At 39.7% G+C, this 230,686-nt stretch carries 200 protein-coding genes, 1 tRNA gene, 1 other RNA gene and 4 pseudogenes (1 of these 206 cut by a window edge); 61 read left to right on the top strand and 145 right to left on the bottom strand.

All coding sequences use genetic code 11. The features are described 5' to 3' along the window. Nucleotides 1–434: 434 nt before the first annotated feature. The 17 genes from SFU91_05035 to SFU91_05115 all read right to left on the bottom strand — a co-directional run bounded on the left by SFU91_05035 (nucleotide 435) and on the right by SFU91_05115 (nucleotide 16,288). Nucleotides 435–794, bottom strand: coding sequence for a hypothetical protein (locus SFU91_05035; protein MDX2128383.1), 360 nt, complete (start codon nucleotides 792–794; stop codon nucleotides 435–437). Then, the gene (locus tag SFU91_05040; protein ID MDX2128384.1) at nucleotides 794–1,942 is read right to left on the bottom strand and encodes an RHS repeat-associated core domain-containing protein; all 1,149 of its coding nucleotides are present in this window, start codon (nucleotides 1,940–1,942) and stop codon (nucleotides 794–796) included. The genes SFU91_05035 and SFU91_05040 overlap by 1 nt, the downstream gene beginning before the upstream one ends. 320 nt (nucleotides 1,943–2,262) lie before the next feature. Further along, nucleotides 2,263–2,427: a hypothetical protein gene (locus SFU91_05045; GenBank protein MDX2128385.1), complete on the bottom strand. Its 165-nt coding sequence runs from the start codon at nucleotides 2,425–2,427 to the stop codon at nucleotides 2,263–2,265. A gap of 2 nt (nucleotides 2,428–2,429) precedes the next feature. Then, on the bottom strand, nucleotides 2,430–2,888 hold the full coding sequence (locus tag SFU91_05050; protein ID MDX2128386.1) for a PIN domain protein: 459 nt from the start codon (nucleotides 2,886–2,888) through the stop codon (nucleotides 2,430–2,432). Nucleotides 2,889–3,113: 225 nt separating this feature from the next. Next, a complete protein-coding gene (locus tag SFU91_05055) occupies nucleotides 3,114–3,656 on the bottom strand; it encodes a hypothetical protein (protein MDX2128387.1) in 543 nt (180 codons plus the stop codon). Nucleotides 3,657–3,672: 16 nt separating this feature from the next. Next, nucleotides 3,673–4,860, bottom strand: coding sequence for an RHS repeat-associated core domain-containing protein (locus SFU91_05060; protein ID MDX2128388.1), 1,188 nt, complete (start codon nucleotides 4,858–4,860; stop codon nucleotides 3,673–3,675). Nucleotides 4,861–4,913: 53 nt separating this feature from the next. Further along, entirely contained in the window at nucleotides 4,914–6,449 is a 1,536-nt protein-coding gene (locus tag SFU91_05065; protein MDX2128389.1) for an NADH-quinone oxidoreductase subunit N, read from the bottom strand. Between the two features lie 38 nt (nucleotides 6,450–6,487). Beyond that, the gene (locus SFU91_05070; protein MDX2128390.1) at nucleotides 6,488–8,104 is read right to left on the bottom strand and encodes an NADH-quinone oxidoreductase subunit M; all 1,617 of its coding nucleotides are present in this window, start codon (nucleotides 8,102–8,104) and stop codon (nucleotides 6,488–6,490) included. Between the two features lie 49 nt (nucleotides 8,105–8,153). Then, a complete protein-coding gene (gene nuoL, locus SFU91_05075; protein ID MDX2128391.1) occupies nucleotides 8,154–10,184 on the bottom strand; it encodes an NADH-quinone oxidoreductase subunit L in 2,031 nt (676 codons plus the stop codon). A 43-nt stretch (nucleotides 10,185–10,227) separates the two neighbouring features. Beyond that, nucleotides 10,228–10,539, bottom strand: coding sequence for an NADH-quinone oxidoreductase subunit NuoK (gene nuoK, locus SFU91_05080; GenBank protein ID MDX2128392.1), 312 nt, complete (start codon nucleotides 10,537–10,539; stop codon nucleotides 10,228–10,230). 25 nt (nucleotides 10,540–10,564) lie between these two features. Beyond that, complete coding sequence (locus tag SFU91_05085; GenBank protein MDX2128393.1) at nucleotides 10,565–11,092, bottom strand: NADH-quinone oxidoreductase subunit J; 528 nt, start codon at nucleotides 11,090–11,092, stop codon at nucleotides 10,565–10,567. A gap of 63 nt (nucleotides 11,093–11,155) precedes the next feature. Beyond that, the gene (locus SFU91_05090) at nucleotides 11,156–12,166 is read right to left on the bottom strand and encodes an NADH-quinone oxidoreductase subunit I (GenBank protein MDX2128394.1); all 1,011 of its coding nucleotides are present in this window, start codon (nucleotides 12,164–12,166) and stop codon (nucleotides 11,156–11,158) included. Nucleotides 12,167–12,237: 71 nt separating this feature from the next. Next, a complete protein-coding gene (gene nuoH / locus SFU91_05095; GenBank protein MDX2128395.1) occupies nucleotides 12,238–13,362 on the bottom strand; it encodes an NADH-quinone oxidoreductase subunit NuoH in 1,125 nt (374 codons plus the stop codon). A gap of 30 nt (nucleotides 13,363–13,392) precedes the next feature. Continuing rightward, nucleotides 13,393–14,598 (bottom strand): NADH-quinone oxidoreductase subunit D, encoded by a 1,206-nt coding sequence (locus SFU91_05100; GenBank protein MDX2128396.1) that lies wholly within the window; start codon nucleotides 14,596–14,598, stop codon nucleotides 13,393–13,395. 77 nt (nucleotides 14,599–14,675) lie between these two features. Next, the gene (locus tag SFU91_05105; GenBank protein ID MDX2128397.1) at nucleotides 14,676–15,179 is read right to left on the bottom strand and encodes an NADH-quinone oxidoreductase subunit C; all 504 of its coding nucleotides are present in this window, start codon (nucleotides 15,177–15,179) and stop codon (nucleotides 14,676–14,678) included. Between the two features lie 15 nt (nucleotides 15,180–15,194). Continuing rightward, nucleotides 15,195–15,806, bottom strand: coding sequence for an NADH-quinone oxidoreductase subunit NuoB (gene nuoB / locus SFU91_05110; protein ID MDX2128398.1), 612 nt, complete (start codon nucleotides 15,804–15,806; stop codon nucleotides 15,195–15,197). Between the two features lie 20 nt (nucleotides 15,807–15,826). Continuing rightward, nucleotides 15,827–16,288, bottom strand: a complete 462-nt coding sequence (locus tag SFU91_05115; protein MDX2128399.1) for an NADH-quinone oxidoreductase subunit A — start codon at nucleotides 16,286–16,288, stop codon at nucleotides 15,827–15,829. A gap of 267 nt (nucleotides 16,289–16,555) precedes the next feature. Between SFU91_05115 and ruvX the strand changes: the two genes are divergently transcribed. Further along, nucleotides 16,556–16,975: a Holliday junction resolvase RuvX gene (ruvX, locus tag SFU91_05120; protein ID MDX2128400.1), complete on the top strand. Its 420-nt coding sequence runs from the start codon at nucleotides 16,556–16,558 to the stop codon at nucleotides 16,973–16,975. A gap of 55 nt (nucleotides 16,976–17,030) precedes the next feature. On the opposite strand, the gene SFU91_05125 is transcribed toward ruvX, so the two are convergent. The 4 genes from SFU91_05125 to aroF all read right to left on the bottom strand — a co-directional run bounded on the left by SFU91_05125 (nucleotide 17,031) and on the right by aroF (nucleotide 21,599). Further along, the gene (locus SFU91_05125; protein MDX2128401.1) at nucleotides 17,031–17,729 is read right to left on the bottom strand and encodes a cytochrome c oxidase subunit 3 family protein; all 699 of its coding nucleotides are present in this window, start codon (nucleotides 17,727–17,729) and stop codon (nucleotides 17,031–17,033) included. A 47-nt stretch (nucleotides 17,730–17,776) separates the two neighbouring features. Further along, nucleotides 17,777–18,670, bottom strand: a complete 894-nt coding sequence (locus SFU91_05130) for a hypothetical protein (protein ID MDX2128402.1) — start codon at nucleotides 18,668–18,670, stop codon at nucleotides 17,777–17,779. A 48-nt stretch (nucleotides 18,671–18,718) separates the two neighbouring features. After that, entirely contained in the window at nucleotides 18,719–20,422 is a 1,704-nt protein-coding gene (locus tag SFU91_05135) for a diguanylate cyclase (GenBank protein MDX2128403.1), read from the bottom strand. A 115-nt stretch (nucleotides 20,423–20,537) separates the two neighbouring features. Continuing rightward, complete coding sequence (gene aroF, locus SFU91_05140; GenBank protein ID MDX2128404.1) at nucleotides 20,538–21,599, bottom strand: 3-deoxy-7-phosphoheptulonate synthase; 1,062 nt, start codon at nucleotides 21,597–21,599, stop codon at nucleotides 20,538–20,540. Between the two features lie 499 nt (nucleotides 21,600–22,098). Here aroF and SFU91_05145 point away from each other — a divergent pair, with 499 nt between their 5' ends. Together SFU91_05145 and purL are read left to right on the top strand one after the other, a co-directional pair. Beyond that, the gene (locus SFU91_05145) at nucleotides 22,099–22,506 is read left to right on the top strand and encodes a MerR family transcriptional regulator (GenBank protein MDX2128405.1); all 408 of its coding nucleotides are present in this window, start codon (nucleotides 22,099–22,101) and stop codon (nucleotides 22,504–22,506) included. Between the two features lie 68 nt (nucleotides 22,507–22,574). After that, nucleotides 22,575–24,842, top strand: coding sequence for a phosphoribosylformylglycinamidine synthase subunit PurL (gene purL, locus SFU91_05150; GenBank protein MDX2128406.1), 2,268 nt, complete (start codon nucleotides 22,575–22,577; stop codon nucleotides 24,840–24,842). 2 nt (nucleotides 24,843–24,844) lie between these two features. Here purL and SFU91_05155 read toward each other — a convergent pair whose 3' ends face one another. Beyond that, nucleotides 24,845–25,720, bottom strand: a complete 876-nt coding sequence (locus tag SFU91_05155; protein ID MDX2128407.1) for a hypothetical protein — start codon at nucleotides 25,718–25,720, stop codon at nucleotides 24,845–24,847. Nucleotides 25,721–26,210: 490 nt separating this feature from the next. On the opposite strand from SFU91_05155, the gene hisB reads away from it, so the two are divergent. Next, the gene (gene hisB, locus SFU91_05160) at nucleotides 26,211–26,870 is read left to right on the top strand and encodes an imidazoleglycerol-phosphate dehydratase HisB (GenBank protein MDX2128408.1); all 660 of its coding nucleotides are present in this window, start codon (nucleotides 26,211–26,213) and stop codon (nucleotides 26,868–26,870) included. 15 nt (nucleotides 26,871–26,885) lie between these two features. On the opposite strand, the gene SFU91_05165 is transcribed toward hisB, so the two are convergent. From SFU91_05165 to SFU91_05175, 3 genes are all read right to left on the bottom strand, one after another. Beyond that, the gene (locus SFU91_05165) at nucleotides 26,886–27,245 is read right to left on the bottom strand and encodes a DUF192 domain-containing protein (protein MDX2128409.1); all 360 of its coding nucleotides are present in this window, start codon (nucleotides 27,243–27,245) and stop codon (nucleotides 26,886–26,888) included. A 167-nt stretch (nucleotides 27,246–27,412) separates the two neighbouring features. Next, complete coding sequence (locus SFU91_05170; protein ID MDX2128410.1) at nucleotides 27,413–27,874, bottom strand: acyl-CoA thioesterase; 462 nt, start codon at nucleotides 27,872–27,874, stop codon at nucleotides 27,413–27,415. A gap of 6 nt (nucleotides 27,875–27,880) precedes the next feature. Continuing rightward, entirely contained in the window at nucleotides 27,881–29,149 is a 1,269-nt protein-coding gene (locus SFU91_05175) for an aspartate aminotransferase family protein (protein MDX2128411.1), read from the bottom strand. A 148-nt stretch (nucleotides 29,150–29,297) separates the two neighbouring features. Between SFU91_05175 and SFU91_05180 the strand changes: the two genes are divergently transcribed. Further along, the gene (locus SFU91_05180; GenBank protein ID MDX2128412.1) at nucleotides 29,298–30,449 is read left to right on the top strand and encodes a DegT/DnrJ/EryC1/StrS family aminotransferase; all 1,152 of its coding nucleotides are present in this window, start codon (nucleotides 29,298–29,300) and stop codon (nucleotides 30,447–30,449) included. Here the strand turns inward: SFU91_05180 and SFU91_05185 are convergent. The 6 genes and pseudogenes from SFU91_05185 to rpiB all read right to left on the bottom strand — a co-directional run bounded on the left by SFU91_05185 (nucleotide 30,441) and on the right by rpiB (nucleotide 34,451). Further along, nucleotides 30,441–31,376 (bottom strand): annotated as a pseudogene (locus SFU91_05185) (HipA domain-containing protein). The gene SFU91_05180 and the pseudogene SFU91_05185 overlap by 9 nt on opposite strands. A gap of 7 nt (nucleotides 31,377–31,383) precedes the next feature. Next, nucleotides 31,384–31,656 (bottom strand): annotated as a pseudogene (locus tag SFU91_05190) (HipA N-terminal domain-containing protein). Nucleotides 31,657–31,705: 49 nt separating this feature from the next. Then, nucleotides 31,706–31,909: a type II toxin-antitoxin system Y4mF family antitoxin gene (locus tag SFU91_05195; protein ID MDX2128413.1), complete on the bottom strand. Its 204-nt coding sequence runs from the start codon at nucleotides 31,907–31,909 to the stop codon at nucleotides 31,706–31,708. A 126-nt stretch (nucleotides 31,910–32,035) separates the two neighbouring features. Beyond that, nucleotides 32,036–33,343 carry a pitrilysin family protein gene (locus tag SFU91_05200; protein ID MDX2128414.1) on the bottom strand — a complete coding sequence of 436 codons (1,308 nt, stop codon included), beginning with the start codon at nucleotides 33,341–33,343 and terminating at the stop codon, nucleotides 32,036–32,038. 70 nt (nucleotides 33,344–33,413) lie between these two features. Continuing rightward, entirely contained in the window at nucleotides 33,414–33,797 is a 384-nt protein-coding gene (locus tag SFU91_05205) for a hypothetical protein (GenBank protein ID MDX2128415.1), read from the bottom strand. 18 nt (nucleotides 33,798–33,815) lie between these two features. Continuing rightward, the gene (rpiB, locus tag SFU91_05210; protein ID MDX2128416.1) at nucleotides 33,816–34,451 is read right to left on the bottom strand and encodes a ribose 5-phosphate isomerase B; all 636 of its coding nucleotides are present in this window, start codon (nucleotides 34,449–34,451) and stop codon (nucleotides 33,816–33,818) included. Between the two features lie 35 nt (nucleotides 34,452–34,486). On the opposite strand from rpiB, the gene xseB reads away from it, so the two are divergent. After that, on the top strand, nucleotides 34,487–34,759 hold the full coding sequence (gene xseB / locus SFU91_05215; protein ID MDX2128417.1) for an exodeoxyribonuclease VII small subunit: 273 nt from the start codon (nucleotides 34,487–34,489) through the stop codon (nucleotides 34,757–34,759). On the opposite strand, the gene SFU91_05220 is transcribed toward xseB, so the two are convergent. From SFU91_05220 to pabB, 8 genes are all read right to left on the bottom strand, one after another. Next, nucleotides 34,760–36,301 (bottom strand): hypothetical protein, encoded by a 1,542-nt coding sequence (locus SFU91_05220; GenBank protein ID MDX2128418.1) that lies wholly within the window; start codon nucleotides 36,299–36,301, stop codon nucleotides 34,760–34,762. Between the two features lie 39 nt (nucleotides 36,302–36,340). Then, nucleotides 36,341–37,273, bottom strand: a complete 933-nt coding sequence (locus SFU91_05225) for a DUF2520 domain-containing protein (protein ID MDX2128419.1) — start codon at nucleotides 37,271–37,273, stop codon at nucleotides 36,341–36,343. A gap of 48 nt (nucleotides 37,274–37,321) precedes the next feature. Next, entirely contained in the window at nucleotides 37,322–38,203 is an 882-nt protein-coding gene (locus SFU91_05230) for a hypothetical protein (protein MDX2128420.1), read from the bottom strand. Between the two features lie 95 nt (nucleotides 38,204–38,298). Next, nucleotides 38,299–38,970: an RdgB/HAM1 family non-canonical purine NTP pyrophosphatase gene (gene rdgB, locus SFU91_05235; GenBank protein ID MDX2128421.1), complete on the bottom strand. Its 672-nt coding sequence runs from the start codon at nucleotides 38,968–38,970 to the stop codon at nucleotides 38,299–38,301. Further along, nucleotides 38,963–39,217: a hypothetical protein gene (locus tag SFU91_05240; GenBank protein MDX2128422.1), complete on the bottom strand. Its 255-nt coding sequence runs from the start codon at nucleotides 39,215–39,217 to the stop codon at nucleotides 38,963–38,965. The genes rdgB and SFU91_05240 overlap by 8 nt, the downstream gene beginning before the upstream one ends. Continuing rightward, nucleotides 39,214–39,939, bottom strand: a complete 726-nt coding sequence (locus SFU91_05245) for a pyridoxine 5'-phosphate synthase (protein ID MDX2128423.1) — start codon at nucleotides 39,937–39,939, stop codon at nucleotides 39,214–39,216. The genes SFU91_05240 and SFU91_05245 overlap by 4 nt, the downstream gene beginning before the upstream one ends. Nucleotides 39,940–40,022: 83 nt before the next feature. Beyond that, nucleotides 40,023–40,431: a transfer-messenger RNA gene (gene ssrA, locus SFU91_05250) on the bottom strand. 94 nt (nucleotides 40,432–40,525) lie between these two features. Next, on the bottom strand, nucleotides 40,526–42,418 hold the full coding sequence (gene pabB, locus SFU91_05255) for an aminodeoxychorismate synthase component I (GenBank protein MDX2128424.1): 1,893 nt from the start codon (nucleotides 42,416–42,418) through the stop codon (nucleotides 40,526–40,528). A 198-nt stretch (nucleotides 42,419–42,616) separates the two neighbouring features. Here pabB and SFU91_05260 point away from each other — a divergent pair, with 198 nt between their 5' ends. The 7 genes from SFU91_05260 (at nucleotide 42,617) to SFU91_05290 (ending at nucleotide 50,130) form a co-directional block, all read left to right on the top strand. Continuing rightward, entirely contained in the window at nucleotides 42,617–43,498 is an 882-nt protein-coding gene (locus SFU91_05260) for an endonuclease/exonuclease/phosphatase family protein (protein ID MDX2128425.1), read from the top strand. A 297-nt stretch (nucleotides 43,499–43,795) separates the two neighbouring features. Beyond that, a complete protein-coding gene (locus SFU91_05265) occupies nucleotides 43,796–45,097 on the top strand; it encodes a TRC40/GET3/ArsA family transport-energizing ATPase (protein ID MDX2128426.1) in 1,302 nt (433 codons plus the stop codon). A 56-nt stretch (nucleotides 45,098–45,153) separates the two neighbouring features. Then, entirely contained in the window at nucleotides 45,154–45,879 is a 726-nt protein-coding gene (locus tag SFU91_05270; protein MDX2128427.1) for a 4Fe-4S binding protein, read from the top strand. An 11-nt stretch (nucleotides 45,880–45,890) separates the two neighbouring features. Further along, nucleotides 45,891–46,883, top strand: a complete 993-nt coding sequence (locus tag SFU91_05275; GenBank protein ID MDX2128428.1) for an alpha/beta hydrolase — start codon at nucleotides 45,891–45,893, stop codon at nucleotides 46,881–46,883. A 62-nt stretch (nucleotides 46,884–46,945) separates the two neighbouring features. Then, complete coding sequence (locus tag SFU91_05280) at nucleotides 46,946–47,842, top strand: restriction endonuclease (protein ID MDX2128429.1); 897 nt, start codon at nucleotides 46,946–46,948, stop codon at nucleotides 47,840–47,842. Between the two features lie 26 nt (nucleotides 47,843–47,868). Further along, complete coding sequence (locus SFU91_05285) at nucleotides 47,869–48,390, top strand: ORF6N domain-containing protein (GenBank protein MDX2128430.1); 522 nt, start codon at nucleotides 47,869–47,871, stop codon at nucleotides 48,388–48,390. 222 nt (nucleotides 48,391–48,612) lie between these two features. After that, a complete protein-coding gene (locus tag SFU91_05290) occupies nucleotides 48,613–50,130 on the top strand; it encodes a deoxyribodipyrimidine photo-lyase (GenBank protein MDX2128431.1) in 1,518 nt (505 codons plus the stop codon). A 4-nt stretch (nucleotides 50,131–50,134) separates the two neighbouring features. Here SFU91_05290 and SFU91_05295 read toward each other — a convergent pair whose 3' ends face one another. From SFU91_05295 to SFU91_05310, 4 genes are all read right to left on the bottom strand, one after another. Next, complete coding sequence (locus tag SFU91_05295) at nucleotides 50,135–50,437, bottom strand: type II toxin-antitoxin system RelE/ParE family toxin (protein MDX2128432.1); 303 nt, start codon at nucleotides 50,435–50,437, stop codon at nucleotides 50,135–50,137. Beyond that, a complete protein-coding gene (locus tag SFU91_05300) occupies nucleotides 50,434–50,646 on the bottom strand; it encodes an addiction module protein (GenBank protein ID MDX2128433.1) in 213 nt (70 codons plus the stop codon). The genes SFU91_05295 and SFU91_05300 overlap by 4 nt, the downstream gene beginning before the upstream one ends. Before the next feature lie 111 nt (nucleotides 50,647–50,757). Further along, nucleotides 50,758–54,117, bottom strand: coding sequence for a DNA translocase FtsK (locus SFU91_05305; GenBank protein MDX2128434.1), 3,360 nt, complete (start codon nucleotides 54,115–54,117; stop codon nucleotides 50,758–50,760). Between the two features lie 114 nt (nucleotides 54,118–54,231). After that, complete coding sequence (locus SFU91_05310; GenBank protein MDX2128435.1) at nucleotides 54,232–57,159, bottom strand: S8/S53 family peptidase; 2,928 nt, start codon at nucleotides 57,157–57,159, stop codon at nucleotides 54,232–54,234. Nucleotides 57,160–57,447: 288 nt separating this feature from the next. Here SFU91_05310 and SFU91_05315 point away from each other — a divergent pair, with 288 nt between their 5' ends. Beyond that, the gene (locus SFU91_05315; protein ID MDX2128436.1) at nucleotides 57,448–59,436 is read left to right on the top strand and encodes a TonB-dependent receptor; all 1,989 of its coding nucleotides are present in this window, start codon (nucleotides 57,448–57,450) and stop codon (nucleotides 59,434–59,436) included. 7 nt (nucleotides 59,437–59,443) lie between these two features. On the opposite strand, the gene SFU91_05320 is transcribed toward SFU91_05315, so the two are convergent. The 3 genes from SFU91_05320 to SFU91_05330 form a co-directional block, all read right to left on the bottom strand. Further along, the gene (locus tag SFU91_05320) at nucleotides 59,444–62,110 is read right to left on the bottom strand and encodes a tetratricopeptide repeat protein (protein MDX2128437.1); all 2,667 of its coding nucleotides are present in this window, start codon (nucleotides 62,108–62,110) and stop codon (nucleotides 59,444–59,446) included. A gap of 109 nt (nucleotides 62,111–62,219) precedes the next feature. Continuing rightward, nucleotides 62,220–63,974, bottom strand: a complete 1,755-nt coding sequence (locus SFU91_05325; GenBank protein ID MDX2128438.1) for a T9SS type A sorting domain-containing protein — start codon at nucleotides 63,972–63,974, stop codon at nucleotides 62,220–62,222. Nucleotides 63,975–64,070: 96 nt separating this feature from the next. Beyond that, nucleotides 64,071–64,661, bottom strand: coding sequence for an RNA methyltransferase (locus tag SFU91_05330; GenBank protein ID MDX2128439.1), 591 nt, complete (start codon nucleotides 64,659–64,661; stop codon nucleotides 64,071–64,073). An 80-nt stretch (nucleotides 64,662–64,741) separates the two neighbouring features. Between SFU91_05330 and recG the strand changes: the two genes are divergently transcribed. Together recG and SFU91_05340 are read left to right on the top strand one after the other, a co-directional pair. Continuing rightward, a complete protein-coding gene (recG, locus tag SFU91_05335) occupies nucleotides 64,742–66,892 on the top strand; it encodes an ATP-dependent DNA helicase RecG (GenBank protein ID MDX2128440.1) in 2,151 nt (716 codons plus the stop codon). A 138-nt stretch (nucleotides 66,893–67,030) separates the two neighbouring features. Then, nucleotides 67,031–67,639 carry a helix-turn-helix domain-containing protein gene (locus tag SFU91_05340; GenBank protein ID MDX2128441.1) on the top strand — a complete coding sequence of 203 codons (609 nt, stop codon included), beginning with the start codon at nucleotides 67,031–67,033 and terminating at the stop codon, nucleotides 67,637–67,639. A gap of 123 nt (nucleotides 67,640–67,762) precedes the next feature. Here SFU91_05340 and SFU91_05345 read toward each other — a convergent pair whose 3' ends face one another. Then, nucleotides 67,763–68,869, bottom strand: a complete 1,107-nt coding sequence (locus SFU91_05345; protein ID MDX2128442.1) for a bacteriochlorophyll a protein — start codon at nucleotides 68,867–68,869, stop codon at nucleotides 67,763–67,765. A gap of 350 nt (nucleotides 68,870–69,219) precedes the next feature. On the opposite strand from SFU91_05345, the gene lnt reads away from it, so the two are divergent. Beyond that, a complete protein-coding gene (gene lnt / locus SFU91_05350) occupies nucleotides 69,220–71,031 on the top strand; it encodes an apolipoprotein N-acyltransferase (GenBank protein MDX2128443.1) in 1,812 nt (603 codons plus the stop codon). On the opposite strand, the gene mutL is transcribed toward lnt, so the two are convergent. Both mutL and SFU91_05360 read right to left on the bottom strand, forming a co-directional pair. Continuing rightward, a complete protein-coding gene (mutL, locus tag SFU91_05355; GenBank protein ID MDX2128444.1) occupies nucleotides 70,991–72,937 on the bottom strand; it encodes a DNA mismatch repair endonuclease MutL in 1,947 nt (648 codons plus the stop codon). The two genes, lnt and mutL, sit on opposite strands and share 41 nt — an antisense overlap. 47 nt (nucleotides 72,938–72,984) lie before the next feature. Continuing rightward, nucleotides 72,985–73,950, bottom strand: a complete 966-nt coding sequence (locus tag SFU91_05360) for an aspartate carbamoyltransferase catalytic subunit (protein ID MDX2128445.1) — start codon at nucleotides 73,948–73,950, stop codon at nucleotides 72,985–72,987. A 162-nt stretch (nucleotides 73,951–74,112) separates the two neighbouring features. Here SFU91_05360 and SFU91_05365 point away from each other — a divergent pair, with 162 nt between their 5' ends. Next, nucleotides 74,113–75,441: a Clp protease N-terminal domain-containing protein gene (locus SFU91_05365; protein MDX2128446.1), complete on the top strand. Its 1,329-nt coding sequence runs from the start codon at nucleotides 74,113–74,115 to the stop codon at nucleotides 75,439–75,441. 103 nt (nucleotides 75,442–75,544) lie between these two features. Here the strand turns inward: SFU91_05365 and SFU91_05370 are convergent, their stop codons facing one another. From SFU91_05370 to SFU91_05415, 10 genes are all read right to left on the bottom strand, one after another. Then, complete coding sequence (locus SFU91_05370; protein MDX2128447.1) at nucleotides 75,545–82,042, bottom strand: S8 family serine peptidase; 6,498 nt, start codon at nucleotides 82,040–82,042, stop codon at nucleotides 75,545–75,547. Between the two features lie 149 nt (nucleotides 82,043–82,191). Continuing rightward, nucleotides 82,192–83,013, bottom strand: coding sequence for a purine-nucleoside phosphorylase (locus SFU91_05375; protein ID MDX2128448.1), 822 nt, complete (start codon nucleotides 83,011–83,013; stop codon nucleotides 82,192–82,194). Nucleotides 83,014–83,069: 56 nt separating this feature from the next. After that, nucleotides 83,070–84,395 carry a phosphoribosylamine--glycine ligase gene (gene purD, locus SFU91_05380; GenBank protein ID MDX2128449.1) on the bottom strand — a complete coding sequence of 442 codons (1,326 nt, stop codon included), beginning with the start codon at nucleotides 84,393–84,395 and terminating at the stop codon, nucleotides 83,070–83,072. A 300-nt stretch (nucleotides 84,396–84,695) separates the two neighbouring features. Further along, on the bottom strand, nucleotides 84,696–85,124 hold the full coding sequence (locus SFU91_05385; protein MDX2128450.1) for a hypothetical protein: 429 nt from the start codon (nucleotides 85,122–85,124) through the stop codon (nucleotides 84,696–84,698). 467 nt (nucleotides 85,125–85,591) lie between these two features. Continuing rightward, complete coding sequence (locus SFU91_05390; protein MDX2128451.1) at nucleotides 85,592–86,557, bottom strand: hypothetical protein; 966 nt, start codon at nucleotides 86,555–86,557, stop codon at nucleotides 85,592–85,594. Next, nucleotides 86,551–86,733: a hypothetical protein gene (locus SFU91_05395; protein MDX2128452.1), complete on the bottom strand. Its 183-nt coding sequence runs from the start codon at nucleotides 86,731–86,733 to the stop codon at nucleotides 86,551–86,553. The genes SFU91_05390 and SFU91_05395 overlap by 7 nt, the downstream gene beginning before the upstream one ends. Nucleotides 86,734–86,913: 180 nt before the next feature. Next, nucleotides 86,914–87,564, bottom strand: a complete 651-nt coding sequence (locus SFU91_05400) for a hypothetical protein (protein ID MDX2128453.1) — start codon at nucleotides 87,562–87,564, stop codon at nucleotides 86,914–86,916. After that, nucleotides 87,527–88,501 carry a polymorphic toxin type 23 domain-containing protein gene (locus SFU91_05405; GenBank protein ID MDX2128454.1) on the bottom strand — a complete coding sequence of 325 codons (975 nt, stop codon included), beginning with the start codon at nucleotides 88,499–88,501 and terminating at the stop codon, nucleotides 87,527–87,529. Before SFU91_05405 ends, SFU91_05400 begins: the two co-directional genes overlap by 38 nt. A gap of 97 nt (nucleotides 88,502–88,598) precedes the next feature. Then, nucleotides 88,599–89,174 carry a hypothetical protein gene (locus SFU91_05410; protein MDX2128455.1) on the bottom strand — a complete coding sequence of 192 codons (576 nt, stop codon included), beginning with the start codon at nucleotides 89,172–89,174 and terminating at the stop codon, nucleotides 88,599–88,601. 2 nt (nucleotides 89,175–89,176) lie between these two features. Continuing rightward, entirely contained in the window at nucleotides 89,177–90,079 is a 903-nt protein-coding gene (locus tag SFU91_05415) for a hypothetical protein (GenBank protein ID MDX2128456.1), read from the bottom strand. A gap of 861 nt (nucleotides 90,080–90,940) precedes the next feature. On the opposite strand from SFU91_05415, the gene SFU91_05420 reads away from it, so the two are divergent. Beyond that, the gene (locus SFU91_05420; protein ID MDX2128457.1) at nucleotides 90,941–91,975 is read left to right on the top strand and encodes a rod shape-determining protein; all 1,035 of its coding nucleotides are present in this window, start codon (nucleotides 90,941–90,943) and stop codon (nucleotides 91,973–91,975) included. A 27-nt stretch (nucleotides 91,976–92,002) separates the two neighbouring features. Here SFU91_05420 and argH read toward each other — a convergent pair whose 3' ends face one another. Continuing rightward, nucleotides 92,003–93,475, bottom strand: coding sequence for an argininosuccinate lyase (gene argH, locus SFU91_05425; protein MDX2128458.1), 1,473 nt, complete (start codon nucleotides 93,473–93,475; stop codon nucleotides 92,003–92,005). 106 nt (nucleotides 93,476–93,581) lie between these two features. Here argH and SFU91_05430 point away from each other — a divergent pair, with 106 nt between their 5' ends. After that, complete coding sequence (locus tag SFU91_05430; GenBank protein ID MDX2128459.1) at nucleotides 93,582–94,163, top strand: thymidine kinase; 582 nt, start codon at nucleotides 93,582–93,584, stop codon at nucleotides 94,161–94,163. 111 nt (nucleotides 94,164–94,274) lie between these two features. On the opposite strand, the gene SFU91_05435 is transcribed toward SFU91_05430, so the two are convergent. The 7 genes from SFU91_05435 to xseA all read right to left on the bottom strand — a co-directional run bounded on the left by SFU91_05435 (nucleotide 94,275) and on the right by xseA (nucleotide 105,799). Beyond that, nucleotides 94,275–95,288, bottom strand: a complete 1,014-nt coding sequence (locus SFU91_05435) for a Gfo/Idh/MocA family oxidoreductase (GenBank protein ID MDX2128460.1) — start codon at nucleotides 95,286–95,288, stop codon at nucleotides 94,275–94,277. A gap of 82 nt (nucleotides 95,289–95,370) precedes the next feature. Beyond that, nucleotides 95,371–96,717, bottom strand: a complete 1,347-nt coding sequence (locus SFU91_05440) for a tetratricopeptide repeat protein (protein MDX2128461.1) — start codon at nucleotides 96,715–96,717, stop codon at nucleotides 95,371–95,373. 918 nt (nucleotides 96,718–97,635) lie between these two features. Next, nucleotides 97,636–100,287, bottom strand: coding sequence for a DUF3857 domain-containing protein (locus tag SFU91_05445; GenBank protein ID MDX2128462.1), 2,652 nt, complete (start codon nucleotides 100,285–100,287; stop codon nucleotides 97,636–97,638). Between the two features lie 207 nt (nucleotides 100,288–100,494). Beyond that, nucleotides 100,495–102,348 (bottom strand): ABC transporter ATP-binding protein, encoded by a 1,854-nt coding sequence (locus SFU91_05450; protein MDX2128463.1) that lies wholly within the window; start codon nucleotides 102,346–102,348, stop codon nucleotides 100,495–100,497. Nucleotides 102,349–102,474: 126 nt separating this feature from the next. Next, complete coding sequence (fabD, locus tag SFU91_05455; protein ID MDX2128464.1) at nucleotides 102,475–103,398, bottom strand: ACP S-malonyltransferase; 924 nt, start codon at nucleotides 103,396–103,398, stop codon at nucleotides 102,475–102,477. 48 nt (nucleotides 103,399–103,446) lie between these two features. Then, nucleotides 103,447–104,454, bottom strand: coding sequence for a beta-ketoacyl-ACP synthase III (locus SFU91_05460; GenBank protein MDX2128465.1), 1,008 nt, complete (start codon nucleotides 104,452–104,454; stop codon nucleotides 103,447–103,449). A 106-nt stretch (nucleotides 104,455–104,560) separates the two neighbouring features. Further along, nucleotides 104,561–105,799, bottom strand: coding sequence for an exodeoxyribonuclease VII large subunit (gene xseA, locus SFU91_05465; GenBank protein MDX2128466.1), 1,239 nt, complete (start codon nucleotides 105,797–105,799; stop codon nucleotides 104,561–104,563). Nucleotides 105,800–105,919: 120 nt separating this feature from the next. On the opposite strand from xseA, the gene rodA reads away from it, so the two are divergent. Further along, nucleotides 105,920–107,170: a rod shape-determining protein RodA gene (gene rodA / locus SFU91_05470; protein MDX2128467.1), complete on the top strand. Its 1,251-nt coding sequence runs from the start codon at nucleotides 105,920–105,922 to the stop codon at nucleotides 107,168–107,170. Between the two features lie 82 nt (nucleotides 107,171–107,252). On the opposite strand, the gene SFU91_05475 is transcribed toward rodA, so the two are convergent. Beyond that, complete coding sequence (locus tag SFU91_05475) at nucleotides 107,253–108,182, bottom strand: exopolyphosphatase (GenBank protein ID MDX2128468.1); 930 nt, start codon at nucleotides 108,180–108,182, stop codon at nucleotides 107,253–107,255. 301 nt (nucleotides 108,183–108,483) lie between these two features. Between SFU91_05475 and SFU91_05480 the strand changes: the two genes are divergently transcribed. Together SFU91_05480 and SFU91_05485 are read left to right on the top strand one after the other, a co-directional pair. Beyond that, a complete protein-coding gene (locus SFU91_05480) occupies nucleotides 108,484–109,035 on the top strand; it encodes a hypothetical protein (GenBank protein ID MDX2128469.1) in 552 nt (183 codons plus the stop codon). Nucleotides 109,036–109,065: 30 nt separating this feature from the next. Next, the gene (locus SFU91_05485) at nucleotides 109,066–109,983 is read left to right on the top strand and encodes a prohibitin family protein (protein ID MDX2128470.1); all 918 of its coding nucleotides are present in this window, start codon (nucleotides 109,066–109,068) and stop codon (nucleotides 109,981–109,983) included. A 61-nt stretch (nucleotides 109,984–110,044) separates the two neighbouring features. Here SFU91_05485 and SFU91_05490 read toward each other — a convergent pair whose 3' ends face one another. From SFU91_05490 to SFU91_05540, 11 genes are all read right to left on the bottom strand, one after another. Continuing rightward, a complete protein-coding gene (locus SFU91_05490; GenBank protein MDX2128471.1) occupies nucleotides 110,045–110,884 on the bottom strand; it encodes a SprT family zinc-dependent metalloprotease in 840 nt (279 codons plus the stop codon). Between the two features lie 49 nt (nucleotides 110,885–110,933). Next, entirely contained in the window at nucleotides 110,934–111,353 is a 420-nt protein-coding gene (locus tag SFU91_05495; protein MDX2128472.1) for an OsmC family protein, read from the bottom strand. 29 nt (nucleotides 111,354–111,382) lie between these two features. Beyond that, nucleotides 111,383–111,784: a ferredoxin-thioredoxin reductase catalytic domain-containing protein gene (locus SFU91_05500; protein MDX2128473.1), complete on the bottom strand. Its 402-nt coding sequence runs from the start codon at nucleotides 111,782–111,784 to the stop codon at nucleotides 111,383–111,385. Nucleotides 111,785–111,809: 25 nt separating this feature from the next. Then, nucleotides 111,810–112,346, bottom strand: a complete 537-nt coding sequence (locus SFU91_05505; GenBank protein ID MDX2128474.1) for a TlpA disulfide reductase family protein — start codon at nucleotides 112,344–112,346, stop codon at nucleotides 111,810–111,812. Beyond that, nucleotides 112,343–112,540 carry a DUF6132 family protein gene (locus SFU91_05510; protein ID MDX2128475.1) on the bottom strand — a complete coding sequence of 66 codons (198 nt, stop codon included), beginning with the start codon at nucleotides 112,538–112,540 and terminating at the stop codon, nucleotides 112,343–112,345. The genes SFU91_05505 and SFU91_05510 overlap by 4 nt, the downstream gene beginning before the upstream one ends. Next, the gene (trxA, locus tag SFU91_05515; GenBank protein MDX2128476.1) at nucleotides 112,540–112,911 is read right to left on the bottom strand and encodes a thioredoxin; all 372 of its coding nucleotides are present in this window, start codon (nucleotides 112,909–112,911) and stop codon (nucleotides 112,540–112,542) included. Before trxA ends, SFU91_05510 begins: the two co-directional genes overlap by 1 nt. A gap of 129 nt (nucleotides 112,912–113,040) precedes the next feature. Then, nucleotides 113,041–113,298, bottom strand: a complete 258-nt coding sequence (locus tag SFU91_05520; GenBank protein ID MDX2128477.1) for a heavy metal-associated domain-containing protein — start codon at nucleotides 113,296–113,298, stop codon at nucleotides 113,041–113,043. Between the two features lie 2 nt (nucleotides 113,299–113,300). Further along, on the bottom strand, nucleotides 113,301–113,507 hold the full coding sequence (locus tag SFU91_05525) for a DUF2892 domain-containing protein (GenBank protein ID MDX2128478.1): 207 nt from the start codon (nucleotides 113,505–113,507) through the stop codon (nucleotides 113,301–113,303). An 11-nt stretch (nucleotides 113,508–113,518) separates the two neighbouring features. After that, nucleotides 113,519–113,836, bottom strand: coding sequence for a rhodanese-like domain-containing protein (locus SFU91_05530; GenBank protein ID MDX2128479.1), 318 nt, complete (start codon nucleotides 113,834–113,836; stop codon nucleotides 113,519–113,521). 24 nt (nucleotides 113,837–113,860) lie between these two features. Then, the gene (locus tag SFU91_05535) at nucleotides 113,861–115,279 is read right to left on the bottom strand and encodes an MBL fold metallo-hydrolase (protein MDX2128480.1); all 1,419 of its coding nucleotides are present in this window, start codon (nucleotides 115,277–115,279) and stop codon (nucleotides 113,861–113,863) included. A 90-nt stretch (nucleotides 115,280–115,369) separates the two neighbouring features. Further along, the gene (locus tag SFU91_05540; GenBank protein ID MDX2128481.1) at nucleotides 115,370–116,188 is read right to left on the bottom strand and encodes a sulfite exporter TauE/SafE family protein; all 819 of its coding nucleotides are present in this window, start codon (nucleotides 116,186–116,188) and stop codon (nucleotides 115,370–115,372) included. Between the two features lie 169 nt (nucleotides 116,189–116,357). On the opposite strand from SFU91_05540, the gene SFU91_05545 reads away from it, so the two are divergent. Continuing rightward, the gene (locus tag SFU91_05545; GenBank protein ID MDX2128482.1) at nucleotides 116,358–116,831 is read left to right on the top strand and encodes a Uma2 family endonuclease; all 474 of its coding nucleotides are present in this window, start codon (nucleotides 116,358–116,360) and stop codon (nucleotides 116,829–116,831) included. A gap of 27 nt (nucleotides 116,832–116,858) precedes the next feature. Here SFU91_05545 and SFU91_05550 read toward each other — a convergent pair whose 3' ends face one another. Together SFU91_05550 and SFU91_05555 are read right to left on the bottom strand one after the other, a co-directional pair. Continuing rightward, a complete protein-coding gene (locus tag SFU91_05550; protein ID MDX2128483.1) occupies nucleotides 116,859–117,872 on the bottom strand; it encodes an MBL fold metallo-hydrolase in 1,014 nt (337 codons plus the stop codon). A 49-nt stretch (nucleotides 117,873–117,921) separates the two neighbouring features. Beyond that, nucleotides 117,922–118,575 (bottom strand): Crp/Fnr family transcriptional regulator, encoded by a 654-nt coding sequence (locus tag SFU91_05555; protein ID MDX2128484.1) that lies wholly within the window; start codon nucleotides 118,573–118,575, stop codon nucleotides 117,922–117,924. An 84-nt stretch (nucleotides 118,576–118,659) separates the two neighbouring features. On the opposite strand from SFU91_05555, the gene SFU91_05560 reads away from it, so the two are divergent. Next, on the top strand, nucleotides 118,660–119,745 hold the full coding sequence (locus SFU91_05560; GenBank protein ID MDX2128485.1) for an LptF/LptG family permease: 1,086 nt from the start codon (nucleotides 118,660–118,662) through the stop codon (nucleotides 119,743–119,745). Between the two features lie 2 nt (nucleotides 119,746–119,747). Here SFU91_05560 and SFU91_05565 read toward each other — a convergent pair whose 3' ends face one another. Next, nucleotides 119,748–120,932, bottom strand: coding sequence for an acyltransferase (locus tag SFU91_05565; protein MDX2128486.1), 1,185 nt, complete (start codon nucleotides 120,930–120,932; stop codon nucleotides 119,748–119,750). A 7-nt stretch (nucleotides 120,933–120,939) separates the two neighbouring features. Beyond that, on the bottom strand, nucleotides 120,940–121,689 hold the full coding sequence (locus SFU91_05570; GenBank protein ID MDX2128487.1) for an SDR family oxidoreductase: 750 nt from the start codon (nucleotides 121,687–121,689) through the stop codon (nucleotides 120,940–120,942). Nucleotides 121,690–121,711: 22 nt separating this feature from the next. Here SFU91_05570 and SFU91_05575 point away from each other — a divergent pair, with 22 nt between their 5' ends. Further along, the gene (locus SFU91_05575) at nucleotides 121,712–122,281 is read left to right on the top strand and encodes a rhomboid family intramembrane serine protease (GenBank protein ID MDX2128488.1); all 570 of its coding nucleotides are present in this window, start codon (nucleotides 121,712–121,714) and stop codon (nucleotides 122,279–122,281) included. Nucleotides 122,282–122,533: 252 nt separating this feature from the next. Here the strand turns inward: SFU91_05575 and SFU91_05580 are convergent, their stop codons facing one another. Further along, the gene (locus tag SFU91_05580) at nucleotides 122,534–122,983 is read right to left on the bottom strand and encodes a hypothetical protein (GenBank protein MDX2128489.1); all 450 of its coding nucleotides are present in this window, start codon (nucleotides 122,981–122,983) and stop codon (nucleotides 122,534–122,536) included. 423 nt (nucleotides 122,984–123,406) lie between these two features. Here SFU91_05580 and SFU91_05585 point away from each other — a divergent pair, with 423 nt between their 5' ends. Both SFU91_05585 and glnA read left to right on the top strand, forming a co-directional pair. Beyond that, nucleotides 123,407–123,901, top strand: a complete 495-nt coding sequence (locus SFU91_05585) for an Lrp/AsnC family transcriptional regulator (GenBank protein MDX2128490.1) — start codon at nucleotides 123,407–123,409, stop codon at nucleotides 123,899–123,901. 76 nt (nucleotides 123,902–123,977) lie between these two features. Beyond that, entirely contained in the window at nucleotides 123,978–125,435 is a 1,458-nt protein-coding gene (gene glnA, locus SFU91_05590; protein MDX2128491.1) for a type I glutamate--ammonia ligase, read from the top strand. On the opposite strand, the gene SFU91_05595 is transcribed toward glnA, so the two are convergent. Beyond that, complete coding sequence (locus SFU91_05595; protein MDX2128492.1) at nucleotides 125,432–125,575, bottom strand: hypothetical protein; 144 nt, start codon at nucleotides 125,573–125,575, stop codon at nucleotides 125,432–125,434. The two genes, glnA and SFU91_05595, sit on opposite strands and share 4 nt — an antisense overlap. A gap of 50 nt (nucleotides 125,576–125,625) precedes the next feature. Here SFU91_05595 and ribD point away from each other — a divergent pair, with 50 nt between their 5' ends. The 3 genes from ribD to SFU91_05610 are packed head-to-tail and all read left to right on the top strand — an operon-like array spanning nucleotide 125,626 to nucleotide 127,739. Then, complete coding sequence (gene ribD / locus SFU91_05600) at nucleotides 125,626–126,756, top strand: bifunctional diaminohydroxyphosphoribosylaminopyrimidine deaminase/5-amino-6-(5-phosphoribosylamino)uracil reductase RibD (GenBank protein MDX2128493.1); 1,131 nt, start codon at nucleotides 125,626–125,628, stop codon at nucleotides 126,754–126,756. Between the two features lie 17 nt (nucleotides 126,757–126,773). Further along, nucleotides 126,774–127,271: a DUF309 domain-containing protein gene (locus tag SFU91_05605; GenBank protein ID MDX2128494.1), complete on the top strand. Its 498-nt coding sequence runs from the start codon at nucleotides 126,774–126,776 to the stop codon at nucleotides 127,269–127,271. Nucleotides 127,272–127,310: 39 nt separating this feature from the next. Further along, the gene (locus tag SFU91_05610) at nucleotides 127,311–127,739 is read left to right on the top strand and encodes a hypothetical protein (protein ID MDX2128495.1); all 429 of its coding nucleotides are present in this window, start codon (nucleotides 127,311–127,313) and stop codon (nucleotides 127,737–127,739) included. A gap of 71 nt (nucleotides 127,740–127,810) precedes the next feature. Here SFU91_05610 and SFU91_05615 read toward each other — a convergent pair whose 3' ends face one another. Next, nucleotides 127,811–128,494: a lipoate--protein ligase family protein gene (locus tag SFU91_05615; GenBank protein MDX2128496.1), complete on the bottom strand. Its 684-nt coding sequence runs from the start codon at nucleotides 128,492–128,494 to the stop codon at nucleotides 127,811–127,813. 246 nt (nucleotides 128,495–128,740) lie between these two features. On the opposite strand from SFU91_05615, the gene SFU91_05620 reads away from it, so the two are divergent. The 3 genes from SFU91_05620 to SFU91_05630 all read left to right on the top strand — a co-directional run bounded on the left by SFU91_05620 (nucleotide 128,741) and on the right by SFU91_05630 (nucleotide 131,693). Then, the gene (locus SFU91_05620; GenBank protein ID MDX2128497.1) at nucleotides 128,741–129,466 is read left to right on the top strand and encodes a 2Fe-2S iron-sulfur cluster-binding protein; all 726 of its coding nucleotides are present in this window, start codon (nucleotides 128,741–128,743) and stop codon (nucleotides 129,464–129,466) included. Between the two features lie 107 nt (nucleotides 129,467–129,573). Beyond that, complete coding sequence (locus tag SFU91_05625) at nucleotides 129,574–130,302, top strand: succinate dehydrogenase iron-sulfur subunit (GenBank protein MDX2128498.1); 729 nt, start codon at nucleotides 129,574–129,576, stop codon at nucleotides 130,300–130,302. A gap of 161 nt (nucleotides 130,303–130,463) precedes the next feature. Continuing rightward, nucleotides 130,464–131,693, top strand: coding sequence for an alanine dehydrogenase (locus SFU91_05630; protein ID MDX2128499.1), 1,230 nt, complete (start codon nucleotides 130,464–130,466; stop codon nucleotides 131,691–131,693). Between the two features lie 24 nt (nucleotides 131,694–131,717). On the opposite strand, the gene SFU91_05635 is transcribed toward SFU91_05630, so the two are convergent. From SFU91_05635 to SFU91_05650, 4 genes are read right to left on the bottom strand one after another with little or no spacing between them, the layout of a single operon-like run. Continuing rightward, complete coding sequence (locus SFU91_05635; GenBank protein ID MDX2128500.1) at nucleotides 131,718–132,494, bottom strand: LytTR family DNA-binding domain-containing protein; 777 nt, start codon at nucleotides 132,492–132,494, stop codon at nucleotides 131,718–131,720. Continuing rightward, on the bottom strand, nucleotides 132,491–133,669 hold the full coding sequence (locus tag SFU91_05640; GenBank protein ID MDX2128501.1) for a histidine kinase: 1,179 nt from the start codon (nucleotides 133,667–133,669) through the stop codon (nucleotides 132,491–132,493). Before SFU91_05640 ends, SFU91_05635 begins: the two co-directional genes overlap by 4 nt. Then, nucleotides 133,659–138,326, bottom strand: a complete 4,668-nt coding sequence (locus SFU91_05645) for an efflux RND transporter permease subunit (GenBank protein MDX2128502.1) — start codon at nucleotides 138,324–138,326, stop codon at nucleotides 133,659–133,661. Before SFU91_05645 ends, SFU91_05640 begins: the two co-directional genes overlap by 11 nt. A gap of 7 nt (nucleotides 138,327–138,333) precedes the next feature. Further along, entirely contained in the window at nucleotides 138,334–139,422 is a 1,089-nt protein-coding gene (locus tag SFU91_05650; GenBank protein ID MDX2128503.1) for an efflux RND transporter periplasmic adaptor subunit, read from the bottom strand. 129 nt (nucleotides 139,423–139,551) lie between these two features. Here SFU91_05650 and SFU91_05655 point away from each other — a divergent pair, with 129 nt between their 5' ends. The 6 genes from SFU91_05655 (at nucleotide 139,552) to SFU91_05680 (ending at nucleotide 145,891) form a co-directional block, all read left to right on the top strand. After that, complete coding sequence (locus SFU91_05655) at nucleotides 139,552–139,779, top strand: hypothetical protein (GenBank protein ID MDX2128504.1); 228 nt, start codon at nucleotides 139,552–139,554, stop codon at nucleotides 139,777–139,779. An 87-nt stretch (nucleotides 139,780–139,866) separates the two neighbouring features. After that, entirely contained in the window at nucleotides 139,867–140,631 is a 765-nt protein-coding gene (locus SFU91_05660) for an ATP-binding cassette domain-containing protein (protein ID MDX2128505.1), read from the top strand. 142 nt (nucleotides 140,632–140,773) lie between these two features. Beyond that, complete coding sequence (locus SFU91_05665; protein MDX2128506.1) at nucleotides 140,774–142,219, top strand: cobaltochelatase subunit CobN; 1,446 nt, start codon at nucleotides 140,774–140,776, stop codon at nucleotides 142,217–142,219. Nucleotides 142,220–142,355: 136 nt separating this feature from the next. Further along, nucleotides 142,356–142,847 (top strand): YdeI/OmpD-associated family protein, encoded by a 492-nt coding sequence (locus tag SFU91_05670; GenBank protein ID MDX2128507.1) that lies wholly within the window; start codon nucleotides 142,356–142,358, stop codon nucleotides 142,845–142,847. Nucleotides 142,848–142,964: 117 nt separating this feature from the next. Further along, on the top strand, nucleotides 142,965–144,689 hold the full coding sequence (locus SFU91_05675) for a hypothetical protein (GenBank protein ID MDX2128508.1): 1,725 nt from the start codon (nucleotides 142,965–142,967) through the stop codon (nucleotides 144,687–144,689). A 17-nt stretch (nucleotides 144,690–144,706) separates the two neighbouring features. Further along, nucleotides 144,707–145,891 (top strand): hypothetical protein, encoded by a 1,185-nt coding sequence (locus SFU91_05680; GenBank protein MDX2128509.1) that lies wholly within the window; start codon nucleotides 144,707–144,709, stop codon nucleotides 145,889–145,891. Here the strand turns inward: SFU91_05680 and hisC (SFU91_05685) are convergent. The 4 genes from hisC (SFU91_05685) to hisC (SFU91_05700) are packed head-to-tail and all read right to left on the bottom strand — an operon-like array spanning nucleotide 145,888 to nucleotide 151,202. Further along, nucleotides 145,888–147,033 (bottom strand): histidinol-phosphate transaminase, encoded by a 1,146-nt coding sequence (hisC, locus tag SFU91_05685; protein ID MDX2128510.1) that lies wholly within the window; start codon nucleotides 147,031–147,033, stop codon nucleotides 145,888–145,890. The genes SFU91_05680 and hisC (SFU91_05685) overlap by 4 nt on opposite strands. 43 nt (nucleotides 147,034–147,076) lie before the next feature. After that, a complete protein-coding gene (locus SFU91_05690) occupies nucleotides 147,077–148,762 on the bottom strand; it encodes a methylmalonyl-CoA mutase family protein (protein MDX2128511.1) in 1,686 nt (561 codons plus the stop codon). A gap of 56 nt (nucleotides 148,763–148,818) precedes the next feature. Next, the gene (locus tag SFU91_05695; protein MDX2128512.1) at nucleotides 148,819–150,105 is read right to left on the bottom strand and encodes an FtsX-like permease family protein; all 1,287 of its coding nucleotides are present in this window, start codon (nucleotides 150,103–150,105) and stop codon (nucleotides 148,819–148,821) included. Next, on the bottom strand, nucleotides 150,102–151,202 hold the full coding sequence (hisC, locus tag SFU91_05700; protein ID MDX2128513.1) for a histidinol-phosphate transaminase: 1,101 nt from the start codon (nucleotides 151,200–151,202) through the stop codon (nucleotides 150,102–150,104). Before hisC (SFU91_05700) ends, SFU91_05695 begins: the two co-directional genes overlap by 4 nt. A 106-nt stretch (nucleotides 151,203–151,308) precedes the next feature. On the opposite strand from hisC (SFU91_05700), the gene SFU91_05705 reads away from it, so the two are divergent. Both SFU91_05705 and SFU91_05710 read left to right on the top strand, forming a co-directional pair. Next, nucleotides 151,309–151,527 (top strand): DUF2905 family protein, encoded by a 219-nt coding sequence (locus SFU91_05705; protein ID MDX2128514.1) that lies wholly within the window; start codon nucleotides 151,309–151,311, stop codon nucleotides 151,525–151,527. Nucleotides 151,528–151,726: 199 nt separating this feature from the next. Beyond that, on the top strand, nucleotides 151,727–153,445 hold the full coding sequence (locus SFU91_05710; protein ID MDX2128515.1) for an SLBB domain-containing protein: 1,719 nt from the start codon (nucleotides 151,727–151,729) through the stop codon (nucleotides 153,443–153,445). 725 nt (nucleotides 153,446–154,170) lie between these two features. On the opposite strand, the gene SFU91_05715 is transcribed toward SFU91_05710, so the two are convergent. Then, nucleotides 154,171–154,440, bottom strand: coding sequence for a DUF433 domain-containing protein (locus SFU91_05715; GenBank protein MDX2128516.1), 270 nt, complete (start codon nucleotides 154,438–154,440; stop codon nucleotides 154,171–154,173). 460 nt (nucleotides 154,441–154,900) lie between these two features. Between SFU91_05715 and SFU91_05720 the strand changes: the two genes are divergently transcribed. Continuing rightward, complete coding sequence (locus SFU91_05720; GenBank protein ID MDX2128517.1) at nucleotides 154,901–155,137, top strand: hypothetical protein; 237 nt, start codon at nucleotides 154,901–154,903, stop codon at nucleotides 155,135–155,137. Beyond that, complete coding sequence (locus SFU91_05725; protein MDX2128518.1) at nucleotides 155,119–155,451, top strand: type II toxin-antitoxin system VapC family toxin; 333 nt, start codon at nucleotides 155,119–155,121, stop codon at nucleotides 155,449–155,451. The genes SFU91_05720 and SFU91_05725 overlap by 19 nt, the downstream gene beginning before the upstream one ends. Before the next feature lie 318 nt (nucleotides 155,452–155,769). On the opposite strand, the gene SFU91_05730 is transcribed toward SFU91_05725, so the two are convergent. Together SFU91_05730 and SFU91_05735 are read right to left on the bottom strand one after the other, a co-directional pair. Beyond that, complete coding sequence (locus tag SFU91_05730; protein ID MDX2128519.1) at nucleotides 155,770–156,225, bottom strand: hypothetical protein; 456 nt, start codon at nucleotides 156,223–156,225, stop codon at nucleotides 155,770–155,772. Between the two features lie 86 nt (nucleotides 156,226–156,311). Further along, nucleotides 156,312–157,295, bottom strand: coding sequence for an RHS repeat-associated core domain-containing protein (locus SFU91_05735; GenBank protein MDX2128520.1), 984 nt, complete (start codon nucleotides 157,293–157,295; stop codon nucleotides 156,312–156,314). Between the two features lie 110 nt (nucleotides 157,296–157,405). Here SFU91_05735 and SFU91_05740 point away from each other — a divergent pair, with 110 nt between their 5' ends. Together SFU91_05740 and SFU91_05745 are read left to right on the top strand one after the other, a co-directional pair. Beyond that, complete coding sequence (locus SFU91_05740) at nucleotides 157,406–157,714, top strand: type II toxin-antitoxin system HigB family toxin (protein MDX2128521.1); 309 nt, start codon at nucleotides 157,406–157,408, stop codon at nucleotides 157,712–157,714. Nucleotides 157,715–157,772: 58 nt separating this feature from the next. After that, nucleotides 157,773–158,150 (top strand): helix-turn-helix domain-containing protein, encoded by a 378-nt coding sequence (locus tag SFU91_05745; protein ID MDX2128522.1) that lies wholly within the window; start codon nucleotides 157,773–157,775, stop codon nucleotides 158,148–158,150. 375 nt (nucleotides 158,151–158,525) lie between these two features. Here SFU91_05745 and SFU91_05750 read toward each other — a convergent pair whose 3' ends face one another. Further along, complete coding sequence (locus SFU91_05750) at nucleotides 158,526–164,741, bottom strand: FG-GAP-like repeat-containing protein (GenBank protein MDX2128523.1); 6,216 nt, start codon at nucleotides 164,739–164,741, stop codon at nucleotides 158,526–158,528. A 22-nt stretch (nucleotides 164,742–164,763) separates the two neighbouring features. Then, a complete protein-coding gene (locus SFU91_05755; GenBank protein ID MDX2128524.1) occupies nucleotides 164,764–165,858 on the bottom strand; it encodes a hypothetical protein in 1,095 nt (364 codons plus the stop codon). A gap of 662 nt (nucleotides 165,859–166,520) precedes the next feature. Here SFU91_05755 and SFU91_05760 point away from each other — a divergent pair. The 3 genes from SFU91_05760 to SFU91_05770 all read left to right on the top strand — a co-directional run bounded on the left by SFU91_05760 (nucleotide 166,521) and on the right by SFU91_05770 (nucleotide 168,093). Next, on the top strand, nucleotides 166,521–166,736 hold the full coding sequence (locus tag SFU91_05760; GenBank protein MDX2128525.1) for a hypothetical protein: 216 nt from the start codon (nucleotides 166,521–166,523) through the stop codon (nucleotides 166,734–166,736). A 773-nt stretch (nucleotides 166,737–167,509) separates the two neighbouring features. Beyond that, nucleotides 167,510–167,725, top strand: coding sequence for a hypothetical protein (locus SFU91_05765; GenBank protein ID MDX2128526.1), 216 nt, complete (start codon nucleotides 167,510–167,512; stop codon nucleotides 167,723–167,725). After that, entirely contained in the window at nucleotides 167,704–168,093 is a 390-nt protein-coding gene (locus SFU91_05770; protein ID MDX2128527.1) for a type II toxin-antitoxin system VapC family toxin, read from the top strand. The genes SFU91_05765 and SFU91_05770 overlap by 22 nt, the downstream gene beginning before the upstream one ends. Here the strand turns inward: SFU91_05770 and SFU91_05775 are convergent. Further along, nucleotides 168,071–168,298: a hypothetical protein gene (locus tag SFU91_05775; GenBank protein ID MDX2128528.1), complete on the bottom strand. Its 228-nt coding sequence runs from the start codon at nucleotides 168,296–168,298 to the stop codon at nucleotides 168,071–168,073. The two genes, SFU91_05770 and SFU91_05775, sit on opposite strands and share 23 nt — an antisense overlap. A 166-nt stretch (nucleotides 168,299–168,464) precedes the next feature. On the opposite strand from SFU91_05775, the gene SFU91_05780 reads away from it, so the two are divergent. Further along, on the top strand, nucleotides 168,465–168,671 hold the full coding sequence (locus SFU91_05780; protein MDX2128529.1) for a hypothetical protein: 207 nt from the start codon (nucleotides 168,465–168,467) through the stop codon (nucleotides 168,669–168,671). Continuing rightward, a complete protein-coding gene (locus tag SFU91_05785) occupies nucleotides 168,661–168,990 on the top strand; it encodes a type II toxin-antitoxin system RelE/ParE family toxin (GenBank protein ID MDX2128530.1) in 330 nt (109 codons plus the stop codon). Before SFU91_05780 ends, SFU91_05785 begins: the two co-directional genes overlap by 11 nt. A gap of 42 nt (nucleotides 168,991–169,032) precedes the next feature. On the opposite strand, the gene SFU91_05790 is transcribed toward SFU91_05785, so the two are convergent. From SFU91_05790 to SFU91_05860, 15 genes and pseudogenes are all read right to left on the bottom strand, one after another. After that, on the bottom strand, nucleotides 169,033–169,491 hold the full coding sequence (locus SFU91_05790) for a hypothetical protein (protein MDX2128531.1): 459 nt from the start codon (nucleotides 169,489–169,491) through the stop codon (nucleotides 169,033–169,035). Between the two features lie 4 nt (nucleotides 169,492–169,495). Then, nucleotides 169,496–170,005, bottom strand: coding sequence for a hypothetical protein (locus tag SFU91_05795; GenBank protein MDX2128532.1), 510 nt, complete (start codon nucleotides 170,003–170,005; stop codon nucleotides 169,496–169,498). Between the two features lie 147 nt (nucleotides 170,006–170,152). After that, nucleotides 170,153–170,608, bottom strand: a pseudogene (locus tag SFU91_05800) (RHS repeat-associated core domain-containing protein). Between the two features lie 76 nt (nucleotides 170,609–170,684). Beyond that, a complete protein-coding gene (locus tag SFU91_05805) occupies nucleotides 170,685–171,026 on the bottom strand; it encodes a type II toxin-antitoxin system PemK/MazF family toxin (protein MDX2128533.1) in 342 nt (113 codons plus the stop codon). Further along, complete coding sequence (locus tag SFU91_05810) at nucleotides 171,023–171,250, bottom strand: hypothetical protein (GenBank protein MDX2128534.1); 228 nt, start codon at nucleotides 171,248–171,250, stop codon at nucleotides 171,023–171,025. Before SFU91_05810 ends, SFU91_05805 begins: the two co-directional genes overlap by 4 nt. 253 nt (nucleotides 171,251–171,503) lie before the next feature. Next, a complete protein-coding gene (locus tag SFU91_05815) occupies nucleotides 171,504–171,725 on the bottom strand; it encodes a hypothetical protein (GenBank protein ID MDX2128535.1) in 222 nt (73 codons plus the stop codon). A 33-nt stretch (nucleotides 171,726–171,758) separates the two neighbouring features. Further along, nucleotides 171,759–172,088 carry a hypothetical protein gene (locus SFU91_05820; protein MDX2128536.1) on the bottom strand — a complete coding sequence of 110 codons (330 nt, stop codon included), beginning with the start codon at nucleotides 172,086–172,088 and terminating at the stop codon, nucleotides 171,759–171,761. Nucleotides 172,089–172,173: 85 nt separating this feature from the next. Next, nucleotides 172,174–173,064, bottom strand: coding sequence for a polymorphic toxin type 23 domain-containing protein (locus tag SFU91_05825; GenBank protein ID MDX2128537.1), 891 nt, complete (start codon nucleotides 173,062–173,064; stop codon nucleotides 172,174–172,176). Beyond that, nucleotides 173,056–173,196 (bottom strand): annotated as a pseudogene (locus SFU91_05830) (hypothetical protein). The gene SFU91_05825 and the pseudogene SFU91_05830 overlap by 9 nt, the downstream one beginning before the upstream one ends. 187 nt (nucleotides 173,197–173,383) lie before the next feature. Continuing rightward, nucleotides 173,384–173,845 (bottom strand): hypothetical protein, encoded by a 462-nt coding sequence (locus SFU91_05835; GenBank protein ID MDX2128538.1) that lies wholly within the window; start codon nucleotides 173,843–173,845, stop codon nucleotides 173,384–173,386. A gap of 3 nt (nucleotides 173,846–173,848) precedes the next feature. Continuing rightward, nucleotides 173,849–174,868 carry an RHS repeat-associated core domain-containing protein gene (locus SFU91_05840; protein MDX2128539.1) on the bottom strand — a complete coding sequence of 340 codons (1,020 nt, stop codon included), beginning with the start codon at nucleotides 174,866–174,868 and terminating at the stop codon, nucleotides 173,849–173,851. 353 nt (nucleotides 174,869–175,221) lie between these two features. Next, nucleotides 175,222–175,920 (bottom strand): DNA-binding domain-containing protein, encoded by a 699-nt coding sequence (locus SFU91_05845; protein ID MDX2128540.1) that lies wholly within the window; start codon nucleotides 175,918–175,920, stop codon nucleotides 175,222–175,224. Between the two features lie 388 nt (nucleotides 175,921–176,308). Further along, nucleotides 176,309–177,283, bottom strand: a complete 975-nt coding sequence (locus SFU91_05850) for a hypothetical protein (GenBank protein MDX2128541.1) — start codon at nucleotides 177,281–177,283, stop codon at nucleotides 176,309–176,311. A 13-nt stretch (nucleotides 177,284–177,296) separates the two neighbouring features. Then, a complete protein-coding gene (locus SFU91_05855; protein ID MDX2128542.1) occupies nucleotides 177,297–178,817 on the bottom strand; it encodes a PKD domain-containing protein in 1,521 nt (506 codons plus the stop codon). 111 nt (nucleotides 178,818–178,928) lie between these two features. Further along, nucleotides 178,929–180,539 (bottom strand): SGNH/GDSL hydrolase family protein, encoded by a 1,611-nt coding sequence (locus SFU91_05860; GenBank protein MDX2128543.1) that lies wholly within the window; start codon nucleotides 180,537–180,539, stop codon nucleotides 178,929–178,931. Nucleotides 180,540–180,885: 346 nt separating this feature from the next. On the opposite strand from SFU91_05860, the gene SFU91_05865 reads away from it, so the two are divergent. Further along, a complete protein-coding gene (locus SFU91_05865) occupies nucleotides 180,886–183,510 on the top strand; it encodes a TonB-dependent receptor (protein ID MDX2128544.1) in 2,625 nt (874 codons plus the stop codon). Between the two features lie 143 nt (nucleotides 183,511–183,653). Here SFU91_05865 and SFU91_05870 read toward each other — a convergent pair. Beyond that, a tRNA-Pro gene (locus tag SFU91_05870) sits at nucleotides 183,654–183,726 on the bottom strand. 84 nt (nucleotides 183,727–183,810) lie between these two features. Between SFU91_05870 and rsmD the strand changes: the two genes are divergently transcribed. Together rsmD and coaD are read left to right on the top strand one after the other, a co-directional pair. Next, nucleotides 183,811–184,368, top strand: a complete 558-nt coding sequence (rsmD, locus tag SFU91_05875; protein ID MDX2128545.1) for a 16S rRNA (guanine(966)-N(2))-methyltransferase RsmD — start codon at nucleotides 183,811–183,813, stop codon at nucleotides 184,366–184,368. After that, entirely contained in the window at nucleotides 184,365–184,847 is a 483-nt protein-coding gene (gene coaD, locus SFU91_05880; protein ID MDX2128546.1) for a pantetheine-phosphate adenylyltransferase, read from the top strand. Before rsmD ends, coaD begins: the two co-directional genes overlap by 4 nt. Before the next feature lie 73 nt (nucleotides 184,848–184,920). Here coaD and SFU91_05885 read toward each other — a convergent pair whose 3' ends face one another. From SFU91_05885 to SFU91_05895, 3 genes are all read right to left on the bottom strand, one after another. After that, nucleotides 184,921–187,086, bottom strand: coding sequence for an alkaline phosphatase D family protein (locus tag SFU91_05885; protein MDX2128547.1), 2,166 nt, complete (start codon nucleotides 187,084–187,086; stop codon nucleotides 184,921–184,923). Between the two features lie 223 nt (nucleotides 187,087–187,309). Beyond that, nucleotides 187,310–187,621, bottom strand: coding sequence for a T9SS type A sorting domain-containing protein (locus tag SFU91_05890; protein ID MDX2128548.1), 312 nt, complete (start codon nucleotides 187,619–187,621; stop codon nucleotides 187,310–187,312). Nucleotides 187,622–187,937: 316 nt separating this feature from the next. Further along, on the bottom strand, nucleotides 187,938–188,564 hold the full coding sequence (locus SFU91_05895; protein ID MDX2128549.1) for a hypothetical protein: 627 nt from the start codon (nucleotides 188,562–188,564) through the stop codon (nucleotides 187,938–187,940). A gap of 141 nt (nucleotides 188,565–188,705) precedes the next feature. Here SFU91_05895 and SFU91_05900 point away from each other — a divergent pair, with 141 nt between their 5' ends. The 5 genes from SFU91_05900 to SFU91_05920 all read left to right on the top strand — a co-directional run bounded on the left by SFU91_05900 (nucleotide 188,706) and on the right by SFU91_05920 (nucleotide 193,630). Beyond that, nucleotides 188,706–189,911, top strand: coding sequence for a pyridoxal phosphate-dependent aminotransferase (locus tag SFU91_05900; protein MDX2128550.1), 1,206 nt, complete (start codon nucleotides 188,706–188,708; stop codon nucleotides 189,909–189,911). 13 nt (nucleotides 189,912–189,924) lie between these two features. Next, on the top strand, nucleotides 189,925–190,635 hold the full coding sequence (locus SFU91_05905; GenBank protein MDX2128551.1) for an ABC transporter ATP-binding protein: 711 nt from the start codon (nucleotides 189,925–189,927) through the stop codon (nucleotides 190,633–190,635). Nucleotides 190,636–190,704: 69 nt separating this feature from the next. Beyond that, nucleotides 190,705–191,421 (top strand): hypothetical protein, encoded by a 717-nt coding sequence (locus tag SFU91_05910; GenBank protein ID MDX2128552.1) that lies wholly within the window; start codon nucleotides 190,705–190,707, stop codon nucleotides 191,419–191,421. A gap of 229 nt (nucleotides 191,422–191,650) precedes the next feature. After that, nucleotides 191,651–192,802 (top strand): geranylgeranyl diphosphate reductase, encoded by a 1,152-nt coding sequence (locus SFU91_05915; protein ID MDX2128553.1) that lies wholly within the window; start codon nucleotides 191,651–191,653, stop codon nucleotides 192,800–192,802. A 3-nt stretch (nucleotides 192,803–192,805) separates the two neighbouring features. Next, on the top strand, nucleotides 192,806–193,630 hold the full coding sequence (locus tag SFU91_05920) for a BadF/BadG/BcrA/BcrD ATPase family protein (protein ID MDX2128554.1): 825 nt from the start codon (nucleotides 192,806–192,808) through the stop codon (nucleotides 193,628–193,630). Nucleotides 193,631–193,644: 14 nt separating this feature from the next. On the opposite strand, the gene SFU91_05925 is transcribed toward SFU91_05920, so the two are convergent. The 5 genes from SFU91_05925 to SFU91_05945 all read right to left on the bottom strand — a co-directional run bounded on the left by SFU91_05925 (nucleotide 193,645) and on the right by SFU91_05945 (nucleotide 203,547). Continuing rightward, nucleotides 193,645–194,733, bottom strand: a complete 1,089-nt coding sequence (locus SFU91_05925; GenBank protein MDX2128555.1) for a hybrid sensor histidine kinase/response regulator — start codon at nucleotides 194,731–194,733, stop codon at nucleotides 193,645–193,647. Nucleotides 194,734–194,835: 102 nt separating this feature from the next. Further along, a complete protein-coding gene (locus tag SFU91_05930) occupies nucleotides 194,836–195,960 on the bottom strand; it encodes a glycosyltransferase (GenBank protein ID MDX2128556.1) in 1,125 nt (374 codons plus the stop codon). A gap of 1 nt (nucleotide 195,961) precedes the next feature. Then, on the bottom strand, nucleotides 195,962–201,514 hold the full coding sequence (locus SFU91_05935) for a C25 family cysteine peptidase (GenBank protein ID MDX2128557.1): 5,553 nt from the start codon (nucleotides 201,512–201,514) through the stop codon (nucleotides 195,962–195,964). A gap of 56 nt (nucleotides 201,515–201,570) precedes the next feature. Further along, entirely contained in the window at nucleotides 201,571–202,896 is a 1,326-nt protein-coding gene (locus SFU91_05940; protein ID MDX2128558.1) for an O-antigen ligase family protein, read from the bottom strand. Nucleotides 202,897–202,995: 99 nt separating this feature from the next. Further along, entirely contained in the window at nucleotides 202,996–203,547 is a 552-nt protein-coding gene (locus SFU91_05945) for a PspC domain-containing protein (GenBank protein MDX2128559.1), read from the bottom strand. A gap of 140 nt (nucleotides 203,548–203,687) precedes the next feature. Between SFU91_05945 and SFU91_05950 the strand changes: the two genes are divergently transcribed. Continuing rightward, on the top strand, nucleotides 203,688–204,728 hold the full coding sequence (locus SFU91_05950) for an RluA family pseudouridine synthase (protein MDX2128560.1): 1,041 nt from the start codon (nucleotides 203,688–203,690) through the stop codon (nucleotides 204,726–204,728). A gap of 6 nt (nucleotides 204,729–204,734) precedes the next feature. Here SFU91_05950 and SFU91_05955 read toward each other — a convergent pair whose 3' ends face one another. The 6 genes from SFU91_05955 to SFU91_05980 form a co-directional block, all read right to left on the bottom strand. Beyond that, nucleotides 204,735–205,505 (bottom strand): SPOR domain-containing protein, encoded by a 771-nt coding sequence (locus SFU91_05955; protein MDX2128561.1) that lies wholly within the window; start codon nucleotides 205,503–205,505, stop codon nucleotides 204,735–204,737. Further along, nucleotides 205,502–206,293 carry an enoyl-CoA hydratase-related protein gene (locus tag SFU91_05960; GenBank protein MDX2128562.1) on the bottom strand — a complete coding sequence of 264 codons (792 nt, stop codon included), beginning with the start codon at nucleotides 206,291–206,293 and terminating at the stop codon, nucleotides 205,502–205,504. The genes SFU91_05955 and SFU91_05960 overlap by 4 nt, the downstream gene beginning before the upstream one ends. Nucleotides 206,294–206,480: 187 nt before the next feature. Continuing rightward, nucleotides 206,481–206,849: a hypothetical protein gene (locus tag SFU91_05965; GenBank protein MDX2128563.1), complete on the bottom strand. Its 369-nt coding sequence runs from the start codon at nucleotides 206,847–206,849 to the stop codon at nucleotides 206,481–206,483. Further along, entirely contained in the window at nucleotides 206,846–209,317 is a 2,472-nt protein-coding gene (locus tag SFU91_05970; protein ID MDX2128564.1) for a penicillin acylase family protein, read from the bottom strand. The genes SFU91_05965 and SFU91_05970 overlap by 4 nt, the downstream gene beginning before the upstream one ends. A 15-nt stretch (nucleotides 209,318–209,332) precedes the next feature. Next, a complete protein-coding gene (locus tag SFU91_05975) occupies nucleotides 209,333–210,721 on the bottom strand; it encodes a GGDEF domain-containing protein (GenBank protein ID MDX2128565.1) in 1,389 nt (462 codons plus the stop codon). Nucleotides 210,722–210,738: 17 nt separating this feature from the next. After that, nucleotides 210,739–211,377, bottom strand: coding sequence for a radical SAM protein (locus SFU91_05980; protein MDX2128566.1), 639 nt, complete (start codon nucleotides 211,375–211,377; stop codon nucleotides 210,739–210,741). A gap of 125 nt (nucleotides 211,378–211,502) precedes the next feature. On the opposite strand from SFU91_05980, the gene SFU91_05985 reads away from it, so the two are divergent. Beyond that, the gene (locus SFU91_05985) at nucleotides 211,503–211,844 is read left to right on the top strand and encodes an HU family DNA-binding protein (protein ID MDX2128567.1); all 342 of its coding nucleotides are present in this window, start codon (nucleotides 211,503–211,505) and stop codon (nucleotides 211,842–211,844) included. A 222-nt stretch (nucleotides 211,845–212,066) separates the two neighbouring features. Here SFU91_05985 and bshA read toward each other — a convergent pair whose 3' ends face one another. The 15 genes from bshA to SFU91_06060 all read right to left on the bottom strand — a co-directional run. Further along, complete coding sequence (gene bshA / locus SFU91_05990; GenBank protein ID MDX2128568.1) at nucleotides 212,067–213,200, bottom strand: N-acetyl-alpha-D-glucosaminyl L-malate synthase BshA; 1,134 nt, start codon at nucleotides 213,198–213,200, stop codon at nucleotides 212,067–212,069. A gap of 18 nt (nucleotides 213,201–213,218) precedes the next feature. After that, entirely contained in the window at nucleotides 213,219–214,610 is a 1,392-nt protein-coding gene (locus SFU91_05995) for a hypothetical protein (GenBank protein ID MDX2128569.1), read from the bottom strand. Between the two features lie 17 nt (nucleotides 214,611–214,627). Next, on the bottom strand, nucleotides 214,628–215,395 hold the full coding sequence (locus tag SFU91_06000) for a glycosyltransferase family 2 protein (protein ID MDX2128570.1): 768 nt from the start codon (nucleotides 215,393–215,395) through the stop codon (nucleotides 214,628–214,630). After that, nucleotides 215,376–216,047: a class I SAM-dependent methyltransferase gene (locus SFU91_06005; GenBank protein ID MDX2128571.1), complete on the bottom strand. Its 672-nt coding sequence runs from the start codon at nucleotides 216,045–216,047 to the stop codon at nucleotides 215,376–215,378. Before SFU91_06005 ends, SFU91_06000 begins: the two co-directional genes overlap by 20 nt. Before the next feature lie 128 nt (nucleotides 216,048–216,175). Next, entirely contained in the window at nucleotides 216,176–218,638 is a 2,463-nt protein-coding gene (locus SFU91_06010; protein MDX2128572.1) for a YfhO family protein, read from the bottom strand. A 32-nt stretch (nucleotides 218,639–218,670) separates the two neighbouring features. Continuing rightward, nucleotides 218,671–219,729, bottom strand: a complete 1,059-nt coding sequence (locus SFU91_06015; protein MDX2128573.1) for an NAD-dependent epimerase/dehydratase family protein — start codon at nucleotides 219,727–219,729, stop codon at nucleotides 218,671–218,673. Then, nucleotides 219,726–221,309, bottom strand: coding sequence for a hypothetical protein (locus tag SFU91_06020; protein ID MDX2128574.1), 1,584 nt, complete (start codon nucleotides 221,307–221,309; stop codon nucleotides 219,726–219,728). The genes SFU91_06015 and SFU91_06020 overlap by 4 nt, the downstream gene beginning before the upstream one ends. Before the next feature lie 50 nt (nucleotides 221,310–221,359). After that, nucleotides 221,360–222,568, bottom strand: coding sequence for a glycosyltransferase family 1 protein (locus tag SFU91_06025; protein MDX2128575.1), 1,209 nt, complete (start codon nucleotides 222,566–222,568; stop codon nucleotides 221,360–221,362). Beyond that, nucleotides 222,565–223,809 (bottom strand): GDP-mannose 4,6-dehydratase, encoded by a 1,245-nt coding sequence (locus SFU91_06030; protein MDX2128576.1) that lies wholly within the window; start codon nucleotides 223,807–223,809, stop codon nucleotides 222,565–222,567. The genes SFU91_06025 and SFU91_06030 overlap by 4 nt, the downstream gene beginning before the upstream one ends. Nucleotides 223,810–223,844: 35 nt before the next feature. Next, nucleotides 223,845–224,843, bottom strand: coding sequence for a GDP-mannose 4,6-dehydratase (gmd, locus tag SFU91_06035; protein ID MDX2128577.1), 999 nt, complete (start codon nucleotides 224,841–224,843; stop codon nucleotides 223,845–223,847). A gap of 90 nt (nucleotides 224,844–224,933) precedes the next feature. Next, nucleotides 224,934–226,169 (bottom strand): glycosyltransferase family 4 protein, encoded by a 1,236-nt coding sequence (locus SFU91_06040; protein ID MDX2128578.1) that lies wholly within the window; start codon nucleotides 226,167–226,169, stop codon nucleotides 224,934–224,936. Then, a complete protein-coding gene (locus tag SFU91_06045; protein ID MDX2128579.1) occupies nucleotides 226,156–227,466 on the bottom strand; it encodes a hypothetical protein in 1,311 nt (436 codons plus the stop codon). Before SFU91_06045 ends, SFU91_06040 begins: the two co-directional genes overlap by 14 nt. Before the next feature lie 391 nt (nucleotides 227,467–227,857). Beyond that, nucleotides 227,858–229,051: a glycosyltransferase family 4 protein gene (locus tag SFU91_06050; protein MDX2128580.1), complete on the bottom strand. Its 1,194-nt coding sequence runs from the start codon at nucleotides 229,049–229,051 to the stop codon at nucleotides 227,858–227,860. Then, complete coding sequence (locus SFU91_06055) at nucleotides 229,048–230,136, bottom strand: glycosyltransferase family 9 protein (protein ID MDX2128581.1); 1,089 nt, start codon at nucleotides 230,134–230,136, stop codon at nucleotides 229,048–229,050. Before SFU91_06055 ends, SFU91_06050 begins: the two co-directional genes overlap by 4 nt. Beyond that, nucleotides 230,123–230,686, bottom strand: the 3' portion of a protein-coding gene (locus tag SFU91_06060) for a glycosyltransferase family 2 protein (protein MDX2128582.1). 267 nt of this gene lie beyond the right edge of the window; the window shows 564 of its 831 coding nt (coding positions 268–831); its start codon lies beyond the right edge, outside the window; its stop codon occupies nucleotides 230,123–230,125. The genes SFU91_06055 and SFU91_06060 overlap by 14 nt, the downstream gene beginning before the upstream one ends.

Genomic DNA, 230,686 nt, shown 5'->3' on the forward strand with positions numbered 1-230,686 from the left:
TGGTCTCATAAAATCTTCTTGTGCCGACTGTTTTCAAGTAAGGTCGCTTTCTCAAGATAGACTTGTAAAACGGTTAGGGGTAATTAATTCTAATGAATTAAATTCGATAAAAACTGCCTTAAAAATTGTTTTCGATTTATAGAGTAATGTCTTTTTTTTATACTCCCAATAAATATTACTTTCTTTGTAAAACGATTTCCCCCAACCGTGAACGCTTTTTCTATTCTCGCGCCTTCGGCATTATAAAAATAATCGAGGAAATTTCCATTCGAAAATTGAATTCTTGTGGGCAGATTTCGCCAATCGTATTGAATGCTGGTTATGCATTTTACTTTATCACTTGTTAAATTTCCGGTGAAATTTTATACACTTATTAGAAACTTGATATCTTTCAATAGGCAGTAAAATTCAAATATAATAAAACAAGGATGTTTTCAGCTTATTAAATTACTATTTTTCAATTCAATTATTATTTTAGCTTGCTTTGTAATTTCAATCCAATTTATATCAAATAAAATAGATTCATCTGAAATGAGCGGTTTATAATTTGAAATCATTTCATCTAATTTCTTCATTTGCAAACAGAATTCGTTTTCTTTGTGATTTCTTTCGTAATAATCAATGTATTTTTTGAAATCAAAATCGTCATATAATATAGAAATAATTTCTGAAAATGAAGAAACATAATCCAAACTCTTTCCAAGCCACGCTTTTCTTTGCATATCTAAATCAGATACATCTTTGATTGCATTGAATAAATTTATCTCCCAAATATTGATGTCTTCTTGTGTCATTATTTTTTAAACTTAAATTCTTCTTTTGGAATATGCGCCTCTTTTGATTTAGGATTAACCTCTTTACCATTTACATCAACAGTTTTTCCATTTTCAGTTTGTTTTACATAAGGTTTTTGTTGTGCAGGATTTGGGCTTGCTGGATTTCCACTTTGAACCCTAACGTTATTTCCACTTGGATTTTGCGGGTCCTTAAAAACAGTACCCTGTTTGTTACTGGCAGTTTTTGATGTCCATTCTTTTGGTATCTGTTTAGTAACACTTCCACTTGCATCTCCTGATGGCCCGATTTGCTTCATTTCTTTGGCAGTTTCTTTAACACTACCGTTTAACCCACCAAGTAGTTTTCCTGCTACACCTACAGCTGCCCCAACAGTTGCATCTTGTACTACATCAGAAACAGTTGTTTCTTCACCTTGAATTCCACGGTTTAATGCACCACCCAACGCATTTGCTCCACCAGCAACACTTACAGTTACAAGCAAACTTGCACCACCAGTTAATCCAGCTGCACCTCCAGTAATTGCACCTTGTACAACGCTTCCAGTTACAGAACTCCAGTTAGAAACCTCACCATCTGTAATCAACTGTCTTGTAATTTCAATACCCCCACCAAACAGAGCCCCAGCAACAGCACCAATTGCTCCCGTTACTAATGTTGGGCTCTTCCCACTCGGATCCTTAAACTTGTAAGGATTATTATACCCATAATGATATGGGCTAAAGGAACTTAATCCTTCGGATTCTGCGAGCGGGTCAATTTGCCAGAAAAGGGCAGAGAAATCGTCGAATTCCCTTGAGTCTAAATGAACCGTGCCCGTTTCATCGTCATGCTCTTTATCGAGGAACTTGAAGCGGCCATCGCCGGCGGTTTGGGCGGTTTCGCGGATTGCGCCGTAGGCAAAGTAATCCGTCCGCTCCGTTACCGCACCATTTTGGTTTATTACAACCCGATTGCTTTGGAAATTATCTTTAAGCTCATAATACCGAATATTCGCAACCCTATCTAAATACCCAAACTCGTGATAATAATACTTCGGAAGCGTTTGATTGCTATCGTAAACGGCAATGAGGTTTTTATTAATTCCATACTCATACTCCGTTCTTGTGGTATTTCCCCCAACCGTGAACGCTTTTTCTATTCTCACGCCCTCGGCATTATAAAAGTAATCAAGGGTTGTGTTATTTGAAAACTGAATTCTTATGGGGAGATTTCGCCAATCGTATTCGATGCTGGTTATGCCTTTGGCGTTATCGCGGGTGAGGTTGCCGTTACCGTCGTAAGCGTAGTTGTTGGAAAGTTGTCCGATTCGTACGCCTTCGTTGCTGTTGCTGCCTGTGGCGGCATCGGTAATGTGAGTGAGTTGGTTTCGGCCGCTCGCGTAGCAGTAAGTGAATTATTTAATTAAAATTATTCACAAAATTTGAGAATATTGGAAATAAATGACTCGAATTAAGTACATTAAAATTAGGTATTAATTTTCTTTGGATTCAATGATTTATCCTCTTCAATTTTTTTCCGAATATATTCTTTTAACTCAATAAATGACATCGTTTCAGTTTCATATCCAATTTGATCACGTATTTTTCTCATCATTGAGACTGCATCGAATGTTTTGTTCACTATTTCCATTTCTAATAATTGATTAAATCTTTTGGACTTCTAATTTCAATAAGTGAGTATCCCAATTTAAGGTTTACGGCATTATAGCCTTTGATTCTATTAAGGTTAACGATATGCTTAAAGTTCCAACTCGCCAGAACATCGACTTTACTATAAGTTGCCAATGCAATATGTCTGCAATCCTCAATGCTCGTTTTACCCACTACCTTTTCTTCAATATACTTATCAGCTAAGTAAAATACTTCTTCATTTAGTTCAATCCTCTCAAAAAATTCTTTCGGGTATTTTGGAAGCAATTCCTTTACAAATGAAGGTGCTTGAAGCAGTTCAACTTCTAAAAGGTCAGAGATAACAAAAATGACTTCACCTGCTTCAAGTCGCTGAAATAAAAAGCGGGTATCTTCTTTAAATTCTTCATCAAAAAAGCCGCCAACAACAGAAGTATCGATGTAAATGCGTTGTTTGTGCATCGTGCACCTTAATTTTAACGAAAGTTAATATTCAATTTCAAGTTAAAAAAAAACAGATATTATTCTTTTAGCTCAGATACCCAACTTCATTGTAATAAAAAGTCGCGGAAGTTGCAAGGTTTTCGTTAATGGTGATGAGATTAACTTAAAAAAATTGGCTTATTACTTTTTTTTCATTCTAACCTAAAAACTTTTTCAAAAAATGATCTGAATTCAATATTTTGATTATTTTAAGGATTTTTTATAAACATTCCACCCAAAATCATTAATTACTTTAACTTCTCCAGTAGTTAGTAAATATACATTTACTTCTTCTATTGGATTATTTCTTTCTCTATTATTTATAATTCTTCTAACTTTTAAATTTAATGTGTCTATAGATTTATTATAACAACCTGCTACTTTATTATTTCCGTTATCAGAAAAATATTCAATCTCCCAATTTACATAATACTTTAAATCGCCTTTTTCTATTTTATAATTTAACACTAGACAATATACACCTTCAACACTTTTAGTTTTATTTTCACTATTCTTTTCATATGTTTTGTTCTCTAAAAACGAATCATAAAATTTAATAATTACAGAATCATAAAAAATAATATTGAAATCATTAAATTTCCTTATTAATATACCTTTACTCAAAGATTCAGTTGAGCTATTGCTTGTTGAGGCAAATGGGGTTTTTCTTATTTTCAAATCGCAAGACTCAATACTTAGAAAAGCAAGTAAAGAAATGAAAATAAACTTTTTATTGATGATTGACACCTTAGAACATATAATGTTATTCCTCATTTTTCATCTTTTTTGAAAGATTTATTCTTTTTGGATCTACATCTAATCTTGGAATTAAATTACTTTTATAATGATCTAGCACCCTTTGTAAAAGGTCTATTTCGTTTCCATTAGAATCTAATAATTTAGAATTTATAGATCCATTCATCAACCTTAGAAAAATCATATTTGGAGATAAGGTATTTATCATTGCTCCTATCGGACCTCCAATGAATCCTGTTAAAAAACCTGCAAGACTTTGATTACCCATATATACACCAGCATTATCCAATGCCCTTTGAACAGCGTGTGCACAATTTGCTGTCGTGGTATTATAGTTTTTTCCCGCTTCTTCCATAAAACCAGCAATTGCTTTTTCATCTTGCTCTTTAGTCATTGGAATTAATAAACCTCGTTCATATAGTGTACCTCCATTACTGTCTTTATTAAATTCACTTGCAAAAAACTCCTCTGGACTGTTAAACGGTCCATCTCCTATATTTGGTTTTATACTATTTTCACCTGAGTATCCTAAATTATCATTAGTCCCATTTTTTGAATAATAACGCCATTTCCCATCCTTACTTTGTATTAATATTCCAATATGGCCAAAGTTTCCTGCACCTTGAAAATCAACTAAAACGACAGAAGAATCACCTGTTTTATCAATGTACTTTAATGGATTTACCTTTCCGTAAATGTAGGGGCTTAAATTAGGGTACTTACTTTCAAATCTATCCGGCCGATTAAACACGCCTTCAAAATTGAATAACTCTCTTGCGTTGGTATGGGTTGAGCCGGTTTCATTATCCAATTCTAATCCTAAAAACTTCCACCGACCATCGCCGCTTTTAATCCAGCTTTGCCGCGGGGCGCCGTAGGCGAAGTAGTCATTGATTTCGGCAAAGGTTATGCCGGCGGAGTCGGAAAAGGTCGCGCGGTTGTTGCCCAATTGGTCTTTCAAGTAATAGAACCGAACACTATCCGCTCTTCTCAAATACCCAACTTCATTGTAATAAAAAGTCGGGGAAGTTGCAAGGTTTTCGTAAACAGCAATGAGATTTCCGCCCGCGCCATACTCATACTCCGTCCGTGTTGTATTTCCTCCAACCGTGAACGCTTTTTCTATTCTCGCGCCTTCGGCGTTATAAAAATAATCAAGAAGATTTCCATCAGACGGTTTAAAAGCTTTTGGCATAAAAAAAAGGCACCCGAAAGTGCCTGTAATGTCCGTCGCAAAAACAAGATTGCTTAATTCAACAGCCCTAAAATAGATACCGAGTATTTCGCTAAATTTGATAATGGGGCAAAGTAAACTCCCATAACAAAAATCATAATCATCAAAAATGAAACCAATGCATTTTGCAGTATTCCAAATTCAATTGGCGATTGATTTCCACTCTCCGATTCTTTGAGATACATATTCAGCGGAATCTTGAAGTAATAATAAAGAGAAACCACACTCGTTAAAATCCCCGCGGTTGCAAGCAACACAAAAGTTGACCCTTTGGAAAGCAAAGCCGAGAAAATCATATATTTTCCAATAAACCCTACGGTTGGTGGTAAACCTGTAAGAGATATTAAAAACACGGTTAATGCCGCTGCAAGTATCGGCATGCGCTTTCCAAGCCCTTTATAATCGTTAATATCGTCACTACCAATTTTATTTGAGATAAGAATAATCACAAAAAATGCCCCGATATTCATCACAGTATATGCCGTGAGGTAAAATAGAACAGCTTGTGTGCCTAAATCATCCGCGACCAAAACACCAAGTAAAATATATCCTGCATGCGCAATTGAAGAATACGCAAGAATACGCTTGACATTTGTTTGCCAAACCGCCACAAAATTACCAAGGATCATAGAAGTCAGTGCTAAAAGCGAAAGCAAGCCAACCCAATCAAGACCAATTTCATTTGCACCGGAAGGGAACGAAACCCTGAGAAACCGAATCAACATCGCGAAACCTGCCGCTTTTGAGCCAACGGAAAGAAACGCAGTAACCGGAGTCGGTGCACCTTCATAAACATCCGGTGACCAAAAATGAAACGGTACTGCGCCGATCTTGTATCCAAATCCACCCATAATCAATAAGAGCGAAAGCAGCAACGCAACCGAATCCACATCATGAATTCTTAGAAAATCAGAAATCGCATAGATGTTGGTTACGCCAGTTAGTCCGTAAAGAATTGAAATCCCATAAATCATCAGCCCCGAGGATACAGACCCATAAATGATATATTTCAGCGAGGCTTCCGACGAACGAATATTGCCTTTCAAATAGCCCGTAAGCACATACGACGAAAGGCTTACAAGTTCAAGCGAGAGATACATCATAAGCATATCTGAAGCCGAAGCCATTAAAAACATCCCCAAAACCATTGCAACCACAATCGCATAATATTCCCCTAAACTGCGTGTTGCAGATTTGGTTAATTCCTCGGATGAAAGTGAGATTAAAATGGCTAAAATGCCCGAAAAGAGAAAAAGATATTTGAAGAAAAGTGCAAAAGGATCAACAGCATGCATTCCTAAAAAATAATTCCCAAATTCAAGAGAATGTTGCTGAAAAACGAAATAGCCCGTCACAAAAAAACCAACAATTGCAACCGCGGGAATCACCTTTCTTCGGCCGCTTTTCAAAACCAAATCCAACAATACGATGATTAAAAAAAGTCCTGAAAGGCAGAGTTCCGGCGAAAAAGCAGAAACACTGAGCTTAAGTGCCTCAACCGTTTGCGGAATATCCACAGGAGCAGTCGCTAAAAAAAGTCCGTTTTTCATTGAATCAGAATCTATTTAATGTGTTCAAAACTGAAAATTTAGAAACCGGCAACTGATTGGGTAACTGATAAAACCTGAACCAATTGATTAAGACCCGGCATCATTAAGTCAAGAATTAAGGAAGGATAAACCCCCAAGAGAATCACAAAAAGGCAAAGCGGGGCAAGCATGACGAGTTCACGGGTATCCAAATCAATCGGCCCTTTCCAATCATGAAAATGCGCGTGACCGTGACCGTGCCCGTCGTCAGTAACATCATAAGCCGCACCTTCTTTTCGTGTTCCAAAAAAGATGCGTTTCATTGCCCAAAGCAAATAAGCCGCACTGAGAAGAATTCCAAGCGTTGAAATCGTGGCTAAAAGTCGGGTATTTTCTGCAGAAAAACTTCCCAAGAAAACAAACGCTTCAGCTACGAATCCGGAAAGACCGGGTAACCCAAGCGACGCAAAAAAGGCAATCATCACAAAACCTGTATATTTCGGCATGTAAGATGCAAGTCCGCCAAACTTCTCGATTTCTCTGGTATGGGCACGGTCGTAAATAACCCCAACAAGCAAAAAGAGCATTGAAGTGATTATCCCGTGCGAAAACATTTGCATTACCGCGCCCGACATTCCCTCCGCATTTACTGCTGCAATTCCCAAAAGCACATAACCCATATGAGAGACCGAAGAATACGCGATCATTTTCTTCAAATCTTTCTGAGCGATTGCACAAAACGCGCCGTAAACGATGTTAATTGCACCAAAAGCAGCAATCCACCAAGTCCAATTTTGAAAAATATCTGGGAAAATTGGAAAATTCACCCTTAAAAGTCCATATCCACCTAATTTTAATAGAACACCGGCAAGAATAACTGAAATCGGCGTAGGCGCTTCAACGTGGGCATCAGGAAGCCAAGTATGAAATGGAAACATTGGGATTTTAATTGCAAATCCAATAAAAAGCGCAAAGAAACCAATCAATCGCCAAGTGGTATTGACACCAGCAAAAATTGAATCAGGAAGGAAATTGGCCGGATTGGTCATCACAACCATATTAAAAGTATTTTTTCCGGTTTCGGGGTCAATGACACTCATGTATAAACCAATTCCGGCAAGAAGCATAAATACTGAGCCAAAAAAAGTGTAAATAAAGAATTTAATCGAAGCATATTCGCGATTTACGCCCCCCCAAATTCCAATTAAGAAATACATTGGCACCAGCATCAACTCCCAAAACACATAAAAAAGGAAGAAATCAAGCGCAACAAAACTGCCCATCATCGCGGTATTCAGAACATTGAATAGGATAAAATACCCTTTCACTGATTTTTCAATCGTCCAACTTGAAATCACCGCAATAAACGAAACAACGGCGGAAAGTATCACCATCGTAACCGAAAGTCCGTCAACACCTAAGAAATAATCCGCATAAAATCCGTAATTTCCGAATTCCAAGGAAATCCAATGCCACTTTTCAACCAATTGAAATTTCGTAGCATCATTAATACCGGTTAATGAGGGATCAAACATTTTCCAAATAATAACAGCCAAAACAATCTGAATTCCAGAGGCAATTAAGGATAGAATTCGTATAAATTCTTTTTGTTTCGATGGAATTAAAAGAATAATTGCCGCGGCAATCAACGGTACAAATGTAATGAGACTAAGCATACTTGATTTATTTTCTATCTGATTTCAATTTTGAAGCAAATCGCTCCGATTAACTTCTAAAAAAGATGACAAAGCAACCCACAACAGCAAGTAAAAGCAACCCAACATAGGCTTGAATTCGACCTGTTTGAAGTTTGCGAAGCAAAATTCCAAAAACCTGAACCATTGCACCCACAAAACTCACAAGCCCATCCACAAAAATTCGATCAAATGCACCGTTAAAATTGGAAAATGACCGTCCAACATTCATAAGCCCATAAACAAACCCCCCATCCATAACCGTCTCGTTAAACCAAGTCATCATTTTGCTAAGCAACCGAAAAGGCGTTTCAAGGGCGTTGATTTTTTTCATATAAACCATAAATGCAATCAATAGCCCAATTAAAGCAAAAGAAATTGAAATGATAACGGCTGTTCCGTGTGCGTGATGCGCCGCTTCTTCCAATTCGGATTGACGAGCAATAAACGCGGTATTTGAAGTTAGTCCTTCAGTTTCCGGAACAACGCGGACAGCAGTTTCAGGGGTTTTGATTAGAGATAAAAACCAACCATTATCGCCGGAGAGCGGATTGGGAGAAAAAACAAACCAAAAAGAGAGAAAGGCAAGTATGACCAAGGGAATTGTCATCACTAATCCAGATTCATGAATTCCGTGATGTGCTTCCCCTTCATGCCCGTGATGATGATCCACGGCTGATACCGGTTTTTCAGAAGCCCTGTTTTCGCCAAAGAAGACCATAAACCACTGTCGCCCCATATAAAAGGGTGTGAGAAGCGCAGCCGCAAATCCAAGAATCGGAACAATGAGAAATGCCCCTCCTTCAACATGAGCAAAACCAAGTGCACCGGCCAAAATGGCATCTTTACTTAAAAATCCGGTAAAAAGCGGCAGTCCAGAAAGGGCAAACAAGCAGATTGTGAATGTGATAAAAGTTACCGGCATTTTAGAACGCAAACCGCCCATATAGCGCATGTCCTGTTCATGATGCGACGCGTGAATCACCGAACCGGAGCCCAAAAAGAGACCCGCCTTAAAAAACGCATGCGTAACCAAATGAAAAAATGCAGGCGCAACAGATCCAACTCCCATACCCATTACCATATAGCCAAGTTGAGAAAGGGTCGAATAGGCCAAAACACGTTTAATGTCATTTTGGTTAATGGCAATGGTTGCAGCGAAAAATGCCGTAACCGCGCCAATGACTGCAATAAATTGAAGGGCATCCGGGGTAAGAAACGCAAAAATCCGCGCAACAAAATAAACCCCAGCCGCAACCATTGTCGCAGCATGAATCAATGCTGAAACCGGTGTCGGACCTTCCATTGCATCCGGAAGCCAAGTATGAAGTGGAAATTGCGCCGATTTTCCAACACAGCCCATAAAAAGTAAAAGTCCGGCCGCAGTGAGCCAACCATAAGAGAGCGACCACTTTCCTTCGGCCAACGCCTGAGTAATTTCTGAATAGCTAAAAGTATAGAATTGAGAATAGAGGATTAAAATTCCTAACCACATCCCGATATCACCCACGCGATTGAGCATAAAAGCCTTTTTCTGCGCTTGAGCGGCAGATTCCTTTTCAAAATAAAATCCAATGAGAAGATATGATGATACCCCAACAAGCTCCCAAAAGATGTAAATCGCAAAGAGATTATCAACCAATACAATCCCTAACATTGAAAAGGTAAATAGCCCGAGATACCCAAAAAATCGCTCATATCTTACCTCTCCAGCCATATAGCCAATCGAAAAGAGGTGAACCAAAAAGCTGATTCCCGAAACCACTAAGAGCATTATAGCCGTGATGTTATCAATCAAAATTCCCATTTTGATTACCAACGGGCCAATAGGAGTTTGACCAAAACGAACCCAAGTAAACTCCCATTTTTGAAAATAGGATGAATTAAATTCGCTCAAAACAGACATCGCGATGAACGCGGAAATCGCAAGTGTAACACCTAAAAAGGCTGTAGCAAGAAAATCACCTTTTCGGGGAAGATGTTTCCCAAAAAAGATTTGGATAACAAATGAGATTAAAGGAAGTAAAAGTACGATAATGGCGTATGGTATGAGACTATCCATTGTTAGGATTAAGTTAAAGTCTTATCTAAAGTTAAATTTTGAATTATTCGCGCATCGTATCAATTTCGCTTAAGTCCACAGTCTTGAATGTTGCGTAAATGTTTAAGACAATAGCCAAAGCAATAGCTGCTTCTGCAGCTGCCAAAACAATCACAAACACACTGAACACCACGCCATTCATTGTTCCTGTGTACTTAGAAAACGCAATAAGATTGAGATTTGCGGCATTCAGAATTAACTCTACACCCATTAACACCACAACGGCGTTCTTACGGGTCATAATTCCGAACAAACCAAGCGAAAAAAGTATCGCAGAAAGCGTTAGGTAATGATTTAAACCGATTTCAGGTAACATTGAATCTCCTTTGAATTAATTTGACTTAGTTTGCCTTTTCAGGTAGTTCTTTATGTGAAGCTCTTGCAATGTAGGCCGCTCCCAAAAGAGCGACGAGCAAAACAATCGAGACAATTTCAAACGGAAGGATGTAGTTGGTCATAAATTGGTATCCTAATGGCTCAACCACTGTGCCGGAAAGCAGAGTCGATGATTCTACCCATTTGACGCGGAAGAAAAATGTGTATAAAATAACGCCCAAAACAGAAAACATGACGATAAGACCGGGCACAAAATTGAAAACATCGGTTTTTAATTGGTCTTGGGTAATTTTATTGGTGAGCATCACACCAAAAAGAAGGAGAACTAATATACCGCCAACATAAACCACCACTTGTGTCACAGCAATAAAATCCGCACTGAGAAAAACGTACATCGCAGCAACGCCAAAAAGCGTGAATAAGAGTGAAAAGGCGGAATAGATAATATTCCTCGAGAAAACCACCAAACTGGCAGAAATCACAATGATGGCGAAGAAGAGGTAAAAAATTGCTTGATAAGTAAAGTTTTGCATGATCGTCAGTTATTCCTGAAAGATTTTCAAATTGAATATTTCCGATTATTCGGGCTTTGGAGTTTAATCTTCATTTTCAGCAGCTTTTTTTGCAGCAAGTTTTGCGGCCATCATCGGCGATATTTTTTTTGCCGGTGCGGCTTCTCCACCATCGCTTGGTTTGGATTCGCTCGTTGGTGCTGCTTCAGACTTTGGAGTGTCACCTGATTCAGTAGCTTTTTTCGCAGCAAGTTTCGCGGCCATCATTGGTGAAAGTTTCTTTTCAGGAGCCGCATTTCCTTGAGAATCCGTAGCATTTGAAGTTGATGCAGAACCTTCTACAGGATCGGTGGCTTTTTTAGCGGCTGCCATTTTAGCAGCCATCATTGGCGGAAGTTTCTTAGCCGTCGATTCTGCAACAGGAGCCTCTTGAGTGGCTGCTTCAGAGGAAATCGGAGAATCCGACGACTTTGAAACGGGAGCAGCCTTCGGAGTTACCGCCGGCTTTGCTGGAGCAGCAGCTTTTTTTGCCGCTTGTTCAGCATCATAGGCAGTTAATTTGGCTTTTTTTGCTTCAGCCAATTCATTGGTCATTGTTCCGAAGTGGTAAATAAAATTACTTCGGTCATATTCAGAGAAATCATGAACAGGGGTCATTGTTAAGCACTCGGTCGGGCAAGGATAGGTACAAAGACCACAGTACATACACTTTGCCATATCAATATCAAAAACAGGCAACCACAGTTTCTTTTTTGTTCCATCTGAACAAAGCCCGAGTTCCTCAATATCATCAGGTGTAGCCTTAAAAGAATCAATTGTAATGCATTGAACCGGGCAAGCACGGGCACACTGATTACAAGCTATACAGTCATCTCCGTCATTATGAAGCCGATACCTTGCAAATGATGGTGTAGGAATGGTTTCACTCGGATATTGGAGAGAAACAAGCCCACTTTGTTGAGCAAAGTAGTTATCTTCAGAAATACCCGCTTCTCCTTTTCGATTCGTGGCATTTGCGAAATGCTTAAGGGTAATTCCTAAACCTCCAATTACAGATGTTACGCCTCGAGAGAGGGTTTCAAAGTATCTGCTCATAAAAGTTGATTAAAAGTTATTGAGTAATAAATTTCTAAAATGAACTTTTCCGATTCTGTTTTTAATTGCTTTTATCCTCTGACATAAAGTTCCCAAACCGCTGTACCGATAAAGGCAAGGAACCCGAAAGGAACCAAAACACGCCAACAGAGATACATTAATTGATCAACACGAAAACGAGGTAATGTCCATCGAACCCACATCATCACAAAAATCCAGAAAAAAGCCTTAAAAATAATCCAAAAAACGCCCCATATCGGGCCATTTGTTAATGCATTAAGTTCAAGCCCAGCAATATTCGGGAGTGGTGAATTCCATCCACCCAAAAAGAGCACGCAAATCGTTACACTTGTCATAAACATGCTTGCATACTCTGCCAAAAAAATCATCGCAAATTTCATTCCGCCATATTCCGTGAAGTATCCTGAAACCAATTCAGATTCTGCTTCAGGGATGTCGAATGGTGCACGGTTACACTCTGCAAGTGACGCAATAAAAAGTATAATCATTGCAACCCAAGCGAAAGGCGATTGAAATATGGCAAAGTGAACGATTCCCAATGGACCAGATTGAGAAGTTGTAATGCCTTGCATTGAGAGCGTTCCCGCCATCATCACGCCGCATAAAATGGCTATTGCTGCAGGAATTTCATAACTCACAACTTGTGCCACACTTCGTACAGCGCCGAATAGCGACCATTTGTTATTTGAACCCCACCCGCATGCCAATATTCCAACCACCTCAACAGAAACAATCGAAACCGCATAAAAAACACCTACATTCAAATCTGCTGCAATGAACTCACTGCTAAAAGGGAGAACCGCATAAGCAGAAAAAGCCCCAACAAAAACGACCAAAGGTCCCAAGACAAATAAAGTCCTATCGGCCGCTGTTGGCAGAATATCTTCCTTTTGAATCAACTTTAAAATATCGGCGATTGTTTGTAACAATCCCCACTTACCGGTTTCATTCGGTCCAATCCGGTCTTGCATAAAAGCTGACACTTTTCTCTCTCCATAAACCCCGGCGTAGAGTGCATAAACGGCAATAAAAACGAGAGGTATTGCCGGTATGGCGATAAGCCCAAGAAAACTTAAGGAAACACCGGAAATTTCTAAATTTTCCAAAGCCTTAACCCAAGTATTTTGGGTGTTTGCGAGTGCTGGCGCGCTATCTAAAATGTAAAGTGAATTCATCGGTATTTGTAAAAATTACAGTCTATTTGGTTAGCGATCGATATCTCCTAAAACAATATCAACACTGCCTAAAATGGCAACCACATCCGAAATCAAATTTCCTTGTGCAAGTTCAGGGAAAACAGAAAGATTAGTAAAACTGGCGGCACGCGCTTTGCATCGGTAAGGTTTTGTATTCTTACCATCAGAAACAATATAATATCCCATTTCACCGCGAGGATTTTCCGCTCGAGCATACACTTCGCCTTCAGGTGGTTTCACACGCTTTGGAACTGCGGCTTGCGGATCAAAAACCGGAACTTCGGGCATTTTATCCAAGCATTGTTCAATAATGTTCACACTTTCATGTAATTCCTTGCAACGAACCAAATGACGTGAGTAACAATCACCAATGATTCCATCCGTCTCTTTTGGATTAGGGGTAATAATTTTGAAATCAAGTTCTGGATAAACGGAATAAGGATCATTTTTTCTTAAATCCCATTCTACCCCAGAACCGCGAAGCATTGGACCGGAACAGCCATAATTAATCGCTACATTCGCCGGTAGATTACCGATATTTTGAGTTCTTTTGATGAAAAGTTCATTTTCAGTAAGAAGTGAATAAAGTTCATTGATCTGTGGACGATAATACTTGACAAATTCACCAACACGCTCTTTAAATTTTTTCGGAAAATCGTGGGAAACACCGCCAACCCAAATGTAATTGTAAAGCATTCTTGCCCCGCAAAGCCATTCAAGAAGGTTTAGGATGTGCTCCCGGTCTCTCATTGCATGTAGAAACGGAGTAAATGCACCAATATCAAGACCGTAGGTTGTAATACCAATAATGTGAGATGCAATTCGATTTAATTCCCCAACAATGACTCTCATAAATTCCACTCGGCGTGGCACTTCAATATTCAAGAGCTTTTCAACCCCTAAACATAAAGCCCATTCATTATTCATAGCTGCTAAATAGTCCATTCGATCGGTATAGGGAAGAATCTGGGGGTAATCAAGGGCTTCAGCGTGCTTTTCAAAACAGCGATGTAAGTATCCCATATGAGGTGTGGCTCTTACGACCACTTCCCCGTCAGTTACAAGTTCAATTCTCAGAACACCGTGAGTTGAAGGATGCTGAGGACCCATATTGAGAGTCATCAGGTCTGTATCAATTTCTTTTTCAAGTGTATAATTATTCAGTCCGGTTTGAGTTAAACGAACTGCGGCGTTGCCATTGAGGACTTCTGCCATAAATGCTCTTCAAATTTAATGATTCAAACAATAAGCCAAACTGCAATACAAATGGATAACTACAATTCCATCACCAATCAAAATGGAACTTTGATTCCGTGATACGTTTCTTGTGTTTTATAATCTTTTCTGAGAGGATGACCTTCCCAATCATCCGGGCAAAGAATTCTGCGAAGGTCGGGGTGAGCAGTATATTCGATTCCTAACAAATCAAAAGCTTCTCTCTCATGCCATTCAGCCGTTTTCCAAATTTCAGCAACGGAAGGAATTTTCGGGTTATCGTAAGGTACAATAACCTTGACGGTAATTTTGTGATAATGAATTCCTAACGATTGAAAATTATAAATCGAAGAAAGTTGTGATTCCTTCGCACCCAAATCTACTCCTGTAATGCAGGAGAGATAGTTGAATTGTAATCGAGAGTCTTCACGCATGAAGTAGGCAATGGCTTGCCAAGCGTCAACATCTTTGACAACAAAGAAAGGCATTGTCGGATTCATGTTGAGAGCAGAAATCGCACCTGAAAACTCTTTATCAATAATCGCGTGAATTTCCGCCGGTGATAATAAGGTTTGTGACATTGAATGTACATTGGTTTATGTTGCAGAAGGTTCAGCGACGGGTTGTTTCGATATTTTCGTTTTTTTCATTCCTTCTAAATAATCTTGAATTACGACTTCAGCCTTATCTGATTTCGCATTTAATCGCTTTTTCAAGTCAATGCGAGACTCACCAAATTTTTCTTCCCTTACCAACTCTTGAATCTTCATCAATCCACCGATCAAAGCTTCAGGACGCGGAGGACATCCCGGAACATAAACATCAACAGGAACGATTCGATCAACGCCTTTAACGACATGATAACCGTGTTCCCAATATGGTCCACCACAATTGGCGCAACTTCCCATTGATATGACATATCTGGGTTCCGGCATTTGCTCGTATAGTCGGCGAATTCGATCTGCCATTTTGAATGTAACTGTACCCGCAACAATCATCACATCACTTTGTCTTGGTGAAGTTCTTGGAAAAATTCCGAACCTTTCCAAGTCATAATTCGAAGCATTGGTGGCCATCATTTCAATGGCGCAACAAGCCAACCCAAATCCCATCGGCCAAAGAGATGATAAGCGAGCCCAATTTAAAAGGTCTTCGGCTTTACTGATGATTACGCCACCTTTTTCAAATTTTTGATCTAAAAGACTCATCGTACGATACTTGTTAATGTTTAAGAAACAGTTTCTTCTTTTGCAGAAGATGTTTGATACTTTGAAGGCTTTTCAAACACTTTAGTTGGCATCTTAACTTCATTGGGATTTGGCACAACCCAATCTAAATCACCCTTAACCCAAGCATAGGCAAGACCTACTCCGAGAATAACTAAAAAAACAAGTGCTTCAATCAAGGCAAAAGTTCCTAATTCCTTGAATACAGTTGCCCAAGGAAACAAGAAAATGGTTTCTACATCAAAAATGATAAAGATGAGTGCAATAACATAAAAGCGAATGTTGAACTGAATCCAAGCGTTTCCTTTTGGTTCCTCGCCACATTCGTAAGTTGTGAGCTTTTCAGGGTTGGGACGGTGTGGGCGAATAAATCTTGAGGTAATAAAGCCTAAGGCGACAAATACCACACCAAAAGCTAAGAAGAGAAATACTTTACCAAATTCAGACACCGCTAATTCAGGCATTGTAAATGTAGTTTATCACTGCAAAATAATAGATTTTGCAGATGTTGGTTATACAACTGAAACTGATTAATCTTGGAACTGCTAAGACTGGAAGACGCGAAGATAAAAGAAAAATTGAAATAATAACCAAAAATTCTAAAATCTGGCGAGCGCCTTTAGTACAACTGTATTATATAACCCACAAGCCATTAAAAAAATTCATAACAATAACATTTTTTTTACCAAACATGATAAATTCAGGTTAGCTTTCTATTTCAAAATTCTAAAATGAAGAAACGAATCATCGCGATAGACTATGGTACCAAGCGAATAGGGCTTGCAACTACAGACCTTCTCGGTCTATTTGCCACACCAGTAGGGACTTTTAATGAAAATGATCTTTGGAAAGAATTAGATAAACTCAATCAAGATGGTGGGATTGATTTAATTTTACTTGGCTACCCATTTAATGGGGATGGAACAAAAAATAAAGTTACCATTCTCGTCGAAAAATTTGAATCGAGATTGTCAGAACATTGTGTAGGGCTGCCAGTGAGAAGAATCCCGGAACATAGTTCAACCAAAGAAGCCAACGAATTTCTTATTCAAATGGGATATTCCCCTGAAAAAAGAAAGAAAGAATCGGGAAAACTGGATCAAACCGTCGCCGCTTTGATGCTTCAGAGATATCTCAACTATGGGAAATAAAAAAAAAGCCCGGAATCCGGGCTTTCAAACACTGAATTAAAAATTCATAAACTTCTTATCCAATCAAGTAAAGCAAAGGAAACAAGTAAATCCAAATTAAATCAACGAGATGCCAATAAAGACCGGCCAATTCAACCGGTGTATAATATTCACTCGAGAATTCTCCTCTTAAAAGCCGAATCAAAATCCACGATATCACGCCAATTCCGGCAAGCACATGAATCCCGTGAATACCAGTCATTGCAAAGTATATACTGAAAAAAATGTGAGGATTAGAGCCAACAATTGGGCCATCGCTTCCGTCATAATTGAAGAAATGACCGGGCAGCATTCCCACATGAATTTTATGAGAATATTCAAAATACTTAATCACCAAGAAAACAAATGCACAGGCAAGTGTAACGCCCAAAAGAATTGCTGCTTGCTTTTTGTCATTCAATTGAATACTTCGGATAGCAAGAGCAATCGTAACTGAACTTGAAATGAGAACAATGGTATTAATCGCACCCATCTTCCAATCAAGCATAGTGTGTGCACTCTTAAACATCTCTGGGTGGGTAGAATTGTAAACTGCATAAGCACAGAAAAGCCCACCAAAAAGTAAGACTTCTGTTAACAAAAACAACCACATCCCCATTTTAGCCGCATCGAACTGCTGCTCTGTATCGGTAAAGTGATGTTGTAAATTTTTTGGATGTGAATGATGTGCTTCTTTATCCGTGTTGACTAAAATGCCGCTTGCGACTTCGCTCATACTTCTTTTTTACTGATTTGTTAAGACTTACCGTTCTTTAATTGAACTTAGTCAGTTGTAATGATAAGAAACTTTGACTTTTCCCAAAAACGTGTTGGGTTCTTAATTTTCAATGTGCTTGTTTTATCTGCGGCTTCTATGATTTCGTAAGAAGCGGTTTCGTGATTGGTAAGTACCTTAACATCTTCCTTAGCTGCAGACACCTTCAGTTCGGTAAATGATAAAATATCGATTCTCGTAAAATGGGTGACATCAAAATCAGATCCTGTGACGGTTGCTCTCCCGATTCCTAAAAACCCGCCTTGCTTCTTAATCACACCTTTTTCTTTCAATTGCTCTTCGGTTGAAACGATATAATAACCCTTTCTTAATTCACTCTCTTGTTGCTGAATCACCGATTCCTTCTCAGTAACTTTAACCGTAAGGTTTTTTACTTCAACATTGAGTCGTTCAACTTCTGTTTTAAGTTGGGTAATTTCCTGTTCCTTTTGGACAATTGTGGATTGGAGGTTTGATACAAGCACTTCAAGCCCTTCCATTTTGGACTTGTAATCATTCATTTTTTTGCGATACTCGTTCATTTTACTTTGGAGTTGTGCCATTTTCTTTCGGTTCTCCAAGATGTAATTATCAATATCGGTAAGTCCATCAATGATATTTTGCTTTAATTCGGTTGAACTGTTTTTGGGAGTAGATTCAATATCTGTCGTGGCTTTTGATACGGTTTGTTGCTTTTGCCGAATTGCACTCAAAGTTCCTTGTATATCATTCATTGCCGCAGTGATTTCTTCTACATACTTATTTTTTTGCTCGATTTCAGACTGCAATTCAGTTTTGTCTTTTTCGAGTTGTGTCACTTTTTGCTCCAACTCCTTTGTGCATCCCGAGAAGGTAATGCCTAAAAAAAGGATAAACCCGATTTTGGTAAATTTGATTTTCATGAGAATAAAATTAATGGTTAATAAAATTCAAAAACCGGCAGGAACACTTTAAGTCACGACAAGATTACGACCCTTATCTTTTGCCACATAGAGATTTTCATCGGCTTTGCCAATCAATTTTTCATAATTATCAATATCATCCGATTGAGCGATGCCAATACTAATTGTTAATGTGAGATTCGGGTGAATGCTCTTCCAATCGTAGGTTTCAACGGATTGTCTAATTTTTTCGCAGACAATATACGCATTTTCTTTAATGGTTTCAGGCATCACGAGTACAAACTCCTCACCGCCATATCTTGCAACGACATCCGAAATACGTGAATTCTTTTTGAATATTTGTGCAACTTCACGAAGCACACGATCTCCAACTTGATGCGAAAATCGATCATTTACTTTTTTAAAGTAATCGATATCAGCCATTGCTACCGAAAGGGGTCGATCATATCGTTTTGCACGCTCAAATTCAATTGAGAGGTATTTGTCAAGATAGCGGCGATTGTATAGACTTGTGAGGGAATCTTCTTTCGATTGCTTTTCAAGTGCTTCTGATTGTTCACGGACTTGCTTTAGAAGTAATGTTTTTTGCTGATCTGAATCTTTTAGCCGGCGCATTGTTTCTTGCAACATCGCATTCGCTTGGACCAATTCAATGTTTTTTAAACGATAAATCTCTGCTTCCTTTTGGGATCGTTCGGTTTCAAGTTGAACAAAATGGGTTTTCATTTTCCGATCCGATTCGCGACTAAAAATCTCTTCGTTGACTTTATGATACTGTTTGAAGTGCATCAGTGCAGAAGCAATGTTGTTCTCGAATTCATAACATTGAGAAAGTGCAAGATGTGCTTCAGCAATCCATTCCTTGGCTTTCATTTCAACCGCAATGGACATCCCTAAATGAATTTCACTAAATGCTTCGTCAATACTCTTTTTAGACAAGAGCAACCTACCATAACGAATAAGGGTCGCTGCTTCATTGAACCGATTTCGCACAAGGCGGGCATAAACCAAACTTTGGGAATAACACTGCTCTGCCTTTTCAACATCCCCACCAATTTGGTATAACTCCCCAAGATTAGAAAGGGTGATTCCCATCCCCCTTTGATCGTTTACACTTTGCAGGATTTCGAAACTTCTGAGATAGTAATCAATGGCTTTTTCGTCTTCTCCAAGCTTTTGATATGCTGTTCCAATGAGGTTCAAGGTAAAGGCTTTGCTCTTCTCGTGTCCTAATTCCTGCTTGATTTTCAGACTTTGAAAATAAAATTCAAGCGCTTTGTGATAATCGCCCAAAGCCTGATGTACCGAGCCGATGTCATTAATTGAATAGGCAAGACCTAAACGATCTTTTTGTTCTTCTTTTAACTTGATGCTTTTGGTAAAATAATCAAGAGCAAACGCATAATCGCCCAACCGGAAATAGCAATTGCCAATCCAATTGAGCACATGAGATTTATAATAATTATCTTGGAGGGATTCAAAATGCGGCACAAGTTCTAAAAGACGGGATAAGGCACTATTGTAATTTCCAATGAGATAGTAACAAGCACTTTCAAGAAACGAGGCCAATGCGGAAAGTCTTTCATCTTTTAAACCTGTTGCGATTTCAGAGGCCTCTTTGGCCAAATCCAAAGAATACTCCGCACTCTCTTCTTTCAGTTCCCACCCCAGTTGGAACAACGTCATAGCCCTTTCCTCAGGTGTTGAGGAATCTTTAAGGCGTGATTCTAAATTAGAGACCTTTGTTTTCATTCCGTATATGGATGATCATGCATTAAATTAATGAAATATTAACGCAATTCATCACACTTTTTGGTTCTTTTCCTTTGGAAAGATTGAATTACACCACCAAAAATGCAAAACCGCATTAGGCGGTTTTGCATAGTGAAAGGTCGGATTCGATATAAGGGTTGACATCCAAACTTCTGCCAAGTACAGTAGCTAAAGGCTTCAGTTCTTCTAAAAGCTTTGTAAACTTTTTTGGTTTCAAAGATTGAGGTCCATCTGAAAGGGCAATTTCTGGTTTCGGATGAATTTCAACGATAAGCCCATCTGCCCCTGCCGCAATTGCCGCTTTTGACATTGGATTCACATATTCCCACAATCCGGTTCCGTGTGAGGGATCTGCGATTATTGGAAGATGAGAAAGATGTTTGACCACCGGAATACAACTAAGATCCATTGTGTTTCGGGTGTATGTTTCGAAAGTTCTGATTCCACGTTCGCAAAGAATTACATTTGGATTGCCATTTGAGACAATGTATTCTGCTGCCATTAAGAATTCTTCAATGGTTGCAGAGAGTCCTCTTTTTAAGAGTACAGGATTTTTGTATTTAGCTGCTTTTTCGAGTAAAGAGAAATTTTGCATATTTCTGGCACCAATTTGAATGATATCGGTGTGTTCAGCAACTTCGGCTAAGCTATCGGTATCTTTGGCTTCAGTTACCACCAAAAGTCCATACTTTTCAGCAGCTTCTTTAAGTATAGCAAGACCTTTTTCTTTCAAGCCTTGAAAAGCATATGGAGATGTTCTCGGTTTATAAGCACCGCCACGCATAATTTTCACGTTCGTTTGTTTAAGAATATCGGCAACTTCATCAATTTGCTCGCGGCTTTCAACTGAACAAGGTCCGGCAGCAATGTGCAATTCGTTTCCACCAATTTCAATTCCACCAACTTGAATTATCGTATCTTCGGGTTTCACCTCTCGACTTACCAATTTGAAAGGCTTTGTAATTCTAACTGCATCAATGACTCCGGGCAAACTTAAAAAATTACCTCGCTCAATTGCCCCTTTGTTGCCGGTTACTGCAATAGCATTACGCTCTGCACCATTGATTCTATTGGGAACAAATCCCATCGCCTTAACGCGTTCACCCACAATGGCAATTTGTTCTTCTGTTGCGTGGATATCCATAATAATTAGCATTTGAAACTCCTTATTTTATTTGAAAAAAATTGATAAAACTTGAAAATGATTATAACGCTTACCCCAAAGGGACTGAAACTTTATGTTGATTTTGGAACAATATGAAAGATTTGCCTTGTTAGGCTGGCTTGCTATTTAGCAGTGCCAATGCGGATTTTTCTACTCAGCTTCGCCAATAGGCGAAATAGTAAAAAAAGTAAAAGAAGAAGAAAGAAAGGGAAAGATCCTGCGAAAAAGAAATGGAAGATTGAAAAGGATTAATGATGAGGAAAGCAAAAAATAGAAAAAGAACAGAAACAAATAACTTAAACTTTGAATGTTTACCCTGCTCCCCTAATGATAAATCAATCGAAGAAGACGAGAGCGAAATCGCCTTAGTTACAACTTCTGATTGAAGTAGGTTCGAAAAAATATGTGCTTTTTGTTTCGTCATATCTGAATAATAGCCAACGATTTCCTAAATTGCAAGCGAAATCGAAAAAAATTTCAATCTTTTTTCATGAAGACTTTTCAAGCGAAAAAAATCTATTATTCAATTAGTGAAGTCAGCCGAATCACCAAAGTACCGGCATATTTGCTTCGTTATTGGGAGTCAGAGTTTCCGATTCTCTCTCCTTCGCGAAATTCTCAAGGGAATAGAATCTACACCAACAAAGATGTTGCGATTGTGCTTTCGATAAAAAATTTGATTCAAGATGAGGGTTTTACTTTAGAAAAGGCGAAGTCGCTCTTACTTGGAAAATCAGTAAGCAGTGAGATGATTGATTCAACTAATTCTCTTTTAGAACAAAATCGTGAAGAGCTTAAAATCAATGATAAACTGATGTCTGAACGGCTTTTGAAACGAAAGAAAAAGCTCATTGAGGCAAAGGAAATGATTGAAGAAATGCTAAAGATTTTGAGATAAAATTATTTTCATCCCTTATTTTTATCCCTCTAATAAATTGACTTTATAACAACTTACTAAACTGCAAAATGTCTAAAGAGCCGGCTGTAACGCAAGACTTAGCCAAAGAACACGGATTAACCGCTGATGAATATGCAAAAATAATTGAGTACTTAGGACGGACGCCTACTTTCACTGAACTTGGAATTTATTCGGTCATGTGGTCGGAGCATTGCAGTTACAAAAATTCTATCGCGGAATTAAAGAAACTTCCTCGATCGAAAGAAGCAGGTAAAGAAAATGCCGGAATTGTAAGAATTGGTGATGGTTTAGCGGTTGCTTTTAAGATTGAATCGCATAATCACCCAAGTGCAGTTGAGCCGTATCAAGGCGCTGCAACCGGGGTAGGCGGAATTCATCGTGATATTTTTACAATGGGTGCGAGGCCTATCGCAGCATTAAATTCGCTTCGTTTTGGAAATTTAAGTAATGAACGAGTAAAATTTTTACTGGATGGCGTTGTTCGAGGAATCGGTGATTATGGAAATTCGTTTGGTGTTCCCACGGTTGGTGGTGAAGTTTACTTTCATGAATGTTATACCGGCAATCCCCTTGTAAATGCAATGTCTGTTGGCATTGTAGAGGAATCTCAAATTGCAAGAGCAATTGCACCGGGTGAAGGAAATCCAGTCATCATTGTTGGTTCTTCTACCGGAAGAGATGGCATTCACGGGGCAACATTTGCAAGTGAAGAGATCTCGGAAGCCTCTGAATCGAAACGGCCAAGTGTTCAAGTTGGAGATCCTTTTGCTGAAAAACTTCTTCTTGAAGCAACACTTGAAGCTTTAGCAACGGGTTATATCTTGGGAATTCAAGATATGGGGGCAGCTGGAATTACTTGCTCGTCAACTGAAATGTCGGCAAAGGCGATTGAGGAACTTGGCTCTGGAGGAATGGAACTTCATTTAGAAAAGGTTCCGATACGAGAAAAAGGAATGAGCGCGTATGAAATCATGCTTTCTGAATCTCAAGAAAGAATGCTCCTTGTGGCTCAAAAGGGCAAAGAAAACGACATCATTTCGATTTTTGAAAAGTGGGATTTGAAAGCTGTGGTCATTGGCAAAGTGACTGCAGATAATCGTGTAAAGGTATATTTCAATGGTGAATTAAAAGCTGATGTTCCCCCTGTAAGCTTAGTTTTAGGAGGCGGTGCGCCTGTTTATATCCGAGAGGCTAAAGAACAAAAACCAGCGGTCAACTTCCCTGCTTTAATGAATGATCGTGAAATTGATTTTCACGAAGCTACACTTCACCTGCTTTCGAGGCCCAATATTTCCAACAAAGCGTGGATTTATGACCAGTATGATTCAATGGTACGAACCAATACTTCGACACTTACGGGTACGAGTGATTCTGCAATTATTAGAATAAAAGGGACGCAAAAAGGTTTATCAATGAAAACCGATTGTAACGCGAAGTACGTCTATTTGAATCCGCGCAAAGGGGCACAAATCGCAGTCAGTGAATGCGCTAGAAATATTGCTGCATCTGGGGCAAAGCCTTTAGGTGTGACAAACTGTTTGAATTTTGGAAATCCGATGAAACCTGAAATTTATCATCAATTTCGAGAAGCTGTTGGCGGAATGGGCGACGCTTGCAGAAAATTTCAAGTTCCAGTTACCGGCGGAAATGTCAGCTTTTATAATGAAACTCAACAAGGTGATTCAAGAATCGCTGTTTATCCTACCCCAACAATAGGAATGGTAGGTCTTTTGGAGGATATCGAAAATCAAATTCCATCTCACTTTATAACTGAAGGAGATTTGATATATATCGTTGGGATGAAGTTAGGGGATAGTGAAATAGAAAACTTAAATGGTTCAGAGTTTATTGATGCTTACTACAACGAACTTGGAACAGATGCCCCGGTCATCAATCTTGATGTTGAATATCAACTCCAAGAAATGATGGTGGAAATTGCAAAAATGAAACTTCTCTCTTCTGCTCATGACCTTTCTGATGGTGGGTTTGCAATCGCATCGATTGAAAGTTCCATTATGTATCAACCGACTCAGATAGGAGCACGATATGATTTACAAACCCCTACTCGGGATACTGGAATACAAGAATTTCTATACAGTGAAACTCAAGGTAGAATACTTGTATCACTCTCTTCCTCAAATATCGATGAATTCCAAAAGATATGTTCTAAGTTTTCAATTGAATATGAACGCGTCGGGATTGTTGGTGGAAATGACATTGAATTCAAATTTGGCGGGAAAAATTCGATTAATTTTAAAATGAAAGAATTAAACGAAAGGTATTTCCAATCGATTCCTGAAGCGATGTCCCATTAATACTAAATTTGACAAAATGATTTTGTTAAAGTAAGGTAACTTTCAGTGGTAATTTTTACTTCATTTTTAGAATTCGAATTATATATGCTGTTTAACCTACAATAACATTGCATGTAATCTTCAAGAGTAACTTGATTATTGTTATATTCAGACATCATAGATTTAAATTCACTAAAAATTTCATTCGCTTTTATATTTAGCGCAATAAAATCACTCATTAGTGCTTTATCAGCAAGAAAAGCGGCAAATTGTTTTGGAAATCGAGATTGAAATTCGTTTGCTACCTTTTTATGTTCTAGAAGTGTCAGCGCAAATGCAAATACAAGACCTTGTGTTTTTGCAACTTCAAAATCATGCGATTCAGGGGTAAATTGATATTGAAATGATAAGTTGTGTTTTGCCTGACAAGCTTTTTCTACATTTTCTAAACAAATTTTTGTTTTTTTGCTAGTGACATACGTTACAATCGTCTGAAAAGTTGTTCTTGAATTGAAAGTTGAATTCGAAAAGCTTTGCGGCCCATACATCGGATGAAGTAAAACGAAATCAATTTTTCTGTGTCTTTTAAGGTCGAATTCTTTTATAGCCACAAAAGAGGGATATTGTAAAGAAGGTACGAGCCAAAAGGTAATCGGTTTCTCAAGACGAATGAATTCAGGGATTATTTTTTTTAGGGTTTTATGGTAGTTTCCAAGATTGATACAAATAATGATATCAGAAAATTCTGATGCAGTTTCAATCATATCATTAAATTCTACATCAATATCACATCCTTTAATCAAATTTATTTGAAGAAGATCGGATATACTCGGCAAAATGGATTTTTCAAGGAAATTACCAAAGTTCCCTTTATTTCCAATAATTAATACTTTTCTCATTAATCTTTGAAAGAATTATTTTATAAATTTGGCGATTCGAAGAAGGTTTCTTTTGATTGGAAATCGAAGACTTATGGTGCAGCATTTTTTTTTGCCTTGATCGCTCTAACTGTCTTAGCCCCTTTTTTAAATGATTTTTCGATTTATTTCGTTTTTAAGGGAATTTGCCATCAAGATCCCGCGAGATGCTTTTACATCAACGAACATCCGTTTGCGGTATGTGTTCGTTGCTTCGCAATTTATCTTGGTACCCTTTTTGGTTTTATAATTATAAAAGAGTCTTCTGAAATTAAAGCACTCTTTCTCCTTATTCTATCATTATTTATTAACTTAATACAATTTTTTTTTGAACGGTTGCTGATTATTGATCTATCAAATGACTTAAATATTTTCTTTAAGGTGTTGACAGGTTTTATCCTTGGCGTCTCTTTAGCAATTTTTTTATTAATGGCAATCTCAGATATCATATATAAGAAATCAAAGAAAAATTATGGCATCTAAAAGGAATCAATCACAAGCAAAAATGGTTAATTCCAAAAAAACTGTAGGTTCACCTTCACCTGAAGTAGCAATTCGTAAGACTTTAATCGAAAGGAAAACAAAAGAAACAGAAATTTTAATTGAGTTAAATTTAGATGGCTCAGGGAAATATCAAATTTCTTCTGGGATAAGCTTTTTAGATCACATGTTAGAATTATTTTCGAAGCATTCTAAAATTGATTTACGAATAAGTTGCAAAGGTGATATTCGTATTGACGATCATCATACTGTAGAAGATATTGCAATCGCATTAGGTTCCGCATTAAAAGAAGCTTTAGGGAGTAAAGTTGGGATCAAGCGTTATGGATATGCCTATATTCCGATGGACGAAACACTTGTAAGAGCGGCTATAGATTTGAGTGGTAGAAGTTATCTTGTTTTCAATGCAAAGTTTAATCGTGCTAAAATAAGCGATATGGCAACTGAAATGGTCGAGCATTTCTTTTTTTCATTAGCAGAACACTTGAAAGCAAATATTCATTTAGAAATTCTTTATGGAAAAAATACTCATCATAAAATTGAGGGGTTGTTTAAGGCATTTGCTGTTTCATTTCGGGAAGCTATTGTAATTATCGATAATGAAATTGCCTCCACGAAGGGTGTGATTTAGTGAAGATTAAATGAGTCAGTTAAATCTCACTTTCGTTCCAACGCCGATTCCTCTTTTCTTAAACCAACCTTCGTTTAATTCTAAGGCATAGACCGCCGGTTTTGATCCGGGATAAGTGGCGAAGTCTTCATCAGGTTTTGTTGAAGCCCCTTCTGCTTTCATATGAAGAATATCAACAATAAATCCATTTTGATCGATATAAGCAATATCAAGTGGAATAAATGTATTTTTCATCCAAAAACTGAGTAAACGAGGAGATTCAAAAACGAAAAGCATGCCTTCATCTTCAGGCATCGATTCTCGGAACATCAACCCTTTTTCTCTCTCTAGTTCTTCATCAGCGATTTCAACCCAAATCATAGCTGTATCAATCATTATTTTATGTTTATTTCCGCGTTTTTGGGGGATAAAAGTGCCTTGAACTTTGGAATTAGTTTTATCCCTTTTTGAATCATTACATCCATCGCAACCCGAAAAAAAACAAAGCGATGTTAAGGAAAAAAGGGTAATAACAAGTAATGAAAATAAATATTTAGGACGCATTAGATTGAATATTTTTCAATTATAAAATCAGGAATTGTTTCTGCTTTACCGGTTTTGATATTAATCATAACATAATCAATCCAACCAGAGGTACAGAGTTTTCCAGTTGATTTTCTTTTTATTTCAAATCCCACTTTGACACTTTGCTTTTGCATTTCCATAATCCAAGTATCGACGAGAGCCGTATCTCCCAATCCAAGTTCTCGTTTATATTCGATGTAGGTTGCTTTTACAAACCACCCAAAACCAAGTTTTATAAAATCCTCCATAGGCATTTTGTAACATCGCCCCATCTGATCATATCGAGCGGCAAGCAAATATTCAAGGTAACGGGTGTTGTGAACATGTTGATTCAAGTCAATGTCGTCTGGGCGGACAGCGATTTCGCTTTGGAAACGAGAATAAACTTTATTCTTACTCTCCGTTATTTGCAATTCCTGTTGTTCTCTTTCTTTAATCATTCAGTTTTACTTTGCTGATTCTGTGAGCCCCTCGAGCCATTCACCCTTAAAAATCTTGTCCAATATTTTAACTGCTTGATCCACTTCCTTTTTGGAAATAATAAGAGGCGGTAAGAGCCGAATTACATTCGTATTGGTTGCATTAATGATTAACCCTTGTTTCAATGCTTTTTGTACATAATAAGAAGCATCTCGACTGACACTGATTCCAATCATGAGACCAATTTGCCGAATCGCGGTAATTTGCAAATGATTACGCCGCATCTCATCCAATTTCCATTTGAAATACGCACCGACTTCTTTTGCTTGAGTCATCAAATTCTTTTCCAACATTTCTTCAATTAAGGCTAAACCAGCTGCGGCTGCGACAGGATTTCCGCCAAATGTTGTGCCGTGAGATCCTTTTGTAAATGCTTCTTCAACGCGCTTTCCTCCGATAATTGCACCTAAAGGTAAACCTCCCCCTAAGGGCTTTGCTGCCGTAACGATATCAGGAGTTACACCGAAATTCATGTAACTGAAAAAATCGCCTGTTCTCCCACAACCTGCTTGAACCTCATCGGCAACGATTAAAAAATGATGCTTTACAGAGAGTTCAAAAAGCAATTCAACAAATGACTTTTGTAGGGCACAAATCCCACCTTCGCCTTGAACAAACTCCACAAATACAGCTGCGGTTTTATCTGAAACTTTTGCGCGTAAATCTTCACCATCATTGAATTGAATGGTTCCTGTTGAAGGTAAAAGGGGATAAAAACCCTCGTGATACTTCGCTTTTGGAGTAAGCGTAAGCGCGCCATAAGTTCTTCCGTGAAATCCATTCGTTAGTGAAAGAACCTCGGTTTTATGGTCAGATTTAATCGGGGAAAATTGTGTAGCCCACTTTCGCGCGAGTTTAATGGCACCATCGTTAGCTTCTGCCCCGCTATTGGAGAAAAATACTTTTGAAAGTCCTGTAAGTTCAATGAGCTTATCAGCCAAGCGGAATTGAGGCTCAAGAAGAAACAGATTGGAAGTGTGAATATATTTTTTTGTTTGGTCGGTAATCGCTTTGATAATTTTTGGATTCCCATATCCGAGGGCATTAACGCCAATTCCGGCAATCATGTCTAAATATTTTTCGCCTGATTTGGTGTATAGATACGCGCCTTTCCCCTTTTCTATTGCAAGTGGCAAACGGCTGTAGGTATGAAAAAATAAATCACTCTCTTTTTCAAGCGTTAGAGCGTCGCTCGTAAGAACTACGGAAGATGCATCAATTTCCATTTCAATCATTCTTAGTTTTAATGAGTGGCAAATGTAAGAGATTCATAAATAATTCTCTTTTACTTTTTTGAATTTTTTATGTGTCTGGAGAATTTCCAACTAAGCGCCGTTTCTATCTGATTATGCTTTTGTAACTTTGTATCTAAAATATTTCAATATGATACACCAAGTAGAAAAAACAAAAAAACCCGAACTACCCATACAATTAGTTGATTTGGTAAACCTTCACCGCCGTTTATGGAACGAAATGGAACCGGAGATTAAGAAAGTTATGGAATCGGCATCATTCATCAACGGTCCGCAAGTTGGCGAATTGGAATGTGAACTTTCGGGATATTTAGGATGTAAGTATTCAATCGGATGTGCAAATGGAACGGATGCGCTCGTTGTTGCCTTACGAGCGTTGAATATTGGTCCGGGCGATGAAGTAATCACAACCCCATTTACATTTGCCGCAACAGTTGAAGCTATTTTACTTGTTGGCGCGACAGCTCGCTACGCCGACATTGATGCTGATACTTTCAATATCAACCCCAACTTGATACAGGATGCGATTTCATTAAAAACCAAAGCCATTATGCCGGTTCATCTTTATGGGCAACCAGCAAATATGGAGGAGATAATGGCACTTGCGTCCAAACACGGTCTTTATGTGATTGAAGATAATGCGCAATCGTTTGGAGCACATTGGAACGGAAAAAAAGCTGGAACTTTTGGCCATATCAGCACCACAAGTTTCTTTCCGGCAAAGAACTTGGGAGCATTTGGCGATGCCGGCGGAATCTTCACAAATGATGAGGCACTTTATCAGCGGCTTAAAATGATTGCGCAACACGGTGCAAAAATTCGTTATACCCACGAGTTATTAGGGTTCAACTCACGAATTGACACCTTACAAGCCGCGGTTTTGAAGGTAAAACTCAGGCATCTTCCCTCGTTTAACCTTGCACGGCAAAAAGCGGCAGCACTTTATAATCAGTATCTTTCCGGAGTGAAAGTGAAAACGCCCATAGTTCATCCAAAAGCCGATCACATTTATCATCAATACACCATTGTTCTTGATTCGATGGAGCAGCGCGATGGCTTACAGAAATTTCTTCACGGAGCAGGAGTTCCAAGCAGCGTGCATTATCCCATTTCGCTAAATTTGCAAAAAGCCTTTTTGGATGAAAAATATCCCAAAGGCTCTTTACCAATTTCGGAATCTTTGGGAGGAAGAGTGCTTTCGCTGCCAATGCATACAGAGCTTGAGGAAGAAGAAATTGCTTATGTGGCGGATAGTATTGGGGAGTATTGCGGGTTAAGATAATTTTTGGATATTTTCACCAATTTTTTGCTTTAATTTTTTTTGAAAATTACTGTTTAAGAAGCTTTCATCGATTTTCTCATACCAAAATGGTTGAAAACTTTGAAAATTTTTAATAATTCTTGTTAATACATTTTTTTCGATTTCCAAGGTTTCACATGATTTTTCAAAATCGATAAATTTAATCTTTTTCCTTTTCCAATTAAGCGTTAACGCTAGCTCTTCTTTGTCATTTGGGTTAACTAAAAATGTTGAAACCAAGTCATAAGCCGGAGATAAAGTTAAATCCCCATTCTCATTTTCAATTATAGAAAAATTTTTAAGATGCATATCTGAATTTCCGACGAGAAATGAGAATATAACGACTTCAAAAAAATTCACAATATCCAAACCGGGGTTTGAGGAGTAACGCTGAATTAGCTTCCCTATTTGTTCGTAACTCCCTTTGTATTTATCTTAAGTCATTCTTTCGGCGATCTGACAAAAATCTTCCATTCTTCTTTTCATAGAATCCACACGGTCTATTCTTTTCGTGATATAAGATAAACTACCAGAGTTCATTCTTATTAGTGAATTGGTGACCGTTTTTATTCCCGAAATTTCGGCAAGTTTCATCGTTAAATGCTCTACTTCTGGCAAATGTGGATAATCTTTGGTTGGTGGCTTAAATATGTATTCACCCCACAAACCTACAATTGTAAATCGATTCCCTTTATTCTGAGATGAACTTATAGTAAGCGATAATTTTGGTTGAAATCCGGTTAGTGAAATTTGTTTCTTAATTACTTCTTTTGCTAAATCGATAACACTTTTTTCTGTTATTTCAAGAAGTGGTGGCATAGGCAAGCCAAATATTTTTTTTGAGCACTTTTTATGAAAATCAATTTCAGGTGGTTCAAGTTCTCTATAGCAAAAAAGGCATTTATTCATATTTATTTTAATCCTTATTTTCAATACTTACAGCACCAATACAATCTTTGCAACAAACCAATAATAGACCCATTCTATCTCGAGGATTCAATTTCCAGTTCTTTTCAGCAATAAGAAGCAACCAGCCTTCTGGGATTAATCCATCGAAGTAAGGGAATAGTACTTTACTTTTGAAAGGTGCTTCCTGAAGAGGAAAATTTACGCTGATTGGAATTGCTTCTTTTTGAGAAAGATATTTTTTGTCATACTGAAAGAAATACCCTTCGAAGGATTCCCATACTTCACCTACTTTTTATCATATAACAGTACATTCCCACTTCTAATTTTCATCATTCACCTCTCTTCATTTTCACCGGCCCTGCTTCGTGGCCAAAGAGTTTCAAAATTTGATTGACTTTATCCAAGCGAAGAGTCTTTTTCCCGCGCTCCAATTCGCGAACAAACCTTAGGCCAACACCGGCTTTATAGGCCATTTCTGACTGCGTAAGCCCTGCTTCTTTACGTTTCGCTTTAACAAATTCTTTAATCGTCATATACCCTAACGGGTTCACTTTTAATAAAAAACACTGTTTTTATACCTGAACGGGTATAATATAAGTAAAATCATTAAAAAAAGTACCCTTTCGGGTACTTCTCAAAATTTTCATCAATTAGCTTGGTTATTTTTTGGGAAGATACTTTAAAACGGAGAATTTGGATCGATCGAAAAGGTGAGAAGCGAGCGTGCGAATATCGGAGGCAGAAACGGAATCGACTTCATCGATGACTTCAGCGATTTCGCGAAACCTGCCGAAGTAATAAAAATCTTGTGAAAGATGCCCTGCTCTTGAAGACATGCTTTCTTGTGCCATAATGAGCCCACCTTTTAGTTGGGCTTTGCTCAGTTCAAGTTCCTTTTGGCTTGGCGCTTTTGACGCTAATTTTTCAAGCTCTTGATAAATGAGTTTTTCTGACTTGTCTAGCTTATTCTTATCGGTGCCGATATAGACATTAAAAAGATTTGTTTCATCAGATGTGAGGAACGAAGAAAAAACCGAATAAGCGAGCCCGTGACGCTCACGAAGTTCAAGATTCAGCCGCGAACTCATTCCACCGCCCAAAATGGTATTAAGTAGATTCATCGCGTAGTAATCTTTATCGCTACGGCTAAAAGGAAACCCAAGCAAGAGATGCGCTTGTTGAATGGGTTTTTTCACTTCCCTTTCTTTTTTCTGATAGGCTTTCATAGGAAATCCGGTGCGATTTGGTCGTTTTGGATTTCTTCGGTCAGGGATAAATGACTGAGCAAGCTTAACAAGAGTCTCGTGTTTGACATGCCCGGCAGCGGCGAGAGTCATTTGATCGGTGGTGTAACGCTCTTGCATAAAGTCGAGTGCCATTTTTCGTGTAATGCCACGAACACTTTTTTCAGTGCCACCTATTGGAAAACCCAGCGGATGTTCGCCGTAGAGAAGCTTATCGAAATCGTCGTGAATGACATCGTCGGGCGTATCATCGGCGCTTTTGATTTCTTCGATAATGACATCTTTTTCTTTCTCGACTTCTTCTTTTGGGAAGGTCGGATGAAAAACCAAATCGGAAATGACATCAACCGCGGTGGGGAGAAATTCATCGAGCACACGGGCGTAAAAGCAGGTTCTTTCTTTGGTGGTAAAAGCATTCAAGTAACCTCCCACTTGCTCAAGGCTTCGTGAGATTTCAACAAAGTTTCGATTTTTTGTTCCCTTAAAGACCAAATGCTCAATAAAATGAGCCATTCCGTTGTTGGATTTATCTTCGTCGCGCGAACCAGTATTAGTCCATATTCCAACAGAAACACTGCGAACGGTGGGTACAAACTCACTTAAAACCGTGAGCCCATTTGGAAGAACCGTTTTTTCGACGGTTGATTTTTCTTTGTAGGTCATAACGCTTGAAGTAAGCGCCTTTTGCTTTGACCCTAATGCTTTACGAAAAGTTCTATTCAATTGGATAAAGAATAATGAGTTAATAAAAAAGTGTATTCGATGAGCGTAGATTTCATCAATTATTTTTCGTTCAAATTGGGAGAGATAAATCTGGTTTTGACATTTTGCCAAAATGAATTTCATCAACATACCACCACCAATGCGATTTCGGATAAGTCTTTCGGTGTGATTCATCAAGCAGGCCTAAACCGAATTCATAAACTTCAAGATATTGATAAGCATTTTGAAGTACAATGGCATCGCAACGCCGGACTTCTCTAGCTTGTTCATTAGTAAGTTCGGACTTTCTGATTTCGATATCGCTTCGGTAAAAAAGGAACTCGTCGTACCCTTCAATCCAAATTTCTTCGGGGTCGCCGAGATCGCGGCAATATCGTGAGTAAATTCTCACCAATTCATCCATCGTAAAGCCTCGCGAGGCATAGAGATGCGGTGTTTTTTCTTTTTTATCCAAGTTAGAACGCTTGTTAATTCAATAGGTTTTAAGAAATTTTTTTTCAATCGCTTCGACTTTTGAGAGTCGGGTTTGATGGCGTTCACCTTCAAACGGTGTGGTAATAAATGTCGTTACAATCCGCTTAATCACTTCGATTCCCAAAGCGCGAGCGCCAAGCGTGAGCACATTGGCATTACCGTGTCCGCGTGCAATTTGGGCTGAAAATTCATTATAGCACAATGCCGCGCGAATCCCGGGCATTTTGTTCAACACAATGGCAGATGCAGTTCCTACCCCATCAATCATAATTCCAAATGTTGCTCTTCCTGTACGAACAGCTTCACCCACTTTTTCGGCGAAATCGGGGTAATCGCAAGACGATTCGGAATCGGTTCCGAAATCAAGCAAACGATAATTTTTATCTGCAAGCAGTTTTTTCAAATCGGTTTTCGTTTGAAAACCGGAGTGATCTGAACCAATGGCAATGGTTAATTGAGAGGGTTCGGGAAGCGGTTTTGTTGCCTTCAACTTTGAAATAAGCTTTATGCCAAATTCCTTAGCACGGTCTTTGGCAAGCGGCGTCACGAGCGACACTGAGGTAAGTTCTATTTCTGATTTCCCACTTCTTTTCGCAGCAAGAATATCTTTTTCGGTGATTAAGGTCTTTCCCATTTTTGCAGTAAATTCATACAAATCTAATTGAAACAATGCCGAAAAAAAACGCTGACACCGCCCCAATCGATTTTTCTCAAAAGAAACTTGAAGAACTTATTGCACGATTGCAAGTCATTTCCGAAGAGATTCAAAACGAATCAACCGGAATTGAAGATGCGATATTGCTTTATGAAGAAGGCCAATCGATTGCAAAGCATTGCAGTGAAAGGCTAAACACCATACAAAAAAAACTCGAGGTACTGAATCCGGCTCTCTTTGCAGTGGATATGAAAAAAACCTTAGATACAAGTGAAGACGATGAATAATTATCGCTTTAAGACCTCTGCTGCAGCCCACCCTGTCCAGTTTTTCAGCCAACTCACACTTCCTGAAATACCCAGTTTTTGATAAGTAATAGGGAAAATTTTAGGATACTTCGCACCCACGGTTAAAATCAAAGTGGTAAAATCTTGTAAAGACATTTCATCACGAAACATCGTCTCCCGATACCTTGGCGGTAATTCGTCAAGCACAATCATGATTTGATTCATCAACTCATTAACAAAATTCGGCTCATCGGTTGATTCATTGTAGCACATAAATTTCATCAGGTTGGACATAATCGCGACATTGGGTTCATACGCATTGATTTCGGAAAGCCGCTCAACACTGAGGTCATTTTGATCGAATGCCTCTGCAAATTTCGAAACCGTTCGCTCCAGATTTCTCACCATCGAGCCAAAGCCGCAAAAAGTCAGTGGCGATGAGAGAGAAGCTGCATCACCCAATAAAATCAAGCGATGAGCGGCAGTCACGCGCGTTTTGCCGAATCCATCATGATGATAAGCCGGTATGATTCCAAAAACTGGTTTGATAATCTTGAATTCTTTTGAGGGCTTTTTGTAGGCTGGTAACTTTTCAAAATAGATTTCAAAAAGATTCAAGAGTGATTTATCGGCCAGAGACTCAAGCTTATCATAAAAAAAGAGATAAGTTGTAAACTCATGATTTGTTGCCGGGAAGCCTTCCCAAATTAATTGACGGTGGGCTTCGGCAGGTTCATTACTCAAAAGAATTTCTCCAATGTCGTAATCAATTCCTTCTAACCCTGAAGCCAAAGTGCCAACGGTTGGACAAACATGCGTTTGAGGCCGTGCAAAGCCATCCACCGTGTTGAGTTGCATTGCAAGGGGCGACATCACGCCCATTGCATCAGCAAAGGCTTTTGCACGATAATACTTTGTTTCGCCATCCTTTTGAACCTCAACCGTCACTGAATCTTTGCCTTGAAATAATCGCTTAAATTCCGTTTGCCCTAAAACCAAATTCCCCTCACTTGAATTGACTTTTTTCAACGCATGATTCAGGATAATATCGGAATCAATGGCGCAATCAAGTACTTTATCGATGAAAAGCCGCTTAACATTAGACTTTGCGGCAAATTCCACAAAACCGGTTTTATAAGATTTGGTGATTGCTTTTTCACTTTCTGAAAGCGACATAAAGCCCATTGCATCAAGCCTCTGCAATTCGCGCAAAGAGATATTCCAATCGCGATGTGTTTTTGCGGGTGTGTGTTTATCGATAAGCAAGATTTTCTTGTTGTAAAGCGAAGTCAGTGCAGCAGCGTGCAAGAGCCCAAGGGTCGCGCCCGAATAGATGACATCAAATTCGCCGGAAATGACGGCAGAATTAGGGAGTTCCGATTCGGAGAAAAGAACTTTTGGCGGTGGTATAGCTTCCCCTAACCCCACGTGCGACCAATATCGATCAATTTCTTGAATTCGTTTGAGCCAATACTCTCCGTTTTGAATATGGGAGAAATAATGATGGGTTAATGGATGTGTTGATTGAATAGTGCTAAGCATAATTGAAATGATGAGCAAAAATAAATCTGCTCATGTAATTTATTCTTCAAATTCGCTTTCACGGCGAAGGTAGTTTTCGAGGTCATCGAGCATAATGCCGGCTTCGTCTTGCGAGATTGAGCCTTTTTGCACCGCCACACGGACTGTCTCCATCGCCATTGCGGCATAGACACTAATCAAATGCGGCATTTGCTCTGAAAGTTCAGCGAGATGCCGTTTTACGGTTGCGACATCGCCGCGTTCGATGGGGCCGGAGAGCGCGTCCCAAATGCGTTCGCTATCGCGAAGGTTATCGAGCATGCTACGCATAATGGGTTCAAAGACCTTGAAAGCTTCGCGCTGAGGAGTGCCCAAGGCTGCAAAAAGTTCGGAGGCAACACTTGTTAGGGTCACCATATAATTTGAAAGCATGACCGAGGAAATATGATAAAGTGTCTTGGCTTCTTTGGGAAGGATTAAAATTTTACCGCCAAATTGATGTGCTAAAAATTTTCCAAACTCAATTCCTTCTTCCTCATCGGATTGCAATCCATAGTAGCACTTGAATTTCTCAGGGTAATTGGGCAAAATCTTTTTGGTAAAGGTTTGATAAGGGTGCATTGAAAGCGTGAGTGCGCCGCGGCGACCAAGCGGTAAGAGGACATCGGTTGTAAGTGCGCCAGAAAAGTGTACGACCGTTAAATGCTTTAGATTATGATTGTGCTCGGCATATTGCTTCACAACTTCAGGAATTTTACTATCCTGTACGGCAATCAGTAAGAGATTGATGGCTTTGGGGATATCCTCAACCTGATCTGAAATGACTTTGGTTTTAATCTTTCGGCTGAGCTCAAGCGCATCATCAAGGGTTCGATTAATCAGGCAATCGATTGAAAATCCTAGCTGGTGAAGAACGAGTGCAAGTTGTGAGCCCAAAGCTCCTGTTCCCACTAAGGCGATGCGATAATCCTGAACTTTAATATGTGTTATCATAAACTTTCCTTTCAGGATTTGAACACTTAGCAGTAAACAATGATGTCTTTAAGCTAAGTCGCTTCGCATCCTTTGGCCAGATTTTGAAATAATCGAGTGAAGCTTTCCGGGCAATACTGCCGATGAAATTCCTAAGAGGTATAAGTTTTCTCCCAAAGAATACATTCCCACAACAGCATTTCGGTATTCTTTGGTAATCACTCTTAACCGATTGAGTGAAAGTGTTTTACCTTGTAAATTCAATGACTGAATTTCATTTGAGAGTGCTTGTGCAATGGGTTTTAGATTGATTGGTTTAGTAGAAGCGGATTCAATGATGTCCCCCCATTCTGTAACAACCAAAGCGTGCTCGAATCCCTCCTTATCCACCATTTGCCAGAGATTATTTTTTGATCGAAACACTTTATCAATCATCTCTGATGCTATTTCAGCTTTTTGCACAACCTGCTCAGGTGGTTTTGTTTCAATTAATTTTACTTCTTCCCTCTCCGGTTGAACTTCAGAAATAGGCTCATAAGTCATGACTTCAATTTCAGGTGATTTTGGGAGTGAGCGAAGTTCCGGTCGCTCTAAAAGCAGGCGATACAAGAATGGTCTTAAATCAGAGAGCAACATGATCAATCGCTGGGTACCGCAAGTGGGGTTGATTCTCACGCACATTGAAAGTGTGCAATAACCGAGTGGCTCTTTGCACTTTGCTTTTTGCTGATAGGCAGAGACTGCGAGCGTTCCAACTTGCAAATCAAACCGTGTAACTACAGTCTGAGCATTTTGAGATTCACTCAAAACAAATTGATAGAGCGTATCATAAATGGGTTTCAAGTCTCGTGCGGTGAGCTTCGAAAGCACCACTCGAAACTTATCCGGATCATCACACGAATCGATTAATTCTTGCTGCAATTCGTTTGAAATGCTTTGCGTTTCGCTCATCACAAATCCGACTTGATAAATTAATTTTGTGAAATATAAATGAAATAGTCGTAAATCAATTTTCGACTTTGAATGCAGCAGAAGTTTAAAATCGCTTATTCGGAAACATTTTCAAAAAGGGATTGCAAAAATAATTTTGCACCTTGTAAAGCCTTAGCTCTATGGCTGATTTGATTTTTCTCTTCCATCGTAAGTTCAGCTAAGGTTTTATCGAAATTTGAAATCAAAAAAACGGGGTCGTAGCCAAAGCCATTTGTTCCACGACGCTCAATCAAAATCTCCCCTTCAAGCTTACCTTCTACGAAAACGCATTCACGCTTTTCATTGAGGTTATGAGTTATTGCCATTACCGTCAGAAAATAGGCATCTCGCGCCTGACTTCCTTCCATTTCAGAAAGCAATTTGCTCACATTTTCATCATATGTCGGCTTTCGACCCTGCACTTTATCTGATGCATATCGTGCAGAAAATACACCGGGTGCACCACCAAGAGAAGGAACAATGAGACCCGTGTCGTCAGCGATGACAATTCGTTTTTCAAAATTATCCTTTAAAGCATTGAAGGCTTCAAGGGATTTCTTTTCGGCATTTTGGTGAAGGGTTTCTTGATCCTCAACAGTTTCAGGGATATTAACGTTGAGCAGCGAATGAAACGAAAATCGAGTGTTCAACTTATTTAATTCAGTTTCAAAAAACGCTTGAATCTCCTTGAATTTATCTTGGTTCTTGGTTGCGATAATTAAAGCAACAGGTGTTTTATCAAGCATTTTTAGGAAATAGAGAAAAATAGAGGTTAACTCCGCTTCCGGTCGTTGCCCAGCTGTTGAGAAGAATAAAGGGGACATCGCCCAATGATATTGCGTGAATGGTAAGCGAAACAGAACCAAGTAAAGTAAGATATAAAAAGCCGCGATTGACGGAGCAACGCCCTTCTTTGAAGGTTTGAATGGTTTGAGGCACCCAACAAAGCATGATAAACCCCATCCCAAGCCAACCGAAAATATTCAAAGTCATGAATGTTTATTTTGATAAATAAGTGAAATCATATCTCGAACTGCCTGTTCGATACCCACAAGCGCGGCGCGGGCAATTAGGGAATGCCCAATGCTCACTTCTTCGATTCCACGAAGTTTTGCAAAAGCTTGAATATTGTGATAATTCAATCCGTGACCTGCATTCACCCGAAGCCCTAAGTTTTTGGCAGCAGTTACTGCACTTTGAATTGTTTTCAATTCATTTTCGATTAATCGATCCGATTTTAGGGATGCGTATTTACCTGTATGAATTTCGATGAAATCTGCCCCTACAGCTTTAGAGAGTTCAACTGCCTTTATATCGGGCTCAATAAATAAACTTGTTGGAATTCCCTGCGCCTTGAGTGCTTTGATAAACGGCTTAAGGCTGTCTTGCATTTTTGAAACATTCAATCCACCTTCGGTTGTCAGTTCCGCGCGATTTTCAGGAACAAGGGTCACCAAATCGGGTTTTGTGTTGATGGCAATACGAAGCATTTCTTCGGTCATTGCCATTTCGAGGTCAAGTTTTGATTTTACGGTAGCACGCAAAGCAGCGAGATCGCGGTCTTGGATATGCCGTCGATCTTCACGAAGATGGCAGACAATTCCTTCAGCGCCGGCGAGTTCGGCGAGGATTGCGGCTTGAACGGGATCGGGTTCCTTTTCGCGGCGAGCGTTTCTGAGTGTTGCGATATGATCGATGTTGACAGCGAGTCTCATTCAAAGTCAGTTGAATATGGTTACAATCGAAAAAAAAAGCCGCCAATGGTCATTGAGCGGCTATGCTGCAAGATTGCAAGGCTTTGTGGAGATGGCGGGACTCGAACCCGCGTCCGGAATTGCTTTAAAAGCGGCCACCACACTCATCTTTGGTGATTGTGTTTCGCCAAAGCAAGATTCCACCAACAGAATTGCCCGACTATCTCTGCTGCTTTACGGCTGCAGTGGGCCGAGAATCCACTACAAACGGTCTGCTCGCGCGAGCCTGCGTTAGCGGCTCAAGCGCATTTTATGACACCGGCAAAGTTCAGAACAGACACATCCCTTTGCGGGCGAAGGCTGAAAACTTAGGTTAAGCTAAGTTAGGCAGCCATTGCGTACGATGTTTCGTCCGCATCTACAGTTGCATAGGCTTCTTTTACGAGTCCACCCATACTGAAACTCGGAGTGCAACCTCCTTCTCTACGAACCCCGTCGAAACCGGTCATCCCCAAATTGTCAAATAACATGCCTTACAAGTTGCGAATATACGAAACCAAGATGCATCGGATTCAGTTTTTTCTCCTTTCCGAATCATTTGAGAAGCCTAAATTTCTACATCAGAAATCACCACTTCATTCAACCCACGAATTGAATTTGCAACATAACATATTTCGGCGGTGAGTATATCCTGCTTGGTTAGAATCGACTCCTTGCAGCGAGGTTCTACTTTTAAGAAAAAATCTCTAAAGACGCCATTGAGAAGCCCGCATTGAATCGGAGGTGTTTTGAATTCATTTCCGTTCTTGATAATGATATTTCCAATACAAGTTTCGGTGACTTCATCCTTTTCGTTGAAAAAAATTGCATCCCAAAAATTTGTTTCCTGAAGCTTTTCGTAGGTCTCGTTGTAAAGAATACGATTCGTGGTTTTATGATAGAAAAACACATTGTTTCGATCAATTCTTCGCTTTGCAAAACAAACGCGCTTTTGTGAATGAACTTCAATTGTTAGAGGGCTCAGTTCAATCGAACATTCTCCATTTTGGGAAAGCAAGAGCCTCAGTTTAGAGGGTATAATGGGGTTTCTCGCTTCGATTTTCTTTTTGATTGAATCAACGATTTTTTGATAGTCAAAATGAAACCCAAAGTAATAAGCAGAATCCTTTAATCGTTGAAGATGAAATTCAAGTAGAGGAATTGCTTTGAGCGAATTCGTTTCAATTATGGGAAGAGATTCGTAGAAATAAGGTCTGAGATGCTGTGCTTCACTGTCAAGACGCATTGTTTCGATGAGTAAAAAGGGCTTGAATTCACTTGTCAAAAATTTTGCTTTGAGTTTACATTCTTCAAATTCTTCTTCAGCAACAGAATCAATGGTGATTCCACTCCCAACACCCATTTCAGCTGAACCATCCTTGCAAACCACGGTACGGATTGCAACATTAAAGACGGCTTTTGAAAAACTTTGTGAGCTTTCGGATTTGGATGTTTCATCCGTCTCTAAACTTTGACTTGGTGCAAAGTAACCAATTGACCCACAATACAACCCTCGTTCTTCGGTTTCCAAATTTGCAATCAATTCCATTGCTTTAACTTTCGGGGCACCGGTAATACTTCCCGAAGGGAAAAGCGCCCGAAAAATCTTTAATGGCGTCGTTTCTCGCGCAAGCGTTCCAATGACCGTGGAAGTCATTTGATGAACGGTTTGCATTGTTTCAACTTTGAAAATTTCTGGAACTTGAATGCTTCCAGTGTCGCAAATTTTTCCAAGGTCATTTCTTAAAAGATCAAGAATCATCAAATTTTCCGCACGGTTTTTTTCATCACTCTGTAGCCAATTGATGATAAGATCATCGCCGGCAGGTGTATTTGCGCGAGGTGCGGTACCCTTCATCGGCTTTGTGAGGATGTGTCGATTTTCAACTTTGAAAAAGAGCTCGGGAGAGATCGAAAGGATTTCAAAACCGTTACAATTGAGAAAAGCACTATATTCCGCCGATTGCGTTTTTCTCAATTTCTTGTATAAACCGAAAGAGTTATTGCATTGGAATCGATATTTGCTTGTGAAATTGATTTGATAAACTTCTCCATTTCGAATCGATTCTTGAATGCTTCCAATCTGTGAAGAATATTGCGAATAAGAGAGATCAAGTTTAGGAAAGATAGGCTCGGTATAGAGTGATTCTTCATTTTCGAAAAGTCCATCCATTTTTTTAGGCGATTCAAAAATCCCAAACCAAAGTAGCGGCAATTCACTCAATGAGCGGAATTCGATTTTTCGTTGAAATTTTTTTTCAAAAGCATAACCTGCTTCGTATGAAATAAATCCGGCAGCGAAATAGCCATTCCTTAACGCTTCATCAATTTCGAAAAAGGCGCTTTCTACCTCATCAAGTTTGTATGCACTGATTTCATTCTTTGGATTTTGAAAAAGGAGGGCACGGTAATTCAGAGATCTGAATTCAGCTGATTCCAATAAAACGCTTCCTTTTTTCATTGATTTTCTTTTAGACAAATCAAAATCCTTTTCATAAGGATTCTAATTACTTATTGAGAAAGAAACGGCATAAAACCTCTGTGATTTCCGCATTTCTATGAATTTAACAGAACTTTAACCTTCAAAGCGATTCAAAGCGTGTAATTTTGCAGCCAATAATTATGAATTAGAAATTGAAATTTGGTTGCCTTAAAGGAATTGACAGAAAAACGCGAACAAAAAACAATCCGTTGCCTCACCTTAAATACGCATCGTGGGCGTGGACCGAAACTTCCCTATCTTTTGGCACAATCTTCACTCAATGAAGCTGAACGCATAGAATTGCTTCATGATACACGTGCTTACACCCATTACATTGCCGAGTGGCTCAATCAAAATAAAAATAATTATGATGTCGTTGGGCTTCAGGAAGTTTTTAATGGGATTTTAGGTCTAGGCGACAGGCTTTTCCGAAAATACCGTCAGCGTGATCATTACCGCGTGATTTCAGAGTTTCGCACAGCGATTTCACACGGGGTGGGATTTGCGGCTTTTCGATACGAGAATATGTTCCTTTCTCAATTGCAAATGGTTGGGCAAAGGCAAATAAATTATCTGCTACCCGGTCGAATTGCATTTCTTGCTGCTTGCGGGTTTACATTAGCCCCCTTGATTTTTAATGATCAAGTGATTTATGTCGGGAATACGCACATGCATCCCTACAATCCGCGTGACAGGGAAATGCAGGCGAAAGCAATTGCGAAAGAGATCAAACTGCTTCGAGACGCTCCTGCTATTTTTATGGGGGATTTTAATACTGTGCCTCCGGGTTGCAAAACAAGTGGATTTCCTGCCGGCGAGCGTGATACCAACAGCTATAAAAATGATCAAACCATTGCCATTCTACAGGAAGCGGGTTTGCAACTGATGCCAATGACGGATGACGAAATTCACTATACCTACCCCACCGGACTCCCCAATCGAACGCTCGATTACATTGTTTTTTCAAAACATTGGGAAGTTATTCGATATGAAGTGATGAAAGATTTTAAGTATAGCGATCACTATCCTGTGTTTGGTGAATTCAGATTAAAAGATTAATTCATTTCCACAAAACCTACGAAAATCTTAAAATTTCGGACTTTTTAGGTTTTAGTTTTGAAGCCAAACAGCCGATTTAGTCGCTTCGCTTTCTAAGTGCTCAATTTTCCGCATCTTTCCTCATTCAAAAACATCCGCTTTTTTTTTCACAAAGAGATTGCAAATCCGCTTAAAATCGAGAGATTTACACAGTTACGAAGTAGTATTGTCGGTTCATGAAGTAAGGTGAGAACCTCTCTTTTAATCACTGAAAATCGCTTCGAGATTTTTTCAATGATCTCACGAAGGAGAAAAACTATGCTCACACGCGAGCTACCGACCCCTGATACAAAAATTCCACGCATCATTATTTATTCCGGTAAGGGGGGAACTGGTAAAACTACCATCTCATCAGCCACTGCAACCGCGCTTGCTAAAGAAGGTAAGCGCGTTTTGATTCTTTCCTCAGATCCCGCGCATTCTCTTTCTGATGTTTTCGATTTTAAGATTGGGCGGCAAGAGCCACTCAAAATTGCCGAGAATTTATACGGACTTGAGATCGATACGATATATGAACTGAAAAAGCACATGTCCGGCTTTCAGAAGTTCGTTGCAGATTCCTACTTAAAGCGAGGCGTCGATTCAGGCGTTGCCTCTGAACTCACCACACAGCCCGGGCTTGATGAAATCTTTTCGCTTTCAAGGCTTGTTGATGAAGCACATTCAGGCAAGTGGGATGCGATTATTCTTGATACTTCACCCACCGGAAATACGCTGCGGCTTTTAGCCTATCCGGAGATTATCATCGGTGGAAATATGGGCAAGCAGTTTTTTAAGTTGTATAAAAATATGGCGTCGCTTCAACGCTCGCTTGGTGGGCAGAATTCACCTGACCCGGAATTTTTTGATGAGGTGAATCTTCTGATGAAGCAAATGGAAGACATTAATAAATTTATTCTTCGCCCAGAAGTCACTTTCCGATTGGTTTTGAATCCCGAAAAGCTCTCGATACTTGAAACTAAACGAGCCTATACCTTTGTGCATCTTTACGGCATCAATATTGATTGCATTGTGGCCAATAAAGTATTGCCTACTTCGAACACTGTTGGAGATTATTTCGAATTTTGGTCAGACTTGCACCGGAAGTATTTGCTTGAAATCGATAATTCATTTTACCCTACGCCAATTTTCCGATGTGAATTGCAACGCACTGAGCCGATTGGGGTTGAAGAATTGGCGCGGGTGAGCAAAATGGTGTTTCGTGACCAATCGCCTGACTCTATCTTCCACGCAGGAAAAAATTTCTGGATTGAAAGTAAGAAGGATAATGTTGCTGAATTGAATCGCGAACTTCTTTGCATCAATATTCCATTTCTTGGCGATGCCGATGAAGTCAGCGTGAAACGAATGGGAACTGATATTTCTGTGACCGTCGATCGAATTCAACGCTTAATTACTTTGCCTCGAGTGCTTTATACCCTTGAAATGGAAAAATTCATTCGTGAAAAGAACACCTTAAAGGTTCTCTTTAAGGAAATCCCACGTGAAAAAGAAGATGAAAATGCGGAGCGAAGTGCCACACTTTCTAAACTCAGAGCCTCGCGGCAAATGCGAGCTTAGTCTTCGCCAACGATTTCAGTAACGCGAGCGAATCGCTCGCACAACCATATCCGCTTATGCAGTATCAAGATCCAAATGCGGGAGCCCCCATTCGAACGAAAATCCCGATTAGACAAGCGGATAAATTACCGCAACTTGTTGCGCCGGGAGAAAAGACTCCTTCAAATACAAACACGCTTTCAGCGAGCGAATTGAATTCAATAGGAGAGAGTTCTTCCGCCTCAAAATCAAAGCGAAGGAAAATTGTTTCCAAACGATTGGTTATTCAACTCACGTTTATTTTTGTGCATGTTGCGCTTATCAAATTTGCGATTCCCAATATATTATGGGCTGTGTTAGGACTCGCTTTTTGGGGAGGTCTTGTTTACGCGGCATCGCGCTCCGGACGTTGGGTATGCGCGTCATTTTGTTGGCTTGGCGGAATTCAAGATCTCTTTTATGGATTCGCCAAAAAGCGGGTCAGTTTCAATCCAAAAATTTCTCAATACATTACGCTCTTCTTTCTTATAGTTTGGGTTCCTCTTGCGTGGTTTTTTCATTCCTCTGCCATCACCGATATGAGTGAAAGCCCGATTAACAACCCAATCACCGATTTATCCTTGAGCTTTACCTCACCGGAAATGCTTCTCATGCAGTTTGGACATTTCGCGGTGCTATTCCTCGTAGGGCTTTCTGTGGCTGTCTTTGGCGCACGCGGCGCTTGTCACTACTTCTGCCCTTTCGGGATTGCCGTGGGATACTTTAAAAATCAACGATTGGTTCAACTAAACTTAAAAAAATAAGGGAAACGCGTATGCCTGCTTATCATGCACTTAGTTCACAAACAGAATCAACTCCCCTTACTGACCTTTCGGAAAAATTCAATCTTTATGTTAAGGAAATTCAATTGAGGCGGGAGTCAAAAAAAGCACGCGAAAAAAACTATGCTGACTATGAACTTTCACTTTTGGAAGGCTCACGCTTTGTTTACCTGAACGGAACGCTTCATCATTACCACGATTCACAACCGAATGCATCTGCCGAAATGCCAACGGTGATCTTGATTCACGGGTGGGATTGCTGGTGGATGTGGTGGCATAAGGTCATTAAACACTTGAACAATGAAGGGATTCGCACAATCGCCTACGATTTGAAAGGTCACGGTTGGTCGAAAGAAGATGTTCGAAATGACTATTCATTGGGTTCACTTTCCGCTGATTTACGTGCCCTTGTCGATCATTTAGGACTAAAGACTTATCACATTGCTGCGTTTTCTCTTGGCCCTTTTGTAGTTCTTGATTATGCGGTTCGTCACCCAAAAGAGATCAAATCACTTACTTTTTTCAACTTTGGTTACTTCCCGAATAGCCCTTTTCTTTCAAAAGTGATTCCGGTTATGATTCCCTTCATTTTCGATAAAGTGATGAGAAAAGTGAAATGGTGGCCTCCCATTTACCTTTACGCAAGGCTCACCCTTGCGCGAAACCCCGCCACGAAAGAAGATATTATGGTGGGCGTGAACAGCCTTCGCTTTTGCGCAAGTGCGGCCATTCAACAAACCGCCGAGCAACTTGCGAAAATTGAGGTGACTGAATCGCTGCCCAAACATGTAGCTGCGCTTGATATTCCAATGCTCTTCGTTGCCGGAAAAGGCGATCAGGTGGTGAGTTGGAAGAATACAGAAAAACTCTTTAAGTATGCTAAAAACGCGAAACTTGAACTCATCAAAAAGTGCGGGCATCTTATCACGCTTGAACTCCCGAAAAAAACAGCAGAATTGATTTTGCAGAGTGTGAAGGATGCTTGAATATCTCAATCTTTTATTATTTATTTAATAAAAATACCATTTTCACACTTTTCTTCTAAACAATGAACATCCCAAAATTTCACGAAACTCTGCTCCCAATTTTGAAAACTCTCTCAGACGGGAAAACCATACACTACAATGATTTACGGAAAAAAGTAAGAGACACTTACTATGGTAATTTATCAACTGATTTATTAGAATTAGAAACCAAAAGCGGCGATCCAATTGTTTTAAATAGGATTGGGTGGGGAAAAGCTTACTTAAAACAAGCCAAAATGGTTGAATATCCAGAAAGAGGGTTAGTCAGAATAACAGAAAAAGGTAGAAAAATTTTAGAAAAAGGTTCATTAACGTTAAAAGAACTTAAACTTGATAAAGATTACGTTGAGCATGAAAAAATAAAAAAAATAAAAAAAGAAACGGAAGGCGAAGACGATAATTTTGATCTAGAAAATGACTCCCCACAAGATTTAATTGACAAAGGCATATCAGCCATTGATGCAGAAGTTAAAGCTGAGCTTCTTGAAAAACTTAAAAACATTGATCCTTATTATTTTGAGAAAGTAATACTCAAATTGTTAAACAAAATGGGTTATGGCGATATTATCGAAACTTCTAAATCGAGAGACGGTGGAATTGATGGAATAATTAATGAAGATAAGTTGGGTCTTGAAAAAATATACATTCAAGCTAAAAAGTACACGGAAAATAAAGTTAGGGAAAAAGACATTCGCGAATTTATCGGCGCGATGAGTGGAGATACAACAAAAGGAATTTTTGTAACAACTTCCGATTTCGATGAAGCAGCAATTAAAAAGGCAAAAGAAGCACATCATAAAATAGTTCTAATCAATGGTAGTAAACTTGTGGATTTAATGCATCAATTTACCGTTGGTTTTCAAATAAAGAATGTTTATGAAGTCAAACAAATCGATGAGGAATTTTTTGAAAATTCGTAGCAATCCGTTTTTATTCTTACAACAACATGACCCAAAAGCAAGATTTAATTGTACAAGAGCGTATTTTGCGCTCAATCTTTGTAATCAGGAATCAGAAAGTGATGATGGATAGCGATTTAGCATCTCTTTACGGAGTAGAAACAAGGAGACTTAACGAGCAAGTTAGTCGCAACATTGATCGCTTTCCTGACGATTTTATGTTTCAGCTTTCAGAAATGGAATGGAAACACTTGAAATCGCAATTTGCGACATCAAGTTGGGGTGGAAGACGGACGCCTCCATTTATGTTTACCGAACAAGGAATTGCGATGCTTTCATCGGTATTAAATAGCCCAACGGCCATTCAAGTAAATATTTCCATCATGAGAGTTTATGTGAAAATGCGACAATGGGCAGTCAATTATGAGGACTTGCTCAAAAAAATCGATGCCCTCAACCAAAGACAAATGGAACATAGCGAACACATCCGAGAAATCTATCAAATCATAGAAGAATTGGTAAGACCCGCCATTACTGAACGAAAACCTATGGGGTTTAGGAAAGAATAAGTTCCTGCTTAGTGTATGCTTTTCAGCCCAATTCAATAAGATGTAACTCTCATTCTTAAATGACCTAACGCCAAATGAGGTGGATCAAAAAGTAGTATGACCTTCAAAGAACATTTAACTTAGCTTAATCAAAACTCTATCCAAACGATATAGACCACCTTAATACTTCTTTGAAATTTATCCCTTTTCCCCGCTGTTATCCATCAAAAAATTACCAATACCGTGCATACCATCATTCTTTGGCATCGCCGCGACCTGCGGCTTACCGATAACACTGCGCTCAATGCCGCACTTCGCAAAACCACTCGCATCATTCCCTGTTTTATTTTAGCCGATGATATTCTGAAAGAGAAAGATGATTTCTCACCGGCTTGCGTTCAGTTTATGCTTGAATCACTTCACGCCTTAGGCGAGGCCTATCGCGAACGAGGAATACAATTTGTGGTACGCCGAGGTCGGTTTTTGGAGTCGATTTTGCAGATTGCCAAAGAGAGCGGTGCAAGCGAGGTTTTTTACAACGAAGATTATGAACCTGAAGCACGGCTGCGCGATAGGCTCGTGACCGATGCATTGAAATCAATCGGCGTTTCCGCAACGCCTTTCAAAGATCAAATTCTTTTTGAGGCGGATGCGATTCGCTCTGCGGCCGGAACGCCTTACACGGTCTTTACACCCTACAAACGCAATTGGCTGAGCAAAACCCCAGACATTCCGTCTTGCAAGACAGAGCCGCTCATTTTTGAACCTCATTCGGTGACAAGCCACCCGCTCCCAACGGTGAAAGAACTTGTTGGTGAGCATCGCATTACGCCTTATACCCGCGGTGGTGAAAAAGCCGGACAAGATGCACTTTCAAGCTTTTTAGAAGAGAAAATTTTACGCTACAAATACGACCGCGATTTCCCCGCCATTGAAGGAACGAGCTTTCTTTCGGCGCATCTACGTTTTGGAACGGTGTCGATTCGCGAGGTGTATCACCGCGCCCGAACGAAGTATCGAGATATTCATAATGGCTGGGCTTTCACCAATTATTATTCTATACACGTCAGAGATGCAAAATATGACGAAAATCACCCTATTTGGACCAACCTCACAAAAGATGAAGCTGATCTTGGAATTGAAACTTTCATTTCAGAACTCATTTGGCGCGATTTCTACTTTCAAATTTTGGTTCACTTTCCGCATGTCGCCACCGGTGCGTTTAAGAAAGACTTAAACAATTTGGCGTGGGAGACAAACGATGAATACTTTGAGGCGTGGAAAAATGGGCAAACCGGATTCCCGATTGTGGACGCGGCAATGCGGCAATTGAAATCTACGGGGTGGATGCATAACCGACTCAGAATGATTGTCGCGAGTTTCCTTACCAAAGACTTGCTCATCAATTGGCAACGCGGAGAAAAGTATTTTATGCAGCACTTAGTTGACGGGGATTTGGCCGCCAATAACGGCGGATGGCAATGGAGTGCAAGCACCGGCACCGACGCGCAGCCTTACTTTCGAATCTTCAACCCAACGTCACAATCCGAAAAGTTTGATCCCACGGGCGATTTCATTCGGAAATTTGTGCCTGAACTTGCAAAAGTGAAAACAGCCTACATTCATAACCCCTATGAAATGGCAATGAAAAAACCACTCTTCGCCAAAGACATCGGGCTTGAATTCGGTAAAGATTACCCAAAACCGATTGTGGAGCATAGTGTGCAGCGGGAGAAAGCGCTGAGGATATTTAAGAAGTGAAGGGTTAAATTCCCTTCAATCGAGAAAATATTAGTTTAGGACTTCTCTTAAAGTGAAGAATCGCTAACACTATAATTTCTTCATCATCATGAATAAAATAAATGCCGTAAGGAAATTGATTAATTGTTGCTCTTCTGATTTTTTTATATGATTTTCGATAAATTTTAGGATTTTGAAAAATCAAGTCAAGTTTCTTCTTAAAAACAAGATAAAACTTATCACCTAACTCAAAGCTTCTTTCATTATACCAATTAATAATTTCGTCCAAATCTCTTTCAGCTTCATCTACTATTCGAATCTTCTTCATTTTTTCTCATATTTCTGCTTCACTTCTTCCCAGTCTTTTACCTTATCTGGATTTTTACGAAACGATTCCAATCTTTCGTCCAGAATCTTTTTTTCTTCTTCACTAAAATCTTCATTCTCGATTTCTTTATCGAGACTTTCCCAAACTGCTTCTAGTAATTCAAAGCGTTCATCTTTCGAGAGTTTCGATAAATCAATGGGTATGGCCATATCTGCTCCTTTTTTAAGATTTTAAGAAGATAACAAATCGCATCTTTAATCAATATCAGAAAACTGAACAAGGTCTAAAATCCGATTTTCCCAAAAAAAGGGTTTACTTCTTCATTCCAAATTATTCAACAGCAATTCAAGCGAGGCTTCGTCTTGGATGAGGACTTGACGGGCTTTGGTGCCATCGGGTGAGCCCACAATGCCGGCTTCTTCCAACTGATCGACAATCCGCGCTGCGCGGCCGAAGCCAAGCTTTAAACGGCGTTGCAAGAGCGAAACGCTGCCCATTTGATGCCGAACCACAAGCCGCGCCGCTTCTTCAAACATTTTATCACGCTCGCCACTCGATTTCCCACCAAATAAATCGTCGTCATCGTCTTGCGCACTGCCGAGTTTCAAATCGGGCGCGGGCAAGAGATAAGGCTCAACGCCATCTTGGTTGTAGATGAAATCGGTAATCCGCTCGACTTCCTCCGTCGAGACATACGCGTTCTGAATCCGAATAGGTTTAGGCTCGGTTGCCGGTTGATAAAGCAAATCGCCGTTTCCTAAAAGCTGATCGGCGCCGGGGCCATCTAATATCGTGCGCGAATCAATTTTACTGGACACTTGATACGCCATTCTTGCGGGAAAATTGGCCTTGATGACGCCGGTAATGACATCCACACTCGGGCGCTGTGTGGCCACAACCAAATGAATTCCCACCGCGCGTGCGAGCTGCGCAAGGCGTGCGATTGGCTCCTCAACATCTTTTCCTGCCGTGATCATTAAATCGGCGAGCTCGTCAATCACAACCACGACAAATGGCAACGCTTCGGAAGGAAACTTGACATTGAAATCTTTGATATGCCGTACCGCCCCTTTCTGCATGCGCTCGTAGCGGCGATCCATTTCCTTTTCAATCGACTTAAGCGCATAGACAGCTTTGGAAGTATCGGTGATAATTTGCTCATCGAGATCACGATACTTAACGAGAAAGTGATTTTTTAATTTTTGATACGGAAAAAGTTCAACCCGCTTGGGATCAATCAAGAGGAATTTCACTTGATCGGGTGAGCAGTGATAAATGAGGCTGGTGAGAATGTTATTTATCCCGACAGACTTCCCCGAGCCCGTTGCACCGGCAATGAGCAAGTGCGGCATTTTGGCGAGGTCATCGATAAAAATTTCATTCGAAATGGTTTTTCCGAAAACAATCGGCAGCGTGGCGGTGGAATTTTTGAACTTCTCACTTTGAAGCACCGATTTGATTCGCACCATTTGCGTTTTCGCATTCGGGATTTCCACACCCACCGCATTCTTGCCCGGAATCGGGGCGATAATGCGAATTCCCTTAGCGGCCATTGCCATTGCGATATCATCGGCAAGTGTGACGATGCGGCTGATTTTCACATCCGGCGCAAGCTCCAATTCAAAAAGCGTGACGCGCGGGCCAACGGTAGCTTCAACGCGAACGACTTCAATCTTATAAATTTTGAGCTTCTCAAGTAATCGCCGTTTGTTGGTTTCAAGTTCTTCAATCGTCACGGTCGGGTTGCTTTCATCACCCTCGATAAGCAAATCGACTGACGGGAATTGGTACGGCACGCGCTCGCGGGTTTCCACTTCAAGCTCGCGCTCATCAAGATCGGCGGGTGTTTCCTCAATCGTTTCCTTTACGGTCAATTCAAGGCTTTCGGGTGAAAGCGGCTCGTGGAGATTTTTTTTGGAAGAGATGATTTCATCTATGAGATCCTCATCTTCACCCAATTCCTGATTTGATTTTGGAAATTCTTCCTTCAATTTGTTTGTAGGGATAATGAAAGAGGCGTCAATCAGAGGCTCACTCGACTCTGATTTTTGTTCATTTTCATCTTTAACAAATTCATTAGGAATAGAAGGATTTCCCGTTGAATTCAGATTCGATTCTTCTGGCTTTGGCTGATTCGATTGGGCTTCATGAGGTTTCTTTTCTGAAACAAATGCAGCCGCGGCGGCTCCGGCAAGCGATGCAACGGGTGCTGTGGTTTCCGGAGCCGTGCTTGAAGCAGCAGCGGCAGCTGCAATCGCTCCCTTAACCACAAGCGGTACAGATGCTTGGTTGATATTTTGAGCTTCTCCGCGTTCATTGGTTTCACGGTTGTGAGGTGTCGCGGCCTCTGAAATCAATGGATTTGGTGTGACCGTTTCCGATTGAATCGTGGTTTGTGTTGAATTCTCAGTTGGTTTTGGTTCAGTTTCTTGCAATTCATTCTTTAACCGTTCTGCTTCCAATTTTTCAGCCTGTAACTTTTCTGCTTCGAGCCTTACTGCAGAAATTTTTTCTACAAATCGATTTTCCTCTTCTTTTAATTTGTAGCGAAATCCAAAATCTTCCGGTAACGCTTTATCAGAACTGGGAATTCGGTTTCCACCTTCAAGTTCTTTTGGTGATGCCTTCTTCTGTTCATTTTTCAAATCTGAAAGGGATATTTCAATTGGTTCTGCACGATGTGTTGGTTCATTTGAAATTGGAATTTCGGATTCTCTTAAACCAAGTTGCGGCGTTAGAGAAGGATTGATTTCGTGTGATGGCGGTTGAAGCTGATGGCTATCAATTTCAGGTTCTTCTTCTTTCGCAAGAAGGTCAAGCGGGTCTTGAGATTCAGCGCCGGAGAAACGGGCTTCATCATTTGATTCTGCTACGCGCGCAGCTTCCCGCTCGGCATACCACTCTTTGAATTTCATTTTTGCACCGACTGCGTTGCGTTGAAAAATAAAAACGAGCCGATCAGCCGTTTTTTGCAAGTCAAGATCGATGTATAGCACGAGCGTAATTGCGATGGAAATCAGCACAAAAGCCCACGCCCCGAAGTCGCCAATCATTGAGCTAAGAAGGTTTGCGAAAAGCCTGCCGATGTTCCCAGACCAAACATTACTGACTTTAGTTAAGCCAAAGAGTGTTCCAATGAGAAGAGAAAAAAGTATGGTATAAATAGTCGCTGAAATTGCACGGTCGTATCCATTTTTTCGAAACATCGACCATCCCCAAATGGTAATGGCGATCATTAAAATCGCCGTAGGGTAGCCAAGGATTGAATTCACCAGAAATGAAGAAATCATTGCACCGATAATGCCGAGTGGGTTTTCAAGTGCTTCAGCAGCAAGCCTTGCTGTCTTTCCAAAAACTTCATAAAATCGAATATTTTCAATGACTTGATCATCGGCTTTGTTATATGAAAAAATAGCGATGATGAAAAAAAGTGATAAGGCAACGATGCTAAGCCCGTAAACCTCCATTTTACGCCTTTCCCAAAAGCTTTCCGTTTCTTTCAAGGGTTTCGATTCTGACTTCAACGGTTTTGAAGTTTCCTTTTGTGAAGTTTTTTTTGAGGTACGTTTTTTTGGTTTCTCCGGTTCTGATGAAGCAGGTTCGACATAAGAAGATGCCTGCTCATTTTTTTCGTTAGGCTCTCCTGACGGTTCGGATTGTGATACTGATTTTCTTGGCACTGTACTTTCCTTATAAAATTTTTGGGGATGTAAAATGCAAATTTAATGGGAATGCTTGCTGAAGCAAGGGGTTTCGGTGAATTTTTCAACGAAGAAAAAGTTTCTTCTTCTAAACTATTTCAAATACAGCATTTTTTTCACTTGAACGGCATTACCGGCTTTCATTCGATAAATATAAACCCCGGTTGAAAGCCCGAAGCGAGAAAGATTCAATTGATACAAGTAAAAGCCCGGGGGTTTATTTGATTCTCGAATCAGGACGGCAATTTTTCGACCAACAACATCATAGAGTTCTACGTCAACATCCGTCAAATCACGTATTAATATCGGGATTGTGGTGGTGGGGTTGAATGGATTTGGATAATTTTGTCCCAATTCGAAAACATCGGGCTTAATGGTTTGCTCGTTATCAATCGGGGTACCGGTCACATTTTCTGCGGTTGCTACAATTGGTCGAATATGAAGATTCGAAAAAGAAAACGATGAACTTAGTCCGGATTCAGGTTCGCTGAAATTATACCAAGTTCCACCGTTAAGTATCAACGAGCGCTGCGAATATCGCCCATCGTCGCCACCGATTCCTATACTATCTGAAAGAGGAAGACTCAGCTTCAGCGCTAAGTGATAGCTGCCCGTTGAATCAAAGGAAATCGGGTTTTCATGAAAACTTACAAATTGTCGAGTTCTTCGGCTCAGCAACGCCAAGGGCGTTTCAACTTTGCCCACGAATTGACCGGGTAAATTCAGCCCACGCTGCGTTGAATTGCGATAAACCTCTGCCACAAGTGTTCCTAAGGGAATTGCAGAAAGACGCTCGATATCAACAGTAAATCCGATAAGCTGCGATTTTTCAGGCGCGGTAAACCACAACCCCAAGCCGTCAGGCACAAATGCCGACCCCGATATTCTTCCAAGCGGAAACTGTCGCGTTGGAATGCCGCGTGTAGCGGTGTAAGAAATGGTAAAAAGGCTGAGCTTGGCCGAAGAATTGAGTGTTTGTGCCACACCCTCTGCCGCATCCAACTTACCGTGCCCCCAAGTAACATTGTAGCTTAGCGTTGTGAAATTGTCTTTATTGGCTGTTTGCAATAGCGTGGCTTTTACTTCTTCCGACATACGATTCGGATTTGCTTGAAGCAGAAGGGCTAATGCCCCTGCCACATGCGGGCACGACATACTTGTACCCCGCAAAACACGATGCTTCCCGCCGGCTACGATGTTTGATTGTGGTGCAGAGGCTAAAGATGAAAACGCGGAAACAATCATCTCTCCGGGTGCGGAAATATCAGGTTTAGGGGCACCGTTTCGCGTTGGCCCCAGAGAACTGAATGTGGAAATATTCCCTCGTCGATCGCTGCTGCCAGAAACCGTATAATTTCCCCCATCGATAGAAGGCCAAATCCAACGGGTTTGATAAGAACCAACCGTAATGCCTTCTTCCGAAGCGGCTTGACCACCCGCCATACTTTGAGAAACATCGCCACCAATGACTCTAGCCCGTACTGTTCCGCTATTGCTGCGATAAGCATCAAACCGCGTTGCGCTTGGAACTGTGAAGGAAAGACTCCAATCTCCCACGGTGGGATTTTCGATTGAAAAATAAATTTCTCTGTGATTATTAGGTGGATAAACATTATTAAAAATTTGAATCACACCTTCTTGTGTGCCGGCAGCCGTTGTATTGGAACTATTGGGAATTAAAACAGTTCGTCCGGAGGGTGTTGTAAGGGTGGCTGAAAATGACTCATTTGTTTCAACCCAAACATCCACTGAAAAATTACCGCTATGTGTCCCTCCGTTCGTAGGAGGAGGTACTTGAAATTGAATTTGAGCGGTTTCATTCGCAGAAAGATTTTTCCCGAGATGGAGGGAATCATTTCCACTATTTCCGGCTGAGATTGCGACCATTCGGCCGGGTCCTGACTTCGCAAAAGAATTAATTGCACTGCTCACGGGGTCTTTACCGTCCTTAGGCCCAAGTATGGAACCCAAGCTCATATTCACTACTACGGGTTTGCCGAACCGTTGTGAAATTAGCCTTGCATAGGTGATGGCATCGATCAGTCTTGTTTGTGTGGTCGTTGGACCTGAGAAGGATTGAACGGCCACGATGTCCGCTTCAGGTGCCATTCCCATAAAACGGCGAAGTACATCATTGCCTTGGGTTGATGCGTAACCTAAACCATTTCCGGCAGCAGTACCCGCAACATGCGTGCCGTGACCATCGGTGTCTTGGGTACGAACTGATTTTGTTCCTGCGATTGCCCCATTCAAGTCTTCTTGCAAATATTCAACTCCGTATGTAAAGCCAATCGGTGAATTTTCGCCTGCAACGGGCGTTAATGTTTGATCCCAAATTGCAAGAATGCGGGTTTTATTTTTATCGACGGGGTTACGAAAATCGTAATGTTTGAAATCAATTCCGGTATCAATTACCAGAATAATAACACCCTTTCCGGTAAACTTTGTCCCATTAAGGCCGATATCTCGAAGATAAGCCGCCCCTGATTCTGGAATACTCAAGTCATCTTTCATTCGATGAAGGCTTTGCAGCTCTGGGTTATCAATAAATAAAATGCTTTCTTCTTCTGACAATGATTCCATTTCTTTGAGGGACAATCTTGCTGTAAAAAATTGGTCATAGACCGAATTGATTTCAGCGCGTTTTGCTTTCCATTTTGAAATGATCGTTTGACGAGTGGCCGAATTGTTGAGGGCTTCCTTTGTGAAGTAAACAATGCATTCGTAAGTCCCATTTGTTGCAACAGTAGCTGCCATTTTGGAGGAAATCGGCTCTGAAAAAAGTTCTTCTCTCCTTTGTGAAATTCCTAAAAATGGTTGCTCACCCTGAACTTGAAACCCATTTGAGTTCGACGGTTTGAATTCTTTGAATTTGGGAGTTCCTTCTTGAGTCCGAAAGATCGCGTTTATTTTTTCCCACTTTTGTGCAGCGAGTTCGCCGAAAGAAAATAAAACCGCAACTGAGAATATGACGGACTTAAGCATGAATCCATCTTTAACGAAATAGTTGAGTTTAATCATTGAATGTCAAACGAATCGTTATGGGAGTGGTTAAATAAAATTACAATGTGTATTTTGACTTGAATGAAACTGAATTCTAATTAATAATTGATTTCAAATTCACAAGCACTTCTGTTAAAATATCGTGATTATTATTTGATGAAAAAATCCCAGAATCAATCACAAGTGACTTCAAGTTAAATTAATATTTGTTTTATTATAAAAATTTGAATCTAATCATGACGGACTACTTGTGAAATGCTCTTTCAAACTTTACACCTAAACTCAAACTCAACAAAACAAATTCCAATGATTCGAACGAATAACCCTGTTTTCAAAAAAGCTATTTTTCGCTACTTAAGTTTGACAGTCCTTTTCTTGTTCAAATCCACTCAAATTTTTGGTTATCAAGTCGATTCAAGCGCTACTTCAAAACAATCAAAAGCAAACGATTCGCTTAGAACATTTACATCGGAAATTATTACCGTGACTGGAACAAGAATTCCAACCATTGACATCAATGTTCCAAGAAGTTTGACCGTTCTTACTGAAGAGGATATTCGAAATACGCCGCAGCAATCAGTACAAGATTTAATGCAATATGTTACCGGCGTTTCGATGAATCGGCGAGGGTCAAATGGCGTTCAAGCCGATGTAGGGATTCGAGGTGGCACATTTGAACAAACGCTTGTGCTTATCAATGGCAATAAAATGAGCGATCCGCAAACAGGGCACCATAATTTTAATCTTCCGGTTGCGCTTGATGATATTGAGCGCGTTGAGGTTCTTCGTGGAGGTGCGTCGAGGCTTTTTGGGCCGAATGCATTCAGCGGCGTTGTGAATATCATCACCAAAAAAAACAAGTCTTCAGGTGTATCGCTTGATGTGATTGGCGGCGACTTTGGGTATCTTTCCGGAACGGCCTCTGTTTCAGCACCTCTTGGCGATTATTCTCAGAGAATCACCTTGCAACACCAACGCTCCGATGGCTATACAACCAATACAGACTTCCGAACAAATAACTTTGGATACACCTCAAGCTTTTTACTCGGTGAAAATTCCTTTCAGTTTAATGCCGGTTATATCGATAAAGCTTTTGGTGCAAATCGGTTTTATTCTCCGCTGCCCAATCAATTCGAAAAAACCCGTACCCTTCACTTGGCGTTGAATGGTGAACTCAAAGTGGGTAATGAGTTTTTTCTTACACCCAAAATTTATTGGCGCAGAAATGCCGATGATTACATCCTTGACCGTGATACCGCTGCGAGATATGAAAACAATCATCTCACCAATGTGATTGGCGGCGAATTGCAAACCCAATTTTCGTGGGCACTTGGAAAAAGCTTTGTCGGTTTAGAATTCGGCATTGAGGATATCGAAAGCAACGGAATTCGAGGAATTCGCGAAGGCGGACGAGGAAGAATCATTGGTTCTAACCCCGTGGTATTTTTAGGGTCTCGCTCTCGAAATCGAGGCGGAGTCAATTTTGAACATCAATTGGATTTAGGCGAAGGGCTCACGGTCATTGGTGGTGCATCCGTTTATGGATATACTCAATACGGTTGGCAACTCTTGCCGTCGTTTGATCTCAATAAACGCTTTAATGATCAAATCAGGGTTTATCTCTCAGCAGGACGCTCTTTTCGTGTACCAACTTATACAGAATTGTTTTATCAAGATCCCGTTAATCTTTCTAACCCTGATTTGAATCCTGAGTCAGCTTGGAATTATGAAGCGGGTTTTTCATTTTCAGGCGAGGGCATCTCACTCACCACTTCTCTTTTCCGCCGCGATGGAGTGAACATGATTGATTGGGCGATCCCGGGTCCTATTACTTCAACAACGGTTTGGCAAGCCTCAAATGTCTCAAGTGTTGTTACAAATGGTCTTGAACTGATGCTCAATTTTAATATTCAATATTTTAGTACATCACTTCCCATTTATGATGTGAAAATGAGTTATGCCTTTCTTGATCAATCACGCGATGTTGGCGGGTTACTTTCTAGATATGTGTTCAATTATATGCGTCACCAAGTAATGGGCGAGGTGTTACATACTTGGGGACTTGGAATTATGCAAAGTTGGAAGGCTCGGTATGAATACCGCGGCGCGTTCAGTAATCCCAATCGCTTTATTGTTGATACAAGGCTTTACCGCACTTTTGATTTTGATGGCCAAAAGCTTGATGTCTATGCCGATGTCACCAATCTTTTGAACACCCAAATCCAAGAGATTCCTGAATTTGGGCTGATGCTTCCCGGAAGATGGGCAATGATTGGGGTGAAGTTTCAGTTTTAAGTATCGATTAAATCATTCCTGTTTTCAACGCTTTGGCGACAGCCTCTGATTTTGAATTGACATGCATTTTATCGTAAATCTTCGCCAAATGATTTTGCACCGTACTGAAACTTATAAAGAGTTTTGTTGCAATTTGCTTAATTGAAAGCCCATCGATCAGCAGTGAAAGTATTTCATTTTCTCGGCGAGTTAAGGTAAAATTTGCTGATTCCTTTGGCGCAAACCTGACGAAGAAGTCGCTCACTTTTCGCGCAATTTCAGGGCTCATGACCATCCCTCCTTGAATAGATTCTTCGATTGCAGAAAATAATTGCTTTTCAGTAGCCTTTTTGAGCAAGTAGCCATTTGCACCGGCAATCAATGCTCTTGATACATGAGTTTCATCATCAAAAACGGTGATTAAAATGATTTTGCAATCGGGGCTTTTACTCTTAAAATCGCGGATTGCATCAATGCCTGATTTCCCCGGAAGCCCAATATCCATTAGGAGTACATCGATTTCTTTCAGTTCAATCTCGGCTTCTTCAACCGTGGAAAATGCGCCCTTCAACTCGTATTCATCTCGGTTTGAAATCGTTTCTTGTAACGCAAATCTGTAATCTTCATTATCCTCGATAATTGCAACTGTAATTTTCTTTCCCGAACTTTTTGGGGTTAATTGCAATGATTTATCGCTACGAGTCAACTTTTTAGTCTTTCTTCGATGAATAATTTCATGATTGATTGCTGGGTCAACCGACTTTGGAATATCGAAGATGAACGTTGATCCACTTTTTTCAGACTCCGCCCAAATCTTACCATTATGAGCTTCAATTACTTTTTTCACAATTGATAATCCTAATCCGGTACTGCTTTCGCCACCTGTCGGCTTCGCAGAAAGTGTAACAAATTCCTTAAAGAGTTGTCGTTTATCATTCTCACTTAACCCCGGTCCTTCATCTTTTATACTAAATCGAACGGCGTTTTTCATTTTAAGGAGAGATATATGGATGTTAGAACGGTAGGGCGAAAACTTAATAGCATTTGAAAGCAAATTCTCAAAGCAATCTCGAATTCTCTCTTTATCCGCGTAGAGAATCACGTTTTTCGAAATCCTTGTTAAGAGTTGTTGTGATTTTTCAGAGGCAAGGATTTGATTTCTTGCGATAACTTCCTCAAGGAGTAAAGCTAAATCGAAATTTGCGCGATTGAGTTCAAAATGAGCATTTTTAATTGCGGCTGTTTCGATGAGCGATTTCACAAGGCCGAGCATACGTTCCGACGAACGTTCAATACTTTTTGAATACGATAAAATTCGTTCCTTTTCTTCTGATGCGGCGATCATTGTCGCGAATTTATGTATGATTTGAAGCGGATTCTTCAAGTCGTGCGCGGCAATTGCGAGAAGGTCGTTTTTTAGTTTATTGGCATCCTCTGCAATCTGAAGCGCTTTCGTGAGCGTTTTATTACGAATTTCCTCTTCTTCAATTTTATGTTTGAATTCGTTGACTTCATATAGAACTTGAAAATCACGCAACTTCCTCTGAGAAAATTCAGATAGCATTTCCTTTTCGAGTTTCAAGTGTTCAAGGGAATGCCAATACGCCATTTCAAAATTCTTTTGAAACTGAAACCATTGTGAGAGTTTTAAATGAACGGTTGATTCAAAATTTTTGGAATTCATTTCCTTTGCTCTTTGCAAAGCCTTTTCATACCATTGGTGTACTCCATCGTATTTTCTGTTTACTCCCAATTGTTCTTCAGCGAAAGCAATATCTCCGAATAGAATATCGAGAGAGTAAAGATTTTCAAGAAAATTTAACTTTTCAGAAATCGCATAGGAATGTTGAAGGTTTCTTTTCGCTTCTTCGTGATGATTGAGTCTGAAAAGCGACTCTGCGCGATTTCTTAGCGCGGTTGCCAATTGTCTTTCATCTCCTGATTTCTCTGCGATTGAAATCGCTTCATCGGCATAGTGAATCGCTTCACTCAGTTTACCGACCTTTAAGAGCTCCAATGTGATTTGATTCAACCCGTGATTGATACCCCAAGAAAATTTTTCTTGTTTAGCAAGCTTCAAAGACTTTTGAAAGTACCCAATTGCTTCATCTGTATTTGATTTAACCGCATAAACATTGCCAATGTTGTTATAGGTTGCAGCAAGCATGATGGGGTTGCCAAGTTTATCAATGATCGCCAACGCACGATCATGATAGCGCATCGAGGCTTCATAATCTGAAAGGTGAAAAAAAGAAAAACCGATATTATTAAGAAGCATCGCTTCCGTTTCCGAATCTTTCAACGATTCGGCGAGCGGGTGAGCTTCCAAGAAGAACCTTAAAGCTTGTACGTATTGCCCAACACGCTCTGAGACTACCCCTAAATAATTTTTGGTGAGCATGATTCCGCGGGTATCATTTACGCTCAAGTAATACTCAAGTGCCATTTCGAGCGAGTGCTTCGCCTCATCAAATCGATTCACACGCCAAAGCGCATTTCCTAAAATGCGAGATAAATCGGCTTCAAGCTGAGGGTTTTCAGGTTGTTTTGATTTCTTAGTGAATGAACTTTTTTGAATCGCCTGAATTTTTGGAATAGCTTCCATAGGCGCCGAAGACGCTAATTTTTCCAATTGAATAAAATACTCTGCGTTTTCGGTAGCAGTTAGAATTTCGTTTTTGGAATTCGGTTTCATTGAAAGTGCATTTACTTTCAAGATAACCAGCATACCTAAACGAAAAAAAGGGAGTTTGCCTCCCTTTTATTTCATTCCTTTATAACTTCTTCGGACGCTATAATTCCATTTATTTGATCAAGGTCATTTTTTTTGTCATTGAAAAATTCCCGGTGGATAACCGATAGAAATAAACTCCCGATGCTAAGCTTTGTGCATTAAAATTCACGCGATGTAAACCGGCTTCCATCCTTTGGTTAATCAATGTTGATACTTTTCTGCCAAGCATATCATAAATGGTTAGTTCGGTGAATCCGCTTTGTGGCAATCTAAATTGAATCGTGGTTGTTGGATTAAAAGGATTCGGATAATTTTGAGCGAGTTCGAATCCTTCAGTTGGCTTTTGAGTAAATCCTTTGAAAGAAAGTGGTTCTATAAAATTCCCGTTGATGTATTTATCGGTTAAGTAATCTTCTATGTTTGAAATTTCAGTAGTAGAAAGGGCTCGGTTATAGATTAAAAATTCAGATATTTTTCCAATCAGTCCCAGACTTGGGGTATATCCTCTACCTCCAAGAAAGAGCGTATCAACCACATTTACAGAACCGGTATTCGTGCCCACAGGACTACCTGAAAAAACTTGGTTTTGGCCATTGACACGCAATGCAAAATCAGAAACAGCGTTTGAATGAACATTGCTTACCACGATTGTATTACCGCTATTCGCCCAATTCGCTTGTAAATTTCTTGCAATTAACGCGGTACGCTTTGCAGAAATTGTTGCACCAGAGCTTGTTGATAAGTAAGAACCGCCGGGTCTTGAATTAACATCTGAACTGTGTTCGTAAATTATCCCTAAGCCACTCGTTGTTGAACTTAAAACTGAAAAGACCGTGAACTGATTGAGCGTTACAGGAGCCTGACTCAAAAGCACATTCGTTCCATCGAATTGAATGGCAGGTCTTCCTTGAGCGTTATTCTTGATAAATCGGGGTCGTTTTGCATCTTCAGTTTGAATGAGTGAATTCGTTCCCACATGACTTTGCCACGAACTCACTTTGCCACTTGCCGTGGTATCAACTTTTGAATCGGCCCGCATCCACAGTGCAAGCCCATTTGTAGGAACTGAAAACGGAGTAAAAGCTAATCCATACTTTGTAGCTAAATAATTTTCTACATAATTAGATTCAGTAAACCCCAATGCCCGGTTGTAAATAAGAATCTCAGCAATGTTACCAACCAATCCAACCGTAAGGTTTGCTCTTGAGCCGATATATAACTTTTGATTGATTACCCCGGAGATTTGGGTTGGGTTTACAAGTGAATTCGTCAATGGAACCTCAGAACCATTTACCCTCAAAAGCACATCACTCGAAAAGTTATTATTGATAAGCGATGTCAATTTGTATTGACCATCGTTTGCCCAATTCAAAACATAATCTTTTCCGATTTGCGAACCGCTTTTATTAATTAACACTGTGCTGACCGTACTCGTATTCAAGTAAAATCCACTTGATGAATTGGCATTTGTCCCTTGTTCAAACACCAATTTTGAACCGGTAGTCGTAGAGTTAAAGATGATATAAACAGAAAACTGATTTACCGAAATGCTTGAATCTGTCACCAAAATATCATTCCCGTCAAATTGGATCACCGGTTTCGAATTCAACCCCGAAGCGATATAGCGGGGCTGATTTGCCGCAACTGTCTGCCTCGCGGTATTGACAGGAGCAACAGAATTCGCCCAAGTTTGAACACGTCCATCTGTTGTTGTATCAACACCGGAATCAGCTTTTAGCCAATACACCAAGCCGTTTTGCGGAAAAGATTGGCCGAAAAGATTTGTTGTAGCGAGCAATAATCCAAGGAGTAAAATTTTTTTCATAAGCCGAATTGTGATTGATTTTTGATAAAAAGCTATCTCTAAACAGATATCACAAATCAACTCATAATTAAGATGGTCTGAAATAGTGTATTGATACTATTCTTGGGTGTACGGTTTGGTTTGGTGGAGATTTAAGACCCGAACAGCTTCAAACACCGCGATTCCCGCCGCTACCGCAACATTCAGCGAATGCTTTGTCCCATACTGAGGAATTTCTAGGGCGAAATCGCAAAGTTCAAGTACCTCATCATCAACCCCGCTCACTTCATTGCCCAACACGATGCAAAGCGGGAAATCATTTTGGGTTAACTCATGATACTTTCGGCTATTTTCCGTGATTTCAAGCGCCGCGATTTTCACCCCTTGCTTTTTTAAGTTTGTGATGGCCACTTTAGCATCATGAATGTATTCCCAAGCAACGGTTTCAGTTGCACCAAGTGCTGTCTTTTCAATTTCTTTTCTTGGTGGAACTGCAGTGTAGCCGGTAATAAAAATTTTTTCGACCCGTGCAGCATCTGCGACACGAAAAATGGCACCGACATTCCACATCGAACGTATATTTTGAAAAAGCAACATTAGCGGAAACTTCTCACTCACTTTGAACTCTTCCTCTGAAAGTCGTTTCATTTCAACGCCATTCAGTTTTCGCAACTTGACATTATTCGTCATTTTGTCATTCTCAGTCATTCTTCACTCTTTGATATTTTTTTTACGAAATTAGAAAAAGCAATATCATTTGCTTTATGTTTCGATAATAAATCGCGCTTATGCAATCTGCTTCATTTTTTAACACCGATATTCAATTTCTTAAAGGGGTTGGCCCAAAGCGAGCAGGTGCATTAAATCTATTGGGCATACACACCTATCACGATTTGCTCCATTTTTACCCTCGCCGCTATCTCGATCGCACAAAAATGAAGAGTATCGGGGCTTTAATTGAAGGTGAAACGGCTACCGTTGTCGGCGAAATCAGGCAAATTCGACTTGATGGAAATCAATGGAAGAATCCGAGGCTCATTGTCTCGCTTTTTGATAAATCCGGACGCGTTGATCTCGTTTGGTTTCAAGGCGCAAAATACATAATGAAAAAATTCAAAGAAGGCGATGCCCTTGCAGCTTGGGGAAAAGTCGGCCGATTTGGCTCACTCTTTCAAATCACTCATCCGGAAATTGATATCCTTCGAGGCAAAAGAGAACCTGATGAGGAAGAAGACGAAGCAGTATCGGATTATGATCAATTCAATACCGGAAAAATAATCCCTTTATATCCCTCTTCAGAGGAATTCAAGAAAGTGGGGTTTACCCCGCGCTCCTTCCGAAAAATTGTATCAAACTTTTTGGAACTTGCCCTTCCCTTAGTTGAAGAAAATTTTACGAAGTCTCTTCTCGAGCAATATCACTTAATGCCCTTCTCAAAAGCACTTGCAGCAATTCATCAACCCCAAAGCACTTCTGAACTTGCCGAAGCAAAACTTCGATTAAAATGGAATGAATTGTTTTTTCTTCAACTATTTTTTGCTTTGCGCAATGTGTCTTATCACCGCGAGAAACATTCATTTGCTTGTGAAAATATCGCGCACTTCACCAATGAACTTCATAAAGCCTTGCCTTTTGAACTAACGAACGCTCAAAAGCGAGTTATCAAAGAGATTCGGGCTGATATGAAAACCGGCATGCAAATGAACCGTTTAATTCAAGGCGATGTAGGAAGCGGAAAAACGATTGTAGCCGCTTTTGCTATGGCAATTGCTCTTGATAACCATTTGCAATGTGCCTTTATGGCTCCGACAGAAATTCTCGCGACTCAGCATTACCTCACCTTGCGCCGAATCCTTGAGCCTTTAGGTGTATCGATTTCGCTTCTAATTGGAAAGCAAAAAAAATCAACCCGCGAGGAAATCCTGTACAACCTTCAATCGGGCGCAACACAAATCGCGGTTGGAACACATGCACTCTTGGAAGACGGGGTTAAATTTTCAAGTTTAGGGTTGGTGATTATTGATGAACAGCATCGCTTTGGCGTGTTGCAGCGAAAGGCGTTGCAGGATAAATCAAATTCAGGAAAAAGCCCGCACATTTTGCTGATGACTGCCACCCCGATTCCGAGAACCCTCACAATGACAGTCTTCGGAGACCTTGATACCTCTATCATCAATGAACTACCCAAAGATAGAAAACCGATTCTCACAAAACTTGTTTCTGAATCACAAAGAGCGCGAGTTTATCAAACACTTCGCGATGAAATCGCGGCGGGAAGGCAAGCATATTTGGTTTATCCACTTGTCGATGAATCCGAAAAAATTGATCTTGCCGCTGCGATTAAGGAGTATGATTCACTTAAAGACACACTATTTGCGGGCATTCCTGTTGGACTTATTCACGGTCAACTTTCACCGGCTGAAAAAGATGAGGTAATGCAAGCTTTTCGAAGTGGAATGATAAAAATCTTGTTTGGAACAACCGTGATTGAAGTCGGCGTGGATGTATCCAATGCAACCGTGATGGTGATTGAACACGCCGAGCGCTTTGGGCTCTCTCAATTACATCAATTAAGAGGCAGAATCGGGCGAGGTCATGCGCAATCGTATTGCTATTTGGTTTATTCTCAAAAGCTCACAAATGAAGCAAGAGAGCGGCTCAAAGCAATGGAAGATACAAGCGATGGGTTTAAGATTTCTGAAATTGATGCAAAACTTAGAGGAGCAGGAAATATTATGGGAACAGAGCAATCGGGCGCACTTTCTTTACTTCGAATGACTGACCTTAATGCTGATGGAGAACTTCTGCAAGAAGCAAGAGAATCTGCTTTCAAACTCATTCAAAGAGACCCCGAATTGCTATTACCGGAAAATGCTCGGATTAAATCTTACTTTCAAAATGCTTTTAAAACTTCGTTTTCCTTAATTAATATCGGATAATCAAGCATCAATGAATTTTTTAGTATCGAAATTATTCGATTTTGGTTAAATTTATTCAGTAATTGAATATTCAATCTTTGTATAAATATTCAATAGGCAACATTAAAGTAACTCTGAACATTAAAAAATTGAACCGCAGTGAAACACGAAATGTATGATATACACATGCTCACAAAATTGGAGCAAGTGAAAGCAATTTCAGACCCTCTCCGCATGAAAATCCTCACCGTTTTGTCATCAAACATCATGACGACAAAGCAAGTCGCCGAGTACTTAGGGGAAACGGTGAATAAGCTTTATTATCATGTTGATGCCCTTGAAGAGGTTGGGCTTATCCGATTGGTAAAAACGCAGCAAAATCGAGGTACAATCGAAAAGTACTACCACGCTGTTGCACGCCACTTTACGCTTTCGCCTGTCATCTTTGATGTCAGGCTTTCAGAAGATTCGGAAATGGCGCATCTTACTTTTTCTTCTTCCCTTCAAGCGACCCTCGGCGAAATAAAAGACAGCCTTGGAAAGAAGTTGATTAAAAATCACGGTAAATCGTTTTTCAGCCGTTTCCATATTCGTACAACGCCGGAAAAGGCCGCCGAGCTTGATGAAAAATATCATGCTTTTCTCAAAGAATGTGAAGAAGCAGATATGCCAAATGGCGAAGTAGGATTAGGGCTTACCACAATGCTTTATCCGATGGATCCGGACACCATTAAACCGAAAAACGGTACGGAAAAGCAATTAGCTTAACCCGTCTTATCAGATTTAATTTGAGTATCATTTTGCTTTAAAATTTAAAAGGCTTATCGCATTGCTGCGACAAGCCTTTTTCACATCACTTATACTTTTGTGATGAGCTCCGGCAAAGAGATTTTATTGCGCGTAAAGCACTTCGAACTGTCCGGTTCCTCCTTTGCAAATGTGTTCAACCCACTTGGCATAAGCACCGCCATACCATTTGTAGGTTTCTTGATTTTGCGTGCGGAATTGAGGCGCAGCATAACGGATTTTGTAACCTTTTGGCAAAGTCACGGTTAGCTGCGTATCTACCTTAAATTCATTGTACTTTCCGATAATTCCGTGATGAATGATAGGAATCAGCGGGTGATTGAGAACGCGGCGAAGTCCGCCACCGGCGTCAATCGAAATTCCGGGCAAGTCGCCATCAGCTTTTACTTCAATCCCTTGAGAATCGGAACGGAATGATGCTTCAATGGCGGCTTCTCTCTTAAGCAACTTTTCTACCGGAAACAGTTCAATCCATCGTGAAACTGCATCCACAACGCCTGAACCGGCATTTGAGAACCGCCAATTTGAAACACCGAGTGGCATTTCAGCTGATCCCTGAGTTCCAATACTCACTACTTCGAGGTTTGAAATTCTTTGTCCACCTTCATCAAGCGCATTGCGAGCCGGACCGATAAACCAAAAGTCTCGAATCCAATCGCCAAAGTTATTGCCTGAAGCGCGAATGCCTGAAAGTGTCGCTTCCCAAGTTTGGATAAGATCATCATTTTCAAGTGGGATTTTCATCAAAATATCGTGGAACTGACGCCCTTGCACATAACGTGGATTTGGGATGTTTCGTCGAATGACATCCGATTGGTAGTAATAAAGATTAACAACAGATCCTTCAAAAGAGAAGGCATGACTGAAATCGCCGACGGTGACCACACCATCACCCACAGCAACGCGGCGCTCAGAAGTTTCATTAGCAATGTCTGCTTCAACCGTCAGTTTTTTTACGGTGCTATCGACAACCGTTTCAATCAAGCAAGAGAAGCGAACCACATCATTGGTATCACCGATTGGCTTGCATTTCAGCTTGATATTTAAATCGGTTGGTAAAAGTGGAATCGCAGGTGTGACATTAATCGTTGCGCGGGCTTTTAACTTTCCCCACGTGCTCGTTCCACCTTCGAGCGTAATTTCATAATCGGAGCGAGCGATTGTCGCTTCCGCAGCACCAAAGAGAGCCATAATTTTTCTCCTTTTCTATATTGAAGTGAGCCGGTATTGATTAAAAAAGAGCATTTCGTTCATTGATTTTCTCTATCGTTAATGCACCAAGTGTTTCTGAAACTGCCGACAATTTCCAACAATTAATGAACATTACTCAATGAACTGCTTTTGTTTACCTAAAAACCAATTCCAACTTTTTTACCTCTTTGCCTTGGACTTGATACTGTGTAAAAGTATTTCACAATTAACATACAACAAACTCTTTTTCCCTATTTTCGCTCTCATTGAAAGCCGTTACGGTCGATTTCAATTTGAAATGCTCATACTTAATCGCGTTCTTAACCATTCATCTTATATCTCACTTACCAATGAATTTTATACTCCGTGCGCTTTTTTCAATCATCCATCATTTATTCTATATAGAGCGAAAATGGTGGCTTTTCCCGGTGCTCTCTGGCGTATTGATTGGTTTTGCATTTCCAACTTATCCCTTTATTAGGTTAGAGCTTTTGGCTTGGTTTGGTTTAATTCCAATTCTCATTCATATCTCTAGAGTCGAGTCTTTTTCCGCTGCTTTTCGAAGTTCTTATCTCACCACATTTGTCATGACCCTTTGTTCTGTCTGGTGGGTGTCACTATCTACGGTTGCCGGTGGCGTACTGATGTATTTTGCTCAATCCTTCTTTTCTACTATTCCGTTTCTAATACACTATCAACTCTCAAAATGGCTTCCAAGAAAAATAAATTTGCTTCTCTTGCCCTTGGTATGGACAGTTTGGGAATGGATTTATCTTGATTTGGAAATTTCATTTGGTTGGATAACACTTGGGAATTCTCAAGCAAACTTCTGGCAATTCTTCCAATTCATTGATTTAACAGGCGTTTGGGGAATTTCTTTTTGGCTTGTGCTCTTCAATGTCCTTATTCTGCTTTTGCTCGAAACCGCTGCCTTTGACCCTAATTATATTCGTCAGTTAAGTGAAAGCTCTGTTCATCTTTCGAAAGAAACCGCATCTCTTTTAAGATCAATCATTGCTAAAGTAAGCGTTATTAAGTTATTGATGATTCTTCCACCGTTGCTTTACTCATTAACCATTTTTTCTTTGCCGGAACCAGAATCCAAATCATTAACGGTAGCTATTGTCCAACCTAATCTCGATCCTTTTTTGAAGTGGAATTCTGGACCGGAAACTTTGGTAAAAAAGCAAATCGATCCCGTTATAAAGTCTTTTCTAAATTCAACTCAAAGTTTCGATAAAAATCCGGAGTTATTTGTTTTCCCAGAAACTGCGTTTGCTTTTTACTTACTAAATGCAGGATATCGACCACTTTTAGAAAGTATTCATCAATTTTCAACTGCCTTGAATGCCCATATTCTGTGTGGCTTTGCAGACTTTATGATGTATGAAAATGATGCGGATCGGCAAGCCGGAGCAAAACGAGATCAATTTCAAGGCAAATATTTTGATTCTTTCAATTCAGCATTTTTACTTTCTCCCTCACCCAATCAACCGCTTTCTCCATATTTACCCCGTTTAAAGAGTCGCCTCTTAGACTCTTTACGAATGAATTATGAAAATCCTCAAGTCTATCATAAAATGAAATTAGTACCCTTCGCCGAGCGTGTTCCCTATATGGACTTGATTCCATTTATCTCCGATCTCACATTTTCAGTAGCGGGCATTTCGAGTTGGGGGAGAGGGAAAGAACAAAGAAATTTTCAATTTATCACAAAATCCAATGATACGGTTAAAGTGCCCGGGCTAATTTGTTATGAATCGATTTACCCAAGATTTGTTTCGGAGTTTGTGGCTCAGGGGGCAACGATGCTAACAGTTATCACCAATGACGGTTGGTTCTCAAAATCTTACGGCCCTTATCAACATGCTGCTTTCGCAAAACTTCGATGCATTGAAACTCGCCGTGCAATGGCACGATGTGCCAATACAGGAATCTCTTTCTTCATTGATCGATATGGCCGTTCGTACGGGGAAATTCCGTGGTGGGAAGAAAGAATCACGACAGCCAATGTACCGCAATATCAAGACATCTCGTTTTATGTAAGATATCCTGATTTGCTTCCAAAAATATCATTGGTTCTAATTGGCCTTGTGATTATTGGGGTTGGAGTGAATCGAATCAAGTCCGGCCAAACATCCGATCCAATTCTTCCGTCGTGATTTTGATGATGATAGGTCTTCCGTGAGGGCATACATAGGGCATTGAAGTCGCAAAAAGTTGGTCAACCAAAGTGGACATCTCCTTCTGACTCAGTTTATCTCCAGCCATTATCGAACTTCGACAGGCGTATGATTTCGCCACATTGTCTCGTCCATCCAATTGCAGTTTTTCTTGATACTCCGCCGATTGCTCTAAAAGCTCATGAAAAATTCTTTCCTCCGTTCCGGGTTTGACATCCGGCGGAATCCCTTCTAGAACAACCGTGTTATCTCCAAAGTAACGGAATGAAAAGCCCAAGCACTTTAAATCGATTTCAATCCGTTTCATTAATTCCATTTCCCAAGGCTTTAACTCCACCCTTTGCGGAAAGAGCAATTGCTGCGAATTCGGAATACCAGAATTCATCACCTTCAATGCCCGCTCATACAAAATGCGTTCATGCGCGACATGCTGATCGATGAGCATCAACCCACTTCGAATATGCGTAAGAATGTACTTGTTGTGAAGTTGCCAATGCGTGTTTTCACTTAGCGCATGAAGTTTTTGATTAAACACCTCGCCCAACAATTCAGGATTGTTACCTTGATTTGAATTGTTTCGCGGTGGCGGTGAAACTACTTCATTTTGCTGTTCAGGATAAACTTGAGGAACAAGTCTTGAAAGCTCTTCTTCCTGCGAAACACGCGAAGCAGAATGTGTTGTCTTTTCAAAAAATCGCTCGCCTCTTTTTTGAAAGGCTTGATAATCATTGTAAAGCCGGCGAGTTGAACCGGAGTCGCCATCGCGGTCATTATACCCCAATCGTTTAAATGAAAAATTAGAGGTCGCCTTTTGAATCGCGTCTTCATGATCGTTTTGAGGCAGCATCGCTTTGTAACGATCGGGTATTTCACCCATCGCAAGAGCAGGCGAAGCATCCATTTTCATTACGGCTCTTCGAATGACTGCGTGCACCATATTGTAAACCCCTCGCTCATCATCAAACTTCACTTCCATTTTCGAGGGATGAACATTCACATCAACGCGAGATGGGCGTATGGATAGAAAAAGTAAATAAAATGGTTGTTCTCGCTCGCCCAACAGTTCACCATACGCAGTTGAGATTGCATGCGTAATCGCACGATGTTGAACAACCCGTTGATTCACAAATAAAAACTGATCGTTCTTTGTTCGCTTTAGCAAGGCGGGTTTCCCGATATAGCCTTTGATGGTCATAAAATCATTGGTCTCTTCAACAGCAAACAAACTCTCCGAAAATCTGCTGCCATAGAGAACATCAAGCCTTTCCAAGAGGCTTTCATCTTTGAATTTAAAAACCTCATCGCCATCAGAAATAAAAGTATATGCGATATCGGGGTTAGCTAACGCCTGCGAAACAATACAGTCATAGATATGTTTGAATTCCGTAGCGTTTGACTTTAAAAATTTTCGCCTTGCGGGAACATTGAAGTAAAGATTTTTAATTGCAATGCTTGTTCCATCGGGTGCTGCGGCTTTTTCTAAACTCTCCATCACACCGCCATTCATTCGAATCATTGTTGCAAGTTGAGCCTCGCGTATTTTCGTTTTCATTTCAATCTGCGAAACAGAAGCAATGCTTGGTAAAGCTTCCCCTCTAAATCCAAGCGTATGAAGATTTTCAAGATCATCAACCTCTTTGATTTTGCTTGTTGCGAATCGCTCGAATGCCATCACCGCATCTTCTTCATTCATCCCGCAACCATTATCAATAATTTGAATTAAAGATTTCCCCGATTCCTTGATGATTAAAGTAATTTCATCCGCACCGGCATCGACGCTGTTTTCAAGCAATTCTTTTACTGCCGAGCTTGGGCGTGTTACGACTTCGCCTGCCGATATTTTATTGGCAATTGAATCAGGTAATTTCTTTATAATAGAATCCATTTCTTTTTGCTTCGCTTTAATTTTGCTTTTTTGAACAAAGCAAACACTTAATTCATTGTATTTGGAGATAAAAGGAGTTGAAGAGCCGCCATTCTCACTGCAACGCCATTTGAAACTTGTTTTAAGATTAAACTTCCCGAAAGCCCGCCAATCGGTGCATCAATATCCACTCGGTCTGCCACAGTTCCCGAAATTTCAATTTCTCGATTTACAGGTCCCGGATGCATTACAAATACTTCACGGCTTGCGGCGACAAGGGCATCATCCGTAAGCGAGAAAAAATTTCTGTATTCTCGTATCGAAGGAATGTAACCGGCTGCTTCTCTTTCCAATTGTAACCGCAGCACAATAACGGCATCGCACCATTTCACGGCTTTTTTTACATCGGTAAAAATCTCAATCGGGTTTTCTTCATTACCCCAAGTTTCAATTCCTACCGGCAAAAATGTTGGCGGGGCGCAAACACCTACTTTTGCTCCCATCGTCGTAAGCCCAAAAATATTTGAACGCGCAACCCTTGAATGTAAAATATCCCCTAAAATCAAAACACGAATCCCTTCAAGCTTTCCGAAACTTTGCTCCAGTGTCAGCATATCAAGCAACGCTTGGGTTGGATGTTCATGCATTCCGTCTCCGGCATTCAATATGGGTTTATGCGTCAATCGCGAAAGAATTTCCGCAGTGCCGGAGTCACTGTGACGAACAACAAACGCACTTACGCGCATTGATTGCAATGTAAAAATGGTATCGGCTAAAGTTTCCCCTTTTTGAACACTTGTGCCCGAAGACGAGAAATTTATCACACCCGCTCCCAACCTTCTTGCTGCCAAGTCAAAAGAAATTCGTGTTCTGGTTGAATTTTCAAAAAAAGCCAACACAATCGTATGACCTGCTAAAATCTTATAATTCGTTGGAGTGTCATCGGGGTTACTCGGGACATAAACTTTCGCCAAATCTAAAATTTTTTGGATGTTCTCTTTCTTTTCTCCGCGCAAACCGAGTAAGTGATTCATTTGTTTATTCTTTTGATAGCAGTATTTGAAACAGGCGATTCCGATCTTCGTTTGAATCGCACAAATCTACAATGCTTTCATTCATTTTCTTATGGTTTCATCATTTTTTGAACCTTGAGTACCATATTCTTTGAATCTTAAATCATCAAATTATTTCTAACGATGCAATTCAATCCCAATAAATTCACGCTAAGAGCCCAAGAAGCCTTTCAAGAAGCGGCTGAATTGGCCTCGAAGAACGGTCAACAAACCATTGAACCCGAGCACCTTCTTTATTCTCTCCTTCTTGGTAACGATAAAATAGGATTCCAACTTTTAGAAAAACTGGGAGTGCAAACCGAAGCCGTTCTTCAAATTCTCACCCGCGAAATCAATCGATTTCCGAAAGTCACCGGAGCGTCTGTTTCAGGTCAATATTTAGCTCAAAAACTATCACAGATACTCGATGAAGCGTCAAAACTTTCAGAATCAATGAAAGATGAATATGTGAGTTCAGAGCACCTTCTTTTGTCTATTGCTGATTCACCGACCAATGCCGGAAGCATTCTTCGCGATAGTGGAGCAAAAAAAGATGCCTTACTCAAGTCATTAGCCGATATTCGAGGTGCACAACGCATCACCGACCAAAATGCCGAAGACCGATATAACGCCTTGAAAAAATTCAGCCGTGATTTAAACGACCTTGCTAAAAAAGGAAAACTCGACCCTGTCATTGGCAGAGATGAAGAAATACGACGCGTGCTCCAAATTCTTTCTCGACGAACCAAAAATAATCCCGTTCTAATCGGTGAGCCCGGTGTGGGCAAAACGGCTATTGCTGAAGGAATCGCTCAACGCATTGTTTCCGGCGATGTCCCAGAAAACTTAAAATCAAAACTGATTCACGCGCTTGATATTGCGCAACTTGTAGCGGGCAGCAAGTTCAGAGGTGAATTTGAAGAGCGCCTGAAAGCTGTTGTTAAGGAAGTTCAAGATGCCAATGGAGATGTAATTTTATTCATCGATGAAATTCACTTGCTTGTAGGTGCAGGCGCCACGGAAGGCGGAATGGATGCTGCCAATATTCTCAAACCCGCTTTAGCGCGCGGCGAACTTCGTTGTATCGGCGCCACGACACTAGATGAATATCGAAAGTATATCGAAAAGGATGCTGCTTTAGAACGGCGATTTCAAACAGTGATGGTTGGAGAGCCCTCCATAGAAGATACGGTTTCGATTCTTCGAGGCTTAAAAGAAAAGTATGAAATTCATCACGGGGTAAGAATCACTGATTCGGCTCTTATTGCCGCAGCTGAACTATCAAGTCGGTATATCGCCGATCGCTTCTTGCCCGATAAAGCAATTGACCTGATTGATGAGGCCTCCTCAAAACTGCGCCTTGAAATCGATAGCGTGCCGGAATCGCTTGATAAACTCAATCGCGATATTCGACGACTTGAAATTGAACGCGAAGCATTACGCCGCGAACTCGATATCGATAGAAAATCATAAGTGACATCCGCGACTTATAACCAAAAAAAAGGCTGCCCATTTCGGACAGCCTTTTTTTCTACTTCACCTATGATTCAAAACATTTGAAGCTTTTCAGATGCTTTTATTTGATGAGAATCATTTTGCGCGTTTGGTTGAATGAACCGGCTTGCAAACGGTAGAAATAGACACCGCTTGAAAGATTTTGCGCATTAAACACAGCAGTATAAGAGCCGGCTTCTTTTCTTCCATCAACCAAAGTTGAGACTTCGCGACCAAGCATATCATAGACCTTCAGCAACACGGTTGAGGACTGCGGTAAGGCATACTTAATCGAAGTACTCGGGTTAAATGGATTTGGATAGTTTTGACCTAACTCAAAATTGGTTGGCCTTGCTTTCTTTTCCTCTGCAATTGATGCTACAGGTTCGGTATAGCCTATAGCAAACTCTCCAAATGCGGTTAATGGAGCTGTTGTTACAAGCGAATCGTTCACAACTGTACCGCCAAGCGATGCCCAAGCCGCTGAAGAATCTGCACGATAAAGCCAAACCAATCGATTTGAAGCCAAAGATGTTGCGAATTTACTTACAGCACCTTTGAGCACACCGTTTGTGAAAGTTCCTCCGTTCGAGAGAACATAATGGAACTCCAATATTCCGGTAACACCACTTGGCAACGCTGAAAACAGCGGGAAGTGATTAAAGAAGGCTGCCTTCGCAGTTTCACTTGAAGCGCTAACATCCGCTAAGCAAGAAACCCCGGTACTTCCAAATGAAGTCATAGATGCTGTGCCAGCAGCCATAACCGCTACGGCACTATCTGTGGCTCTTACACCGGAAGTTGGAACAAAACGATAGACAACGCCTGATTGTGGAAATTGTGCCGAAGAAGTTAAGGTTGAAACCCCAACGGTTGTTGAGCCCGTTGTCGCGTCGATAAAGTCACCTGAGCCTCCTACAGAACCTTTCATACCAATTGAGGCTGACGAAAGCGTCGCAAAAGTTGTTCCGTTCTTTGGTCCGTAAACAAACTCCACCAAATTACTTCCTTCATAAATTCGAACTTGGTAGTTAAGTGTGGCACCCGTTGCGCCAGTGTTGCTCCAGTAATCTCGAACATTAGCATATTCAACGGTAAAGACACGATTCGGCTCAGTGCCACGTACTGAGGAGCGTAATGAATCCGCACCAATCAAGATGAGATCATCCCACCAAGGTGCAAGTGCAGCTACAGGTGCAGCGGTCGTAAAGAGTGCGCTATTTGTCGCACTTGCGGCTGAACCTTCGAAAGATAAGACCCCGTTTGAACCTGCGTTCACAGTTGTGTAAGCCTTTCCATTAAAGTTTGCACTAAATGGAATTGTTAGTGAAACTGACCCATCATCGGGATCAGTAATCCCTGAACCGATTGGATTATTGAGTGAAGAGTAAACCCCTCTCGTCGTCACTCGTCTATAATTGGCTGAAAGCGGCGAACCAAAATTTAAGGCGGTTGTTGTAACCGAGCTTAAACCAGCACCACTATTCGCTGCAAACGACAGTGTGACCCCTTGCTCAACATTATTATAGGTCAAATCACTAAAGGTAACGCTACTCGCACTTTTTGGAATAACACGTGTTAATGTGCCTCCCAAAACGCCGGTTCCATTACTTAAAGAAACGGTAACCGTAACTGAATCGAGCACAGGCCGAACCACATTCGCAGAATCTTGGGTTTGAAGTGTAATGCTAAATGGCGTATTAACCAACCTCGTACCTGTAGGCTGAGCAGTTACAACCAATTTAGATGGTGTTACCAAAGTTTCTGTACGAATGCTATCAACATACATATTGTTGCCATATTGATTATTCGTCACAAACGCCAATCGAATACCTGTTCCTGCATAAGCCCGCAAATCAACGCGTTCCGTTCTCCATTGTGATGCCGTTGGAACAAATGCTGCAAAAACAGATGGTGCCGTTGAAAGTTCAACACCGCCCTTTTTGAAGAGACGCGTGCTATAAGTTTTACCTGAATCCAACGAAGCCCAAACCTCCAATGTATCCGGAGCATCGGTGAATGTTGAATACGCCACTTCAAATCCCAAACCAACATTATTTGAAACAAGAAATAGTGGTGTTTTAAGTGTATCGCGTTCACCCACTTCTTCATAATCCCAGTGATTCATGAAGGCAGAACCGCCTGTTGGAAAACCTGCGGTTGAACGTCCCCAAGTAATTGACCCTGCATCAGGGTTTGCAACTTGCCACCCTGTTGGCGGGAAGGTTGTTGCGGTGAAATTTTCCGAAACACCATTCGGAAGAGAAACAGAAACCAAAAATCGGTTACTCGTTCCGGCTGTTAGGGTCATTCCACTGCTTGCACTCACTTGAAGTGACACACTATCAGAGCTAGATGTATTGAGTGTCAATCCGGTAAAAATAGCTTCGGATTGCCCGGGTTGGAGCGTCACGGTTGTTGTACCACCAAGCGTTGCAGAACCTGAAGCCACTGAAACCGAAAGCTGCGTTTCGGTTGTAACGCCTTGCCTAAAATTTGCGTTATCAAAAGTTCTAGCGGTTAAGGTAAATTCTTGACCTGCACTTACAGTTCCGCCAATTGGCACAACTTGCACAAATGTCGGTGGTTTTTCAGAAACAAAACGAATCGTTCTTCCTGAGGTTGGTAATCCCGCAGTGGCTGTTCTTGACATATTCAAAGTTCCTGCAGCAAATCTTTGAATAAGTGCAGATGCCCACGCGGTTCCCGAGCCTTTTTGCAAAATTATCACTTGCGTTCCTACCGTATCCGCGCCTTTTAATCCGACACCAAAAGTTCGAAACGCTCCGGTACTCGTGCTTCCTGTGAATGTTCCATAGACAAATTCAACATCATTTGATGTTTCATAGAGTTTGAGTTGGAAATTCACATTGTTAAATTGCAGACCCGGAGTCGTAATACCCGTGCGGTTTTTGTCGCGAACATTCTTCCATTGAATAGTGGTCACTCGGTTTGGCTCAGTTCCGGTAGTGTGTACTCGGTATTCAGCCCCCAGCGTACCTGCTTGCAAATCATGATTCAATACCGAAATGATATTTGAATCTGCTTCTGCAATACTTGCAATCGCGCCATTAAGACCAGTTTGGTCTTGCGGTGTTTCAATAAAGAGGTTCGCTTTTGAAGGCGCATCTGAACCGAGCTTAATGAATCCATTGGTGTTAAACACGAATTCATTAAAAGTTGAGCCTCGAAACACAAATGGGAAACCAATTGAAATCGGTGCCGAATTTGCGTCATCGGTATTTGCTGTTGCAATCACGGTTCCATCTGCAGAACCAAGTTCAGTGTAGGTTCCTTGTGTGTTTGAAACTAAATTTTGATTAAAGTTCAACCTTGCGGGAGTTGCCCGAACGGTTAAAGGAATCGAAGCCGCAGTCAAACTCGGCCCTGAAGCAACAGTTGCATTAAAGTTTAATCCCGTTTCCGCTTTATCATATCGCAATCCGGTGATTGTCTTGGTATTGTCCCAAGGGTAGAAAGTGACCGAAGCCGTTCCAGTAAAATTGCCAGTACCATTTGTTACGGATACTTGAACGGTGGTCTCTCCAGTCACATTGGTCGGCGTTCCATCGGCGGATTGAACTTGCACAACCGCAGAAAATGGTTGATTGATAATCGGCCGAGAAGGAATAGTTTGAACAACTAACTTAACCGGGGTTGGTGCGTTTTGTGAATTCACAAAAAGATACCTTTGTCCATTGGCAATATTGACATTGTTCCGGTAGTTCGCCCTATCGCTTCCTTCAGTTAAAATACCCGCAGCATTCCAAGCAGTTCCAGACCCTTTGAAAACAGAAACACCCTCTGCCGGTGAAACCGATTTCATCCCTACAACCGCCGTTCTAAATTCTCCCGGATTGGTATTTGGCGTAAAAGCACCGTACGAAAACTCGACATTGTTGGTTGTTTCGTAGAGTTTCACTTGGAAATTCATCGCGGTGTATTGGCGAACACCCAAAGTTGCTGATGTATCTTTCTTTTCACGAACATTTTTGAATTGAACCGTTGTTACTCGATTTGGCGCACTACCGGAAGTGAACACACGGTATTCAACTGAATCGGTTCCGATTAAGTCCACATTGAACGGAGAAAGAATATTGACATCCGCCGTATCAGTGCTCCAAAGCGCACTACCCACAGTGGTTTGATCACGGATACCGGCAGGAAAAAGATCCGGCTTGGAAGTTGGCGAAGAACCCAATTTCACAAATCCATTGGTGTTGAGTACGAAGGAACTAAAGACATTACCCGCATAATTAAAATCAAACCCAATGGGAACAGGGTCAGAATTACTGTCATCGTTATTAGCCGGTGTAATGGCATTTCCATTCGCGCCCAAATCGGTATAAGTTCCGATTGTCGAGTTGACAAACGATAGCGGATATGTTTCTCTAAATGCTTTTGAATTAGAAACTCCAAAAGGTGCACTGGTTGCAGATACTGTCCCAGATTGATTACTAATTTGAACGGTGTAATCAGCGCCTAAAGCCAGATCACTTTTTACTGTATAGGTTGCGGTGCCATTGTTATCTGAAGAGAGACTAATGGTATCGACAACTGTTCCGGCCTTTTTCAATAAAAGCTTCACATTTCCAGAAACAGTGCCGCTCGTTGCCCAACGAACGGTTTCGCTTGCACCCGTTTTCCAGACAGTTCCCGGAAGAGGCGAAAGGAATGAAAACCCGCTCTTACCTTGTGCGGCTTCAATCGCACGACGAGCGTTTACACGTCCGTAACCTAATTCATTATTCCAAGTACCATTTGGCCGACCGGGATAATTTACAAATGAATATCCTGCAACCTTTTCAGAGGTGCTTTCAAGAATTTGTGAGAGTTGAGCGGCAGTCAAATTTGTATCTGCTGAGGCAATTAAACCGACTAAACCTGCTGCTACCGGACATGCCGCTGATGTACCGCCAAAATTTGTTGTATCACCGGCATCATATCCATCAGCACCTCTACGGTCTATGGTCAAAATACCGCTCGAAGGTCCGGAAAAGTCACCCGGAGCTACAACATCTAACGAATCTCCCCATTGCGAAAAAGAGGCGCGGCGGTCGCGATAAGTAATTGCACCCACGCCAATAACAAACGGTGCATTTGCAGGGTAACCATTGACCGTTGACGTTCCCCCGTTTCCGGTTGATGCAAGTACCAAAGCGCCTTTTCCACCTCGTGCATTTAATCGAACATTTTCAACAGCAGCTAAACGACCTGCAGTAACTCCGCCGCCGCCCCAGCTGTTACTTACAGCAGCAACGCCCGGTGTAGCCACCACTCTTGCGGCTGCGCGTGTCAAAGTTGCATCATCGGTTCCAAACGAACCGTTTGCATCAGGAGCGACGGTCGCGATATCAACCGGCATCACTTTTATGCCATTTCCAATTGAGGAAACACCGCGTCCATTATTGGTTAACGCTGCTATAATTCCGGTACACGGCGTTCCGTGATTTGAGTTTGAATTTTGAGGGGCGGGATCATTATCGTCACGAGCCGCGTCGTAAGGATTAATCACTTTTCCTTCTAATTCATAATGTGTGTAGTCATATCCACCTGCGTCCCAAACAGAAACGACAATATTTGTATCCCCTTGAGCTAAAAACCAAGCTTCAGGAGCATCGACATCCGAGCCCGGAATTCCGCCAAATTGACCCGTGTTATTCAGCCACCATTGACTGGTATAATTCGGATCGTTCGGAGTAAAGGTTGAAAAAATAGATGGTAGTTCTTTATTTCTTGAACCAACCTTTTTTGCTTGCTCCGGACGAACTGCCGGAAACTCTCCGCGCTGCAAGTCTTCAACCGTTTGAAATACCTCGGCATCTTTTTTCTCTACAGAAGTTGCGGCGGACTTTACTCTAACTTTCCCTTTTCCTTTGGGGCTTCTTAGCAAAGGCTCATCAATGACTGAAGCAGATTCAGTATCCTTTTTAACTTTTTTTCCCTTTTTTGGATCCTCTTGAGAAGGCTTTTCTTGGAAAGAAGCAACCGTTGCCATTTGTGTGAAATTGGGATGAGCATACTTTGCATATCCACTTTCATAAAGGGCTTTTGATACCTTAAACGGGTTTTCAGAGGTACGAATGATGAAGGTTTCAAAATCAGTACCTGACCCGATTCTCTCCATTACCTCATAACCACCTGCACTTAAGACTGACGCAAATTGAGTTGAAGCTCCTTTTAGGGGTGCAACAATGACTTCATTGGTCACGTAATAAACATCCCCCGTTTTATCGGTATATGCAAAATAGGCGGCTTCAACATCAGGGTTTTGGCGAATTCCCTGCAAAGCCTGAGATGCTTTTTGACCAATTCGGTAGTCGCTCTTTACTGAAAGAATTACTTTATTTCCAGCACCGATTTTCGATTCATCAAGCGGCATCAAAGAAACGCTGGCATTAACCACCGACTTTGCCTTTGCCTTACTGACCGTTGAACGGAACTTGACAAAAACTTGTGAATATACGGGTGTTAGAGACTCGACTCGCGAACCGTTGTAATAGGTTTCTCGGCTTTCCTGTGCAATTGCATTGGAAGCGATAACCAATAACAACGACGCGATGAGAAAATATTTTCTCATTTTGTTTTGTTGTTTTGTTGTTGATTAAAAAAATGTTCAGGTAAAAAAATCATTCACGAAATGTGGGAAATGTATCACATACCGTTTATCATATTTTTGATTCTAAGAATATTTTTTGGGAAAAAAAAGAGGGAGGGGGAAAAATCTTTTTAAATCTTTTCGATGACTTGCTTAAAAATGGCGGTCATTTTCGGCTCTGCATGTGAGGCCGCTTCGATGATTTCTTTCACATCAACAGGTTTTAATGACTCCGGAAAGCATTCATCGGTAATAATTGAAATTCCAAGCACTTCTGTGCCTTGATGCGCCGCGACAATCACCTCTGGCACCGTTGACATTCCAACCACATCCGCTTGCAACAAACGAAGCATCCGATACTCTGCACGCGTTTCAAGCATCGGGCCGGAGAGCGCAACGTAAACCCCTTTTTGAACTTTGATTTTCAAATCCAAAGCGGCTTCTTCTGCCATCTTAATCAATCGCTTCGAATAAGGCTCGCTCATATCCGGAAAGCGTGGCCCCAAGGTTTCATCATTTTTTCCGATCAGGGGATTATTGCCAAGAAAGTTAATATGATCGTCAATAATCATTACATCGCCTTTTCGGTAAATCGGGTTCAAACCGCCACACGCGTTGGAAATGCAAAGCGTTTTAACGCCCAATTCTTTCATCACGCGAATTGGAAAAGTAATCTGCTGCATCGAATACCCTTCGTAGTAGTGAAACCGCCCTTGCATTGCGACAACTCTTTTACCTCCGAGCGTTCCAAAAATGAGTTTCCCGTGATGTGATTCCACCGTCGAAATCGGAAAATGCGGAATCGATTCATACTCAATAACCAATTCTTCGCTGATTTCTTTGGCTAATCCCCCTAAGCCAGTGCCTAAGACCACACCAATCGGATAAGATTCCTTCGTCTTTTGTTTGATGAAATTCGCCGCCTCTGCAATTTGCTTTTTTAGTTCAGACATTTTGGTTTTGTTTTATTGTTCGTTCAGACCAAACTTCTTCTCAAATTTTCTAATTTCTATTTTGATTCAAAGAGCGACTCGCGTTCTACTCCTTTATAACCGATATCTTTGCGATAGTAAACCCCCTCGAAGTAAATCTGAGAGCAAGCTTCATAAGCATCTTTTTGCGCTTGTTTAAGAGATGAGGAAACCGCCGTAACCGATAAAACACGACCGCCTGCCGTTTTTAATTTCCCTTGCTCCCTTTTTGTACCGGAGTGAAACACAATGATTTTCCCTTCTACATCAAGTTTACATTCCTCTTCCTCAAAATGACATTGACCTGAAATTGCTTTTCCGGTTTGATAAGAATCGGGATAACCGCCCGAAACCATTACAACCGTTAACGCACTTTCTCTTGAAATTGAAACCGCCTGTTCACAAAGTGTTCCATCAAGCGAAGCTTCAAGTAACGAAAGAAAATCGGATTCAAGACGCGGTAAAATCACTTGCGTTTCGGGGTCGCCAAGCCGCGCATTGAATTCCACCACAGAAGGATTTCCTTCATGAATCATTAATCCTACATATAGAAAGCCGGTATAAGGAATCCCCTCAATTCGCATCCCGTCGAGCAAAGGTCGGATAATCCTCTTCTCTACTTTTTCTCTGACTTCATCAGTAATAATGAGTGCAGGTGAATACGCGCCCATTCCGCCGGTATTTTTGCCGGTATCTCCTTCTCCAATGCGTTTATGGTCTTGGGCGTCGGGAAGTAAAATAAAATCGGTTCCGTCGCAAAGTGCAAAAACGCTTGCTTCCTCGCCTTGAAGAAATTCTTCAATCACAACTTCATCGGTGGCGTTTCCGAAAATTCTCTTATTAAAAAAATCATCAAGAGTATTAAGCGCCATTGATTCTGAATCAGCTATCACAACGCCTTTCCCTGCCGCGAGTCCACTGGCTTTAATGACGATCGGGAATTTGTTTTTTTCTGTAACAAACCGCGATGCCTCATTAAATGTAGTAAAAAGGGCGTAGCCGGCAGTTGGAATCCCAAACCGCTTCATTGCATCTTTTGCGAAGGCCTTGCTTGTTTCCAATTGTGCCGCTGCTTTCGATGGGCCAATAATTGCATAGTGATGTTTTTGAAATTCATCCACGATGCCCAATTCAAGCGGCTGTTCAGGTCCGACAATTGTGAGGTCAATTCCCTTTTCACTTACAAATTCTATCAACGCGGGGAAATCGGTGGGTGATATCGAAACATTTTCACTAATGCCATTGAGATCGGCAGTTCCTCCGTTTCCGGGTGCCAAATAGATTTTTTTGACTTTGGGAGATTTTCCAATTTGCCACGCAATCGCTTGTTCGCGTCCGCCGGAACCAATAATGAGTATGTTCATAAAGAAGTGATTTGCAGCAAATATACAACGCTTTTAAGTTTATGTGATTCAAGAGTGTATGTATTAATCGATTTTGTCATTCTCACAATTCTTATTGCATATTATTAATGCGATTTTCCGCAGAAGGCGTAGGGCGAGAACTGTTGGTCGGCGGGGTCTAAGGCATAGAAACGGTTGAAATCGGTGTTGTAAAGCCGTGCTCTAAAGTTCCAGAGCTTGCCTTAATTTTTAATCATACTAAAAAGTAATAATAAAAAAAGGCCTATTTTAATAAAATATTATGAGCTTTTTATGTAAGTTCTATTTTCTATATTTAATTCTACTTAGTATTCTATTTTCAAATAATTCTCTATAATATTTTTCTTCACTATCGGATAGTTCTTTTTCAAACAACCATCCATAATTATTTCTTGTATAAATATATTTTCTTTTTCCATATTCTTTGGATGAGTCGACTTTTACTGAAACACCACTTAAACCAAAATTAAACCCTTCCTTTTCCCAATCAAGCTCTCTTCCACTGAATGAAACGAAGCAAATTATGGTATCAGACTCATTTACTAAATTAAAATAATAATTTCCTTTAAGTAAAAAAACTTGTTCAATACCTTTATCTAATTTTGCATCACCTGTTTTATTTACAAGTATCTTTTTACCTTCGTTTACTATTAAAGATGAATCACTTGAGTATAATCTCTGAAATTCTAAATCTAAGTCTGACTTGCTCATATTCGAATAATAGGTGCTTATTGTCCCGTGCATTCCGGCTGTATTATAAAACAAAAAAATTGAAGCAAACAATAAAACATACTTAATATGTTTTGATAATATTTTGTGATTTTCTTTACATTTATTTTCAATAATAATCAATGGAAACAAAAAAAACAGACAATAAATATCTGTGTAGTCAACATTACGATTAATATTAAAAAAATTAAAGGTGTTAATACTCTGTATTAATAAATCAGACAGCGGTGTTTTCCAACAGATAAAAATTATCGAAGTTAAAATTAAAGATAATTTATTTCTTAATCCAAGTAAATATTCAAAAAAAAGGTAAAGAGAAATTATTCCAAACACATCAGATAGTTTACCAGTGATAAAATTGTGAAAATAGGACTTTAAGAAATGATCATTCAAAAAGACTAAAATCAATGAGAGCGATAAAATATATAACTTATACATTATCGATTTAATTATTTATATGGAAATGCTTTATTTCTATTTGCTTCAATATTACCAAGTGGTTGTGCTGCTTTTGCTGAAATGGAGAAAATAATCTTATATTTTATAATGGAACTAAACATAACATGAGTTATTTGACCTGCCATAAATTGATACATGTCATATGGAAATGCATTCATACTTGTATTATGGCTTTGTATAGAAAGTAATGCATCTGCTGCAATTACACCATCTGAAAAGTTAAGAAAAGCATCACTAGGTCCCGCTGCATAAAATTTTTCATAATTTTTATCATGTATGTAGAAATTGTAATCCAGATTACTAATTGGGACTGAACCTTCTAAGTTATATGGTCCTCCGTAATGCCCATACAAATTTGTTGAGTTTTTGACCTGATAAACCCCATTTTCAATATTTTTTTGTAGAAGTTTATATACTTCAAAAAATCCGTTGCTTGTCATCCAAGCAGTCGGCTGTTGAGTGTTAACTGGATTTATATTAACCGTACCTGACTCTACCAAATATTCAATACCATTATGTGCCGCATGATTCAGCCCTGAGATTATTGCCCCTGAAGCCGCACCTCTCCAAAAACCACCCCCAGAAAGCTCAGACGCTAATCCGGCAAACATCGTACTTGATGCTATTTGAGCGTTTGTCCCCCAAGTATGTGTTACGCTGCCCATTAAAGAGCCGCCTAAGCCAGTTAAAAATGAACCTGCTGTGTAACCTCCACCGCCAAATGATGCCCCAAGTTGCATGTTTACTATTCCGTGTGCCCCAGCACGAACAAAAGCTTCTCCTATACCGCCAATCCCATTAAAACTCTCACCTATACCAAAAGCAAACATCCCACTTATTCCTCCAATCCCAGCAGACCTAGCAAATCCGCCCCAACTCCAATTATTAAACCCTCCAGAGCTAAATCCAACGCTTGCTGTGTAAGTTGCACCGCCTATCGCTGTTCCTTTTAACATCGCGATTTCCAATGCCCCAATAGTAAATGCTTCTTGCCCATTCCTATCCACATACATGAGCGGCGAATTTCCGCAGAAAGCGTAGGGCGAGAACTGCTGGTCGGCGGGGTATAAGGCATAGAAACGGTTGAAATCGGTGTTGTAAAGCCGCGCTCTAAAGTTCCAGAGTTTGCCATCGCCTTCGTTTTCTTGGCCGGAGAAGTAATAGCGGTACCACGGGGTTGAGTTAATGGCTTAATTTATTTTTCAATATTTAGCATGAATATGTGATTTGATCGATAAAGAATTTTTTTTTAAATAAAAAACTTACTTTGTTTTTTCTATCTTGTTTCAATTATTCATCTTACTTTTCTGATTTATTTCTCTTTAAACTCTTCCATTATCCAATTATCCGATGGGATAATAATTTCTCGCTTTTTTAGAACGTACTTTAGAGGAGGGTTATACTTAGTCGATTCATAATGGCTCGTTCCCCTTTCCTCTACCCTTAAAAATTCTCTAATCAATAAAGTTGAATCATTTAGGATAGTTCCTCTAACATCAGCCACCTTTAAATTTCTGAATAAAACCGGACCACCTGAGATCGTTGCATCTTTAAAATACTGAATTCTAATATCATCACCTACTATCAAATATTTACCCCAATTTAAATAATCACTATCTTTTAGTTCATTATACAATTCTAATTTTTCAATTTCAGTTATCGTGCTTAACCATTTCTCAATTTCTTCCAAAGGATAACAAAATAAATAGCCGTCATCAAAAAAAACATATTGATTTCCTATTAAGTGTTCATCTTTCATTGGAACATAGTAACCTTTAATCTTTTTTGAATTGATCCATTTTTGCTTTATTTCTGAATCACCATCAAATATCCAATTTGCCTTATCAGCATTTCTAATTTGCAGTCCAAGACAACCTTCAATTATCAAACTTAGTGCTATTGCAAGCCAAATAATGTTTAACTGTTTAGTAGATAAACCACGACCTTTTTCTTGATTTAACATATGGATTTGAATATTTATCGTAAGTCGTTGTGAAATATGGACTTCCCACTAACTTGTGTATTCCATTCTGAAATAAATCTTGCACGGAGGGATGATTCCACCCTACACGATGGATTATATTATTACTCCCTCTAAATCCAAAGTATGCTGGACTAAAATAAACATCTCCAATTTCATATGTACCCTTTTTATTTTTACCCCAAATTCCAGACGATTCAACTTTATACCCAAAACCTTCCGATGTTCCTATCTCAGCCCCAAGTGAGAAATTTCCAACTGACAATTCGAATGCTGCAGTTCTACCTTGGTCTGTGCCCCCATTCACAAATGGAAATATTTGGTCATTTGCGTAACTAAATCCCCAGTTTGTGCCGCCAAAATAAATTTGATTCAGCGTTTGATTGAATGGATTATTTTGAACATCGTTATGGTAGTTGAATTTTGTGTGAGAACTAATTAAGCTAAAATCTTTACTGCTTAATCCTCCAAAGGTACTAAATGAGGTATGAAACCCATTCAATCCTTCATTTTGCGCTTTCGTTGTAAATCCGGCACCAACGCCAACACCCGTCACAAAATGGTCACCATATTTTGCAAATAAACTTGCATTATATCCAACAGAGAAACCAGCAGTACCAAATGAAATATTTGGCGACAAACTAAACCCAAAATTCCAAAACCCGATACTATAACTTGGTAAATAAGATGAAGCAATTGTCGAAGCTGAACACCCAACAGAACCCCAAAAACCTGCTGAAGCACCACCTGTATTTAACGCCAACCAACCCTGCGCTGCTAAATAACCACCTGATTTTACAGCTTCCCATCCCCAATCTCCTTTGGAAAATCCGTGATGCAAATATCCTGCTGTAAATGAAACTCCAACCATAATTAAATCATCAATTATAAACCAGCGCCCGTTCTTATCCACATACATCAGCGGCGAATTTCCGCAGAACGCGTAGGGCGAGAACTGCTGGTCGGCGGGGTCTAAGGCATAGAAACGGTTAAGGAATTTATATATTTGAGGACTATTATGGTAAAATGCCTATCTTTCTTAATTTGACAACTTTTTTTTCATTAAAAAAATATACATCATAAGTTGTGGGCAGTAAAACTTTATTTAGATCTCTATAATATATATTTATTTCTTTGCAATTCTCTTTAATTTTTATTATTGCAAATGGTTTATACTCTATAGTACTTTGATCTCCCTTAGATTTCATTACAAATATTAAATGCGTCATTTTTTCTGAAATTCGGAAGCCAACTGGTGCAAAATATCCTAAAGTGTCGTTTACTCTAAATAATTGTTCGGTTTGTTTTAGTTTTATTTTTTCCTTTACCCCTAATAAAAATGCATCGGAATTCATTTTCACAATTTCATAAGCAGGTGTAGGTAGATTAAATTGAAATCTCATAGAATCAGGGTGAAAATCAAGACCTTCCAAAATTTCTAAATTGTTAATCCAAGCAGTATCACGAATTGTTACTAATTCATAACATTCTGATTGTAAACTATTCTCTAATCTTTCACTCTGAATAAATATTGATGAGCAACCTAATTGAAAAATAAATATTAGTAATACTACACTAAAACTTTTCAACATAATTAGCGCAAGTTTGGTGGTAAATAGTCTGGCGGATAATAAGGAAGTTTCATAATACCAACAGGTGATCCATATATTTGTTTCAAATATGTTGAAGTTCTCACAAAAACTCCGCCGCCTACCCCCTCTTTAGATAAAACGAAGTATCTTCCATAAGAATCTCTCCCTAAAGAAATTCCAACATGAGCGGGTTCACCTGTAGGTTGCTGTGGAGGTCCAATTTTAACAACATCAATTTCAGTTTTTAAGTGGTCGCTCATTGTATCAACAAAGTCTCGACAAGATTGTTGAGAACCTTCTTTAGTATAATTTTTTCCATAAGATTCTTCTCCATCTTTATTGGGTATAGCCTCATTTGTTAGACCCCTTCCGTAGGCTTCAAAAGCAGTAGCTGTTAAACTAGCACTTATACTTCCTGATATTCCTCCAAAGATTGCACCATATCCCCAATTTCCATCAAATGAACCAGAAACTCCTCCTCCTACGCTTCCTCCAATCATTGTTGGTAAAATTGCATCATCAATAAATGTCCCAGCCGTACCACCTGCCAAACCACCTAAAGTTCCTGCAAGTGCGGATTGACCAACTTTTCCCCAATCTATTCTTCCTTTATTAAATACTAATTGTGAACTAATACTCTGTGTTGAACCTCCTACGAATCCTCCTAGAGTAGAAGCAGTTATCGCATAAGCTTCGCTTCCCTTTTCAAAAAGCAACCCTGCTGCTGCGCCTCCTGTTTTATAGGCCAACCAAGCACTGCCAGCCGTTATTAATCCGCTTTTAACTGAATTCCAACCAAAATCACCAGTAGTTAATGCAGAGGAGAGATAACTTACAGTAAATGCTACAGCTGAAACTATCAAATCATCTATTCCGAACCAACGCCCATTCCTATCCACATACATCAGCGGCGAATTTCCGCAGAAGGCGTAGGGCGAGAATTGCTGGTCGGCGGGGTATAAGGCATAGAAACGGATTCCCTCCGCTTCACCTCTAAATGTCTATTCTTATTTACTCATCGACCCTTAAAGCAATTCACGCATTCAAAAAGGAGACTGTAAGTAGTTTTTATAAGGCTTTCTTTTGCAAAAAGCAAGGCTTCCAAAAATGGTTTTAAGCTTAAAAACAAAAAATTTATAACCTAAAAACAAATTGTTTTTAGCCTTAAAACAAAATGATTTAAGGTTAAAAACAGCTTTATTCTAACCTTAAACTTAATCAAAACCGCGTGTTTTGGTTGATTATAAAGCGCCTATAAGTTCGCGTGATTCAGCCTCTCTTCCAAAGGCATAGGGCAAAAAAAGCGGTCACTTGGGCTCTAAGGCATAAAATCAGTTGAAGCTGTAGTTTTTCACCGAAAGCACTCACCAAACAAAACTTTTGTTTCACTCTCCAATCTTAACTCTTCACTCCTTTCTCTTCACGCTTAACAGTTTTGACTTGACTCAATCTCCGATTGAACTGCACGAGTCACATCCCTTTGCAGGTAACGCACCGTATCCCGAAAACTTTTTGACTTTTTTCAATATTTGTGAGTAAACATCACTGTCAATACAATTTTTTTTTTAGATTTGTTTTAATGTTCGTTATAATCCATTTTCAGGACTTGTTTGAATCATACAATTGATTTGTTTTCCTCGCAATCGCCGTTCCGATGTGCATTTCAGTTCATCATCGTTTTCCTGTAGCGACATCGTCACTTTTGTAAATGCACGCTAAGTTGTGCATGATTATTTTATTCAATTTACTTTTCAAGTTCTCTACCTATGGGTTTTTTGGACTTTCTATCTCGCGATATCGCCATTGATCTTGGAACTGCAAATACGCTTGTGTATGTCAGAGGAAAAGGCATTGTGCTTAATGAGCCTTCAATCGTCGCTTACGACCGTGCCTCTCGCCGCGTTGTGGCCTTAGGGCACGAAGCAAGGCAAATGCACGAAAAAACAAGCCGCGATGTTTATACCATTAAACCACTTGCCGATGGCGTTATTGCCGACTATGAAGCCGCCGAAGAAATGATTCGTGGGCTCGTGCGCAAGGCACTGAAAGACAATAGCTTTGGCGGCTCAATTCGCCGTATGGTGATTGGAATTCCTTCCGGGATTACTGAAGTTGAAAAGCGTGCCGTTCGCGATAGCGCCGAACACGCCGGTGCGAAAGAAGTCTATCTCGTAGCAGAACCAATGGCTGCTGCAATTGGGCTTGGGCTTGATGTTGAAGCCCCTTATGGAAATATGGTGGTTGACATCGGCGGCGGCACCTCGGATATTGCGGTTATTTCGCTTTCAGGAATAGCGGCCGGTGAATCAATTCGTGTCGCAGGAAATGAAATTACCAACTCGATTCTTCAACACTTTCGCAAAACCTATAACCTCGCGATTGGCGAACGAACCGCCGAGAAAATCAAAATGGAAATCGGCAGCGCGTATGAATTGGATGAGGAGTTAATTGCTACGGTAAAGGGAAGAAATTTGGTCACAAGCCTTCCCGAACAGCGCGATGTCAGTTCACCCGAAATTCGTGAAGCAATTGTTGAACCCATAAATAACATTGTAAATGCCATTCGCCGCTGTTTAGAAATGACACCTCCCGAGCTTTCAGCTGATATTCTAGATCGTGGAATTATTCTAACAGGAGGCGGTGCTTTGATTCGTGGGCTTGATAAGCGCGTCAGTGACGAAACAAAACTTCCGGTACTTGTGGGCGAAGATTCACTGACCGCCGTCGTGCGCGGTACTGGCAAGATTCTCGAGAATCTTGATAAGTATATGAATGTTCTTGTACGAGCAAAAGGACGCTAATGTGATTTTTTATCCCCCCAATTCCTCTCAAACTTGCACGAGTTTCTTTTTCCAAAACTTCAATTGATACTTTACCGAATCAGGCGAAGCCGCGCCAAACGATTTACGCATTGCCACCGATTTTTTTGGATCAAGAAATTGATACAAATCCTTTTCGATTTTTGAAGAAAACCCTTTCAGGGTATTAAACTCAATATCCTTTAAACTTACTTGATTCTTAATTGCAAAACCCACAATTTTCCCCGTTACTTCATGTGCTTCACGAAACGGAACGCCCTTTTTGGCTAAGTAATCGGCAATTTCAGTCGCAGTTGAAAAATCATTTTCAATACTGCTTTCAATTCGCTCTTTGTGGAATTCGGTGCTTTTGAGCATTGCACTCATGATTTGAAGCGATTGCCGTGTGGTTTTAATTGCACTAAACAGCGCCGGCTTATCTTCTTGCATATCGCGGTTGTAGGCTAAAGGCAGACCTTTCATCAGAGTAAGAAGATTCATCAAATCACCGTAAACCCGTCCGGTTTTGCCGCGAATCAGCTCGGCCATATCGGGGTTTTTCTTTTGCGGCATAATGCTACTTCCGGTAGTAAAGGCATCTCCAATGGTGGCAAACCCGAATTCAAAACTTGTCCAAAGGATTAATTCTTCCGAGAGCCTGCTGAGATGCATCATGACCATTGAGCAGTTTGAAACGAACTCAATCATAAAATCGCGGTCGCTTACGGAATCTAAACTGTTGAGCGTGGGTTCACGAAATCCAAGCTTTTGGGCGACCCAAAGTCTATCAATCGGAAACGAAGTTCCGGCAAGAGCGGCTGAGCCCAAAGGCAATTGATTCATTCGCTCTGCCGCGTCTGTAAATCGAGCTTTATCGCGCTCAAACATCGAGACATACGCAAGTAAATGATGAGAGAGCAAGATGGGCTGTGCACGCTGAAGATGCGTGTAACCCGGCATGAGGTCATGCTCGTGCTCGGTGGCTTTGGCAAGCAAAGTTAATTGAAGGTCGAGCAAGACTTCAATCATTCGCTTTGCCGTTTTTTTCAGAAAGAGCCGTTCATCAAGCGCCACTTGGTCGTTGCGGCTACGAGCCGTGTGCAACTTCCCTGCCACAGGCCCGATTTTCTCCCGAAGCCGCGATTCGATGCTCATGTGAATATCCTCTTCTTTCCCCATAGTCTTGAAGTTGCCGCTATTCAACTCCACTAAAATTTCCTTGAGGCCGGTGGTGATTTTTTGAAACTCAATTTTATCAATTATTCCCTGAAGCATCAGCATCTCGACATGAGCGAGACTTCCTTCAATATCTTCTTCAAACAATACCTTATCAATGTCAAAAGACGCGGAGAAATCGAAGGCTAATTCATTCATCGATTCCTCAAATCGCCCTCCCCACGGCATTGGATTGGCAACACCCGCTTTTTGGGAATTGCTTTTGAGTTTTGTTTTTTTCTTTGATTGATCTAAGGGGCTATTGGGTTGGCTGTTCTTTTTCTTCACGGATGTCAATTGCAGGTTGTTTTGAATTGAAATGATATTTTATCCATTACTATAGCTTAAAATGGTCTTTTAAAGTTACACCTTTTCGGGATTACGGAGAGAAGAAATGAAGAATAGAAAATATAAAACCATTAAAACGCTGAACGGCACCTTGGAAGTCATTGCCGGATGTATGTTTAGCGGTAAAAGCGAGGAATTGATTCGCCGGCTAAGGCGTGCGAAAATCGCGAAGCAAAAAGTCGTATGCTTTAAGCCTGAAATGGATGATCGATATTCGAAAACAGAAATTGTTTCTCATAGCGCCAATCGGATTATTTCAAAGCCGGTTTCATCGTCGAAAGAAATCTATCAACAGTCGCGCTTAGCCGATGTGGTGGGAATCGATGAGGTACAATTTTTCGATGAAGGGGTTGTTGAAGTCTGCGACCGGCTGGCGTATGAAGGGAAACGGGTTATCGCGGCGGGGCTTGATTTGGATTACCGTGGGAAGCCTTTTGGCCCAATGCCGAATTTGCTTGCAGTGGCAGATTATGTCACAAAATTGCAAGCGGTGTGTACCATTTCTGGTTTACCTGCCACACGCAGCCAACGGCTTAAGCAAAGCAATGAACTTGTTTTGCTTGGCCATACGAATGCTTATGAGGCGAGGCATCGCGCTTACTTTGAAGCACCTGAAGAAACTGAATAGTCTAAATTTGTAAGTTGAACTCACTTGAAGGACAAGGGCATTTGAGATGAATTGGGGAGAAATTGGGGGAAAGTAACCCATCGCATAACCACCATCAAATCTTTACCACTATTAGAGCTTAACTTCTTTTTTGGTGTGCGATGATTTATAAATTGCTTCAACAATTTGCATCCGTTCATACGCTTCTTTCAGCGTTGAACTAATGGGATAAAGCCCCATCACGGCATCCAAGAAATGGCGAAGTTCGTTTGTGTATGAACGCTTGTAAATGTCTTCAAGCGAGCCGATTTTTTCGGGCGTAACATTGACAAGGTTATCGTGTACTTTCTTGTGGAACTTCAATGGATAAACACGCGCGAATCCGTCTCTGCCATACACATTGCAGTAAAGCAAATCTGAATCTACCTCAAAATTCCATCCGGTTTCAATGGTAATGGCTTGCCCGTTTTTTAGCCGAACCAAGACGGAGGAAAAGTCTTCAACGCTTGCAGCCGTTTCTTTTCCATCGCGTTCAAAATTAACAGCAGAGACCGAAAGGGGCTCCGGAAAATTCAAGAGCCATAAGGCAAGGTCAATGACCATAATGCCCAAATCCAAAATGACACCGCCGCCCGAAAGCTCTTTCTTGGTTTTCCACTGCCTGTCAACCGGATTTTTCTTAAGCCAACCGGCTTTCACAAAAAAGACATCACCAATTTCTCCGCCTTGAATGAAACTCTTCAGTACCATTGCATCGGGGCGGAAACGTTGATTCATCCCTACCATCATCTTAATATCTTGCTTGCCTAAAGCGTCGATAATTTCCTTTGCTTCTTTAGCAGTTCTGGCAAGAGGCTTTTCGATTAGCGCATGCTTTTTTTCCTTTATGGCTTGAAGCGTAATGGCTTTATGCGTATTGGTTGGCGTGGCAATAATAACGGCATCAACATCGGGGCTTGCCAATACTTCTTGATAATCCTTAAAGACTTTTTTGACCTTATACTTTTCCCCAACAAGTTTCGCTCGGCCATATTCAATATCGCAGAGTGCGGTTAATTCAACATTCGGGAGTTTAGAAAGAATCGGAAGATGTGTGACTTGTGAAATCGCGCCGAGCCCGATAACACCCACTTTAATTTTATCCATCAGAAAAGAAAACTATGTGACTAAAAGCTTCAACAAGTTTACAAAATTTATAAATGCAAATCGGTGATAAAAATTAATTTCTCTATTGCATATTGGCGGTAAGCTCCTGAATTTTATTCATTCGACTTTGAAGCCGTCCAATTGCCACTTGAATTTGAATCACCAATTCACGAGTTCTCCCCAATTGTTCCGGTGTATTTCGCTCATTTGCTGGTACTGTGACTCTCACATTATCGATTTGATTTAGATAATCTTCAACTTCGCGCATCAGTTTATCAGCCTGTGGGTCTTTAAGTTTATCTACTTTTTGACGGAGGATATAGACAATGCAATAAATACTAAGCCTTGAAGACCCTTGTGTTTGAATGATACTTGGGTTACACTGACCTTCATTGATTGTCCACTGTCCCGGTAAGTTATCCGGGCCATCTGTTCTGAGAAGCGGATGGGTTTGACCGTCAAATTTACCCAAGGGTGTTGAGACGAAAAAGTTAATCGCAGTATTGCTGATTTGGGCAAGTTTTTTCGTCGTCGCAACGGCTTCTTGATATTCCGGTTTCATTGCTTCAACTACGATTTCGGGCACTTGATAAACCATCATCGAATCGCGCTGGGTGTCACGGTATCTGCGAAGTGCATCTGCTGCTTTTTGATACCCCGCGAGTCCAATATCGGCAAGGTCTTTCAGCCCTTGGTTGTTTCCGGTATTGGCAAGAAGAATTCCTCGTGCATATTTGGCTTCATCATAGTTGGGGTCGAGGTTGATGGCATTGTCAAAATCCAAAATCGCATCATTATACTTTTTATAGTATTGCTTGATCAGTGCTCTTTGAAAATAGGCTTCCGGTGAAGGTTCAATCACTATTGATTCAGAGAGATCCATCACTGCCGGTTCGGGCTTTTGGATTTGATAATAACAGTAACCGCGGTTGTAAAGCGCTTTGGGATGTTGTGGTCTTAATTTCAAAAACTCGGTAAAATCAGCAATGGCTAATTCATATTCTTTCAGAACGATTCGGTTTAGACCGCGTTCATACAAGTAGTTTGAATTATTCGGAGCCATAGCAACGGCTTGGTTCAATTCAATCTGTGCTTCGATATAACTGCCTACCACTTTGTAACAAAGTGCTCGTTGAAAAAATGGTTCAGCACTATCGGGATATATTTTTATAACAGTGGAAAAATCATACAACGAACCTAAGGAATCAAGGATCATTCGACGCGCTTCCCCTCGTTTCATAAGGGCTTGATAGTTTTTTGGATCTTGTTGTAAAACCGTAGTAAAATCCAAAATCGCTTGTTTATTTGCGCCCGAATTTAGCCTTACAATACCCAACTTTAACAAACTATCTGTTGGAACAGAGGTTGATTGCGCTTTTACCACAGAAAATGAAAAAACCAAAACGAAAACCCAATACGCTCTTCTCATAAGTTTTGTAACCAATGGTGAATTAATCGACAAATTCTCAATATTTTTTATGAAAATAGTTAATTCAAACCGAAATTAATCGATGTTCGATAGACTTGTGGTCAATGATAATGTAAAAAGTAAGCAATAAGTTTGCTAAAATCGAATTTCAAAATTAACGAAACATTGAAGAAGGCGGGTCGAGTTTCAATCATAGGTGTGAAGAATTCCTCAAAGCTTAGAAGTTAGCGTTTCCAAGCCAACAAGTCAACTTGAGAAAGCTAGGAAGTCAACGCAAGAAAGCCAACATCTCATTTTGACTAAGCCAACAAGTTTTCATCGCCAAGCCATTAGGGGAAATCTTCTCCAAGCCTATAGAGGTCGTGGTTTCTTTCAATATTGAGGAAAACCGCTCGATTTATTCATTTCCAGTATCTAAATGCCGGAAATTGCATTAAGATAAGAAATTTAATTAAGATGGAAATCGAATCGTTGTAAAAATCTTCGATTATAATATTTAAAAGACAAAATCAAATAGAAAAAGAACATTACCCCGCTACGAGGTAACAAGTGGATAAATATGAAATCTCAAGCGAAAATAAAAAATAAATCACTTGAATTGAATTTTTTTATGCAAGTGAAATAAATTTATCGGATGAATATAACTTAATATAAAAGGTTAGAAACATATCATAATCAGGTTCAAAAAAAACTCCCATTAGGTGTCGATACATTACTGAAATAATATAGAATCAAAATTAACTACTTCAGTGAAGAGAAACTTATAGTGAAGGAAACGAATGCGTTGTGATTTTATGATTGAAATGAAATCGAATTCAAAAATTTGAATCTTCTGGTATCAAACTTTTCATTTGAAAATGAATACTAGATTTGACATTACTGCAATTCAGTTTCAAAAAAATAATAAAACATAAAAAATTATACTAAATTTCGATTATGGCTTTCACTAAAAAAAATAATTTGAGAAAATTTATTGGAATACAATATCAATAAAATAGAGATAAAGCATAAAAATAATTCAACAAATAGGAAATTTTGAACATTTCCTTTATCAATTTTATCAAATTCAACACTAAAGTTTAACATCAATATTGTCAGGACAGACGTTGACAATACAAGTGACCAAAAAATATAATAAATATATTTTGTAAATCGATGCCTCACTAAGAAAAAATAAATCACAAATAAAGAGAAAAAACACACAGCCAATCGCAGCAAGGCAATAATCATAATAGAAATCACTTGAAAATCTATACTACCTCGATTAAATTTATTTTGAATGGATTGAACAGATTCATCTCCAAGTCCAACAATTAAGTACGCGATATAATTTATAAAATTTAAACCGATAGCCAGCAAAGATAGAATCAAGAGTAATAAAAGTGGTGTTGAAATGCTTTTTGAATTATAATAAAGTTCTGTGGCTTTTCTTAAATCATTAATTCCATTTTTATTTTTTATAAATTCGATATGGTATTGATCAGGCTTTAAATCGTTTTTTTCTCTAATTAAATAGAAAATTAGCGATAATGCACTAAGGGGAAATATAAAAATTAATGCAAACATCAAAAACTCTTGAAATCTATTTAATCCATCTTGAGTGGAATCTGAAAATTTTATATTTCTTTGGAATTTATATGAAGTAACATTATTAATCTTCTCAACGTCCCTTCTAAACTCTAAAAATGACTCAGGCTGTACAAAGTCTGACTTGGTATGAAATTCATAAAAAATGTTCATTTTATTACCATAAAAATTCACTGATTGATTAAATAAAATATGAGGGCTATTGATTTTTATAGAATTATTTATAAAATAATAAACAGGAAAGTTAATGTTTATCGAATAAATAATTTTAGAAGGATACTCAAGTCGAAAGGGCATTTTTCTTTTTCCGCTATGAATTTTAGGGATATATGAAATCAAACTTGATGCAGCAATTTGTGCAATATCCTCATTTTCAGCATCATTAAATACACTCTCTTTATCAACTAAATAAACCTCATTAACTGTAATTATATTATCTTCTTCATTATCTGTTATCTCAACCTCGTCAATTAATTCTACTCCTTCATAGTATCTTTCATAAAAGGCTTCGTACTCCTTCTTTATTTCACTTTTTTCAAAAGATTGAAAATATCGTCTTGTATTTCTTGCATTTTGACCAAAAAACTGTGTATTGACAGCAAGATTTAGTTTATCCGGGTTATTTTCATTTAATGACCAGTTCTCTGTAACAACAACTTTAGTACCCCGAGAACCATTATCATTAATAAAAGTAAGTCCTTTAGAACTATCACCTAGAACTAATGCGTAACCATAAGGAGGATTTTCTCGATTCCAAAGTGCCCCTCTCTGTAATGTCATTGTTGCATCTATCCAATATTTTGAGCCATCAAACTCTAAAAGGCAAATTGCATGATTAAAAAGTGTTGATGAAGGCAAGTATTCATTTAACTTAATACCATTATAAGTATTCACAAAAGCTGGGTATGCTTTATGACCCAATAAATTCAACAACTCTACTAACAGTAAAGACTTATCTTTACAATCACCATATCGATTAGTTATTGTTTTCTCCGGCTCTTGCGGTTTGTGAGAATTCTCTCCAATTTCAATTCCAAGATAGCGGATATCGTCTTGAACAAATCGTATTACTTCTAAAATCTGCTTTTCAGGAGCATTAAATTTTTGTTTAATCTCATTTACTTTTTTTACTAAATTTGTGTTAGAATATGGAATACGATAAATACCGGTTGCCCAATCTAAAACATCTGACCAAGAACTGAACTCAGAAAAGTAAATATTTCCATAAGGTGTGAACCAATCTGGAGTATTTTCCTCCTCTTCAATTTGTGGAATGTTAACTCCTATCCACTCTTTTTCAAATAAATTCCCATTAAGAGAAACAGTTTCTTTATATTGTTCAGCATTTTTAATTTCATATTTTATAGCTCTATTTTTATCGTACAGAATTCTTAAATAATTCTTTATTAGAAATCTGGAAAAAGTAAGAGGGTAACTGTCTGAATATTTTCCTTTAAATATTGGATTTCTACCTTTAATCGTAAAAGAATAATCTAATATATCTCCAACTTGTATATCTTCTAAAACTGCGGATGCCGTTTTTTCGCCATCATATATATTATCACTTAAGTTTTGTTCCCTTCGAAATATCTCAATTTTTTTCTTATTATATTTATTTATTTTTTTTCCATTACGGTAAACATCAATATTATGAATTATTAGTGTTTGATATGATTCACTAAAACTAAAGCTTATTTGAGCATTATCTTTTAATGCTGTTTGTTTATTGACTTTTGAAGCGTAATGAAAGTACTCCTCTTCTGTTTCTACATTTACCTGAACATCTCTTAATAAATAAATTGTCTCGCTCTTATAGTTAGACAAATCTTCTTTAGAAAATTCAATATCTTTTACCCAAAAAGGTTTTTTATGCTGATATACTTTCCCATCTATGAATGTTTGAGAATGTAAACTTTCGCAATAAAAAAATCCTGAGATAAGCCAAAAGAGAAATTTGATTTGATAATTTTTGGTGTTATTCATAAGGAAGTTCACAAGTGCGAGTTATGAGGTTTTGATTGGCTAATATGAAAACTTCTTATTTTAATAAATTTCCTTAAAAGAAAAAAGCCTGAATTGCTTCAGGCTATCATTTTGGTTCGAAAGGAGTTCTACCAACAATCATTAGAATTTTTCATTTATGAAAGCATTCTTAAAACTCTATCATTCATAACTTACTTCAGATTAAAATCATTTTACAAGTGACTCCGCATATTGTAATTCATACAGTTTGTGGTAAAGTCCACGCTCTTTCAAAAGTTCTTGGTGATTGCCCATCTCTCGAATTTCCCCTTTATGCATCACAATGATTTTATCGGCGTGCTGTATCGTTGAAAGACGATGGGCAATAATGATTGCTGTTTTGCCTTTCATCAATTCTTCGAGCGCGTGTTCAATCATAGCTTCAGTTTCATTGTCAACACTGCTTGTTGCTTCGTCAAGCACAATAATTTTTGGATCATAAACCATCGCCCGAGCAAAAGAAATGAGTTGTCTTTGCCCTGTAGAAAGCGCACCGCCTCTCTCTTGAACATTATAATCATAACCGCCGGGCAATTGTGAAATAAATTGATGCGCTCCGATGAGTTTTGTAGCCTCAAGCATTTTTTCAACTGAAATGGAGGGATCACCTAAGGTAATATTCTCCCGAATCGTGCCTGAAAAGAGAAATACATCTTGGAGCACCACACCAAAATTTCTCCGAACATCTCGCTCTCTTAATTCCTTAAGATTGATTCCGTCGATTAAAATGTCTCCTTTTTGATACTCATAAAATTTTGAAAGGAGGCTGATGATCGTCGATTTTCCGCTGCCCGTTGCGCCAACCAGCGCAATTTTCTCTCCCGCCTTGGCTTCAAATGAAATGTTTTTCAGTACCCAATTCTCATCGATGTACGCAAACGAAACGCCTCTGAATTCAATGTTCCCTTTTACTTTTTCTAAGCTTTTCGGATGCTCGGGTTCAGGAATAAAAATCTTTTGATCTAAAAGTTGGAAGATGCGCTCTGCACTGGTAATGGCAGTTTGCATGATGTTGTATTTATCCGAGAGATCTTGGAGCGGGCGAAAGAAGAGAGCAATGTACTGAACAAATGAAATCACAATGCCCAAAGAAATCGTATGATCGATAACACGGCCACCGGCATGCCACAGGATAAGTCCTAAAGCGATAGCACTTAGCATTTCAATAGAAGGATAAAAGACCGAGTAATAAAAAACGGAGCGAATATTGGCATCGCGATGAGCACCGTTAATTTCACGATGCTTTTCATTTTCGCGATCTTCACGATTAAATAGCTGAACCGTTGCTATTCCAGTGATATGCTCTTGCAAAAATGAACTTAGGCGCGCAATTTCAGTTCGAACATCTTGATAGGCCACTCTGACTTTTTTCTTAAATATCATTGTCGCCCAAAACATGATGGGCAAAACACTCATTGTAACAAGCGTGAGTTTCCAATCCAAAATCACCATCATAATCACGATAAAGGTGAGTTGAAAAAGATCGCCAAAAAGCGAAACCAACCCGCTTGAAAGCATTTCGTTGAGCGTTTCAACATCACCCGTTGCGCGTGTCATTAAGCGGCCAATCGGGTTGCGATCAAAAAATTTTAGCGAAAGCCGTTGCAAATGCTTGAAAATATCCATTCGAATGGCCATCACCGCTTTTTGACCTAAAAGCTGCGTGAAATATGAATTGGCGAATTGTGCGATTGACTCAGCAAATATGATTCCCAATAAAACAAGAGCCATCGTCCAAAGCCCATCAATATTGCCTTTTGCGATATGCTCATCCACCGCAACTTTGGTGATATAAGGGCGAAGTGGAGAAAGCAACGACACCGTAATGGTTAAGCCAACCGTAAGAAAAAAGAGGTTTTTATTCGGAGAAACATACGCGAAAAGCCTACGCAACAAAATTCCATCAAACGCTTTTCCTGAAACTTTATCCGGTGCAGGGTTTTGATTTTGTTTTGCACCAAAATCCTGCTCCATCTTAAATCCTTTTGGATTTTCAGAGGATTTAGTTGAAGTGGGTTTCATTGATTTACTTTGACTCAGTTTAGAATCGCTGCTTGTAGAACTTTGCATTCAAAAATTATTTGTTTTAACACATAACCCTTCTGAAACACATTTTCATTTTGAAACGTGCTGAATTGAACAGTGATTTTACTGACTTGTCACTTGCCGTGCAAGCAAAGCCTCTTCATAAGTATCAACACCACTCAGCAACGCTGTTGGAGCGATTCTCTTCACAAGGCCTTGTAAGACTTTTTGCGGGCCGACCTCAACAAATTCTTTCCCACCGTGTTGAACAATATGAGCGATCGATTGCTGCCACAAAACCGGGCTGGTAAGTTGGAGCAGCAGATTTTCACGAATTACATCACCGTGGTGAGCCGGTAACGCGTTCACATTCATACAAATTGGAATTTTTGAATCCTGTATGAAAACTGAATCTAACGCAGCTTTCAATTCCGCTTCGGCTCGGTGCATCAAGGGCGAGTGGAATGCACCCGAAACGGTCAGCTCTTTGGCCAGCTTCGCCCCCATCGGCTTTGCCACTTCAAGTGCTTTTTTGATGGCATTCACCTCACCTGAAAGCACCACTTGACCCGGGCTGTTAAAATTAGCCGCTTGGATCACCCCAACTGTATTGGCTTCGGCTAAAAGTGCTTCAAGTTTTTCTTCTGAAAGACCAACAACGGCACACATCGAACCCGGCATTTTCTCTCCCGCGTCTTGCATTAATTCCCCACGCTTTTGAACCACAAGCAGAGCATCTTTAAAAGACATTGCTCCTGAAACGCAAACAGCCGTGTATTCACCCAAGCTATGACCTGCAACAACGGTGACATCACTCAAATCCACAAATTTTGAAGCAACATAACTGTGCAAAAAAATAGCAGGCTGTGTGTATTTGGTTTGTCTAAGGGTTTCTTCGTCACCATCAAACATGATGCCGGAAAGATTATACTGCAAAACATCACATGCTTCTTCAAAAATTCTGCGGGACTCTGCGTCTCGTTCAAAAAAATCTTTGCCCATCCCTTTATACTGTGAACCTTGCCCCGGAAAAATCAGCGCTTTCATGTTGGTTTTTTTGTTTGAACTTATTGTTGTTTCAATCTTATGAAAAAATTATTGCCACTTCACATAAACCCCGCCCCAAGTGTAACCGGCGCCGTAGCTAACGAAGATAAGGTTATCACCTCGCTTGAGTTTTCCCTGCTCGTCAAGTTCTGCGAGGCAAAGCGGAATGGTTGCAGCGGTAGTATTACCATACTTTTGAATGTTGATTCCCACCTTCTCAAGCCCAATACCCATTCGCTCTGCGGTGGCTGAAATAATTCGAAGATTGGCTTGATGAGGAACGAGATATGAAATGTCTTCGGCTTTCAGGTGATTGCGCTGCATCATTTCAAAGGCAGTATCAGCCATTCCCGTTACAGCAGATTTGAACACCGCTTTCCCATCTTGATAGAGGTAGTGCATTTGATTATCGATGGTTTCGTGAGACGAGGGATTTAAGCTTCCGCCCCCTTTCATATATAAATGCTCCTGTCCTGCCCCATCGGAATAAAGTCGCGCATCCAAAATACCATAGCCCTCTTCAGCCGGTTCGAGTAAAACGCCGGCAGCGCCGTCACCAAAAAGGATGCAACTATTTCGATCTTTGTAGTTGATGATTGATGACATTTTATCTCCACCTATCACTAAAACTTTTTGATGCATTCCGGATTCGATAAACTGCGCACCCACAGTAACGGCATAGGTAAACCCGGAGCAAGCGGCTGAGAGGTCAAAACCCCACGCTTTCTTTGCACCAATCATGTCTTGAACCAAGCATGCGGTAGCGGGGAAAAACATATCAGGAGTGACCGTTGCGACAATAATTAAATCAATATCCATCGGGTTCATTCCCTTCTTTTGCAAAATGCTTTTCGAAACTTCAGCGCACATATAAGCCGTGGCTTTGGTTTTATCCTTCAATATTCTGCGTTCGGAAATGCCGGTTCGGGTTAAAATCCATTCATCATTGGTATCAAGGTATGATTCAAAGAATTTGTTGTCTAAAATATCGGGAGGAAGATATTTGCCCGTAGCAGTAATCGCCGCTTTTTGACGCGACAAAGTAGTTGATGCCATTGAAAAATTGAATAATTGTAGAATAGTCTAAAATATGAAAAGAAGGGCAATTAAACTTGCTTTTTGTTCCCCGTGAAACGCGAAAATCAAGAGAATTTCGCTCAATTCAAGGCTTTTTTTTCACTTCTTGCACTTCTGAGAGAAGGGTTCCGTCACTGAGTTCAATTTCAAGAAGATCTTTTAGCGTAGCATCGTCACACTTTCGGAGAATTGTATTCTTCTTGCGAATAAGTGCGTAACCCCTTCGAAGCACTTTTTCTGGCGAAAGCGCTTCTAATTCAGAAAGGGTTGCCTTGAGCAATGCTTTTGATTCATTGAATTTATTTTGAAGTGCACGGTCGTTACTATCAATGGTATAATCAAGGGTTTGAAGCCATTTGTTTAAGTCGGTTTGAGGGCGATTAAACCCATAACTGCTCACCACGCCGATCACTTCTGAGGCGCGATGTCGCCACTCTGCTCGCAAGTGTTGGTGAGACTTAGCAAGGAGTTGAATCATTCCGCTCACAAGTTCAGATGAACTCGGAGAAAGCATTTCTGCCGCCATTGAGGGCGTTCCTGCACGAACATCTGCAACATAGTCGGCAATCGTATAATCGGTTTGATGACCCACGGCGCTGACAATGGGAAGGTTTGATTCAAAAATGGCACGAGCGACGCGCTCTTCATTAAACGCCCATAAATCCTCTAAGGAGCCGCCGCCACGCCCAACAATCAAGGCATCAGGGCGATTTTCCTTTAACCCGTTGAAGTATCGTATGGCACGAGCGATTTCATCTGCTGCTTCTTCACCCTGAACGCGAACCGGGGCAAGCACCAAATCGCAACCGGGGTAACGACGGGAAAACACATTGCAGATATCTTCAATCACGGCTCCGGTTGGTGAGGTCACTATCCCAATTCGTGAGGGCAACTGCGGGAGTGTTTTTTTTCGAGTCACATCAAATAGGCCTTCTTTTTCTAATCGTTCAAATAGCTTTTGAAATTCCCTTTGAAGAAACCCTTCGCCTACGGGTCGAAGCCCGCTGCATATCATTTGATACTTTCCGTGCGGGGCATAAATTTCAATTTTACCCGCTGCAACAACCTCAAGCCCATCTTCAAGGCTTTCTTTTATTTCTTTGGGGAGGGCCGCAAAGCCACTTCGCCACATCACCGCCGGGATTTGTGCGCCTTCATCTTTCAAGGTAAAATAGAGATGACCCGATGACGCAAGTTTAAAATTTGAAATTTCGCCGCGAACTCGAACACTTGAATAATTTGCCTCCAAGAGCTCTTTCATGCTCATTGTCAGTTCGGTGACCGAAAGAGATTCAGGGCTGTTTTTTTTCGAAATTGACGCCATTGATTTGGAAAATGCTGAAGTTGTATGACGATGAAAATCATAAAAAAATGTAGATTCATTGCCTCAAAACAAATTAAGATAAGTTGATTTCACTTGTTATAAGAAATAAACCGATAAGAAATGGACTTTCTTTCTGATTTTTTTCGAAGACTTTCGCAAAGACTTGATTTCATCGTTTTAGTTTCCGCTATTGTGCTCATTTCATTTGGCTTACTTGCCGTTTATAGTGCAAGCAACGGCGTTGGAACCATAACGATTTTCAAAAGACAAATGATGTGGGTTGGGTTCGGGACTTTAGCAATCTTCATTATGTATTTCCTTCCATATCGGCTCTTTCAGGATTGGGCTTATTTGGTTTACGGTCTTTCACTTGTAGGATTGCTCGTTGTTTTGATTTTAGGGCGAAAAATTGCAGGCTCTGTTAGTTGGGTTTCGATTGGTATAGGAAACTTTCAACCCTCTGAACTAACGAAATTCACCACGATTGCTGCTTTGGCAAAATTTCTCTCTCACCGCGATACCGATATCACTCGCCCGAAAGATTTTATCATTGCAATGGTTATCGTTTTTCTTCCCGTTTCACTTATCATGCTTCAACCTGATACGGGAACAGCACTCACCTATCTAACTTTTATTGTTCCGCTCATTGTGCTTGCGGGATTTGACTTTTACTACATCATGATTTTGGCTGTGCCCGCGATTTTAACCCTCGTTGGTTTCGTGAATTTTTGGGGAGCGATTGTGATTGCAATCGCGATTTTGTTGGTTCTTTTATCTCTTAGAAGGAATATTGTGCTTTCAACCCTTTCGCCACTTTTAGGATTGGGGGCCAGTTTTGCCGCCAATTATATGGCCAATCGCGTTTTAAAGCCACACCAATTAAAGCGAATTCAAACCTTTCTTGACCCACTCTCAGACCCTCAAGGCGCCGGATATAATGCCTTGCAAGCAAAAGTTGCAATTGGTAGTGGTGGATTCTTTGGGAAAGGATTTTTGGAAGGAACTCAAACGCAATTGAAATTTATTCCTGCACAATGGACTGATTTTATTTTTTGTGTTATTGGCGAAGAACTCGGTTTTTTGGGGGCATCGGTTCTTCTTCTTACCTATATGCTGCTCTTGATGCGGGTGGTTCGAATCACACAGTTGATTAAAAATCGATTTTCAATTATGGTTCTCGCGGGAATTGTCTCATTATTTTTAGGGCATATCATCGTCAATGTTGGAATGACAATTGGTCTCGTGCCGGTGATTGGAATTCCGCTTCCGTTTTTGTCTTACGGCGGGTCTTCTCTCTTTGCAAATATGATTGCGATTGGACTGATATTGAATATTTATAAAAACAGACGAGATTTATCTTTTTCCGCATAAGGTATGCTTTGTTTAAAATAGAAAAGCGGGTCATTTACCCGCCTTTCTATTGATTTGAAATTCAACTGAAAACAGTGAAAGATTATCCGTCTGCCTTCATCTTCGCCACGATTTCGCTAAGTTTGGAATCAACTTCAGAATAAGGAAGTTGGCAAGTGCCTGCACCGCGATGTCCACCGCCGCCATATTTGGCCATTAATGCCCCAACATCTGTTTTTGATGTGCGGTTAAAGATACTGTGTCCTAACGCCAATGAGCAGAATTCACCTTTTCTTCCATCCATTACTCGAACTGAAATGTTGGTTTTAGGGAAAAGAGTGTAAATAAGGAATCGATTTCCGATTGGTGTTTCTACGCCACGAAAATCTGTAATCACAACATTGCCTTCAACTCTGGAGTGTTTTTCAAGCTCGGTTCTGAAATTCTTTTCGTCTTGTGTATAACGATCAACACGGCTTTTGACATCAGGAAGGGCAAGAAGTGCTTCAGGATTGTGAAGATATTCGGGAATCCAATCAATCAATTTAAACATCAATTCTCGGTTTGAAACGGCATAGTCATGCTGTTTTCCTAAGCCGGTACGTGGATCCATTAAGTAAGAAAGTAAAATCCATCCTTTCGGTGTCAGCACATCTTCGGGCGTAAGATTCGCGGAATCGGCTTTATCGACATCCACCAAAATTTTATCATACTTCTTGAATTTTTCTGCATGACCTTGCTGCACATAATAATTGTAAACAACGCGAGCAGCCGAGGGAGCAACTTCATAACGCCCTTTGAAACTCACTTCTTCAAGATCGAAGCGGCTGCTTTCGCTTGAGTGATGATCAAACCATAGACCCGCATTGGAGTTAAATGGAAGATTGGTGATTACATCTTTTTCAGTGACGGTTACTTTTCCATCCTGCATGTCTTTAGGGTGATGAAATTCGACTGAATCAAGTTGAATCACTTCTTTAAGTAAAACGGCACACATTAAGCCGTCAAAGTCTGAACGGGTCAAAAGTCTCATGTTGTATCTCCGATTAGGTTTATTAAAAAAAGCAGGGTAATCCTTGCTCGGCTTAGGCAGCAATAATATCACAACCCGCAAAGAGTCACACTATACGATAAATTACAATCTCTTTCTGATAGCGGCAAATCGTAATTTATTCTACAAGCTCTTTCACTAAAGAACTTTTACATCAATAAATCTACACTTTCATTAACTTTATACAAGAAGCCTTTGTTGTTGGATAGAGAACTTTTTCAAAGGCGATGTTCCGTACTACGATTTATGCACTTTTGCGCTAGACCAAAACCGAGGAGACATTATGTCTAATTCTAACATGTTTGCAGAGCAAGCAGCAAATAACAGCCCAAAGCTTTGGGTTACGGTATCATTTTTTTGGGGTACTGTTTTTTATATTACTTCAATTTATGCCCTAAGTTTACTTCCGTCCTACTTTTCATTTATGCCGGTTTTTGAACCATCATTCATTGAATCCTTAAAAGCCTATCCAATCTATGCGGTTTTTCTTTTCGCCGTTGCCTTCGGTGGTTATGGATTTAATCGGCTATATGACCCAACTGGTGAAAAAAGAAAGAAAAGGCAAGATAAGGTTTCAAAGGGTACAACGGAAACCATCTTTGTTTCATTAGCCGGAAGTATCGCCACAAGTTTCTTTTTTACTTTTCTTGTTGCGCTTGCATTCATCATAAGCAATTCATTTTTCGAAATGAATTTTAACTTTACTTTTCAACAGGTTTTTTTTGCTTCATTGGGTAATATAGCCGCGGGTTTAATTGGCTCGCTTCTTGTTGGGGTTGTATTTCTTGTCCTTAAATTGATGGGTAAATTTCCATCTTCTCAATTTTCTTCTTAAAATATTTAATCAAATCGCAGTTCGTATAAAATGGGTTACGCATTATTTTTTGGGATTATCGCATTAATTATTGGCTTTTTAGGTAGTGGCTTTAATCCGGGGTTTCAACGGTATTCGACCGTTTTCAAGTTTGCAGGTTTTGTGCTTGTGGCACTTTCGATAGTACTTTCTTCGTTTATCATTATTTCGCCAACAACAGCGGGTGTTCAAGTTTTTTTGGGGCGAATCAAAGAAACGGTTCTAACTGAAGGACCGAATTTTGTGGTGCCTTTCACAAAGATTGATGAATTCGATTTAAAGACACGCAAAATTACCTTTTCTTCGAGTGAAAATGATGAAAATGGAAATAACGGTGGTGCCATTGAAGTACTCTCTAAAGATGGGCTTTCTGTGTTGATAGATTTAACACTCAACTACAAGCTCGACCCGTCTCAAGTTGTAAAAATTCGTAAAGAGCTCGGCGCCGGTGCCGCTTATGTGGATGTTATTGTTACACCAACGGCTCGCACGCGAATTCGGGAAAATGCTGCCAATTATTTTGCCGTTGAGTTATACTCCGATAAGCGTGAGATTTTTCAATCGACCATCTTCGAAGGGATTCGCAAAGACTTTGAACGACGCGGCATTATTTTGGAAGAGCTCCTCGTACGAAATATTTCTTTACCTCGATCTGTGAGAGAAGCAATTGAAGCGAAAATCAATGCGGAGCAAGATGCTCAAAAAATGCAATTTGTTTTACAACGCGAGCAGCAGGAGGCCGAGCGTAAACGTGTAGAAGCGCAAGGGATTGCCGACTATCAACGCATTATTAGCAGCACCTTAAATGATCGTCAATTGCAATATGAACAAATTAAAGCGATGCAAGAGCTTGTGAAATCGCCGAATTCTAAAGTGATTTTTATGGGCGGTAAAACCAGCGGCGCATCAGTTCTGATTGGAGATAAGTAGGGTATTGTTTCTTCATAGGATAGCCTCCGATTTCGGGGGCTTTTTTATTTTAACTCCCATTTTATAACTCAAGTTCTTTTCCTTCAAACCTTAGCCATTTTCTTCTTCGTTGATAATCTGGAAGGATTTTTTCTACTTCCGCCCAAAAAGCCTTTGAATGATTGGCTTGCCGGAGATGCGCAAGTTCATGAACAACGATATAATCTAAAAGAGAAATCGGTAACATTGCCACGCGCAAGTTGTAGCGAATGGACCGGATATGAGGCGAGCAACTTCCCCACCGTGATTTCTGATCACCAATGGTAACCTTTGAAAAGTAAAGATTCATTTTTGCCGCAAAATCTTTGGTTCGCTTCGCTAAAATCTTTGCTGCTTTTGTAGCAAGCCATTCCTTAAGGCTTTGTTTGATTCTTCTTACCCTTACTTCTTTTGTCAGACCCGACTTGACTGAAACCACCAACCTTTTTCCTTTAATGGCGGTTACCGCTTTATCGTTTGGGATTATTTTTTCATCACGTTCTACCACGGTTAGGATGTAGTCGATTCCAAGAAATGAAATTGTATTCTCATAGTCAAAGTCAGTGACTTTAGACCTATATGTTCGGGAAGCCACTTTTTTCCAACTGCTCTGAAGCCATTCAAAGCGAGCCCGAAGCATCGCTTCAATTTCATTGTTAGTCGCTTGAATTGGCGCTTGAACTGAAACGGCATAGGGCTTTTCGACTCTGAAATTGACGGTGCGCTGCCTTTTTGGAGAAAAATTGACATAGACACCAATAGAAATGCCACCTTGCTTGTAAACAAAGGTGGCATCTTGGTGAAATTGAATTTCAGAGAAATTTTCTGTGTCAAAAAGCGACAGTTGTGAATGCGGAATGAACAAGTGACTAACGGTATTCATAAAAGTTGGTTCTCTCAAAAATTAATGAAGAACCTTAAATGAAACAAGCCTATCCTCGTTTTACTTCAGATTCATAACTGACTTCGCAGCCTGCTTTTTTAAGTGTACCCGAAACGCTGCAATACTTGGTCATTGAAAGTTCAACGGCGCGTTCTAAATCGGCAAGTTCGGCGTCAGGGCTGGTGAGGATATACCGAAGTTTGATCTTCGTAAATACTTTCGGATGTTCCTCCGATCGCTCGGCTTCGGATTCGATTTTTAAATCAGTGATGTGCTTTCGCTTTTTTTCAATAATTGAAATCACATCCACCATCGAACAAGCCGCGGCAGCTTGAAGAAAGATTTCCATTGGCGTGGCGATATTGCCGCTTCCGCCGTGGTCGGGTGCAGGTTCAAAGAGGGTTTCGTTTCCACTTTCATTGACACCGCGCATTGGATATTTGCCGTTAAAAGATACAGTGGCTTTCATTGTGATTGTGATTTGATTAATTAAATAGTTTAGTGAACGGGATGTTTGACTTTGGTTGCTTCACGTCCTTTTTCGGGTATTGGGTCTTTAATAAATCCATACACCTGTCGCCCTTCATGATCTTCGGGCAAATACTCCGTAATCGGAAGCCCATCTTGATTGACAAATAAAAGACAGTGGCAATATTTATAGAGTTTCATTTCATTGCAGGCGCAAATCCACTCACGCTTTTCGGCTTCTGCCTTTTTATCGGGGTAGAAATTACACGGGCATAGCGGCTTGCCGAGTTCATCGACATGCTGGGCTAATCCGTTCACGACAACTTCTGTGATGGATTTATCTGGGTGTGGAAAAGTGCCTGACTTTGCCCAATAATGTTCGACATATTTCCACATTTTTTTGAGCGATGTCTCGCTGGGTTGAACTGCCATAAAAATTTTAGGAATTCGATTAGTGTCAATTCGAAATTGATTGTTGAATCATTGTTTCCAACTCATCTTTGGTTGCAGTTCCGATGCGAACCTCAATAATTTTACCGGTTTTATTGATGACAAAAGATGTGGGTATTCCCCGCATGCCGCCTTTAAGCAATCGGCTGTAGTTCTGCCCGATTCCATTATCCATCGCAATGGGATAGTTTATCCCATCTTGCTGAATGTAATAATTAACTTTTTCTTCGGTGTCATTGACTGCAAGCCCAATAAAGGTAAAATCGTTCTGATACTTTTTCTGCAGTTCAATCATTGCCGGAATTTCAGCTTTGCAAGGCCCGCACCACGTTGCCCAAAAGTTGACGATAACCCCTTTACCTTTGAGGGCATCAAGATCGATTGATTCCCCATTCACACCGACAAGGTGAAACCGCGGTGCTTCACCAAACGACCCTGATTCTGGGGATGGGGAAGACATTGAGCCAAGAATGAGTTTTGAAACTAAAAGGCCAAGAATAACCGCAATGCCAAGCGGTAAAATCCACGATGTAATTTTTTTCATGATTGTATCGTTTTTGATTCCCATCCAAATAAAGCACCCATCGTAGCGCCATATCCGGTGCTTATAAACGGGTCGCTCGTAATTGGGCATGTACCGCTTACGCAACCGATAAAGTAATAGCACGCAAAGCACGCACTTGCTCCAAGCAAACTGAAACCAATCAACTTCCAATATTTCATTGCAAAAGTGAACATTATCCTAAAATGATTTTTCTCTCCAATAATTCCTTTTCGATGATTTCCTTCAACGCATTTTTTGGCAAAGCGCCGGCTGCCATTTTCGGTTGACCGTTCATCGGCACAAATAGAAGTGAAGGAATCGAGCGGATGCCGAACATTGCGGCAAGATCTTGCTCCGATTCCGTATCAACTTTATAGACATTGATTTGATCTTTGTACTCTTCCGAAAGCTCTTCGAGCACCGGCGCAATCATGCGGCAAGGGCCACACCACGCTGCCCAAAAATCAATGAGGCAAGGTTTATCGCCTTCAAATTTCCATTCTTGATTGGCTTCAAAGTTGAAGACTTTTGATTTGAAGGAGTCTAATGTCAATGCTGTTGTCATAAATCTAAATTTTAAATTAAAACACAAAGGTAATGAACTTAAACCACTCGGAAATTTTGATTAGCACAATGAAAACTAAAAGCGTTGAAATGATAGAATTTCATCCGATGGTTTTTGAAAAGCCAAAGTTTATTCGACTTTGCCTAAGGCACAACTGACATAAGACTTAGCTTTGTGCAACAAGTCGTTATGGCCTTTTTCGGGGTAACCGAGTTTACGTAAGAGATAAATAACTTCGTCTCTCTTGAACTCACCCTCAACTTTAACTTCATCGCGCTCCTGATCAATTTCTACTCCTGAAACGCCACTCAATCTGAGTAAGGAACGGCGGATAGTATTCATACACCCGCCGCATTTGATATTTTCAACTGCAATTACTTCGCTCATTGTTACTTCTCTTCTTTATTCGTTGAAATATTGAATGGAATGTAAAGAGGGCAACTCCCCATCAAGCTTGTTGCAATGAAAACTCCTGCAAATACAAGCAAAATGATAGCTGCAGTACCAGTTATTGTCCCTGCGAAATACAAGGCAATTACAACGAGGGCAAGCGCAACACGTGCCACTTTATCAATTAAACCCATATTCTTTGGCATACTTTTGATATTTAATTTTGAACAAATTGATTGACATTTTGCCAAGTGCCGCCGTTGATTACATTATTAAAACCGTTTTGCTCTAAAAACGACTTGGCTTGACCGCTACGATTTCCACTTCTACAAAAAACCACGATTTGATTTTTTTCCTTGAACTTCTTCAAATTGCTCGGCAATGTATCCAACGGAATATTGACTGAGCCTTTGACATGACCTTCTGAAAACTCAGCAGGTGTACGCACATCAACCAAAAATGCGCCGCTTTTTACCGCTGTTTCAAGTGCTGTATTGTTTGATTCACCAACTAAGTTTTTGAAAAAATCGAACATTGTTCTCTCCTTCGATTGATTGATTTATGAAAGTTTAACTTTGCTTTGACACACATAATCGGTTCGTTTCACGGCGGTTTTTGCAATTGCATTAAATCCACCTTCAACCTCCGAAAAATTACGATAGCCACGAGAAAGCAAGATTGAAGCTGCAATCATGCTTCGATACCCGCCGGCACAATGAATGTAGAAATGTTCATTGGGCTGAATATCTTTAACCCAATTATTAATGTATGCTAAAGGTCTGCTGTAAGCCTCACTAACATGCTCTGCAGCATATTCGCTTTCTCTTCGAATGTCCAAAACTTTTGACTCACCTTCTTTGAATTCACGTGAAAATTGCTCAGCACTGATTCGGTGAACTTCATCGAATTCTTTCTCTGCTTCTTTCCACGCAACAATACCGCCCTTTAAGTGACCAATGATGTTATCAAATCCGACACGCGCAAGTCTTGTTGCAACTTCGCTTTCTCTCCCGGGCTCCGTAATGAGCAAAAGCGGCAATTTCACATCCACCAGCATTGTACCTACCCACGGAGCGAAATCGCCATCAATCCCAATATTGATGGAGCGAGGAACAAACCCTTTTGAAAATTCACTCGAGTGCCGTGTATCTAATATCAACGCTTGAAGCGACTCAGCCGCAACTTCAAATTCATTGGGTGTTAAAGCCTTTTCTGCATACGAAATCACACTTTCTATCGAAGCATATCCTTCTTTATTCATCTTTACATTAAACCCGAAGTATTGTGGTGGCGGAAGCAACCCTGCCGTGACTTCTTCAATAAATTCCTTTTCAGTCATGCTGCTTCGCAAAGCATAATTTGTATTCTTTTGAATTCTAATCGTTGAAACCGTTTCGTTGCTCATATTTTTTCCGCATGCACTTCCCGCACCGTGACCGGGATAAACCGTAACATCATCATTCAAAGTCATTAGTTTGGTTCGAAGCGAATGAAAAAGATGCGCGGCAAGTTGCTCTTGGGTAAGCCCTGTGGCTTTTTGAGCAAGATCGGGCCTACCAACATCACCAATAAAAAGTGTATCTCCAGTAAACACTGCTTTCTCTTGACCTTGCTCATCCAAAAGCAAATAGCAAGAGCTTTCCATCGTATGACCCGGTGTGTGTAATACTTTTAATCGAATGTTACCTAATTCGAAAAGTTCACCGTCGGTTGCGCTAACGCAATTGTAACCGCAAGAAGCGTTAGGACCGTAGATGATTTTTGCACCGGTTTTATTTGCAAGATCAACATGACCAGAGACGAAATCCGCATGAAAATGCGTCTCAAAAATATATTTCAATGTCACGCCATCTTTTTGCAATCGTTCAAGGTAAGGAGCCGGGTCGCGAAGCGGATCAATAATAGCTGCTTCATTGCCACTCACAATATAGTAGGCCCCTTGTGCCAAGCATCCGGTGTAAATCTGCTCTATTTTCATAGTTTTGAAATTTATGTTTCCTATTTCTTGACACAATATTACGGCTTCCAAAAAGGCTTTTCAGTTACTTTTGTTACACAAGCCATTTTTTTATAAAAATTCTTTTCCAAGAATAAATGCCCCCATTAGCAGAATAAACCAACCAAAAAGGGGTTTCAATTTTTCCGATTGAATTCGCTTTGAAATGAGGTTTCCGATCAATACACCCAAAGCTGAAAAAGCCAGAATACTGAAAATCAATCCAATAGAGATTCCATCATTTTGACTGTCTTGTACGATTGAGGTTGAAAATCCGATCAAAGAATTCAGTGCAATCACAACAAGTGAAGTTCCAATCGCTTCTTTCATTGTCATTTTGCCAAACGCATATAAAGCTGGGACAATTAAAAATCCCCCACCAACCCCAATAAAGCCGGTAATAAACCCAACACCAACGCCGTATAAGGCAAGCAATGGAAATTCAGGAGATGAATTTTGATGCGTTGATGTTGCTGATTTGCGAATCATCTTTATGGCAGATAGCATCATCAGGATTGCGAAAATCAATAGAAGATACTGCCGCTGCGAAAGTGCAAAGGAATTTGTAATCGTAATAGATTCGGGGAGATTTGGAACAATAAACCAACGAGTTAAAGATACTGTCAGTATTGAAGGCAATCCGAAATACAGCGCCTTTTTTGGGTCAATGAGTTTTTCCTTGAAATAGTGAATACTCCCAAAAGCGCTTGCAAGACCAACGATCAAAAGTGAAAAGGTAATCGCTGGGGCTACTTTGATATGAAAAAGATAAACCAAAACGGGAACAGCAAGCACACTTCCACCGCCACCGAGCAGTCCTAAGAAAAACCCGATGAACACGGCTGCAATAAACCCAAAGACTTCAATTCCAAACTCCATAACGTACTTCACTCAAAATTATTCTTTTATTGCATTAACTCAATGAAAATACCTTAAATGAAACTTGAGTTTTGTAACCAATGTTACATTCGAAGAAGTACTGTAAGCTGAAAAAACTTTGAGGAAGAATTTATCTGTTTTTATATTCTGAGTAATGTATGAAACGAAAGGAATGAGCACTATGCAAGATACCGTCGAAATTCTCTCACAATACGAATTGGAGCGAGGTAAACCAATGCCAAGTAAAAATCACTCTTTAGTCCAAAGTAATTTGCTTTATGCCTTATCTGACTATAGAACAAAGTTCTCAATATTGCCTGAGCTTTCACTTGAGTTTTCTGGTCAAGTGTATGTTCCTGATCTTTGTATATGCGAAAAGATGAAGATTGATTGGCTCAATGATGAAACAAAGCTCACGACTGCACCATTAACGGTTATAGAAATCGCCTCGCCCTCGCAAGGGTATGAAGTATTTGAAGAAAAATTAAAAGGGTACTTTTTGAACGGGGTTAAGTCTTTTTGGCTTGTGAATCCATTTCTTCAATCAATAGCCTTATTCACTCCCAATGAGCAGAAGCCGCAAGTTATCTCTACGGGTTTATTAACCGATGAAGTAACGGGGATTAAAATACCAATTGAAAAAGTATTCGAATAATGTTTTGATTTTATTTTCAACTTTGGGTTATTCTAAACCTTCCCACCAAGGATTAAATTTTTGGTTTTCATTTTCAAGTTCAACAACTTCTCCGATTACAGGCGTGAGAAGTCCGTATGGGGAATTCACGGATAGTTCAGAAATTTTTCTTAGCGGCTCATCCCAATCGTGATCAGAAAGCGCAAATTTGGATGAATGAACGGGCAAAAGTCTTTTTGCTTTGAGGTCTATTGCCGCTTGGAAAGTTTCTTCGGGAGATGTATGAACATATCGCCACATTTTATTGTACTGACCATTTTCTAAAACAGCCAAATCAATTGGGCCAAATTCATTTCCAATTTCTTTAAAGTGGGTATCATAACCACTATCACCTCCAAGATAAAGTTTGTAAGAATCTGATTTGACAAGCAAAGACATCCAAAGTGTTGTATTCCGTACTAATGTTCTTCCTGAAAAGTGACGCGCCGGTTTGGTGAATACAGTGATTCCGTTTTCTAATTCAATTCTTTCATCCCAGTCATGTTCAGAAAAGCGTGATTGCTCAAATCCCCAATTCTCAAAATATTCTCCAACCCCTAAAGGTAAAATCGCTCTCGAAAAATTGTGTTTCAATTTCAATAAAGTTGGCAAATCGGTATGATCATAATGATCGTGAGTGAGAATAAGGTAATCGATTTCTGGAATGTCATTCGGAGTGAAAACATCAGAGCCCGGAAAACTGAGCATTGTGTTCGGAATCGGGGAAGCGTTTCCACTAAAAACAGGATCGACTAAAAATCGCTTTTGATTCAATTGAAAGTAATATGAGGAATGGCCAAACCAAACCAATAAATTCTTTTCTAGAGGAAGTGATTTGAGATTTGTTTTGATTGAGGGTATTGTAGATTTCGGCCGTCTCCTCTTTGAACCCTTCAAAAAGAAATCAAGGACGACTTGAGAAAGCGTGTAACCTTCAGTGAGATTGGGTGTTTCAGTCCGATTAAAAAACAACCCATTTTTGAAATGGGGTGATTTTTGATAAAGTTTGTCGCGTTTAATCAAAGATGCTTAGGATTGGATTAAAAATTATTTCCAATCTACACTTGCAATATTAACTAACGTTTAGGGTAATTTTATTTCTTGCTAAACTTAAAACCCCATCATCTTCAAGCTTTTTCAATAAACGTGAAACCACGACTCTTGCCGTTCCAAGTTCTTGGGCTAATTGCTCATGTGTCACAGCAATCACTTGGTTTTCGCTTAATTCAACTTTCTTTTTAATGAGAGAAAGCAGCCGCTCATCCACTTTTTTGAAGGCGATTTCATTAACAACTTCTAAAAGCTCTTCAAATCGCTTGTGATAAAGCTTAAAAAGGTAATCAAGCCACTCCGGAAATTCTCTCAAAAACATTCCTACTTTCTCAATCGGTAAAAAATAAATTGCAGCGTCTTCTTCAACTTCTGCCCTTACCTTGCTGGTTTCATTGTGAATCCCGCCCAAAAAAGACATGATACAACTCTCACCCGGCTTGATGTAGTAAAGAAGAATTTCACGACCATCTCGCTCAGTACGAATCACCCGTATAGACCCCTTGGCAACGATGGGAATCGAACGAATGGAAGAATTTTCATTCATGATGATATCCCCTGCTTTGTACTCTTTTAAGATTGAATTCTCAAAAAGTTTTGAAGTAAGTTCTTTGGAGGCACCAATTTTGATTGTGGGCTGTTCATATTCAAGAGGGATAACTTCAATCTTTCTCATTAATATTGAACTCCTTTCTAATTATTGCTATGGTTATTCATACAAAGGCTAACTTTGCATAATCTAACCAACTTTTCAGACACTATGTTCAACCGAATTGATCGGTACATTATCAAAGAATACCTCTTTACGCTTCTTTTCGCGCTTTTAGCTTTTATTTGCTTGTTTATCCTCATTGATCTAATCGAAAAAATCGACGACTATATCGACCGAAAGGCAAAACTTGAAGCCATCGCTCTTTACTACTTATATTTATCACCTGAAATTCTAAAGCTTGTCGCACCGGTTGCAGGATTGCTCTCGGCACTTTTCGTCACAGGAAAAATGGCCAAGCAAACTGAACTTCTTGCCATTCAAGCAGGTGGCGTAAGTCTTTACAGAATTCTACTTCCGTTTTTATTTGTAGGTTTTCTTTTGACGACTTTCGATTTATTTTTCTCCGGCTGGCTTGTTCCCATCACAACCCGCTACAAACAGAAATTCGAAACCCTTCAATTAGGAAGAAGCTATTGGACCGGGGGCAGCCGTTCAAACCTTAATATTCAGGATTCTCCTTCACGGTTTGTGAGCATTTCCTATTATGATGACCCTCAACAAACCTGTTATACCACTTCTATTTTTTACTATACTAATTTTGAACTTGTAAAAAGGCTTGATATGCCTAGTCTAAAATATGATTCTTCCACGGCAAAATGGATTGGAAAAGACATTGTAGAACGGCGGTTTATTCGAAATGAAGAGATTGGATTTGTGAAAATTAAGATAGATACCATTGAACTTTCTTTTTCAATTCGAGATCTTCGTGAAAACAATTCTGCTTTAGAGCTCTTAAATCTCGTTGACCATAAAAGATTTATTGAAGCTCGAAAGCGAAGCGGATTTGAATCAACAAGTGAGGCGGAGGTTAAGTATCACTCAAAAATTTCATTCCCATTTGCTTGCCTTATTGTTATTCTTCTTGGAGTTCCACTCTCTGCTCAAAAGAAAAAGACCGGAATTGCACTTGAAGCCGGAATCAGCGGTGCAATTGGCTTTTTCTACATCGGTTTACAACAAACATTTGCAACTTTAGGATACAAAGGAGCGATCACCCCGATTATTGCTGCTTGGGCTCCTAATTTTCTTTTTTTATTTGCTGGGATTATTATGGTCATCAAAGCAAAGAAATAAAGTCATGCAATGATCGAATTTTCTTTTTTCTTAAAAAAATTGAGTTCTTTCAAATCCATAAATGGCTTTTCGATTAATTTCCAAGTGATAAGAGCAAATAAATAAGATAATGCAAATACTATAGAGATAAATAAGAGTTGATTTACCGCACCTCCTATTTTACTTACTGGAAAGAAAAACCATATCTCCTTAATTAAGTGAATAAATGGAAAATGAAAAAGATAAATACTATATGCATAAGTTCCGACACCTTGAAGTAATCTGTTTTCTGATAAATATCTCCCAAATTTACTTTCTTCTGATACTGTCCAGCCCCAACCAATAATTAGTATCGAGAGAAAACTGCCTATTGTGTATCCAATTGAATTTGGAATTAATAAGAGTGGGAAATCTTCAACTTTCGAAAGTGTTGGTATATCAAATAATAGGAATGATAGTGATAACAAAATAAACACTGTAAATAATAATGATTTCTTTAAGTGGCTTAAGAAATATAACAATCTTTCTTTATCCAATATCAACTTAAAGAGGAGCGCACCCCAAAAAACACTATCCAACCTTGTAATAGTCATATAGTGAATATACTTTATCATCAAAACTGAATTATCAGCTGTTAATAAAAGCAAAAATCTTAAAATTGGGGTCAATACAATTAAAAAAATAGAAAGCTTTATAAATTTATCATCATTAAGATATAAATACAAAAGAGGAAAAAAAATAAAAACCTGCTGCTCAACACCGATAAACCATAAATGGGAAATGTATTTATTTCCTGAAGAGTAATCAACAAATAATGGCGACCAATTATGAACAAAAAACCAATGCCAAATTTGATTATTCCAAAGGTATTGAAATTGTAATTTTTCTTTAAAAACCAATGGAACAACATTAAAGAAAATTAAAATAAAAAAGTAAAATAGCGGGATCAATCGCAATGATCGATTAATAAAGAATGTTCTATAATAGTCGTTTTTTCCTTTTAATGAATGAAGAACCTTTGTTATTAAAAACCCTGTTAATACTAAAGCGAAATTCCCACCACCACCAAAAGACCAAATACTATTTTTCAGATAACTGAATATGACTGTATTTGTTCTAACAATGTCTAAACAATGATAAATTGTAACTATTAAAATCGCTAGACCTCTTAAACCATCAATTGTTTTAACTCTTGACCCTTTTTGCATCTTTTTATTAATAAAGTGTATAGCCCCCATCAGCAATGATCACCTGTCCGTGAATCCATCGCGATTTTTCAGAGCATAAAAAAGCTGCAATATTAGCGACATCTTGGGTATTTCCTAATCTTCCTAGCGGCGTTTTTTCAATCCACGCTTCCTTTTTCTTTTCCATCTCTTTGAAATCAAGAAGTGCTTCCGTATCAATTGGCCCTGCTGAGATGGCATTGACCCGAATATTTTTATGCCCCATTTCAGCAGCAAGATATCTGACCAAATTTTCAATTCCCGCTTTGGCAGTGCCTACCGCAGCATAATCTGGAAGAACCCTAAGATTTCCAATGCTTGAAATTGCAAGAATTATGCCTCCCTTATCACCAAATCGTTTATAGGCTTCTTGTGCGCCAAACAAAAAAGCTTTTGGACCGGTGGCCATTGCTAGCTCAAATCCGTTTGGCCCTATACGATGCGCCACTCCAAATACGCCTTTCGCTGCGTTATGAATAAAAATATCAAGTCGGCCGAAAGTTTGGTCAACCTCTGCGAATAGACGTACAATTTCCTCGTGTTTTGCAATATTGGCTTGCAGTGCCATTGACTGAACGCCTATTTGCTGAAGTTCTTGAACCGTATTCTCAGCTTCTTCCTTGTTTTTAGCATAATTGACTGCAATATTTGCACCCAATCGGGCTAATTCAAGGGCAATTGCTTTACCAATTCCTCTTGAAGAACCCGTTATCAACGCAGTTTTACCCTTCAATTCCATTGTCTTAATCAGTTAAACTTTCATGCGAATAAAATACAACTCACCGGTCATATTAACTTTCACTTTGCTTTCATTTTTTATCATGACCTTAAGTTCATTTTTTGGAAACTGGCTTACTTTAACCTTTTTTGCAATTCCCGGATCCCTTGACTACACAAATCCACTTACCTACCTTCGTCTCTTCACTCATATTATCGGTCACGCCGATTGGAATCATTTCATCAGTAACTTTTCTCTCCTTTTACTTCTAGGTCCTCTCTTAGAAGAAAAGTACGGCTCAAAATTGATTCTCTTTATGATTGTTTTGACCGCTCTTTCAACCGGTATCCTGAATGCGATATTTTTTCATAATGGAATTTTAGGAGCAAGCGGAATCGTTTTTATGCTCATCTTGATGAGCTCATTTACAGATTTTGAAGCGGGTGAAATACCACTCACCTTCATCTTGGTTTCTACCCTTTTCTTTGGGAAGGAATTGATTAGTTCTTTTGGAGACGACAAAATCTCGCAGTTTGCTCACATGCTCGGGGGTATCTCAGGAAGCCTTTTTGGTTTTATCTATCATCGGAAGGGAAAGCATTTTCTCGATTAACCCTTACTCTTAAGGTTTTATTGTTAATTCCTGAAATTGCTCTTTAGGCTTTATCGAAAAACTGAATAGACGAAGTTGCTCTTATTGCCTTAAATCGCGACAACCGTCTGATAGGAATAACTTAGTTCTTGAATTCGACTTATATAAAAAAACACGATAACCTTCGCTCAAAAAGAAAAATCACACCAAATAAAAAAACACTTTCCTTCTTGAGAAAAGTGTTTCATTTCAACGAAGCAATCGGTTCAACGCTTACCCTGTAATTTTTTTTACAGCATTTTTCGCAGTTTCAATCAAGCTTAGCGGAATTCCAACCACTGTTTTTAGGGCAAAAAAGGCTTCATCAATTGCCGGTGGTGTTCCGAAAACGGACGCTAGGCCATCTCCATATCCGTACCGTGGCCCATTCGGATTAGGATTCTTGGGAAATGGATTATTTGCTGCTGAAGACTCATCAGCAACTTTAGTCATTGGTTTGGGTGCAACTGATGCAACAGGCTTCGGCGCGGCCGCGGCTACTGGGGCAGGCTTTGCTGGAGCCGGCTTTGGCGGTGCGGCGGTTTTTGCAGCAATAGGTTCAGGTTTTGCCGCGACCGGTTCAACTTCTTTAGGTGCCTCCGTAGAAGCAGGTTTTGCACCAGCTTGTTCAGCCTGCATCTTTTTTAGCATCATTGGCGATAGCTTTTTGGGTGCATCTGCCATAAAATTTCTCCTTTCGATAAATGAAACAATTTGATAACAAACTTCTTAATTCTTAGAAAATATTTTCGCTACGAATCCTCATTTGTGCGCTAAAAGCCTCCACGCTTGTCTCATAGAACATCGCACAATACGCCAAAATTCAGCAGACTTTTGATTCAATGTAGTACTGTTTTTCTTTTATGCAAACTGATTTCGTTCAAAAATCACCAAGTGCAGCACCGATTTGGCCTTTTTTTTAATTCAGGAAAAAAAAATCTTTACTTAAATTTTTGAAATTATTTCGATTTTTACCTAACTTTGTTAAGTTATAGACAAAGTTACTAAGTTTTATATCTGAATTTCATTTCAAAAGAACATTCAACAAAAGAACAAAACAAAACGGCGATTTGCCTTTTGTTAACGGATTTCACCATTTCCATATTCATGTCTTGGCATTTAGACAAAATTGATTTCAAATTAATTGAACTTTTGAGCGAACGCGGCAGAATGCGCCGTAATGAGCTTGCCGAATCGGTCGGATTATCGATTCCCTCAGTCAGTGAACGCTTAGAGAAACTTCAAACGAGAGGCGTAATTAAGGGATACACTGTTGTCGCTGATGAAAAAAAACTTGGATTTGACATCACGGCATTTATTCGAATCAGTATGGATTCCTCCCGTCACTATCAAACTCTGATTCAAAATATCGTTCGCGAAGATGAGATCCTTGAATGTTACTCCTGTACCGGAGAGGGCTCTCATCTTGTAAAAATCATGACACATAATACCGTTTCTTTGGAACGGCTTCTTTCAAGAATCCAATCTTGGCAAGGAGTTACAGGCACACAAACCAGTATTGTTTTATCAGAAATCAAACGTTCTTTTAAGATCAATTCTCAAAAAGTTCAAAAGAACTTTGATACTGCAAAGGGTGACTAATTGTTTTTCGCGTATTTGAGAACATTAAACAAGTTTTTTATTTCTCTTTTCTGTAACAACACTATACTTAATTCAAATGTCAAACAGCAATTGGAAGAATGGTGCGACGCTCAACTCAGCGGAGTCCATTAATAAAGCGCTTGAACTCATCAAAAAATCAGGAGCAGTTCAAGTTGATTTCAAGTTTGTAGATTTCCCCGGAATGCTTCAACACATTTCATTCCCGGTTTCACAAATTAGCGAAGAGACCTTTAGTGAAGGGTTCAAATTCGACGGTTCATCGATTCGAGGATGGAAGGCAATCAATGAATCAGATATGAACATCGTCCCCGATGCCTCGTCAGCATTGGTTGATCCGTTTATGGCAGGCCCAACTGTTTCATTTTTTGCTGATATTTTTGAACCACTTTCCCAAGACATTTACGAACGCGCTCCGCGAAATATTGCAAAGAAAGCAGAGGAATATCTTAAATCAACTGGTCTTGGCGATACAGCTTACTTTGGTCCTGAATCTGAATTCTTTTTATTCTCCGATGTCCGTTATGGAACCGGAATGAATGAATCCTACTATCATGTTGATTCACCCGAAGCACTTTGGAACACCGGTAAAACTGAAATTGGGGGTAACAAGGGATATAAAATCCGTAATAAAGAAGGGTACTTCCCTGTTCCACCAACGGATACTCTCCAAGATATCCGAACCGAGATGGTTCAAGTAATGGAAAAATGTGGCTTCATTGTTGAAGCGCATCATCACGAAGTGGCAACCGGCGGTCAATGCGAAATCGATTTCCGCTTCGATACACTGACCACATGCGCCGATAAGCTTTTGTTTTTTAAATATATCGTTAGGAATGTCGCTGCGAAGCACGGCTTAAGCGCCACCTTTATGCCAAAACCGGTTTTTGGAGATAACGGCTCAGGTATGCATGTTCACCAATCCATTTGGAAAGATGGCAAACCGCTTTTCGCAGGTGACAAATATGCCGGACTTTCAGAAATGGCGTTGTATTATATCGGTGGATTACTTAAACATGCACCGGCTCTTTTAGCCATCACAAACCCAACCACCAATTCTTACAAGCGATTGGTTCCGGGTTTTGAGGCTCCGGTAAACTTGGCATACTCAGCACGCAACCGCTCCGCCTCAATTCGAATTCCTGTTTTGAAATCTCCAAAAGCAAAACGCCTTGAATTCCGTTGCCCAGATTCCACCGCCAATCCTTATTTGGCATTCTCAGCTTGCTTGATGGCAGGCATTGATGGAATTAAGAATAAAATTCATCCCGGCGAGCCGATGGAGATTGACATTTACGAAGCTTCTAAAGAAGAATTGAAAAAAGTTCCATCTACTCCGGGCTCACTTGAAGAGGCACTAAGAGCTCTTGAAGCAGACCATAAATTTTTACTTGAAGGCGGCGTATTTACTGAAGATGTGCTTCAAACCCATATCAAGTATAAATACGATAAAGAGGTCAATCCAATGCGACTTCGCCCGCATCCTTATGAATTCAACTTATACTATGATATTTAATTAAACGAGTTGTTCTTTTGTTCTTTCATAATGGTGATGTCTCTTTGCAGGCGAATAACCTGCGCAACAAGGCTTGCTTCGGCAAGCCTTGTTTGTTTTAATGAATAATATCTAACACATTTATCAAGATTCTTATTCATTGTTCTCATTTCTCAATTTTTCTCCCTAACTTTCTAAAACCTATTTTTTAATGAAAAGAAAAGCAACAACAAGGCCACCTGAAGCTTCATTTGATGCTGACGATGTTCGTTTTATGAAGCGTTGCCTTTCGCTTGCAAAGCGTGGTGAGGGTTTGGTTAGTCCGAATCCTATGGTCGGTAGTGTTGTGGTTTATAAAGGAAAAATTATTGGCGAAGGCTGGCATAAAAAATATGGCGAGTGGCATGCGGAAGTTAACGCCATTAACTCTGTCAAAAATCCGGAGTTTCTTTCTAAATCTACGCTCTATGTAAATCTTGAACCTTGTTCGCATTTTGGGAAAACCCCTCCTTGCTCCGATCTCATAATTGAAAAGAAAATCCCGAAAGTCGTCATAGGATGCAAAGATCCTTTTCCTAAAGTTTCAGGACGAGGAATCAAGAAGTTGAGTGAAGCAGGTGTAGAGGTTCATTTTGGTTTGTTAGAACAAGAGTCGAAACAACTCAATGAACATTTCATTTCATTTCATGCAAATCATCGGCCGTTTTTTGGAATAAAGGTCGCTCAAAGTTTGGATGGAAGAATTGCTACTGCGACTAAAGATTCGAAATGGATTTCCTCTGAGAGTGCGCGCGCTTACGCTCATTTACTTCGTTCGCAATATGACGCCGTGATGATTGGAACGGGCACCGCACTTACAGATAATCCTGCACTCACCGTGCGTAATACAAAAGGACGAAATCCTAAGCGAATTGTTTTAGATCGAAAGCTGTCTATCCCGCTCCACGCCACCATCTTTAGCAACGATTCACCCACATTTCTCTTTACTTCTCGTGTGAATAAAAAGCATCCCAAAATCAAGGCCCTTTCTAATAAAGGAATTCTGATTCGTTTTGTTGGTGAAAAGCAAGAAGGTTTAAATATTGAAGAAATCTCACAATCCCTTTTTGATGAAAAGATATTATCCGTCTTGGTTGAAGGCGGAGGCAAACTTCATGCCTCCCTCTTAAAATTAGGCTTGGGAGATAAAATTCATATTTTCATTTCACCAAAAATTATTGGTGGAGACGGTACACCCTCGATAGGAACACTTGGCATTAAATCAATTTCAGAATCTCTTTCAATCGAGCAAAACGTATTGAAAGTATTTGGAGATACTCTTCTTATTGAAGGATATTTGTAAGCGAGAATTTCCCAATTATGATTGCACCACGCAAACGCTCAATCGATGAAATCATCGAACGATATCATTCAAAGAGTTTACCCCTATTAGAACCAATTTTTAGTGAAAAACAAGGTGTTCTTTTTGAGAGAGGTGTAGTAGAATTTAATCAGACTTTATTTTATGATGCACATGAATCTTGGGAACATTGCTGGAGAGCGATGAGAAATGATGTTACCGATGATTCCGAAATTATTGTAAGAGGACTTGTTCAATTGGCTGCCGGATTCCATTGTATTCAACAGCAAAGAAAAAAGGATGCGAAAAGAAACTTTCAGAAAGCTTTACCCAAAATTGACTTAGCACCAGTTCGCCTTTTTAATCTTGACTTTCACTCGCTTCAATCTTTCCTTCATTCAAAAGAATTTGAAACATCTCATCTATTTCAAGAAATAAATTTTCAAGAAATAAGTTTTCCAAAACTTTTACTTTTAGACAAAAATGATGGAGCCAGAAACCATTCAAACGGGGCGTAACCGAAAAGCCATACGAGTAGGATATAAACACAAATCACGATGAAGCTTATCTTTTCTCTGTTGCTTGCATTTTGCGTCGGTTCTACTTCACTTTTCGCTCAAGATTACCAAGCATTTCTCATGAAAGATATGGTAGCTATTGAGAGTGGGAAATACAAAACAACCGGATATTCAATTATCACTTTTAGTGACGGGCATACCCTTCAAGTGAAATCGTATGCAGAAGCACCAGCCTCAGGCGTTATTAGCCGCGATCATTTCGTTGCTTTATTCAGCATTTTAGCCCATTCTATTGGAGACGAGTTTACAAAAGGTGATGAAGGGGCAAAGTCGAAAGATGTCGATGAATTGATTGGGAATCCGGATGTCGTCATCAATTGTTTTATGACTAAAAATGGAATTCAAGTTGAAATAAAGACCAATCAAGGGACGAACAGACAGACTATGAAGTGGAGCGATTTATTTTAATTCATTCAACGTTAAATGAAATAAAGATGGGCAGCACCAACTGCCCATTTTTTTTCAATTTTCTTATCACTTTAGCCATAAGCCTTTTTAAATGAATTTTCGATGGCCAAAGAAAGCTTTGCTGTAGAGATTGACGGGATTGGTAATTCAGAGAGTGAAATCGTTTTCATTCTCAAATCGTCTTTGATTTTGGTCTTTAGGCTGTCGCTTGCAAGAAGGTACTCGGCCAAGTCTTGATGCTTTTGAGAAAGTAAGATTGACCCGTGTTGAAGCAATACTTCTCCTTCATTGAATTGGTATCGCCTTTGTGCCGAGCCGACCAACTTTCTTCCGTTGATTTCCAATTCATATCGAGCGGAAGCGCTGAAGCACGCCGCGGATTCAATTTTTGAAAATGTTTCCGAAAAGTTCGGCTCAGTTTTTTGAAAGTCAGTTTGAATGCCTAAAGCAGAAAAAGCCTCAGCAAGCGTGAGATGAATTTTTTTATAATGTGTCGAATTGCTTTCAGAGGCTCGCTCGATGAACGCATAGGTTAATTCATCGGCATGAAAGACCGCCCGCCCACCGGTTGGCCTTTTAATAAACCCAATCCCATCCCTTTTGATCTTTTCCAAATCAAACAGAGATTCAGTTTGGTGAAAGCCAATTGAGATGCAAAAAGGATTCCATTGATAAAGCCTTAGTATTGCTAGGTTTTCGCCGAATTGTTTTTCAAGTTCAAAAATTTGGGAGACAAGGCGAAAATCTTCCGCCATATTTACTTCTCCTGAAGCGGAATTGAGACCTAAAGATATAACCAAGGTTAAGGCGCTTTGTTTTTAATTCGTCTAAAACAACTTGTAGTTAAACAAAATTAATACGGTAATGTTTTGCAAGCCTTAACTTTTTTTATACCTTTCGGGACTATTCTTGTAGTAGTGAAGTTTGCAGTATCCGTAGTAACCGGCAAAAAACGAAACCCGCTTTAACGGGGCATTAACATTTATAACGGAGAGAAAAAAATGGCAACTATTGATTTTAACGGAAATGCCCGCGAGGCATTTGTTGAAGAAAGTGTTTTAGGGGCTGCTCGCCGCCACAAAGAGCACATTGGCTATTTCTGTGGAGGCCACGGACTTTGCCAAACCTGCGAAGTCGTTGTAAGCGAAGGTAAAGACAATCTTTCACCAATGACTGAAGTAGAGAAAGCTTGGCTATCACAAGAAAAGCAAACAAACGGACATCGTTTGGGTTGCCAATCACACGTTGCTAAAGAAGGCACTGTAAAGCTTCAAACACGCACTGAAATGATGCGTTGGTATTTTAACCGTGCGTTTGTGGAGCAACCAAAGGAAGCCTCCAAGCATCCTCAAGGTTATGTAGGTGAGTTTTTGGAATACTTTGGTAAAGAAACTGTGATGCATGTTACGGCGGTTCCTTTCGTCGCAGCGAATGCAGGTCAGCGATTAATCAAGGGTGAATTCACAACCAACACACTTACCGATGCATTGAATGCTTGGAGCGAACGCGCACCTGAGGTTGGAGATTTTGTAACAAAATCAGCCAATGGTATGGGTGATTTTCTTGGTAAAAATGGCGGTGAGCTTGCAAAATCGATTACACCGATGGTTGATTCCCTTTTTACATCGGGAAAGTCGCTTGTCGATTCAGTCTTTAAATCTGGAGCGAGCGCAACAGTGACCAAAGAAGGTGAAAAACCGATTCCCGTTCAAATTAAAAAGGTTTGATCTTAAAAAAATATTGATTTGAAAGCGGCTTAGGAACGAAGCCGCTTTTTTTATTCTTTAATTCTTTGCATCTTATATGATTCGAATAACCTATCTGTAGTTTTAGTATGTCCGCAGTAACTGATACAACGCTCCGCACACTTGAAGTCACCATCAAACGCTTCAATCCAGAAAAAGATAAAGTGCCTCATTTTGAGGTTTACACGGTTCAAGCATATCCGACGGAACGTGTATTGGATGTCCTCAATAAAGTGAAATGGGATCAAGATGGCACTTTAACCTATCGTAAATCTTGTGCCCACGGGGTTTGTGGTAGTGACGCAATGATGATAAATGGTGAAAATAAATTGGCTTGCGTTACTCTTGTAAAGGATATCAAAGGAAATAAAATTAAAGTTGAGCCGCTTCCGGGAGCTCCGGTAATCAAAGATCTGGTCATTGATATGAATGGTTTTTGGCGAAGATATGAATCGGTAATGCCATATCTTGTCAATAACGACCCTGCGCCTGAAATTGAACGCTATCAAAGTGCAGAAGATCAAGAGATTATTGAAGAATCTACGAAGTGCATTCTTTGCGGTGCTTGCTCCTACTCGTGCCCATCAACTTGGAGCGACGAAGAGTATCTAGGCCCAGCAGCAATGCTTAAAGCTTACCGTTTTATTTTCGACACTCGCGATCAAGCCGGTGACGATCGAATAAAGATCATTGATAACAACAAAGGATTATGGAAATGCTACACCATCTTCAACTGTGTGCAAGCCTGTCCAAAAGAAATTGATATCACCAAGCACCTTTCTGCATTAAAACGAAAGGCTGTTAGTGAACGGGTGTAAATTGAATTTTGGCTATTTGATAAAAACCGTGGAATTCCACGGTTTTTATTTTTCTAGCACAACTTTTTGAAATCGTTTTCTTCTTTTCACACTTAAGAATTACAAGGTGAGTCCCAAAAAACTTTTTTACATTTGATCAATCATTAACAAAGAATTTAGAAATGGCAAAGAGCTATACAAGTGACTTCGGTTATATGGATTTTGATGTAGGCATGCAAACACTTGAACGAATGGTTGCCCGTTCGGAAAAAAAGATGCACGTCAATTTGGGTATTCCGAAGGAGATGGCTCTTGATGAAAAGCGCGTTGCCATTGCACCCAGCGGCGTTCGGGTGATTATAGAGAACGGACACACGGTAATGATTGAGCGAAATGCCGGAGAGCATTGCAATTTCACGAATGAAGAGTACTCTGAAGCCGGTGCTGAAATTATTGATTCTGTTGAAGAGCTTTACAAGAAATCGAATTTGATCGTCAAGGTTGCACCGCCTTTACCGGCGGAGTATGATTTGTTACAGCGCGATCAGGTGCTTGTTTCAGCGTTGCACTTGGGAAGTGTGCGAACAGCTTATATTGAATCGCTTTTAAGCCGTGGAGTGACGGCCTTGGGTTATGAATTCATCGAAACCCGCGATGGCGAGCTGCCGATTGTTCGTTCAATGAGCGAAATCGCCGGAGCCTTGGCAATTCAAACTGCCGCGAAATATTTGGAAACAACGAGTGGCGGCAGAGGAATTCTTTTGGGCGGATGCGCGGGTGTGCCACCTGCAACCGTTGTTATTTTAGGAGCAGGAACTGTTTCTCATTATTCCGCTCAAGCGGCGCTTGGCTTAGGCGCCTATGTGATTGTGATTGATAAAGAATTAAATCGCTTGCGCCGCTTTGAGACGATATTTAACCGCAGAATTACCACTGCAATTGCCAATGACCATTACATAGCACGAGCGGCGAAAATTGCGGATGTCATGATTGGGGCTATGAACCCTCGCGGAAAGGTCATGAAACCAATCGTCTCGGAAGATATGGTGATGAATATGCAGAAAGGTGCGGTTATTGTAGATGTTTCAATCGATCAAGGCGGCTGTTTCGAAACCAGTCAAAGGACTTCGCATAGTGAACCGATTTTTGTCAAATATGGCGTTACCCATTATTGCGTTCCCAATATGCCCTCGGGTGTTGCGAGAACAGCGTCGTATGCGCTAACAAATGCCTTACTTCCTTTTGTGCTTAAATTTGGAGAATATGCAAGCATTTCGGATGCGCTTTGGAAAAGCACAAGTCTTCGCAATGGGGCTTATACCTACAAAGGATACATTACAAAAAAAGTTTTAGCCGATCTTTCGGGGCTAACTTTTCGGGAAATACAAATGCTTCTTGCGACCAATATTTAATTGGCTTCTGCGTTTCAAAACGAATCATCGTCCAAGCCACTCTTTAAAGGGAGTGGCTTTTTCTTTGCTGACAATTACTTCATCATCAATTCTCGGTGAGAGGGTTACTTTTAACTTCCCTCCAAAAGAAGCTTCAATGGCTTCAATCGAAGAAGCCGAACCAATTACCCAACGATTTAAGCGAAAAAAATTGTTGGGATTGAGTTGGGTTTCGATTTCTTCAAGGGTTTCTGGAATGATAAATTTTCTACCTTCATTTGAAACAAGGGTTGTGATTTTCGATGTTGAGTAGAAATAATTTATCGATTGAACCGGAATTGAAATCATCTGCCCTCGAGATTCTACTAAGAATCGGGTTCGATACTGAACTTTGGAAGTTGCTTCTTTAATTAGATTTTCTAATTGACTTAGCCTTTTTTCAATTGCACGTTCAGGTTCATTCTCCCTTCGAAGCCGAAGCAATTTTTCAATGGCTTTTTGAAGATCCTGAAAGTCAAATGGCTTAAGAAGATAATCGATACTATTGACCTTAAAGGCTTGAAGGGCATATTCGTCGTAGGCAGTCGTAAAGATAATTGGGCACTCAATCGACACTTGGTTAAATATTTCAAACGAAATGCCATCGGCAAGGTGAATATCAAAAAAAGCCAAATCAGGCATTTGATGATTCGAAAACCATTTTACTGCTCCTGAGACGGTATCAATGACAGAGAGTATCTGATAAGAAGCGTTCATATCTTTCAGCATAATCTCTAATCTTTTTGCTGCAAATGGCTCGTCTTCTAAAATTAAAATATTCATTCTTCTGCTATAGGTTCAACAGTTTGAGGTAATTCATCGTGAGTTAAAAGTGGAAGCAACACCGTAAATTGTTCATTATCTTTTGAGACTCTGATTCCCTTCTTCGATTGGCCTTTTTGGGACAAGAGTTCATATCGTTCTTCAATACTTTTCAACCCTATTCCCACATGATTTTCATCAATTTTGCCATTAATTGGTTTAATCTGACTTAAGCTTTTTAACTGTAATGTATTGGAAATAATCGCTACGCTCGGTGTGGCGGAGATGAAAATGGTCAATGGCTTTTCAATTGAAACAATATTATGCTTAACCGCATTTTCAATGAGTAATTGAAGACTCATGACCGGAAGAAATTTGTTAAGACTTTGCTCATCAATATCCCAAATTGTTTTGAGATTCGTTCCAAAACGGGTTTCCAATAAATACAAATAGCTTTTTGCGAAAGCCAGCTCCTCTTCATAAGTCACCAACGACTTATGATGGCTTTGTAAAACATACCTATACACTTTTGCCATTTGAGAGACGAATTCAGTTGCCTTGGAAGGGTTTTCTTCAATCAGAGATGAAAGCACATTCAATGTATTAAATAGGAAATGGGGATCGATCTGATTTTTGATTGCTCGTAGTTCAGAAGCCAGTAACGAGCGTTTCATTTTTTCTGATTCTAATACCGTATATCGCCATCGATTAAAAAAAACCAGTCCTGTATAAGAGCCGGTAAGGGCTATCGTAGCGAGCACAGAGAAAGCCAACATGAATAGCATATAAGCAGGAGAAATCCACTCGTTACAAACGATGAGGTAGTAAAATCCATTGACCAAAATTCCAATTGCAATGCTAAGCCCTGAATGCGCTGTCAACTGAACTAAAATTCGGGTTAATGGCCTTTCTTCCCAGCTAAAAAATCGATGCAGAAAATCCGAAAGGAGCAGGTAGGTTTCAGAAAGTAAAATAACCTGAAGGACTGTTGGAATTAAGTCGTAAGTGTAGGCCCAAGCGCCATACTCGATGTAATATCGACTAATACCCGGATTATCATGAAACCGTGCGACGTATTCCGGATCAACAAAGTAATTCGGAATCGACAGGGCGACAGCAATAACAGGCAATCCAACCAACCGAAACCAAAGCGTAAACCCATCCACTGGATTCTTGCCGACGCTGTTAGTGCTCATCGTTTATTTCTTCAAAGTTAAATCCTAAAGCTTTTTCTAATTCGATTGAAGCTAAAATAAAATCAACCAAAGATGCAAGGTAGCGCGAAGACGATTCTTTGAGTGAAAATTCGGCATCGGTAACATCAAGTTGTTTCGCCAATCCTTTTGAATATCTGCTTTTCACCAATTGAAAATTTCTTTCAGCCAATACTTTTGTTGAAGCAATTGAGGAAACCCTGCTTTCGGCTTCTCGCCTTGCTAAGACGGCATTTTCAACTTGAACATGAATTTCCTTTTCAATCTGCCGCAATTCTTCCTCCTTTGTTTTTCGATCAATCTCTGCTGCCTCAATTTGGCCGCCAAGCGAATTCGCAGTAAAAATGGGAAGTGAGAATTGGAGACCCACAAATGAATTCACCGGTGCATCACTTCCTTGAATTGGAAGACCAGAAAAACGATTTGACTGTGCTTGTATCTGTACTGCACCAATGAGTGAGAGCTTTGGCATTAATGCCCCGATTTCTCGATCCACTGTCGCTTCGGCAACTTCTTTCTGAATTGCAATAGACTTTTTATCACTCCTTTGATTGAGAGCTTGAAGAATCAAGGTATCAAGGGTTTGCAAAGATGGTTGAAATTTATTTCGTTGCATTTCATATAGTATTTCTAATGAATCTTCAATCTTCAATTGAACTGAACCGGGAAGGTTTAGTAGCAATTTCAGATAAGAATGCAACCGAATTTCTTGATGTGCAATTCGCTCTGACTCAGGCCGAAGCGATTGAATGGAGACATAAGATCGTAAGGTATCCGTTTCAGAAATAAGACCCGCATTATAAAGCCTTTGATTTTCTCGATGAATATCTTCTGCTCTTTGAATTGACGATTCAATGAGACGCTTTTCAGAATGGAGAAACAAAATAGAGACATAAGTTTTTCTTGCTTCCGTAACCACAGCAATTTCTTGCCCTTCTCGCTCCGTTTTTGCCAACGATTCGAGGAGTGAAGAAGCTTTAATCCCAATCCAAGTTTCATAATTCAATAAGGGTAACTCAAGCGACATATTTCCCACATACGAATTCGGCAAGCTTGCTTCGATGGGCGAAACACCACCAATTGGCCCAAATTCTCCCGTTGTGGGATTGATTCCCAAATTGGGTAAAAAGAAAACTTGAGGACGAATATTATAAGTATAGTTTAAGGATGCGTTTAGCGATGGCAGTGCGTTACCAATGGCTGTTCTTACTTGCGCCTTTGTTTTTAGTTCTTGCAAACGCGCCATTTTAATCGCAACATTTTCTTTGCGTGCTAAAGATTTAACCGTTTCAAAATTCAAGGGTTTACTTACGAATTCTTGTGCTTGTAACTCTTTAATTGACATCGTTAAGGCTGTCAGGATGAACATCAAGACCACTGATTTCATGATTTGATTTGAGGCATTATTTCGATGAGAGAGATGTTTTTCATTCATAATTTCATTTGAATTTGAAAATTGAATTTCATTCTTTGATAACTCTTCTTGATTGACTGCTTTGGTAAATTCAGGATCAATCGGATTCATTTCAATGAACTTTAATACTCCTGATTTTGATATCCACGACTTAAGCTTTGCGACAAGATTTTCAATGTCGATGAAGATTGTTGGCACAAGAAGCAGGGTTAGAAACATCGAACTCGAAAGCCCGCCGATAAGTGCCCAACCCAAGCCATTTTTCCACTCTGAGCCACCCCCAGAAGAAAGAGCAACCGGTAACATTCCAATAACCATCGCAACGGTGGTCATCAAGATTGGTCTTAATCGGGTTTCGCCGGCTTCTAAAAGTGAATCGTATAACGTCATTCCACCTTTACGATTTTGAATGGTCCGATCGACAAGCAAAATGGCATTTTTTCCGACGAGACCCGTGAGCATAATTAAGCCAAGAATTGAAAAAATGTCGAGTACGCTGCCAGTAACTGCCAAGGCAATCAAAGCACCAGTGATTGCCACCGGAATTGAAAAAAGCACAATCAAAGGATAAATGAATGAGTCGTAAAGGGCAACCATCACCAAATAAATAAAGAGAATCGCTGCAAGAAATGCCAAACCGAGTTTGCCGAATGAATCGCCTTGCATTTCAAGATCCCCTTCCAAGCTGATTCGAGTTCCTTGTGTTAGAGGTATGTTTCTTAAGGCATTATTGAAATCCTCTCCGATTTCTCCGGTAGAGCGGCCAAATGGTTTTGCGAAAATGGTGATACTTGGCATTCGATTTTTTCTTTCGAGCTTTGATGGCGAATCAATTGTGCGAATTGAAGCCACGCTGAGAATCGGAACTTTAACCCCACTTTGATTTTGAATAACGAGCGAAGAAAGGAAATCCGTTGATTTTTTTTCTTCATCACGATAACTAATTCGAATCGGCATTTCGGTTTCATTCAAGGTGAATTTGGATTCCTCATCCCCGGCAAATGCGACTCTCAATGCGTAAGACACCTCAGCCAATGAGAGTCCGTTTTCCGTGAGTTTTTCATCGTCTATTCGAAACTCAATTTCAGACTTGCTTCCTGCAAATGAAAGGCGGACATCGCTAATTCCTGAAATAGATTGAAGCGACCCTGCCACAAGAGACACTGATTTCAGAAGTGAATCTCTCGATGCGTTACTTAGATTGATCATTATCGGGTAACCATCTCCTGTCCCAAATAGACCGATCGGTGAAATTCTCGCCTTAACGCCCGGGTAATTGGTAATCATTGTTTTTAGTGCTTCGGATACTTGGTCTGAATTCCTTTTTCTCTCCCCTTTTGGGACAAGTTGAACGAACATTTCAATAACATTTGAAGCGGATTCTCCCAGAAATGCTTCGTTCGAAGAACCCACTGTCGAGAAAATTTTCTTTACCTCAGGGAATTCTTTGAGCTTTTGTTCAATTGATTTTGCGAAGTCATTTGTCTCTTCGAGCTTGGTACCAACCGGCAATTCCATTACAACCGAAAGCTCTCCGCGGTCCATCGGTGTTACAAATTCTCCTCCTATAAACCCAAGCGGAATAAGAGAGATTGCAAAAACAAGTGAGGCTACACTTCCAACGAGAATTGTTTTACGATGAGAGAGCGCCCATTTCAACACCGATAGATAGATTTTAGAAAGGGACTCAATCATTTTCTCAAAACGAATGATGATTCTTCCAAATACTGAAGATGAATTGAGGTGTGTCAGTTTACTAAATCGACTGGCCAACATTGGAGTAAGCGTAAAGCAAACAAACAAACTCATCAAAGTTGAAAACACCACCACAAGTGCAAACTCTCGAATGATGTTCCCGGCAATTCCCGGCACAAAAGAAAGCGGAAGGAATACCACGACATCGACCAGTGTGATTGAAATTGCAGAAAAACCAATTTCGTTTCTGCCTTCAAGCGCTGCACGAAAGGGTGTCTTTTCCATTTCAAGATGACGGAAAATATTTTCCAATACCACGATGGAATCGTCAACCAAAATGCCTATGACCAATGACATCGCGAGGAGGGTCATCAGGTTTAACGAAAACCCAAAGAGAGACATAAAAATAAATGTTGAAATCAATGAGGCCGGAATCGAAATCATCACGATTACGGCGCTTCTGAGGCTATGCAAAAAAAGAAGCATAACCGCAGCAACAAGGATTATGGCAACCAAGAGATCATGTGTCACGGCATCAGCAGCGGCAAGTGTAAATTCTGATCCATCGGAGGCAATATCAAATTGCAATTCTTCTGCCGAATACGTATCGCGAAGCTTTTTAATCTCTTCTCGAACGAGCCGAGAGATTTCAACGGAATTTGCACCGCTCTGCTTTTGAATTAAGAGGGCAATCGACTCGTTGCTATTTAATCGGCTAAAGGTTTCTTGATCTTTTAAACCTAATGTCACTTCTGCGACATCCGAAATTTTAACCTTTGAACCGTTAGGAAGATTAACAATTGTTTTATTCTTGATTTCATCGAGAGATAAAAACTTTCCGTTTACTCTTAAAGAAATCTCTTGATCTTTGGCTTTTACTTTTCCTGCCGGCAGATTATAATTTGTTTGAGATATTGCTTCTGAAATGCTCAACGCGGTCAATCCAAAATCTTCCAGCTTTTTAGCATCTAGCTTCACTTGAACTTCCCTTTCACTCCCGCCAACCAAAGTTACATTTCCAACTCCTTCTAATTGTGAAAGTGCCGGCCGAATTCGTTCTTTCAGCAACTTATAAAATTCACTCATCGGTAAATTACTTGTAGCGCTAAGCCGCATCACAGGTAAATCGGAAAGTGAAAACTTAGAAAGCGTTGGTGTCTTCGCTTTTTCCGGTAAGGTGCTTAAAATTTCATTTACTTTTCTTTGCGCTGCGGCAAGAGCTAAGTCTTCATTGACGGTCAATTCAAACTCTACATAAGTCACTGAGTAACCTTCGGCTGAGGTTGAGGTGATTCTTTTCACTCGATCGAGTGTTGATAGCGCATCTTCAATTTTTTTAGTCACCGAAGATTCAACATCGCTTGGAGAGGCACCCGGATAAACTGTTGTTACCGTAACAGAGGGCGTATCAATCTTTGGGAGCAATTCATACTTCATTAATGAGTATGAAAAAAGCCCAATTGAACCTAATAGAATGAAGACAACGATGATTAGGCTTGGTCTTCGAATCGATAATTCTGTAATTGTCATTGCAAGTTTAGTTTTGATAAATTTTCAAAGTAATCTGTGAAAGGTCTCTCCCTGTCAGGCGCTCTTTTTCAATAAGATTTTGTCCTTTAACGACCACTTGTTCATTTTCATTTAAACCGTTATGAATAATGACATCTGTCTCACGGGTTTCACTGATTTCTACCATTGTTTTCACCGTCTTACCGTTTTGATAGAGATAAACGAAATTTGCTTCTCCTTCTTTGAGAACTGCAATTCGGGGAATGGTGAGCGCCTCATTTTGAATTGAAGGCATTGTGATGGTCGCAGAGACACCGGCCAACAAGTGAATGGATTGAGTGTTTTGAAGAACGATTTCGACCGGAAATTTTCGGCTGTTATCAGCAAGGACTCCAATCTGTTTGACCACACCTTTGAAGGTTTCATTTTTGTTATTAATCTTAACTTGAACCGCTAACCCTTTGTGAATATTCTCAATGTCGGATTCATGCACATAGACAATGAGTTTGAGTTCGCTCAGGTCAGAAATTTTATAGACCGGCGTACCGATTTGGAGGTTCATGCCTAATTCGACCGATTTTTCAACCACATATCCTGTAAATGGGCTCGTGAGTCTTGTATTTTCAAACTGCTTTCGGAGTTCTTTGAATTCGCTTTCCCTTAAAGAGAGCTCGAGTTCGGCGTTTTCGAGATCGGTTTCTGAAACATTATTCTCTCTCTTCAGATCTTGCAAACGCGTCACATCTTTCTTTGCTTTCAGTAGCCTTGCTTCGGCTGCATTTAGTTGTGCCTCTTGAACTTCGCTTTCAAGTTTGACAAGCACTTGACCTTTAGCAACTTTATCGCCCAATGAAACCGCAGCAAAAAGCACTTTTCCGGAGCCTTCACTAATCAGAGTGACATTACGCTTTGGTTCAAGAACTGAGCGAAAGAGAAGTTTCTTTTGTACCGAGCGCTTCTTCGCTTCCGCAATTTCTACCGGAATTATTGAAGAAGTGTTTTCTTGAAATTGGTTTTCTTTTTGAGCTTCACCGGGGTTTATAAATCCATTGATGAAAAAGAGCCCAATAAATATGACTGCGATCATTAGGGCAATTGAGACTATTTTACGCTTCATTGATGTTTCAAATTGGTTATTATAAAATCGCTTAAAATTACGCGACTTTCTTTTTGGAGGTTTTCCGAAACTGCCCGAAACGGCGAAATTCCTCCCTGAAACGGAAATGTTTTAATCTGAATTGTAGAAATGAGGAAACCGGAAGAAGGAAAAAACAATCCTATTGCTTCAAATTTGGTTATTAAGTTGCAAAATGAAGCTGCTCAAGTTGGATTTGAGGCAAGTATTGTAGGCAATTTGGTTTACATTGCTTCTGAGTTTCAATACTTTAGATTTGAAAACCTAAACGAAGCGAAAGAATTTTTACGTGAAAAAAGAAATGAGAAACTTGCACGGCTGTACTTGAATGTGAAATAGATTAACAGAAACGCGATAAGAATTAATCACTTCTTTTCTTGAAATCTTGTATCTTTTCACCCTCACATTAGTCAGATAAATTTATTCATGATTACCTTAGAAAATTTTTCAAAATCTTTTGGAAGAGGCACCGCAAATGAGGTGCAAGCACTCAGCGAAGTAAATCTTACAATTGGCAGTGGCGAATTCGTTACGGTCATTGGTGCCAATGGCAGTGGAAAATCCACTCTCTTAAATGCAATTGCCGGAAGCTTTTTTGGAGATACCGGATCGATTCTCATCGATAATAACGATGTAACTCGCCAACCCAATTTTAAGCGAGCAAAATATATTGGACGTGTATTTCAAAACCCTTACAGCGGTACAGCCCCAAGCATGACCATCGCTGAAAACTTGCAATTGGCGGCACTTCGCGATAAACCCAAAACGCTTCGTTTTGGACTATCTTCTAAACAAAAAGCCTACCTCAAAGAAAGAGTCGCTGAACTCGAAATGGGATTAGAAGACCGATTGGATACACCGATAGGACTACTCTCCGGTGGACAGCGTCAGGCTTTAACCCTTTTGATGGCAACACTGAATGAACCCAGCATTCTTTTGCTTGACGAACACACCGCCGCACTTGACCCAAAGTCAACCGCGCAAATTCTTTATATCACTAACCTTGTGATTAAAAAGTACAAACTGACAACCCTCATGATTACTCACTCAATGGAGCAAGCGGCGACACTCGGAAACCGCATCATTATTATGAGTTTCGGTAAAATCGCTTTTGATATACCCTCTGAAGATAAACGCGATATCACAGAAAAAGATCTTTTAGGAAAACTGGCATCGCTTATTTTCACTTAAGAATTTCACCGAGGCTTATCCGAATTTTTTTGAATCTCATAACTCGATTTTCTCGAACCCCCGCTTCAACATTCATTTCCCCTTTTAACTTCAATCGTTCTTGATTACATTTGATCAGCTAAAACCATAAAATGAACGAACGATGAAGAGTAACCACATCAATCGAAATCTTGATTCCCACAATCATTTACCTGAAGACCTGCAATCATTTTTGAAGAATCTTTCTCCCGAAGATGAAGCAAAACTTCTTAAAATTGTTAATGCAGGTAAAGACCTTCTTGGCAAATTGCAAACCAACGAAAATGAAATTCACTCGCTTCTAAATGCTCTCGAAGGTGGATATACACTACCACAATTCGGCGGCGATGTTATTCGAGATGGTTCTGCTGTATTGCCAACCGGTCGCAATATTCATGCAATGGATCCTTGGCGAATTCCATCTGATCTTGCAATGAAACGCGGCGCTCACATCGCTGAAAAATTAATTGAAGCCCACCAAGAAGAAAATGGGATTTATCCAGAAACAATCGCACAAGTGCTATGGGGAATGGATACCATTAAAACAAAAGGCGAGCCCGTGGCCATCATTCTTGGTCTCTTTGGTGCTGAACCGATCAAGGATGGACAGGGAAAAATTTCTTCGTATGGTCTTATCCCGATTGAAAAATTGGGGCGTCCTAGAATTGATGTGCTCATGACAGCATCCGGCATATTTCGCGATACTTTTGGGATGCAAATGGATTTTCTTGACCGATTGGTACAACTTGCCGCTTCTGCAGATGAACCTCACGAGATGAATTTTATTCGGAAACATGTCGATGAAATTATGGCGGAAAAAAGAATCACTTTTGAACAAGCCACCGCTCGAATCTTCACGCAGCGCGAAGGCGACTACGGCACCTATGTCGATGATCAAATCGAATCGTCATCGTGGCAAGAAGAAAATGAACTCGGCGATATGTTCATCAAGCGGAATTCCTATTCATACGGAGGCAAGCGAAGCGGAACAGAAAACACTTTGGTTTTGGAATTGATGATGAAAAAAGTAGATCGAATTTCTCAAGAAATCGATTCAGTTGAATATGGGCTAACCGATCATCAACATTACTTTGCACAATCCGGCGCGATGAGCCAAGCCGTTGAAAAACGCAGCGGAAAAAAAGTGTCCGTCAGCTATATCGAATCCTACACTTCCGAAACAAACATTCAGAATCTTGATTCAATGATTCGTATGGAAGCACGCACCAAAATTTTGAATCCGAAATGGTATGATACAATGCTCAAAAACGGGCGAAGCGGTGCCGCAGAAATCTCCTCTCGCTTCACTTATCTCTTGGGCTGGTCTGCCACAACCAAGTCTGTTGACAAATGGGTATTTGATGAATCAGCCAAAACATTTCTTTTTGATGAGGAAATGCGAAATAAACTGGAAAAACTCAACCCGGAAGCATTAAAAAATATGACCGGCAGAATGCTCGAAGCCGCCGGCCGTGGCCTATGGAACGCTTCGGAGGATGATTTAGAGAAGCTCCGCGAACTGTATGCTGATTTGGAAGATAAACTTGAAGGAATAAAAGTGACCTCCTGATTATCACTTTCTTATTAATTACTTGATAATCCACGCTATCGGCTTAACCCCCTTTCTCCTTTTCTCCATTCCACTTTGTTTCAATTTGATAACTTTGTAATCATTCTAGTCACTTATTTATTTCATCGCATTTAAAATGAACTTTCTTGCATCGTTGGAATCGGTTCTTAATCAACTTCCCAAAGAGAAAGGCGGTTACTACTTTTTTTCTATCGAAAGTGAAATTGTTAGCCGATTCCCCAATGGAAAAGAAACCCGGCTTTGCGTTTCGTTCAATAATCGACTTCGGCTCTACTGTGGCTTAAACCACTTAGGGGACGGGAATTATTACATCATTTTTGCGACACGCTATGTGAAATCATTGAAGTTGAAGATCGGTGATCCGGTTCATCTTGAAATCAGAGAAGATTCAAGCCCGCTTGGCGTTGAAATTCCACCTCTCATTGAAGTTTTTCTTAAATCTGATCGAAAAGCTTCGAAGAATTTTGATTCACTTACCGATGGCAAGAAACGAAGCTTGATTCACGGAGTCAATAAGCTCAAGTCTCCAGAAAAAATGTTAGAGAAATTTCAAAAGTTGCTTGCAATTGCAATTACACCAAAAAACGGAAGGAAGGGCGCGTTATAGCACCATTCTTTTAATTTTTATTTGTTTGTACCAAACCAGTTACTCACGAACACCCGAAAGGTGTTAAATTTCTTTCTATTAAATCAAAACTTGTTGTTTCACTCTCCTTTACTTGACATGTATAGCTACTGCTTCAATTTTGTGACCGTAAGAGCAATCATCATCACCTCTTTTTTTCTCTTTACCGCAGAAAATTTACTTGGGCAAGCCGATATGGTTCCCTTTTTCAATCTGAATAGTGCAGTGAGTGTATATGACTTTCTGAAGACAATGCGAGTGAAGAAAATTATTGCTCAATACAATGACGATAATATCAACCTATCTCGTGGTGAGCTTTCAAAATTACTTGATGAAATTGAATCTAAACGCGACTTGCTTTCTTCCACCGAAAAGATTTTGCTTGAGCGCTATAAACTCACCTACCGTGAGGAATTGATTGAGGATAAAGAACTAAGTACTGTATTGATTGATGGTGCCGAAAACTTCGGCTACCGTTTGGGCGATATGTTTTTTTCAGACAAAGAAAAGTTCTTCTATTTCCGTCGCCTTTCAGACAAAAGCACTCTCTTTATCGATATGATGGGTAATGGGACAAACCCTTATCAATTCAGCCCGAATTCGGGGCGAACCTCTATGATTTGGGATGGGGGCTTTCGAGCGAGAGGAACGCTTAAAGGAAACTTAGGATATGCCCTTGCATTTTATAAAGGTTTTTTAAGAGGCGATCGGGAACTTATGTTGCTTGCTCGCCCAATCTTAAAAGCAAATTTCAAGTTTGTTGAGAATATTGATGCTTTTGCAAGTTATGACTTCACCGAGGGCTACATCCGTTACGAAACCGATCCAGAAGAAGATTTTCATCTTTCTGTTCAATTCGGGCGCGAAGATATTCGCTATGGGTTAGGCTACGGAAGCAGGCTCGTTTGGTCAGGAGAATCCCCGGCTCCGGATATGCTCAAGTTTAATTTATCCTATGGTGCCCTTCACTACTCTCAAGTTCATTTGTCTGTTCCGGGGGATTTTTCTTTTAACAGACTTGATAATTTTACCAAGTATTTTGCAATTCACCGCGTTAAGCTCGCATTTACGGAACTCTTTGATATTGGTATCGGCGATATTGTGGTTTACTCCGATCGTGGAATCGACTTTGCATATCTCAACCCATTTCTATTTTATAAATTTGCTGAGCAATCGCTTCAAGACCGTGACAATGGCTTGATGTTCTTTGATATCCAAACCCACTTTTTCAAAAACCTTGAGTTTCAAGCCACCTTCTTAATGGATGAAACACCCGACTTCGGTAACATCAATCGCTTTTCCAATAAATGGGCTTACCAAATTGGCGCTTTTCTTTACGAACCCTTTGGTCTTGAAAATTTTTCCGCTGTCTTCGAATACACTTACATTCGCCCTTATGTTTATACTCATTGGAATCCCAAAAATGTTTACTCTTCTTGGGGCATCGGTTCAGGCCATCGGCTTCAACCTAATTCTGATGAACTCTATGCACGCTTGAATTACAATCTTAGCGATCGTATCCGTTTTCAATTTGAAGCGGCAAGAAGTCGTCACGGCCGAAATCGATTGGCACCCGATGGCAGCATTCTCGAAAATGTTGGCGGTGACATTCGTGTCCCATATCGCCCCGTTGATCCTGAAAATGCACCCTTTCTTGCGGGCGTGCTTCATCGTGGGGTTTTATTGGGTGGAGAAATTACTTTTGAGCCTTGGAAAAACTACTTGCTCAATTTTCGATATCAATTTCGGAGCGATCGAAATACAGAAACAAATGCTCTTGAAGAATCCAGTATCTTTGTTTTTCGCTTTGGGTTTGAATACTAAGTTTATCGCCAATCTCAATGATTTCAAAAATTGAACTGCTCAAAACCCTTGTAGAAACTGAAACCTATATTCGCTTCGAGAAGTATCGTGGGTACGACCCTTATGATGGCTTAATGTCTCCACTATTCACGCTGCCGATTCTCAATTCAAATAAAATTCTCAGATGGGGGTTTCAGCAGGTTTTTCGGCGTCTCCCTATTAATCTTCGCCCGCTACTTGGTATCAGAAAAGGATACAATCCTGTGACTTTAGCACTTTCACTCTATGCTTATAGTAACCTTGCAAAAGCGATACCCGAGCGTTATAGTAATTTCAAAAAGGAATCGCTATTTCTTATCTCGGAGTTAAAAAAATTTGACTCAAGAAATTATCACCCGAATAAGTACAGCGGTGCTGCGTGGGGTTATGATTTCGATTGGGAGGCTCAATACGCACGAATTCCTCGTTTTACACCCACTGTTGTTGCAACAGGATTTGTAACCAATGCTCTCTTTACAGCCTTTCAAGAGTTTAAGTTTGAAGAAGCTTTTGACCTATGTCTTTCAGCAACAAACTTTGTCCGTAAAGATTTAAACCGCACTTTTTTGCCCGATCGCTCAAAAGAATTTTGCTGGTCTTACTCTCCCTACGATAAGCAAGCCGTATTGAACGCCACAATGAAAGGGGCACGGCTTTTATCTCAAGTGTATTCGGTTAGCGGGGATAAGGAACTGATTGAAGAAGCACGACATACAGTGGGTTATGTAATGGCGGCGCAGCATCAATCCGGTGCTTGGTCTTATTCGAAAGGTGATACTCGTGTTTGGTCTGATAATTTTCATACCGGTTATGTACTCGATTGCCTCGATGATTACCGTTCGTATTCAGGCGATCAAAGCATTTCACACGCTTTTCATAAAGGTCTTGAATATTATGTAACGCATTTTTTTGATTCAGATGGGGCACCGAAATATTATGACGCCAACCGTTTCCCGATTGATGCCACATCGGCCGCACAGTCGCTTTTCACGCTTGTCAGATTTGGATATAAAAAAACTGCTTTAGGGGTTATGGATTATATGAAAAGAACGATGTATTCGAAAAAGGGGTACTTTTATTATCAGGAAAAGAAATGGTACAAGAATCGTATTCCTTACATGCGATGGTCAACCGCGTGGATGTTTGCAGCAATGAGCTATCTTTACAGGCACATCGGCGATTAAGGCTTGGAAAAAATTTGCTTAAGTGCCTCAATACATTTTCGATTTTGATGCATCATTCCGATTGAAATCCTCAAACAATGCGGTAATCCAAAAGCCTTTAAAGGCCGAGAGATGATTCCTCTTTTCAAAAGTTCTTCCGATACATCATTCACTTTTGACTCACTTTTCAAATCAATCATTACAAAATTGGCATGCGACGGCACCCAAGCAAGACCTAATTCCTCAAAAGCAAAAGTAAACTCATGATACCCTTGGCGGTTGTTAGCAATTGTTTTGGCTAAAAACGCTTCATCATCCAACGCTGCCAAAGCGCCAACTTGGGCAAGCATGTTGGGCTCGAACGGGAGTTTTACTTTTAATAGGTTATTGATGAATTTCTCATGAGCAAAGCCATACCCCACACGAAGCCCGGCGAGCCCGAATCCTTTCGAAAAAGTTCTCAAAGTGATGACATTATCATAACGATACGACATCGAATCGGGGTAATCCAAACTTTCCGCCGCAAATTCAAAATACGCTTCATCTAAAATGATGATAACCCGCTCCGGAACTCGTTGCATAAAGCGGTCAAATTCATCTTTCGTAAAAATACTTCCTGTTGGGTTATTGGGGTTGCAGAGATACACCACTTTCGTTCGCTCGTTAATCGCTTCTCCAATGGCGTCAAGATTAAATCGGTAGTTTTCCTTCATTGGGATATACTGCACTTTCAAACCGCTTGAATCTGCAAGTACTTTGAAGCCAATGAAAGTATTTTGAGAAGTGATGAGTTCATCGGTATCGCAAATGAAGGTGCGCAAAATATCTGCCATAATGCCTTCTGAACCCGCACCAACAATCACATTTTCGATTTTAAGCTTAAACATTTCCGCCAGCTTTCCGCGAAGCTTTAATGCAAGTGGATCGGGATAATAATTGACACCGCTTGCTGCGGCAACAACTGCTTCAATTGCTTTGGGTGATGCACCAAGAAGGTTTTCATTCGAAGCAAGTTTATGAACTTCTTTTAACCCATACAGGGATTGAATTTCTTCAATGCTTCTACCTGCTTTATATGGCTGAAGGGTTTCAATGTGATTTGGAACTAATTTTGAAACTTGTGGCTCTGCCATTGGAACCAAGATTTCTTCTTCGTTTGACATTGATTTTTCCTCTACCCTGAATAGAATCTTTTATAATCCATCATTAAAAAACCGGCGTTTCTTGATACTCTCCGAATTCTTCACGAAGAACACTGCACACTTCGCCTAATGAGACATACGCGTGCATCGCTTTTATCAGCGAAGGCATCAAATTGGTTTGATTTTTCGCTGCATCGCGAATCTCGCGGATCGCAGTTTGTACATCTTCTTGATTTCTTGATGCTTTGAGTTCCCTTAGCCTTGCAATTTGCATGAGCTGAGATTCCGGTGTGATTTTAAGAATCGGAATATCAATCTTTTCATCTTTCTCATAATAGTCATTGACACCGACGATGATGCGGTCTTTACGGTCAATTTCCTGCTGATATTTGTAAGACGCATCCGCGATTTCCTTTTGTGGGAATCCTCTTTCGATTGCTTCAATCATTCCACCCATTCCCTCGATTTTCTCGAAATAGCGTTCAACGGCTTCTTCAATTTTCACTGTCAGTGATTCAAGGTAGTAACTACCGCCAAGTGGATCGACAGTATTAATCACGCCCGTCTCATTGGCAATAATTTGCTGCGTTCTTAAAGCAATCCTCACTGCCTTTTCACTTGGCAACGCAAGGGCTTCGTCCATTGAATTGGTATGCAAAGATTGTGTGCCACCAAGAACTGCCGCAAGCGCTTGAAACGCCACACGCACAATGTTGTTTTCAGGCTGTTGAACCGTAAGCGTGCATCCTGCTGTTTGCGTGTGAAAACGCAATTGCCAAGAGCGTTCTTCTTTCGCACCGTATTTGTATCGAAGCCGCTTTGCCCAAATTTTTCTTGCGGCTCTGAACTTTGCGATTTCCTCGAAGAAATCGTTGTGAGAATTAAAAAAGAATGAGATTCTCGGCGCAATCACATCGACATTCATTCCACGTTCAATTGCGGCTTCCAAATACGCAAAGCCATCGGCAAGCGTAAATGCAAGCTCTTGAACCGCGGTTGAACCGGCCTCGCGTATGTGATAACCTGAAACGGAAATCGGGTTGAATTTTGGCATCTCGGTGGCACAATATTCAAACATATCAGTGATAATGCGCATCGAGGGCGTTGGTGGAAAAATGTATTCCTTTTGAGCGATATACTCTTTCAAAATATCGTTTTGAATCGTTCCGCGGACTTGCTTCAGGTTTCGTCCTTGCTTTTGCGCTGTTGCAATAAATGCAGCAAGGGCAATCATTGCTGTAGAATTGATGGTCATTGATGTGGATACTTTTTCCAAATTGATGCCTTCAAATATTACTTCCATATCGGCGAGCGACGAAAATGACACGCCGCAGACCCCTACTTCTCCAGAGGCCATTTCGTGATCGCAATCCCAACCCATTAATGCCGGTAAATCGAAAGCAACCGATAATCCGTCTTGACCTCGCTCTAATAAAAACTTGTATCTCGCGTTGGTTTCTTCTGGTGTGGCAAAGCCCGAAAAGAGCCGCATTGTCCACCATTTGCCACGGTAAAGATTTTGATGAATAGAACGGGTATATGGGAATTCACCGCTGTTTCCAATTTCATTCTGATAAGAAATTGGTTCAGTGTCAAGCGGGGTGTAAAGCGGTTCAATCTTTTCCCAACTGAGGTTTTCAAACTTTTGAGAGAGCTCTGGATTGGCTTGATTCTTCTCTTTCCACCGTTGAAAGTCAATTTCCAAGCGTTCTAATTCAGAAATAGCAATATCCATATTTGGTGATGTCATAATTATTGGAATGTGTCTATGAAGTTAAGTAAAAATGATTAACTCCAAAGATTGAATTACAATTTCAGTGCTTCAACAGGCTTTAATCGAGAGGCAATTCGTGAAGGAATAAATGAGGCAACATAACACACAAAAAAGGCAAGGATGGTAACCGTTAGATAATGCCACGGATTGAACGAAAGGGGTAATTCTGATATGTAATAGGTCTCTTCCGGCAAGCCGATGATGTGAAGGTTCTTTTCCAAAATTGTAAGAAGGAAAGATAATAGATTCCCAATCACAATCCCAATTCCTCCAATAATCATTGCTTGAATGGTAAATACCCTTTGAATTCGCTTTGGGTCAAATCCTATGGTGAGAAGAATCCCTATTTCCTCTGTGCGTTCAAGAACAAAAATGAGCAACGTGGAAATGATATTGAACGAAGCCACAACCGTTAGTACAATAAGCAAAAGCGGAATGATGTTTTCTTGAAGTTTTAGCCAAGAGATGATATTTGAGTATTGCTCAAAGACGGTTTGTGAATACATCGGATACTCGGTGTATTGACTAACAATTCGTTCGGTTTCGCCAAGTAGAGTGAAATCGTTTGTTCTCAAATCAAATCCGGAAATCATTTTATCTTTTTTCAAAAAAGCTTGTAGTGCAGTTAAATTTGTAAAGACCTGCACTTCATCGAATCCTTGAGAAAGGCCGGTTTCATAAATGCCGATAACGGTTCCCTTTCGTAGCCTCATCAAAGAAATGACATCTCGTATCGTTAGGTTCATTTCATAAAAAGACTCCTCCTCCTCTTTTGAACCGATTATCAAAAGGTCTTCTCCGATTGAAACACCCAAGGTTGAAGCGAGTTTTTTTCCAATCACAATTGGAATTTTAACCGTGGGATTGTGGTCTTCAAGAGTTATTTCATCTAAAAATTTTCCCGCAATTATTTTATTTCTTAAAAAAGAAACATCTCGTTTCGGGTCTATCCCTTTCAGAATTATCGCATCAATTGAATTCAACTCTTTTTTGTCAATCGCTTTCAGAATTGCTTTTGATTGTAGGTAGGGAGAAACGGCTTCAATGTTGGGGATTACGGTAAGTAATGAATCAAAGGCTTTGGAATAACCAACCATTTTATTTCCTAAGTGGCTCACATTAATATGCGACCCAAAGCCAATTAATTTGGATTGAATGATTTCTGAAAATCCATTCACAATACCCAAAGCGATAATCAGTGCTGAGGTTCCAAGTGAAACGCCTAAAGCCGCAGCCCAAGCAAGAAACGACGCCTTTTTCCCTCGCCCATTCTTACTTGAGAAAATAAACCTTGTTGCAATTTCCCATTCCAGCGTCATTTTGAAAACGAAGGCATGATTTCGGCAAGCGCGTTCAAAAGCCGTTCGTTTTCTTCTTTTTTCCCAATACCCACGCGTAAACATCCCGTCATCATTGGGTAAGACGAGACATCACGAACCAAGATATTTCTTGATTGAAGCAATTGAAATACTTGCTTTGGATCGGAAACTCGGATCACGAAAAAGTTCGCATCGGTTTCAAAGACTTTTGTATTTGGAATTTCTTTCAAAAGAATTTCCATTCGCGCTCGCTCTTCTAAAATCGAATTCACTTGAGATTGTATCAAATCATACCGTTCGATGAGTTTCACAGTTGTAATTTCAGCAAGGCGAGACGAGGCAAAGGGAATCTTTGGTTTCAGCAATTCAGCGATTAAATCGGGGTTACTGATCGCAAACCCGACTCTTAACCCTGCTGCTGCAAATGCCTTTGAAAAGGTTCTTAGAATTACCACATTTCCATAATCGTAAATAAGCGAAAGCGCTGACTTCTGCCGAGAGAATTCGATATAGGCTTCATCAATCAGAACAATAGCATTGGATTCTTCAACAATGCGAAGTGTATCTTCAAATTTTAGTGATTTACCCGTTGGGTTATTGGGTGTGGTGAGTGTAATCAGATTAGGCCTTGAGCGCTCGGCTTCCTCCAAAATAGATTCAACATCATAATCGAGTTCATCCGTCATTCCAACTTTCAAAATCTCTGCTTGAAGAATCCCCGCGACTTTCTCATAGAGCGAAAAGTTAGGCGTGGGAATCAGCACTTTTGCACCACGCCACAGAGTAGCCAAAAAAATCGTGTAAATCAGTTCATTGGATCCATTTCCGCCCATCACACATTCTTTTGGCACACCGATATGGTTTGCAAAACTTTCAATGGCTTCTTGAGGGAATAAATTGGGATATCGGTTCCATTCTTCTTTATAGAAAGTATTAAGGATATCTAATTTTAAGTCGTTTGGGATGTCATTCGGGTTTTCATTCTGATTGAGTTTTACTTCTGCTACTTGCCCGCCAACAACAGCATAAGGCGTCATTTCGCGAAGCGCCGGATTGATATGATCCAGAAAATCTTTTTCTGTTGGAAATTTCAGCATTTCTAATTTGATATTACTTTTGTAAACCAACCTGAGCAACTTAAGGTTGATTTTCCTTTAAGAATGAAAATAACAAAGCCGCGTGGATTCTCTTGCAAAACTTTTTGTGTCTCTAGGAATCTTATTTCTCTTCGTCGGGATTGGGATTTGGGGATTGAATCGAGTAGGAATCCACCCTTTCTCTTGGTTTGGTCGATTGCCGCTTGACTTTCAATTGGACTACCCAAATATCAAGTTCTATTTTCCCTTGGGTAGTATGATTTTAATCTCACTCTTCTTAAGCCTCATACTTTATTTGTTTAACAAGTTTCGCGGCCAGTTTTAAGAAATTGAGATTCTTGATTGGATCAACGAACAAATCTTTAACCGGCTTCGCTTTTACATTGTAGGATAAAAGGCGGTTCTTTATCTTTATTTCTTTCAATTTCAATATTCACTTGATGACTCGGCTCTCATTATTCATTCTCAGTTTCCTTTTCGTCAACGCGTTTTCTCTTTCCGCCCAAGATTTAAATCAACTACGGATGTTTGGCGATCAATCAAATACGACTACGCCGGCAGGGGAAAGTCGTTCTCTTCTTCTCAAGAACTACTTTTCATCATTTAATCAAGATCAAAGCCCCATCGACCGTTTATCGAATTCCACTCAAGCCTCTCCTGTATTTCCATCTTTTCCTCTTGAAGGGGTCATTGACCCAAGTAAATATCTATTAGGTTCAGGAGATATATTTGAAATTAGTGTTGCGAGTGTAACCCCGGTTATTTTTAGGGTTAGCGTGAATGTTGAAGGTAAAATAAACATCCCAAATGTTGGTTCATTTGAAGCCGCGGGAAGATATCTTAGTGAAATTAAACCTGAAATCATTTTAAAATTAAAAAGACTCTATAAAGACGAAGCAATCAATGTTTCTTTATCCAATCCTCGTTCATTCATTATTGCAATTTCAGGCGCTGTTAAAACCCCCGGAAAATATGTTGTTTCTTCGCTTGACCGTTTGGATAAAGTGATTTTGCAATCAAACATTTCTCCCCCAGAGCCAACACAGTTGGCTCCAAATATTCAAAGTGATCGGTTAAATAGTGACAAGCTCTCGGTTAGGCTTTATCCAAATGCTAGCCCGCTTATTCAACCATCGCTCAGGCATATTTCTATCCGTCGAAAAAATGGCAGCGTATTTAAAGCAGACTTATTGCGGTTTTATTTAACCGGAGATCGATCAACCAATCCGAATCTTCAAGAGGGTGATGTTGTTACAGTGCAAAATGCCGCAGCAGGAGAAGTTGATAAAATAGGAATTTATGGGGCAGTACAAATTCCATTAATATGTGAATATCATCCGTCCGATAGCCTTCTCACCTTATTTTCATTTGCCCAAGGCGGAACTCAAAATGCTGATTTAGAACAGGTACAATTGGTACGAGAGAATAATGGCACCTTTGAATCCAAAATTATTAATTTAACTCGCGTAATTGAAGGAAAAGAGCCGAATTTCCCACTTCTTCCTAACGATCGTATTCAAGTTCCAGAAAAAAAACATAAAAAATTAGGAAATATTACGATTAAAGGAGAAGTTAAATACCCCGGTTATTTTTCAATTCATGAAGGTGAAACGACATTAAAGCAAGTCATTACCCTTGCCGGAGGATTTACTGAAAATGCATTATTAAATGGTGCAAAGATTTTTAGAAAACCAAAACCGGAAGATCCAAATGCAAGAGAACCGATATCCGTGACAGACCCCGGCTTCGAACGGGCAAGAATTGTTCGTGGGAGCAACCTTAGTTCCGAAGAGGCACAAACCTTTGATTTAGATTTTGCGGCAAGAAGAAATTTTGTATCCGCGAATTTTAACGAGATTTTCTCAAAAGAGAGCAATAAAGATATTGAGCTTTTAGATGGCGATGTTGTGATTATCCCAAAGGATGATCAAACCGTGTATATCGTCGGTCAAGTTCAACGACCCGGTTTTATTAAATATCGAAGCGGTTGGAAAGTGGAGGACTATATTTTAGCGGCGGGCGGTGAAACCTCGGAATCTTCCGGCGATGTTAAAATTATGAAAGCAGGAAGCGATGAATGGAAAAACCCCGGCGAAACCATCATTGAATCCGGCGATTGGATTATTGCCCCGAAAAGAGTAAGAAAAACATTTTCTCAGGTACTCTCTGAATATTCACCGATATTATCACTCTTTGCGACAGTGGTTACCTTAGGTGTTTTAATCTTTCAAGTTACTCGCTAAAAATTCCATTTCGCTTGAAATGAATCTCATTTTCTAATTAAGAATAAAGCGACCAAGAGATCCCCCCACACATTTTCAATTTTTTAACTCCTTCCGCTCGGTGATTTTGACATACTCAATCACCTTCGCTTTTCACTCTTCACTTTTTTTCTTCACTGAATTTATTACTTCACCAGCATGATATTCTTTGCTTGGATAAAACTCCCTGATTGCTGCGACCTTGATGAGCTCACTTGAGTGCTTGACGAGTTGATTTCAATCCAGTAGAAATAAAGAGCTCTGGTTGAACAAAAAACTCCCCATTCCTTACCACATACTTCAAAGGCGCATTTCCGCAGAAGCCGTAGGGCGAGAACTGCTGGTCGGCGGGGTCTATGGCATAGAAGCGGTTGAAAAAATTATTAGAATGAGATTTGAATTAAACTGGTCCAGAAATTAAAATCGAAATTTCGTTTTCTCCAATTCGGATTGTTTTCCCCATTCTTTTTTTCTTTGTTTTGAAACTTGGGTGTTTAAGAAATCGGCGGATTGCAATTGCCACTTGGTCTGGCTGTATTCTTAAAACTACAAGGCAATACGATTAGTGGTTCCAATTTAATTTTTCAAAATCACTATCCCTTGTAAAGAAAGTTACTTCTTTGAGGGAGTGAAGGAGAGGGAGAATATGATTAACATCTTGCATCCCTTTTTGCCCGATTTCAACCCCGATTTGACGGAAGGGTATCTTAAACAGCCGAAGTTTTTTTCGCTCTTCTTGTGCGATATTCTCGTCGAGTATGTACATCTCGAATTGATTTAATAGCTAATTCTACAGCTTCAGCAACAGCTTCAGGTGGAATAAGTGAATTATATTTTTCTGAAATAGATTGAAACGTTTTCCCTTTAGAGACATAAAATAGTGCATCTGCTACCGCGATTCTCGTCCCTATGAAACGCAATTCACCATTTCCTTTTTCAGAGTCGGATTCGATGTACTTTCCTAAGATTTTTCTCATGAGGCTCTTTTATTGTTCATCTTAGATAACTATTTGTTTTCAAAAACCAAAATGTAGCTTATAAATTTTTGCCCTTAGTTTCAATAACATAGCGTAGGTCGAGAACTGCTGATCGGAGGGGTCAATGGTACAGAAACGGTTGAAGTCGGTGTTGTAAATACGTGCCCTAAAGTTTCAGAGTTTGCCGTCGCCTTCGTTTTCTTGGCCGGAGAAGTAATAGCGGTACCACTATGTTAGGCCGTTACCTACAGTTGCATACTTTATTATACTAGAGGTGGGAAGGTCTGTCACTTCTGATTTGCTCTTACAATTTTTCCTCAAGTATATCAGTAGAACTTTTCACATACAGAGGTTTACTCAGTTTAAAAGCTACTAAATTTTCGTATATTGTCAGATTCTGAAATTTGATTCAAATCTATTTTGAGTATCGTGTTTATACCTTTTTTCTATATGTCGGTATATGATAAAGAAAATTTTAACTCCTCAACAGAACAGTTATAACTTGAGCATACCTCCAAACTATATCGGTAAAAAGATTGAAATACTGATTTATGCTTTGGACGAAGTCGTACCTGAAAAGTTTGCTTCCCCAAAAAAGACCTTTTCTGATTTCTGTGGTATTTTATCGGAAAGTGATTATCAATCATTAAAAGCCCACTCCGAAGAGGCGCGAAAAGAATGGAACAGAGATATTTAATCGATACCAATGTTATCATTGATAATTTCGGAAACAAGCTTACTCCAAGCGCAAAATTTTTCTTTAATAACTTAGAAATAATTATTTCTGCTATTACAAAGATTGAATTATTAGGTTGGAAAGGTGCTACAGAAAATCAATTAACCCCGGTATATCGATTTATTGAACTTGTGACTGTTTTACCAATCAGTGAAGATGTAGTAAACCTCACAATTTCTATCAGGCAATCCAAAAAAATTGCTTTAGGGGACGCTTTAATTGCCGCTACCGCAATTGTTTATGACTTTAATTGCCGCTACCGCAATTGTTTATGATTTAACACTCATTTCCCGGAATATCGCCGATTTTACGAATATTGATGGACTAAAAATTCTTGACTCGAATACTCTTTAATAGTAGTATCCGTGCTAAGTCATATTTTAATAAATGTTTCCCTCCTTAGTACTTTAATAAATATTTTCAAAACCATCAACGGCGAATTTCCGCAGAAAGCGTAGGGCGAGAACTGCTGGTCGGCGGGGTCTAAGGCATAGAAACGGTTGAAGTCGGTGTTGTAAAGCCGTGCTTTAAAGTTCCAAAGTTTGCCATCGCCTTCGTTTTCTTGGCCCGTGTAGTAATTTCTATCCTATTACTTATCTCGGATAAGTAAGTCTTCCATTGAGTCGAGCTATTTCTTCAATACTAAAGTCATATCTTACAATTATCTTATATCCAGCACGAATTTCTTCCCAACTGTATTTGGCGACTGTATCGGGATCAAATATGTAAATTGATAATGTATCTGATGATGAACCAATTTCTTTGCGTAAAATAGTCTCATAATCATCGCTAAAGACACCCAAATACAAATACGTGTAGTCAATTATGTAATGAGTGTCACCGGGTATAAGTTTACTAAAATTAGGCTTAAAAGATGGTAAAGTTGTATCTGGATGTATTGATCCTTGATACGGGTCTGGATATGGTTGAGCCCCTACTAAATAGAGAAGGGTGTCAGTGGAATTATTAGAAAGACTTACATTATATCTCCCGACACAACCAACTAATGATAAAGTAAATAATGCTAAAAGAAATATTTTTTTCCACATATATAATAAATTTATTTTCTTAATAAAATTGGAGGAAATTGACTCTGTCGAGGATAAATCCGAGGGTAGTCTCTTTCAAAATTATTTCAATTCACCCCATACCTTGCAAAATAATCCGCCGCATATCGATTGGCCTCCATTTCAAAATCTTGTATGTCATGCGTGCTAATTCTAGCACCCCAAGGGTCATTTCTTACCCACTGTGCTGACATAGCACTCAATAAACTGGGGATACCAATATTAGACAAATATCTAAATCCCAACTTTCGACTTTGAAAAGTATGACCATATTCGTGCATCAATAGGGGGTCATTAAGTATATCAAATGATGAATTTGGTGTGTCTGCCCAGATATGCTTACCTAAGGAAACACCACTTCCTTTACCGTTATAACTTACTGAAAAAGTTACTCCACCAAAGTATCTGACCTCGTCCACATTTCCTGTTAGGTTCATCCATTGTGAGGTTATAGCTCCAATATTTGATTGGGGTTGCTCCCAACTATTTTGGAGTATTCCACTCCCTATTTTTTCCCAGAATCCTTTTGTTTCATCCAAATAATAGTCTCCCAGAAAAATTTTAACTGAATTTTCTAAACACGTAAAATCAAGTGAGAAGACCGAATTTGTAAAATTAAATGGAATGCTGAGTGAAGAGGTTAAATTCTTTAGCGCATCTGTACCGGCGATGATAGGCCCTATAATCGGAATACTATAAGTTAACCCCTTTCCAAGCGTTGAACCAACCCTACTAATAGAGCCACTTACTACTGCATCAAGGCCGTCAAATACATTCTTTATATTTCCCTCATATATTTGTGTAATAAGGTTAAATACTCCAAAAATATTGAAAAACTCCCCATTCCTATCTACAAACATCAGCGGCGAATTCCCGCAGAAGGCGTATGGAGAGAACTGCTGGCCGTTGGGGTCTAAGGCATAGAAACGGTTGAAGTCTGTATTGTAAAGCCGTGCTCTAAAGTTCCAGAGCTTGCCATCGCCTTCGTTTTCTTGGCCGGAGATGTATTTTAGGAACTTTAGTGTCGGGTCGCCGCCTACGAAGGTAGGCATTAAATCCATCTTCTTAATCCGTCCTCTTACCTTGTGTTAAGAACTTCTTTTTTGTTTTAATTATTTTTTCTATATTTCTAAGTTACATAAATTGTAATTTAGTTCTAAGTTTGGTTATAATAAAAAAATATCCGTTTATTGCTTTTATTAAGGCACATGCTGATTCCTCTATTCCATTACAAGAATGGTACCATTCTGTTAAGTCAGCTAGTTGGAAGAATCATGCTGATTTGAAAGCACATTACCCTTCTGCTGATTTTATCGGAAACGGAAGGTATGTTTTCAACATCAAGGGTAATAAATATAGATTAATTGCTTTTGTACACTTTAAGATTCGTACTGTCTTTATCAAATTTATTGGAACACATGCAGAATATGATAAAATCGATCCTAAAACCATAGAGCAAATTGATTATTAATTGATTGAATTAATAATAGGGTTATTTTTGTATCAAAACTTTAATTAGTATATCTCTCATGAAAATCAAAACAAAATCAGAATACACTGCCGCAATAAAGAAACTTGAAACTTGGGCACAAAAAAATCCTGATGGAAATGATCCTGAAACGAACATGAAAATGCAAATGATTTCTGAAGCAATTGAAGCCTATGAGGATAAATCTCTGCCAAGTTCATTTCGGGAAATTCCCCAACCAACCACAATACCAGATGCTTTAAGATATAAAATGTATGAACTTAATCTAGACCAAAAAGATTTGGCAAAAAAATTGGGTATTGCACCGACAAGAATTTCTGAAATTCTTTCAAAAAAGAGAAAAATAAATTTGAGTTTAGCAAAAAAGCTACACTCAAAACTCGGGCTTGATCCAAGGTTTATTTTAGAAAAAGCTTAATTGAATTTAATTAGGATTTACCTTTGTATTGAATTATTTATTCGGATTTACGAATTCTTACTGTAAATTCTTTTTTCTTCCTATTTCCGCAGAAGGCGTAGGGCGAGAATTGCTGGTCGGCGGGGTCTAAAGCATAGAAACGGTTGAAATCGGTGTTGTAAAGTCTCGCTCTAAAGTTCCAGAGCTTGCCATCGCCTTCGTTTTCTTGGCCGGAGAAGTAATAGCGGTAAAAAAATGTTAAGCACTAATCGATTCATTAGTGTCTCTTAGAGTTTTACTAATGTCGTGCTCACCACAGATTCCCGACGCGTCGCTCCACGACTTGCGGAAATGACATAAAGGGTACAACGCTTCTTCAATCTTAATTGACAACTCCTACTTCACCAACATCATCTTCTTTGTTTGCACAAAATTGCCTGATTTCAACTGATAGAAATACACCCCGCTCGCGAGCTTCGCCGCATTGAAATTCACTTGATACTTCCCTGCCTCTTTTGGTTCATTCACGAGTGTAGTCACTTCGCGACCCAACACATCATACACCTTAAGCGTCACTTGCCCGCTTTGCGGCAATTGATACGCAATCACCGTATTCGGATTGAAGGGGTTCGGGAAGTTTTGTTCAAGCGCAAACTCCGTTGGTAACAATGTCCTTACTTCACTTTCAAGCAACGTTTTATCACCTACCAATACCTTAAAACTCATCACATCTTTCGTTCCGGCAAAGCCATACACACAGCTTCTACTTAGCGAACTCACCCGCTTTTGCGATTCATCCACCAGAAGCACTTCCAAACCCTTTGGAACAGACTCAATCCCCATCACCTGAATCGTATGCCATCCACGTTTCAACGACCGCACTTCAAACTGCCATTCTTCTTTACCGACAAAGGGCGGACGGATATCCACGCTATATCGCGGAAACGCCTCATCCCAATTGCTATGCGGGAAATAGAGGTACGCCAAATCATGCGCAAGCGGTGGCTCGGGATAATCAAATGCATCGCGCCCTTTTGTGGCTACAGATGATACGCCAAGCTCATTATCCACATCTTTATTTTCTGGCGTGGTTAAGTGGATTTTCAAACGCCAGCCATCAGTAGCGTTCTCCGCAAATCGTTGAGATTCTTCCGTGGTGGAAAGTGTGGTTGTTGTGGCGGGGTTAGGAATCACCAATTGTGTAATGCCGGCAGGGATATTCACATAATATCCAACATACGGCGTCATTGTATTTTCAATGGTATATGCACCATTATAGCCGCGAAGTGCCGAGCCGCTGAGGTCGCCGAAAACCGAGGTCGCCGTTTGAACCGCACTCCACGACACCGCCGTGTTAAACGGATTGGTGATAATATTCCAACTATTTGCACGCACAGGGATAAGTGCACGGTTATTCGAGAGCGAAAGATTCCCGTTAAAAGCCGGTGCGGTTAATCCCCTGCGTGCTATAACCCAAACGCCTTCACCAATATTGGTTCGCGAGGCCGGTTGAAGTAAATCGTATGTAGTGCCATTGTCAGTAAAAATGCGCCAATCTTTGGCATCGACTTGAGTAATACCAAAATCAGATGGAGAAATTCCACGACCCGGCAGCCCTGTAAGTCGATAACTCGTATTCGAGACCGTTTCTTGTCCGCTTAAATTCGGGACACTCGGTAAGGCTTGTGCCGCTATTGAAATCGGTGATGAAACGGCAGCCGAAACCGTGCCTGAAACATTGACCGTTTGTGCGGCCGCGCCTGTACTGGTATGTGTAATTTGACCGGACGGCGTGCCTGCGGTTTGACCTGTAAGCCGCACTTGAATGGCCGTTGGCCCCACCGTTCCGCCTAATTGAGATAGGTTAATGATTGAACCGAATTGACCTTGATTCCCAACACGAATTGCATAGCCCGTTGGTGCTGTAATTACGACTTGAGCGGTTAACCCCGACCACGAAACCTGATACCCCTGAACCTGAGATGGGATACCAATTGATGTTGAAAACGCAGTCATCGAAGAGGAGACTGTTATGGATGAAAGGGTTGAAGCAACATTCCCCGATACCGCAACCGTTTGAGTAAGTGCACCAGTTGAAGCGTGTGTGATGTTTCCGCTAAAATTTCCTTGCGACGTTCCGGTGAGCCTCACCTCAATTGGTGTTGTTGGAAGTGAATCTCCTTGTCTTGCAAATGCTAACCGAGAAACAAATACATTTTGTGTTCCCCCTCGCCTGACTTCAAAGCCTGCCGGAGGTGTCACAATCAAGCTATCTGAAAGATTTCTGCCATTTACAAAATATTGCGACGTGCTCGAAGGCGTACCGGCGGTTGTACTAAAATTAAATGGTCCAACAGTGCTAAGCCCAATCAAAGGATTTTCAGTAGTGACACTTCCGCTCACCGCCACATTTTGCGTGGTTGCGCCTGTGCTCGTATGGGTGATGTTCCCGCTGAATGAACCTGCAATTGCGCCGGTAAGCCGAACTTGAATGGTGGTAATTGCAAGCGTACCGCTTGAAGGCGCAAGACTCAGCGCACTTGTTTGAAAACTGCCACTCGTCCCTTGCCGAATCTCAAACCCGCTTGGTGGTGTAATGACGACATTCCCCGTTAGGTTTGACCCGGAAACCGTGTATTCTTGCGCTGTTGAAGGCGTGCCTGTAGTTGAAGAAAAAGCGTTTAGGGTTGAACTACTTACGGTGACAAATGAGGTCGCTGTCACCGTGCCGCTCACCGCAAGTGCGAATGGGGTCGCGCCACTCGAGGTCACGCGAACGGAATCGGAAACGTTACCCGATGTTGTTCCTGCTAAACGAACTTGAATGGTCAAGTTTTGCAAAGTTCCACCAACAACGCTCGATGTCATTTGCGATTGAAATGACCCGCTTGTCCCAAAGCGCCCTTCAAATCCATTTGGAAAGGATACAGAAATCGATTCGCGGACATTCGTCACATTTAGTGAAAACGATTGCGTTGCGGAAGGAACCCCCGGGGTAGTTGCAAAAGTTGTGAGAGAACCGGAAGCGAGCGAAAGTTGCGGCGTTGTTCCCGTTAAATTCCTTGAAAAGGTTAATAGATTCGGATCTTGAGCAGTAATCAGGTCAAGCCTACCGTCGCGATCCAAATCTGCCGTTAAAACTTCATTCACATTCGACAAAAATACCCTTGCACTTACCGCGCTTGCAAACGACGATACCCCAAGCGCCCCGGGCGAACTCACATTTCTATAAACCAATAATTGGGAAGTAAAGCCGGTATTACACACAATTAAGTCGTTTCGCCCATCGCCATCAATATCCGATGCATCAACATCGTTATAATTCCCCGAGACAGCGGAGTAAGAAACAAACCCGATAAAACCTTGCGAGCTGATGGCTGAACCGCTCGTAATATTATTTTGAATAAACATCACGACAACCGGAGAAAAGCGATTGGTAAAAACAAAATCAAGCCGACCATCACCATCCAAGTCGGAGAGTTTGAGATTATAGGCAGGATTGACGGAGTTCAGCGCAACTTGGGTTCCTAATGTGGTGGCAGTGAAATTTCCCGTTCCCGCATTGTTTTGATAAATGAGAATAGTCGCGCTGTTTCTGAAACCCACAGCGATATCCACTTTCGAATCACCATTCAAATCCCCAACAGCCAAAAATTCATTTCCTGAAAACCCGCTTGAATAATTCACCGCCGTTTGAAACGCCGCACTCGTTAAACTTCCACCGGAATAGAGATTTCTAAGCAGACTGATGCCATTGGTGCCGTTGCGATTGCTCACCACAAGGTCTAACCGGCCATCGTTATCAATATCGGCTATCGCCACTTGCCCGGGCTCTGAAAAACCTGAAATCACAATCGGGGCTTGGAATGAAATGCTGCCAGATGTAGAAGTATTTCGGAAAATAGAAATCGAGCCGCCGAATAAATTATTGCAAACAATATCCACTCGCCCATCGCCATCAAAATCACCGGTGGCGAGATGGTTTGGAAAATCGCCGCCTGTCGAAAGGTATAGGGGGGATGAAAAGAAGGATTGGCTGAGCAATTGCGGGTTATTTGTATTTCGAAATATAACCAAGGAATCGCGCGAGGGATAAGCAGCGATAATATCCAAGATGCCGTCATTATCGAAATCCACAGCTTTGGGAGAAAACGGCTGATCGATAAGATCAAGCGAGGCGGTCGAAGCCAATGAGCTTGGCGCAAAAGCGGTTGAGCCGGAAATCGTTGGTGTAAATTTTCGTGTGCTCAGCGCAGTTAAGCCCGTAGCCGTATTGGTTACAGAAATAAAATCGTTTTGAGCATTGGTAGGCGTAGTGACGGTCAGTTGCGTTGCGGTCGCGGCGGTTACGGTGGCTATGGCAGTGCCAAACCGCACTTGATTATTCGCTGCCGTGGTATTAAACCCGCTGCCTATGATAGTAATCGGCGTTCCTTCTGAACTATTGGCGCTGGTTGGGGTGAAGGAGCTAATGCTTGGTCGTAGCGATGGATTCACAGTACCAAGAACAGAAACCGTTACTGATTGAGCGCCGGTGCTGGTATGGGTGATTGTCCCATTAAATGAACCCAAGGTTACGCCGGTAAGTCTTGTTTCAATTTGAATTGATGCGGCTTGGACTCCGATAGCCAACCGAGTTGAATATGGGTTTGTCGTTCCCCCCCGTCGAATTTCTAACCCTTGGGAAGCCGTAAGAATCAAACTATCGGTTAGGTTTTCACCTTGAACGGTATAAATATTTGAATTGGATGGAATCCCTTGTGTTGTTGCCAGAGGAGGTAATGAATTTGAGCTTACCGTAATTTTAGGACCACCTGTTACATTTCCTGAAACCGGAATTTTGAGCGAAATGCTTGATGAGGAGTGACGCATCGTGTCACTGATAGTTCCCGTTTGACCGCCAGTTAAGCGAAGCCCAATCGGAAATGCCGGATTTGTTCCAAAAGAAAAATTTGTACTGACTTGATTTGAAAATGTTTGGACCGCGCCATATTGAAATTCAAACCCTGTGGGCGCAACAATGTTTAGCGCTTCACGCAGGTTTTTGACATTCAATGAATAGGTTTGAACATTAGAGGCAATACCAAAAGAAGTTGAAAATGAATTTAAGGTGCTTGGGGCCGCTGAAATTTCTGCAACAGTGCCCAACAAATTTTTGGCAAATCCATAAACAATCGATTTCGTTGAATAAAACAAATCTAATCTTCCATCATTATCCAAGTCCAAAATGGCCGCACTTTGAATATCTGCGGGGTCAGAACTCACAACCCTTGCCGCAAGAAAGGAATTGGATGATAAATTTCCCGAACTGTTATTTTGAAAAACGAGAATTTTACCTTCCCCGCCATTCACAGCAATTAGATCATTTTTTCCATCGCCATTAATATCTGCTGGGATTACATCTCTAAAACTACCGGAGGCCGCCGGGTAAACAATCGGTGCGCCAAACGAAGCAACGGTAAAGTTTCCTGAAAGCACATTATTTTGAATGAGAGAAAGCGAGGATGTACCGCTCTCATTGAGAAACACAAAATCTAAACGACCATCATTATTTAAATCAGAAAGTGTTAAATCCATTGTAGGATTGCCAACGTTTAGAGTAAATGGAGACGCAAAAGTCGATGATGTGAAATCGCCCGACGAGGCGGTGTTGCGCAATAGTACAAGCGAATTCTGTGTTCGATTCCCGACGCTAATATCCCCCTTCCCATCGTTATTAAGATCACCAACGGCAAAATACTCATTATTGGAGAGGCCTGTAGAAACATTAAACGCCTGCTTAAAAGAAATCTCTCCTAATGACTCTGATTCTCTTACATTTCGTACCAAACTAATGCCACTACTGCCACTGGCATTGGCGACGATTAGATCAAGTTTGCCATCTTGGTCTATATCCGCAATTGCCACTTGCGACGGGCTACTGAAACCGATGATATTAAAGGGGGTTCCAAAACTGATAGTGCCGCTTACCGATATGTTTCGGTAAATAGAAATTGCATTTGAAGATTGATTCACTAGTACTACTTCCGGTTTACCATCGTTATCAAGATCGCCAACTGCGGCATGAACCGGTAAAGTGACATTGGCTGGTAACGTGATTGGCGTATCAAAATATTCTGCTCCGTTGGTGTATCGGTTTTTATAAATTCCAAATGTTCCATTATTAAACAACGCCAGATAATCCGTTTTTCCATCATCATCAAAATCAGCCGCAAGTTGAAACGCGGATTCATTTGGAAAGTCACTCTGATTTGCCCACGAAAACGATTGTTCAGAAATGGATTCAGTAGGGGAAAAAGTTGGTGTGAATTTCAACTTCGAAACTCCCGTTCCATTTGTTTGGGGATTGGTCACGGTGATAAAATCATTCGTTGCGCCGGCAGGGACAGAAACCACCAATTGCGTCGCTGTTGCAGTGCTCGCCGTTGCCCGAGTTGCGCCAAACCGCACAACATTATTCGATACTGTGGTATTAAACCCACTGCCTGTGATAGTTACTGAGGTACCAACATTGCCGGAGCTTGGGGTAAAGGATGTAATTGCAATTTGCGCGAAGGCATGAACTAATAGTAACGGGGTAACAATCAAGTAAGTCAATAAAAACTTTTTCATTGCGGTGATCTTGGGTTTTGGTTTATGGTTGGTTTGTTGGTCTTATCGGTGGCGAAGGCAAATCGGGCAAAGCGGTAGGCGTGCCGGTATCTCCACCGCCGCCGCCGCCGCCAAGCAGCACAACCGCGCCCGCCCCCACAAGCCCGACACCGCCTAAAACCCAAAGCCACGGAAATCCGCCTTTGCTTTCTTCAACCTTGGTTGGTGCAGGCGGTTGAGGTGCTTTCGGTGGCGTTGAAGGTGCCATAGTTTGTGCACGGAGGAGTGAGTCTTCGCGCGCTTCTTTCACTCTTTGCGCTTCGGCTATTGCTTCTGCATTTTTTCCGCTTTCACGCTTTTGTGCGGCTTCAATGCTTTCGCGGGTACCAACCCAATAGGTTTTGGATTTATTCGGATTGATGAAAATATCTTGTTTGCCGGCAAAGAAATCTTTGGCTTGTACGGTGATGATTTGCGTAACCGAGGGCATCACCAAATAAGTAAAGATTTTTCGATCGTCGGAGATTACCGGATTTCCATAAAAGCCATCATCCACATTGGTGCTGATTTGGAGATTGACATCCAATGTATTTTTCAAAATCAGAACACCGTAGCCATTCTTGACCTCAGAGCCTGCAACTTCAGCCGCTTCAATGAATACAATCGACTTGCGTTCATCTTTGGGGTCTTCTTTTGCAGGGGCTAACGGCTGAACGGCAATCGGCGGCGGCATGTTTTCGCTCCTAAGCTTGACATCGTAATACTGCCCGATTTTTTCCTGAAAGGTGAGCGTGAGTTCTAAGTTTTCAAAAAGACTGTTGAGCGGGGTGAGTGTGATTCGGGTCGGCTTCTCTGCTTCAAAAAAAAGCGTGTAAACATACTTGGTTTCTTTGCCTCGCCCTTCCTTGCGTTTACGTGTATCAACGGGTTCGGGGTCGGAGAAAATATCCAGTTCCCCAACCTCTGACGCAAATACAACGGCACCTGCCTTTGGATAACTTGATGAAATCAGCGGTCCTGTTTTGGTGGGCTTCGCTTCGATAGGACGCGAGTCTTGCGCAAACAGGGCTTTATTTGCAATCAAAACAAGAAGAAGAAAGATAAAAACGCGACAGAGAGAAGTTGGCGAAAGGCGCATGTATAATTGAGTTGATTGATAGAGTAAATAAGTTTTTTTAGCTACGATAAGATAACCAATCCAACCTTTTGTTAAAAAAATTGAACAAAAAAGGCGACCCTGTGGACGCCTCAAACATTCACAATTTTTTAACTCACCAACGCTACAGTGATTTCGATACTTCGATAGTCTCAGCGCATTGCAGGCTCAATCACCTTCGCATTTCATTCTTCACTTATCACTCTTCACTGAATCTATTACTTCGTCAGAATCATCTTCTTTGTTTGCAAAAGGTTGCTCGATTGCAGCGAGCCTGACGTCCTAATTCTAATACGGTAGAAATATAATAGCTGCTTCAACAAAAAATCATTCCATTCCTATCCACAAACATCAGCGGCGAATTTCCGCAGAACGCGTAGGGCGAGAACTGCTGACCCTTGGGGTCTAATGCATAAAAACGGTTGAAATCGGTGTTGTAAAGCCGTGCTCTAAAGTTCCATAGCTTGCCGTTATTAATGTTGTAAATTTAATGCATTACCACTAACTTTAGCCAACATGTTTATATTAAAAAGTACAAACTATTACTTATTTTCACGCCTCACTAGACTTAAAGGTAATTCAATTATTTAATAAGAGAAAATTGACTTTTTACTCTATTAATACAATTCAAACATTCCAGTAAAATGAGACAAGTAAAAGTATATACCACAGATAAGGAATACAGCCATTTTGTAGAACTGGCTAAAAACCTGCATTATGTTAAAAAAATTGAAACGGATGATGAGCCAACAAAAGAAGAAATTATCAGCAATTTAAAGCGCGGTTTTGAAGAAATAAAATTAATTAAAAAAGGCAAATTAAAAACGACTCCCGCAAAAGAATTTTTGAATGAGTTATAAAGTTGAAATAACTTCTAACTTTAAGAAGGAAGCAAAAAAGCTTACAAAAAAATACCCATCACTAAAATAAGAACTTGCTGATCTATTTTCCGAACTGGAAAAACACCCTACAAAAGGAATTCCTCTTGGTAATGTTGTTTATAAAATTCGAATTTCTATAGCTTCCAAAAATAAGGGGAAGTCTGGTGGTGCAAGAATCATTACATTTGTGAAAATTATTGATGAAACAGTTTTCCTGTTTTCCATATATAGTAAAGGCGATGTGGATACACTTACTGATAAACAAATACAGGAAATCATGAAGGAATTTATATAACGTATAAAATTGTATAAAATGCGTTTTTTGAAATATTTCCGCAGAAAGAGTAGGGCGAAAATTGCTGACCCTCGGGGTCTAAGGCATAGAAACGGTTGAAGTCGGTATTGTATAATCGTGCTCTAAAGTTCCAGAGTTTGCCGTCGCCTTCGTTTTCTTGGCCGGAGAAGTAATCGCGGTCTCAGAGATTTTGGATTACTAAACCAATCGAATTACAACAGATTTGTGCTATTTTACTTTTTTTATTTGAAAATAGTAATTTAATTATATTGTTAAACTTTTCCTGTCCAACATACTTGTATTGGAAGTCATTAACAGCAAGTTTGACAACAAGACGGTCAAGCGTTTATAGGATATTGAAAATCTAAAAGTAGTCGCCAGAGAGCACTTTTTTTAGCGGTGTTGGATACATTCCTTGCTAAAGATATAATGAAGTCAATTTATAAATAATTCAAAGATGGAAACAGTATTAATACAAATCAACAATACCAAGGCTTATAGGCTTTTAGAGGACTTAGAAGATTTACATATTATCAAAGTTCTTAAAAAAAGTATTCAGCCTCAGCAAAAGCTTTCTGAAAAGTATGCTGGCAAACTGCCTGCTGATGTGGTGGACGAACTTCAAAATTATGTAACCCAAAGCCGTAACGAATGGAACCACCGAAGTATCTAATTGACACCAATGTTGTGATTGATTATCTCGGTAATAAACTCCCGGCTTCTGGTATGGATTTTATGAATACCGTTATTGATGCAGTCCCTAATGTTTCGGTAGTTACCAAAATTGAGGTACTTGGCTTTAATGCCCCCGAACAGCATTACCAACTGCTTACTAATTTTATCAATGATGCTAATGTATTGGACTTAACCAACATTGTGGTAGAAGCAAGTATTGAAATTCGTAAAAAAATCAAAACCAAATTACCCGATGCCATCATTGCCGCAACGGCTCTTGTTACGGGCTTGGTTCTTATCTCTCGCAATATCAACGACTTTAAAAATATAGATGGATTGCAGGTCATTGACCCGCATAGACTTTAAACCAAAAATGCGAATTTCCGCAGAAGGCGTAGGGAGAAAATTGCTGACCCTTGGGTTCTAAGGCATAGAAACGGTTGAAATCTGTGTTGTAAAGTCTCGCTCTAAAGTTCCAAAGTTTGCCACCCTGTTCGTTTTCTTGGCCGGAGAAGTAGTATCGGTACCACGGCGTTAGGCCGTGGCCTACAACGGTTGGTGATAACTCCAACCACTGAATGTTATTTAAAAAATTTCAGTTATTAGTTTTTCATATTAATTCTGAAAGTTTTTCTATATTTAAGTAGATGTATAATTCTTCAAGTTTAAGAAATGGTCTTCTTTAAAATACTTGTTACAAAAGTAATTAAAGGATAACTAATAATTTTTTTCTTTTTATGAAAGTTCTCTTAGATATTAAAGATAGTAAAGCTAAACCGCTTTTAGAAGTGCTTAGAGGATTGCCTTATGTTAAGGCAAAAAAGATCCTTGATGAAAAGGAATTGTTAATTAGCGAAATAAAAGAATCGGTTGAAGAGCTGAAATTAATCCGAGCAGGAAAAAAAATTGCTCGAAATGCAGATGATTTCCTCAATGAATTATAGCGTAAAAACGACGGATATATTTGAGAAGCAAGCAAAGAGGCTGATAAAAAAATATCCATCCTTAATATCAGAAATCTACCAACTTGTTTCAACCCTTAAAACAAATCCCACCCAAGGCAAATCACTTGGGAAAAACTGTTATAAAGTTCGAATTTCAATAGCCTCTAAGGGGAAAGGTAAATCTGGTGGTGCAAGATTAATTACAAATTTTGTTATTTCAGAAAATACCGTTTATTTAATTTCAATTTACGATAAATCTGAGAAGGACTCAATCTCTGACAAAGAATTATCGATTCTCCTTCAATCAATTCCTCAATAATTCGAGATTATAGGAAAAAATACAACCTTTGTCTTTGCCTATCTACTTTTTCTCATTTATCTCAATAAATACTTCCTTTTTTTGAACATCTTCGTTCAAATAAACTCTTACCTTTTTTGGGTAAAACAGATGATTTCGACTATTCTTGACTTGTTCAATTTTTTCTTGTGTAATTGAAGGGATAATTCCCACATACAGTTTCATAGCTTTAAGTGCATTTTCAACATCCGTTGTAGTACAAATCTCAAGATCCACGTATTCCATACATTCATGCAGTTGTGATGAATAGTCCATAAGAAACATATTCATACTTTCATCAATTTCATTTAATGCATCTTGTCTAGTAAAACAAATTTCGCCATTTAAATCCGATATTTTTAATAAATTATAATTATTTTTAAATGGTGCGTATATACACAGAATTACGGTTAAGTCATTTGTTTGTATTTCTCTATTGTTACAAATGATTTTTACTATTAAGGCCTCTGGAAATATGAGCATCGTATTAATTTTTAGGTATTGAGATATTCACTTTTAGTTGATCAATCCTTATAGGACTTACCAATGGCCAATTTCCCGGGAAAACATGAAATTCATACCCACCGTCATATTGACCATAATTAGGTTTTACCATCCCTTCATGTATTACTTGAATTTGATCATTCTTAAATGTAACCCTAAAACTTGGTTTGGAAGGCAAAGCTAACTTTGATTGTGCAGATTGAGCATCGTCATAAAATTCATTACTATAATGAACAGATTTTGGCTTACCTTTGGCATCAACACCCGGAATAACACCATCTCTATCAATTGCTTGCATTTCGCCTTCGCCAATATATCTGAAACCTATACCATCTAAAGCATTGCCAGTAATTGGATTTCTACCTTGGTCTATTGCTTGCGCGCTTGAAATAATTCCACCTTGAACAAATCCGTTAATTGCTCCAGATTTTAACCCACTTATAAACCCTGTTCCAAAATTACCATCAAAACTTCCTCCATTATACCAACTCAAGGTGCCATTAACTATTCCAGATACGAAGCCTCCTGTTATCGCGTTTGATACCGCTCCATTTAATGCCGGTGAGGATGATAATGAAAATCCATTGATTGTGGTATGATTTAATGCTGTACCTACATAGGGCTGAATAATGGTGCTAAGTCAAAAACTGGCAACAGAAATACTCGAACTAATTAGGCCACTTCCTAAACCTTGCCCCAGATTTCCACCCCTTAACAATGTATTTCCAAAACCTTGAATGAAGCCGCCAATCGCAGCCCCACCATATCCGGGCCATAAAAGATTTGATGCAGCTGAAGCACCTCCAATTGCAGCAAAACCAGCAAACTTACCTATGTTAAAACTTCCATCCTGAGTTATTGCATCCCAATTTGAAATTACATTGTTTGTTGCACCTAATGAAACTGCTGCAATCGCTGCCCAAGTAAATGGATCAAAAAACTCCCCATTCCTATCCACAACCATCAGAGGCGAATTCCTGCAGAAGGCATAGGGCGAGAACTGCTGATCGGCGGGGTCTATGGCATAGAAGCGGTTGAAGTCTGTATTGTACAGCCGTGCTCTAAAGTTCCAGAGTTTGCCATCGCCTTCGTTTTCTTGGCCGGAGAAGTAATCGCGGTACCACGATGTTGGGTCGAAGCCACCCTCAAATAGGTAGGCAGTGCTTTACGCTTTAAGTCAATTTATTTATCAGCCTGCGAACTAAACCCAAAAAAAATGTTGAGGATACTTCTCCAAGCACACCAAGAATCAGGGTTTCGGAAAGTGTGGTTAGTTTAAGCAACTTAAACACCGAGGGTTTATTTAATCCTGTTTTTTGAAATTCGATATCATCAGGCAACAAAATCACGTCGTCTAATTCTGCGTTGCTTAATTGGGAAGAAATAAACATCACCAGATAGTCGTTATAAGTCGTAGAGGCGGGCGATAAAATCAAGACTGGTCTTTGTTTTGCGCCAGTACCGTCTGTAAAAGGAAACTCAGCAAGGACAATTTCCCCGCGCTTATATTTCATCGCTGCTCCTTGAGGTCTTTCAATGAATATCCATCTTCCGACTCACTTTTAAGAAAGGCAAAAGTTGGGTCTTTTTGAATAAGATTCAAGGTGATATTAACTTCTTCAGATTGCGAAGGCTTCGCAACCTCACGCTGCAATTCGTGAGTAATGAACTCGATAAGTAATAGTTTTTCAGCTACAGAGCAGAATTTCACTGCATTTGTGATTTCTTGAATTGACATAATCAACTGAAGGATATTTTTTTCTTTAATATACTCAACCTATAGGATTTTCTTTAAAGTCAATTTTCATAGCCTATCTTTTAGAATCACTTTCAAAATAAAGTTAAAAAATCTCCGCAGAAAGCGTAGGGCGAGAACTGCTGATCGGCAGGGTCTAAAGCATAGAAGCGGTTGAAGTCGGTGTTGTAAAGTATTGCTCTAAAATTCGAGAGCTTGGAATCGCCTTCATTTTATCTTATTATGTTGGAAATAATTATTCTATACTCCCATTATTTAATTCGTCCATTATCCAATTATCTGAAGGTGGTAATGAATCGTATTGTACAAACTGAAGTTTATAATATATTTCTTTCTCTACAAATTTTTTTCCTTCTTGAATTCTTTTTGTATAAAATACAATTGTTGTATCATTTAATACAAAACCTTCTAATTCCACAACTTTCCATAAAAGTATTTTGAATCCTCCACTTGGCATAGAATTATGTCCAAAATATTGTACAAATATTTTTTATCTTTCAACTTCATATCTTCCCCACATCCACAAATCATTTATTCTTATATCTTCAATTTTTTTTAATTTATAATTTTTCAAATTTTTTTCTCCAAACGGGTTACAAAAATAACCATTTCTAAAAAAAATCAATGTGTAATCATTGTATATAATGCCGTTTTCTTTAATTGGCATATAATAATAACCATTTGTTTTAAATTTTACTTTTGTAGAATCAAATTCATCAATTCTTTTCTTATTGAACTTCCACAAAGTAAAATCTGATGAAATACATGAATTAATAAAAAAAACAGATAGAGCAAAAATTATATGTTTATAATTTTTCATAAAATCTTATTCCTATTATGAAAATTAATAATAAAATCTATTCCTACTACCATAATGATAATACAATGAGCTATAATTCCCTCTTTTAAAATAAGGTGAACCAGAAATATATTTGTGAACACCATTTTGAAAAAAAACCCTGTATCCAAGGTTCATTAATTCCAAATCTATGGACACTCCCATTTTGACCGGCAATTCCACAATATAGACTACTAAAGTAAACTTTGCCATTTTTATATGTATTTTTTTCATTTCCCCCCCAATAAGGATCTTCATAATTTGGTTCTAAATTATTATCATCTTTAGATGAACCAGCATTATTTGTATAAATTTCAGAACCAACCTTAAAGTTGTAAGCACTAATTTCCAAAGTTGATGTTCTTCCTTTATCAGAATTTAATAGGTCGTTATAAAGACTTAAGCTAAATTGATTGTTTCCTAATTGCACACCATCCACTGTTTGGTTAAAATCACTTTCAGTTCCTCTAAATTGTGTTCGTGATAATAGGAATTTATTATTTCCATCGGTGTAACCTCCAAATACCCCAGCGGTAATATAAGGACCGTTAGTGATTAAGCCAGAACCGCCTCCAACTCCAATACTTCCTCCAAACACTGAATTCCCAAAACGTGCCTCTCCACTTAAATTTAATCCAAGAGAAATACCATTAGTATTTAATGAAAATGAAGGGGATAAACTAAGAGATACATTACCGATTTGCATATTTGCACTTGGTAAATATGAACTTGCAATTGCTGAAGCTGACCACCCTACTGAGCCCCAAAAACCTGCTGAAGCACCACCTGTATTTAACGCCAACCAACCCTGCGCTGCTAAATAACCACCTGATTTTACAGCTTCCCATCCCCAATCACCTTTAGAAATGCCGTGATGCAAATATCCTGCTGTAAATGAAACTCCAACCATAATTAAATCATCAATTATAAACCAGCGCCCTTTCTTATCCACATACATCAATGGCGAATTTCCGCAGAAGGCGTAGGGCGAGAACTGTTGGTCGGCGGGGTCTAAGGCATAGAAACGGTTGAAGTCGGTGTTGTATAGCCTCGCTCTAAAGTTCCAAAGTTTTCCATCGCCTTCGTTTTCTTGGCCGGAGAACTAGTATCGGTACCACGGAATTTGAATTGAAACAGATCGTGTTTCCAAAAAATGAAATTTTAAACTTTTAATTACATAATAGTATAAGAAAACTTTTCATATCTTTTTTTGTATTAAATTATTAAATTTATAGGGTGTATTTTTAATAACATTATACTTAATTGCTAATTTCTTCCTAATTTAGCTGTTCTTTGAACCATAAATTCATTTTTTTAATCACACTCTTTTCTCCGACAATAAAATCACTTGCAAATTCTTCTGTCAAAGCAGCACTTATCTTTATTGAATCTTCAACTGTTTTAACATCTTTAAAGAAGTCTTTATAATCCTTACCTATTTTATACTTAATTATCTCATCCAAATAAAAAGTTTGGAGCTGATAATCCTCTTTTTTAAAAAATTCTTTAATAGTGTATATACCGGGTCGAATTTCGAACTCATCAATATTTTGATTGGAAAATTGTATTTGGGGAAATTTTTCACGAAATTCATAAATAATATAAACACCTACAGTACTAGATGAAAATTTTGCATATAGAGCATAGTCGTAAGCTATAATTTCTTTTATCTTAAAATTATATTTAGACAACAAAAAACCAAAATGTTTGCTGACTATTTCAAAGTGATTTTTATTCATTGGTTAATATCCTAAAAGTTTTATAGTTGGATAGCCTAACTCTTCAATTATATCCTTCTCAAGTTGATAAAATGGGCTTGTTATATTTGTCCCCTTCGGACCAATATCATAAATCTTATATCCTTGACTAATTTTTGACTTGAGCCATCTTGCATTTCTTGATTTTGCTGCAATAAGTTCTGCTTCCGTCATTAATCGGTCCCTTGGAAAATTTTTTGTCCAAGCTTGATACCATTTTGCCCCAATAGATCTTGCAGCAGGTTTAACTCTATACATACCTTCACCGATAACAATTGCCTTCTCTACACTTCTTGTTACACTTGGGAACAAACGCGCCCCCCCAATAAGCGAAGCACTCGAACCAGCAAGCAATAGTGGATCTAAACCAGCTGAGATAGCCGTAGCAGCAACCTCTTCGAATATATCAATATTTTTTACATATTGAAGGTATTCAGGGTCTTGTGGGCTAGAAAACCCTTGAAGCGTTGAAGTGCCTTGTAATGCATTTAATGCATCTCCAAGTGCTTTCTTACCTGCAAAGGCTTCTTTAAAGCTTGTTGGAGTTGGAGCATCGGTGATTTCTAATTCGCCTTTGTATTTAACCTCCGGTGCAATATCATCCCCATCAATTATATTTATTTTCCTTCCAAATAATTCACTATTTGTTGTACCGTTTGCATTTGGTATCGTTGTATTGAGTGGCAACGGCTGAATCGTGGGGTAAAACGCTATTTTTGCTAACCAAAGAGCATTAACAGCCATTGAAACACTAAATACAGATTTGAGTGCAGTGATAATTGTAGGTGTCCCCCAAACTATTAATTCTGCAACCCGCCCATTCTTATCCACAACCATCAGCGGCGAATTTCCGCAGAAGGCGTAGGGCGAGAACTGTTGGTCGGCGGGGTCTAAGGCATAGAAACGGTTGAAGTCTGTATTGTACAGCCGTGCTCTAAAGTTCCACAGTTTGCCGTCGCCTTCGTTTTCTTGGCCGGAGTGTAGCGAAAATACATAAAAGTACAACTTTTAACCACCGTAATGATGCACTTCTTTGCTGTTCGGTTTTAATTAGGCGTCTCTACGGTTACGATTCGCTATTCACGGTAAGCAAGAACAGTTCATTTTTTTGCCTGCTTCATTAAATCATTATGCCGCTTTGTTACCGTGATTATGCCACATTATTACCGTGATTATGCAGCCTTTTCACCGCGATTATGCTGCATTGTTACCGTAAGAATGCAGCCTTCTCACCGTTAAAACCAGCTTGATTTCCGCCGTTAAAACCAAGCTGGTTTTCGCCGTCAAAACCAATGCATTGTTCACTTTTTTGACTAAAATATTACTTTTCGTAATTTTTTAGAGAGTTTCTCATGCACTTAGGGCACGGTAAGGAAGTCGGAAAGGCTTCCTTTTCGCACCGTATTGTCTTTGGTATAGGAGCGCCGAACGTCAAGCGTATAGGTTCCCGCCGTAAGCGTAGGCGGTATATTAAACATCAATTTACCTTGGGTTCGGGTGGCATACACGGCGACTTTGGTTTCGGTTCCGTCATTTCGCACAAAAAAGACCCCTTCATCCGGATTTTGGGGATTGAATTTTAATTCTTCCCCCACAATCTGCCCGATTCCTCCCGGCGTAACAATGCTATTCACGGTATTGGTATTCACATTCAAGAATTCAAGCAATGTAGGGCTTGGAATTGGCTGCAAGGTTTTCTCAACCCTTGCATTTTGAAACTTTTCTGTAAGCAAAGTACCCGATGAAACGGTTGCACGCACCGTGTGGCGCGAGGGGTCGAACGAATCGGTGACGCTATCAAATACCCCGGAAATCCCTGAACGGATATTGACGAGTGGGAGGTTGACAAAATTCCCATCGGCGACTTCATCCGCAACCACTTCAAAGAAGAGGTTTAAGACGGCGCGTGCGTCGGTTTCCGTGACGAGTGTTCCCCTTCGCGTCATCTTTGTGATGATATCCTCAAAAGTTAAAGAGTCATTGGCGATAACCCGAGCCGATTGGTCGTTCGGGTCGGGCGTAATCGGATTCGGCTGCAAATAATAGTTTATAGGCATAGTTGTAAAGATGTTTTAGAGATTGAAAAAACAATGAAACATTCTCATTCTATGGATGCCAATCAAACACACGGTAGCCTTGTCTAGAATGCACCAATGCACGGCGCAGCATTTATGAAGCGTAACGAAAGAAACAGTGAATTTGAGAGAACGGAGTAGAACGCCGGGGAACTTTGGGGTTCCGGGGGTTCTAAACAGCATCGGGTTATTTTAAGATATTTTTTTGAAGATTTCAAGGAAAGACATGTCTCTACAGCCGATAAAATAGATTTTAACAAAAATTTAATCGTGAGTTTATAAGAAAATCAATTTAGAAAGTATGGAGAAAATGAGAAATTACTCACAACTACAAAAAAGGCGACCCTTTGGCCGCCTTTTTCCTTTTAGTTTAATCTTCAACAGGGAAATCGCTTAATTTTAATACAGAATCACCAGAGGTTTCTTTTGAGGGTTGCCACGCGCGCACATGAATAATCGGGGAGTTTTCATCTCTAAAGTCAATCAGCAAAAATAAATAGCCTCTATCGGAATAATTGGGCGTAGCATAGTTCTGAACCAAATTGACCCCATAAATATGCGGCAAAGCGGGATGCCGAACGACTTCAAGGCTATCAAATTCAACTTTTATGTACCTTGAAGCCTTAAAAACATCGCGCAGGCGTTTCATATACTGCGCTTTTGTTTGCCGGATCAGTTCAACCCGAGCCGGTGCCAAACCCATCATATCTTTTGAAGGCTTTTCTTGAATTACTTTTCCGGTGATAATGAGCGCATTATCACTAAATACTTTTTGGAGAAATAAAATATCCTTGCGGTTATATGAAGTTCGAAAGTTCTCGGCAAAGTCCAAAATGAGTTTCCTAAGCCGTAAATCGGTGACATCTTCGCCATTTGTTACCTTAGTCGCTTGAGTGCCAAGCCCGAAATACAAATCTTCAATTTCACCCTTAAGATTAAATACAAAAACGCCGAGTTCTTTTTGAATTGAGCCGTCATCTAAAGTTAAAGAAAGCGGAATATCTCGGATTTCATATCCTTTGCCCGTTGGCAATTCCAATAAATTTACTTTTAATTCTAATTCCGTGCACCGAAAAGCTTGTGTTTGCCAAAGCCGTTTAATGGCAAATTTTCCTTCAAGGGATATCGCCACATCGGTGAAATCCGGCTCCGTTTCTGCCTCTAAAAATCCTGAATTAAAATTGTTAAGAAGTTTCGTTACGGATTTTTCTATTGTGCTCTGAGCCGCTTTATTTTTTGATTGATTTAAAAAAGAAACTTTCGTTTTATTTTGTGCCACTACTTCTAACCCGAAAATCAAAAAAAGAACGATGAAAAAAAAGTGAGAAATTTGATGTTTTTTCATTTGAAAATATTAATTAATTAATTTGAACCCAAATTGCCTGCATGCCTTTTGTTTTTTCCTTAACATCCTGAAGTGATTCACCGGTAAAAAAATCTTTTCGGGTTTTATCTGTCTGCAAATCAGTGAAAATGGTGCTTAATTTTTTTTCTTTTGGATTAACCACAATAACCACACATCGATCGGTGTTGGAGAAATCGGTTTGCCTTCCAAAAGTAATTTTACCTTTATTTTTCAATTCAGTGAGAACTGAAAAAACTGAATCCGCCGAAGTAACCGGGCTAAGCGACGCCAATATTGGTGGCAATTGAATTTTTGGAACGGCAATAATGTCAACCCCCTCTGAGGCATTTGCTTTGACTTCAATCTCTTTTGTAACCTTAAAGTCTTTAATGTTATTCACCGTTAGGGTGACTTTATAAACACCCGGTTTTGCATAACGCGTTGATGCCTTAAACGTCTTTGACGTATTCCCGTCTCCAAAATCCCAATTGATTCCATCAGGCAAAAGACTCACGTGTTTTAATATTGGGGTAAAAACCACATTGAACTCATTTATTTCTGCAGAAAAATCAATGTTTACTATTTTTGAAAATTCAATTTGAAGTCTTCTCTGATCGATAAAACGCTCCGATTCAAAATTCTCCAACATATCGGGTGGGAGTGATTTTTTATCTAAATACGGAATAAGTTTCAACCGAAATTCTTTCTTTGGCGCGTCCGGGTCACCATAAAGTGTAAATTTTCCCTTGCCATCAATCACCGTTATTTGCGGGGAATCTTGGCTTTCAAGCTTCGCAAAAAGCTTTTCAACCGGTTGATTTCGATAATAAAGTTCAACAGGAATTGTAAAAGCCGAGGTTCTCTCCGTCCCGCTTTCTTCAATATTATTGGCAAGAACCTTAATATCAATTTGTGAGAAATAAAGCTTTAACTTTAAATCCAAAAAAGCTCGTGCATCAGGAAACTCAACATTTTGAAGTTCACTTTTATACTTGATTGGTTTAGGGGAATAAAAGGATTGAAGATAAGCTCGAAGGTATTGATCAATTGATTTACTCAGCCCAAGATTTTTTTCAACTTGCTCAGCGGTAAGTATCACGCCACGTAATTGTTCCGCAACATCATTAAATGACGCTTCTACGTCTGAAAGCTTTATGAAAGCAAAAGCCTTATACTTTCCATCGTTTTGTTTACCACCATCTATAAACCTTAGGCCTTGAAGATTTAATCGCGAAGTGGAACGCACCGTCATACTGTAACTTTCGGTGTATTCACCGTTTACTTGCTTCGATTCAAGATTGGATTGTGAAAAAACATTTTGCACAATCTGTTCTATAACGAGTTTCTTTGCAGCGTTTCTTGCGGCTTCCAAACTTTCATCACTTATTTCAGCAAAAAGAAAAGACGGGTCAGTTCGAATGCCGCTTACCTTAACATTGTATTGCTGAGTATCATCTTGTGATAACAATTGAGAGGATGAAAATAGAAGAAAAGAAATGCCAAGGATTAAAAATCGATGTCGAAATCGTTTCATTAGAGGAAAAAAGAGTTTAAATGAAGTGAGTAAATTCAAATAAAAAAATAAACAAAAAAAAGCCTGATTCCAAGAATCAGGCTTTAATTTTAATGCGAAAAAAGAAATTCTTTATTGAACTCCACCCACCGCTTCGAGCGTGCTCTTGAGTGTTTCGGGATTGTAATTTTTGAACGATTCAATCGGTGATTCTTCTCCAATTGTCAATGTCGGAATTGAAGCCCCCTGCCCTGCTCTGACAATGCCATCGGGAATAGAGCGGGTTCTCACGAGCGGAATATTTGCAGTAAAAAGGCGATTAATGACTTTGATAAATTCGTTCGCCACCACCCCGTGTGCTTTCGGCGAAGGATGTACCCCATCCATTGTAAATAAGCCACCGGAACCTAAAGCAGTTTTCAAGAATTCACCATCACTCCAAATTCCGCCGGCACCAACAATGCCATTGAAGAGCGCATTTACATCCACAAGCCCATCGGCTCTTGAAGGGACTTGTGCACGAATGGCATTATTAAAATTCGTTACGGCTGTACGGGCAATAGTAAGTTCACCATCATCCAAAATAAATTGGTTAGGAATCGGGTTAGACACTGAAAGCCCAAATGGAGCTCCGGTATTAATTCCAAGATTTGCCAAAATCAGTGAGTCTTGAACGTTGGTAGGAAGCGTTGTGATATTCGAAATCGCAGCTCTCAAAATACCGGCCCAATAACCGCGCGCAAAAGTTCTTGCGGTTGAACCAACTTGCTGAATGGCAGTACCACCTGTGAGCAAGACTAATCCGCGAACGCCAACATCACGCGTGCGAAGCCAAGTCGGCGTTCCCATTGCAGGATTTGCTCCCGGCCCGGGGCCGCGTTGGTAAACCACACTATCGATTCTATTAATTGTTAATAATGTTCTAAAATTTGCAGAAATCGTTGTGAAAAAAGGAATAGCCGTTACATCTGGAATATTTCCAAGAATTATTCGAGTATTGGCATCCACTTTCGCCACACGAAGGGCAGAATCTAGAGCAAAATTAAATGTTGCAACATTCGTTGGCGCGGTTGGAGATACACCGCCGCTGGTTGCATATCCCAAGACATCATTATTCCCAAGCCAAAAAGTAACCAATTTATTTCCGGTTTGCGGTTGTAAAACGGCTCTTGCTTGTTGAACCGGCGAGGTATTTCCCAGCAAAGGATTTCTTAATACAGGGTCAATTAGAGCGGATCTCGAGAAACTATTGCTTGCCGTAAAAGCGCCCCAAGCATCTGCCATTACAATTCCGGGTATTGCAAGATTGTTATAAGGACGGCTTAATGCTGAATTCTTCAGCGTAAGAGTAGTATTCGGATTTGTTGATGTTATTGGTGAACCGGTTGAAGTGTAGCCTGCAAGCTCGATTCTTCCGGGTGAGCCGGGCTCGGCAACTAAAGGCATTTGAAACTTCGAAGTGCCACTGCCCACTTCTCCATTTCCGTGTGCTTGACGAGCGATAATAGCCGGATAACTATAAAATTGCCCGGATTCATACAATGAGCCTGAAAGAAAACCCGCCGTGATACTATTTCCCAATGCGACATACCGCGAAGCATCGAAAGTACCAAGTTCCCCAGTACCGGGATCTCCAAAATTATCAATAGATGGTGAGGTTGGGGTGTCTTGACAACCAAGAAGTCCGATTGCCAAAATAATTGAAAAAAACGATTGAATGTAAAGCGAATGGCGCTTTGCCATATCTCCTCCGGTCATTAGTTAAGGTAAAAGTAATTGTTGTTTTGTCTCATTCAACCCATTGGTGATACTTCATTTAACTGGATTTAAACCTACTCCATCTAAATGAAACAACTCACTTTTTGAAGTTGATAAAGCAATGTATCACAAGTAAAAGTTGGGAAACATACATAATCACTTTCATTTTTCAAACCCTTAAAAAAAAATAAACGGATGATTAGGTTAAGTCATCCATTATAGTATATTACGCAACTTTTTAGTGCCTTAACTTTTAGAACTTTTATATTCGTTGCCCGCCAAAACAGGCGAAAGCAACTCCAATTCAACAATTACAAGGAGATAAGCGACAATGATGAAGCAATTACGACGCGTAGCTATACTGCTATTTTCGATCGTTTTATGCGTGTCTTTCACCAACTTCCTCAACGCCCAAAATGTTGGAAGTTTACGCGGAACCGTAAAAGATAAAGCCACCGGTGATCCGCTCGCCGGCGCAACGGTTCAACTTACCTCAAAGCTTGGAACCAAAACCACCACAGACGGAAAATTCGAAATTAATGTGATTGCCGAAGGGAATTACACGCTAAGTGTGAGATATGTTGGCTACCAAAATTATTCTCAATCCATTACAATTAAGCCCGGGGATAATACTGTAACCGTCTCCTTAAAGGAAATGGAAACCGTAGCCTCTGAAATTGTGGTCACTGCTTCTAAAGGAAGACAAGAAAAGCGTTTAGACGCGCCCGTCACAATTGAAGCTGTGAATGCTGATGCACTTCGTCAAACAGCCACAACTTCGCCACTCGGCGCAGTCGCGAAGTTAAAAGGGATTGATTTTGTCGAGCGCGGTATCAATACTGTTGATATAACTTCGCGCGGGCTAAATACCCAATTCAATACAAGAATGCTGACTCTTATCGATGGCAGATTGGCAACTTTGCCCGGTCTCGGTCTTCCGCAGTTTATGCTTGCCCCGAATCCTTCTTCGGATATTGCCAATATTGAAGTTGTTGTGGGCCCTGCGGCTGCGCTTTATGGCCCAAATGCACACGCCGGAGTTGTAAATATGATTACCAAAAACCCTTTTGATTTTGCAGGAGCTGAAGTTCGGGTAAAAGGGGGAAATCAATCGCTTTATGATGTGAATTTTAGATTCGCAGATTACATCGGAGATTTCGGGTTCAAAGTAACTGCACAGTTAATGGATGCAGAGCAATTTGCAGCCGGAAACACATTTATGTTTGTTCCACCCGGTTTCATTGGTCAAAACCAAACACTTGCGAACCCAGAAACACCAGCGGCCATTAGAACAAGCCCCTCTACCATTCAGCAATTTTTCGACTTAGGTTATGCTTTCCGCGAAAATGAATTGACCAATAACCGTGCGGGTCTAAGAAAAGTTGATGGCGGTTTGTTTTACAAGAGTGAAGCGTTTAATGCAAAACTTGCCGGAGGCTACTCTCAATCTACCGGATTTATCGGTTCAAACTTTGGTGTTCTTGAAGCCAATCAATATGTGATTAACTACCAAAATTTACAATTGAACGGCATTTTGAAAATGGGCGAAAATGATTTGAATTGGTTTGCCCAAGTTACCCGTACAGCCAATGATGCCGGAAATTCTTTTCAAATTCACGATAAAGCGGAGTGGATTGCTCGCCAAGTCATTGCCATTCGTTCAAATCCCGCAACAGCAACGCTTTCACGAGATCAAGTAATGGCATTGATAAACTATTCCGTCGTCGATAGTGGCGCCGCAACCATCGATAATTCTTCGATGCTTGATTCCGAGTTTCAACTTCGCACCAATCTTGAAGGCTTTGATATTGTCGGCGGATTTCAGTACCGTTCCTATATGCCGGAAGCGAGTTATCTCTCTAATTTTGTAGAACCCCTTCGTGGTCAAGCAGATAATGTCGTTAATTTAGACATCGATGCCACTGAAATAGGCGGTTACCTTCAGATTGATAAGAAACTCTCCGATAAATTCCGTTTCAATGTTGCAGGTCGTTTGGATAAGCACACCTATTATGATCTTCAGTTCAGCCCGAAAGTGACTTTTCTTTATACCGCTTCAACAGACCACAATATTCGAATCGGGTATAATCGCGCCTTCAAAGTTCCGGTGATTCTCGAAAATCACTTATACCTCTTTAATGGCGGTGCTCGCGGAAATGTGGGTGGCTATACTGTTGTATCCGGTGCAACCGGTTTGACACTTCAAGATGCTTTGAATAATGGCGGAACAATTTCAGCACAATATGGCGCACTTCGTCCGGAAGTTGTTAATTCAGTTGAAATCGGATACAAAGGGCTTATAGACAAAAAACTCTTCTTTGACGCGGTCGCTTATTATTCACATTATGAAAATTTTATTAGTCCCGCATTTGCCGTTTCAAATGGCGTAACCACTTTTGCCTATGACCAACGAACAGGCCGTAGAGTTGGTGTTGTTGAAGCAGCCAATGGTACCCCGTTGGCATCAGGAGTCCCGGGGTCACTGACGACTTACTTCAATTATGGCTCAGCCGATATTGCCGGCGTTGATATTGGGATTTCCTATTATTTCTCAGCAAACGTGAGCCTTGAAGTCAGCGCTTCTTTTATCACGCTTGCTGCATCAGAAAATCAATTTGAATCACAAGGTATTCCGCTTACCCTTAATGTTCCTACAACAAAGTACAAAGCCACACTTTCAATGAGAAATCAAATTGTGGATGGCACTTTCTTGAACCTGCACGGGCGTCATATTCCGGGTTATACTTTCCAAGCAGGTCGTTGGAATGGTCGTTTAAATGATCGTACAGTCGTTGATCTTACTGTAGGTTATGAATGGCGCGATGAAGGTCTCACGTTCCAAGTCGGGGTTAACAATATGTTTGATAATCAAACGCCTGATGTGTTGGGCTCGCCGATTATGCGTCGTTTCGTGATGGGGCAAATCAGCAAAACTTTTGGAAGTTTTTTTAATTAAGTTTTTTTTGATTCATAAAAAAGAGGGTGGCTTATGTCACCCTCTTTTTATTTTGGTGAATTTTGTTTTCTCTGTGATTTTGTATTTAAACTGAAAAAAGCCTTGGAATCAAGGCTTTTTATTGAAAGGCTTTTGAACCTTTGTCGGGGTGGCGAGACTCGAACTCACGACCTCTTCGTCCCGAACGAAGCGCGCTACCAGCTGCGCTACACCCCGTAAACAAACGGGTTGCAAACATACAATTTTTCGATAAGTTTGCAAAGGAATCAAACAATAAAAAATTCAATCATCCATTTTATTGTGCTAAGAATTATTTCAGGCGAATTCAACCGTCGTGTGATTCGGACAATTGAATCAAAAGATATGCGTCCAACGACTGACCGCGTTCGGCAATCGCTCTTTGATTTTCTATTTCATCGAATCGATTTCGAAGGAATTTCATCGCTCGATTTGTATGCAGGGAGCGGCATTTTAGGATTTGAAACATTAAGCCGAGGGGCGGAATCAGTTACATTTGTTGAGTCGAATATTCAAGTTACGAAAGCCATTGAAGCTAACTGCAAAATGCTCAAAGTTGAATCTCGTGCGATCCTATTAACGATGGATGCATTGCAGTTTCTTGATAAAAATGACCGTACTTTTGACCTGATTTTCGCTGACCCGCCCTACCGATATGAATATCATACCCAATTAATCAATCTCTTAATTTCGAAAAACCTGCTCAAGCCGGATGGTGTCTTTGTATTAGAACACCACGCTACTGCGAATTTTTCAACTTCTCCGCTATTTTGCTTAAGAAAAGAATTTGGAACGACAGTAATCAGTTTTTTTTCTGTAAATAAATCAATTTTTGAATGAAACGCGCAATTTATCCGGGGACATTCGACCCAATTACAAATGGTCATATGGATGTTTTAGAGCGAGCACTAACGATTTTTGATGAGGTCACGATTGTCGTTGCAGAAAATTCTCAAAAAAAGACCCTATTTACAAATGAAGAACGTGTTAGCATTATCCGAGAATCGGTTGCTCACGATAAAAGAATAAAAGTGGAACTCTTTGAAGGTGGATTATTGGTTAAATATGCCGAGAAGTTAGGTGTTAATGCCATCATCCGCGGCTTGAGGCAAGTGGCTGATTTTGAATATGAATTTCAAATTGCTTTAATGAATCGGCATTTATACCCTCATATCACTACTGTATTTCTGATGCCAGATGAAAAATATACCTATCTTACTTCATCAATTATCCGTGAAGTAGCAAGATTAGGCGGAGATGTCTCAGATTTTTTACCAAAACCGGCTCAAATTGCCCTTCAAAAAAAATTTAATGATTAAACGACTTCGTCAATAAAATAAAAAGAGGCGATTTTATCGCCTCTTTTTATTTTAATCTGAAATCTGATTTCGCTTATTTTACCAATAACATTTTTTTCGCTTCGACAAAAGTACCCGCCTTCAATTGATAAAAATAAACACCACTCGCTAATTCGCCGGCATTAAATTTAATAGTGTATGTTCCGGCATTTTGACGCTGATTTAGTAAGGTAACCACGACTCTTCCAAGTGCATCATAAATTCTGAAAGTAACATCCTGAGTTGAGGGAAGTGAATATCGAATATTGGTCGTTGGATTAAATGGGTTTGGATAATTTTGTTCTAATACAAATGCTTTTGCTTTTGAATTTTCACGTTTGGCGACATTAGCCGGTGCTTGACCATTACCTCTGAAAATGGTTGGGATAACCCCTGCTCCAAATCCATTATTATCCGGATCATTCGAGACAATTATTAAAGTATCGATATTTAACCCGGAAGTGCTTGGTCTGAAATTGACCGGTAATTGAGAAATGCCTTTCGGTGCGATCCGAATCGGGAAAGTAACAAATGAAGGAACCGTGGCTCTTCCAGCGGCTCCCTTTAAGTTTGAAACTGCATTCACCACGACAGTATCGATTCCGTTATTGACGAGCAATATTGCACCAAGTGAATCTTTACTTACAGGTAGTGTACCGTAGTCATACCCTTGCGGGGCAACAGTAAGATTGCGGGAGGCAACAAGGTGACCGGCCGGTTGATTATAACTTCCAACTTGAACGCCTTGATCGTCAAAGTAATCAACACGCACTGAATCATTACCAAATACAGTAACTCTACCAAAGTGACTATTGAAATTATTCGCAGCCCCAAAACCCGGTATAGCAGATTGCCTTGCACGATTCCAAACAAAAATTCCAAAAGTTTCAAAAGCATTGACATTGCGAGAATTGTTTTGATCTAATCCCCCAGCCATAAATTCAGGAAATAAAGAATTGGCTCCGTTATCTGTTCCGATATTGTGAGAATCTGCACTTAACACAATAACATTGGTAATGTTTGATTCTCGAACAGCAGAAACCAATTGCTTGACACTCTCATAAAATCCACACCATCCATCAGACACATCAACCGCAATTTGACCGGCTGTAAATACGCCTTCCACAACAGTAAGCGGGTCAATTCCCGGGACACCTTGAAGCGATAAAGCGACTTCCATCGTTGCGCGTTGAGCGGGATTAAATGCTTCTGCTGAAACAATAAATTTCCAAGTTGCTGTTGAACTTTTTAAACTTTCAATCAGCCAAGACATTTGATCATCACTAATAATCTTGTGCGTTGCTGGAGGATTAAACTGTAATCTTGTACCTGTTGGATTTGAAACGGACAGTGGATTTGCGATCCATCCTGCCGCGTTTGGAAAACCATTAAGGTTCGGGTCTCGTGTTGAGCGCGTATCAAGAACAAAAAATTCTGAATTTCCATAACGAAACTTCTGCCAAATGCCCCGCTGATCAACAAGAGTATAATGCGGAAACATCGCGCGATAACCCACTTGGGAAAAGCGATTCGGTCCGTTGAAAGTACTATCCGTGTTGTTGTTGGCGTGATCATGATCGCTCCAAGTGTAAGCAACAGGCATTACCTTAAAGACAGAATCCATCTTATAGTTACGATCATAACGAGATAGGTACGAATTTCGCACATTGTTATAATCTAGATTAAAATAATTCGTTGGAAAGGCTTGTGTATCGGTTGTATCAGGGTAACCCCAATCCCCCATTTGCAACATGAATCGAATGGAATTATCAGCAGCAATTCTTGGAAAAACATTTCCAATTTTTGAAGTTCCACTCGGTGCACCGCCATCTTGTTGACATGAACCAAAAGCAAAGGCAAATGGCGAAGTTGAGGTACTGTCTAGCGCCGTACGGAAACGACGGATTTCTGATGGTGTTGTTACTGGAATTTGATTAATAACAGGTCGATAAAAATACTCTGTATTTGGTTGAAGACTCGTCACCGATATGGTAGCAAAAAGACTGGTATCAACACTCCCAGATGAAACATTTCCAACCGGATTTGAAAAATCGGTGGTCGTACTCAATTGAAAGGTAATGGTTCCTGCTTGATTCAGCCTTGCAGTGATGCGAGCTGATTTTGGTGATACTGCCCCAACAATAGGACCGTGGGTAATAACTTGCGCTTGAATATGCGCAACGGAAATGCAAATTAAGCCGATTAATAGAAACTTTTTCATTTTTTTATTGATAATGTTTACTAAAATTTCCTTTTTAGGAATTCTAAACAATCACCAATAAAATTAAAGAACGAGGTTTAGATTTGGGTTAAGAAGATGTTAACAAAAATTAATAATAGGAGATATTTTATAATCTTTTGATTATAATGAGTTAATATTTCACGTTTTAATATGACCAGACTTAACATAAAGTGGATTTTTTTGGGGGGTGTTATCGATTAATTCATTTTACAATTACAACTTTTCGAGTAAATGTATACTCTTCCGCAATAACTTTGCAAAAATACACCCCTCTGCTTGCAATATAAGGATTCAAATTAATTTGATGGTTACCAGCCTTATAAACGCCACTCCCAAGAGATAGAATTAAGTCGCCTTGAATATTATAAACTTGTATCTCGGCAGCTTGTTCTTTTGACAATTCAAACTCCAAAACACCATTATTTTGATTCGTGGATGAAACCTGATTTGTAACACAACCACAAAAGCAATAGAGAATTAGTGCTAAAGGGATTAAAAATCTTTTATTTACCATTTCTATTTATTTTTAGCTTTAGTCCTACTTCAGAAATATGTAAAAAAGGGCCTATGCAATTATTATCTTATTTAGGAAAACTGCAAAAATTGAATAAAACCTATAAATTCAATTTATAAATCCGCATCTACACCAAAATTTTTCCCCTATGTGTTTAAAGTCCCGAATAACTATGCACATTTTATAAACCATCGTTTATTGAATAGGTAGCAATTATAGTGTATATATTCAGAATATATTCCCAAGACTATCTTAGGAGAATTGAATTCAAAACTTATATTTTAAAGAGAAGATCCATTTAGTTTATTTTTTTTCGTTAGTAAGTATCTCCTTTTCGTTTTGTTTCTTGTTTATTCTTGTTCTGCTCCATATTCTCAACGCTAAATACTATATTTTTAACGATATTATTTGAACCAAAAGTAAAAACAATGAGTTTTTCGCCTTTTGTAGAAATGTCTTCAAATACATAATAAAAATTATAATCTCCTTCTTGAGTTTTATCTTCTTCAGTAACTGGATAGAGCGTTTTACCAGAAGGTTTTCCAAAACTTGCCAACACATCTTCTTGTGAAGATTTTCCCTTAACAATTTTTTCTACTTTTGTTTCATCAAAATCCGTTGACTCTTCTTTAAATGAACTATTAAAAATATATCCTATTAAAGTATCGTTTTTGAAAAAAGCAGTAAATGCTTTTGAACTATAAGTACTTGTTATTGCCCCTTGACCAATTGCATAATAATAATATAGAGATTCAACCATCTGTCCATTCCTTAAATCTTTACTTGACTTAATAGGCTTTTTCAACTTATTCAATAATATTTGTTTAGTTGTAATTCCAATAATTAAATCCTGTTCTTTAGGAGTAACGAAATTTACACCAAATGTATTGCAAGAATTTAACACAATGCAAATAAATGTCGCAATTAAGACATAATATTTCATATAGATTGAACTTTTTATATTTTGAATGTTATTACAGATTTGTCAAAATTAACTTGAACAAATGTGATTTCAAACTTTTTCAGTGTATTTTACTTATGTTTAACTTATGTAAGGCAAATCATCTCAAAACTTTCTTATAAGATGCTTTTAGATTATACTACTTTCCTCTCTAAGCGGGTTCAGAATGTCCACGAATCACAAACCCTTCAAATTACAACACGTGCAAATAAAATGAAGGCGGAAGGCCTTGATGTGGTCAGTCTTTCTGCCGGCGAGCCCGACTTCCCTACACCCGATAATGCTGCAAAAGCAGGAATCGCCGCGATTGAGCAAGGTTTCACCAAATATGGCGCAAACACTGGAATACTTGAACTTCGAAAAGCGATTTCCGAGAAGCTTCAACGCGATAATCAACTTTCATACACCACTGACGAAATAATTGTTAGCAATGGTGGAAAGCAAGCCATTACCCTAGCCATATTAGCTCTTATCAACGAAGGCGATGAAGTCATTATTCCAGCGCCTTACTGGGTGAGTTTTCCTGAAATGGTAAAAATTGCCGGCGGGACCCCCGTAGTCATTTCTGCACCCGTGAGTCAAGATTTTAAAATTTCACCTGCACAATTAGAGGCTGCAATTACCTCGCGAACGAAACTTCTCATTTTTAATTCACCCTCGAACCCAACTGGAAAAATCTACTCAGAAAAGGAAATACGGGAATTAATGGAAGTGATTCGGGAAAAAAATATTTTTGTCATCTCCGATGAAATGTATGAACAACTTATTTTTGGGGAAGATAAGCACTTTTCTCCCGCTTTGATTGAGGGTTTCAGAGACCGCATTATCGTTTCTAATGCCGTCTCAAAAACCTATTCAATGACGGGCTGGCGAATCGGCTATTTGGCTGCGCCGAAGTGGCTCATTGATGCAACGGCAAAACTTCAATCTCAAATGACCACACATCCATCAAGCATTTCGCAAAAGGCTGCAACTGCAGCACTCTCCGGTGATCAGACTGTTGTTTTCAACATGCGAAAAGAATTTGAATGGCGCAGAGATTATATGTTCCTAGAGCTTTCGGCAATTGAGGCTTTAACGGTTTCAAAACCTGAAGGGGCATTTTATATTTTCCCATCGGTTGAAAAAGTGATTGGTCAATCGATTGAAGGGAAAATACTTGAAAACTCAGTTGATGTCGCTGAGTATTTACTTTCCAAGCATTTGGTTGCAACAGTTCCCGGCGATGCCTTCGGAGCTCCCGGTTACTTACGGCTTTCATTCGCTTCATCTCGGGAAGAATTGGCGAAAGCTGTTTCGCGACTTAAAACGGCTTTTGCATCGATTTAATCATAAAACGAAAATGAGTTCACTTCCGCTAATTCAAGTTGATTCGGTCAGTAAAGTTTATAAAGCAGGAACGGCAGATCCTGTTTATGCAATTCGAGATATTTCTTTTTTGGTTGAGCGTGGGAGCTTTATTTCAATCGTCGGGAAATCAGGCAGCGGTAAATCCACGCTCATGAATCTTATTGGCGGATTGGATACACCAACTTCAGGAACAATTATTGTCAATGGAAAAAAAATCTCGGAGATGAGTCGCGATGAACTTTCTCTTTATCGGCGAAGAGAAGTCGGAATTGTATTTCAATTTTTTAATCTTGTCCCGAATTTAACTGCAAGCGAAAATGCCTCCCTTCCCCTATTTTTCGATGGTGTGTCAGAAAAGGAACGGATGAACCGTGCCGATAATGTTTTAGAATTGGTAAAACTGGGTCACAGAAAAGGTCATCTTCCCACTGAACTCTCGGGCGGCGAGCAACAACGAACAGCAATTGCGCGATCTCTCATTCATAATCCGCAATTCATTTTAGCTGATGAGCCGACGGGAAATTTAGATTCAAAAACTGCTGAAGAAATTATTACGGTTCTCACCGATTTAAACTCAAAAGGGATTACCATATTCATGATTACGCATGATCTATCGCTTGCGGAGTCCATTTCATCAAGAATTTTAACCTTAAAGGACGGAGAGATTCTTAGCGACAAAGAATTAGAAACTCTAAGAAATTAAATAACCTTTTCTTATGATTCGCGTACTCTTATCATTAACTTTTGTTACCACTAAGTAACTTTTACGATTATGAAGCAGAATCATTTATGGATGGGAATCGCGCTGATTGCGCTCGGTGTGGTGTTCCTTGGCAAACAGTTTTTTGATGTTTCTTTTGGAACCGCATTCAAATATGCTTGGCCAATTTTTTTGATTGGCATCGCAACTTTTCAAATGTCCACGAGATCAATTCCAATTTGGGGTGGCGCAATGCTCATTACCGTTGGGGTTCTATTTGAGATTAAATATTTAGGACTATTCCCTCCTAACTTTTTTTCAATTCTATGGCCGATAGGTCTTATCGCAGCGGGTACTTGGATTTTAATTACCCGTGCAAGAAAGCCTGATATGCCAATGTACTCCGACGATCGCACCTCAGCCTTTGGAATTTTCAGTGGTGGAGTTTATAAAATTCAATCGCAGGCATACGAAGGTGGTTCACTTTTTTCTGTTTTTGGAGGTGTCGATTTAGATCTTCGTTCAGCAATGCCCGTTGTCAGTGGCGCCATCATCGATACAGTCATCGTGTTCGCAGGCGGAAAAATCCGAGTTCCTGAAGGATGGAAAGTGATTGTTACCGGACTTCCTTTGTTCGGTGGAATTGAAAACAAAACCGATAAATATCCTGTACCTACAGATGCACCGGTACTTTATATCAAGGCTCTGGTGGTGTTTGGAGGATTAGAAATCAAACCTTATGTAACACCTTTCTCGAAATCTGCCGAATTAAAAACAGAAACGGTTTAATCCAACTTTTTACTTTTCCCCCTCTCTCCCTTCCCAAATTTGATTCCCACAAAACTCATTGAATTGATTCAACTTCTTACAAATTTTTTTAAGTTTGAATTGTTTTTATTCATTCGTCAACTTATTTCTCCATTTTTTTGGTAAATAAAGCTTACATTTAAAAAGTTTTAACTGGCAATTTTGCGAAGAACGAACGCTGAGTTGTCATAATCAGTAAGGAGTAATAATTATGAAGTGTGATGTGCTTATCATTGGCGGCGGCCCATCCGGCGCCACATCGGCTCAAGTTTTAGCAGAATCCGGTTTGGATGTTGTCTTGCTTGAACGAAACCTCAACAACGCAAAGCCCTGCGGCGGCGCGATTCCTCTTGGACTTATCGAAGAATTTCACATCCCTGATGAACTGGTGGAGCGAAAGGTCACTCAAATGGCCGTGCGTTCTCCAAAGGGGAAAGTGATTGAAATGCAAATGCCCAACGGCTATGTTGGGATGGTTCGAAGAGAACGATTTGATAGATTTCTTCGGACTCGTGCAGAGGAAAAAGGGGCAAGTGTTGTTCAAGGAAAAATGCGAAGCATTAAGCATAAAGGCGAAGGTTTCACGGTTGAAGTTGAAACCAACACCCAAGGCTATGAACACATCGATTGCCGCTATGTCATTGGTGCAGACGGTGCCAATTCAAAAACTGCGCTCGATTTAGGTTTCCCGGCAAATGAATTTAAGGCTGTTGCCATTCAACAGCGTTTCCATTATTGTGATGAGCTTTCACGATATAATAACTTGGTTGAAATTTGGTTTGATGGCGAAGTCAGCCCCGATTTTTATGCGTGGGTTTTCCCAAAAGCAGATCATGTTGCGATTGGAACCGGAACTGAGGACAATAACAAAAGCATTAAGCAACTTCAAAAGCGCTTTATTGAAAAACTTGATTTAAAGGTTGAGCCATATTACGAAGAAGCCGCAAAAATACCGATGCATCCTAGAAAGAATTTCGTTCAAGGAAATGCGATGCTTGTAGGTGATGCGGCAGGATTAGTCACTCCATCAAACGGCGAAGGAATCTTTTTTGCAATGCGCTCCGGTAAATTAGCGGCAGAAGCACTTTCGGCTCATGTCAGACTCCCTTCGGTTTCGCTTGAATCCTACGAAACCACATTTCGCCGCTTGTATTCACCAATCTTCACAGGACTTAGTGTGATGCAGTGGATCTATTATCGGAATGACCGGCTTCGTGAAAGTTTTGTGGCCATTTGTAAAGATGAACATGTGCAACAGATTACCTTTGATTCTTATCTCTACAAGAAAATGATTCCTGCACCTTTTTGGGTTCAGATGAAAATCGCAGCAAAAAATGTTTATCACCTTGCAGTTGGTCATTAATCAATGCCTGAATCGCCCTTAATTTTTGATGGTGGCGGAACATCTCTGAAAGTGTTCCGCCTCTCAACAGGCCAAAGTGTCCCCGTTCTTGAAAGTATCTCCGGCAATTTTAATTTTCAATCCGGTAAACGAGATTGGATTCTTTCTACCCTTCTTACTCTATTGAAAAAATATCAACCAGAGAGCTGCTATATCGGTCTTGCAGGTATTCAGTCTCAAAATGAAAAATTTCAAATTCAACAACATTGCGGGAGTTACAATCCTACGGTTTTGAGCGACTTAGAATTGGCTTTCCTTATTCACTTTAGGGATGAGGATGGGTTGCTCTGCATTTTAGGAAGCGGAAGTATTTATGCAGCAAAGATTCACGGCCGACTTCATAAAGTGGGCGGTTATGGAAAGTTGATTGGTGACGATGGAAGTGCGATTTCGATTGGGCTTAAAGCATTAAAAGCCATCCTCCAATATTGGGACGGATATGACAGTGAAAGCCCAAGAGATGCTGAGCTTTTTGTACATGCTTTCAAAGAATATTTTTCTGATAAGAAAACACTTTTAGATTGGCTTTATCAAGCTGAAAACGGGTCACAAATTCTAGCCCCTATGGTGCTTAGGCTTTCTGAAAGTGGGAATAAATTTGCGCAAGCCATTATTCGAGATGAGGCGCAAGAGGCCGCGAAAAGCATTCAAACATTACTAAAAAAAGTGCGGGAATTAGGGATTCGAAGCGAATTCAAGGTTGCTTTTCACGGCGGACTCGCTGACCACTTTCCTTCTTATCTCAAGCTTATCGAAAAGTACTCAGAGTTAACCTTTAGAAATAATTGAACGAGCCTTGCATCTCAATCCGTTGGAAACTCAAGTGTAAAGGTACTTCCCTCTCCAAACACGGATTCAAGTTTTATTGTACCCCCAAGAAGTTCAACCGCTTTTCGAATGATTGCAAATCCAATCCCCGTTTTCATTTCGTTGGTATCAGCAAAAAAATCGGTGTTTAACAATTTCTCTTGAACCTCCGGAGAAATTCCCAGACCATTATCACTAATAATCAAACTGATCGACTTTTTTGTGCCTTTACAGCGAATCTTGATTACAGGATCAACATTAGGTTTTCGATAAGTTATTGCATTATCAAATAGATTGCTTATCACGGAGTGAAGCAACACTTTATCGCTCTTAATTGTGGCACAAGTAATTTGAGCCTCAAGGACTGCATTTGTCTCTGCAATTCTTGCTCCGAATTCACGTTCAATTTCTCCAATAAACTCTGCGAGTGAAATTTCAACTTTGGTGAGTTCATTTCCTCCCAATTTCGAATAAGTAATCACATCTTCAATTAAACGATTGGATCGATAAACGGATTCCCAAATTGCTTGAAGTACATCAATTGCTTCAGAAGGAAGTCCTTGCAAATCTCGAAGCATAATTGTGCCGGATTTGATAATCTTAATTGGAGTTCTCAAAGAGTATGCTGATGCCGCAGCAAACGCTCTTAATTCTTGATTTTTTTTGGCAAGGTCGATTCTTTGGCGTTCAAGTTCCTTCTCAGTTTTCACTTTTTCTATAGCAGCTTCAACAGCGTGAGAAAAGTAAGCCGGCGCAATGTTCTCTTTAATGAGATAGTCTTGAGCTCCCAGTTTAAGTGCTTGTACAGAAACCCATTCATCTCGTTCATTTGCAATCATGACCACCGCGTAGTCACTTTTACCGGAGCTATTGGTTAGCCGATCGAGAAACTCTAGTCCGGTCATTTCTTTCAATTCATAATCAATGACAATACAATCGGGTTTGAGTTCAGAAAGACTTGAAAGTGCATTTTCAGCTGAACTTTCTTCAATCAACTCATATTGAATAGTTTTAATGGAGCGAAGAAATTCGCTAAACCGAGAAAGTTCGCTTTGGTTATCTATCAGTAGAAGGATTCGCCGCATCAAAAGTAATTTTTTTGCTTATGCAAAGAATTGATTTAAAGGTGAGTAAAATCTAAATGACCTCCAAGTATTTTATCAAACAAAGACTGACTTATGTTCGTTTTACGAGAATTTAAGAATCCGTTTATACAATGAAAATATGGCGTCAACGGTTTTTTCGGTAGTGAAATTTTCTTTCCAATGCTGAAAGGCGGCTTCACCAAATTTCATCCTTAAGTTATTGTTTGAGAGAATTGTATTGATTGCTGTGGTGAGCTCTTTTACATTGGAAGGCTCTACGGCTAACCCTGTCACCCCATCTTTGTTGGCAATTTCTACGCCTGTACCGAGTTTAGTTGAAATTAGAGGTTTACGAGCACGCATCGCCTCAAGAAGTACAACTCCAAATCCTTCACTTTGAGCAATTGAAGGGAGAACAAAGCATGTGCACAATTGAAAGAGCGGTTCTATATTCTCTAACTCACCGGCAAGATGGACTTTACTTTCAACATTGAGCCGGTGAATCGTAGCTTCTAGTTCACTTCTTAGAGGGCCTTCGCCAACAATGACCAAATGAGCATTGACTTCTTGCATCGCCTCAATCAATACATTAAAACCTTTATAATAAACCAACCGACCTACACTGAGTAAAAACGGTGCTTTGCCAATCCTATTCAAAATCATTTTCGTTTTTGGATCTACGATTACGCTCTCCGTTGCCTTTTCCGAAAGGCAAAGCGGAATTATATGAGTTTTATTTTCATACTTCGGCAAAAATAGGGATGCGCGAATATGTGCCTTGCTCGGTACTGCAATTGCGCTGCACTCGTTTAGAACTTTATGAATCATTGGGCTTAGAAGGGGAAATAGAAGTTTTTGACGAATAATGTCCGAATGCCAATGCACAACAATCTTAGGCTTCAACTGAAGATGAGAAAACAATGCAATACAATCTGCCCAAGGATTTGGCACATGAGTATGAATAATATCCGGCTTAAACTCTTTAATAATTCTGGCGGCGTCTAAGAGAATCTTTGGAGAAAGAGGAAGGGATAAGACTTTACCATAAGTGGCGGCTCTTGTCAGGGTAAAATTATCAATGTTTTCACTTAGGCTTGTGGTGTTAGATGAAGATACCAAAACCTGAAGATCAACTTTTTTTGAAAGTGGTGAAGAAATTTCTTTGAGGAAGGTTTCAATGCCGCCTTTATGGGGGTGAAAAAATTTTCCAATTTGAAGAACTTTCATTTCAGCGAAGGATTGAAAGCTTTTCTGTTTTGGAAATTGATTGACGGTTCGTTACAACTGACAATCGATAAATGTAGGTTCCATTCGAAAGCAAGTCTCCATCTTCATCTCTCCCGTCCCACGAAATCAGTGAAAATATCCCAATCGGTTGGATCGCATTCAATAAATTAAGTTCCTTCACCATTCTTCCGGAAACCGTGAAAATTCTCAATTTCATTTCTTCAATGATTTCGCTGCCATCCCCAGTCAATCGAAAAGCAAATTGGGTTTGGTTTGCGAAAGGATTTGGATAATTATAAAATCCTTCGATTGAAAAATCATTTTGAACCGTAAATCGAATCGAAGATGATGTGCTATCAGCCAAGTTTCCACTTGCGTCTCTTATCGTAGCTTGCAGGGTGTATGTACCGCTTTCCAAAAAAGGGGTAAATGTAACGGAAGAAGATTGGCTTTGAGATGAAGCAGCAGAAAACGTAACAGATGGATTATTAAAAAAAATTCGCCTTCCATTTAAACGGAGCTGATATAAAGACGTATCTGATATTGGAATCGGTGAACGATCAGTAATTTGATATTGAATCGTAGGCTTTGCAGAAACGAGGTCGCCATCACGAATTTCGCGACCATCAATTGTTACTCTTACTTCCGGCGCAATGGTATCGCTTAAAACCGTATAACTCTTTTCTGCACTATTATTTAGTTTAGTGAGTTCATTTAGCGTTTCATTTTCGTCTATTGAAACTGAAACTTGAATTCGTCCTCGTTTATTACGTGTGTTTAGTAACGCATTGAATTGACGACTTTCATTTGGCTTTAAATTTCGAACCATCATTCGAATCGCTGAGTCGCTTCGACTTCTCTCTAACTCCTGCTGCACAATGGTGATTGGAATTGAATCCACGACAACACTACCTAAATTTCGAAGCTCAAGAGTTAAGTTATTAGGCTTACCCTCTTCAAGAGTGCTATCTGAAAATGACATCGCTTCACTTGAAACCGCAACATCAGGAGTACCCTTATATCTAACAGTAATTGTATTTAAGGTCGGAGAAGGATTTTGACTATCGCTGCCTCTTGTTAACGTTCCTCTTAATCGGATAAAAGCGTATCGTTTAGCATTCAGATTTGTGAGTTGCAAAACATTTTTACTTTCATTGAGCGTAAATAAAGAATCTTCGGTTTGATTACTATTTACTCCGTAAACACTTGTATTTATTGAGCTTCCCCCGTTTGAGGATTGTTCTACGCGCAAATCAAGCCATTGTGAGGCTTTGCCAATGATGTCAGATTCAAAAGTTCCCTCACGATTCGGGAGACGAAGAATTCCCTCTGCTCGTGCAGAACGGAAAAGGGAATCACAACCGGAGTCGTTTGTAGATGAACAGCGACTTCCCCAGTCTTCTAAGTAGAAACTCTTATTCATCGATCCCGCAAAAACCCAAGATTCACCTACCTTTAATTGGGCATATCTTCTGCTTCCAAGGCTTTTAAATAATTCAATTAAACCTGAAATGGGTGGATAATCAACCGGCGGAATTGCATCCATTAGAGCAACAAAAACAATTTGATGAGGTTTTAGATTTTCAAGCATTTCTGTCAATTTTAATAAAGCTATTGAGGCTTGAGGATCATTATTTTGAATTTCCCATAGGTCATAATTTCGATTTACCAAGGGTGTTAGGCCAATTGCGGTGTCGATAACAACGACATTCAATCCTCTGCGATTTGCTCCATACGCTGCAAATGAACTGACCTCTCCAATCGTGATTTCATAACGAATATTAAACAATCCCCCTCGCGACCCTACAGAACGCAATCTTATCGGATAGCTTCCATTTGAAAGGCGAATTGAACCATTTTGAACTTCTGTATTACTTAATCGTAAACGCGAAAATAAACTTCCATTGAGTCGCCAAACTTGATTGTTTGTGGTTTGATTTCCAAAAGTAATCACGGAGGTTTTCCACTCTTGAACAGCATTATTGATGACCTTACCAACCCGCCAATAATAAGGCCGATTTACCAAAAGTGTTGATTGCGGTTTCCACTTTGTAATAAATGGATCCATCTCAATATCTGGGCTTACTTCCAAAACAGCGCTACTGAATGATGAAGAAGTATCTAATTCAAATCGAAGTTTTTGATGAGATACTTGATTCCCTTCTGTAACAACACTGAGTTCGGGATTCATCGGAGAAATAACTGAATAATCTTGAGGGGAAACCAATATTTGATTCTCTGCAACCACTGTAAACCTTAACAAGACCTCATTATTTCTTACATCGAATTCATCAACCTCTTGTAATTCATTGATAGTAGCAGTGAGTTGATGCTCGCCAGATTGACCATTAAATTGAAATTGACTCCGGATGGTGTCGTTTACCTTTGGAGAAAGAATCAAGGTATCTTGAAGCAACACTTTCGTTGTAAATCCAATCTGATCATAAATCTTTAGTCGAACGCGCTGATTGACAGGTGATAATCCATTATTTCCAACAACAATAATTAATCGTGCGGTATCTCTTTCTGAAAGCGTGCGAATAGGAGAATTACCTCGAATAAATTGCACCGCGTTTGATGGAAAAAAGAAATCCGGTTTTGTCTTTAATGGAATTCTAAACGCTGGATCTCCCAGAATATTATATTGATCAAGTGTTCCGACACGTAAAGGTTCCCAAAACGGCGTAAGGTTTAATAGCTCTTGATATGCACCGCTCCATACAGAACTCACGTCAAGCAATGAATCTGCAACAGCGCGATACGCCCCACGCATCATTGCGTAATCTGTCGAAGGAAATCCCCAACCTGAAGTACCTAAGAAAATAAGGCTTCCTGAGTTTGGTTGTAATACAAATAGCTCTCCAAAGGTTCTATTATAGGGTTCAGCGAATCTCCCTGTATGGCAAGTCCAACTCATTACGATGGGATACTTTCCTTTATTTCGAAGTGCTTTTGGATCGTTAAGAGCTAAGTCCCAAGTTTGCGAACCTGCATGACCAATAAAATTAACGACTGATGCACCTGAATTGAATGATTCCTCAAGCCTTTCAGAGAGTTGATAATTGATAAATGGATTTTGATCATCTCTGTAAATGGTATCAACAATTCCTCCAATCGGACGAATTCGAATAAAATTATCTGCCAGAAAATTAGAATTTTGCCTGAACAGAAGTTGCTCACTCCTTGTAAATCCACCATTGATAAAGAGAAATCGCTTATGCCACGATTCCGCTCCACCATCCAATACCTTAAGATGCTCTTCAAGTTTATCAAGATAGGCCTTCGCTTCTAAACTTGATTGGGCTGGAATTCTTCCGATGGTGCACTGAGGAAGATTGATAAATGGCCGAAGGGAATCATTTCTAAAGCTCACAAACCAAATATCACTAACAGGGTTTCCATATACCGGAATGAGTGGTTTCTTCAATGATGACTGAGGTATTCGATGTTTTGAATCCCAATTACCCCCGCCGAAAAGAACAATAAAGCGTGGTTTAATTTGCCATCGATCAAATGCATCTTTTATAAAAGCCTTAACTGATTCGGGAGAGTAAACACCAAAATTATATTCATCGAAAATCGATTCAACGGAAACCACTTTTGTCGAAAAATTTCCTCCCAATTTGCTTGAACGCAAAGAAGCAAGACGAAGTGCCTCGGTTTTTAATTCCTCAGCGGTAATAATTAAATACTCTGCACCGTTTGACTCTAAGAACAAATATTCAGGTATAACTTTCTTGAGGATCGGTTTAATGATTTCTTCACTTTCTGCAACGAGATACGTTTTTTTATTTTTTGCAAAAAGCCTCGCTTTGTTTTCAAAAAGTAAAACGCCATCAAGCCAAGTGGAATCCGTTAGGTTTAAAGCGGAAACCCCTGTTCCGGTTCGGTTGCTAAGAACCACATCTTTTCCTTCACCCTCAAAGGATTGATGCCTTGCCTCTAAATTAAAAGTTGGAAGTTTTTGAAATGAGTAATCGCTTTCATATTCAATTTCAATGGCATCCAAATTGACAATATTTGTTAAAGTTTGCACGGTTGAATTGCGTTTCAAAGTCAACCGAAACTGAGTTGATGGTATTGAAAGCAAGTTTGAGGGAAAGGTGAACTCAGCAATCGTATCTGCTCGATTATAGAATACAAATTCCCCCAAAACAGTATTTCCAATGCTACATTCAACGCGATGCTCACCGCTTGAATTGACATCTTGACTAATGCCAATGAGACGGAAACGAATTTTTGCATTTCCGGTTTGCAAAGCCCCTTCAGTTGGAAGTTCAAACAAATCTGAATCATCACTAAGTGTATTCTGAACAATGAAGGCACGCCAATGCCAACCTTCAGTGAATGTTCGCTCGGTGATGTAAGGATTTACACCGGGGTGATAGAAACCATCATACTCGGCTCTGAGGATTCGATTTTGTTTTTCTGAAACAAGACCATTCGAAGGCGTTACGGTTTCGATTGAGTATCGCTTCCCTTTTGCTCCGCCCCAAGTAAGCCAATAAACCGCGGTATCTGAATATTCATCATAATAAGGGGTAATCATATTTCGAATTTTGCCGGTGGTTTCATCGATGATTGGATACGGGAAAGGCTTATTCACTTCACCTAAAAACTGAATTTGATCCAGTTCGTTCATGACACTATCCATCTCACCCGAAAGATGCAAAGGCAATTCAATTGATTTTCGATACAGTTTGAATGACATTGGGTTGATTAAGGTAATGTCAACCCCTGCTGCCATTAGGTCTCTACCTTCTAAAGACACAATTCCATTTTTAGTAATCAAGAGTTTTAGCCAAGGTTTCGAAAAATCAGGAAATGAATTTGATTTAATCGATGATAAATTCCGTTTGAATGGTTTCGAGATCGAAACATTTTGTTCTTTTTCAACTATTCGATTCCATTTTTTAATGTGATGGAAATTCACCACGCTACTTCTTAAAAAATTTAGATCACCTTCACTCGATGAATTTTCAGAATGGCTCTGAAAAGCATCTTTTAGACTCACTTGTGAATGAATCGTAATAGAAATAATTGGATGAATGATAAGAGAATTTGATTCAACACTAAGATGGACAGGTGAAACCCTTATTACAGCAACTCTCTGCCCTGCGATAGATTGATAGCGAATAACGCTAGCAAGATTCGGTGAACTTCCATTTTTACTTGCATTCTTTTCATTTCCCTTTGAAGGCCGCTGCTTCGACCCAAGCATCGATAACTGTTGTTCATATCGCCCATAACTTTTTGAACGAACGTCAATTTTGCCGTTTTGTGGGACAGCGACAAAAAAATGCTTTACCGGTATGTCGTAAAAGGATGAACTGCTATCGTTGAATGGATGGGGATGATCAAAATCACTTCCAGAAAACGAAATCGTATAATCTCCCCGCTCCACTTCATAAACTTTGAGATCATTTGTGAAAACATCTAGAGTAAATGAGTGAATGGTTTCATCTCTTAATTTGAATGATTGGGAAAAGAGTGAATCAAAAAATAAAAAAAATAAACAAACGAAAATCATACTCACAATGAGCATTTTTTCCATTGTTTTATTATTCTTTTTTTTCAAATCCATTTTTTGAATAAATCAAGGGATTGGAATCATACCAAGCTTTCTCGCTGGGGTTTCATCATCTTTTCTAACGTCATTCCCCAACCCGTAATAAGCCCAAAAGCTGCCCAAAAATAAGGTGAGAGAGGTGAAGAGGCTGCAAAAAAAATTAAGAGAATTGAAATCAGCAATGATGAATAAAGAAGATTCATTTGGTGCCAGCTCTCATGCATAGTTCGATTTAAAAATAATAGCGGTTTTTGAAGCAAATAGATAAAAATTGAAAAGCAGGCAAATCCTAACATTCCGGTTTGCGATAAGATATAGAGGTAAACATTGTTGATAGAGAGTTTAATTGATTCATTTACACCCAACTTAACCGCACAGAATAGCCCATAATGTGATAAGCCTACGCCAAAAATAGGATGCGAAATAAACAACTCGTAGGCATATTCAATCTCCTTTAACCGTGTTTCTAAAGAACCGGTTGACCCTTGCATTTTTGCAAACGTGTTTTCAAGTTCAAGTTCAAGAATTAATTCGAAATCGCCGCTTTGAGCAATGAAAAGAAGAACAGAAAATAGAATTACTCCAAACCCAATTAAGAAAGCCTTACTTTCCGCTCTAATTAAAAAATATAAAGTAACAATCGCGGTTGAAAAAAGTCCGATTGTTGACCTACTTAAAAGCAGACCGAGGAATGAAAGAACGAGAGAAATCACAAGCACCATTTTTCTTCGATCCTCCTTTTTAAAAATTCCCAAAGCCCCTAACATTATTGGAATCACAACGGATAAATACGCCGCATAATGATTTGGCTCTTGAAAAGATGAAGAAAATCTTGGCACAATATCAAGAATGATATCTTCTCTTTCACTTGCTTTCTCTAATACAAATAGTGCCTCTCCCCGAAGCAAACCAACCAATTGATTTATGGTTAAGAGTGCAGGAACGATAGCACCGCAGGCAATCCAAAAAATTAAATCTTTCATTGAATTTTCATCTTCGGCTGAGTGCTTCGCAATCAACGTAAAAAAAATAAAGTTCATCACGAGATAAACGATCTCAATGAGAAAGCTGCTCGGCGTCATTCTTGCACCACTTGCCCAATTTGGCCACCCTCCGATTTGAGAAAGTTCAAACCAACCCAAGACAGAACTCAAGATTGAAATCAGTAAAAAAGTAACACCCAACCAAATTAACCGGCTTGGAATATCTGGTTGCCTCTTGTTTCTATCAATCAATTCAACGCCGATAAGCAAAAGGAGAGAGATCTGATAAATCTTTATAGGAATACCGAGATTAATAAAAAAAACCTCTACAAGCGGCATTGTTGCAAGGGTAATGGAAAGAAGGGCTCTTTTGAGGTTTTTCATTTTACTTTAGTCACAAAATCTTAAAGTAAAATAAGGGGGGATTGGGAAGAAAAAAAGCGGGTGATACCCGCTTTTATCAAAACAAAAGTTTTTAATAAATCAACCTTCACGCTTTACCTTCAATTCACTCTGCTTTTCAAAAACTCGATGAACTTCGTAGTCATAAGGTGTTGCGATGGCCGCGAAAAGATAGGCTACAATAAAAAATCCACTAGTTGCGAAAATCATGACGATAAAGGACATTCGCACTAGCGTTGGATCCCAATCAAAATACTCGGCAATTCCTCCTGCTACACCTAAGATCTTTTTATCTGCGCTCGATCGATAAAGTCTTCGATACTCCTTTTCCAATCCCGGATGACTTTGTTGCTTCTTGTTTTCTTTTTTTGTAAAAGATTGATAAAGCAACCATATCCCTGCAAAAATTACCACCAAAGGTAGTACGACATCAATGTGATCTGCTAAATAATCAATCACATCAATTGGCCCCCAAACCAATCCTTTCTGAAAAAGGAAAGACCATATTCCTAAACAGATAAGGATGGTTCCTGCAACAAATCGTGACTTAGACCTAACGCGAAATTTTTTTTCGTCTTGCTCGGGTGCTGAAACCTGACCTTCATTGAACGATTGATTCATTTCTTCGGGCATAATTGTTGTATAGATGATTAAAAAAGCTGCATGATTTCAACAAAGAATTACTCATTTATTTAGTTACGCCCTCAATTATCTTAAGTTGCGATTGATTCTTTATTTTCATTTCAATTACACGATTTAACAACTATGTTTTTATGAACAACGTGAAGTTGGAAACAGAAGAAAGTGAAGCCCCCAAAAGAATCACCATCAAGGTTTCTAAGGCACAGTCGCGAGAAAGGATTGATGTTTTTTTAACCCGACAAATGGAAAATGCAACGCGAAACAAAGTTCAGGTGGCAATTGATGAGTTGCGGGTTCTTGTCAATGGAAAAGCTGTAAAATCGAATTACAAAGTGATGCCAGAAGATGAAATTGAAGTCATCTTTACTCGACCCCCCGCTCCAGAAATGAAGCCTGAAAACATCCCCATCAATATCGTTTTTGAAGATGACGACATCATCGTGATTAATAAGCCTCCCGGAATGGTAGTGCATCCCGCTTTTGGAAATTGGACCGGGACCCTTGCCAATGCCTTGCTTCATTACACTATGGAAAAAAGCCCAACCGGAGAAAGTGAACTCTCAGAGTCACAAGAAGATCCTTTCCGACCCGGAATAATCCATAGGCTTGATAAAGACACCTCCGGACTGATGGTTGTTGCAAAAAACAATGAGTCTCATTTTGGAATTGCAAAACAATTTGCTGCAAGAACCACAGAAAAGCATTATTCCGCAATCGCGTGGGGTTGCCCAAAAGATTCACAAGGATTTATTCAAACAAATATTGGTCGAAGCAAACGAGATCGAAAGAAAATGGCAGTTTATCCTATAAATGGTGAAGAAGGGAAAATTGCTCAAACAAAGTATGAAGTCGCTGAAATGTACACCGGATTCTCTTTGCTTAGATTAAGATTATTGACCGGAAGAACCCATCAAATCCGTGTACATTTAGAGCACATAGGTCATCCAATTTTGGGAGATGAAGTTTATGGAGGTAAGCCGCTAAGAACAATTCAAATCTCAAATAGCGACGCTTTTTTGAAAAACCTATTTAGTCTTATGCCAAGACAGGCCTTACATGCTGAATGGCTTTCATTTGATCATCCAAAAACGAAAAAGAGAGTTGTTTTTGAAGCGCCTTTCCCCGATGACTTTAATGCAACTATTCAAAAGCTTAAATCTATTTCTCATTAATATAGTCTAATCTTCATCGCTTACTACAAATGACTGATATGGAATTTTTTCAGCCTCTGCTTTCGCTTCCTCACGGCTTTGGTAAGATTTTTGGGATTTTACTTTAAAGAGGATATTGTTTTTCGTGTCCTTTTCCTCAAATATTCTTACTTGATGAATTTTCATCAATTCTGCAAACCGCTCTGCACCCCTCTTTTCCTTAAAGCTTCCGAATTGCAATCGAAAGGATTGAGTTGATTTAGGAGGCGTGGTTTCCGTCTTCAATGAAGCTTTTGACGTTTCAATTGAAACGGGAGGCTTAGCGGGTGTTTCTGTAACTTTCGGCGAAGAAACGATAGGGTTTGGTACTTCGGGTTTTGAAATCGGCTCTTGCTTTTGTGGTTGACTTAGCGAAGGAGAACTCGCATTGGCGGTAGTATCCATTAAAGGCATTGAATTATCAGGCAAACGAACCGCAGGGGTATAAACAAAGTCGTTAATAAAGTTATATTCATTCATTCGTTGCTGAGCAAATTCGGCGTAAATCGACTCGGGATATGCTGAAAGCATCTCTTCATAAAAACCTGCTGCTGAATCGCCGTTTTGCGTAAAGTAAGCCTTAAGAATCAACTTATCCTCCGCCTCTAACTTTTGTTTTGAGAGGCGTTGAAGCTCAAGAATATTTTTTTCTTTTAATCCTTTCAGTAAAATTTCTTTTACAGTTTGAGCCTCTGTGTGATGGTGAAACAGAAGCATCATAAAAAGAATAAAAATGATATTGATAATTGGTTTTTTCATAACGCCCAATTCAACTTTTCTTTATTGAGAAATGATTGTATTCCTTTCTTCAAGTCATCTGTCGTTCTCGAGAGCGAATTAATCATAATTGCATACTGAATTGCTTCATCCAGATCTAAGGATTCTACAGAACGAATTAATTTTTTTGTCAATGAAATCGCTTCAGAACTCGTATTTACGAGTAACTCTGCGCAAAGTTGTTGAACAAATGAATGAATATGTTCATTTGAAACACTGTGGGCTATCAGTCCAAGTTTTTGCGCCTCCGAAGCACTGACCACATTGGCTCTTAAGAGCATCTCTCGAATTCCGGCATTTCGAGTTCGGCGAAGCAAGAATACAGCAACAAGCGCAGGTACAAACCCGATTTTGGTTTCGCTATAGCAAAACTTTGCATCCTCTTCTGAAGCCACAGCGATATCACAAAGTGTTGCAAGCCCACATCCTCCGGCAAATGCAACCCCTTGAATCTTTGATACCGTTAATTTTGAATGTGTATATAACGCATTGAAAAGTCCTGCCAATTGCTCGGCATCTGCAATATTTTCTTTAGTACTTTTCGTTGAAATGACTTTAAGTTCTTCAAGGTCAAGCCCTGAGCAAAACGCAGAACCCATTCCTTCCAAAAGAACAAGCTTTACTTCAGGGTCTTTGTTACTTTGCTTAAAGGCGTCGGTGAGTTCTAAAATCATGCGGGTTGTGAGTGCATTCTTTTTTGAAGGTCGGTTCAAACAAATATGAGCGGTATGATTTGAGAGCGTGTAAGTAATCTCGTGATAATTTTCCATTTGTTGTAAACTTAGATTTCAAAAAAAAGCCCGCTATGCAAAGTACAAAGCGGGCACCTTCTCAAACAACAAACACAAAAGAACAGAGAAAACTAAATGTTCAAATTTAATTGCTCTTTGTTTGATTGGAAATAACACAAATGTGTCATTTTTACGATTGAGTTTCCTTATTAAAACGATTAAATTCTTACTTTTGAAACACCGCTGTTTTCACAGACTCCCCAAACATTGCCAATGGAATTCCAATCAAAATCCCGGAAAGGGAGATCGCCAAAGGAAGAAAAGTCCCAAATGAAATACCCACCAACATCGATAGTTTAAGGGCATAAATTGGATTCCAAAATGTTAAGATAATCGAAGGGACCCCCCAAAATCCAAATCCAAATGAGCCACCCGCAAGTGCAGCACCTTTAGAGCCTGTAACAAAAAAACCGGCATTAAAGCAAAAAAGGAAAATTAGCCACCAATAGACGGGTGCACCCATTTTTAATATGAGAGCAATGAGTGCTGCAAATCCGATACCTGCAACCAGTGAAAACAAACCTATTTTGATCATTCCCGTCCGTTCATTATCGAAAAATTTACTAAAGTTGAATCCGGAGATGTAAGGTACAAGACCTTAAAGTACTCCCCATTTGCCCAAGCCTGAACACCAGAGTCATAAAATTTTGAATGCGGTTTGCCTGATACACCACCCGGCATTGAGACTTCTGCAATTGGAATTCCAGTTTTTGAATGTTCAACCACAATCCGCCAAGAAGGCCCGTGATTTCTATTGACTGCATTTACCGTATTGTACGATCCGCTAACCGCAAACGGTGCTGTACCAAATCCCGGTAGCCTTGCTTGATGCCGAATCTCGACCGGATTTCGCTTTCCCCAAGGTTGTATTTCCTCGGTCTTCGAAAGAGAATCAATAGCAAGTTGAAACGCAAAAAAGATTTTCTTTCCTAATTCTTTAATTTCTACTTCTTTCTCAACAGATTTGGAAAATAGGGTTTGAATTCTAGAGAGTGTCACATCTCGGCTTGGACGAAGCGATGACTTTGAAATTACCCAATCCCAATACTCTCTATAAAATAATGATGACCATAATTCGAAAACAGTTGGCTCAATTGTTTCAGATTGATAACGATAATTCCATTTTTCTAACTTCATCAATATTTCCTTTTGATGAGGCTTCACTTCAAACTTTGAAGAATGAATTGATTGAAGAAATAAAGGGAGAAGTTCTTTGGCATAAAGATTGAAATCATCAAGTTGAAGAGATTTCATATTCTCTCTTGTTCCCATTTTTTGAGAAGACACTTTTTCAAGTTGTTGTTTGATTCTTGTCCCTCTTTCCATCGACGCATAATCCCAGCCAAGATAATAGGGATACGATGAATCGACCGGATTTTGATTGGCTGAAAAAACGAATCCTGAGGAATTCATGAAACGCGTTGGCAATTCTCGGTAAGTTATCGATGGTGATTCATGATACGAATTGAGAGACAATAAACGGCTTCCGTTTCGATTTTCCTTATTTCGTTTCAAGAACTTTCCGTTGTGCCGAATTGCAACCCTGCCGCTTGTATCGGAAATTGCAAAGTTTTGTGCGGGGACAGTATAACCTTCCAAGGCAGACAACGCCTCGTCAATATTTTTGGCACGGTTTAGATTAAAAATTCCTTTGAGTGAATTATTTGGGTGATAAAGCCCCCAATGCATGACCGCTTCTTCAACAAAATTCGGATTTAGCTTTGGTTCACCTTTTCTTGCAACAAGAGGTCCAATTTGAGATTCTAAAATTGTATCAATTTTTGTAATCCCTGTTCCTCGAACTATGAAAGGTTCAATTCGTTCTGAAAACCGTTTGTATTGACCTTGCCACAGGTACTCCATTTGGTTTTCGGGATTTCTCTCCACTTGATACCAATCTAAAATATCAGAACCCGCATTGGTTGCCCCCCAAGCAATATGCTTATTAAAGCCAAGGATGATGGAAGGAATACCTGCTGTGGTTACGCCATAAGAATTAAAATTCAGTGAATCCGTTTTACTTTTTAAAACCAATTGCATTTCAATCCAAATTGAAGGCAAGGTTAGGGTAAGATGTGGATCGTTACATAAAATCGGATTTCCAGTTTCTGTTGAACCGCCAGCAATCGCCCAATTATTACTTCCCTTTCTGGGTTGGTACGGGTTATCCCATTCCCAAAGTTCATCAGATAAAGCAGAAACATTCATGAATAAGGGATCTATCATTTTCAAAACGCTGGATTGCTGATCTGGCTTTTCTGTTTGCTTGCTCTCTAGCATCGGTGCATCGGCAAATGGCACATTGAGAGGTGAATACATTGGAAACAATTCATTGGCTAAAGAGTCTCCAAAAATTTCACAAAATTCCTCGTAAGCCCTGTCGTTATTACGATAAGTCAGGTCATAAGTCAAGTTACTTTGCATTAAAAAGCAGTTTAAGGGCGTATAATTTTCAGGTCGATAGCCCAAAAGCTTAAATTCGACTGGATAATTTGGTTCATGAAGTGATGACAGATAGGCATTGTAACCTTTGGAATAACTTTCAAGCACGACCTTCATTAATGAATCCTTGATTGAAAGCTCATACGATTTTTCTGCAGCTACTTTTAGTCCGATTCGTCTCATGAATCGGTCATAATCAAGGGTTTGTTCACCTAGGATTTCAGAGAGACGCCCAGAGGCAGCGCGTATTTGAATATCATGTTGCCAAAGTCGTTCACTTGCAACAGTATAACCTTGGGCAAAAAAGAGGTCTTCAATTGTTTCAGCAAAAATATGAGCGACGCCTCGTCGATCTCGTTGAATGGAAACTTTTGATTGAAGAAAATTTTCAGGTGGATGAAATGCATCATAATCCGGTAGGATCGCGTTCCATAAAGCACCTCCTAAGGGATTTAGATAGGCGGAAATCGAAATTGTGCCGGCTAATCTTTGATTAAACCCCCAAATTAACAAAACAGAAAAAAAGCCAATCAATAATGGCTTAAGATATTTTATACCCATCTATGGATTTAATTGTTAATGCGATTTTGGCGCTTCCATTCCCTTTTCAAATGATATAACACAATTTCTGCCGCGTTCTTTAGCGACATAAAGTGCCACATCGGCGCATTCTGTAAGTATTTTTAATTCTTCACCATCATCGGGAAAGGTTGCAACGCCAAGACTCGCCGTCAAATTACCGGTTGGTTGCTTTTCTTGAAAAGGAAAATAAGTTGATTCTATTGCTGTGCGAATTCGCTCCGCTTGAATAAACGCTTGCTCTTTCGTTGTTCTTGGGAGAAGTATTGCAAATTCCTCACCGCCAAATCGAGCAGCCAAATCGGTTTCGCGCACACAATTCTTGATAATATTTGCAACTCGAATCAAGCAATCATCCCCAGCCAAATGCCCATTTGTATCATTATAATGTTTGAATTTATCCACATCTAGCATCACCAACGACATTTTATCTCCAAAGCGACGCGCATACATTGATTCAACTTGAAATTCATCTTTAAAGTGCCGGTAGTTAAAAAGCTTCGTTTTTTCATCCGTTATCACCAAGTCACTGAGTTCTTTGGTTTTCTCTCTTACTTCGAGACCCAAAAACCGAAGGGTTCTTGCAAGGTTCGAGACTTCATCTTTCGGATTACGGTCTTTAATCAATGGCTCAAGCTTATCAATCATTGTGGTAAGCGTTTTTGGCTTATCTGCTTTCACTTCCTTCAAAGCTTGAACGATTTTATTCATTTCTGACAGTGCAGAAAAAATAATGAAAATCAGTGTGAGAAGGAGAGGGACAAACAAGACAACAAATGCTAAACCCCAATTTCTTAACAAATCCAGTTTCTTATCAAGAATTGAAATGTTGAATTGAAGCTCATTTTGCCGGCGTTCAACCAAAATTCGAACTTGGTTATAGATACCGACAAGGTTGTTATAATTGGCGGTAAGTTTTCTCATTTTTTCTGCTCTTTCTGTGGTGCTAAGAGCTTTAACCCGAGGATTTTTCTTTCCTGCTTCAGGGATTTTCACAACACTTTCAACATCATCAATGTAACCGGCGTGCATCGATTCAAGGGTTTTTAAGGTCGAGAGCATTTCGGGGTTATCACGGTAAATTGTATTGAGAATGTTAAGATTTAATTCTAATCGTTTTGTGGCTGTATCGACTTCACGTCGAATCAGTTTGATTCCCTCAAGGGATCGATCATTTCCAGAAAGGTATCTGAGAATTGCGTTGTCATATCGAACAAGTGCAGTATTAAACTCGCTTAAGGCCATAAATTCATTGATGCTGCGAGCCATACTTACGGAATAGCGTTCATCGAAATCGCGAAAGAGATAATATGAAACCGCAGGGAACAAAGTTGAACTTACGATAGCGATTGATACGATGAGTATTGCTTTAAATCTAAAGGTCATGTTGGGTTTTGAACGTGTTAAACACCTTTTGTCTCGGGAGACCAAATAAACTTATGCATTTGAAGCTGAAATCGAACTTTAAGTTTATCCTCTAAAATCCACTCCGCTAGGGTTTGAGGGGTTAATTCGCCAAATACGACCGACATTAATACCGTGAGACGGTCGGTTAATTGATAACTTTCGATCACCTTCTTAGCCCAATCGTAATCTAAACGAGAACCAATTACAAATTTCACTTCATCGTTAATTGAAGCGATTTCTAGGTTTTTGTAATCATTATGCTTAAGCATTCCTGAACTTGGCGATTTCATATCTATAATTTTTTTTACTCTCGGATCAACGCGTTCCACGTTCATATTCCCTGAGGTTTCAAGCATGACCTCAAAATTTTCATCACACAGTTGTTTCATAAGCTCATAAACTTCTTCCTGTAGCAAGGGTTCGCCGCCAGTCACTTCTACAAGACGACACGAATAAGAACGAACTTCGTTAATGATGTCATCGATTTGCCGATCGACACCTTCATAAAAGGCATATTCAGTATCGCAGTAAGTGCATCTGAGATTGCACTCCGTTAAGCGAATAAAGACACAAGGCAATCCCATTTTTGAAGATTCTCCCTGAATCGAATAAAAAATTTCGTTTATTTTAAGCATTCGAAAAAAAGGCAGTGAATAATGATTTTGCCAAAATACGAATTTGCTTGCCTTCTTGGTCAATGTTAAAAAATAGTTTTGAGACTACTGGAGGTAAGATTAAGACATTTATCTATTGAAAGCTCGTGAAAAGAAAAATCAAAGAAACCATTACTAGGCAAGATCTCATTCAACTTGTCTCAACCCAATTAAAAGTAGGTCCAAAAGAGGTTGCGCCTTATGTCGAAGCAACCATAGAAATGATTTCGAAATTATTACGAAATGCTGAATATGAACGGCGAATTGAATTACGAGGGCTTGGGGTTTTTGAAGTAAAAAATCGAAAAAACGACTTTAGATTTAGAAATCCTAAAACAGGAGAAACAAAATTGGTTAAAAACAGCAAAAAAATTCACTTTAAAGCAAGTGAAATTATAAAACGAACACTGAATTCTCCCCAAAAAAAACTTTCCTTACTTAAAGATTAAGAAAGACATCAGGGTTGCTAATATCATCGCAATTTCTAAAAAATCAGCTTGCGTAATATTATGATTATTCGAGAAATTTTTGAATTTTGTCCACATACCTAAATCCTGTTTTGGTTAGAGTTAAGACAATCAAAGGTAAAGCGAAAGCGTAAGGAAAAGATTAAGGGTGTGTTAAGAAATGGTTACTAAATTTCAGATTGTAAAGTTGAATCCTGTATCAATTTAATTTGATATGATACGATCATAGTAATTTTCGTAGCGAGTCACGATTTCTGAGGTCTCGTATTCAACTGCGGTGTTTCTTGCCGATTGCCGCAGTGTGTCAAAACGGGTTTGATTTTGAAAGAGGCTTAAAGCATACTCGGCCATTTTTTCCGTATCACCCACTTGAACAAGATAACCATTTTCCTCGTGTTTAATAAATTCAGGTAATCCGCCAACATCAGCGGCTATTACAGGTACTCCGCAAGACATCGCTTCAAGTGCTGCCAAACCAAATGATTCGGATTCACTTGGCATCAGCATTAAATCTGCAATCGAAAGCAAATCAATGACTGCCTCTTGTTTCCCCAAAAATTTAACTCGCTCGGCAAGTCCAAGTTCACGTGAAAGATGCTCGGCTTCTGTTCTTTCCGGTCCGTCACCGACAAGTAAAAGGCGCGAAGGAATCTTTTCATTGATAATATTAAACGCGTTCACTACATCTTTCAGGCGCTTTAATGGACGAAAATTTGAGATATGAATAATTACTTTTTCATCGGGCTTTGCAATTGCAGGTCTAAACTGAGGATAATTTTTGCGCTTAAACTCGCTGGTGTTTATAAAATTAGGGATTACCTCAATCTCTCTCGTTGGCTTAAAATCGTCAATCGTTTTTTGTTTAAGGTATTCCGAAACAGCCGTAACTCCATCCGATTTATTAATCCCAAGCCTTACTGCACCTGAAAGACTTGGTTCTGTTCCAACAAGCGTTATATCGGTTCCGTGTAATGTTGTGATAATCTTAACCCGTTTCATTGGGTCGTTTTGATCGGAAAGAATGTCTTTTGCCAATATCGCACTTGTTGCATGAGGAATTGCGTAATGTACATGCAACAAATCTAATTTCTCATAGCTAACCACCTGCGCCATTTTCGAAGCTAAGGTGATAGAATAAGGGGTGAATTCAAAGAGCGGGTAGTTTACCGTATCGACTTCGTGATAATAGATATTTTGAGAAAACTCTTTCAAACGAAATGGCAAGGCGTATGAGATAAAATGAATCGTGTGCCCTTTTTGAGCCAAAGCCTTTCCGAGTTCAGTTGCAACAACACCGCTTCCCCCATAAGTTGGATAACAAGTAATGCCTATTTTCATTTTTCAGCCGTAAAAATTTTAATTGGGGTATGGCGAAAGTTTAGGATTCACTTCATAATAGTAGTCACTCTCTTCCGATAGCACCGCTTTTTGTTTCAAAAAGAAGTGAGGGTTTTTTAATGCAAACCCCGCAAGGAACCAAAGAGGAAAAGTGTAAGAAACCCATCTCGTAGGGTGAGCATAAAAGCCAATCATATAAAAGACATGAATCGCCAACCAAACATAATACTTTCCTCTCTGCTCTTCAGTGAACTTTCCCTTGTAAACAGTCAGTATATTCTTTATCCCTAAAAAAGCAGCCACATAAATCACAGCAAAGTAAAAGAAAACGCCAACATAACCCGTATTGTATAAATAGGTATAATAATCAGAGTGTGCCGCTCCAGCTAAACCCACAACCCTTTCATCGGCCCCAATCCCAAGGCCGATCATTTGAGTAAAAAGATCATTTTGATTGAAGTCATCCATAATCATATTCCAAACCGCCGTGCGACCCGTTAGCTTTGCATTTGCGAAACTGCCTGTTTCGATAACAACTGCCACATCACCAAAAAATTTATTGATGATGTCTGAATTGAACAATGCATAAAATCCACCAAATACTGCTAAACCGAAAACCAAATAATTTCTTTTGAAAAAATACCAAGTAAAAATCCCTGCAATAACCGCAAGCGCGGTGGTTCTTACCCTTGCCAAAGAAAGCGTAATCACCAAAACTCCAAGAAAGGAGAGATATATCCATTTATTTTTCTCATCTTTCTTACTTAATAGATATAAACACAAGGGGCTTAATGTGATCAGATAAACAGACAAAGACCCGCCGTCAAAATAAATACCTGTATAACGAGAAGTATCTTCGAGCCCAAAACCCGATTCTCGCTGCTGTACAATGCCTAAACTGCTCGGATCAAAAATTCCGAAATATTGAAGGAGCAATGTGAAAAAAGACAATGCATATGTAATCACAAAGAGCCTTGCGAATTCATCAAATTTTTCTTCATTATCAAAATATTGCCACCCGGCGATAAAAACAGCATAGGGGCCGATAATCCGAAACAAATCGGCAATTTGATCGGCGGTTGAATAGGTGGATTGAATGCGAAAGGCACAGAAGATAATCCAAACAACAAAAGCAACCATCCAACCGACCATTGGCATCGACTGTTGATAGAATTTTCTAAAGTACGCCATCCGAAAGGGTACCACAGCCAATAAGGAAAGAGGAATTAATACATACACAACGCGTTGAAGGCTTATTTTTGTGCCGATATTAATCCCCAAAAACCACGTCATATCGATGATTTTTTGGAACGCAATCATATACATCGTGAGCCGAAGGGGGTCTTGGGCAAACTTGATAAAAAGGAAACCTAAGACGAAAATGATAAAAATTGGAGCAATAATTTCCACAATCTGAAGAATTTAATTTACTTTTGAATGGGTTTACGTTTGTAATCACCACGCGACAGCATCTTTTCGAGCCAAATGTATAAAACAATGAAAAGATACCGGCTGCCCATTTCCTTAATCTTCAATTTCGACTCCCCGGCTTTTCGATTTGTCCAAGATATGGGAACAACGGCAAAATTATAGCCCCGAACAATGGCCTTTAAAGGAAGCTCAACCGTCAGGTTAAAATGGTAGGCTATCAGCGGCTGCAACCCATTCAAAACCTCACGCCGATATGCCTTAAAGGCATTGGTCATATCATTGTGCTTGATATTGAATAGGGTTTTAATAAACCAATTTGCCAAGCGATTCAAACCCAATTTGAATGTCGGGTAATCATATACCTTCCCACCTTTTATGAAGCGAGACCCGAAAACACATTCATATCCTTCTTTGATTTTCTTATAATACACCACGATATCATCCGGGTGGTCAGAGAGGTCTGCCATAACGATGGCTACGGCTTCGCCTTCAAAATTTTCAAGCCCTTTTCGTACGGCAAAACCAAAGCCATTTGGCGGTGTATTGTTCAAATACCGAATTTGAGGGATTTCGGCTGAAAGTGATTTAAGGATTTCTTCGGTTTTATCTCGGCTGTTATCATTAATCACCAAAATTTCATAATCGTCGATCAACTCTTTTTGAAACCTTGTGGCTATCGCCCGGAGTGTTTCTTCAATGCTTCCTTCCTCGTTATGCGCTGGAATAACAATAGAAAAAAACGGTTTATTTTTCTGCAACGACAAAAGCCTGCCCTCCCAAAAACTTCCACGCAAGCGGAATCATTAAATACAGTTTTACTAAAAAGACTGATTTGGGAAGTGAACTGTTGGTGGTGTAAGGTAAAAATCGTGGAATGTTAAGTTTTAATTTGTAACCCACCACTTCCAATACTTCAACTAACGCACGGTCGTCAATTGGGGTAATGTGATCGAAAAACATCCAATAATCATGCCCAACGAAGCGGATATTGGGTTGAAGAATTAAGAGTTGGCCCTTTGGCTTCAGCACTCTCAAACATTCTTTTAAGGTTTGTGTGATTTCATCGCGCGTAATGTGTTCCAAAAAATTGGACATAAATATCCGATCGACCGAATCCGTCGCAACGGCTGAAAGATCGGAAGAAATGGAAAGAATCACTTCCACATTCTCATTCGCTCGCCGCGTGGTTTCTTCATTAATGTCCACGGCAATTTTGCGCTTGGCTTCAATATTATTGATAAATTCACAATACCCGGCTGCAACTTCAAGGACTGTCGCGTCCTTGGGGATGTACTTCTGAAAAAAATCTTTGCACAAGACTTTCCACATTTCGGCTCTGAACTCTGTTTGAGCGCGAAACCTTAATTCATAAATTTGATCGACCGCGAGCTCTTGAATCGATGAATTACTTAACATGCTTAAAAATTAAATGGACAAAACACAATATACAGAAAAAGCTTGGGAAGGGCTGTGACTCAAACAATTAATATGGAACACTGATTCAGCTTATTTTCACTGACTTTTATCTGGGTTCATCTGCTCTATCATTGTTTTCTGCGTTCTATCAAAAAAGAGGTTGTGATTGCAAAAAATGTGATTACCCACGAAATCATCGATACCCACAATGACATTCGATGCCATCGCGGCTGGTAAATCAGTTGCAAAACACTTTCTCCTTTCTTCACAAAAACCGCTTGCATCGCATAATTGACACGGTGTAAAGCAACTTCGTAATTGTTGATGTATGCCCGCCATCCATTGTAATCGGTATTGGGTATTACCACCCATCCGCTGGAATTCGTTTGAAATTGAACCGTTAACTGATTCTTTCCACGCTCGAATTTTATTATTTCAAATGACTTAATGATTGAAATCTCAAAAGAATCGTGCAGAGGGTTTTTTGAAACCTTTGATTCAAGGGTTTCAACGAAGTTTGGATGGGATTCAAAATAAACGGTATCTCTTGAAAAGTTTCTTTCATTCGGTTTTTGAACAGCCGCCACGCCTGAAAAATAGGCTCCTCCAGCCCAAAGTTTATTCCTGTAAATCGAAATCGCACCTTCAAAACATTTCACGAAATTTGTATCGCGAATTTCACGCTTCTTGTGAACCAACAGATACTTTACATTGAGAAGCGAAAGCCGCTCGGCCTCGATTTTCTTTTCTGCCAGCCATCCCACATTTCTTGGCCCCATATTCGAATTCCCATCAATCGTCGAAATCCCGTAAGCCGCTAAATAATTGGGGTAAAAAATCCATCGTTCGCCTTGGGTGTGGAGCGTCATAACACGAAAATCGGTTGAGTCTGATTTCAAAAATCGTGTTTCCACTGTTTCAGGATAAAGTGGTGTTTTCATAGGGTCTGAAACCGGAAGCCAATTGAAATCATATTTCCACAAACTTAAAATAACCGCCAATGAAATTGCTAAATATGAAATTATCGGATTTACTTTTCGTTTAAGCCACAATGCCCAAATTGTTAAAGTGAAAGCAGCTAAAATCAGCGGAAACCATAAATCGAATGATGTCAGCGAAAAGTGCTGCAATACTTTTTCGGAGCGCGCAAGAAACCAACTTTCATTGCCTTGAGCCGCAATGTTCGATTTCATAGCAGCATTTAACAGACCCTCGACTTTTGCTTTAACTTCATCTCGTTTAATTACAATAGCAAGACCAGCGATAATTTGTAAGAAAAACACCACAATGATACCCCATAATCCGATTTTAATATGATTTTGTAGTTGCTTTTTATCCCAAAACCCTTCCAAAGTTTTGGTCATATAAATCGCAGAAGCAATTAAAGCACCAAATACAAACACCATCCAAAAGCGATGATACAGGAGTTTATAAAGCGGGGTGAGAATCGGGAGTCCCAATCCTAAAATCATTAAAAGAATAAATGGTCTTGCCTTAGCCATTTTCCAAAGGGTAAAAGCTGCCACAAGTGAAAAGTAAAAAGGTAAAAATCCAATGTAGGCGCTGAATTCGTCGAGGGTTGTTCCAAGCAATTTTGATGCGTCTAAGGCGCGTGGGCTTCCTAACAGATCGGGAAATGGAATCGTGATTAAAAACGGTAACGATAAAAGGCGTTGCAAAAGGGTATAATGCTTTGAATTTGTTGCAACCCTATTCGATTCATCCAAAAGAAAAAACTCCAAATAAGGCACCCAAGCAGCCAAAGAAAGAATGAGGGAAATGATGCCAATTGCGAGTGGAATGAGCAAGAGAGAACTTATTGAAGGGACGCGGGATTCAAGCGACCTAAAATAATAGAACACCGTAAATATAACGACGACAAACACCGCGGTTTGCAAACTTGACCCCAAAAATGCGAGTGCCGTAAATAGGCAGACTAGCCCATAATGCCAAATTTTCCGCTCTTCAATAGCCCAATCCAATGTAGCAATCATGAACGGCACCCAACAGAATGCGCTAACCATATACCGAAAATGAAGGTTCGTCATAAACTTCCCGTTCAGCATATAAACAGCTGCAAAGAGCAAGGCAATCCAATACGCAATGCCAAAACGCCGGAGCAATAGAAACATTCCGAAACCCGCAATCCAAAGCTCGGTAAGCAGCAAACGGTGATAAGCGCCGGGCATATCGCCAAGCGTAAGGATGATATTGAGCGGGGTAAATTGAACAAAACACGAATTTGCAAATTGTGGGAAACCCCCAAAGATATAAGGATTCCAAAGTGATAAGTCGCCTGAAAGCCACGCCTCGCGCGTTAGTTGAGCAACGGGGTAATAATGCGTAAGTGCATCGTTGATAAAATGATTATGAACATCAGCTGTCTTTCCCTCGGCGTAGGGTAAATACATTGTATTCATAATATCCAAGGGGAGGAGGATTTTCCCCTGAAAAACAATTTGATAAAAAAACGCAAGCAATATGAATAAAAGTATAAGCGCGGCGAGGGGAATTTCTATGTTCCTTGATTTTCCGAGAAAGTCAATCCTTAACGGGAGAAGTTGAAGTGTATTTGTGGAACTATTGGTCACACATTCATTGATGAAATTGTGAAAAATTTTCTTTAGGAATTAAAGAGTTTAGAGAACCGCGATTCATTCTCTTTAATCCAATTGAATGTGTCTTGAAGAATCTCTTTTGGTGTGCGTTTGGGTTTCCAACCGAACTCGGGCTCAGTTTGCCCGTTATCGGTCACATACCAAATCACATCGGCAGGTCTATTTTCGGGACTTTGCATAACGGAGACTTTATTCCCCGTGATTTCTTCGCATAAGGCAGTGGTTTCTAACAGCGAAAGGCTTACCGGCCGTGAGCCGCCGGAATTAAATACTTCCCCGCGATACTTCGGCAACGCAGCCAGTTGTTTCTCAACCAATTCACACAAATCAAGGACATGTAAGAGGTCTCTCACCTGCTTCCCTTTTCCACCAAAACCAATATACTTGAGGTTCTTTTTGAAATAGTGCGCCGTGAGCCAAAATGTAAACACTCCTTGATCGACTTTGCCCAACTGCCACGGCCCGGCAATAACGCCACAGCGATTGATGATTGCAGGCATATTGTAACTGTGGGCATATTCTTCCAAGATCACCTCTGATGCAAGTTTTGTAGCCCCATAGAGGGAACGCGCGCCTTTTAAGTCAAACTTTGTGGATACCCCATTAATTGAAACGCCTTGCGAATTTTCTTTTAATTCGAAACGCGTATCACGCTCCACAAATTGCAACTCATTGAGACGCGTGTAAGGATAAACTCGCGAGGTAGAGATGAAGATTACCCCTGCGCCGGTTTTACGGGCATACTCAAAACAATTGAGCGACCCAGCCAAATTCACATTGAGCATATACCGTGCATCATCGCCCTCTGTGCCCACAAGCACTGAAGGCTCGGCACTGCATTCAATCAGGGTGTCAAACGAGCCTTTGAGCTTCCCGAAATCTTCGGGATTACGGATATCGCCGTGAACAAAGTCGCAGCCGAGTTCTAAAATTCTGGATAAGAGAATTTCCGAACCACGACGCGAAAGGTTATCCAAGCAAGTGACTTGATGCCCTTTTTGAGAAAGATAAACAGCTAAGTTGGAACCGACGAAGCCGGAGCCGCCAGTGATGAGAATTTTCATTTCTTGAAAATTAGTAAAGTATCAGTTTTATTAATAGGAATCTTATAAGCCTGCTTTAATTCATAAGATTGAGAATTATTACTCTTAACTATAAAATAGTGGTCTAAATGATTTAGTGAATCTGATTTACTAGGTTCACTAAAATAAATATAATTTTTATCAAAGACCGAATAGAATAATAAATCAGATATGTTCGCTTTGTCAATTACAACAAAGTCCTTTTTTTCCGAAAAATACTTCCTTATTTCTGAAGTAGTTAACTGATTAGGGTAATTTAGACCAAAAGAGAAATAGTAAAAAAAAATAAATTTAATAAATATTAAAATATAAAGGATTAATTTAACTTCATATTTAACAAATTTAAAAGAAAGTTCTAAAATAGATAAAAATAAAATTAAAAAAAGAAAAGATAGAAAAAAAACATGATGTGTTCTCGGGTACATTATAATGTTTATAGAGAAATATAATAAAATTGTTACTATAAATAATAATACAAGAATATTATTATCAAAATTATATCTAATTTTAGTTTTTTTTAAGTCTATTAGTAAAAAAGGAAATAACAATAATCCTATAAAAAAAATAAATTCTATTACTCTAAATTTTGAATTTTCCCATAAAAACAGTGAGGTGAATAAAGGAATAAAAAGATCACTTAAATTTTGAAGACAATGTTTAATAAAAAATTTAGGATTTTCCGAAAAAGCACCTATTAATGAATCAGCTCCATTGAAAATTAAACAATTAATTTCACGAACCTTTTCATAATCATACCATATATTTAAATTAATGGTCGGGTTCCATTTAATATAATTCCAACAAAATTGCATAATAAATGCGTCATAAAATCGACTGACCGGAGATTGATTTGATATTAAATAAAAAAAAGAGGTAATCAATAATGATAAAGCAAAAATTATAATAACAAAAATATTAGAGAAATTAAAATTCCTAAAAAAATATATAAGACTAAAAATTAAAAAAATAATAAAAATTACCTTCAATTCGGGTCTTATAAATTGCAAAAAAGAAAAAACGAATAAATAGCTAAAAATAAAATATTGTAATTTTTTTTTATTGGAGCAAATTAGAAAATTGACAATAATAATTACCAAGGAAAGATGCGAAGATTTTGGCCCAGCATTCAACAAACCTTTAGATAAAAATATAAGTGAAATTATGACTAAAGCAATTATTGGAGGAAAATCTAGGGTTCTACAAACCAAATATATACTTATTAATATTATAATATAAAATAGATAGGTGTTAAAATAGTAAATAATTGTTGGATTTTCAAATATAAACCAAAATAATGAATAATAAATCATGTATATAGGCTGATTATCTTTTAAACTAACATGATCCGAATAATAAAATTTAAAGTTTTCTTTAAGATATTTACCTTCAAATATTTTCCAAGCGTCATCTCCAGCACCTAAGTCTGTTACATTTATATTACCCGTAAATATAAAGCCAGACCAAAAGTAGAGAAGAGAAAATATGAATATAATTATTATATTAAAAATATCTTCTCTTTTATTTTGATAAAAATCAGTATGATTGAAAATAAAATTTTTCATAATTTAACATGAAAAGGGATGAAAAAAAGATAATTTTAACGATGAAATTATTATATAAATAAATTATATTTAATTGTTTCAATTGCAATATTTGCACAATATTTCCAACTAAATTTCTCCAATTGCTCATTTGTTTTATTTATTAATAACTTTCGATAAATACCATCAATTGTCAATTTCTCAATTGCATCCTTAACTTCTTTAGTTTCCTCAGGATTCACCACAATCCCCGCATCCCCAACTACTTCCGGCATAGAAGACGTATTGGATGTGATTACCGCAGTTCCTGACGCCATTGCTTCCAAGAGTGTCATCCCAAAACCTTCATAAAGTGAAGGATGAAGATTGGCAACCGAACCGGTGTATAAAGCGGAAAGTTCATTATCAGTCACAGGAGGAAGCAATTGAATGTACGACTCGGCTTCCTCCTCGCGAACAACTCGGTAAAATTCTTCAACTTCAGGCTTCCCATATTTTGCCATTACACCGGCAAAGTAAAGAAACATCGGAGTTTTTATCTCTCGCTTTGCTGCCGCGAAGGCACGAACGATTCGCTCTGTGTTTTTGGAAGCATAAATGCTGCCGACATGAATAAAATAGGGGCTTTGAATCTTGTATTTGGCTTTTACTGTATCAATTTCATTTTGCGGGCGCGGGTAAAAAACCTTTCTATCGCAATCAAGATAAGTGACGGTAATCTTTTCTGCTTTAGCACCAAAGTGCTCAATCAAATCATTTTTGGTTGCTTCTGAAATTGCAAAAATGTGATCGGCAAGTTCAACATTTTTTGAAGTACGCGTATTTAACCGCCGTCCAAATGCTTCCCCTTTTTTCGAAAGAAGTTCGTGGATAACATCATAAATGGTAATAACCACCTTCATCTCACTTGGTTTAGTGCCAATGTCGCGCTCACCTGAAAAATGAACCACATCAAGCCCTGCCGATTCAAGTGTCCGGTTGTGAATGAATCTCCGTTGGAGAGCGCGAATTTTTATACCCAAAGATGAATCCATAAATGGGAGATAAATTTCGCGCATTAATGGGAGAATCGATACATTCTTTTTCGGCTGAACAAGTTCTTCAATCGGCTTTGGTGATAAATGCGAATGAATCAATAAATAATAGTGATTTTCAGAATCAATGTCTAAAAGATTGAGCAGAAGATTTTTTTGATAGACTCCGATTCCGCCGATATTTTTATTATCGCCTTTTCGTGCTAAGCCGTAGTGCAAAAAGCGAATATCAAGCCCAATCTTCATTTTCTTCTCAGATTTTCAACCATTTGGCGAGGATCTAGCATTTCAGCGATAATCGCGCTCAAAGGTGTTTTGAAACTTACTCCAAGCTTTGAGACTTTAGCGGTATCGGCTATGAGTATCGGAATATCGGCTTGCCTGATTTTCGATTTATCGAACACCACACGAATGTCTTTTGATGCCGTTTCAACGATAAACCCGCAGGTTTTTGATTTATCGGGGTTTATCTTAAACTCATATTTGCCGGTGAGCAAAGCAATATCAAGTGCGGTTTGTGGGGCTTTTTTCTGAAAGAGTGTGATACTTTCTAACTTCAACGGATTTTGAAATTTGTTTTTCCCTTCAAGTCCGCGAATCGAAAGCACCTTTCCAAAAGTTGCTTCAAGTGCGAGCAGTAAAAAAGTCGCCACAGAATTTGCTTTGCCTGAGCCGCAATTATAGATTTCACCGCTTTTCCCTTTTTCCGCAAGGGACATATACGCTTCAATCATATCCCATACATACGACCAATCCCGAAAGGTGGAAACATTCCCAATACTCATTTCCTCGCGCTCGCCCCGTTGAAGTTCCTTAACCTGCTGAATGATTGAGCCAGTAACAAAATTAGCCCCTCGCCCAAATCCTTCATGATTGAAGGAGCGTGTGGCAACCGCATCCAGCCCATATAGATTCACATAATTATGAAGAATCATTTCATTATGCGCACGGCTTGATGCATACGGAGAAAGCGGACGCAAAGGGGCGGTTTCTTTCAATGGCAATTCACTCTTCACTTCATCCGTTTTACCAAAGAGATAATAAGGATGATTACTTTTGTACCATTTCATATCTTCTTTGCTATGAATGGCTCTCCCGTACACATCGGCAGAACCAATATGAACAAGCCGCGCCTTTGATTGCAATTTGCGAAGCGATTCCAATATGCCGGTTAACGCGAGTACATTGGTTTTGGTGGTTTCATAAGGCTCCGCGATGGATACCTGCACAGATGATTGCGCCGCCAAATGAAAAATGATATCGGGCTTGCGGGTTTCGATGAGTTCAAAGAGCGATGGAAAATCGGCACAATTATTTCTTACAATTTCAACACCCGGCAAATCATCATTTTTATTCAGCTTCGAAAGCTTTGTTCCAAGCACTGATGCGCCGTGGTCTAAAAGTCGATAGACAAGCAAACTTCCTACAAAGCCCGTTGCACCGGTCACTAAGACTTGTTTTCCCTTCCAAAACTGCTTTCCTTTCATTGACGCCAAGGGTTTTCCGCTAAGAATTGGAGGGGTTAGGCATGTGCAAGTTGAGCTTTATCAATAGCTTCGATTTCGGCTTCAACCATCAATTTTACGAGACCTTTGAATGTGGTTTTCGGTTCCCAACCGAGTGCTTGTTTTGCTTTTGCATAGTCGCCAATGAGTAAATCAACTTCGGCCGGTCGTTCGTAATCAGGGCTGGTTTTAACAAAGTCTTTGTAATCGAGGCCAAGCATTCCGAAAGATTCTTCACAGAATTCACGCACAGTGTGTGTTTCGTTGGTGGCGATAACATAGTCATCCGCCTTCGGCTGTTGGAGCATCAACCACATTGCCTCAACATATTCTTTGGCATAGCCCCAATCGCGTTTGGCATCGAGATTACCCAGCACCAATTGCTTTTGCAAGCCTTTTTTGATGCGCGCCGCACCAATGGCGATTTTTCTTGTTACAAATTGCTCCCCGCGGCGAGGGGATTCGTGATTAAAGAGAATCCCGGAACAGGCATACATCTCATAGCTTTCGCGGTAATTGACGGTAATCCAATGCGAATAGAGCTTAGCCACGCCATAAGGGCTGCGTGGATAAAAGGGCGTGGTTTCAATTTGTGGCACCGCTTGCACTTTGCCAAACATTTCGCTTGATGAGGCTTGATAAAACTTGCAATTAAGGCCCGAAAGACGAATGGCTTCTAAAAGCCTTGCTGTTCCTACAGCGGTGACATCGCCGGTGTATTCAGGGATTTCGAAACTCACCTTGACGTGGCTTTGCGCGGCGAGATTATAGACTTCATCGGGCTTGACAATCGTAAGCATCCGAGTAAGCGAAGAGCTATCGGAAAGATCGCCGTAGTGAAGGAAAAATTGATCTCGAAAATTTTTATTCTCACGAATATGATCGATTCGGGTACGTTGAACAACACTTGTTCTACGCACGATTCCGTGGACTTCATATCCCTTTTCAAGTAAAAGCTCTGCTAAATACGATCCATCTTGACCGGTAACGCCGGTAATCACTGCTTTTTTTGACATTGAACGCTTTATTATTTGATAAAAATTTTTGAGGATTGCAAAGATAATACACCAGAAGCCTTTCTTAAGCGGGATTCATCACATTTATTTCTATAGGTTTTCTCGTTTGATGATTTGCTGATATGCCTCTTGAACCCGCTCGTGGTAACGCTCCCAAGTAAAGGATTGAATGTATTGATATGCACTTTGCCCCATCTCTTTCGCTCGTAAGGGGTTTTGATAGAAGAACTCGATTTTTTCCATCAGCGATTCCACGCTGCGAATCGGTACTTGAAACCCATCTTGCCCATCACGCATCACCGAACCGGTATTGGGCGTAACAATCAACGGCAAGCCACTACCCATTGCTTCATAAGTGACCAACGCTGAACCTTCAATAAGGGAAGGCAAACAAAAAACGGTTGAATTCGCATAGTATTCAGATAGTTTTTCATTCGGAATGGAATGAATATGCCGAAAATGCCCCTCATACTTGGCAAGAACCGGCTTGAACTCTTCATCAATAGGGCTAACGAGCAAGAGTTCAGCATTGGGCAAGTTTAGTTTCTTGAATGCTTCAAGCAAATACAACATCCCTTTTCGAAAGCCAATGATGCCCACGCAAATCACACGAAAAGTATTGTCGGTATTGGGTTGTTGTTGAAATCGTTTTGGGTTGAAGCCATAGGGAATCACAAAAATTTTTGAGGCATCGAAACCACGACGTGCGAAATCGGCTTTGATAAACTCTGTGGGTACAAAAAGATAGTCGGCAAGCGAAATTTCTCGGCGTTTACGGCGAATATTCCAATCATCTTTTCGGGCATAAATGGGTGGCTGCAAACCATAAGCGGCGTATTCTTCGGTTAAGATTTCACGGATGGTCATGTGGTGGAAAATGGGTTGATCGAGAACGGTGATAGCGCCAAGCGATTTTGCACGCTTCATTGTGTGTTCCACGCAGGATTCAAAGCCGTGAAAAACACTACATTCTTGCAATTGAAAAGCGACCCTCCGATCAAAAAGGTCGCTCACAAGGTTCATAATTTGATATCTCCCGAATAACTTGACGAAAGGAGGAATACGATAGATTAATTCAGGAAAAAAATAACTCACCACATGCGCTTCATTCAATGAAGGATGCTTACGATTTGATATTTTCTTTAATAAGGAAGTTGGAATGAATCGCTTGATGAGCTTCTGAAATTGCCCGAGTTGGGCTTTGTCGTAAAATGAAGTGTAAATTTTTCTTAAGAGACCAGCTTTCTCTAAGGCATGAGCAGTTTCATAGGCGTGATGCTTACCAACATTAGAGACAATGACTTTTACTTCTTTAAAATCTCCCATCACTTGGCGAAAATCGTTTATGAAATACTAAAAAAGAACCATTGACGCTTAATGAATTAACTTGAGAAAATTTCTCATTTAATTGAATAATCATATTATTAGAACTTGACCTTACTAAAACAAAAACTTCAACTTCACGATCAATTTTAATCTTATTGAACGGTCTTGATCCGTTTCTTATATTATGATTGATATTATCAAAGCAAAACCAAGGGTATTCCACAACATAAATTAATGCCTGAGGGTTATTTATTGATAACTCTTGAATAAATTGACGCTCCTTTTCAACGGTTGTAATATTAAATCCCGGCATAAATTGTGCACTCCGGTAACCAAATACATCAAAAAACCATTTCTCTTTCAATTGCTGATTTCCTAAAATCGGAAATGAAATACGGAAAATAAAATAAAGTAAAAAAGGAACAATAAAAAGGAGAGATAAGTTAAATCTTAATGAAGAAAAAAATGATAATTTTTTTGCAAAATACAATAGGAAAACAACAAGGAAGATACCACTAAATCCTGAAGGAAGATAATAACGCAAAACTGCAATATAAATAAATGGCTTTCCTGAGTCATCTATTGTGTACCCCCAATCCTGAAAAACTGAATAAACAAAAAGAAAAAGTGTATTTGCTAAAGTAACAAAAAAGAGAATTAAAGGTAGATTATTCTTATTTCCTCCTTTTCTCAAATAAAAAATTGAAATAAACAAGCCGGCATAAATAAGTATCGATAACGCAGAATATATTAAACTTGGTGGTTGATTAATTAAGCCTATTGATTCTCGTATAGATTCAGGTACAAAAAATAAATAGGGTGTAAGCGCGTATTTAAGTAATTGAACGGTAGGGAGAAAGTTTTCCAAAAATGACGTAAAAGAGATTTTAAGGGGTTGAAATGGTAATGAATTACTTTTAATCAGATATTGACCCGCCAAAAATAAAAGCAGCACCGGTAAAGAAAAAAGCGCAATATCCTTAATCTTTTTACTAATTCGTTCGTTGCAAACGAATAAAACAAAAAAACCAAAAACAAAAAGTAAGTAGAGTGATGAATATCTAAATAAATATGAAATTAAAAAAATTAAGTAACACTGAATAATCGTTTGTATTGTAACCCCTTCAAGAGAAGCTTTGTAAAGTTGCAAAACAAAAATTGGAGTAGCTGCCCAGACAACAATATCTGTTCCCCACCACGGAGGCGTAAAGAATAAGACTAATAAAAAAATAAATATTACAAAAAGATAAAAAAATATTTTATTTTCTGCTCTTAAATTATTGAAAAGGATTGACATGATCCCCCCCCAATAATACCAGCCTACCAAAGTACATATCGTCAGAAATCCCTTTAAACCTACTATTACAGGGATTTTTAGGAGCAAAAATAAAAATACAAGAAATGAATAGCCGGGTGGAAAAATGGCGAGCGCGGATGAATCCGGCTTTTGAGAAATACGTCGATTTTCTTCGAACTTTGTCCAAACTGTTGAAGTGTAACCATCCCCATTATAAAGGCGATAGGCCGCTTCAATTTGAACCCCAATATCCCCACTTACTTGAAATGCACTAAAAAATCTAAAAACAGAGAGAAGTAAAGCAAAGGTTAAAGAAATAAATTTAAAGTCACTTAGAATTTTATTTTTTATTTCAGAAAACATGATTTGAATTATTTTTAACCCGCATTCTTTAAGCCGAAATTTCTAAAAAATATTTTAGAGATTTTACTTCACTATATTTCATTTCAATAATTGATTTTCCGGATTCTGCATATTTTTTTCTCAAATGATCATCTTCTAATAGATTTCGAAGTTTTTTATAAAATAAATTTGGATTATCGGCCAATTCAAAATCCTTCCCGGGAACAATCTCAATTCCCTCGGCACCTTTAGGGGTTGTGACAACGGGAAGACCTAAAGACATTGCCCACAAAATTTTAATTTTGATTCCGCTCCCCGAAAAAATTGGCGCAATAAAAGCATCGCAATTCACAGCAAGCTCTTCCAACTTAACTTCGCTTAAGAATCCCGTAAATTCCACACCGTGATACCCCTTGGCCCAACTCTTTAGGCTCTCAGGCGCATTTCCAGTGACATACAAAGTTAACTGTGGAAATTTAGCTTTTAATTCTTCCCAAACCTGTGCCAAAAACCACATCAAGCTATCACGATTCACATTTCTTGAAAGATCGCTTGAATAAAGAAGCGCGTTTTTAAATGAAAAATCTGTTTTTCTTAAAGTAGCGGGTTTCATTGGCGGGTAAAACACATCTGAGCTTTGATCGACTCCAATAAACACCTTTTGATCTTCTTTGGAGATATACAGCACACGCTTTGCCTCTTGATGAGCTTTCCTTTCATATTGCTTTAATCGCTCTGCTTGATTGCGATAAAAAACTCTCATTATTGGACTTAACTGCAGTTTATTGGCCAAGTCGATTTCAATTTGTGATTGATGGTTATACTCCATCAATAAGGTTTTTATTGTGCTAGGAACAGCGCTGATAAGAGGAAAATTGTAAACAAAATTGCAAAACACAGTATCATAATTTTCGGCTTTGCATACCAAGTTTAGTGCTTTTTTGTATCGCTCAAGGCTTGCAGTCTCCACTAAAAAGTGTTCGTCTCCAAAAAGTCGATTCCCCCATTTGAGAAGAAATGCTGGGACTTTGCCATAATCCATTTGTAAACTGTGGTAAAATATTTTCCCTCCAAATTTTTCCCACTCTTTGGCTTTTTGGGGTTCATTAAACACCCGGTCAAGAATGAACAAATCAACCGTATGCCCCATTTCGGAAAGTCCTTCAATGAAAGACGCCATCAGTTGCTTATGTCCGGAGTTGACCGGCCACAAAGCCGATTGCTCGATAAACAAAAACCTCATCGACTTTCACTCGAAAGCGTTCTCTTCACCGCGGAAAGAACCATTTCAGGTGTAATATCTTTCATACAATGAATACCACCGTTAGATTCTCTTGTGCAGGATGGCGCATAAAAGCAATCGCAGCCCGTTGGTGGTTCAATAATTTCTCCTCGGCCATAGAGTTCGAACTCATGACGATTGAAAATATTGTTCATCAAAATGAGTTTACATTTCATCCCTATTGCAAGGTGCATCGCCATTGTTACTTGCGTAATCACCACATCGCACTGCGCGATTTCATCGATAAAGATTTTCATTGGGAAATGCCCGAAATATTTTGCACTCGAACCGGCCGCGATTCTTTTATTCACGGCATCTTCTTGCTCACCTCCCAGAAGCACCACTTCAAATCCTTGAGCGATAAGTGCTATTGCCAATTCAGTCCAATTTTTTTCTTCCCACAATCTGGTAACCCAGCGACCGCCGCAGCCGGTATTGAGCCCAATTACTTTTTTAGTTTTGTCTAACTCCCAGTTCTTTTTTCCGGCAAAAGGGTTTTCAAGAACATAGTCGTCTTTTTCATACTTAAGGTCGCAAATTTCAAAGATTTCTTCGACATAGCTCTTGGTATTGGCTTTGCTCACATCGTCTAAGACGCCGGTTTCAAATTTGTGTTTGCCCGAAGCGGAAATTGGCTCACACTTACCTGCTTTTAGGGAAAAGCCCTTTTTCTCGGTTGCTTTTACCCGATTGAGCAATGCGCAGGCTTCACGGTCTTTATCCAAATTAATGGCAAGGTCAAAGTCTGTTTCTTCAAGTTGAAGCAATGCGGGTAAGTTCAGCGTGAGTTTTATATCAACTGCATCGGGTAGAACATCCGGCGAATAGGTGACCCAATAAATCAACGCTTTGGGATATTGCGCTTTTAGCTTTGAAAGGATGGGCGTGGTTCGAATAACATCGCCGATTGCACCTAACTTGATGATTAATACTTTTTGTGGAGCAGGATCATAAAAGGTACATCCTTCGCAATGCACCCCGTGCAACTTATGCGGAGTGCAAGGAATATCACCACGGAAATGCCGACAGTCGTTATGAATGAGCATCTTTGATAAACCGTGCTTTAATTTTTGGAAGTATTTCGGCAGGGTGCTCCATAAAATATTCTGTGGAATTGAGCATCTTATGTTTCATTTTCACCCAAGAGCGCTGAGGTTCGGGAAGCGAATTTCGCCAACGATTAAAAAACTTTTGATGCCGTTCAATATGCTCACCAGCCTTTAAGGATTCGTAAGTCTTCGCACCGTCAACCATTCTTAAATTCCCTAAAACCTTTTCCACACTTTTTACATTGGCCACACGAACGGCTTTCAGTATGAAATCATAATCCATATGGTAATGCTCATTGATGTCAAAATTCCCAATGATTGAATGAAGTGATTTATGATAAAAGTAAGCGGAGGGATTTAGCGGAAAGGCTGTTTTGTAATGCTCGGAAACCAAGTCGATGAAATTCAACCGTGCGGGTTTATTGATTTTAATGAGCTCGCTGCTATTGCCTATGATGTTGCACCACCCCACCAAAAGCGAAGGTTCGGGCAAGGTTTCGAATTCATCCAATACAAAATTGAGCACGTTGGGTTCGTAGAAATCATC

The organism is Chloroherpetonaceae bacterium, assembly GCA_033763895.1.
In the GTDB taxonomy this organism is placed as follows: domain Bacteria; phylum Bacteroidota; class Chlorobiia; order Chlorobiales; family Thermochlorobacteraceae; genus JANRJQ01.

Excerpts from the sequence above, each read along its gene's own strand:
- SFU91_05885 (MDX2128547.1), bottom strand. The coding sequence starts at position 187,086 with ATGAAAAAGTTTCTATTAATCGGCTTAATTTGCATTTCCGTTGCGCAT.
- glnA (MDX2128491.1), top strand. The coding sequence starts at position 123,978 with ATGTCAAACAGCAATTGGAAGAATGGTGCGACGCTCAACTCAGCGGAG.
- SFU91_05950 (MDX2128560.1), top strand. The coding sequence starts at position 203,688 with ATGAACAACGTGAAGTTGGAAACAGAAGAAAGTGAAGCCCCCAAAAGA.
- SFU91_05780 (MDX2128529.1), top strand. The coding sequence starts at position 168,465 with ATGAAAGTTCTCTTAGATATTAAAGATAGTAAAGCTAAACCGCTTTTA.
- SFU91_05240 (MDX2128422.1), bottom strand. The coding sequence starts at position 39,217 with ATGACTTTGAATATTTTCGGTTGGCTTGGGATGGGGTTTATCATGCTT.
- lnt (MDX2128443.1), top strand. The coding sequence starts at position 69,220 with ATGAATTTTATACTCCGTGCGCTTTTTTCAATCATCCATCATTTATTC.
- SFU91_05385 (MDX2128450.1), bottom strand. The coding sequence starts at position 85,124 with ATGAGCAAGTCAGACTTAGATTTAGAATTTCAGAGATTATACTCAAGT.
- SFU91_05770 (MDX2128527.1), top strand. The coding sequence starts at position 167,704 with ATGGAACCACCGAAGTATCTAATTGACACCAATGTTGTGATTGATTAT.
- SFU91_05475 (MDX2128468.1), bottom strand. The coding sequence starts at position 108,182 with ATGAGACTTTTGACCCGTTCAGACTTTGACGGCTTAATGTGTGCCGTT.
- SFU91_05170 (MDX2128410.1), bottom strand. The coding sequence starts at position 27,874 with ATGATTAAAGAAAGAGAACAACAGGAATTGCAAATAACGGAGAGTAAG.
- SFU91_05295 (MDX2128432.1), bottom strand. The coding sequence starts at position 50,437 with ATGAAGAAGATTCGAATAGTAGATGAAGCTGAAAGAGATTTGGACGAA.
- hisC (MDX2128510.1), bottom strand. The coding sequence starts at position 147,033 with ATGTCAAACGAAGAAGAAATCTTGGTTCCAATGGCAGAGCCACAAGTT.
- nuoK (MDX2128392.1), bottom strand. The coding sequence starts at position 10,539 with ATGTTACCTGAAATCGGTTTAAATCATTACCTAACGCTTTCTGCGATA.
- SFU91_05625 (MDX2128498.1), top strand. The coding sequence starts at position 129,574 with ATGTCCGCAGTAACTGATACAACGCTCCGCACACTTGAAGTCACCATC.
- SFU91_05050 (MDX2128386.1), bottom strand. The coding sequence starts at position 2,888 with ATGCACAAACAACGCATTTACATCGATACTTCTGTTGTTGGCGGCTTT.
- SFU91_05715 (MDX2128516.1), bottom strand. The coding sequence starts at position 154,440 with ATGAGAAAAATCTTAGGAAAGTACATCGAATCCGACTCTGAAAAAGGA.
- SFU91_05175 (MDX2128411.1), bottom strand. The coding sequence starts at position 29,149 with ATGATTGAAATGGAAATTGATGCATCTTCCGTAGTTCTTACGAGCGAC.
- SFU91_05865 (MDX2128544.1), top strand. The coding sequence starts at position 180,886 with ATGATGAAGCAATTACGACGCGTAGCTATACTGCTATTTTCGATCGTT.
- SFU91_05325 (MDX2128438.1), bottom strand. The coding sequence starts at position 63,974 with ATGAAAAAAATTTTACTCCTTGGATTATTGCTCGCTACAACAAATCTT.
- SFU91_05650 (MDX2128503.1), bottom strand. The coding sequence starts at position 139,422 with ATGAAGCGTAAAATAGTCTCAATTGCCCTAATGATCGCAGTCATATTT.
- SFU91_05225 (MDX2128419.1), bottom strand. The coding sequence starts at position 37,273 with ATGATAACACATATTAAAGTTCAGGATTATCGCATCGCCTTAGTGGGA.
- SFU91_05310 (MDX2128435.1), bottom strand. The coding sequence starts at position 57,159 with ATGATTAAACTCAACTATTTCGTTAAAGATGGATTCATGCTTAAGTCC.
- xseB (MDX2128417.1), top strand. The coding sequence starts at position 34,487 with ATGCCGAAAAAAAACGCTGACACCGCCCCAATCGATTTTTCTCAAAAG.
- SFU91_05910 (MDX2128552.1), top strand. The coding sequence starts at position 190,705 with ATGAAGCAGAATCATTTATGGATGGGAATCGCGCTGATTGCGCTCGGT.
- SFU91_05655 (MDX2128504.1), top strand. The coding sequence starts at position 139,552 with ATGAGGAAACCGGAAGAAGGAAAAAACAATCCTATTGCTTCAAATTTG.
- SFU91_05395 (MDX2128452.1), bottom strand. The coding sequence starts at position 86,733 with ATGGCAAACTCTGGAACTTTAGAGCGCGGCTTTACAACACCGATTTCA.
- SFU91_05520 (MDX2128477.1), bottom strand. The coding sequence starts at position 113,298 with ATGAGCGAAGTAATTGCAGTTGAAAATATCAAATGCGGCGGGTGTATG.
- SFU91_05460 (MDX2128465.1), bottom strand. The coding sequence starts at position 104,454 with ATGGCATCAACTACTTTGTCGCGTCAAAAAGCGGCGATTACTGCTACG.
- SFU91_05785 (MDX2128530.1), top strand. The coding sequence starts at position 168,661 with ATGAATTATAGCGTAAAAACGACGGATATATTTGAGAAGCAAGCAAAG.
- SFU91_05390 (MDX2128451.1), bottom strand. The coding sequence starts at position 86,557 with ATGTTAAAAGGAACAGCGATAGGCGGTGCAACTTACACAGCAAGCGTT.
- bshA (MDX2128568.1), bottom strand. The coding sequence starts at position 213,200 with ATGAAAATAGGCATTACTTGTTATCCAACTTATGGGGGAAGCGGTGTT.
- SFU91_05320 (MDX2128437.1), bottom strand. The coding sequence starts at position 62,110 with ATGAAACCGAATTCCAAAAACGAAATTCTAACTGCTACCGAAAACGCA.
- SFU91_05265 (MDX2128426.1), top strand. The coding sequence starts at position 43,796 with ATGCTCACACGCGAGCTACCGACCCCTGATACAAAAATTCCACGCATC.
- SFU91_05065 (MDX2128389.1), bottom strand. The coding sequence starts at position 6,449 with ATGAAAAACGGACTTTTTTTAGCGACTGCTCCTGTGGATATTCCGCAA.
- SFU91_05730 (MDX2128519.1), bottom strand. The coding sequence starts at position 156,225 with ATGTGGAAAAAAATATTTCTTTTAGCATTATTTACTTTATCATTAGTT.
- SFU91_05565 (MDX2128486.1), bottom strand. The coding sequence starts at position 120,932 with ATGCAAAAAGGGTCAAGAGTTAAAACAATTGATGGTTTAAGAGGTCTA.
- SFU91_05835 (MDX2128538.1), bottom strand. The coding sequence starts at position 173,845 with ATGAATAAAAATCACTTTGAAATAGTCAGCAAACATTTTGGTTTTTTG.
- mutL (MDX2128444.1), bottom strand. The coding sequence starts at position 72,937 with ATGGATTCTATTATAAAGAAATTACCTGATTCAATTGCCAATAAAATA.
- SFU91_05920 (MDX2128554.1), top strand. The coding sequence starts at position 192,806 with ATGCCTGAATCGCCCTTAATTTTTGATGGTGGCGGAACATCTCTGAAA.
- SFU91_05900 (MDX2128550.1), top strand. The coding sequence starts at position 188,706 with ATGCTTTTAGATTATACTACTTTCCTCTCTAAGCGGGTTCAGAATGTC.
- gmd (MDX2128577.1), bottom strand. The coding sequence starts at position 224,843 with ATGTCAAAAAAAGCAGTGATTACCGGCGTTACCGGTCAAGATGGATCG.
- SFU91_05285 (MDX2128430.1), top strand. The coding sequence starts at position 47,869 with ATGACCCAAAAGCAAGATTTAATTGTACAAGAGCGTATTTTGCGCTCA.
- SFU91_05485 (MDX2128470.1), top strand. The coding sequence starts at position 109,066 with ATGGGTTACGCATTATTTTTTGGGATTATCGCATTAATTATTGGCTTT.
- hisC (MDX2128513.1), bottom strand. The coding sequence starts at position 151,202 with ATGCTGAAATTTCCAACAGAAAAAGATTTTCTGGATCATATCAATCCG.
- SFU91_05805 (MDX2128533.1), bottom strand. The coding sequence starts at position 171,026 with ATGAAATATAAGCGCGGGGAAATTGTCCTTGCTGAGTTTCCTTTTACA.
- SFU91_05180 (MDX2128412.1), top strand. The coding sequence starts at position 29,298 with ATGATACACCAAGTAGAAAAAACAAAAAAACCCGAACTACCCATACAA.
- SFU91_05815 (MDX2128535.1), bottom strand. The coding sequence starts at position 171,725 with ATGCCAAGTGGAGGATTCAAAATACTTTTATGGAAAGTTGTGGAATTA.
- SFU91_05965 (MDX2128563.1), bottom strand. The coding sequence starts at position 206,849 with ATGATCAAAATAGGTTTGTTTTCACTGGTTGCAGGTATCGGATTTGCA.
- SFU91_05415 (MDX2128456.1), bottom strand. The coding sequence starts at position 90,079 with ATGTATGTGGATAGGAATGGGCGTTGGTTCGGAATAGATGATTTGATA.
- SFU91_05530 (MDX2128479.1), bottom strand. The coding sequence starts at position 113,836 with ATGTTCGATTTTTTCAAAAACTTAGTTGGTGAATCAAACAATACAGCA.
- SFU91_05760 (MDX2128525.1), top strand. The coding sequence starts at position 166,521 with ATGAGACAAGTAAAAGTATATACCACAGATAAGGAATACAGCCATTTT.
- SFU91_05420 (MDX2128457.1), top strand. The coding sequence starts at position 90,941 with ATGGGTTTTTTGGACTTTCTATCTCGCGATATCGCCATTGATCTTGGA.
- SFU91_06055 (MDX2128581.1), bottom strand. The coding sequence starts at position 230,136 with ATGCTCATTCATAACGACTGTCGGCATTTCCGTGGTGATATTCCTTGC.
- SFU91_05165 (MDX2128409.1), bottom strand. The coding sequence starts at position 27,245 with ATGATTGATACAGCTATGATTTGGGTTGAAATCGCTGATGAAGAACTA.
- SFU91_05545 (MDX2128482.1), top strand. The coding sequence starts at position 116,358 with ATGCAAGATACCGTCGAAATTCTCTCACAATACGAATTGGAGCGAGGT.
- SFU91_05360 (MDX2128445.1), bottom strand. The coding sequence starts at position 73,950 with ATGAATCACTTACTCGGTTTGCGCGGAGAAAAGAAAGAGAACATCCAA.
- SFU91_05365 (MDX2128446.1), top strand. The coding sequence starts at position 74,113 with ATGCAATTCAATCCCAATAAATTCACGCTAAGAGCCCAAGAAGCCTTT.
- rdgB (MDX2128421.1), bottom strand. The coding sequence starts at position 38,970 with ATGCTTGATAAAACACCTGTTGCTTTAATTATCGCAACCAAGAACCAA.
- SFU91_05100 (MDX2128396.1), bottom strand. The coding sequence starts at position 14,598 with ATGGCAGAAGTCCTCAATGGCAACGCCGCAGTTCGTTTAACTCAAACC.
- SFU91_05405 (MDX2128454.1), bottom strand. The coding sequence starts at position 88,501 with ATGTATGTGGATAAGAACGGGCGCTGGTTTATAATTGATGATTTAATT.
- SFU91_05610 (MDX2128495.1), top strand. The coding sequence starts at position 127,311 with ATGAAGCTTATCTTTTCTCTGTTGCTTGCATTTTGCGTCGGTTCTACT.
- SFU91_05495 (MDX2128472.1), bottom strand. The coding sequence starts at position 111,353 with ATGAAAGCCACTGTATCTTTTAACGGCAAATATCCAATGCGCGGTGTC.
- SFU91_05790 (MDX2128531.1), bottom strand. The coding sequence starts at position 169,491 with ATGCTCATATTTCCAGAGGCCTTAATAGTAAAAATCATTTGTAACAAT.
- purL (MDX2128406.1), top strand. The coding sequence starts at position 22,575 with ATGTCTAAAGAGCCGGCTGTAACGCAAGACTTAGCCAAAGAACACGGA.
- SFU91_05640 (MDX2128501.1), bottom strand. The coding sequence starts at position 133,669 with ATGAGCACTAACAGCGTCGGCAAGAATCCAGTGGATGGGTTTACGCTT.
- SFU91_05245 (MDX2128423.1), bottom strand. The coding sequence starts at position 39,939 with ATGAGACTCGCTGTCAACATCGATCATATCGCAACACTCAGAAACGCT.
- SFU91_05940 (MDX2128558.1), bottom strand. The coding sequence starts at position 202,896 with ATGAAAAACCTCAAAAGAGCCCTTCTTTCCATTACCCTTGCAACAATG.
- SFU91_05735 (MDX2128520.1), bottom strand. The coding sequence starts at position 157,295 with ATGCCTACCTTCGTAGGCGGCGACCCGACACTAAAGTTCCTAAAATAC.
- SFU91_05765 (MDX2128526.1), top strand. The coding sequence starts at position 167,510 with ATGGAAACAGTATTAATACAAATCAACAATACCAAGGCTTATAGGCTT.
- SFU91_05585 (MDX2128490.1), top strand. The coding sequence starts at position 123,407 with ATGTCTTGGCATTTAGACAAAATTGATTTCAAATTAATTGAACTTTTG.
- SFU91_05480 (MDX2128469.1), top strand. The coding sequence starts at position 108,484 with ATGTCTAATTCTAACATGTTTGCAGAGCAAGCAGCAAATAACAGCCCA.
- SFU91_05720 (MDX2128517.1), top strand. The coding sequence starts at position 154,901 with ATGATAAAGAAAATTTTAACTCCTCAACAGAACAGTTATAACTTGAGC.
- SFU91_05825 (MDX2128537.1), bottom strand. The coding sequence starts at position 173,064 with ATGTATGTGGATAAGAAAGGGCGCTGGTTTATAATTGATGATTTAATT.
- SFU91_06005 (MDX2128571.1), bottom strand. The coding sequence starts at position 216,047 with ATGTTAAGTAATTCATCGATTCAAGAGCTCGCGGTCGATCAAATTTAT.
- SFU91_05820 (MDX2128536.1), bottom strand. The coding sequence starts at position 172,088 with ATGAAAAATTATAAACATATAATTTTTGCTCTATCTGTTTTTTTTATT.
- SFU91_05860 (MDX2128543.1), bottom strand. The coding sequence starts at position 180,539 with ATGGCAAAGCGCCATTCGCTTTACATTCAATCGTTTTTTTCAATTATT.
- xseA (MDX2128466.1), bottom strand. The coding sequence starts at position 105,799 with ATGGCGTCAATTTCGAAAAAAAACAGCCCTGAATCTCTTTCGGTCACC.
- SFU91_05945 (MDX2128559.1), bottom strand. The coding sequence starts at position 203,547 with ATGCCCGAAGAAATGAATCAATCGTTCAATGAAGGTCAGGTTTCAGCA.
- SFU91_05975 (MDX2128565.1), bottom strand. The coding sequence starts at position 210,721 with ATGACCTTTAGATTTAAAGCAATACTCATCGTATCAATCGCTATCGTA.
- SFU91_05275 (MDX2128428.1), top strand. The coding sequence starts at position 45,891 with ATGCCTGCTTATCATGCACTTAGTTCACAAACAGAATCAACTCCCCTT.
- SFU91_06020 (MDX2128574.1), bottom strand. The coding sequence starts at position 221,309 with ATGAAAAATTTTATTTTCAATCATACTGATTTTTATCAAAATAAAAGA.
- SFU91_05605 (MDX2128494.1), top strand. The coding sequence starts at position 126,774 with ATGATTGCACCACGCAAACGCTCAATCGATGAAATCATCGAACGATAT.
- ruvX (MDX2128400.1), top strand. The coding sequence starts at position 16,556 with ATGAAGAAACGAATCATCGCGATAGACTATGGTACCAAGCGAATAGGG.
- SFU91_05535 (MDX2128480.1), bottom strand. The coding sequence starts at position 115,279 with ATGAAAATAGAGCAGATTTACACCGGATGCTTGGCACAAGGGGCCTAC.
- SFU91_05620 (MDX2128497.1), top strand. The coding sequence starts at position 128,741 with ATGGCAACTATTGATTTTAACGGAAATGCCCGCGAGGCATTTGTTGAA.
- SFU91_05130 (MDX2128402.1), bottom strand. The coding sequence starts at position 18,670 with ATGAAAATCAAATTTACCAAAATCGGGTTTATCCTTTTTTTAGGCATT.
- SFU91_05125 (MDX2128401.1), bottom strand. The coding sequence starts at position 17,729 with ATGAGCGAAGTCGCAAGCGGCATTTTAGTCAACACGGATAAAGAAGCA.
- SFU91_05330 (MDX2128439.1), bottom strand. The coding sequence starts at position 64,661 with ATGACTGAGAATGACAAAATGACGAATAATGTCAAGTTGCGAAAACTG.
- SFU91_05970 (MDX2128564.1), bottom strand. The coding sequence starts at position 209,317 with ATGGGTATAAAATATCTTAAGCCATTATTGATTGGCTTTTTTTCTGTT.
- SFU91_05690 (MDX2128511.1), bottom strand. The coding sequence starts at position 148,762 with ATGACATCACCAAATATGGATATTGCTATTTCTGAATTAGAACGCTTG.
- SFU91_05695 (MDX2128512.1), bottom strand. The coding sequence starts at position 150,105 with ATGACGCTGGAATGGGAAATTGCAACAAGGTTTATTTTCTCAAGTAAG.
- SFU91_05595 (MDX2128492.1), bottom strand. The coding sequence starts at position 125,575 with ATGAATAAGAATCTTGATAAATGTGTTAGATATTATTCATTAAAACAA.
- hisB (MDX2128408.1), top strand. The coding sequence starts at position 26,211 with ATGGCATCTAAAAGGAATCAATCACAAGCAAAAATGGTTAATTCCAAA.
- SFU91_05935 (MDX2128557.1), bottom strand. The coding sequence starts at position 201,514 with ATGGAAAAAATGCTCATTGTGAGTATGATTTTCGTTTGTTTATTTTTT.
- SFU91_05925 (MDX2128555.1), bottom strand. The coding sequence starts at position 194,733 with ATGCGGCGAATCCTTCTACTGATAGATAACCAAAGCGAACTTTCTCGG.
- SFU91_05850 (MDX2128541.1), bottom strand. The coding sequence starts at position 177,283 with ATGAAAAAACATCAAATTTCTCACTTTTTTTTCATCGTTCTTTTTTTG.
- SFU91_05615 (MDX2128496.1), bottom strand. The coding sequence starts at position 128,494 with ATGGCGGAAGATTTTCGCCTTGTCTCCCAAATTTTTGAACTTGAAAAA.
- SFU91_05560 (MDX2128485.1), top strand. The coding sequence starts at position 118,660 with ATGTTCAACCGAATTGATCGGTACATTATCAAAGAATACCTCTTTACG.
- SFU91_05135 (MDX2128403.1), bottom strand. The coding sequence starts at position 20,422 with ATGAAAACAAAGGTCTCTAATTTAGAATCACGCCTTAAAGATTCCTCA.
- SFU91_05955 (MDX2128561.1), bottom strand. The coding sequence starts at position 205,505 with ATGAAAAAACCAATTATCAATATCATTTTTATTCTTTTTATGATGCTT.
- rodA (MDX2128467.1), top strand. The coding sequence starts at position 105,920 with ATGGACTTTCTTTCTGATTTTTTTCGAAGACTTTCGCAAAGACTTGAT.
- nuoH (MDX2128395.1), bottom strand. The coding sequence starts at position 13,362 with ATGAATTCACTTTACATTTTAGATAGCGCGCCAGCACTCGCAAACACC.
- SFU91_05665 (MDX2128506.1), top strand. The coding sequence starts at position 140,774 with ATGAAGAGTAACCACATCAATCGAAATCTTGATTCCCACAATCATTTA.
- SFU91_05270 (MDX2128427.1), top strand. The coding sequence starts at position 45,154 with ATGCAGTATCAAGATCCAAATGCGGGAGCCCCCATTCGAACGAAAATC.
- SFU91_05680 (MDX2128509.1), top strand. The coding sequence starts at position 144,707 with ATGATTTCAAAAATTGAACTGCTCAAAACCCTTGTAGAAACTGAAACC.
- SFU91_05370 (MDX2128447.1), bottom strand. The coding sequence starts at position 82,042 with ATGAGAAAATATTTTCTCATCGCGTCGTTGTTATTGGTTATCGCTTCC.
- SFU91_05060 (MDX2128388.1), bottom strand. The coding sequence starts at position 4,860 with ATGCCAAAAGCTTTTAAACCGTCTGATGGAAATCTTCTTGATTATTTT.
- SFU91_05410 (MDX2128455.1), bottom strand. The coding sequence starts at position 89,174 with ATGTTGAAAAGTTTTAGTGTAGTATTACTAATATTTATTTTTCAATTA.
- SFU91_05045 (MDX2128385.1), bottom strand. The coding sequence starts at position 2,427 with ATGGAAATAGTGAACAAAACATTCGATGCAGTCTCAATGATGAGAAAA.
- SFU91_05710 (MDX2128515.1), top strand. The coding sequence starts at position 151,727 with ATGTTTGGCGATCAATCAAATACGACTACGCCGGCAGGGGAAAGTCGT.
- SFU91_05645 (MDX2128502.1), bottom strand. The coding sequence starts at position 138,326 with ATGACAATTACAGAATTATCGATTCGAAGACCAAGCCTAATCATCGTT.
- SFU91_05300 (MDX2128433.1), bottom strand. The coding sequence starts at position 50,646 with ATGGCCATACCCATTGATTTATCGAAACTCTCGAAAGATGAACGCTTT.
- ribD (MDX2128493.1), top strand. The coding sequence starts at position 125,626 with ATGAAAAGAAAAGCAACAACAAGGCCACCTGAAGCTTCATTTGATGCT.
- SFU91_05490 (MDX2128471.1), bottom strand. The coding sequence starts at position 110,884 with ATGAATACCGTTAGTCACTTGTTCATTCCGCATTCACAACTGTCGCTT.
- SFU91_05115 (MDX2128399.1), bottom strand. The coding sequence starts at position 16,288 with ATGCCTGAATTAGCGGTGTCTGAATTTGGTAAAGTATTTCTCTTCTTA.
- purD (MDX2128449.1), bottom strand. The coding sequence starts at position 84,395 with ATGAACATACTCATTATTGGTTCCGGCGGACGCGAACAAGCGATTGCG.
- SFU91_05980 (MDX2128566.1), bottom strand. The coding sequence starts at position 211,377 with ATGCTTAAAATAAACGAAATTTTTTATTCGATTCAGGGAGAATCTTCA.
- SFU91_05755 (MDX2128524.1), bottom strand. The coding sequence starts at position 165,858 with ATGCGCCTTTCGCCAACTTCTCTCTGTCGCGTTTTTATCTTTCTTCTT.
- SFU91_05220 (MDX2128418.1), bottom strand. The coding sequence starts at position 36,301 with ATGCTTAGCACTATTCAATCAACACATCCATTAACCCATCATTATTTC.
- SFU91_05430 (MDX2128459.1), top strand. The coding sequence starts at position 93,582 with ATGAAGAATAGAAAATATAAAACCATTAAAACGCTGAACGGCACCTTG.
- SFU91_05070 (MDX2128390.1), bottom strand. The coding sequence starts at position 8,104 with ATGCTTAGTCTCATTACATTTGTACCGTTGATTGCCGCGGCAATTATT.
- SFU91_05230 (MDX2128420.1), bottom strand. The coding sequence starts at position 38,203 with ATGAGCGAAACGCAAAGCATTTCAAACGAATTGCAGCAAGAATTAATC.
- SFU91_05525 (MDX2128478.1), bottom strand. The coding sequence starts at position 113,507 with ATGCCAAAGAATATGGGTTTAATTGATAAAGTGGCACGTGTTGCGCTT.
- coaD (MDX2128546.1), top strand. The coding sequence starts at position 184,365 with ATGAAACGCGCAATTTATCCGGGGACATTCGACCCAATTACAAATGGT.
- SFU91_06045 (MDX2128579.1), bottom strand. The coding sequence starts at position 227,466 with ATGTCAATCCTTTTCAATAATTTAAGAGCAGAAAATAAAATATTTTTT.
- SFU91_06040 (MDX2128578.1), bottom strand. The coding sequence starts at position 226,169 with ATGGGAGATTTTAAAGAAGTAAAAGTCATTGTCTCTAATGTTGGTAAG.
- recG (MDX2128440.1), top strand. The coding sequence starts at position 64,742 with ATGCAATCTGCTTCATTTTTTAACACCGATATTCAATTTCTTAAAGGG.
- SFU91_05725 (MDX2128518.1), top strand. The coding sequence starts at position 155,119 with ATGGAACAGAGATATTTAATCGATACCAATGTTATCATTGATAATTTC.
- SFU91_05345 (MDX2128442.1), bottom strand. The coding sequence starts at position 68,869 with ATGGCTCTCTTTGGTGCTGCGGAAGCGACAATCGCTCGCTCCGATTAT.
- SFU91_05660 (MDX2128505.1), top strand. The coding sequence starts at position 139,867 with ATGATTACCTTAGAAAATTTTTCAAAATCTTTTGGAAGAGGCACCGCA.
- nuoB (MDX2128398.1), bottom strand. The coding sequence starts at position 15,806 with ATGAGTCTTTTAGATCAAAAATTTGAAAAAGGTGGCGTAATCATCAGT.
- SFU91_05505 (MDX2128474.1), bottom strand. The coding sequence starts at position 112,346 with ATGAAAAAAATTACATCGTGGATTTTACCGCTTGGCATTGCGGTTATT.
- SFU91_05930 (MDX2128556.1), bottom strand. The coding sequence starts at position 195,960 with ATGAAAGTTCTTCAAATTGGAAAATTTTTTCACCCCCATAAAGGCGGC.
- SFU91_05500 (MDX2128473.1), bottom strand. The coding sequence starts at position 111,784 with ATGGCAGTTCAACCCAGCGAGACATCGCTCAAAAAAATGTGGAAATAT.
- SFU91_05280 (MDX2128429.1), top strand. The coding sequence starts at position 46,946 with ATGAACATCCCAAAATTTCACGAAACTCTGCTCCCAATTTTGAAAACT.
- rpiB (MDX2128416.1), bottom strand. The coding sequence starts at position 34,451 with ATGGGAAAGACCTTAATCACCGAAAAAGATATTCTTGCTGCGAAAAGA.
- SFU91_05675 (MDX2128508.1), top strand. The coding sequence starts at position 142,965 with ATGTATAGCTACTGCTTCAATTTTGTGACCGTAAGAGCAATCATCATC.
- SFU91_05085 (MDX2128393.1), bottom strand. The coding sequence starts at position 11,092 with ATGCAAAACTTTACTTATCAAGCAATTTTTTACCTCTTCTTCGCCATC.
- fabD (MDX2128464.1), bottom strand. The coding sequence starts at position 103,398 with ATGAAAGCGCTGATTTTTCCGGGGCAAGGTTCACAGTATAAAGGGATG.
- SFU91_05145 (MDX2128405.1), top strand. The coding sequence starts at position 22,099 with ATGAAGACTTTTCAAGCGAAAAAAATCTATTATTCAATTAGTGAAGTC.
- SFU91_05450 (MDX2128463.1), bottom strand. The coding sequence starts at position 102,348 with ATGAAACCCACTTCAACTAAATCCTCTGAAAATCCAAAAGGATTTAAG.
- SFU91_05435 (MDX2128460.1), bottom strand. The coding sequence starts at position 95,288 with ATGGATAAAATTAAAGTGGGTGTTATCGGGCTCGGCGCGATTTCACAA.
- SFU91_05895 (MDX2128549.1), bottom strand. The coding sequence starts at position 188,564 with ATGAAATATTATGTCTTAATTGCGACATTTATTTGCATTGTGTTAAAT.
- SFU91_05670 (MDX2128507.1), top strand. The coding sequence starts at position 142,356 with ATGAACTTTCTTGCATCGTTGGAATCGGTTCTTAATCAACTTCCCAAA.
- nuoL (MDX2128391.1), bottom strand. The coding sequence starts at position 10,184 with ATGGATAGTCTCATACCATACGCCATTATCGTACTTTTACTTCCTTTA.
- SFU91_05155 (MDX2128407.1), bottom strand. The coding sequence starts at position 25,720 with ATGAGAAAAGTATTAATTATTGGAAATAAAGGGAACTTTGGTAATTTC.
- SFU91_05440 (MDX2128461.1), bottom strand. The coding sequence starts at position 96,717 with ATGAGAAGAGCGTATTGGGTTTTCGTTTTGGTTTTTTCATTTTCTGTG.
- SFU91_06030 (MDX2128576.1), bottom strand. The coding sequence starts at position 223,809 with ATGAAAGGAAAGCAGTTTTGGAAGGGAAAACAAGTCTTAGTGACCGGT.
- SFU91_05105 (MDX2128397.1), bottom strand. The coding sequence starts at position 15,179 with ATGTCACAAACCTTATTATCACCGGCGGAAATTCACGCGATTATTGAT.
- SFU91_05960 (MDX2128562.1), bottom strand. The coding sequence starts at position 206,293 with ATGGAAAATTATCACGAGATTACTTACACGCTCTCAAATCATACCGCT.
- SFU91_05630 (MDX2128499.1), top strand. The coding sequence starts at position 130,464 with ATGGCAAAGAGCTATACAAGTGACTTCGGTTATATGGATTTTGATGTA.
- SFU91_05905 (MDX2128551.1), top strand. The coding sequence starts at position 189,925 with ATGAGTTCACTTCCGCTAATTCAAGTTGATTCGGTCAGTAAAGTTTAT.
- SFU91_05445 (MDX2128462.1), bottom strand. The coding sequence starts at position 100,287 with ATGAATAACACCAAAAATTATCAAATCAAATTTCTCTTTTGGCTTATC.
- SFU91_05570 (MDX2128487.1), bottom strand. The coding sequence starts at position 121,689 with ATGGAATTGAAGGGTAAAACTGCGTTGATAACGGGTTCTTCAAGAGGA.
- SFU91_05400 (MDX2128453.1), bottom strand. The coding sequence starts at position 87,564 with ATGTTAAATCAAGAAAAAGGTCGTGGTTTATCTACTAAACAGTTAAAC.
- SFU91_05090 (MDX2128394.1), bottom strand. The coding sequence starts at position 12,166 with ATGAGCAGATACTTTGAAACCCTCTCTCGAGGCGTAACATCTGTAATT.
- trxA (MDX2128476.1), bottom strand. The coding sequence starts at position 112,911 with ATGACAACAGCATTGACATTAGACTCCTTCAAATCAAAAGTCTTCAAC.
- SFU91_05745 (MDX2128522.1), top strand. The coding sequence starts at position 157,773 with ATGAAAATCAAAACAAAATCAGAATACACTGCCGCAATAAAGAAACTT.
- SFU91_05035 (MDX2128383.1), bottom strand. The coding sequence starts at position 794 with ATGACACAAGAAGACATCAATATTTGGGAGATAAATTTATTCAATGCA.
- SFU91_05555 (MDX2128484.1), bottom strand. The coding sequence starts at position 118,575 with ATGAGAAAGATTGAAGTTATCCCTCTTGAATATGAACAGCCCACAATC.
- SFU91_05510 (MDX2128475.1), bottom strand. The coding sequence starts at position 112,540 with ATGTTCACTTTTGCAATGAAATATTGGAAGTTGATTGGTTTCAGTTTG.
- SFU91_05375 (MDX2128448.1), bottom strand. The coding sequence starts at position 83,013 with ATGTCTGAACTAAAAAAGCAAATTGCAGAGGCGGCGAATTTCATCAAA.
- aroF (MDX2128404.1), bottom strand. The coding sequence starts at position 21,599 with ATGCTAATTATTATGGATATCCACGCAACAGAAGAACAAATTGCCATT.
- SFU91_05810 (MDX2128534.1), bottom strand. The coding sequence starts at position 171,250 with ATGTCAATTCAAGAAATCACAAATGCAGTGAAATTCTGCTCTGTAGCT.
- SFU91_05845 (MDX2128540.1), bottom strand. The coding sequence starts at position 175,920 with ATGCCTATAAACTATTATTTGCAGCCGAATCCGATTACGCCCGACCCG.
- SFU91_06015 (MDX2128573.1), bottom strand. The coding sequence starts at position 219,729 with ATGAAAATTCTCATCACTGGCGGCTCCGGCTTCGTCGGTTCCAACTTA.
- SFU91_05195 (MDX2128413.1), bottom strand. The coding sequence starts at position 31,909 with ATGACGATTAAAGAATTTGTTAAAGCGAAACGTAAAGAAGCAGGGCTT.
- SFU91_05750 (MDX2128523.1), bottom strand. The coding sequence starts at position 164,741 with ATGAAAAAGTTTTTATTGACTTACTTGATTGTTACCCCGTTACTATTA.
- SFU91_05580 (MDX2128489.1), bottom strand. The coding sequence starts at position 122,983 with ATGGCAGATGCACCCAAAAAGCTATCGCCAATGATGCTAAAAAAGATG.
- SFU91_06050 (MDX2128580.1), bottom strand. The coding sequence starts at position 229,051 with ATGAGGTTTTTGTTTATCGAGCAATCGGCTTTGTGGCCGGTCAACTCC.
- SFU91_05915 (MDX2128553.1), top strand. The coding sequence starts at position 191,651 with ATGAAGTGTGATGTGCTTATCATTGGCGGCGGCCCATCCGGCGCCACA.
- pabB (MDX2128424.1), bottom strand. The coding sequence starts at position 42,418 with ATGAAAAAAGGAAGCGTTTTATTGGAATCAGCTGAATTCAGATCTCTG.
- SFU91_05855 (MDX2128542.1), bottom strand. The coding sequence starts at position 178,817 with ATGAAACGATTTCGACATCGATTTTTAATCCTTGGCATTTCTTTTCTT.
- SFU91_05575 (MDX2128488.1), top strand. The coding sequence starts at position 121,712 with ATGCGAATAAAATACAACTCACCGGTCATATTAACTTTCACTTTGCTT.
- SFU91_05315 (MDX2128436.1), top strand. The coding sequence starts at position 57,448 with ATGATTCGAACGAATAACCCTGTTTTCAAAAAAGCTATTTTTCGCTAC.
- SFU91_05890 (MDX2128548.1), bottom strand. The coding sequence starts at position 187,621 with ATGGTAAATAAAAGATTTTTAATCCCTTTAGCACTAATTCTCTATTGC.
- SFU91_06025 (MDX2128575.1), bottom strand. The coding sequence starts at position 222,568 with ATGAAGATTGGGCTTGATATTCGCTTTTTGCACTACGGCTTAGCACGA.
- SFU91_05635 (MDX2128500.1), bottom strand. The coding sequence starts at position 132,494 with ATGAATATTTTAATTTTAGAAGACGAGCCATTTGCAGCAAAAAGATTA.